Origin of the sequence: Streptomyces sp. NPDC092296, assembly GCF_044755465.1 — a bacterium.
Lineage (GTDB): Bacteria > Actinomycetota > Actinomycetes > Streptomycetales > Streptomycetaceae > Peterkaempfera.
In genome coordinates this window covers 652,481-878,178 of sequence record NZ_JBIVRB010000001.1, presented here as the reverse complement: position 1 = coordinate 878,178, position 225,698 = coordinate 652,481, and the positions used below count along the sequence as shown (strand labels likewise).

Sequence of the window (225,698 nt, the reverse complement as noted above, 5' to 3'; positions counted from 1 at the left end):
CGCCCCCGGGTGGTGCCTGGTTGGTCAGAGTTTCAGAGCTCGGGTCGGCGTGGGGTCAGGTGTGGCCGGGGTGAGGCGGTTGCGGCGGCTCTGGCGGATCGCGTCCCAGGTGAGCAGGGCCAGCGCCGCCCAGACCAGACCGAAACCCACCCAGCGGACCGGCGGCATCTCCTCGTGGAAGACCGTCAGCCCGATCAGGAACTGGAACACCGGAGCGAGGTACTGGAGCAACCCCAGCATGGTCAGCGGCACCCGCACCGCAGCAGCCCCGAAGCAGAGCAGCGGCACCGCCGTGATCAGCCCGGACAGCGCCAGCAGCCCGGAGTGCCCCCAGCCGTAGCCGCTGCCGGTCCGGCCGAAGGTCCCGCCGCCGCTGAAGGCGAGGAAGGTCAAGTAGGCCAGGGCGGGCAGGAACTGAAAGGCGGTCTCGGCGGCGAGGCTCTCCAGTCCGCCGAGGTTCACCTTCTTCTTCAGCAGCGCGTAGACGGCGAAGGAGAGGGCCAGGGTGAGCGCGATCCAGGGCAGCCGCCCGTACCCGAGGGTGAGCACCAGCACCGCCGCCCCGCCGATGCCCACCGCCACCCACTGGGTGGGCCGCAGCCGCTCGTGCAGCAGCACCACACCGAAGCCGATGGTGACCAGCGGGTTGATGAAGTAGCCGAGGCTGGTCTCCACCACCTGGCCGGCGTTGACACCCCAGATGTAGACGCCCCAGTTGACCGAGACCACCACCGCAGCACCGGCGCACATCGCCAGCCGCCGGGGCTGCCGCAGCAGCGGCCGTATCCAGCCCCAGTGCCGGGTGGCCAGCAGGATGCCGGCCACCGCCACCAGTGACCAGACCATCCGGTGGGCGAGGATCTCCAGCGAGCCGCTGGGCTCCAGCAGCGGCCAGTAGAGCGGGAAGAGGCCCCACATCGCGTACGAGGCGAACCCGAACCAGAACCCGACCCGCTCTCCCCCCGGACGGTCCTGTTGCTGCATGTCCGGTGCTCCTCCACGTGGTTCGCCCGCGCCGCAGCGCGCCTGTGGCGAAGGTACCTGCCGGGACGGCCGACTGTCACTTGCGTATAGGCGTTTCAGTACTGACATCAGCACGGACATCAGCCGCATTCCGGGGGTTCGAACCACCTCGAAAGCCGCACCGTACGGCTCCCGTGCAGATGGCCGTGCAGATGGGCGCGCTCCCACGGGTGTCCGACAAAACACCAGTTGTCAAAGACTTGACACACGTTCGTCACACCCTGATGCTTGGGAGCGCTCCCACATAGGCGATCCGGCTCATGGCGCAGTGCTGCGCTCCGCCCCGCCACCGCACCTCCACAGCACCGCCACCGTTCGCGCATCGCGATGCCCGCGCCGCCCGCTTCCCGGGCCCGGCGCGACCATGCCAGTGCCATGTTGCTCCCCCACCCGAGGAGTCTGCACAGCCATGCCCGCGATCACAGCAAAGCCACCACGGACCCGCCGCGGCCGCCTACTGACCGCCTCCGGCACCGGACTCGCCCTGGTCCTCGCCGGACTCACCGCCACCGCCGGCACCGCGACCCCCGCCGCCGCGGCAGGGGTGCAGTGCAGCGTCGACTACTCCACCAACGACTGGGGCAGCGGCTTCACCGCCAACCTCACCATCACCAACCGGGGCACCGCCGCCATCAACGGCTGGACCCTCGGCTACAGCTGGACCGGCAACCAGACGCTGCAGAGCGGCTGGAACGGCGTCTGGACGCAGAGCGGCAAGGCCGTCACCGTCAAGGACGCCGGCTGGAACGCCAACATCCCGGCGGGTGGCAACACCACCACCTCGGCGAACTTCAACTACAGCGGCACCAACGCCAAGCCGACGTCGTTCACCATCAACGGCACGGCCTGCAACGGCGCCCACGCCGCCCCCGTCGTCTCGCTGACCTCCCCCACCGCCGGGGGCACCTACAGCGCGGGCGGCAGCATCCCGCTGGCGGCCACCGCGAGCGCGTCCGACGGCGCGACCATCAGCAAGGTGGAGTTCTACAGCGACACCACGCTGCTGGGCACCGCCACCACCTCGCCGTTCAGCTTCAACTGGGCGAACGTCCCGGCCGGTGACTACTCGGTGTACGCCAAGGCGTACGACTCCACCGGCGCCGCCAGCGAGTCCACCCCGGTCGGCGTGCACGTCGCCGCCGGACCGGCGCTGGTCGCGGTCCCGGACAGCCTGACGGTGCAGCAGGGCAAGACCGGCACCTTCCAGGTGAAGCTGTCCGCCAAGCCCACCGCCAACGTGACCGCCACGGTGAGCCGCACCGACGGCAACACCGGCCTGTCCGTCCCGGCCGGCACCTCGCTCACCTTCACCCCGACCAACTGGTCCACCGCCCAGACGGTGACGGTGACCGCCGACGCCAACTCGTCCGGCGCCGCGACCTTCACCGTCAAGGCTACCGGCTACGCCGACGCCAAGGTGACCGTGACCGAGCTCAAGGCCAACAGCTCGGGCACCTACACGTCCCGCTTCCTGGACGAGTACAACAAGATCACCAACCCGGCGAACGGCTACTTCTCGCCGGACGGCATCCCGTACCACTCGGTGGAGACGCTGATCATCGAGGCCCCCGACCAGGGCCACGAGACCACCTCCGAGGCGATGAGCTACCTGATCTGGCTCCAGGCCGAGTACGGCCAGGTCACCGGTGACTGGTCCAAGTTCAACAACGCGTGGACGATCATGGAGAAGTTCATGATCCCGACCCACGCCGACCAGCCCACCAACAGCTTCTACGACGCCTCCAAGCCGGCCACCTACGCGCCGGAGCACGACTACCCCGACCAGTACCCGTCGCAGATGGACGGCGGCGTGTCGGTCGGCAAGGACCCGATCGCGGCCGAGCTGAAGTCCGCCTACGGTACGGACGACATCTACGGCATGCACTGGCTGGAGGACGTGGACAACGTCTACGGCTACGGCGGCACCCCCGGCGGCGGCTGCGAGACCGGCCCCGCCTCCAAGGGCCCGTCCTACATCAACTCCTACCAGCGCGGCGCGCAGGAGTCGGTCTTCGAGACCATCCCGCAGCCGTCCTGCGACAACTTCAAGTACGGCGGCACCAACGGCTACCTGGACCTGTTCACCAAGGACTCCAGCTACGCCAAGCAGTGGAAGTACACCGACGCCCCGGACGCCGACGCGCGCGCCATCCAGGCCGCCTACTGGGCGGACACCTGGGCCAAGGCCCAGGGCAAGGCCTCGGACGTGGCCGCCACGGTCGCCAAGGCCGGCAAGATGGGCGACTACCTGCGGTACTCGTTCTTCGACAAGTACTTCAAGAAGATCGGCAACTGCACCAGCCCCAGCTGCGCGGCCGGTACCGGCAAGGACAGCGAGCACTACCTGCTCTCCTGGTACTACGCCTGGGGCGGCGCGACCGACAGCAGTGCCGGTTGGGCCTGGCGCATCGGTGACGGCACCGCCCACCAGGGCTACCAGAACCCGATGGCGGCGTACGCGCTGATCACCGACCCGGTCATGGCGCCCAAGTCGTCGACCGGCAAGGCGGACTGGACCACCTCGCTCCAGCGTCAGCTGGAGTTCTACACCTGGCTCCAGTCGAGCGAGGGTGCCATCGCGGGCGGCGCCACCAACAGCTGGGGCGGTGCCTACGGCACCCCGCCGGCCGGTGACTCCACCTTCTACGGCATGGCGTACGACCCGGCGCCGGTCTACCACGACCCGGACAGCAACCAGTGGTTCGGCTTCCAGGCGTGGTCCCTGGAGCGGGTGGCGGAGTACTACTACGCCACCGGCGACACCAAGGCCAAGGCCATCCTGGACAAGTGGGTCTCCTGGGCGCTGGCCAACACCACGATCAACCCGGACGGCACCTACCAGATCCCGTCCACCCTCAAGTGGACCGGCCAGCCGGCCACCTGGAACGCCACCAGCCCGGGTAGCAACGCCAACCTCCACGTGACCGTCCAGGACTACACCAACGACGTGGGTGTGGCGGGCTCGTACTCCAAGCTGCTCTCCTACTACGCCGCCAAGTCCGGCAACGCCCAGGCCAAGTCGGTCTCCAAGGCACTGCTCGACGGCATGTGGAACAACAACCAGGACAGCCTGGGCATCTCCGTCCCGGAGACCCGCGCCGACTACAGCCGGGTCACCCAGCAGTACAGCGCCTCCAACACCAACCACGACGGTGTCTACGTGCCCTCCGGCTGGACCGGCACGATGCCGAACGGTGACAAGATCAACTCCAGCTCGACGTTCCTGTCGATCCGCTCCTGGTACAAGAACGACCCGCAGTGGTCCAAGGTTCAGAACTACCTGAACGGCGGAGCCGCCCCGGTCTTCAACTACCACCGATTCTGGGCACAGGCCGACATCGCCACCGCGCTCGCGGCGTACGGCCAGCTGTTCAACGAGTGACCCGCGCGGGGTGAAGTCCCCCTGAGACCCCCACCCGGGAAGCGGCGCTGGGCCCGGCGGAGCGATCCGCCGGGCCCAGCGCCCATTCAATCCCCGTACAGACCCCCGGAACGGCCGGAGGGGGCGCCCACGCGATGGCGTGGACGCCCCCTCCGGCCTTGCGGCGTACGGGCGGTCAGCCGACCGTCCAGGTGTCGCTGCCCGCCAGCAGCGCACCCAGGTCGCCCTCGCCCCGGTCCGCCACGGCGGTGCTGAGCTGGTCGGCCATCAGGGTGTCGTAGACCGGCCGGTCGACGTCCCGCAGCACGCCGATCGGGGTGTTGTGCAGGGTGTCCGCGTCGGTGAGCCGGGTGAGCGCGAAGGCCGTGGTCGGGCTGGCGCTGTGCGCGTCGTGCACCAGCACCCGGTCCGCGTTGTCGGCGGTGACCAGGTCGGTGTGCAGGTCGCCGGTGGCCGGGTCGCGGAAGACGCCCCGGCCGGGCAGCCCGTCCGCACCGGCGGCGCCGAAGCGGATGGGCCGGCCGTGCTCCAGGCGGATCAGCGCCTCGTCGCGGGTGCCCGGCTCCTTGAGGGCGTCGAAGGCGCCGTCGTTGAAGATGTTGCAGTTCTGGTAGATCTCCACCAGCGCGGTCCCGGAGTGCTCCGCCGCCGCCCGCAGCACCGACTGGAGGTGCTTGCGGTCGGAGTCGATGGTCCGGGCGACGAACGACGCCTCGGCACCCAGCGCCAGCGACAGCGGGTTGAACGGGGTGTCCAGCGAGCCCATCGGCGTCGACTTGGTGATCTTGCCGACCTCGGACGTCGGGGAGTACTGCCCCTTGGTCAGCCCGTAGATTCGGTTGTTGAACAGCAGGATCTTCAGATTGACGTTGCGGCGCAGCGCGTGGATCAGGTGGTTGCCGCCGATGGAGAGGGCGTCGCCGTCACCGGTGACCACCCAGACCGACAGGTCGGGGCGGGAGGAGGCGAGGCCGGTGGCGATCGCCGGGGCGCGGCCGTGGATGGAGTGCATCCCGTAGGTGTTCATGTAGTACGGGAAGCGTGAGGAGCAGCCGATGCCGGAGATGAAGACGGTGTTCTCGCGGGCGATGCCCAGCTCGGGCATGAAGGACTGCACGGCGGCGAGGATGGCGTAGTCGCCGCAGCCGGGGCACCAGCGGACTTCCTGGTCGGTCTTGAAGTCCTTGGCGGTCTGCGGGCCCGCCGCCTTGGGCACCAGGGCGAGGGAGCGGAGGCCCGCGCCGGGGGTGGGGTGGTCGGCCTCAGGCATCGGCGGTGGTTCCTTCCTGGAGGGCGGCGGCGATGGCGTCGGCGAGCTGTTCGGCCTTGAACGGCATGCCGTTGACCTGGGTGTGCGAGCGGGCGTCGACCAGGTACTCGGCGCGGATGAGCTTGGCGAGCTGGCCGAGGTTCATCTCCGGGACCAGCACCCGGTCGTAGGAGCGCAGCACCTCGCCCAGGTTGGCCGGGAAGGGGTTGAGGTGGCGCAGGTGGGCCTGGGCGACCCGGGTGCCGGCCGCGCGGGCGCGGCGTACGGCGGCGGTGATCGGGCCGTAGGTGGAGCCCCAGCCGAGCACCAGTAGCCCGGCGTCGCCGGTGGGGTCGTCGACCGCCAGCGGCGGGATGGTGGCGGCGATGCCGTCGATCTTGGCCTGCCGGGTGCGGACCATGTGGTCGTGGTTGGCCGGGTCGTAGGAGATGTTGCCGGTGCCGTCCTGCTTCTCGATGCCGCCGATCCGGTGCTCCAGGCCGGGGGTGCCGGGCACCGCCCACGGCCGGGCGAGGGTCTGCGGGTCCCGCTTGTACGGCCAGAAGACCTCGGTGCCGCTCTCGGTGACGTGGTTGGGCTCGGTGGTGAACGGGGTGCGCAGGTCGGGGAGGGTGTCGATGTCGGGGATGCGCCAGGGCTCGGAGCCGTTGGCGAGGTAGCCGTCGGAGAGCAGGAAGACCGGGGTGCGGTAGGCCAGCGCGATCCGGGCGGCCTCGACGGCGGCGTCGAAGCAGTCGGCGGCGGTGGCCGGGGCGATCACCGGGACCGGGGCCTCGCCGTTGCGGCCGTACATGGCCTGGAGCAGGTCGGCCTGCTCGGTCTTGGTGGGCAGGCCGGTGGAGGGGCCGCCGCGCTGGATGTCCACGATCAGCAGCGGCAGCTCCAGCGAGACCGCCAGCCCGATGGTCTCGCTCTTGAGCGCCACGCCGGGGCCGGAGGTGGTGGTGACCGCCAGCGCCCCGCCGAACGCCGCGCCCAGTGCGGCGCCGATGCCCGCGATCTCGTCCTCGGCCTGGAAGGTGCGCACGCCGAAGTTCTTGTGCCGGGACAGCTCGTGCAGGATGTCGGACGCCGGAGTGATCGGGTACGAGCCCAGGTAGAGCGGCAGCCCGGACCGCTGCGAGGCGGCGATCAGGCCGTAGGACAGTGCCAGGTTGCCCGAGATGTTGCGGTAGCGGCCGGCCGGCAGCGGCGCCGGGGCGATCTCGTAGGAGACCGCGAAGTCCTCGGTGGTCTCGCCGAAGTTCCACCCGGCCCGGAAGGCGGTGACATTTGCCTCCGCGATCAGCGGCTTCTTGGCGAACTTGGTCCGCAGGAACCGCTCGGTGCCCTCGGTCGGCCGGTGGTACATCCAGGACAGCAGGCCCAGCGCGAACATGTTCTTTGCCCGCTCGGCGTCCTTGCGGGCCAGCCCGGAGTCCTTCAGCGCCTCCACGGTCAGGGTGGTCAGCGGCACCCGGTGCACATGCCACGCCTGGAGGGTGCCGTCCTCCAGCGGGTCCGAGGCCCAGCCGACCTTCGCCAGCGCCCGCTTGGTGAACTCGTCGGTGTTCACGATGATCTCCGCGCCACGCGGCACATCGGACAGGTTGGCCTTCAACGCCGCCGGGTTCATCGCCACCAGCACGTGCGGAGCATCCCCGGGCGTCAGGATGTCATGATCCGCGAAGTGCAGCTGGAAGCTCGACACCCCCGGCAGCGTCCCGGCGGGTGCCCGGATCTCGGCAGGGAAGTTCGGCAACGTCGACAGGTCGTTACCGAATGACGCGGTCTCCGAGGTGAACCGGTCGCCGGTGAGCTGCATGCCGTCACCCGAGTCGCCGGCGAACCGGATGATCACCCGGTCCAGCCGCTTCACCTGCTTCGCGGGGGCGCCCGGCAGCCGCTGCTGCTCGTCCGGTCCGGCCCCGAGCAGCCGTCCCTCCCCGGACGGACCGGGCGTCGCCCCGTCCGCCGCCTCCGTCTGCTCGACCTGGCTGGTCACTGGCTTGGACCTCCTTCGAGGGCACCTGTGCGAGCACGAGCCGTGTGCTCCCGTCCACGTGGTGCACCCTCCTCATCCTATGCGGGTAAGGGTTGCCTCTGTGGTGGTTGGCAAAGCCGCCCTGCACGGCTTTCACCTGCTTCGTCCAAGAGTGCCGGATAGCTGCCGCGACCCCGGGCGGACCTCGGGAAACAGGGGCCTCAGGAGTTCAGATAGGTCAGCACCGCCAGCACCCGCCGGTGGTCCTCCGGGCTCTGCGCCAGGCCGAGCTTCAGGAAGATGTTGCTGATGTGCTTCTCCACCGCGCCGTCCGAGACGACCAGCTGCTTGGCGATGGCGGTGTTGGTACGGCCCTCCGCCATCAGTCCCAGCACCTCCCGCTCGCGCGGGGTCAGCCCCTCCAGCACATCGCCCTTGCGGCTGCGGCTCAGCAGCTGGGCGACAACCTCCGGGTCCAGCGCGGTGCCGCCGGCCGCCACCCGCTGCACCGCCTCCACGAACTCCCGCACCTCCGCCACCCGGTCCTTGAGCAGATAGCCGACGCCCCGGGTGGAGCCGGCCAGCAGCTCGGAGGCGTAGCGCTCCTCCACGTACTGGGAGAGCACCAGCACGCCCACCTGCGGGTGGCGGCGGCGCAGCTCCACGCAGGCGCGTACGCCCTCGTCGGTGTGGGTGGGGGGCATCCGTACGTCCGCGACCACCACGTCCGGCAGCCCGCCGGCGGCGGCCAGCTCCTCCACCGACGTCAGCAGTGCCTCACCGTCTCCGACGCCGGCCACCACCTCCAGCCCGCGGTCGGTGAGCAGCCGGGTGAGGCCCTCCCGCAGCAGTACGGAGTCCTCGGCGATGACGACGCGCAGCATGACGGCCTTCCGGCTGGGGGCATTCGACGCCGCCCAGTCTGGCCCATCCCCCACCCCCACGCGGAACCCCCCGGCTCCGGGCGCGCGGAACCGCGGGCAACCGGACCCCGGCCCGGCACCCCCGGGGGGCGCGAGGAGCCCGCAGGCGCCCGCCCGGCCCCCGCTACATCGTCCGTACCGCCACCGCGTCGCACAGCCCCTCCAGGGCCGCCCGAGCCGGGCAGGACGGCAGCTGCGCCAGCAGGTCGCGGGCCTCCTGCGCGTACCGCAGCGTCTCCTCCCGCGCCCGCTGGAGCGCCGGATGCCCCCGCAGCAGCAGCAGCGCCTCCGCGTGCCTGACGTCGTCCGCCAGGTCGCCGTCCAGCAGCTCCCGCAGCCGGGCGTCCGCCTGGTCGGCCGGGTCGGCGGGGAGCGCGCGCAGCAGCAGCACCGGCAGCGTGGGCACTCCCTCGCGCAGGTCGGTGCCGGGCGTCTTGCCGGACTCATGGCCGTCGCTGGCGATGTCCAGGACGTCGTCGGCCAGCTGGAAGGCGGTGCCGATCCGCTCGCCGTACTCGGTGAGGATCTCCACCACGTGCTCGTCGGCGCCGGCCAGCATGGCGCCCATCCGCCCGGCGACGGCGATCAGCGAGCCGGTCTTGCCGCTGATGACGTCCAGGTAGTGCTGGACCGGGTCGTCGCCGGGGCGCGGCCCGGCGGTCTCCAGGATCTGGCCGGTGACCAGCCGTTCGAACGCCTCGGCCTGCACCCGGACCGCCGCCGGGCCGAGGTCGGCCAGCACCTGCGAGGCGCGGGAGAAGAGGAAGTCGCCGGTGAGGATGGCCACCGAGTTGTCCCAGCGGGAGTTGGCGCTGGGCGCTCCGCGCCGCACGGCCGCCTCGTCCATCACGTCGTCGTGGTAGAGGGTGGCCAGGTGGGTCAGCTCGACCACGACGGCGGCGGGGACGACGCCGGGGGCGTGCGGGTCGCCGAACTGGGCGGCCAGCAGCACCAGCAGCGGCCGGAACCGCTTGCCGCCCGCCTCCAGCAGGTGCTGCGCGGTGATGGTGATGAACGGCACATCACTCTTGGTAGCGTCCAGCAGCGCCTCCTCGACAGCGGCCATGCCGTCCCGGACGTCGGCATCGAGCGCCTCGTCCTGCATGCTCAGCCCGAAGGGCCCCACGACGGTCACGAAGACCACTCCTGTCGCTGGTCGGTCATGCGGCCGTCCCAGATGCCGCTGCTGCCATCAAGGGCAGCGTATCCGGTCACAACTCGATCACCGCGTGGGCACCGCTCGGCGGGACATCGCAGACCACGGCCGCCGGACCGTGTCGGCGGCGTGGCTGGAACCGGCCCCTGGCGGTACGGCGGTGGGCGGCCGCCCCGGAAGGGGGGTGGGGCAGCCGCCCGAGGGGGGACGGGGTGCTCGGTTCCATGACCTCCCGCGCACCGGGAGACGTCCCGCCCGGTCAGTGGCCGCCGCCCGCCGAAAGGTTGCCGCCCGCTCCCCGATCCGCTGCGGCCCCCGGCGGGCATGCCTGCGCCCCGATGCCGTACCGGGCAGCCGGGGCGCAGGTCGGAGCGGGTGTCAGCGGATCGGGTGTCAGCGGAGCGGGCGGGGTCAGCGGACGAAGATGGACGCCTTGTCCGCCAGGTCGAGGAAGTACTGCGGCAGCACGCCGAGCACCAGGGTGACCAGGACGCCCAGGCCGATGGCGGTGGCGGTGAGCGGGCTGGGGACGGCGACGGACGGGCCGTCGGGCTTGGGGTCGGAGAAGAACATCAGGACGATCACCCTGATGTAGAAGAAGGCGGAGATGGCGGACGCCACCACACCCACGATCACCAGCGGCACCGCGCCGCCGGAGGCCGCCGCCTGGAAGACCGCGAACTTCCCGGTGAAGCCGGAGGTCAGCGGGATACCGGCGAAGGCCAGCAGGAAGAGCGCGAACACCGCCGCCACCAGCGGGGACCGCCGCCCCAGCCCGGCCCACCGGGAGAGGTGGGTGGCCTCGCCGCCCGCGTCGCGGACCAGGGTGACCACGGCGAAGGCGCCGAGCGTCACAAAGGAGTACGCCGCCAGGTAGAAGAGGACGGCGGAGATGCCGGCCTTGTCGGTGGCGATCACACCGGTGAGGATGAACCCGGCGTGCGCGATCGAGGAGTAGGCCAGCAGCCGCTTCACATCGGTCTGGGTGACCGCCAGGATCGCACCGATGATCATGGTGAGGATGGCGACGCCCCACATCACCGGCCGCCAGTCCCACCGCATGTCCGGCAGCGCCACATAGAGCAGCCGCAGCAGCGCGCCGAAGGCGGCGACCTTGGTGGCAGCCGCCATGAAGCCGGTGACGGCGGTCGGGGCGCCCTGGTACACATCGGGCGTCCAGGCGTGGAACGGTACGGCGGCGACCTTGAACAGCAGGCCCATGCCGACCATGGCCAGGCCGATCAGCAGCAGGGCGTCGTTCTCGGTGGTGTTGCCGAGCGCCGGGGTGAGCTGCGTCTGCCCGGAGACCACATCCGCGATGCCGCCCAGCGAGACGGTGCCCGCGTAGCCGTACAGCAGCGCGGTGCCGAACAGGAAGAAGGCGGACGCGAAGGCGCCGAGCAGGAAGTACTTGACCGCCGCCTCCTGGGAGAGCAGCCGGCGGCGCCGGGCCAGCGCGCACATCAGGTACAGCGGGAGGGAGAAGACTTCCAGCGCGACGAACATGGTCAGCAGGTCGGCCGCCGCCGGGAAGAGCAGCATGCCGCCGACCGCGAACATGGTCAGCGGGAAGATCTCGGTGGTGGCGAAGCCCGCGCGGGCCGCCTCCTTCTCCTGGTCGCTGCCGGGGACGGCGGCGGCCTGCGGCGCGAACGCGTCCACCGGTGCGCCGCCGGGGCCGCTGGGCTCCAGCCGCCGCTCCGCGAAGGAGAGCACCGCGACCACGGCGATCAGCAGGATCAGGCCCTGGAGGAAGAGCGCCGGCCCGTCGATGGCAACGGCGCCCATCGCCGTCAGGTCCGCCTTGGTGGTGGCGTAGCCGCGCGCGGCCAGCGAGACCACCACGGCGAAGGCCCCGGCCAGCCCCAGCAGGGCGATCACGACCTGGGCGCCGTAGCGGCTGCGGCGGGGCAGGAACGCCTCGGCCAGGATGCCGACCAGGGCGGCGCCGAAGACGACCAGCATGGGGGCCAGCTGCCCGTACTCCAGGTGCGGAGCGGGGATGCTGGCGGTGTCGCCCGCCGCCGTCCACAGGGTGTGGACAGCGGCGGCCGGTGCGAGGGCGGTCACTTCGCCTCACCTCCGTGGGAGTCGGCACGGGCGGTCATGTACGAGAACCACGACTGCTCGGCGGCCGGGTGGGGGGGCTTGGGGTCGGTGCGGTGGACCTCGGCGAGGGTGGAGTCCACCGAGGGGTTGACGATGTCCGCGATCGGCCGGGGGTAGACGCCCAGCAGCACCAGCAGCGCGATCAGCGGGGCGACCACGGCCACCTCGCGGACCCTGAGGTCGGGCATGCCGCTGACGCTCTCCTTGACCGGGCCGGTCATGGTGCGCTGGTAGAGCACCAGGACGTACAGCGCGGCGAGCACGATGCCGACGGTGGCGATGATGCCCAGCACCGGGTAGCGGGTGAAGGTGCCGACCAGCACCAGGAACTCGCTGACGAACGGCGCCAGACCGGGCAGCGACAGCGTCGCGAGGCCGCCGATCAGGAAGGTGCCGGCCAGCACCGGGGCGACCTTCTGCACCCCGCCGAAGTCCGCGATCAGGCGGCTGCCGCGCCGCGAGATCAGGAAGCCGGCGACCAGCATCAGCACGGCGGTGGAGATGCCGTGGTTGACCATGTAGAGGGTGGCGCCGCTCTGGCCCTGGGAGGTCATCGCGAAGATGCCCATGATGATGAAGCCGAAGTGCGAGATCGACGCATAGGCGATCAGCCGCTTGATGTCCTTCTGGCCGACCGCCAGCAGCGCCCCGTAGATGATCGCGATCACCGAGAGCACCAGGATAGCCGGGGCGAAGTAGCGCGAGGCGTCGGGGAACAGCCCCAGGCAGAAGCGGAGCATCGCGAAGGTGCCGACCTTGTCCACCACGGCGGTGATCAGCACGGCGGTGCCGGCGGTGGACTCACCCATGGCGTTGGGCAGCCAGGTGTGCAGCGGCCAGAGCGGGGCCTTGACCGCGAAGGCGAAGAAGAAGCCCAGGAAGAGCGCCTTCTCCACCCCCGGGGCGAAGGACAGCTTGCCGTCCCCGACCGCCTTGGTGATGGTGGCCAGGTCGAAGGTGCCGCCCCCGCCGCTGCCGAGCCCGGCCCGCGCGGTGAGCACATAGAGGCCGATCACGGCGGCCAGCATCACCAGGCCGCCGACGAGGTTGTACAGCAGGAACTTCACGGCGGCGTAGCTGCGCTGCCGGGCCGCCTCCGGCCCGCCCGCCCGGTCGCCGAAGCCGCCGATCAGGAAGTACAGCGGGATCAGCATCGCTTCGAAGAAGACGTAGAACAGGAAGACGTCGGTGGAGAGGAAGGAGACCACCACCATCGCCTCGACGGCGAGGATCAGGGCGAAGAAGCCCTGGGTGCGCCGGCGGTCCTCGAAGGAGTGGAGGTCCACCGGGTCGGCGTCGTGCCAGGAGGCGAGCATCACCAGCGGCACCAGCACCGCGGTGAGCAGCGCCAGCACCACCCCGATGCCGTCCGCCCCGAGCGAGAAGGAGATCCCGAAGCTCTTGATCCAGGTGTATGACTCGGTGAGCTGGTAGCGGTCGCCGCCCGGGTCGAAGCGGACGGCGGTGATCGCCGTGAGGACCAGCGTGGCGGCGGCGAAGGCCAGCGCCACGGCCTTGGGGACGCGCCGCCGGGCGGCACTGGTCGCGGCCGGCAGCGCCGCGGTCACGACCGCACCGACCGCCGGCACGGCGGCGGTGACGGTCAGCAGCGGAAAGGGCATCAGACCGACCTCATCAGGAGAGTGGTGGCGACCAGTACCGCGGCGCCGCCGAACATGGAGAGGGCGTAGGAGCGGACGAAGCCGTTCTGCATCCGCCGCATCCGGCTGGAGATGCCGCCGACGGTGGCGGCCAGGCCGTTGACGAAGCCGTCCAGGCCCTTGGTGTCCCCGTAGACCAGCCCCCGGGTCAGGTACTCACCCGGGCGGACCAGCACGGCGTGGTTGAAGTCGTCCTGGAGCAGGTCGCGGCGGGCGGCGCGGGTGAGCGCCGAGCCGACCGGCGGGGTGACCGGGACCGGCTGCCGCCCGTACACCACCCAGGAGAGCAGCACGCCGACCGCGACGCAGACGAAGGTGAGCCCGGTGACCGCGATCGAGCTGAGCGGCGAGTTCCCCTCGGAGTGGCCGGTGATCGGCTCCAGCCAGTGCAGGAAGGCGTTGTTCAGGGCGAACAGGCCACCGGCGAGGACCGAGCCGATGGAGAGGACGATCATCGGGATCGTCATCACCGACGGCGACTCGTGCGGGTGCGGCTCCTGGCCCTCGGCATTGGGCTGCCAGCGCTTCTTGCCGAAGAAGGTCATGATCATCACGCGGGTCATGTAGAACGCGGTGATCGCCGCACCCAGCAGCGCGACCAGGCCCAGGATCCAGCCCTCGGTGCCGCCCTTGGCGAAGGCCGCCTCGATGATCCGGTCCTTGGACCAGAAGCCGGACAGGCCGGGGAAGCCGATGATCGCCAGATAGCCGAGCCCGAAGGTGACGAAGGTGATCGGCATGTACTTGCGCAGTCCGCCGTAGTGCCGCATGTTCACCTCGTCGTCCATGCCGTGCATGACCGACCCGGCGCCGAGGAAGAGCCCGGCCTTGAAGAAGCCGTGCGTCACCAGGTGCATGATCGCGAAGGCGTAGCCGACCGGGCCCAGGCCCGCCGCCAGCACCATGTAGCCGATCTGCGACATGGTCGAGCCGGCCAGCGCCTTCTTGATGTCGTCCTTGGCGCAACCGACGATCGCACCGAAGATCAGGGTGACCGCGCCCACGCAGACCACGGCCAGCTGGGCGTCCGGCGCCAGGTCGAAGATCACCGAGGAGCGGGTGATCAGGTAGACGCCGGCGGTGACCATGGTCGCCGCGTGGATCAGCGCCGAGACCGGGGTCGGGCCCTCCATCGCGTCACCGAGCCAGGACTGCAGCGGCACCTGCGCCGACTTGCCGCAGGCGGCCAGCAGCAGCATCAGCCCGATCGCGGTCAGCCTGCCCTGGCCGGCGTCCCCGGCACTGGCGAAGACCGGCCCGAAGGCGAACGAGCCGAACTGCGCGAACATCAGCATGATCGCGATCGACAGGCCCACGTCGCCGACCCGGTTGACGATGAACGCCTTCTTGGCGGCCGTCGCGGCGCTCGGCTTGTGCTGCCAGAAGCCGATCAGCAGGTACGAGGCCAGGCCCACGCCCTCCCAGCCGACGTACAGCAGCAGGTAGTTGTCGGCCAGCACCAGCAGCAGCATCGCCGCCAGGAACAGGTTGAGATAGCCGAAGAAGCGGCGCCGGCGCTCGTCATGGGCCATGTAGCCCACCGAGTACAGGTGGATCAGGCTGCCGACACCGGTGATCAGCAGCACAAAGGTGATGGAGAGCTGGTCGAGCTGGAAGCCGACATCGGCCTGGAAGCCGCCCACCGGCACCCAGGAGAACAGGTGCTGGTGGATCGGCCGGGCCGCCGTGTCGCGGCCCAGCATGTCGACGAAGAGGACGGCGCCCACCGCGAAGGAGGCAGTGGAGGCGAGGAGCCCCAGCCAGTGGCCGAAGGCGTCCAGGCGGCGCCCGCCGAGGAGCAGCAGCGCTGCTCCCGCGAGCGGGGCCGCGACGAGCACGGGGATGAGTGCGTTCACGGGATCGTCTGCCTCCGCCTACAGCTTCATCAGGTTGGTGTCGTCGACCGACGCCGAGTGCCGGGTGCGGAAGATGCTGACGATGATCGCCAGGCCCACCACGACCTCGGCGGCCGCGACCACCATGGTGAAGAACGCGATGATCTGGCCGTCCAGGTTGCCGTGCAGCCGGGAGAAGGTGACCAGCGCCAGGTTGGCGGCGTTCAGCATCAGTTCGATGCACATGAACAGGACGATCGCGTTGCGCCGGACCAGCACCCCGGCGGCGCCGATGGTGAAGAGCAGCGCCGCGAGGTAGAGGTAGTTCACCGGGTTCACTGCTGCTCAGCCTCCCTTTCGGACGTGGGCTCGGCCGACGAGGGCGTGGTCTCCCGCGCCTCGGTGCGGGCGGCCTCGGCGGCCTCGTCCGCGGCGCCGGAGGTCAGCGGCGCCCGGGGGCTGACCGTGACCCGGCGCGGCGGCGGGGTCCGGCCGAGGTAGTCGGCGGTGGAGCTCTCCAGCTGCTCCATCCGCCGCAGCATGTCCCCGCTGACGTCGCGGATCTGGCCACGGGCGCGCAGCGTCGGGTTGACCGACTCCTCGGAGACCGTGCCGTCGGGCAGCAGGCCGGGGATGTCCACCGCGTTGTGCCGGGCGTAGACGCCGGGGGCCGGCAGCGGGGTGACCTGCACGCCCTCCAGCACCCGCAGCCGGGCCAGCTCGCGCTGGGTGGTGCGCTGCTCGGTGCGCTCGCGGTGGGTGAGCACCATGGCGCCGATGGCGGCGGTGATCAGCAGGGCGCCGGTGACCTCGAAGGCCCAGACGTACCGGGTGAAGATCAGCTTGGCCAGGCCCTGGACGTTGCCGCCCGCGTTGGCCTCGGCCAGTCCGGTGAAGGTGCGGAGCCTGGCGTTGGCGATGCCGGCCATCAGCAGGACGCCGAAGCCGATGCCGCAGAGGGCGGCGGCCCAGCGCTGCCCCTTGAGGGTCTCCTTGAGGGAGTCCTCCGAGGTGACGCCGACCAGCATCACCACGAAGAGGAAGAGCATCATGATCGCGCCGGTGTAGACGACGATCTGGACGACACCCAGGAAGACCGCGCCCTGCGCCATGTAGCAGATGGCCAGGGCGAGCATGGTGCCGGCCAGGCACAGTGCGCTGTGCACGGCCTTGCGCATGGTGACCATGCCGAGGGCGCCGCCGACCGCGATCACGGCGAGGACCCAGAACTGCACCGCCTCGCCGGTGGAGGTGGTGCCGGTGGCGGCGGCTGCCGCCAGGTGGACGGTGCTCATCCCTGGCTCGCCTCCTCCTGCGGCTGCTCGCCCCTGCTGCGCGCGACCTGGGTCTCGGTGCCGGGCGCGGCGCCGGTGACCTGGCCCCGGTAGTAGTCGCCCTCGTCGGTGCCCGGGTACATGGCGTGCGGCGGCGGGACCATGCCGTCGGTGAGCCCGGCCAGCAGCTGCTCCTTGGTGAAGATCAGGTCGGCGCGGCTGCTGTCGGCGAGCTCGTACTCGTTGGTCATCGTCAGCGCCCGGGTGGGGCACGCCTCGATGCAGAGCCCGCAGAGGATGCAGCGGGCGTAGTTGATCTGGTACACCGCGCCGTACCGCTCACCGGGGGAGTAGCGCTCCTCCTCGGTGTTGTCGGCGCCCTCCACATAGATGGCGTCGGCGGGACAGGCCCAGGCGCACAGCTCGCAGCCGATGCACTTCTCCAGCCCGTCCGGGTGCCGGTTGAGCTGGTGGCGGCCGTGGAAGCGGGGTGCGGTGTCCTTCTTCTGCTCCGGGTACTGCTCGGTCAGGCGCTTTTTGAACATGGCCTTGAAGGTCACGCCGAAACCGGCGGCCGGGCCCAACATGTCAGGCACCGTCGGCTCCCTTCGGGTTGGAGGTGCCGCCGCCCACGGCGGCGGGTTCGCCGGGCTCCTCGACCTGCGCCGGTGGCGCGTCGACCGGTCCGCTCCCACCGGCGACGCGGCTGCGGCGGCGCGGTACGGGCGGCAGCTGCTGACCGGGCAGCGGCGGCACCGGGAAGCCGCCGGCCATCGGGTCGAAGACCTCCGGCGGCCGGTGCTGCTCGGGGCGGTCGCGGTGCCGGAAGACGTCCCAGACCAGCGAGAGCAGCAGGATCGCGATCAGTGGCGCCCCGATGTAGAGCACGACCCTGCCGAAGTCGTAGCCCTCGTTGCGCAGCGCCCTGACGGTGGCGACCATCACCAGCCAGACCAGCGAGACCGGGATCAGGACCTTCCAGCCGAGCTTCATGAACTGGTCGTAGCGCAGCCGGGGCAGCGTGCCGCGCAGCCAGATGAAGAAGAACAGCAGCAGCTGGATCTTGATGACGATCCAGAGCATCGGCCACCAGCCGTGGTTGGCGCCCTCCCACACCGTGCTGATCGGCCAGGGTGCCCGCCAGCCGCCCAGGAAGAGGGTGGAGGCGACCGCCGAGACGGTGACCATGTTGATGTACTCCGCGAGCATGAACATCGCGAACTTCAGCGAGGAGTACTCGGTGTTGAAGCCGCCGACCAGCTCGCCCTCGGCCTCGGGGAGGTCGAAGGGGGCGCGGTTGGTCTCACCGACCATGGCGATGATGTAGACCAGGAAGGACACCGGTAGCAGGACCGCGAACCAGTGCGGCTGCTGGGCCGAGACGATCTCCGAGGTGGACATCGACTTGGAGTAGATGAAGACGGCCGCGAAGGAGAGGCCCATCGCGATCTCGTACGAGATCATCTGCGCCGCCGAGCGCAGCCCGCCGAGCAGCGGGTAGGTGGAGCCGGAGGACCAGCCGGCCAGCACGATGCCGTAGATCCCGACCGAGGCGGTGGCCAGGATGTACAGCATGCCGATCGGCAGGTCGGTGAGCTGCATGGTGGTCCGGGTGCCGAAGATCGAGATCTGGTGGTCGGCGGGACCGAAGGGGATGACCGCGAAGGCCATGAAGGCGGGGATGACGCAGACGATCGGGGCCAGGATGTAGACGACCTTGTCGGCGCCGGTGACGACCAGGTCCTCCTTGAGGGCCAGCTTCACACCGTCGGCCAGCGACTGGAGCATGCCCCAGGGACCGTGCCGGTTGGGGCCGATCCGCAGCTGCATCCAGGCGACGACCTTGCGCTCCCAGACGATCGCGATCAGCACCGTCACGACCAGGAACGCGAAGGTGAAGACGGCCTTGAGCAGGACCAGCCACCAGGGGTCGGTCCCGAAGAGGCCGAGCCCGTCGCCGGCGGCGGCCAGGGTGGTGGTGGTCATCGGTTCTCCTCCCCGCTGGGGGCCGCGCCGGGGACGGCCGCCTCGGCGGTGGCCGCCGCCAGGGAGACCACCTGGCCGGTGCCGGTGCCCAGCGCCCGCAGGGCGCCGCCGTCGGTGGAGTTCAGCGGAATCCACACGGTGCGGTCGGGCATCTCGTCGGTGACGGCCAGCGGCAGGCTCAGCGACCCGGCCGGGCCGGTGACGGTGATCGGGGTGCCGTCCGCCGCGCCGATCTCGGCGGCGGTGGCCGGCGAGAGGCGGGCGACGGCGGGGTGCCGGGTGCCGGCCAGCGGGGCGTCGCCCTGCTGGAGCACCCCGTTGTCGAGCAGCTGCCGCCAGCCGCCGAGCACCGCCTCGCCGGCACCCGGGCGGGGCAGCGGCTCGGTGGGCGCGGTGGGTGCGGCGGTGTGCGCGCCGGCCCAGGGGCCCAGCGCGTCCAGCTCGCGGCGGGCGGCCGTGAGGTCGGGCAGTCCGAGGTGGACGTCCATGGCGTCGGCCAGCATGGCGAGCACCCGCAGGTCGGCCCGCAGGTGGCGCTGCGTCTGCTGGTCGGGCTTGAGCGCGGCCTCGAAGAGCCGGACCCGGCCCTCCCAGGTGAGGAAGGTGCCGGCCTTCTCCGCGACGGCGGCCACCGGCAGCACCACATCGGCGCGGTCGGTGACGGCGGAGGGCCGCAGCTCCAGGCTGACCAGGAACGGCACCCGGTCCAGCGCCGCCTCGGCGGCGGCCGGGTCGGGCAGGTCGGCGGTCTCCACGCCGCCCACCAGCAGCGCGCCCAGCTCACCGGCGGCTGCGGCGGCCAGCATCCGGCCGGTGTCGCGGCCGGTGCGGGCCGGGATCTCCGCGATGCCCCAGGCGGCGGCGGTCTGCGTGCGGGCGTCGGGGTCGGTGACCGGACGGCCGCCGGGCAGCAGGCCCGGCAGGGCGCCGGCCTCGACCGCGCCCCGCTCGCCGGCCCGGCGCGGCACCCAGGCCAGCCGGGCGCCAGTGGTCGCGGCCAGCCGCAGCGCGGCGGTCAGCGCGCCCGGTACGGCCGCCAGCCGCTCACCGACCAGGATCACCGCGCCTTCGGTGCGCAGCAGTTCGGCGGCCCGGCCGCCGTCGTCGGCCAGCGGCTCGTCACCGCCGAGCGCGGCCAGCCACTCGCCCTCGGTGCCGGGCGCGGCCGGCAGCAGGGCGCCGCCGAGCTTGGCCAGGCCCCGGGAGGTGTGGGTGGCGACCGAGAAGACCTTGAGGCCCTTGCGGCTCGCCTTGCGCAGCCGCAGGAAGACGATCGGGGACTCCTCCTCGGGCTCGAAGCCCGCGAGCAGCACCGCCGGTGCGGCCTCCAGCGTCCGGTACGAGACTCCCGTACCGTCCAGGTCGATGCCGTGCCCGGCGACGGCGGCGGCCAGGAAGTCGGCCTCCTCGGCGCTGTGCGGGCGGGCCCGGAAGTCGACGTCGTTGGTGCCGAGCGCGACCCGGGCGAACTTGGCGTACGCGTACGCGTCCTCGACCGTGGCCCGGCCGCCGACCAGCACGCCCGCCCCGGAGCCGCCGCGTGCGGCGGCCAGCCCGGCGGCGGCCCGCTCCAGCGCCTCCGGCCAGGAGGCGGGGACCAGCTCGCCGCTCTCCGGGTCGCGGACCAGCGGGGTGGTCAGCCGGTCACGCTGCTGCGCGTACCGGAAGGCGAAGCGGCCCTTGTCGCAGTTCCACTCCTCGTTGACCTCCGGGTCGTCCCCGGCGAGCCGCCGCAGCACCTTGCCGCGCCGGTGGTCGGTGCGGATGGCGCAGCCCGAGGAGCAGTGCTCGCAGACCCCGGGCGAGGAGGTGAGGTCGAACGGCCGCGACCGGAAGCGGTACGCGGCGGAGGTGAGCGCGCCCACCGGGCAGATCTGGATGGTGTTGCCGGAGAAGTACGACCGGAAGTCGTCGCCCTCGCCGATGCCCACCTGCTGGAGGGCGCCGCGCTCCACCAGGTCGATGAAGGGGTCGCCGGCGATCTGCTGGGAGAAGCGGGTGCAGCGGGCGCAGAGCACGCAGCGCTCGCGGTCCAGCAGCACCTGGGTGGAGATGTTGACGGGCTTGGGGAAGGTCCGCTTGTGGCCCTCGAAGCGGCTGTCGGCCTGCCCGGTGGACATCGCCTGGTTCTGCAGCGGGCATTCGCCGCCCTTGTCGCAGACCGGGCAGTCCAGCGGGTGGTTGATCAGCAGCAGCTCCATCACGCCGCGCTGGGCCTTCTCCGCGACCGGCGAGCTGTACTGGGTCTTGACGACCATGCCGTCGGTGCAGGTGGTGGTGCAGGAGGCCAGCGGCTTGCGCTGCCCCTCCACCTCCACGATGCACTGGCGGCAGGCGCCGGCCGGGTCCAGCAGCGGGTGGTCGCAGAACCGGGGGATCTGGACGCCGATCAGCTCGGCGGCGCGGATCACCAGGGTGCCCTTGGGCACCTGGAGTTCGACGCCGTCGATGGTGACGGACACGAGGTCTTCCGGTGGCGGGGCCGCAGCCGTCCCGGAGGGAGTGCCGGTGGTGACGGTCATTTAGGCGAGCACCCCCTTCTCCTGAGCGGGCTGGTGGGCGGCTGATCCGTGCGGGCCCTGCTGCCGGTCGGCCCAGACGGTGGACGCCGCCGGGTCGAGGGGGCAGCCGCGCCCGGTGATGTGCTGCTCGTACTCCTCGCGGAAGTACTGCAACGAGGAGGTGATCGGGCTGGCGGCGCCGTCACCGAGGGCGCAGAAGGACTTGCCGAAGATGTTGTCGGCGATGTCCAGCAGCTTGTCGAGGTCGGCGGCGGTGCCCTGGCCGGCCTCGATCCGGCGCATCAGCTGCACCAGCCAGTAGGTGCCCTCGCGGCAGGGGGTGCACTTGCCGCAGGACTCATGGGCGTAGAACTCGGTCCACCGGGTGACCGCGCGGACCACGCAGGTGGTCTCGTCGAAGACCTGGAGCGCCTTGGTGCCGAGCATCGAACCGGCCGCGCCGACGCCCTCGTAGTCCAGCGGCACGTCCAGGTGCTGGTCGGTGAACATCGGGGTGGAGGAGCCGCCCGGGGTCCAGAACTTCAGCCGGTGGCCCTCGCGTACGCCGCCGCTCATGTCCAGCAGCTGCCGCAGTGTGATGCCGAGCGGGGCCTCGTACTGGCCGGGGTTGGTGACATGGCCGGAGAGCGAGTACAGCGTGAAGCCGGGGGACTTCTCGCTGCCCAGCGAGCGGAACCACTCCTTGCCCCGGTGCAGGATGGCCGGGACGGAGGCGATGGACTCCACGTTGTTGACCACGGTCGGGCAGGCGTACAGACCGGCGATGGCGGGGAACGGCGGCCGGAGCCTGGGCTGGCCGCGGCGGCCCTCCAGGGAGTCCAGCAGCGCGGTCTCCTCACCGCAGATGTACGCGCCCGCGCCGGCGTGCACGGTGATGTCCAGGTCGAAGCCGGAGCCCTGGATGTCCTTGCCGAGCAGGCCCGCCGCGTACGCCTCGGCGACCGCCGACTGGAGGCGGCGCAGCACCGGGACGACCTCGCCGCGCAGGTAGATGAAGGCGTGGTTGCAGCGGATCGCGTAGGAGGCGATCACCATGCCCTCGATCAGCGAGTGCGGGTTGGCGAAGAGCAGCGGGATGTCCTTGCAGGTGCCGGGCTCCGACTCGTCGGCGTTGACGACGAGGTAGTGCGGCTTGCCGTCGCCCTGCGGGATGAACTGCCACTTCATGCCGGTGGGGAAGCCGGCGCCGCCCCGGCCGCGCAGCCCGGCCTCCTTGACCAGGGCGATCAGGTCGTCGGGGGCCATCCGCAGGGCGGCTGCCAGGCCCTGGTAGCCGTCGTGGCGGCGGTAGGTGTCCAGTGTCCAGGGGCGGTCGGCGTCCCAGGTGTCGGAGAGGACCGGGGTGAGCAGCTTCTCCGGACCCACGTCTCCGACCAGGGTGTCGGCGGTCATCGGCCCTCACTCCCTTCCGGGGCGGCGGGGTGCGCGGGGTCCGACAGCGCGGTGTCCTGCGGGGCGTCGCTCGAGGACGGGGTGCCCTCGGACGGCTCCGCGGGGGTGTGGGCGCCGTGCCGGGGGGAGACGACCTTGGCGCCGCCGGTGCCGGGCAGGGTCTCGCCGCGGGCGAGCCGCAGGCCGGCCAGCGAGGGGGCGCCGCCGGCGCCGGAGGCGTCGACCGCGCCGGCCCGCTCGTCCGGGAACCCGGCCAGGATGCGGGCCGTTTCCTTGAATGTGCACAGTGCCGCGCCCCGGGTGGGGGTGACCTGGTGACCGGCCCGCAGGTCGTCGACGAGCTGCTTGACGCTCTCCGGGGTCTGGTTGTCGAAGAACTCCCAGTTGACCATCACCACGGGGGCGTAGTCGCAGGCCGCGTTGCACTCGATGTGCTCGACCGAGATCGCGCCGTCCTCGGTGGTCTCGTTGTTCTCGACGCCGAGGTGCTCCTTGAGTTCGGCGAAGATCTGGTCGCCGCCGAGCACCGCGCACAGGGTGTTGGTGCACACCCCGACGTGGTACTGCCCGGCGGGCTTGCGCCGGTACATGGTGTAGAAGGTCGCGACGGCGGTGACCTCGGCGGTGGTGAGCGACAGCTGCTCGGCGCAGAAGCGGATGCCGGTGGGGCTGACGTAGCCCTCCTCCGCCTGCACCAGGTGGAGCAGCGGCAGCAGCGCCGACCTGGCGACCGGGTAGCGGCCGATCAGCTCCTTGGCGTCCACCTCCAGCCGGGCCCGCACCTCCGGTGCGAAGTCGGGGGCCGGCAGCGCCGGCATCCCCAGTCCGACGGCCTGTGACACTGGCCGGGTCTCGTGTGTGGTCACCGGTCCACGCCTCCCATCACCGGGTCGATGCCGGCCACCGCGACGATGACGTCGGCGACCTGGCCGCCCTCGCACATCGCCGCCATGGACTGCAGGTTGGTGAACGACGGGTCGCGGAAGTGGACCCGGAACGGCCGGGTGCCGCCGTCGCTCACGGCGTGCACGCCCAGCTCGCCCTTGGGCGACTCCACGGCCGCGTACGCCTGCCCGGCCGGGACGCGGAAGCCCTCGGTCACGAGCTTGAAGTGGTGGATCAGGGCCTCCATGGAGGTGCCCATGATGGTGCGGATGTGGTCCAGCGAGTTGCCCATGCCGTCGGGGCCGACGGCGAGCTGGGCGGGCCAGGCGATCTTCTTGTCCGCGACCATCACCGGGCCCGGCGCCAGCCGGTCCAGGCACTGCTCGACGATCCGCAGCGACTGCCGCATCTCCTCCAGCCGGATCAGGAAGCGGCCGTAGGAGTCGCAGCTGTCGGCGGTGGCGACCTCGAAGTCGTAGTTCTCGTAGCCGCAGTACGGCTCGGACTTGCGCAGGTCGTGCGGCAGGCCGGTGGAGCGCAGGATCGGCCCGGTGACGCCGAGCGCCATGCAGCCGGCCAGGTCGAGGTGGCCGACGTCGACCAGCCGGGCCTTGAAGACCGGGTTGTCGGTGGCGAGCTTGTCGTACTCCGGCATCCGGGTGCGCAGCAGCTTGATGCCCTCGCGGATCTGGTCGACCGCGCCGGGCGGCAGGTCCTGGGCCAGGCCGCCGGGGCGGACGTACGCGTGGTTCATCCGCAGGCCGGTGATCAGCTCGAAGATGTCCAGGATGATCTCGCGGTCGCGGAAGCCGTAGATCATCAGCGTGGTGGAGCCGATCTCCATGCCGCCGGTGGCCAGGCAGACCAGGTGCGAGGAGATCCGGTTGAGCTCCATCATCAGCACCCGGATGACGGTGGCCCGGTCCGGGACCTGGTCGGTGATGCCGAGCAGCTTCTCCACCGCGAGGCAGTACGCCGTCTCATTGAAGATCGGCGTCAGGTAGTCCATCCGCGTGACGAAGGTGGTGCCCTGCGTCCAGTTGCGGAACTCCATGTTCTTCTCGATGCCGGTGTGCAGGTAGCCGATGCCGCAGCGGGCCTCGGTCACCGTCTCGCCGTCGATCTCCAGGATGAGGCGGAGCACGCCGTGGGTGGACGGGTGCTGCGGGCCCATGTTGACGATGATCCGCTCGTCGTCCGCCCGACCCGCTGCCGCCGCCACGACCTGGTCCCAGTCGCCGCCGGTGACGGTGAAGACCCGTCCCTCGGTGGTCTCCCGGGCACCGGCCTCGGCCGCTGCCTCTGTGTGCATATCGGTCATCAGGAGTACGACCTCCGCTGGTCGGGAGCCGGGATCTGGGCGCCCTTGTACTCCACGGGGATGCCGCCCAGGGGGTAGTCCTTGCGCTGCGGGTGGCCCAGCCAGTCGTCCGGCATCATGATCCGGGTGAGGGCGGGGTGGCCGTCGAAGACGATGCCGAAGAAGTCGTACGCCTCGCGCTCGTGCCAGTCGTTGGTCGGGTAGATCGCGACGGTGGACGGGATGTGCGGGTCCGCGTCGGGCGCCGAGACCTCCACCCGGATCAGCCGGCCGTGGGTGATCGAGCGCAGCGGGTAGACCGCGTGCAGCTCATGGCCCTCGTCCCCGGGGTAGTGGACGCCGCTCACGCCGAGGCAGAGCTCGAAGCGCAGCGCCGGGTCGTCGCGCAGGGTGCGTGCCACCTGGGTCAGGTGCTCGCGGCGGATGTGGAAGGTCAGCTCGCCCCGGTCCACCACGGTCTTCTCGATCGCCTCGGCGGGGCCGACGCCCTGGCCGGCGGCGGCCTGCTCCTCAAGCGCGCCCTCCAGCTCGTCGGCGACCTCGTCGAACCAGCCGCCGTACGGGCGGGTGGCGCCGCCCGGCAGCACGATCGGCGCCAGCAGCCGGCCGAACCCGGAGGTGTCGCCGGTGCCCTTGTTGCCGAACATGCCCCGGCGGACGCCGATGACCTCGTCCCTGCCGTCTTCGTCGCGCGGGGCCGGCAGGGAGCCGTTCTTCCCCGCATCGCCGTTGGCGCTCACCGCAGCAGCCCCTTCATCTCGATCGTCGGGACCGCCCGCAGCGCCTCTTCCTCGGCCTGCTCCTCCGCCCGTCGGCGGTTGACGCCCAGCTTCTCGTGCTGGATCTTGTCGTGGAGCTTGAGGATCGCGTCCATCAGCATCTCCGGCCGCGGCGGACAGCCGGGCAGGTAGATGTCGACCGGCACGATGTGGTCGACGCCCTGGACGATCGCGTAGTTGTTGAACATGCCGCCCGACGAGGCGCAGACGCCCATCGAGATGACCCACTTGGGGTTCGCCATCTGGTCGTAGACCTGGCGCAGCACCGGGGCCATCTTCTGGCTCACCCGCCCGGCGACGATCATCAGGTCGGCCTGCCGGGGCGAGCCCCGGAAGACCTCCATCCCGAATCGCGCCAGGTCGTAGCGGCCCGCGCCCGTGGTCATCATCTCGATGGCGCAGCAGGCCAGTCCGAAGGTGGCCGGGAACAGGGAGGACTTCCGCACCCATCCCGCGGCGGTCTCGACGCTGGTGAGCAAGAAGCCGCTCGGCAGTTTCTCCTCGATACCCATCTGAATGCCTCTCAGCTAGTCCCACTCAAGACCGCCGCGCCGCCACACATACGCGTAGGCGACGAAGACGGTGGCGATGAAGAGGAGCATCTCGACCAGCCCGAAGATCCCCAGGGCGTCGAAGCTGACCGCCCACGGGTAGAGGAAGACGATCTCGATGTCGAAGACGATGAAGAGCATCGCCGTGAGGTAGTACTTGATCGGGAACCGACCGCCGCCGGCCGGCTGAGGGGTGGGCTCGATGCCGCATTCGTAGGCTTCAAGCTTGGCCCGGTTGTAGCGCTTGGGGCCGGTGAGCGAGGCCATCACGATGGATCCCACCGCGAACGCCGCCGCGATGGCACCGAGTACGAGGATCGGCGCGTAAGCGTTCATACGCTCCCGCTCCCTCCGCAGGTCGTCGTCCTGACTGCAATCGGACCGTTCGGTTCCGGGAGTGTTGATCACCCCATGTGAGGCAGTTCACAAACCCCGGATCGGCTGCATCCTATGCCCGTGCGCATGTGATCTGCGACACGGGGTCGCACACACTCTTTGTGATCTACGCCACCTGATGATTGATCATGAAGTCACACCGGTCGTACGACGGACACTCAGTGCACCGAATCGAACACAACCGGTCATCGAGATTGGCAAAAGCCCTGCTCCAGGGCTCGCTCCTCTATCAAGCAGCTCGCGTCCACAGCAAATTTGAGCGGCCGAAAGCCCCCGTGATAACTGTTCTCACCCACAGACTCGGGCGCTCTGCCGACCCCCTCGGGAGCGCTCCGGCGGGGCCGCCGGCCGCCTTGTGAATCCGGGCGCATGACCGCACCGCCACTACCCCTCGACGGAGCGTGACCCGTCCACTGCGGCGGGTGCCGCCACCGTCTGCGGTGTCGCCTGGTGCTCCGGCCGCGAGATGGCGATCCCCACACCGCCGCTACCGCGAGCCCGGCCCTGGCAGGCCGGCGGCGGATCGGCCGTCGGCCTGCCAGGGCCGGGCTTGTGAATTCGTGCGCATACCCGCACCGCCCCCTCCGGTCGGGTACGCCCGGCGGGCCCGCGCTCAGGCGTTCGGCGCCACCTTGGTGAGGCCGTTGATGATGCGGTCCATGGCGTCGCCGCCGCGCGGGTCGGTCAGGTTGGCGAGCAGCTTGAGCACGAAGCGCATCAGCATCGGGTGGGTCAGACCGCGTTCGGTGGCCAGTCGCATCACCTTGGGGTTGCCGATCAGCTTCACAAAGGCGCGGCCCAGCGTGTAGTAGCCGCCGTACGCCTCCTTGAGCGCCTGCGGGTAGGCCGCGAGCGCCCGCTCCCGCCCGGCGTCGGTGACCCGGGCGTGGGCCTGCACCACCACGTCGGCGGCGAGCTTGCCGGACTCCATCGCATAGGCGATGCCCTCGCCGTTGAAGGGGTTGACCATGCCGCCCGCGTCACCGACCAGCAGCAGGCCGCGGGTGTAGTGCGGCTGCCGGTTGAAGGCCATCGGCAGCGCCGCGCCGCGGATCGGCTCGGTCATGTTCTCCGGGGTGTAGCCCCACTCCTCGGGCATGTTGGCGCACCAGGACTTCAGCAGCTCGCGGTAGTCGATGTCGCCGAAGGAGGAGGTGGTGTTGAGCAGGCCCAGGCCGACGTTGCTGGTGCCGTCGCCCATGCCGAAGATCCAGCCGTAGCCGGGCATCAGGGTCGCCTCGCCCCGGCGGCGGTCCCACAGCTCCAGCCAGGACTCCAGGTAGTCGTCCTGGTGGCGCGGGCTGGTGAAGTACGTCCGGTACGCGACGCCCATCGGCCGGTCCTCACGCCGGTGCAGGCCCATGGAGAGCGACAGCCGGGTGGAGTTGCCGTCGGCGGCGACCACCAGCGGCGCGGTGAAGAGCACCGGCCGCTTCTCCTCGCCCAGCTTGGCGGTCACCCCGGTGATCCGGCCGGTGCGGTCGTCCAGCACCGGGCCGGTGACATTGGCCCGCTCGTACAGCCGCGCGCCGGCCTTCTGCGCCTGCCGGGCCAGCAGCTCGTCGAAGTCGGCGCGCTTGCGGACCAGGCCGTAGTCGGGGAAGGCCGCCAGATCCGGCCAGTCCAGCTCCAGGCGTACGCCGCCGCCGATGATCCGCAGGCCCTTGTTGTGCAGCCAGCCCGCCTCCTCGGAGACGTCGATGCCCATGTCCACCAGCTGCTTGACCGCGCGCGGGGTCAGGCCGTCGCCGCAGACCTTCTCCCGGGGGAAGGCGGACTTCTCCAGCAGCAGCACATCCAGGCCGGACTTGGCCAGGTGGTACGCGGTCGTCGCCCCGGCGGGTCCGGCGCCGACCACGATCACGTCGGCGGTGCCCTCGACGGGCTCGTCCGGCTTCGCGGCGGTGGCGTCGGCAGCTGCGGTATCGGTCACGGTCGGCACTCCTGGCTGCTGTCTGCTGGCTGCGGGTCTGGCTGCTGGATCTGGCTGCTGGATCTGCGGTTGGGTCTGGCGGCTGGTCTGGCTGGTCTCGGTCCGACTGTCCGGGGCCTGACTGGGCATCCGACCGGACCCGAGCCAGTCTATGGGGCCGACCGTCCGGCCACGGGACCGGCCGCCCGCAGAGCCGGTCGGGCGTCAGCCGGGTCGCGTACGGCGAGCCCCGGCACCCGGGGGCGCGGCGTGCAGTGTGCTGGACGGGCAACCCAGCCCTGGACACCCCAGCCACGGAGGCGCCGCCCGATGAGTTCCGCCCTGTCCTCGCAGACCCCGCCCGGCGAGCCCGAACCCGGGCCCCGCCCCAGGGCCTTCCTCGGCGAGCTGCGCGACGCGGTCAGCCTGCGAACCCTCGCGCTGATGACGGGCGTGCTGCTGCTGCAACTCGGCTTCATCGTCTCGTACATCGGCGCCTTCCACTCCCCCACCCCGCACCGGGTCCCGGTGGCGGTGGTGGCGCCGCCGCAGGTCACCCGGCAGGTGGTCCCGCTGCTCAACGGCCTGCCCGGCCACCCGGCCAGCGCGAGCGCCGCACCGTCCGAGGCGGCGGCCCGCGCCCGGCTGCTGGACCGCCGGGTGGACGCCGTGCTGCTGGTGGACGCCACCGGCAGCACCGACCGGCTGCTGGTCGCCTCGGCCGGCGGCCCGGCGGTCTCCGAGACCGCCACCCAGGTCGCCCGGCAGATCGAGAAGGGCCGACACCGCACGGTCACCATCACCGACATCCGGCCGCCCACCCCGGCCGACGGGCGCGGACTGTCCGCCTTCTACCTGGTGGTCGGCTGGATGGTCGGCGGCTACCTGGCGTCCTCGCTGCTGTCGATCAGCGCGGGCGCGCGACCGGCCAACACCCACCGGGCACTGATCCGGCTGCTCACCATGGCGGTGTACGCGGTGTGCTCCGGGCTAGCCGGGGCGATCATCGTGGACCCGGTCTTCCACGCCCTGCCGCAGCACTTCACGGCCCTGTGGGGGATCGGCGCCCTGGTGGTCTTCGCGGCCGCCGCCGGCGCCATGGCCCTACAGATCCTGTTCGGCACCATCGGCATCGGCGTCGCCGTGCTGCTCTTCGTGGTGCTGGGCAACCCCAGCGCGGGCGGCCCCTACCCCTCCGTACTGCTGCCGCCGTTCTGGCGGGTCATCGGCCCGGCGCTGCCGCCCGGCGCGGGCACCACCGCCGTACGCAACACCGTCTACTTCGCCGGCCACGCCACCGCCGGCCCGCTCTGGGTCCTCGCCGCCTGGGCCGCCGGCGGCATCCTGGTCACCCTGCTCGCCTCCCTCCGCCACGACCGCCGCCACCCCCGCCCCAACCCCACAAGCACCACCGCGACCACCACGCCCTGACCGGGCCGCCGCAGACCTCGCGGCCCGGCAGCCCGGTGAGTTCGCCGGGGTCAGTCCCCGGTGTACAGACGGTCCAGGTCCACGAGCTGGACCGCCCGGTCCCGGCGGGCCACCTCTCGCAGCTCATCGCTGAATCCGGCACCGCTGAAGCACAGCAGCCGGGTCCGCTCGGCCTGGACACCGCCACGGCTCCGCAGCAGCGTACGGATACGGTCGAGGCGTTGCAGCTGCCCGAGTCCCATGACCTCGTTCCACTTCGCCCCGCCGATGGCGAGCAGGACTTCGCGCCCGTCCTCGTCGCGGCCGAAGGCGGCCAGGTCGACTTCGTGGCTGACCCTGGCGACGGGGTCGGGGACGGTCCCGGACTCCACCCGGGTGCGCCGACCGCCCAGGGTGTCGGCGCCGGCGTACCAGCGGGCCCAGGTTCGGCAGAGGTCTTCGAAGTGGGGGCCGACGACCTTGCTGCGGAAGGTGGCCTGCGAACGCTCCCACACCGCGGCGGCCTGGCCGGGGCGCTCCAAATCGCTCCACTCGGGACGCATCAGCGCGTGGTAGAAGGTCAGGATGGGCTCTGCGATGCGGTAGGCGGAGCGCTTGCCGTGGAAGGCGTCCGCCGCCCGGACGATCATGCCGGTGTCCTCCAGCACCGTCAGCGCATGGCCGAGGTCGGTGGACTTGCGCTCCAGGAAACCCGCGATCCCGCCGCGTGTGTGGTTGCCCTGGGCAATCGCGGCGAGCACCCCGTGGTACAGCGCGGTGTCCCTCAGGTCGGGCTCCTCCGCCAGCAGAAAGCGAGCCTCGCGGAAGAGCGGGCGGCTCGGGTTGAGCACATTGCGGAGCACCCACGGGCCGAAGTCGTCCAGGTCCACGGGGGCATCGCCGAGGACGAACTCACGGCGGTAGGCCGGGGTGCCGCCGACCACGGAGTTGACCAGCACTGCCAGTCGCGGGTCCGCGAGGCCCCAGAAGCGGGCCGCCGGCCGGAAGTCCAGCGTCGGCACGACCAGCTCCAGACCGGCCCGGCCACGCAGCGGGGCGGTCCCGGACAGCAGGCTCCCCATGAACGACAGCGCCGACCCGCAGAGCAGCAGCCGCACCGGCCCGCTCTCCTGACGCGCCTGCGGCCCCAGGGCCCGCTGCAGCAGTGACGGCAGTTCGGGGGACGCCTTCGCAAGGAAGGGGAACTCGTCCAGCACCACGACCTGCGGTCCGCCGCCCCGGTCGGCCAGCCCCATCAGCCCGATGACCGCTTCCTCCCAGTGCGCGAACCGGTACGGGACCTGCCGCCCTTCGAAGCGGGCCAGCGCGGTTCCGAACTGGCGCAACGACTCCGCCTCGGTCGCCTCGCTCGCGGCGAAGAAGAAGCCCCCGGTCGCCCGGCACAATCCGTCCAGCAGGAACGTCTTGCCCTGCCGCCGCCGACCCGAGACCACTCCCAGCGTCGGTTCCGACCCCGGATAGCAGGCGAACCGCGCCAGTTCGCTCCACTCGAAGTCCCGGTCGAACATCTCCGCCGGCTTGTCCATCACATCTCCCAGGCAATGATGAGTACATCTATTATAAGTGTCTTCATCATTGGGCGGGGCAACGTCGGCGCCCGGGTGTCGGGGGTTGCGCCTCACGTTGCGTGAGGGCGCATGGTGGGCGGTATGAGCACCGAACGGACCTGGAAAGTGGGCCCGTTGGCCGAGGCCAGCGGGCTGACCGTACGCACCCTGCACCACTGGGACGGGATCGGGCTGCTGAGCCCGTCCCGGCGGACCGCGGCCGGGCATCGGGAGTACACCGAGCGGGACGTGGTCCGGCTGTACCAGGTGCTGGCGCTGCGGCGGCTCGGGCTGGGGTTGGAGAGCATCGCCGTCTGCCTGGACGTGGGGGTGGACCCGGTGCGGCTGATCGGGGAGCACCTGGCGAGCGTGGAGTCGTCCCTGGCCGCCCTGGAGACGCTGCGGCAGCGGCTGACCCGTGTCCGGGACGAGCTGGCCGCCGAGCGGGTGCCGGGGACGGCGGGCCTGTTCGGGGTGCTCCGGGCGATCGGCGGGGTCGGGCCGGACGGTGAGCGGGTGCTGCGGCGCCATCTCGACCCGGACCAGCTCCGGGCGCTGGGCGACCATGCGTCGGCGCTGGGGCCCGCCGCCCACTACCTGCTGGAGGTGGAGTGGCCGGAGCTGTACCGCAGGGCCGAGGAGCTGCGGTCGGCCGGCGTCGATCCGGCCGACTCCCGGGTGCGGCGGCTGGTCCGGCGGATGGACGAGCTGAGCGCCCTGTTCACCGGCGGCGACGCGGCGCTCTCCGGCGCCGTCCGGGCCGCCTGGCGTGCCGACCCGGCCGCACTGGCGGCCACCCCCGACGCCCCCGCCGACGCCTGGCGCGACCTCGCCGGCTACCTCGACCGCGCCCGCGCCCTTGCAGACCGCACCCCCGGAGACCGCACCCCCGGAGACCGCACCCCTGGAGACCACCGATGAACCGCAGTCTGCGTGTCCGCCTGGCCCTGTCCGCCGCCCTGCCCACCCTGGTCGCCCTGCTGGCCTGCGGCACCGTCCTGGCCGCCACCGGCCTGCTCCCCTGGTCCGTCCTCCCGGCGGTGCTGATCGCCCTGGCCGTCCAGGGGGTGGTCACCTACCACCGCCTCGGCGCCGCCCCCGACCGGCGCGACTGAGCCCGGGTACGCGCCGGGGAGCGCGCCCCGACACCGCGTCCCGTACGCACCCGACAGAGGGCGCGGGACAGGTCCGACCTGTCGGTCTTGCGATCAGCCTCACTGCCACAGCCCAGCGATGACAGCCCGTCACGGCAGCACCGCCATCGCGACCGTTTCCGCAGATTTAACCTCGCAGCCCCTTCTGGGCAGGCGTTCTACGCGCGTATCTTGAGCGCGGCGCCCCACCGGCCCCGCTGAGGACAGCGGCGGGGCCGGGGCGTGCCCTTGGAAGCGCCGTCCGACGCATCGCCCGTTCCCCGAAGGAGACCCCTCCGGTGTCGCACCTCCCCGACGCACCCTCCCGCCCCGCCCCGCCCAGGTCAGCCCGCCGCCGCCGGCTGCTGCCGATAGTCATCACCGGCTCCCTCGCCCTGGCGGGCCTGGGCGTCCACACGGCGTTCGCCACGCCGTCGGCCGACGCACTGGTGGCGGAGGTCTACGGCGGCGGGGGCAACTCCGGCGCCACGTACACCAATGACTTCATCGAGCTGGCCAACGCCGGCTCGGGCGCGCTGGACCTCTCCGGCTACAGCGTGCAGTACCTCTCCGGCAGCCCGACCGCCAGCTCGAAGTGGCAGGTCACCCCGCTCAGCGGCAGCGTGGCGGCCGGTGGCCGCTACCTGGTCGCCGAGGCCGCCGGCACCGGCGGCACCACCGCGCTGCCCACCCCGGACGCCACCGGCAACCTCGCCCTGTCGGGCACCTCCGGCACCGTGGCGCTGGTCCAGGGCACCGCCCCGCTCAGCTGCGTGACCGCCGCCGACTGCGCGGCCGACAGCCGGATCAAGGACCTGGTCGGCTACGGCGGCGCCGTCGTCCACGAGGGTTCCGGCGCGGCCGCCGGGGCGAGCAACACCGACTCGGTCGCCCGCCCCGCGCTGGTCGACACCGACGACAACGCCGCCGACTTCACCGCCGGTGCGCCCACCCCGGCCAACTCCAAGGGCCCCGGCTGCGACACCGGCCCCGGCACGCCGCCCACCAGCCCCACCCCCGCCCCGACGGTGACCGTGATCGCCGCCAAGATCCACGACATCCAGGGCATCACCCGGGTCTCCCCGCTGGCGGGCAAGGCCGTCACCAATGTCACCGGTGTCGTCACCGGGCTGCGCACCAGCGGCTCCAAGGGCTTCTGGATGCAGGACCCGCGCCCGGACAACGACCCCGCCACCAGCGAGGGCATCTTCGTCTTCACCAGCTCCAACCCCACCGTCGCGGTCGGTGACAGCGTCACCGTCGCGGGCACCGTCAGCGAGTACTACCCGGGCGGCGCCGACTCCGGCATCCAGTCGATCACCGAGCTCACCAAGCCCACGGTGACCGTGGTCTCCAGCGACAACCCGCTGCCCGCCCCGGTGGTGCTCTCCAAGAAGAACGTCCCGGACGCCTTCGCCCCCAAGGCGGGCTCCGGCTCCATCGACGACCTGACGCTGGACCCGGCGCACTACGCGCTGGACCTGTACGAGTCGCTGGAGGGCATGACCGTCAGCGTCTCCGACGCCCGGGTGGTCGGCGCCACCGACTCGTACGGCGAGCTGTGGGTCACCGTCAAGCCCAACCAGCACCAGACCAAGCGCGGCGGCACCTACTACGCCTCGTACGACGACCCCAACTCCGGCCGCCTGATGGTGCAGTCGCTGATCCCGACCGCCACCCGGCCGTTCCCGACCGCCAATGTGGGCGACACCCTCTCCGGCACCACCAGCGGCCCGCTGGACTACAACCAGTTCGCCGGTACGTACGCGGTGGCCGCCACCACGCTGGGCAAGGTCATCGACGGCGGGCTGAAGCGCGAGGTGACCGAGGCCGCCAAGGACAAGGAGGTGAGCGTCGCCACCTACAACGTGGAGAACCTGGACCCGACCGACCCGCAGTCCAAGTTCGACGCGCTGGCGTCCGGCCTGGTGGACAACCTGCGCTCGCCCGACATCGTCGCCCTGGAGGAGATCCAGGACGACAACGGCGCCAAGGACGACGGCACGGTGACCGCCGGGGTGACCCTGCAGAAGCTGGTGGACGCCATCGTGGCGGCGGGCGGCCCGCGCTACTCCTGGCGGTCCATCGACCCGCAGAACGACCAGGACGGCGGTGAGCCCGGCGGCAACATCCGCACCGCGTTCCTGTTCAACCCGAAGCGGGTCGGCTTCACCGACCGCGCGGGCGGCAACGCCACCACCGCCGTCGGCGTCACCGGCAAGGGCGCGACCACCGCGCTGACCGTCTCCCCCGGCCGGATCGCCCCCACCGACGAGGCGTGGAAGAGCAGCCGCAAGCCGCTGGTGGGTGAGTTCACCTTCCGGGGCGACAACCTCTTCGTGATCGCCAACCACTTCAACAGCAAGGGCGGCGACCAGGACCTGACCAGCCGCTTCCAGCCGCCGGTCCGCTCCTCCGAGGTGCAGCGCGTCAAGCAGGCCACCCTGGAGCACGACTTCGTCCAGCAGCTGCTGGCGGCCGACCCCAAGGCCCGGATCGTCGCGCTGGGCGACCTGAACGACTACCAGTTCTCGCCCGCCGTGCAGACCCTGACCGGCAACGGCAAGGTGCTCACCGACCTGGTGAACACGCTGCCGGAGAAGGAGCGGTACTCCTACGTCTTCGACGGCAACTCCCAGGTGCTGGACCACATCCTGGTCAGCCCGGCGGTGACCCAGGTCAAGTACGACGTGGTGCACATCAACTCCGAGTTCGCGGACCAGGCCAGCGACCACGACCCGCAGGTGGTGCGGATCAAGCCGTAACGGCGGTCCTGGCGGGCCCGTCCACCCCCGGTGCGGGGTGGGCGGGCCCGCTGCCGTCGCCGCCGCCGGCCGACTCCGCTCCGCCGCCGGCCGACCCCGCTCCGCCACCGGCCGCCCCTGGCACGGGCTGCCCGGAGTCTTGACGGGCAAGTGCCCGGAATGGGTTCATGGGGGCGGTACCGGCTGCGGGTCGCTGCTGGGCGATCCGGGCCGTCGTGGGAGCGCTCCCGTCCCCACCGCCGCAGTCTGCCCGGTCGCACCGCAGCGGCACGCGGACCGCCCCTGGTCCAACCGGCAGACGCAGGCGAGAGGTCCATCCATGAGGAAGAACATCCTGGGCACGGTGCTGGCCGTACTGGCCGTCGTGCTCGCCCTGGTCGTCGCACGACCGGCCGACTCGGCCGTGGCGGCGACCACCGCGCCCGTCCGGATCATGCCCCTGGGCGACTCCATCACCGGCTCACCGGGCTGTTGGCGGGCGCTGCTCTGGAACAAGTTGCAGAACACCGGCTACACCAACATCGACTTCGTCGGCACGCTCGGCCCGCAGGGCTGCTCGGTGCCGTACGACGGGGACAACGAGGGCCACGGCGGCGCCCTGGTGACCACGGTGGCCGACCAGAACCAGCTGCCCGGCTGGCTCTCCGCCACGCACCCCGACATCGTTGTCATGCACTTCGGTACCAATGACGTCTGGAGCAACCGCTCCACCGCCCAGATCCTGGCCGCCTACAGCACGCTGGTGGACCAGATGCGGGCGTCCAACTCCAAGATGAAGATCCTGGTCGCCCAGATCATCCCGATGAACCCGGACACCTGCTCGGAGTGCGCGCAGCGGGTGGTGGCGCTGAACGCCGCCATCCCCGGCTGGGCGGCGGGCAAGACCACCTCGCAGTCCCCGATCACCGTGGTGGACCAGTGGACCGGCTTCAATGACGCCACCGACACCTCGGACGGGGTGCACCCCAACGACCAGGGCATCGTCAAGGTGGCCGACCGCTGGTACCCGGCGGTGGTCGCCGCGCTGAACGGCACCACCCCCACCCAGCCGCCGACCACCCCGCCGACGACTCCCCCGACCACGCCGCCCACCACTCCCCCGACCACCCCGCCCACCACGCCGCCGACCACCAAGCCGCCGACGTCCGGTGCCTCCTGCACCGCGACATACAGCTCGGTGGGCAGCTGGCAGGGCGGCTTCCAGGGCGAGGTGGCGGTGCGCAACAGCGGCACCGCGCCGATCGCCCACTGGACGGTGACGCTGAACCTGCCGAGCGGTGAGCAGCTCACCCAGATCTGGAACGGCACGCTCAGCGGCAGCGGCTCCAACCTGAAGGTCACGGACGTGGGCTGGAACGGCGCGCTCCAGCCGGCGGCCAGTACGACCTTCGGCTTCCTCGGCTCGACGACGGGCAGCGTCACCGCCCCGACGCTCAGCTGCGCCGCGTCCTGACCCCTGCGAAACCGGCGCCGGGCCCGCAGGAGCATCCTGCGGGCCCGGCGCCCCCGTTCACGCCTTCGCGCCCCGGCCCATGCCTCAGGCGCCCTGACGCCTCACGCCCTGACGCCTCACGCCCTGACGCCTCACGCCCTGACGCCTCACGCCCTGACGCCTCACGCCTTGACGCCCCGGTGCAGCGCCACCACGCCGCCGGTCAGATTGCGCCAGGCGACCTCGCGCCACCCGGCGTCCTGCATCTTCCGCGCCAGCTCCGGCTGGTCGGGCCACGCCCGGATCGACTCCGCCAGGTAGACGTAAGCGTCCGGGTTGCTGCTCACGGCGGTGGCCACCGGCGGCAGCGCCCGCATCAGGTACTCGGAGTAGACGGTGCGGAACGGCGCCCAGGTGGGGCTGGAGAACTCGCAGATCACCACCCGCCCGCCGGGCCGGGTCACCCGCAGCATCTCGCGCAGCGCGGTGCCGGTGTCCTGCACATTGCGCAGCGCGAAGGAGATGGTGACCACGTCGAAGGACTCGTCGGCGAACGGCAGCCGGGTGGCGTCCCCGGCCGTCAGCGGCAGCGCCGGGTGACGGCGCTTGCCCTCGGTGAGCATGCCGAGCGAGAAGTCGCAGGGCACCACCCGGGCGCCCGCCGCCGCGAACGGCAGTGAGGAGGTGCCGGTGCCGGCGCCCAGGTCCAGCACCCGCTGGCCGGGTCGGGCGGCCACCGCGCGGGCCACCGCGCGCCGCCAGGCTCGGGCCTGCCCGAGGGAGAGCACATCGTTGGTCAGGTCGTACTTGGCCGCCACACCGTCGAACATCACGGCGACTTCGTGCGGCTGCTTGTCCAGGGAGGCTCGGGTCACAAGCCCATTGTTCACCGCGCGGCCAGGCGGTGCGCCAGCGGGCCTCAGCGGCGCGCGCGCCGACCGCCGCGCCTGCGGCGGCGGGGCCGCTGTGCGGCGGCGGTGACGCCCTCGGAGGCGAAGACGGCGGTGGTCCGGACCCGGCCGGCCCGCACGGCGGCGGCCCGGCGGTGGCGGCCGATCCGGATCAGGCACACCACCAGCACGCCGAGCCCCATCGGCACGCTGGTCTGGGCGAGACCTATGCCGGCCGGCTGGGGATAGCGCTCGCCGCAGACCCGGACGGCGTGCGGGTCGGCCGCCGCGTACTCCAGGCAGATCGGGTCGCCCACGGCGGCGTCGTCGGGCAGCCGCAGGTCGGCCGCGCGCTGGGCGGTGCCGGCGGCCTGGTACGAGACCTCGCTGTAGGTGGCCGTGCCGGACGCGAGGCGGGTGACGGTGCCGGACACCTTCACCGGGTTGGCGGCGATCCGGTCGGCCTGGTTCAACTGGCGCCAGCCGAGCACGCTCATGCCGAGCGCCAGAACGGCGCTGAGCACGGCGGCGACGTACCAGCCTCGGCCGATCCGGAGGACGGTCTCGGATCGCATCGCTCCTGCTTGCTGCCCTGCGGGGCATGGGGGACGGACTCGGGGACGACCCGCCACGGAAACGGCGGCCTGTCCGGGATGGTAGCGGCCGAAGGGCCTCCGGGTCACGGCCGGTCCGGTCCAACCCGGCCCGTCCGGCCGTGAGTTCGGGCCCCGGTGCGGGTCAGCGGCGGCGGTGCACCAGCCGTCCGGCCAGTACGGTCGCGATGCAGCAGCCCGCCCCGGCGGCCCGCAGCAGCGCTTCGGCCGCCGCCGGATCGGCGGCCGGGGGGCCGTCGGGCAGCGGCACGTCGAAGACCGCCAGGTCGGCCCGGCCGCCGGGGGCCAGCGGGCCGTGCGCGGCGGCGGCCAGGGGGGCGCCGCTCAGCAGGTCGAAGCCGGGCCGCGGGTCGAAGCCGGGGTCGGCGGCCGGGGCGGGCAGCGGCACCAGCCCGGAGCGGCTGACGGCGGTCCGTACGGCGGCCCGTTCGAATGGACCGGCCACCGCCGTGGTGCCGTGCCGCAACATCAGCTGGAGGCCCCGCCGGGCGCTGCCGCCCCAGGCCGCCGCGTCGGGGTCGAGCGCGGCCAGCGCCGCGCCGGTGACCGGCTCGGTGCCGAGCCGGTCGGCGTCGCGCGGGTCGGGGTGGTAGGCGTGCTCCAGCAGCCGGTGGCCGTGCGGATTGCGCAGACCGGGTGTCAGCACGCCGTGCCAGACCCGGGTGCGGGCCTCGGGGTGGGCGGCGGCCAGCTCCTGGTACGGGCCGATGGCGGCGATCCGGTCGTCGCGCACCGCCACCGCCCCGTCGGGCAGCGGCGGGGCGGCGACGGGCAGCACCAGGTCGGCGCGGTGCAGGGTGAGCACGGGCGGGTCAGCCGGTCGCGAGGATCTTCAGCTCGGGGTGGGCGGTGCCGCCCTCGATCGCGGTGGAGGCGATGTGCGAGGCCACCCGGGCGTCCACCGGGTCGTTCGCCGGGTCGTCGTGCACCGCGAGGTGCTCATAGGTGGTGGCGCGCTGGGCGGGGGTGCGGCCGGCCGCCCGGATGAGCTGGATCAGCTCCAGCAGGTTGGAGCGGTGCTTGGCGCCGGCCGAGGAGACCACGTTCTCCTCCAGCATCACCGAGCCGAGGTCGTCGGCGCCGTAGTGCAGCGACAGCTGGCCGACCTCCTTGCCGGTGGTCAGCCAGGAGCCCTGGATGTGGGCGACGTTGTCCAGGAAGATCCGGGCGACGGCGATGATCCGCAGGTACTCGAAGAGGGTCGCCTGGGTGCGGCCCTTCAGATGGTTGTTCTGCGGCTGGTAGGTGTAGGGGATGAAGGCGCGGAAGCCGCCGGTGCGGTCCTGCACGTCACGGATCATGCGCAGGTGCTCGATCCGCTCGGCGTTGGTCTCGCCGGTGCCCATCAGCATGGTGGCGGTGGACTCCACGCCCAGGTTGTGCGCGGTCTCCATGATCTCCAGCCAGCGCTCACCGGACTCCTTGAGCGGCGCGATCGCCGTGCGCGGCCGCTCCGGCAGCAGCTCGGCGCCGGCGCCGGCGAAGGAGTCGAGACCGGCGGCGTGGATGCGGCGGATGGCCTCCTCCACGCTCACACCGGAGATCCGGGCCATGTGCTCGACCTCGGAGGCGCCCAGCGAGTGGATCACCAGCTGCGGGAAGCTCTCCTTGATCGCGGAGAAGGCCCGCTCGTAGTACTCCACGCCGTAGTCCGGGTGGTGGCCGCCCTGGAACATGATCTGGGTGCCGCCCAGCTCCACCGTCTCCGCGCAGCGCCGCAGGATCTCGTCCAGGTCGCGGGACCACCCCTTGTCGCTCTTGGGGGCCGCGTAGAAGGCGCAGAACTTGCAGGCCGTCACGCACACATTGGTGTAGTTGATGTTGCGCTCGATGATGTACGTGGCGATGTGCTCGGTGCCCGCGTACCGGCGGCGGCGCACCGCGTCGGCGGCGGCGCCCAGCGCGTGCAGGGGGGCGTGCCGGTAGAGGTCGAGCGCCTCGTCCGGGGTGATGCGACCGCCGGCCGCCGCGCGGTCGAGGACGGACCGGAGGTCGTCCCCGGAGGGTGCGGCGAGGGTCGCTGCGGGCTCGGACACCTGGCGTCCTTTCCTACAAACGGGTCGTGGTGGTACGGCCGGCCGACCGCCGAACCAGCCTACGCCAGCCCCCTGACGGCCCCCGTCAGCCCTGCCTGGCCAGACAGCCCTGCCTGGCCAGACAGCCCTGCCCGGCCGGCTCAGCCCTGCCTGGCCAGGTCTCCGGACGGGTTGGTGCCCATCGCGTCGGCGACCTCCACATGCAGGGTGCCGTCGGCGCCCAGGGTGTACGTCTGGGTTTCCGGGGTGCCGGTGCACTGGGTGTTGCCGCCGGTGGGCTCCTCCCGTACGACGATCCGGTCGGCGCCCACCGAGAGCAGCGTGCCGTGGCCCAGGCAGTAGGCGCCCTTGGTCAGCTGGGAGTTGTTGCGCGACTCGGTGACGATGCCGCCCACCTTTCCCTGGCGGACCGTCACCTCCAGGGTGCTGGGCAGCGGCACCAGCGCGGTGGTGATGTCGCCCCGCCACTTGCCGAGCAGCCCCTAGGGCACCGCTGCGCCGGACGCCTCCGGGCTGCGCGCGGGGCCGCTCGTCCGGCCGTGGGTGGGCGAGTCGGTACGGGCGGCGGTCGGGCCGCCGCTCCGGGCGCCGTCCGCGCTCCCGCTGCTGCTGCCGTCGCCGTCCCGGTTGCCGTGCAGCAGCAGTACCAGCGCGGTGGCACCGCCCGCGAGCAGCAGCAGCACCCCGGCGGCCGGCGCGGCCTTGGCACCGCCGCGGCGCCGGGGCGGGGCGGCCGGGGCGGGCTGTGCTACGGCGGCTGCGGGGGGCTCGGCGGGCCGGACCTGCTGGGTCGGGGTCCAGCCCAGGGGCGGCCCGGCGTCCCCGGACCCGGCGGCGAGTCCGGGGGCGAGTCCGGGGGCGAGTCCGGCGGCGGGCTCGGCCGGGGTGGCGGTGTCGGTCGGCGTCCAGTCGGCGGCGGGCGGCCCGAACGCCCCGGTGACCGGCCGCACCCCCGAGCCGCTGCCCGATCCGCCGGCCGGGACCGGCCAGGGGCCGGCGGCCGGGTCCGCCGCCTCGCCCTCCAGGTCCAGCAGCTCCACCGCCCGCCGCCCCACCGCCGCCGACAGCGCGGGCGGCAGCCAGCCGTCGCGCAGCAGCCGGGCGGTCTCGCCGCCCTCGGCCAGCAGTTCCCGCAGCTCACCGGGGTCGGGCCGCTGCGCCGCCTCCTTGGCCAGGCACGCCGCCACGGCGTCCCGCAGCGGACCGGCCAGCGGGCCGAGGTCGGGCTGCTCGTGCAGCACCCGGTAGAGCAGGACGGCCGCGCTCACCCCCTGGCCGAACGGCGGCGTCCCGGTGGCCGCGTACGCCAGCACGGCGCCCAGCGAGAAGACGTCGCCCGCCGGGCCCGCCTCCTGTCCGGCGGCCTGCTCCGGCGACAGATAGCCGGGCGAGCCGACCACGTACCCCGTCCGGGTGAGCGAGGACGCCGCGTCCAGCGCGCGGGCGATGCCGAAGTCGATCAGCCGGGGCCCGTCCAGCGCCAGCAGGACGTTGGACGGCTTGACGTCGCGGTGCACCAGCCCGGTGGCGTGCACCGCCGCCAGCGCGTCGGCCAGCCCGGCGCCGAGGGCCCGCACCACGTGCTCGGGGAGCGGCCCGGTGCTCCGCACCGCCGCGTCCAGGGCGGGGCCGGCCACATAGCCGGTGGCCACCCAGGGCTGCGGGCCCTCGGTGTCGGCGTCCAGCACCGGCGCGGTCCAGGCGCCGCCGACCCGGCGGGCGGCGGCCACCTCCTGCCGGAAGCGGGCCCGGAACTCCGCGTCGTCGGCCAGGTCGGGGCGCACCACCTTCACGGCCACCGTCCGGCCGCCGGCCGTGCGGCCCAGGTAGACCCGGCCCATCCCGCCCGCGCCGAGCCGCCGCAGCAGCCGGTAGCCGCCGATCTGCTGTGGATCGTCCGGCCCCAGCGGTTCCATGGCCCGTTCCCCTCCGTACGGCGGCATGTCCGCCGCCACCGTACCGGGGCCGCCACCCGGCAGCACCGCCCGCACCGCCCCCGGCCGACCCGCCGTCAGCCGGCCCGGCACACACCACCGCCCAGCACCACGGCCCCCGCAGCCCCCGTCAACTCCCCGGAAATAGCGCCTCGAAGGCCGCCCGGAGCGCCCCGAGGGCCGTGGCCACCGCCGTGACGCCGGTGAGGGCGTCGACGACCGTGACGATCCGGCGCCGCAGCACGCCCGGCTGCGGCTGCCCGCCGCCCGCCGCCGCCTCGATCTCGGCCAGCGCCCGCTCCGCGTCCGCCGCGTCGGCCTCCTCGACCGCGCCGGGCCGCTCCGCCCGCAGCCGGGCCAGTTCGGCGCGGAGCGCCGCCGCCGCCTCGACCAGCGCCCGCTCGGCCGAGGCGGCGGCCGGGCCCGGCGGCGCGGTGTCGATGTGCACCCGGGCGTGGGCGCCGCCGGCCACATGGCCGTGGATGACACCGCCGGTCACCTGCACCCCGCCGAAGTTCTGGCTCCCGCTGTTGCCGCCCGCCGGGCCGCCGCCGCGCTCCGCTGCCATCCGTCCTCCTTCTGACCCCTGACCCCTGACCCCTGACCCCTGACCGCTGACCGCTGTGGCGTCAGCCGCCCGACCCCACCCGGGGCGGCGGCGTGGAGAGGTTCACCCGGGCCTGGGCGCCGCCGGCCACATGGCCGTGGACGGTGCCGCCGGTGACCTGCACCCCGCCGTGGTTGATGTTGTTGATGATGTACTCCGTCTGGCTGCGGAACGCCGCCGTGCTGTACCCCCGGCCCTCCAGCTCACCGAGCACGGCGGAGAAGACCCGCTGGCTGACCGTCCCGAAGAAGCGGTCGACGTCGTTCTTCTGGAAGACGTTCTGGTACCCCTGCGCGGCGGCCAGCTCCCGGACGCTGATCCGCGGGCTGCGGTCGACGGCGTACCGCCCGGCCACCTGCCGGTACCGGCGCCGGATGCGAGCCGCCCGCCGGACGGAGGAGAACGCGGTGCCGACCTGGGCGATCGCCCCGGTGACCTCCACCCCGAGCCGGCGCCCGGCCAGGCCGAGCGCCACCGCGCCGTCCGAGAGCAGGTCGGGATCGCCCAGCCGGTCCACCAGGTGGTACGCCTCGGAGACCGGCGGCAGGACGTACGGGGAGAGCTCCAGGTGCAGCATGCCGCCCTGGGTGGTGACCCGGACCAGTACGGTGGCCACCACCTCCTCCTGCCAGCTGCCGATCCGCACCGCGAGGCAGTGCCGCAGCCGCTCGTGTCCGGAGAGCGCGAGGGCGTCGGCCCAGGGGCGGGTGAGCACCGGAATCCCGTCGGCGGACGGGCCGGACATCCGGCCCAGCCAGTCGCCGGTCTCCCCCGGCCGGGTGCCGGGCCGGAAGACCCGGTCGGTGACGGTGAGGCCGTGCAGTGCGTCCCACGGGTAGTCGGGGCCGCCGCCGAGGGCGCGGACCGCCGTGGAGATCGCCTGGTAGAGCAGGGCGGCGTCCACCGGTTCGGGCTCGCGCTCCTCGGCCCGCCGGGCGGCGGAGGCGATCAGCTCCATGTTGACCTGGAGGTAGTCCTGCGGCACGCCCAGGCCGATCAGCGGCGCATGGTCGCTGTACAGCAGCTCGGGCCCGGACTGCTGAAGGCCCAGCGTGCCGTAGATCCGCTTGAGGATCGGGCTGTCCGTGCCGACCCGGGCGTCCGGCCCCGCGCGGCCCGCGAGCACCGTCCGCACCCGGTAGCCGAGCGCGGCGGCGATCAGCCAGAGCACCGCCAGCATCCCCAGGTACACGGGCAGCGAGAAGCCGTACCCCGACTCGTACCCACTGTCGTACCGCCGCCCGAACACCTCGGACACCCCGTAGCCCCAGAGCAGCAGCCAGCGGGCGAGCACCACCGTGGCCAGCACGGCCAGCACCGCCCGCCAGCCGCCGCGCCGCCCCGGCCCGGCCGTCAGCGCCACCACGGCGTCGGTGCGGCCGTCGGCCAGCGCGACCCCGGCGGCGCGCGGCGAACCGCCGCGCGCCCGGAACAGCCGCAGCAGCAGGACGGTGGCGAGGACGAACAGGGTCGCCACGGAGTCGACCGTGAAGAAGCCGATCAGCAGGACGAGCAGCATCGCCAGCCCGGCCCACACCTCGTCGCGCCGGGCGCGCAGGCACTCGTGCAGCACCCGGACCAGGTCGGTGCCGGGCGAGGGGGCGGGCACCCGGTAGGAGTGCTCGACCAGCTCGGAGATCACGGCGTTGCGGAAGTGGCGGTCCAGCCGGGCCGCCGCGCAGAGGTAGCGGGTGGCGTCGCCGCGCGCCGGGCCGGCGTGGAACTGGAGCGCCTGGTGGGTGGGCGCCTCCACCGGAGGGCCCTTCGGCTGTGGAGGAATCCGGGCGCCATCGCCGCTGCCCGGCCCCGATACGGTCATCCCGACCCCCCGTGTGCGTGAGGACCCTCGAAGTGGGGTGACTGTACATCAGGTACCGCCCTCCCGGATACCCTCTGTGACGCCCCCGCTGCCCGGCCGGTTCAGCGCTCCAGCAGCCGCACCCGGACGTCCGGCGCGAAGCCGCTGTCATGGCCCACCCGGCGGGCGAACTCCGCGATGCCGGCCAGCTGCCCCGCGCCGAGCGAGTAGTCCAGCGCGCTGGTGAAGTACCGCTCCAGTACGTCGACGTCGAAGCTCTCCCAGCGGGCGGCCTGCTCCGCGACCTTGGGGGCCTCCTCCATCGACAGGTCGCGGGAGGCCAGGAACGCCCGGTGCACCTCGCGCAGCAGCTCCGGCTCGCGCTCGGCGAAGTCGCGGCGGGCGGCCCAGACGGCGAAGACGAAGGGCAGGCCGGTCCACTCCTTCCACATGGCGCCCAGGTCGTGCACCTGGAGCCCCAGCCGGGGCGCCTCGTCGAGGTTGGCCCGCAGCGCGGCGTCACCGATCAGTACGGCGGCGTCGGCCTCGCGCATCATCAGGCCGAGGTCGGGCGGGCAGCTGAAGTACTCGGGCCGGACGCCCTCCCGCTCCTCCAGCAGCAGCTGGGCCAGCCGCACCGACGTCCGGCTGGTGGAGCCCAGGGCGACCCGGCGGCCGTCCAGCTCGGCCAGCGGCACCTGGCTGACGATCACGCAGGACATCACCGGGCCGTCGCTGCCGACCGCGATGTCGGGGAGGACGACCAGTTCGTCGGCGTGGCGCAGGTACTCCACGCAGGTGATCGGGCCGACGTCCAGGGCACCGGTCACCAGCAGGTCGCTGAGCTTCTCGGGGGTGTCCTTGGTGAGGTCCAGGTCGAGCAGGCTCCCGGTCCTGGCGAGCCCCCAGTAGAGGGGCAGGCAGTTGAGGAACTGGATGTGGCCCACCCGGGGCCTGGTGGCTGCGGGGTGGACGCCGTCGGCAGTTGTAGTGTGCACCCTCCGCAGGTTATGCCCGGCTCGCCACCCCACCGGCGCGGGGTCCCGGAAGGCGCTGCCGGGCGCGTCGGGACACGCCCGTACGCGGGTATGTCATCCCTGGCCGGAGGCCCAACGCCCGTGCTACGGTTGCCCGCAGTTGCAGTTTGATTTCCCTTGCAGTACTTGAAGCCTGCGGAGCATGTGACCGCGGGCTTTTCGTAGTTTTTCAGCAGAAACTCCGGGTTCACGCCCGGGGGCAGGGCGATCAGCGCAGCGGACCGGGTACCACGAGGTGTGGTTCCCTTCACGTCCCTCGCAAGGAGAACGGTATGGCGACCGGAACCGTCAAGTGGTTCAACGCCGAGAAGGGCTTCGGCTTCATCGCCCAGGAGGGCGGCGGCCCCGACGTCTTCGTCCACTACTCCGCCATCAACGCGAACGGTTTCCGCTCGCTGGAGGAGAACCAGGCTGTGTCGTTCGACGTGACCCAGGGCCCGAAGGGCCCGCAGGCGGAGAACGTCAGCGTCCTCTGACCATCCTCTGATCGCCCGGAGCCCGGGTCCGCCCTCGCGGAAACCCGTGCTCCATCCGGTGGCCACGACGAGCACCACCCAAGGGGGCCCGCGCGTATGCGTACGCGACGGGCCCCCTGCCCTTTTCCGCCGCGCCATTTCGCGGCCATCCCCCTTTCGGCCCCACCGGGACCGTTTGACCCGGGATGGTTATACGTATAACTTACGACGGTGCGCTACCTCGCCCTGCTGCGTGGCCCGTACGTCGTGCGGCTGCTGGCCGGCACGCTCGTCGGCCGCCTCCCCTCCGGAATGACGGCCCTGGTCATCGCCCTCGCCCTGCGCGAGGCCGGCGCCCCCTACAGCCGGATCGGCGCCGTCACCGCCGCCTACGCGGTCGCCTCCGCCGTCGGCGGCCCGGCCCTCGGCCGACTGGTCGACCGGGCCGGACAGCCCCGGGTGCTGCTCAGCTCCGCCTGCGTGGCCGGGCTCGGCTACGCCCTGCTGGCCGTCGCGCCCGGCAATGCCGCCGCCGCGTTCGGCGGCGCGGTGCTCGCCGGGGCCGCGATGCCGCCGCTGGAGCCCTGCCTCCGGGCGCTGTGGCCGGAGATCGTCGCCAAGGAGCAGTTGGACACCGCGTACGCCTTCGACTCCGCCTCCCAGCAGCTGCTGTACGTGGTCGGACCGCTCGCGGTGGCCGTGGTCGCCGCCGTCGCCTCCCCGGCCACCGCGCTCTGGATCGCCGCCGGGCTCGGCCTGGCCGGCGCCCTGGTGGTCGCCACCGCCGCGCCGGCCCGGCAGTGGACCGCGCCGCCGCGCGGGGCCGGCGCCGGGCTGCTGGGGCCGCTGCGCTCCACCGGGCTGGTCCTGCTGCTGGTCGGCCTGGCCGGGGCCGGCTGGGCGCTGGGCGCGCAGGCGGTGCTGTACGTCGCGTACGCGGAGGCGCACGCCGGTGAGCTGTCCGGCGGCGCCGGGACGCTGCTCGCGGTCGCCGCCTTCGGCGGGCTGGTCGGCGCGCTGGTGTACGGCGCGGTGCCGTGGCGGGGCCGTGCGGCGGGCGGGCTGCCGGTCTGGGCGCTGGCCTCGGTGATGGCGGCGGGCTTCATCGCCCTGGTGCTGCTGCCCCCGCCCGGTGTGATGACCGTACTGTCCTTCTTCGCCGGGCTGGGCCTGGCCCCGCTGCTGGCAGTCTCCTTCGCCCTGATCGGGGAGCTGGCGCCGCCCGGCACCACCACCGAGGCGTTCGCCTGGCTGGTCACCGTGATCGCCGCGGGCAACGCGGCGGGCGCCGCCACCGCCGGGGTCCTGGTCGACGGCTCACTGCGGTCCGCCGCCGTCTGCGGCGCGGCCGGGATCACCCTCGGCGCCGTACTGCTGCGCACCACCCGCCACCGGCTGCTGCCCCCGTCCCCGGACCCCGTCACGGCGGAAGCACTCCCGACCACCGGCTGACCCCTCGGTTCCCGCCGCACCGGCGCGGTCCCGTACCCGGGGCCGGGCCTCAGCGGGCCGTGGCGGCGGCGGTGGAGGCGCGCAGCAGCAGGGTGGTCGGCAGCGGCGCGGGGGCGGCGGGCGGGTCGCCGTCCAGCAGCGCGGCCAGCGCGGCGACGCCATGGCGGCCCAGCTGCTCGCCGGGCAGGTCGACGGTGGTCAGCGGCGGGGTGAGCAGTTCGGCGGCGGTGATGTTGTCCATGCCGACGACGGAGAGGTCATCCGGGATGCGCAGCCCCAGCTCGGCCGCCGCCTGGTAGACGCCGGAGGCGACCACGTCGTCGTCGCACATCACGGCGCGCGGCGGGTCGGGTACGGCCAGCAGGGCGCGGGCCGCCGTACGGGCCGCCGCCAGGCCCTCGTTGAGGCTGACCCCGACCTCCACCACCGACAGGCCCCGGGCCGCCTCCTCGAAGGCGGCCTGCCGGGCGCGGAAGGTGTGGGCGGAGAGGGTGGAGCGCAGATGGCCGATCCGGCGGTGGCCCAGCGCGGCCAGGTGCTCCACGGCCGCCCGCATGCCGCCCGCGACGTCCAGTTCGACGGTGAGCCGGGTGCCGCCGGACGCGTACGTCGGGTCGGAGTCCAGGAAGACGACGGGGGTGGAGTCGGGCAGTTCGCCGAGCTGCCGGTCGTCCGGCGAGCAGATCAGCAGCCCGTCGAACTGGCTGGTGGTGGTGGCCCTGGCCAGGGTGGCGCTGCTCCAGCCGGAGCTGACCACCACCGCGAGCCCGTGCCGGCCCGCCTCCTCGTGGGCGCCCTCCAGCACCCGGGCGAAGAACGGCCCCAGGATGTTGGGCACCGCCAGCAGGACCAGCCCGGTGCGGCCCAGCCGCAGCTGGCGGCCGACGGCGTGCGGCCGGTAGCCCAGCTCCCGGGCGGCGCCGCGCACCCGCTCCCGGGTGGCGTCGGACACCCGGTGGGCACCGCCGCCGCCGGAGAAGACCAGCGACACGGTGGCCTGCGAGACGCCGGCCAGGCGTGCCACGTCACGCCCGGTGGGGCGGCGGTCCTGGGTCGGCTGCACGGCGGCGGGGGCGGGAGGTCAGGCGGACGCGGTGCGGTCGCCGGAGAGCGCGTCGGCACCGGCGGCCGCAGCGGCGGCGGCGCGGTTGGCGTCGTCGAGCGCGTCCTCCTCGGCGTTCTGCGCGGCGATCCGCTCGGCGGTGCGCAGCCGCTTGCCCGCGACCTTGCCGACGATCTGCTCGGACATCTCGTCGCGCTGCCGGCTGAGCACCACATAGCTGACCGGCGCCGAGACCAGCGCGGCCACCAGCAGCAGGAAGACGTACCCGGTCTGCCCGGTCACCGGGATGACCCCGTAGTGCGCCAGCAGCACGCAGAGCAGGAAGCAGACGACGAAGATGGACGCCCGCATGGACGTGTAGCGGAGGGTGGCATGCGACTTGCTCACTGGTGGCCTCTCTCTCGGTGCCGGGCACGGCCGGCCGTGCTGGACCCTCCACCAGTCAAGCACGCCGCCGGTCGCGCCCGGCGGACAGGGCCGCTCCTCGGCCCGTCCCGGGCCCGTCGGTGCGGGTCGACCCAGGTCAGTGCGGGTCGAGCCGGGCCAGTACGGGTCGAGCCGGGTCAGTGCGGGTTGAGCCGGGCCAGTGCAGGCCGAGCCACATGGTGACGTCGTCGCGGTCGTCGCCGTCGGCCACCCGGATCGCGCCGGGCACCCGGCCCACCTCCTTGTACCCGCTGCGGGCGTAGAAGGTCTCCAGGCCCAGCCCGCCGCGCAGCGTGAGCCGCAGCCCGGCCAGCCCCCAGGCGCGGGCCAGCCGCTCCGCCTCCGCGAGCAGGTCGGCGCCGTAGCCCCGCCCCTGGAAGTCCGGGTGCACCATGACCCGCTTGAGCAGCCGCCAGTGCTCCATCAGCTCGAAGCGCTGCGACTCGAAGAAGAGCACCGCCGCCAGTCGGCCGCTCTCCCGGTCGTACCCGGTCAGCAGCCGGTCCGGTCCGTCGGCCACGCCGCGCAGCTGCTGCTCGGCGACGGGCCGGACCCGCTCGGTGCTGACCGGGGGCAGGAAGCCGACGGCGCCGCCCGCGTTGCTGACGTCCGTCCACAGGGTGGTGATCCGCGCGCCGAGGTCGGGGGTGACCTCGGGGTCGAGGACGAAGGAGAGTCCCATGTCCCCGACCCTATCCACCCTGGTCAGCGCGGCCGAACGCCACCGACCGCCGGAAGGGGGCCGTCAGAGGCGCATGGCCTGCGGCTGCTCGCGGCGGTCCGGGTCCGGGCCCTCGTACTCGCGGATGATCTCGTACCGGGTGTTGCGCTCCACCGGGCGGAAGCCCGCGTCCCGGATCAGCTCCAGCAGGTCGTCACGGCTGAGCTTGTTGGGGGTGCCGTAGTTGTCCGCATCGTGGGTGATCTTGTACTCCACGACCGAGCCGTCCATGTCGTCGGCGCCGTGCTGGAGGGCGAGCTGCGCGGTCTGCACACCGTGCATCACCCAGAACACCTTCACATGCGGGACGTTGTCGAACAGCAGCCGGGAGACGGCGAAGGTCTTCAGCGCCTCGGCGCCGGTCGCCATGGTGGTGCGCGCCTGGAGGCGGTTGCGGACCTTGCCGTCCTTCATGTCCACGAAGTCGTGCTGGTAGCGCAGCGGGATGAAGACCTGGAAGCCGCCGGTCTCGTCCTGGAGCTCACGCAGCCGCAGCACGTGGTCCACCCGGTGGCGGGGCTCCTCGATGTGCCCGTAGAGCATGGTGCAGGGGGTCTTGAGGCCCTTGCCGTGCGCCAGCCGGTGGATGCGCGACCAGTCCTCCCAGTGGGTGTCGTGGTCCACAATGTGCTGCCGGACCTCCCAGTCGAAGATCTCCGCGCCGCCGCCGGTCAGCGACTCCAGACCGGCGTCGATCAGCTCGTCCAGGATCTCGTCGGCCGGCAGTCCGCTGATCCGCTCGAACCAGTGGATCTCGGTGGCGGTGAACGCCTTGAGGTTGACGTTCGGCAGGGCCTTCTTCAACTCCCGCAGCGAGCGCGGGTAGTAGCGCCAGGGCAGCGTGGGGTGCAGGCCGTTGACGATGTGCAGCTCGGTGAGCTGGTCGCTCTCCATCGCCTTGGCCAGGCGCACGGCCTCCTCGATGCGCATGGTGTACGCGTCCTTCTCGCCCGGCTTGCGCTGGAAGGAGCAGTACGCGCAGGAGGCGCTGCACACATTGGTCATATTGAGGTGGCGGTTGATGTTGAAGTGGACGACGTCGCCGTTCTTCCGCGTCCGCACATGGTGCGCCAGGCCGCCCAGCCAGGCCAGGTCATCGCTCTCGTACAGGGCGATGCCGTCCTCGCGGGACAGCCGCTCACCTGCGAAGACCTTTGCCTCCAGCTCGCGCTTGAGCCCTGCGTCCATGTGCGCCTCCGCCTCCTCTTTCGCCGTCCGGTCTCGCCTGCTGGAACAACCCCCCGAGCCTACGCCCCCGCCGCCCTCACGCCGCGAGCAGCTCCGCCAGCAGGCGCGGGTCGATGTTGCCGCCGCTCACCACCGCGACATGGGTACGGCCGGGCGGCAGCTCGTCCCGGTGGAACAGGTACGCCGCCGGGGCCACCGCGCCGGACGGCTCCGCGACGATCCGGCCGCGCCGGGCCAGCACCGCGACCGCCGCCCGGATGTCGTCCTCACTCACCGTCACGATGTCGTCCACATAGGCGGTGAGGTGCTCGAACGGCAGCTCCCCCACCGAGACGGTGCGCAGCCCGTCCGCCAGGGTGCGGTAGGTGCGCTCCACCGACCAGCGGACCAGCTCGCCGGTACGCAGGCTCTGCTGGGCGTCGGCGGCCAGCTCCGGCTCCACCCCGATCACCCGCACCCCGGGCATGGTCAGCTTGACCGCCGCCGCCACGCCGGAGATCAGCCCGCCGCCGCTGACCGGCACCAGCACGGTGTCCACGGCCAGGCCCAGCGCCGCCGCGTCGTCCGCGATCTCCAGGCCGATGGTGCCCTGACCCGCGATGATGTCCGGGTCGTCGTACGGCGGCACATGGATGTAGCCGTACTCGGCCGCCAGCTGCCTGGGCACGATGTCGCGCTCCTCGGCGGGCACCAGCCGTACGTCGGCGCCGTAGGAGCGGGTGGCCTCCACCTTGACCGCCGGGGAGACGTCGGGCATCACGATCACGGCCTTGATGCCGAGCAGCCGCGCCGCGTACGCCACCGCCTGGGCGTGGTTGCCGCTGGACTGGGCGACCACGCCGCAGGCGGCCTCGGCGGGGGTGAGGGCGGCCAGCCGGTTGTAGGCGCCGCGCAGCTTGAAGGCGCCGGTGGGCTGGAGGTTCTCCGGCTTGAGCAGCAGCGACCGCCCCTCGTCGTCGGCCCAGGGGCAGGGCATCAGCGGCGTACGCACCGCCACTCCCGCGATCCGCTCCCGGGCGGCTGCCAGCTCCTGCCGTGTCACCAGTGCCATGCGTTCCCCTCCGACTCGCCCGCTCCTGCGGGCAGCTCACCTGTTCCCATGGGCAACTCGCCTGCCCCTCGGGGCACTTCGCCTGTCTCCTCGCGGCGCTCGCGGCGTCACCGCCGGTCGGGCTCCTCCTCGGGCAGGCTGCTCACCCGGTTCTCCCACTTGGTGGAGAGCACCACGGTGGTACGGGTGCGGGCCACGCCCCGGGTGCTGGAGAGCCGCTTGACCACCGACTCCAGGCCGTCCACGTCGGAGACCCGGACCTTGAGCATGTAGGAGTCGTCGCCGGCGATGAACCAGCAGTCCTCCACCTCGCCGATGTCCTTGAGCCGCCGGGCCACGTCCTCGTGGTCCGCGATGTCGCTGAGCTGCACGCCGATCAGCGCCGTCACGCCGAAGCCCAGCGAGGCGGGGTTCACGGTGGCGCGGTAGCCGGTGATCACCCCGGCCTGCTCCAGCCGGTTGATCCGGTCGGTGACGCTGGGGCCGGAGAGGCCCACCAACCGCCCCAGCTCCGCGTAGGAGGCGCGTCCGTTCTCCCGCAGGGCCTGGATGAGCTGTCTGTCCACCGCGTCCATGCTGTGCTCTTTCAACTACACGGACCTTCCCATCGTTGCCGGACCCGGGCTCCGGCATGCGGAATCAAAGGGTCCGGGCCGCATTCGACCCGGGCATTCCGAAGAACATACTCTGCCGAGCCACCCGTACTCATGTCCGCTCGCCACCGGTGGCGTCCGCGCGGGCCTCCCCGAGCGAGCCGCGCCACCGCCGGTACAAGGTGTGCCCCACCCCGACCGCGTCCAACACCCGCCCGGCCACGAAGTCCACCAGCTGCTGCGCGGTCGACCCGCCCGCGTAGAAGGCGGGCGACGCGGGGAGCACCACCGCGCCGGCCTCGTCCAGCGCGACCAGCTGGCGCAGCGTCGGCCCGTTCAGCGGCGTCTCCCGTACGGCCACCACCAGCGGCCGCCGCTCCTTGAGGGTGACGCTCGCGGCCCGCTGGAGCAGGTCCTTGGACAGGCCGAGCGCGATCCCGGCCACGGCGGCGGTGCTGGCCGGCACCACCAGCATGCCCCGCGCCGGGTACGAGCCGCTGGACGGCCCGGCCGCCAGGTCGCCCGCCGGCCAGTGGCGGACCCGGTCGAGCGCCGGGTCGAGCGCCGCGTCCAGGGCGGTCGTGTCCGGCGGCGGGGAGTCACCCAGGCCCTGGGCCAGCCAGGCGCGCAGGTCCTGCCGCCAGTGGGCGTCCCGGAAGGCGACCCCGGTCTCGTCCAGCACCGTCAGCCGCGCCGCCCGGCTGACCACCAGGTCGACGTCCTCCCCGGCCGCCAGCAGCGCCCGGACCACCGAGGCCGCGTACGGCGTCCCCGACGCCCCGGACACCCCGACCACCCACGGCCGCCGCACCCGCTCCCGCTGCTCCACCACCACCGTCTCAGCCATCGCCCGCACTTTACCTTCGCCCCCACCCCACCACCCGGCCGCGCTCCGCCCCGAAGCGGCCGTGAGTCGCGGTCCGCGCGGGTAGCGTCCGAACGTACGCGGGTCCGGGTTCGAGGATGCGGGGGCGGCCGTGGTCGACGAGATCAGCAACGGTGAACGGATCGGCTCCCTGCTCGCCGGACGCAGGCGCTGCCTCGGGCTCTCGGAGGAGGACGTGGCACGGCGGCTGATCGACATCTCCGGGCGGGCCACCCTCACCCGCACCGATGTGTGGCGCTGGGAGACGGAGTACGAGGGCCGGACTCCGGGACCGCAGTGGCTCCCGCACCTGGCCGAGGTACTGCGGCTACCGGAGGACACCCTGCGGCGGGCGCGGGCCGCTTCCAGGGCGGCCCGGAGGTTCCGGGTCGGCACACCCCCCGCGCCGGACGACGTGATCGCCCGGCTGCTTCCGGTGGACACCGAGTTCGCGCCCTGCGGCACGACGAGCGGCCGCACGGTCGGCATGGCCGACGCGGAGGCACTGCTGCGCCGGGTGCACGGCCTGCGGCTGGCCGACGACGTACTGGCCGGCGGGGACCTGGTGGAGACGGTCGTCCGCGAGCTGCGTGCGGCCATCGCGCTGCACGACAACACCTGCCACTCGGAGGCCGTGGGCCGCCGACTGCTCACCGGGGTGGGGGAGCTGGCGCAACTTGCCGGCTGGGTCGCCACCGACTCGGGTGGCAAGGCCGATCCGGCACCGCTGTTCCGCCTCGGGGTGGCCGCCACCGAGCAGGCCGGCGACCGGCCACTGACAGCGCATCTGCTCGGCTCGTGGGGCTACTGGGAGGCCAACCCAGGCGTACGACGACGTCGACCTGACCGAGCACGGCGCCGACGAGGCGATGCGGGGCCGCGACGAGTTCAACTTCTCCGTCGGCATCCCCTTCTCCCAGACCCCGCTGCCGGTCATCCGCTCGCACCTTGCCAACCTCTCCCGCCTTCAGCATGCCCGCAACCAGGCCACGGCGGTGGCCCGGTGAGCGCCCGCGGGTTCTTCCTCACCGTGGACGGGCCAGGGGGGATCGGGAAGTCCACGACCGTCCCAGTCCTCGCCCAGCAGCTCCACCAGGCCGGTCACACGGTGTACGCCACCACCGAGCCGTCCAGCAGTCCCCTCGGCATGGCCACCCGTCGACTCGCCAACGACGTACGGGGCACCGCTCTGGCGCTGCTGGTCGCCGCCGACCGGAACCACCACCTGGCCACCGAGATCCGTCCTCGCCTGACCACCGGGCACACGGTCGTCTGCGACCGCTACCTGCCCTCCAGCCTGGTCCTCCAGCGCCTGGACGGAGTGCCGCCGGACTTCATCCGGGCCGTCAACGCGGGAATCGACCTGCCCGACCTGGCGGTGATCCTCACCGCGTCGGCTGACACCATCGCCAGGCGCCTGGTCACCCGTGGCTCCCATCACCGCTTCGAGGACGACCTCGGCAACGTCCAGCGCGAGCTGGACCTCTACGAGCAGGCGATCCCCATCCTCGAAGCCATGTCCGTCCGAGTGGTCCGCATCGACGTGGACACCCTCACCCCCGAGGGTGCCGCCGCAGCGATCCTGCACGCGGCCGACTTCCCCTCGGCTACCGTCCAACCAGCCGCCCCGTCCCCGAGACCGGATAGAGCACCATGACCCACAGCAGCCCCGTCATCGATGTGCACCTGATCCTGCGCGACGGCGACAAGATCCTCCTGTCCCAGCGCGGCGGCCCCTACGGCTACGGCCAGTGGCACGCGCCCTCCGGCAAGCTCGACCCCGGCGAGCCCCTGACCGTCGCCACCGTCCGCGAGGCGTACGAGGAGACCGGAGTCGTGGTCGACCCCGACCACGTCCGGCTCGTCCACACCGTCCACCACCGCCAGGGCGACGGCGCCCCCGACCGGATCGGATTCTTCTTCGAGGCGACCCGGTGGGAGGGCGAGCCGGTCAACCGGGAGCCGGAGAAGTGCCTCCGGCTCCAGTGGTTCACCGTCCATGACCTGCCCGACGACGTGATCCCCTACCCGGCGGCCGGCCTGCTGGGGTACCTCGAGGAGGACTTCGGCGTCACGATGCACGGATGGCCGACCGGTGTGGGAGACGACTCGACGAGTGGGTGAGTGCCCGCTCCTAGAGACGATCGCAGGGTCTCCTGCCCTGGTGTCGCTCCGCGGCACCGTCGGCGTTCGCACCCAGCGGGCGACGGGACGCCTGGTGCCACGGCGCGCCGGGGATCGCCCTCGCCCGCCACGGCCTGCTTCCGGAGAGCGCGCCGAGACCAGGGGACTGCCTGCTGCTCTTGTCCTGGCCGGCACCCGGCGGCCCGCCGCCGCCGGCCGACGCCGCGCTCCCGGGTGGGCGGGTGGTGGGGCCGGGGGCCGGGCGAGGAGACTGGGCCGTCATGACGACGAACCACCCGACCGGCTCCTGGGTCGACCTGTCCGTCCCCGTCTTTCCCGGCATGCCGGTCTACCCCGGTGATCCGGAGGTGGAGTTCGGCCCCGCGCTGCGGGTGGCCGAGGACGGCGTGAATGTGCTGCGGCTGCATCTGGGTTCGCAGTCCGGTACGCATGTCGACGCGCCGTACCACCTGGACGACACCTGGCCCACCCTGGAGGGCCTGCCGCTGGACCGCTTCGCCGGGCCGGCCGTGGTCGCGGACGTACGCGGTCTGGAGCCGCGCGCCGCCATCACCGCCGAGCTGCTGGCCGCCGCCCTGCCCCGGCTGCGGGCCGGGGTGGTCCTGGTGCTGGCCACCGGCTGGTCGGCGTACTGGGAGACGGACCACTACCTGGCGCACCCCTGGCTCACCCCCGAGGCCGCCCAGGCCGTGGTGGACGCGGGGGTCCGCACGGTCGCCGTGGACGCCCTGAGCGTGGACCGCACGCCCGACCCGGCCGACCACGCGGCCGAGTTCTCGCTGGCCGCACACCGCGTCCTGTGCGGCGCCGGGGCGGTCATCGCGGAGAACCTCACCAATCTCGGCCCGGTCATCGCGGCCGACGCCGCCGCCCGCCCGGTCCACCTCTCCCTCTTCCCGCTCCGCCTGACCGCCGCCGACGGCGCCCCGGCCCGCGTGGTGGCCCGGATCGGCTGAGCGCCGGGCGAGGCGGGCCGCCGCGTGAAGCGGGCCGCCCCGTGCAGCAGGCCGCCCCGTGCAGCAGGCCGCCCCCGGCCGGTGACCGGGGGCGGCGGCGGTTGCCTCGGGCGGCGTCAGCCCGTGGTGCAGGGGGAGCCGTTGAGGGTGAAGGCGGTCGGGGGCCGGTCGCTGGCGGTCCAGGCGGCCTGGAAGCCGAAGGACGCGGTGCCGCCGGGGCTGATCCTGGCGTTGTAGTCCATGGCGGTGGCGGTGACGCGCTGGCCGGTCTGGGTCAGGGTGGCGTTCCAGACGTTGGACACCCGCTGGTCGCCGGGGAAGGTCCAGCTCAGCTGCCAGCCGTTCAGCGCGGTGCTGCCGGTGTTGCGGATGTCGACCCCGACGACGACCCCGCCGGTCCACTCGCTCTGCGCGGTGTACGTGACCTTGCAGGTGCTGGCCGGCGGCGTGCTCGCGGGCGGCAGCACCAGCTCGGTGATCGAGTACGCCGGGAAGCTCATCGCGGTGCTGCCGTTGGTGACGGTCTGGTCGGCCAGGTGCTGGATGGCGGTGGTGTCGGCCTGGCCGTACTGGTAGACCTTCGCCTTGCTGGTGCCGGTCAGCCCGGCGATGGACAGCGGGGAGCTCACCGCGTCGGGGGTCTTGTTGACCACCATCACCGTGAGGTTCCGGTCGCTGCTGCGCTCCGCCGCGTACACCGACAGCTGGTCCTGGTCGCTGCTGGCGGCCTTCACCGCCGTGTCACCGAAGGACGATCCCGCGCCGTCGTAGTTCAGGTACATCCGGAACGCGTAGGCGCCCGGGTCGTCGGGGTTCGGCGGCCCCCAGAGGTTGGCCAGGTCCAGCCCCTCACGGCCGAAGATGCCGAGGATGTCGGCTTCCGCCGCAGCGCCGTCGATCTTGTCCAGCGCGCCCCAGTTGTACTCGGTGATCGCGGTCTTCGTCCCCGGGTAGTTGGCGTCCACCAGCGACTTCATCCGGGGGATCGCCATCACCGGCTGGCCGATCCAGCTCTCGTCGGTGTACGTCGGGTCCCACAGCCCGCGGGTGGAGCGCAGCCGCAGCGCCTGGGTGTCCGGGTCGTCGCTCTCGCTGAAGACGCCGTTGCCCTGCGGGTACCAGTGGTTGTCGTAGTAGTCGAGGATGCGGGTGCCGTGGTCCTGCTCGTACGCGGCCATCTGCTGGAGGTACCAGGCGCCGAAGTCGACGCCGCCGTGCGCCGCCTTGTCCGGCGGGTTGGACCAGCAGCTGCCGCCCTCGGTGTTGCAGGTCTGCTGGTCGGCGCCGGAGAGGGTGATCGAGTTCCAGCCCCAGCCGGTGGGGCCGAGGGTCTTGGCGGCCGGGTCGGTGGCCTTGATCGCGGCGGCCACCTCGTAGGTGCGGTCCCGGATCTCGTCGTAGGTGGCGCCCTTCGGGTGGACGTCGCGGTGGGTCTCGTGCCAGATGTCCGGTTCGTTGTCCAGGTTGTAGAACTTCACCCCGCCGTGTGCCGCGTCGCCGTAGGTGTCGTCCAGGTACTTGACCCAGTCGGACACGTAGTCGGCCCCGGCGGGCACGCTGGTGTCGGTGGGGTCGTTGCCGGTGATCGGCGTGCCGTCCGGCTTGAGGCCGTTGCCGCAGTCCGGCGCCCACTGGTCCGTCGACTGCTGCGGGCCGTACTTCTCGACGCTGAAGCCGCAGAGCTTCTCGCGCTCCGGCTTGGGCACCCAGCCGATCAGCGGCACGGTGATGATGGTGTCGGACCCGGCGGCGCGGTCCTTCTCGATGAACTGGTCGGTGGAGGAGCCGTCCGGCAGCGCGCTGGGGTCCGCGACGTCCTCGGGGATGTTCTCGAAGTACCAGTCGCTGGCCCGGTTGCTGGTGTCGGTCAGGTAGTTGTAGCGGGTGGTCGCGTTGCCGCCCCACCGGTCCACCGGCAGCTTCAGCTCCTTGGCCAGCCCGGCGTCGGCGAAGCTCATGCCGTAGATGTCGCGGCTGATGGAGTGCCGACCGGCGGCCGGATCGACGCTGAGCACCGGTGGCTCGTACGTCGCGGCCGCCCGGGGCGCCGCGGCGGACACCGCTGGGCTCGCGGCCAGCCCGGTGCTGACCAGCGCCGAGGTGATCAGCACGGCGAGGGCGAGGGATCTGCGCTGCATGGGCATGCTCTCCTTCGAGCGGACACGGCACGGGCGTTCGAAGGGCTCCGGAAGCGCCATCAGCGCCGGACCCGCTGCACAAGCGCTCCGCACCTCCGCCGCCGCGTCCGGGCAGGGTGGTGCCCGGACGCGGGGATGGTGGAGAGTGGGAGCGCTCCCAGAGAGCCTGAGGCACTTGCCAATGTACTGTCAAGGCTTCTCGCCACGATCCCCGCTGCCGCGCCGACCGGGGCGACACCCAGATCACCGGCAGCGCCGGGGCCCTTCCCCCGCCGCCTACCCGACCGCGTCCGGGGCCTCCCGGGCGCTGCGGGAATCGCCCTGACCGGCGCCGCCCTCAGGCCGCGTGCGGGGTGCGGGAGACCGCCATCTCGGCGCCGGGTGCCATCCGGATGGCCAGATCCACGTCCAAGGCGTCGGCGATCCTGGCGAGCAGCGGCAGGGTGGGGACGGTCGCCCATCTCCAGCTTGGAGACCTGCGGCTGCGTCCCGGACCAGAGTGCCCCATCACGGCGCATCCGGGGCAAACAACCGGGCAAGGCTCACCCAAGGGGCGCGAGGAACTGCGCGAGCGACCACCCGCCGCCCCGCCGCCCCGCAGCGCCCGCCCGAGCGCCCCACCCCCGTCAGACCACGGCAGTGGCCCCCTCACACCCCCAAGCCGCGCAGCACCAGATCCAGCAGCGCGAAGCAGAAGAGCGCGATGCCCACGAACCCGTTCACGGTGAAGAAGGCCCGGTTGAGCCGGGACAGGTCGCCGGGCCGGACGATCGCGTGCTCGTAGAGGAACGCGCAGACCACCACCACGAGGCCGACCCAGAACGCCGCCCCCGCATGGGTGAGCAGCGCGTACCAGACCAGCAGCCCGGTGGTGACGACGTGCGCCGCGCGGGCGCCGTGCAGCGCGGCGGCGATGCCGAAGCGGGCCGGTACGGACTTGACGCCGTGCGCCCGGTCGGCCGCGACGTCCTGGCAGCCGAAGATCAGGTCGAAGCCGCCGATCCAGACGCCGACGGCCAGGCCGAGGACGACCGCGTCCCACGACCAGCGGCCGGTGACGGCGATCCACGCGCCGACCGGCCCCATCGCCTGGGCCAGCCCCAGGATGGCGTGCGGGAAGTCGGTGAACCGCTTGCCGTACGGGTAGACCACCATCGGTACGACGGCGACCGGCGCCAGCGCCAGGCAGAGCGGGTTGAGCAGCGCCGCCGCGCCGAGGAAGAAGGCCAGCGCGATCAGCGCGCCGGTCCAGGCGGAGCGGACCGAGACCGCGCCGGTGACCAGTTCCCGCCCGGCGGTGCGCGGGTTGCGGGCGTCGATCTCGCGGTCGATGATCCGGTTGGCCGCCATGGCGAAGGTCCGCAGGCCGACCATGGCGACGGTGACCAGCAGCAGGTCCAGCCAGTGGACGGTACCGCCGTTCAGATACATCGCGGTCAGCGCGGCGATGTACGCGAACGGCAGCGCGAAGACCGAGTGCTCGATCATGACCAGCCGCAGGAACGCCTTGGTGCGCCCCGGCGTGGGCACCGGCGCGGCGGGCGGCGCGGCGGGCGGCGGAGTCTGACGGCCGAGGGCGTCCGCGGCGGTCACCGGCGGTACCCCCGTACGCTCGCGCGGCGGCCGGACCGGCCCGCCCTCGTCTGCTCGGTGGCGGGGCCGAGAGTCACAGCCCGTACTCCTTCCAGCGTCGGGTCACTCGTTCGGATGTTTCCGGGTCGGAGGTGACCATCTCGGGCCAGCCGCCGTCGCGGGTGTAGCCCTCCTCCGGCAGCTTGCGGGTGGCGTCGATCCCGGCCTTGCCGCCCCAGAACTGCTGGTAGGAGGCGTGGTCCAGATGGTCGACCGGCCCTTCCACCACGGAGAGGTCGCGGCTGTAGTCGGTGTTGCCGAGCGCCCGCCAGGCCACCTCGTGGTAGTCGTGCACATCGCAGTCGGCGTCCACCACGATGATCAGCTTGGTCAGCGACATCATGTGAGCGCCCCAGATCGCATGCATGACCTTCTGTGCGTGCTTGGGGTACTTCTTGTCGATGGAGACGATCACGCAGTTGTGGAAGCCGCCCGCTTCGGGCAGGTCGTAGTCCACGATGTCCGGGATGATGATCCTCAGCAGCGGCAGGAAGAACCGCTCGGTGAACTTCCCCAGCGGCCCGTCCTCGGTCGGCGGCCGGCCGACCACGATGGACTGGAGGATCGGCCGCCGCCGCATAGTGACGCAGTCGATGGTGAGCGCCGGGAACGGCTCCTGCGGGGTGTAGAAGCCGGTGTGGTCCCCGAACGGGCCCTCCGGCAGCATCATCCCCGGCTCCAGCCAGCCCTCCAGCACCACTTCGGCGTCGGCCGGCACCTGGAGCGGCACCGTCTTGCAGTCCACCATCCGCACCCGCTCGCCCTGCACGAACCCGGCGAACAGGTACTCGTCGATGTCACCGGGCAGCGGCGCGGTGGCCGCGTACGTCACGGCGGGCGGGCAGCCGAACGCGATGGCGACCGGCAGCCGCTCACCGCGCCGGGCCGCCACCTGGTAGTGGTTGCGGCTGTCCTTGTGGATCTGCCAGTGCATGCCGATGGTGCGCCGGTCGTGCCGCTGCAACCGGTAGAGGCCAAGGTTGCGCACCCCGCTGTCCGGGTCCTTGGTGTGGGTCAGCCCCAGGTTGAAGAAGGAGCCGCCGTCCAGCGGCCAGGTGAACAGCGCGGGCAGCTGCTCCAGGTCGACGTCGTCGCCGGTCAGGACGGTCTCCTGTACGGGGGCGTCGCCCGGCTTCACCTTCTTCGGCGGTACGTGGGCCATCGACGCCAGCTTGCCGAAGGCGTCCCGGAAGCCGGTGAACCCCTGCGGCAGCTCCGGCTTCAGCAGCCCGGCGATCTTCTCGGAGATGTCATCGGGCGACTTCAGCCCCAGCGCCTTGGCGAGCCGCTGCTCGGTACCGAAGACGTTCATCGCCAGCGGCATCGATGAGCCCTTGACGTCCTCGAAGAGCAGCGCCGGGCCCTTGGCCTTCTGCACCCGGTCGACGATCTCGCCGACCTCCAGATACGGGTCGACCTGGACCTTGACGCGCTTCAGGTCGCCGTCGCGTTCGAGCGCCCGCAGGAAGGACCGGAGATCGTCGTATGCCATGCGAGCCAGTATCCGCCACGCACTAACCTTGTCCCGTCATGAGGTCCCTCCGGTCGGAGGAGCCCACCCGTTCCCGGGGGAGTTGCGTCACCGTGCTGCGGTCTCTGGTCTACCTGATCCCATTCGCGCTGTGGATCTGGGCCTTCATCGACTGCCTGCTCACGCCGGAGGAGGAGGTCAGACACCTCCCCAAGGTGGCGTGGATCATCATCATCCTGCTCTTCGGTGAGTTCCTGGTCGGCTCGATCGCCTGGCTGGTCGCCGGCCGCTCCCGCAGGACGGCGGCCCCCCGCGAGGTGCTCTGGCCCTCGGCCGCCGCCGGGTTCCCCGAGCACGAGCGCCCGCGCGGCCGGGTGCTCGCACCGGACGACGACCCGGAGTTCCTGGCCTCGCTCAAGAAGCACAACGAGCAGCACGAGGACATGCTCAAGCAGTGGGAATCCGACCTGCGCCGCCGCGAGGAAGAGCTGCGCCGCAAGTCCGACGACCCCGAGTGACCCCGCCCCCGGCCACGGCATGAGGGTGTTCCGGCGACAGGGCGGGGTGGACTGATCATGGTGGCTGGGCGGCGGTCGCTGGGACGGCAGTTCGGGTGGCTCTGGGCGGCGTACACGGTCAGCACGCTCGGCACCTGGCTCGCGTTCGACGCCTTCCCCTTGATCGCGATCCTGGTGCTGCACGCCGGGACGACCGCGGTGTCGGCACTGGCGGCTGCGGGGCTGGCGGTCGGCGCGGTGGTGGCGGTGCCGCTCGGCCCGTGGATGGAGTTCCGCCGCAAGCGGCCGGTGATGGTCGCGATGGACCTGCTCCGGTTCGCGGCGCTGCTGACCATCCCCGCCGCGTTCGTGTTCGGCCGGCTCAGCTTCACCCAACTCCTGGTCGTGTCGGTCGTCGTCGGCGCAGCCGACATCGCCTTCACGGCGGCGAGCGGCGCATGCCTCAAGGCACTGGTACGGCGGGAGGACCTGGTCGTCGCCGGCGGACGGTTCGAGTCCACGACCTGGACCGCCGCCATGCTCGGGCCCCCGCTCGGCGGGGCCGCGATCGGCGTGTTCGGCCCGGTGCTGACCGTGACGGCCGACGCGGTGAGCTACCTGCTGTCGGCGCTGGGGATTCGCGCGATCGGCGGGCGGGAGCCGGACCCCGCGCCCACCGGGGCACCGCCACGGCTGCGGGTCGGCGGCCTGCTCGAAGGGTGGCGGTACATCCTGACCGACTCCGCGCTGCGCCCGCTGTTCCTCAACACGGTCCTGGTCAGCGGCCTGATCATGGCGACTTCACCGCTGCTCGCCGTCCTGATGCTCGGTCGGCTCGGCTTCGCACCCTGGCAGTACGGCCTCGCCTTCGCCGTGCCCTGCGTCGGCGGCCTGCTCGGCTCCCGGCTGTCCTCCCGGCTCGTCACCCGGTTCGGGCGGCACCGGGTGCTGCTCACCACCGGGGTGCTGCGGGCGGTCTGGTCGCTCGGGCTGGCCTTCGTCGGCCCCGGCACCGCCGGGCTGGTACTCGTCATGGTCGTCGAGTTCGGACTGATCACCTGCATGGGCGTGTTCAGCCCGGTGTTCGCCGCCTACCGGCTCGACCGGACCCCGGCAGACCGCGTCGCCCGCACCCTGTCCGCGTGGTCGGTCACCAGCAAGGCCACCATCGCCGCACTGACCGCGCTGTGGGGCCTGCTGGCCGGAGCCACCAGCCCCCGTACCGCGATCACGATCGCCGGTCTCCTCATCCTGGCGACCCCGCTCCTGCTCCCCCGGCACGACCACGCGCCCCAGCCCGAGCCGGAACCGGCCCGTACGTCCTCAGTCTGACGACCATGCCGCCCCCCGTCGGCCGCGGTGAAATCCCCGGGGCCGGGCCGCCGATCAGTCCGGCAGGCCGATGAAGGTGCAGCCGCCCCGCCGGCAACAGCCAGGGCCTCACTGCTCCTGTCCCGGGGGAGTACGCCGATGACCATATGCCCAACCTCTCCACCGCCATCTGGACCAAATCCAGCTACAGCAGCGGCAACGAAGGCCAGCGCTTTCGAAGTCGCCCCGGACCTCCCCGGCACCGCCCCCACCACCGGCGAGCTCAACAGCCCCAGACCCCACCCGGCGCCCGGTCCGGGTCATCAGGCGCTCCCCTGCCGCAGCTCGCGCACGATCTCCGAGATCCTTGTGCTCGCTTCGACCGGGTCCTCGTGCTCCCAGACGCGGACGACAGTCCACCCGGCCTCACGCAGCAGGCGGTCGGTCTCCGCGTCTCGGGACCGGTTGCCCTCGATCTTGGTGTGCCAGAACTCGGCGTTCCTGCTGGACGCACGAAGGTGCTCGGGGCAGCCGTGCCAGTAGCAGCCATCGACGAAGATGGCGACCTTCAGCTTCGGGAAGAGCACATCAGCGGTGCGTCGCAAACCGGGCAGGGGGCGTGACGCCACGCGGTACCGGAGGCCCTGCTTGTGCAGCAGCGAGCGAAGCCGGAGCTCCGGCTTGGTGTCCTTGTTCCGGTTGCCCCGCATGGAGGCGCGTACGGCGGGCGAAGCGGCCCACGAGCCCTCGGCCGGAGGCTCCTCGGTCAGCAGGCCCCTCTCCCAAGCCATCCTCCATCCCTCGGCGAGATTCGCGGACCGGCTGTCGTGCTCGACCTGGCCAAGGTAGCGAGCAGGGGATTTGCCCCCGTCGGACCAACGAAGGTACGCCCGGATGCGACGGGTGTCGGGCAGGACCTTCAGCTCCACCGACGCCCGGCCGAACCGACCGTCACCGAGATCGACGGAGCGCCGGTGGCGACCACCGGCGGCCCGGTCCTGCTCAGCCGCGAGGGCGTCCCGGCTTCTGCCCCGTCGGCCCCGCCACGCTCGGTCCGGCGGAGAATCACGCTTCCAACGGCTCTGTGCCACTCCGGCGGGACTGGTCACTTCCGCCGTTCCTCAGCCTCGTCCAGGACCGCGGCGACGGCCTTGGCGAAGACCTCGCCGAGGACGACGGGCACAGCGTTCCCCAGCTGGCGCATCTGCTCGCCACGCGGACCCCTGAGATCCCAGGTGTCCGGGAAGGTCATGACCCGAGCCGTCTCACGGACCGTCATGTACCGATACTTGTATCTGACGCCGCCCTGTGCGGCCTTGTCGGCCACCAGTTCGTCGAGCAGCATCACCGACTCTCCACCGGGCACCCCGTGCACACCAGCCTTGACGGTCTTCGCGGGACGGTCGAGTTCGTTCGGGGTGTGGCCGTCGTAGATACGCGCTCCGGGCCAGCCGATATGGTCCGTGAACCCTCCGAGGAAATGCTCGGTGCGATCCAGCCACTCATCCGGCACATCCGGCAGCGGCTTGTTGTCACCGATGCCCGTGATCGCGTCCCGCAGGGTGTGCCAGGGCTGGAGGCCGTCGTCCATCGGCACGGCCCTGGGCAGGCGGGCCATGACCCACTCGCGGACATGGCCCGGGACGCCCGAGTGCCGTGCCCAGTAGCTCCCGTCGACCATGGATCGGATGAGCGCCGTCTCGGAATGCGTCGGCCTCACGAGTTCCCTGAACAGTTTCAGGTCGACGTCCAAGTCGCGCCGGAAGGCCACGATGATCACGCGGTTGCGCATCTGGGGCACACCGTAGTCAGCGGCGTTCACCGGCACCATCACGACCTGGTAGCGCTTCTCCGCGTCCTCGGGCTCCTGCTCCAGCCGCTTCAGCAGGTACTCGTCATGCTGCTTCCAGTCGGTGCCGGCGATCCGTTCCTCGAAGGGCAGCTCCAACTCACGCAGGATGTAATCGAAGTAGGGCCTGAAGGACGGCCTGAGCAGGCCGCGGACGTTCTCGCAGATCACCGCCCTCGGCTGGATCTGGCGAACCGCCTTGAACATCTGCGGGAACATGTTCCGCTTGTCCTCGTCACCCTTGGCGACACCGCCGAGGCTGAACGGCTGGCAGGGCGGCCCTCCGGCAAGGACGTCCACCTTGCCCTCCAGGTACTTCATGTCCAGGTCCTGGACATCCCTGGCCGCCAGCGGCACCTTCTCCCCGGGCCCGGGGAGGCGGGTCGGCTTCTCGTCGTCGGGAAGACGCTCCGCGCCATTGGCCACCAACGTCTCGCAGGCCCGCTTGGCGAACTCGTTGAACAGCAGAGGCCGGAACCCGGCTCGGTGCACGGCCATGGCCAGGCCGCCGGCGCCGGCGAACAGCTCCACGCCGGTGCGATCTTTCTTCGATCCTTCTCGCAGCTCAGCCATGGTGAAAGCATACCGCGGAGTTGTCGATCTTCAAGGCCTTCGGCAGCCAGGCTCGTCCGGTCGCACACGTCGTGGATAGGGTTTCCCGCAATCACGTCGACCGAGGGAGTGGAACGAATGACGCCGGCGGTGGGGTTCGATGACGGAGCGGCGTACCACAAGGACTTCACCCTGAGCATCACCAAGGCTCTCGGCGATCAGCTCGCGGCCGCGCTCGACGGGCTGGACCGGGCCCCGCTCAACGAGGACAGCATCAAGGAGCTCAAGGAGCGGGCCGGTGTCTACCAGCTCTATCTGAACGGCGAGTTCGTCTATGTCGGCAAGGCCGACAAGTCGCTGCCCTCCCGGCTTCGGAACCATCTTCGCAAGATCTCGGGCCGCCGCAGGATCGCCTTGGAGGAGATGACGTTCTCCTGCCTGTACGTGGCGGAGGACTTCTCGGCTCTCGCCCCCGAGCAACTGCTGATCAGCCACCACAAGGAGATGGGCAACATCCCTTGGAACAACAACGGTTTCGGCAACAAGGACCCCGGCCGCCAGCGAGACAGCACGATCCTCAAGCAGAGCCACTTCGATGTGCAGTTCCCCATCGACCTGGACCGGCCGATCGAGGGGCTGGAGCCGGGCGAGATCGCGCTTCCCGACCTCCTGGAGAAGACCAAGACCGGCCTTCCCTACAACTTCAGGTACGGAAGATCGGCCGATTTCAAGAAGTGGCTCGTCCAAGTGCCCGAAGCACCGGTGACGGCCGACGAGGTCTTCCGGCTGATCTCCGCCGAGATACCCGAAAAGTGGCAGATCACCGCCCTCATGGGCTACGTGATCATGTACGACGACAGCCCCGACGCCTACAAGAGCGCGTGGCGGTACTACAGAGCCGGCCAGTCGATCGACGCCATGCCCGAGGCCGAGCCGGCGGGCGATGTGGCGGACGACCAGCCGGGGACGGACGGCTGACCGACCGGCATCGACACCTCTTACGTGCCACGCCGCCACCAGGCACCCGCTCCAACGACGACCCGTACTTTCTCGACCACAGTGGAGAAGCCCCCAGTGCCCGCGCAGCAGCCCCCGCTTGGCGATAGCACCCGCTCAGAGCCCGGTTCCGGGCCCGAATCCATCTACGACCCGCTGCGCCGGGAGAACCTCGGCCGTAGCGTGTTGTGGGCGCTGACCTCCAGTGAGGCCGTACGGCTGGACCGAGTTTCCAGCTTTGGCGGCTGCGGGATCTATGCCATTTACTACACGGGTGATCATGAGCTCTACGCGCCGATCTCGTCCGATTCCTTCGAAGTGCCGATCTACGTCGGCAAAGCAGATCCCGCAGGTGGCCGCAAGGGAGTGAACGTCGGCAAAGCCTGGGAGGGAACTCCACTGTGGGCGAGGCTCAGAATGCACAAGCGCAAGATCGAAAGAGCCGTTGATCTCGACATCGAGCACTTCTACGCTCGGTACCTTCCCGCCGATGACCTGTTCACCCCGATGGCGGAACGCCTGATGATCAGTGACCTCCGGCCAGTGTGGAACGTCGTCCTGGAAGGCTTCGGCGTGAACCAGCAGGGAAGCGGACGCGAAGGAAAACAGCTGCGCCCCAAATGGCACGAGGTACACACAGGTGTGCAGTGGGCGGACGGTATGACACCCCAGCCCGGTGGCCCGGAACCGCTGCGGCTACAGGTGCGCGCACACCTGCGGCTCCATGCCAAACCCCTCCCGGGCGCGGCGGGCCGACCGCCGGGGGTCATCTGACTCCCCGCTCGGGGCTACGCAGGACAACTTCCGCGCCGTCGGACCGACCCGGCCCCGTGAGCCACCGGCCGCCTTCCCGGAACACGGCCGCAGGCGCCCCCGTGCGCGTCGATCACGACGTGCTTCCCCCGGTCGTAGCGCGACAGGGTGATCCGCTGTGCCCTGGGCGTGACAAGCCGGGCCGTCCAGTCGCTCAGCACGTCAGCGCCGACGGCCATGGGCTCGATCACCCGGCAACCAGAACGGGTGGCAGGCCCGGCGCCGAGGGCAGGTGCAGCCGGGCGAGCATGAACGAGACACGGCCACCCGGCGGCGGACCGCTCACGGTGCCGTGCTTGGCCACGTTCAGCCGGACCGGTACCGCCGACTTCAGGACGGCTGCTCGGTGCTGCTCCAGGATCTCCTGTTCCGGGGACTTGCCCTCCTTGCGCTCGCCCCCATCGGGTCGGGAGCAGCGGACACCGCTACCGGGACAGGGGCACACGGTGTGCCTCCGCCGGAGGCGGGGGCGGGGGCGGGTGGCCAGTGCTGTGAGCCGGGCGGCTCACGGGGTTCGGGGGGTGCTGTCGGTGGGACGATTGGCGGGTGACCCATCTCGGCCTGGTGACCGTTGTCGTGCGTGACTACGACGAAGCCGTTGCGTTCTATGTGGACCGCCTGGGTTTCGAGCTCCTGGAGGACACACGGCTCGGTGCGGGGAAGCGCTGGGTGGTCGTTGCCCCGCCGGGAGCGCGGGAGAGTGCGGTGCTCCTGGCCCGGGGCGTCGGCGAGGAGCAGCAGGCGCGGATCGGGGACCAGACCGGGGGGCGGGTGGGCTGGTTCTTGCACACCGAGGCGTTCGACCGAGACTACGCGCGGATGCGGGCGGCCGGGGTCGTTTTCGAAGAGGCACCCCGGCAGGAGCCCTATGGCACGGTCGCGGTCTTCCGGGACCTGTACGGCAACCGTTGGGACCTGATCCAGCTGCACCGCCCCGGTGTCGCGACCGATGTCCGGCTACCGACCGCTCTCGTCGCGCGTTACCGGGCGGTCGATCGGGAGATCGTCGGCTCCGCGCTCGTCGACACACCACGCCATCTGGATGCGTTGACGGTCGACATCGGAAGGCACGGGGTCCTGACACCGCTCCGTCTGGGGTTCAACGAGGAGTTCGGGACGCTCGACGGAAACCACCGGATCGCGGTGGCCCTTCGACTCGGCCTGGAATCGGTCCCGGTCACCTTGGTCAGAGAACCGTTGATCCCCCGGCCCGGCCATGCGCAGCCCATGCTTCCGGCGGACCTGACCGTCCTTGAGGAGGCCGTCAGGCGGCAATGACCGCCACGCCCAGGCGGCCGCCGTCGACGTCCACCACCGTGCCGTGGACGAAGGCTGACTCGTCGCTGGCCAGCCAGACGGCGGCGTGCGCGATGGCGTCCGGGGTGCCGACGGTGCCGGCCGGGGTGCCCTTCATCATGATCTCGCCGGGGTGGGGGTCGCTCCCGTCCGGGGCGGGCGGAAGGATCACGCCCGGCGAGACGGCGTTGACCCGTACGCCCGCCGGGCCGAACTCGGCCGCCCAGGCCCGGGTGAGGGTCTCCACGGCGCCCTTGGTGGAGCTGTAGAGCGCGCCGACCGGGACGCCCATCCGCGCGATCCACGACCCGAGGTTGATGATGCTTCCGCCGCCGTTCTCCACCATCGCCGGGGCGACGGCGGCGGTCAGGAAGAACGGCGCCTTCACGTTCACCGCGTAGACCTGGTCGAAGGTCTTCTCGTCCGTGGCGGCGGTGGTGGCGCCCGGGTAGATCCCGGCGTTGTTGACCAGGATGTCGATCGGCGCGCCCAGGGTCGTGCGGGCCCGCTCGGCCAGTTCCCGGGACGCCTGGGCGCTGCCGTCGAGGTCGGCCGGTACGAAGTCGGCGCGCCCGCCGGCCGCGCGGATGCCCTGGACGACCCGCAGGCCGCGTTCCTGGCTGCGTCCCGACACGACGACATGGGCTCCCTCGGCGGCGAACGCCTCCGCGATGGCCTGCCCGATGTTGCTGGTCGATCCCGTGACCAGTGCGGTCTTGCCCTGAAGTCGCTCACCCATGGTGCGATTCCTCGTCTCACGCTGTGTGATCGGATGGCCGGTCGGCTCTGCTCGGCGGTCCAGCCGCCGCAACCACTGTGCGTCGCAGAAAATGGACTGGCAAGTCCAGTCCTTGGCGCACAGAATGGACCCGTGAGTCCAGCAGAGGAGGGTGCGAGATGACGCAGACACTGACGGCGAAAGGGCAGGCCACCCGGGCCCGCATCGTCGAGGGTGCCGCCGAGGTACTCCGGGAGCGGGGTGTCGCCTTCACCACCCTGGACGACATCCGCAGCCGCACCCACACGAGCAAGAGCCAGCTGTTCCACTACTTCCCCGACGGCAAGGACGAACTCCTGCTGGCCGTCGCCCGGTTCGAGGCGAACCGGGTCCTGGAGGACCAGCAGCCGCACCTGGGGTGCCTGGACTCCTGGGAGTCCTGGGGCCGCTGGCGCGACGCGGTGGTGGAACGCTACGAACGCCAGGGCGACCAGTGCCCGATGGGCTCGCTCTTCCTCCAGGTCGGACGCTCCCAGCCCGGCGCCCGAGCGATCGTGGCCGAGCTGATGCAGCAGTGGCAGCAGCACCTGGCCGACGGCATCCGCGCCCTCCAGGCGCGCGGCCTGGTGTCCTCGGCCGTCGACGTCGGGCAGGCGTCCGCCGCGCTGCTGGCCGGGGTCCAGGGCGGAGTGTCGATCATCATGTCCACGGGCGACTCGACCCACCTCAAGGCCGCCCTCGACACGGGCATCGCACACCTCCGCGCCTCGGGGGCCGGGCAGCGCCCGAGCTGACCGGCCCCGCCCACAACCGCCCCGCCCACAGCCGCCCGTCCGCACACCCCGGGCCCACTCAGCCCCGCCCTGGCGGCGCAGCGAGCGGCCCGTGATCGTCACCCGGCAGCGGAATCCTCGTCATCGGCCCACCCCGGCCGCCGGGCCGAGGACATCGGCGAGTGACCGGCGGGCCGGGGCGCTCGGCGGCGCTCGGCGGGGGCGCGCCACCCGTTCGGGGGTACACGTTCGAATTGTGTACTGTCCACGGTCGGGCGGGCCGGTGAGGTGCCCCCGGGGGATGTGGGTCAGGGGTGTCCGGGCGGGCGTGGGCGGGTCCTGGAGCGGCGGCCGACTTCGCTGACCTGTGGTTTCGGCGTGCCCGCCGATGGCGGGCGGGTCGCCGGGGGCGGGACTGGACCGTGGAGGCGGTGCGCCGTGCTGTTCGGCTCGGACATGGAATCCGGTCGGACCTTGTACGGAACCGACGGCCGTGCGGGACGGGCACCGCTCGTAAGGTCGTAGGGGAAAGTGTTCGCAGCCACCGCAGTCAACCCTGCCGTTCTGCGCGGCCCCATGTGTTGCGGGGGTGCGCCGATCAGGCCGCCGAGCGATTCCGGACAGACTTGGAGTTGTTGGAGATGACGGTTCTGCAAGAGGCGACGACCACCGAGGAGGCCGAACTGGCCCCCGCCGCCCCGGTCGACACCCGGGGGCGGGTCGCCGAGCTGCGCGACATCAAGGAGCAGGCCGGCGACGGTCCCAGCGCGCGTGCCACCGAGGCGCAGCATGCCAAGGGCAAGCTGACCGCCCGGGAGCGGATCGGGCTGCTGCTGGACGAGGGGTCGTTCAACGAGGTGGAGCCGCTGCGGCGGCACCGGGCGACGGGTTTCGGCCTGGAGGCGAAGAAGCCGTACACCGATGGCGTGGTGACCGGTTGGGGCACCGTGCACGGCCGGACGGTCTTCGTGTACGCGCATGACTTCCGGATCTTCGGCGGTGCGCTGGGCGAGGCCCACGCCCAGAAGATCCACAAGATCATGGACATGGCCCTCGCGGCCGGTGCGCCGCTGGTGTCGCTGAACGACGGTGCGGGTGCCCGCATCCAGGAGGGTGTCACCGCGCTGGCCGGCTACGGCGGCATCTTCCAGCGCAACACCCGGGCCTCCGGGGTGATCCCGCAGATCAGCGTGATGCTCGGCCCGTGCGCCGGTGGCGCGGCGTACTCGCCCGCGCTGACCGACTTCGTGTTCATGGTCCGCGAGACCTCGCAGATGTTCATCACCGGCCCGGACGTGGTCAAGGCCGTCACCGGTGAGCAGATCTCGCAGAACGGCCTGGGCGGCGCCGATGTGCACGCCGAGATCTCCGGTGTGGCGCACTTCGCGTACGACGACGAGCAGGGCTGCCTGGAGGAGGTGCGCTTCCTGCTGTCGCTGCTGCCGCAGAACAACCGCGAGACGCCGCCCGCCGTGCCCACCGACGACCCGGTGGACCGCCGCTGCGAGGCGCTGCTGGACCTGGTGCCGGCCGACGGCAACCGCCCGTACGACATGCGCAAGGTGATCGAGGAGATCGTCGACGACGCGCAGTTCATGGAGGTCCACGAGCGCTGGGCCACCAACGTCATCTGCGCGCTGGCCCGGCTCGACGGCCAGGTGGTCGGTCTGATCGCCAACCAGCCGCAGTCGCTGGCCGGGGTGCTGGACATCGAGGCCAGCGAGAAGTCGGCGCGCTTCGTGCAGATGTGCGACGCCTTCAACATCCCGCTGGTCACCCTGCTGGACGTCCCCGGTTTCCTGCCCGGCGTCGACCAGGAGCACGGCGGCATCATCCGGCACGGCGCCAAGCTGCTGTACGCGTACTGCAACGCCACCGTGCCGCGCATCCAGCTGATCCTGCGCAAGGCGTACGGCGGCGCGTACATCGTGATGGACTCCCGCAGCGTCGGCGCGGACCTGTCCTACGCCTGGCCGACCAACGAGATCGCCGTGATGGGCGCCGAGGGCGCCGCCAATGTCATCTTCCGCCGGCAGATCGCCGACGCCGACGACCCCGAAGCCATGCGCAAGCGCATGGTCCAGGAGTACAAGGACGAGTTGATGCACCCCTACTACGCCGCCGAACGCGGCCTGGTGGACGACGTCATCGACCCCGCCGAGACCCGGGCCGTCCTGATCAGCTCCCTCGCCATGCTCCGTACCAAGCACGCGGATCTGCCGTCGCGCAAGCACGGCAACCCGCCCATGTGACTCAAGGAGTCCACCGATGATCCAGGTCGTCAAGGGCAGCCTCACCGACGAGGAACTCGCCGCGCTCACCGCCGTGCTGCTCGCCCGCGCCGCCGCCACCGCCGGGCAGCGGTCCGCCTCGGTCCGCACCGAGACGGTGTCGCACTGGCAGCACGTCGAGCGCCGCCCGTCGTACTACTCGCCGCTCAGCTGGCAGACCGCCGCATAGCCGCTGGGAAACGGCCCGGCCCCCTCTCCGCGAGGGGGCCGGGCCGTTCACCGTACGCGGGGCAGGGGGCCGGTCAGCCGACGCCCGCGTACGAGTGCTTGCCGGTGACGAAGATGTTGACGCCGTAGTAGTTGAAGAGGAAGCAGGCGAAGGCCAGCAGCGCCAGATAGGCGGCCTTGCGGCCCTTCCAGCCGGCGGTGGCGCGGGCGTGCAGATAGCAGGCGTAGGCGACCCAGGTGATGAACGACCAGGTCTCCTTGGGGTCCCACTCCCAGTACTTGCCCCACGCCTTGTCGGCCCAGATGGCGCCCGCGATGATGGTGAACGTCCAGAGCGGGAAGACCACCGCGTTGATGCGGTACGCCAGCTTGTCCAGGTTGGCCGCCGAGGGCAGCCGCAGCCAGATGGAGGCGGGGGTGCGCAGCGGGCCGGTCTCCAGGCCGCCTGCGATCCGCTTGTCGTAGGAGTCCTTGAGCAGGTAGAGCGCGGTGGCCACGAAGGCCGCGTACAGGGCGCCGCTACAGATGATCGCACCGGTGACGTGGATGCCCAGCCAGTAGGAGTGCAGCGCCGGGACCAACTGCTCGGAGTCGGTGTAGAGCTGGGTGACCGCCAGGCCCAGGGTCAGCAGGACGGCCAGCACCACCGGCAGGCCCAGCCAGCGGACCTTCTTGCCGCCGGCCAGCAGCCCGAGGTAGGTGAGCACGGCCGCCAGCGCGAAGGCGCAGGAGAACTCGTACATGTTCCCCCACGGCCAGCGCATCACCGACAGGCCGCGGCTGAGCACCCCGCCCGCGTGCAGCGCCGCGCCGAGCACGGTGAGCGAGATCGCCATCCGGCCGAGCGTGTCGGCCTGCTCGTCGCTGCCGGCCGCACCCGGGCCGTCGGCCTGCTCGTCGTCGCCGCGACCGCTGGTGACCACCACGTCGCCGGCGCCGGCCACGGCGGTCCGGGTGAGGGTGGTGGTGCCGCCGCCGGCGGCCACGGTGACGGTGACCTTCTTGGTGGCGGGGCCGGTGGCGGCGACCGTCTCGGCGAGCGAGGTCTGCTCGACGGAGCGGCGGGCGACCGCGCCCCGGCTGCCGAAGGTCCACTCGAAGCAGTGGGCCAGCATCGCCAGCAGGTACACGGCCATGGCCGAGTAGATCAGGTAGTTGGAGATGTGGGACAGGTTCTCGTTGACCGCCGTGGCAAGGACCACCGTCAACCCCTCTTCTCGGTCTCGGTCATCTCGGGCTTCTCACCCTCGGGCTGGTCACTGGGGGCAGCGTCGGGCCGGTCCGCGTCCTGCGGCCGGTCACCGCCCGGCTGCCGGTCGTCCTCGGCAGGCCCGTCATCGTCGGGCCCGTCATCGTCGGGCCCGTCATCGTCCGGCCCGTCATCGTCCGGCCCGTTCTCGTCCGGCCCGTTCTCGTCCGGCAGCGCCGGCGCGTCGTCCTGGAGGATCACGGCCAGCTCCGCGAGCTCATGGGCGATCCTGGCGGACTCGCTGCGGGCCAGCCCGGCCATCTCGACCAGGACCGTGCCGTCCGCCGTGCTGGTGGCCCGCACCCACACCCGGCGGCGCTGGATCAGCAGCGAGCCGATCAGCCCGAGCACGGCCAGCACGGCGCTGCCGAGCGCCAGGCCGTTGCCGGGGTGGTGGGAGATGCTGAAGCTGGCCCACTGCTGGAAGCCGTCGAAGCTGATCGTGCCGTAGCCGTCCGGCAGGTTCCAGCCCTCGCCGGGCTTGAGCGCCACCGCGGCGATCTTGCCGTCCTGCTTGAGCTGGGTCAGGTGGGTCTGGTTGAGCTGGTACACGTTCTGCGGGGCACCGGCGTCGATGCCCAGGTCGCCCGCCCAGACGTTGAGGATCAGCTTGGGGTCGGTGGCGGCGGGGAAGAGCGAGTTCCAGCCGGTCCGGGGGCTGGCGGTGACCGGCGCCGTCGGGGAGAAGATGCCGGAGAAGCCCAGCTGGACCTTCTGGCCGTCCTTCTCGCCGTAGTCCCCGACCTTGATGGCGCCGACCGAGGTGAGGTTGCTGTCCTGCGGCAGGAACGGCGTCGGGCCGTGGAAGACCACCTCGCCCTTGGCGTTCTTCACCGTGACGATCGGCGAGTAGCCGTGGCCGACCAGGTAGACCTTGCTGCCGGCCACCTCCAGCGGCTTGTTGACCTGGATGGTGCCCGCGCGCAGCTCGGTGCTCTCGCTGCCCGCCGCGTAGTGGATGTGCGCGGTGAAGTCGCGCGGGGTGCCGAGCTGGTCGCCCGTGGTCTGGTACGTGGCGGTGAAGCCGTCCAGCACGAAGCGGAACGGCGCCAGGTCGTCGGGGCCGTAGAAGGCGGAGCCGCGGAAGTCGTCGTACTGCGTCATGGTGTTGGAGAAGCCCTGCCCCTCCAGTACCAGCTTGCCGCCCTGGCCGCCGCCGACGCTGCCCCAGGCCATCGCGATCAGCAGCCCGAAGAGCGAGATGTGGAAGAAGAGGTTGCCGACCTCGCGGAGGTAGCCCTTCTCCGAGGCGACCGCGCCGCCGCTCGCGTGCACCCGGAACCGGCGGCGGCGCAGCAGCCGCTCGGCGGCGGCGGTGACGTCCTCGGCGCGGGCGTCGGTGCGCCAGCTCGCGTGCACCGGCATCCGGGCGAGGTACTTGGGGGCCGCCGGGGGCCGGCCGCGCAGCACCCCGACAAACTGCCAGCTGCGCGGGATGATGCAGCCGGCCAGCGAGATGAAGAGCAGGATGTAGATCGCGGAGAACCACGCCGAGCTGTAGACGTCGAACAGCTGGAGCTTCTCGTAGATCGGGGCGACCGTGGTGTGCTGGGCCTTCCACGTCTCGACCCGCATCGCGTCGGTGCCGTTCTGCGGGATCAGCGAGCCCGGTACGGCGGCCAGCGAGAGCAGGAAGAGCAGGATCAGCGCGACCCGCATGGAGGTGAGCTGCCGCCACGTCCAGCGCAGCCAGCCGAGGGCGCCGAGCCCGGGTCCGCTGCCGTCGCCGGTCTCCTCGACGGGGGCGGTGGAGAGGCGCTCGGCGGCCGCCTCGTCGTCGAGCGGCTGCTGCTGGGCCCTGGCGCCGATGTCCGTCTTGCTCAAGGTCAGATTCCGATCGAGAAGGACGTGGTGGCGGTCTGGAGCTGGTTGACCAGCGAGTCCCAGGCACCGGTGGCGAGCAGCAGGCCGACGGCCACCAGCATGCCGCCGCCGATGCGCAGCACCCACTGGTAGTGGCGCTTGACCCAGCCGAACGCGCCGAGCGCGCGGCGGAAGGCGAGCGCGGCCACCACGAACGGTACGCCCAGTCCGGCGCAGTAGACCGCCATCAGCAGGGCCGCGCGCCAGGCGCTGGCCTGGTAGAGCGCCAGGGTGTTGAGCGAGGCGAGGGTGGGGCCGACGCACGGTGTCCAGCCGAGGCCGAAGACCAGGCCCAGCAGCGGGGCGCCCGCGAGGCCGACGGCGGGGCGGCGGTGCGAGCGCACCTCGCGCATGCTGAAGCCGGGCAGCAGGCCCATGAAGGCCAGGCCCATCACGATGGTGACCAGGCCCATCACCAGCGAGATCTCGCGCCGGTACTCCAGCAGAGTCTGGCCGAAGAAGCCGAACAGCGCGCCGCCGGAGACGAAGACCACGCTGAAGCCGAAGACGAAGAGCAGTGAGCCCAGCAGCATCCGGCCGCGCCGCCGCCCCCCGGCGTCGGCGAGGTCGGCGGCGGAGAAGCCGGTGACGTACGAGAGGTAGCCGGGCACCAGCGGCAGCACGCAGGGTGAGAAGAACGACACCAGCCCGGCCAGCAGGGCGACCGGGACGGCGAGCAGCAGAGCGCCCTGGAGCACGGTCTCGTTGGAGTCGCCCAGGGCGGCCAGCAGGGTGCCGGTCACGACTGCTCCGCGAGGACCGGCCCCAGCATGCCTTCCAGGTCCTCCTGCGGCAGTGCCTTCAGCGAGCGGGCGGCGATCTTGCCTTCCCGGTCGATGACCAGGGTGGAGGGGATGTCCTGCGGGTTGAGGGTGCCCCGGGGGAAGCGCAGCACCTGGGTGCCGTCCGGGTCGTAGATGCTCGGGTAGGTGATGCCGAAGTTCTTCTCGAAGATCGCGGCGTTCTGGACGCTGTTGTCCCGGGTGTTGATCCCCAGGAACTGCACGCCCTTGCCCTGGTAGGCCGTCCACACCTTCTGGAAGCCCTTGGCCTCCGCCCGGCAAGGCGGGCACCAGGAGCCCCAGATGTTGACGACGACGACCTTGCCCCTGAAGTCGGAGAGCGAGACCTGCTTGCCGTCGATCGTCTTGCCGGTGATGTCGGGGGCGGCGCCCCGGTGCCCGGCGGCGGCGGTGTCGATGCCGGCCTTGCCGTTGCTGACGAAGCCGGCGTTGGCCGGTCCCGAGCTCGACGCCGTGCAACCGGCGAGGGCGATCACGGCGGCGCCCGCGACGGCGGCCAGGCGCGCGCGCGTACGGCGGGAGGCAGGGCGGCCAAGAGTCATGTGAAAAGTTTCGCATGGCTTCCACACGGCCCTCACCGGGGTCGGGTGTCCTGGCTCACACCCTCACTGACCTGCGGAAACTCAGCTCTGGCGGGGTCCCTTGCCGAATTCGGCGACCAGGGTCTCCTGGAATGCCTTGAGGTCGCTCGGTCGGCGGCTGGAGATCAGGACGTTGGGTCCGCTCTCGCAGATCCTGACCTCCTCGTCCACCCAGCTGCCGCCCGCGTTGGCGATGTCGGTCTGCAGGCTGGGCCAGGAGGTGAGGGTGCGGCCCCGCACCACGTCGGCCTCGACCAGCGTCCACGGGCCGTGGCAGATGACCGCCACCGGCTTGCCGTCGTCGAAGAACGCCTTGGTGAAGGCGACCGCGTCCCGGTCGGTGCGCAGGAAGTCCGGGTTGGCGACGCCGCCGGGCAGGACCAGCGCGTCGTAGTGCCGGGCGGACACCTCACCGGCCACGTCGTCCACCTCGAAGGAGTCGGCCTTGTCCAGGTGGTTGAACGCCTGCACCCGGCCGGCCTTGGTGGAGACCAGCCGGGGCGCGCCGCCGGCCTCCTTCACCGCCTGCCACGGGCCGGTGAGCTCCACCTCCTCGACCCCCTCGGGAGCGGCGAGGAACGCGACGGTCTTGCCCTGCAGGGTGGTGGCCACGGGGAACCACCCTCCTTCCGTACGGATGCGAATGCGGTCGGTCTGTCCTCATTCGCGCCCCTGCCCGGGGCCCCGGGTGGAAAACCTCGGGGCCCCGGCGCGGCTGCGGGGGTGGTGCGGGTGCTGGGCTGGGGCGGGGGTGGTGCGGGTTGGAGCAGGGTCGGCTGGGCGTACGGCGGTCAGGCGCCGAAGCTCTTGCCGACCGGCTGGTTCTTGCCACCCTTGCCGGTGAGGTGGGCCGGCAGCAGGTCGCGGGCGGGCTCGCTGTACCCGATGGAGACGATCTTGTCCCCCTCGTACGTGAAGCTGGTCAGCGACGCCAGCGAGCACTGCCGCTTGCGCGGGTCGTGCCAGAGCCTGCGGCGCTCCGCGAAGCAGCGGGTCACCCAGATCGGCAGCTGGTGGCTGACGCAGACCGCCTCGTGCCCGCGCGCCGCGTCCCGGGCGGCGCCCAGCGCGCCCATCATCCGTACCACCTGCTCGATGTACGGCTCGCCCCAGGACGGGCGGAAGGGGTTGGTCAGGTGCTTCCAGTGCGAGGGGTTGCGCAGCGAGCCGTCGCCCACCCCGAAGGTCTTGCCCTGGAAGATGTTCTCGGCCTCGATCAGCCGCTCGTCCACCTCCGTCTTCAGCCCGTGCGCCGCCGCGATCGGCGCGGCGGTCTCCTGCGCGCGCTCCAGCGGGGAGGCGACGACATGGGTGATGTCGCGGTCCGCCAGGTGCTCCGCGACCCGCTCGGCCATCTCCCTGCCGAGCGCGGACAGGTGGTAGTCGGGCAGCCGGCCGTACAGTACGCCCGCCGGGTTGTGCACCTCGCCGTGGCGCATGAGGTGGACGACTGTGACGTCTTTGCTGCTCACCGGAGCTGCTCCTTCGACGGTGGAGAGGGATGTACGCCGGGTATGGACGGGCCGGGTACGGGAGGGCGGTCCGACACTACGCGGGCCGCGACTCGGCCGCGGCGCGGGCCGCGGCGGGCAGGGCGGCGGCGATCCGCTCGACCGCCCGCTCGTCGTGGGACGCCGAGACGAACCAGGACTCGAAGGCGGACGGGGGCAGGTAGACGCCGTCCGCCAGCATGCTGTGGAAGAAGGCGGTGAAGCGGTGCGCCTCCTGCGCCTTGGCCCGGTCGTAGTCGGTCACCGGCTGGTCGGTGAAGAAGACCGAGAACATGTTGCCCGCGCTCTGCACCCGGTGCGCCACGCCCTCCTTGGACAGCGCCTGCGACACCAGCCCGGAGACCTCGGCCGCGACCCGGTCCACGGTGGCGTACACCTCGTCGGTGCAGCCGCGCAGCTGCGCCAGGCCGGCGGCGGTGGCCACCGGGTTGCCGGACAGCGTGCCCGCCTGGTAGACGGGACCGGCCGGCGCCAGGCGGGCCATCACGTCGGCCCGGCCGCCGAAGGCCGCCGCCGGGAAGCCGCCGCCCATCACCTTGCCGAAGGTGAGCAGGTCCGGCGCCCAGCCCTCGCGGGCGCCCTCCAGGCCGTACCAGCCGGCCTTGGAGACGCGGAAGCCGGTCATCACCTCGTCGGAGATGAACAGCGCGCCGTTCTCCTTGCAGAGCTGGGCCAGGCCGTGGTTGAAGCCGGGCAGCGGCGGCACCACGCCCATGTTGCCGGGGGACGCCTCGGTGATCACGCAGGCGATGGCGCCGGGGTTGGCGGCGAACGCGGCGCGGACCGCGTCCAGGTCGTTGTACGGCAGCACGATGGTGTCGCCGGCCTGGGCGCCGGTGACGCCCGGGGTGTCGGGCAGGCCGAAGGTCGCCACGCCGGAACCGGCGGCGGCCAGCAGCGCGTCCACATGCCCGTGGTAGCAGCCGGCGAACTTGACGACCTTGGCCCGGTTGGTGAACCCGCGCGCCAGCCGGATCGCCGACATGGTCGCCTCGGTGCCGGACGACACCAGGCGCACCTGCTCCACCGGCGCGACCCGGCCGACGATCTCCTCGGCCAGCTCCACCTCGCCCTGGCCCGGGGTGCCGAAGGAGGTGCCGCGCGCGACGGCGGCCTGCACCGCCTCCAGTACGGCGGGGTGGGAATGGCCGAGAATCATCGGTCCCCACGAGCAGACGAGGTCGACGTACTCGCGGCCGTCGGCATCCTGCAGGTACGGTCCGGAACCGGACACCATGAACCGGGGCGTACCGCCCACGGCCTTGAAGGCACGCACCGGCGAGTTGACCCCTCCAGGGGTGACGGCCGACGCGCGCTCGAACAGCTTCTGGGACACTGGGGCCTCGTACGGGTAGCTCACACAGGACATGGTCTCAAATCGTGTCCTTACTACCGGCATGTCCTGCCCGATCATCTGGAACGATGATCGTGGAGCGCCATGCCGGTACCGCTCAGCGGGGTGGCTGGCCGCACCAGGGTCTGTCGGTTTCGGCGTATTCCGGTGAGGATGGTCCGAGTGTCCGAGCATGACAACTCCGAAGGGGCCGCAGGCCGCTCCCGGAGGGCCGCGGATTCAGCGGGCAGGAGAAGGGGAGGTGGTGGCCGGGTGGGGGTGACCTACAAATACTTCGGTGCACCCGACCGCGCCACGGCCGCCCGCGTACCCATAGCACTCGGCCACGACGGCCTCGGGCTCGACGCCGGAGAGCTGGGCACCCTGGGCCGCCTCGGCGACCTGATCGGCGCGGAGGAGCGGATCGAGGCCGAGGAGCGGGCCTACGAGCGCGAGGACGCGGCCAGCCGCCACCTGTCCACCAAGATCAAGCCGGAGACGATGAGCGCCATGGTGCTCACCGGCATCAAGGGCGTGCCACTGCACCAGGTGCCCCCGCTGGAGCTGGTGGTCCTGCACCCCGACTACGCGCTGTGGCAGCTGCCGCCCAGCGTGGTCGAGCCGCTGCGCAAGGCCGACGAGACCGAACTCGGCGCCGCCGCCTTCATCTGGTCCACCGTCCCCGACCGCCGCGGCCCGCGCGACGCCTTCGTGATCTACGAGATGCTCCACGAATGGCAGGATTTCGCCAACCGCCTCCACGACGCCGGCCACCAACTCTTCTGCCTGGTCTGGCCCTGACCGCCGCCCCGCCCGGCTGTCCATTTCCAGCCGCTCCCAAGCACTCGGAGCAGGCAGGCACGCTGCCGAGCGGGGCTGTTCCGACGCGGCCAGGCCGTAGTCCATACGCCTGTAGGGTCGGGGCGTGGCAACGCTCGCTCTCTCCAGCACCGATGACCTGCTGCCCCGCAGCCTCCCCCGGGAGGCCGCGGAGCACGGTGAAGTCTTCACTCGGCGCTGGGTGGTCGAACTCATCCTTGATCTCCTCGACTACACATCCGAGAAGGATCTCGCCGGCCTGAGAGTCGTCGAGCCAGCGTGCGGAGCCGGTGCATTCCTCACCGTGCTCGCCGCCCGGGTCAGCGCCTCCTGCCGGATCCATGGGCGCCCGATCACCGATGCCGCCGGCGCAGTCCAGGCATACGACCTTCTCGAACACAATGTCGCCCAGAGTCGAGCGCTGGTCGAAGAAGTGCTCTGTGCGGACGGCTGGGAGCGAACCGACGCCAAGCGGACAGCGTCCGGCTGGGTGCGCACCGGGGACTACCTGCTCCAGGAGCGTTCGCATCAGGACGCGGACTTCGTCATCGGCAATCCGCCCTATCTGAGACTGGAGGACGTGCCCGGCGATCGGATGGACGCATATCGCCGGGTGTGTTCCACGATGGGTGGTCGAGCCGACATCTACGTCGGCTTCTACGAGACGGCGCTGAAGAGCCTGAAGCCCGGCGGGCGGCTTGGCTTCATCTGCGCCGACCGCTGGATGCGAAACCAGTACGGCCGCAAGCTCCGTCAGCTGATCGAGCAGCGATTCAGCGTGGACCTGGCCCTGGTCATGCACGATGTGGACGCCTTCCAGGACCAGGTGTCCGCCTACCCCGCGATCACACTGCTCTCGAACAGGTGCCAGGACGTCGCCGTCACCGCCGACACGAACCGTGCCTTCGACGGATCCCAGGCCTCATCCTTCCTGTCCTGGTACCGGTCCCGCGACAGCAGTCCCATTGCCACCGAAGCATTCCAGGCAGCCCGTCTTCCCCACTGGTTTCCCGGCGAGGATTCCTGGCCCGCTGCCTCCCCGGCAAGGCTTGCGGTTCTCGAAGACCTCAGCGAACGCTTCCGTCTGCTGGAGGACACGACCACCGGTACGCGAGTCGGCATCGGGATCGCCACGGGCGCCGACAAGGTCTTCATCACCCACGATGCGAACCTTGTGGAGCATGACCGTCTCCTCCCGCTGGCCATGGTCCGGGACACCACCAGCGGGACCCTCCGATGGAGCGGAACTCATCTGGTCAACCCGTGGAATTCCCGAGGCGAACTGGTGGACCTCGCCAGGTATCCACAGCTCTCAGCGTATTTCCGCCGGAATTCTGGCACGCTGCGCAAACGCTATGTGGCGGTGAAGCAACCGGAGCGCTGGTACAAGACAATCGACAAGGTCGACCCCCGTCTGACCGGTAGGCCGAAGCTGCTCCTGCCCGACATGAAGCTGACGATCCATCCGGTGCTCGACAGTGGTTCGCTGTACCCTCACCACAACTTGTACTACATCGTCTCGGATACCTGGGACCTGCGCGTACTCGGTGGCCTGCTGCTGTCCAAGGTCGCCGAGGCGTTCGTAGAGGCATACGCAGTCAAGATGCGTGGGGGCACGCTGCGGTTCCAGGCGCAATATCTCCGCAAGATCCGCGTGCCCGCCCCCGAGGCGATCCCCGAAAGCGATCGGGTCGCGCTTGCGGATGCCTTCGACAAACGGGACGTCAACGCAGCCACCGAGGTCGCACTGCGAGTGTACGGGCTTACCGAGCTACCCGATTAGGAGGAAAAGATCTTGACGGTCACCCGCCAGGACTTCGAAGACGCTGTTGCGGCCTACTGGGGCGTCAAGCAGGCGCAGATCGAGCAGTCCCTCATCAAGGAAGCGGTCGGAGCCGGTACGGCCGGGGCAGTGCGAGGGGGCAAGCACTTTGACGCCATCGCCGTTCTGCTCGCGAAGTTCTTCCTCGAAGCCGGGTACCCGCCCGAAAGTATCAGGATCGCCAGGTCGCAGCGTCTGGAGCTCCCCGGCTATTACCGGCCGCAGAAGCAGTGGGACGTCGTCATCACGCACGAGAACACGCTGGTGGCCGCGTTCGAGATGAAGGCACTCGGCGGCCCGTCGTTCGGGAACAACTACAACAACCGGGTCGAAGAGGCGCTCGGCAGCGCGGTCGACCTCCGCCGAGCGGTCCTCGCAGACCTCTACACCGGCGAGAAACCCTGGTTGGGCTACTTCTTCATCATGCAGGACGAGGCAGGGTCCCGACGGCCGGTCAAGCCCGCTACGGGAGCTCTTCCGGTCGAGGAGGTCTGGCACGGCATGTCGTACCAGGACCGCTTCGCACTCTTCTGCGAGCGGCTCATGGCCGAGCAGCTCTACGACGCCGTCTGCTACGTCACCTCGTCGGCAGCCGACCCCAAGCCCACAGAGCCGGTGCCCAGCCTCGACTGGAGGCACTTCTCGGCTGCCATCACCGCGCGGATCTCCTACCTGAAGGAGCTTGGACTGCCGGGCCACACCCGGCAGGCTGTCGGCGGCTGGGACGCGGTGTGGCCCGGCGCCCGAGCTCAGGGCGGTCCTGCGGCGCTTTGAAGGCACGGGCCTCGACCTCCGTCCGATATCCGTCGAGGGACGGGCCGCCGACCGCGTTTCGTTGGGCGGCCCGTCGCGTACGCCCGTGATCAGCACCCGCGCCCTCAGCCGCATGGACGTCCCCGACTGCGGCTGCCTGCTCTGTGACGCGACCAGCGATCAATCCGCGTGGGATGTACGTGGCCGCCGGATCGCGGTGAGTGTCAGCGAGTACGGCCGGCACGTCAACGGGGTGGCCGGAGCAACCTGCCCGGGAGCTTCGAGAAGCTCGTGTGCATCGCGGACGCGCTCCGTATCCCGGGCCACATGCTCGGCCTCGCGCCCCGCTCCTGGGAGGCGAATCCGCCCACCCCCGGGCCTGCGTCCCGCACCACGAACGAGAAAGACGTGAGCACAGTGCAGCGCAGGCAATTCCTCCGAGCGGGCTCAGGCGCCGGCCTGGCCGCCGCCCTCCCCGAACTCGCCCACCCCGCCAAAGGCCGATGGGTCGGCAAAGGCCTGCCCGACCAGCTCCGTCGGCGCGCCGCCTGGACGATGTACTCGGCGGAGGCGACACCTACCGCGCTGGGTGGACGGCACCGAGCTCCAGATCATGTCCGGCCGTTGCTGGACCGAACTGCGCAGGCCCCTGCGGGCCGTACCCGTCCTTGAAGCCGCCCTCGCCGGATTCGACGACAGCCGCGCTCGGGACGAGGCCCTGTACCTGTCCTGGCTCGCGGACTCCTACTTGGCAGCCGGCGAAGTCGAGCAGGCCGCCACCACCGCAGGCCGCGCACTGGACCTCGCCCACGGGGTGGCCTCCGTCCGCCCCCGCGCCCGCCTCCGTCCACTCCTCAAGCGCCTCGGCGGGCACAGCGGGCTTCCGGCTGGGGACGCCGTGCTGGAGAAGGTCGCCGTCTGAGAGCTACGGGGTCGCCTGCGGCCCCGTACTTTCCGCGACCCACCGCAGGTACGCCTCTGACCCCGCCACGATCGGCACCGCGCACACCTCGGGTTTCTCCCACGGGTGGTGCTCCAGCAGGTGCGCCTCCAGTTCCGGGTACCGCTCGGTGGTCGCCTTGAGGAGCAGGTGCCACTCCTCGCCGGTGCCGAACTCCCCGAGATGCCAGAACACCGACACCACGGGCCCCACCACCTGCGCCCCGGCCGCCAGCCGCCCCCGCACCACCGACTCCGCCAACCGGACGGCCTGCTCGCGCGTCTCGGTAGCGGTGGACACCTGCACGAACTCAGTCATGGACGGAGCCTATTCACCCATCCGCCGTCCGGAGGGCCGGACGGACCGGACAGCTACGCCGCGACCGGCCGCCATGGGCTCGCCGCCGTCGCGTACTCCCGTGATCAGCACCCTTGGCCTCAGCCACATGGTCCTTCCCCGGCTGTCGGGACGGGACCGGATTGATCGCTGCTGTGAGTGATGCCGGTGCTCCCGTCTGCGACCGAAGGCTCCGGGGGCGGGACCGGTCAGGGGTGGGGGGAGTAGCTTGGGGGTAGTGGGAGCACTTCGTATGCGGGTGTCCATGGCCGCGTCGCTCTCGCGGAGTGACAATGCCGGGCGGGTTCGGCCCGCTCGGGGGCAGGTCTGCATCATGTCGTCGACGACCGTTCCTCGAATCGCGTCCCCGCCCGACGTGGCGGCGGCGCCGCCCAGATTCACGTTGGAGCCCGCCGGCAGTCCGCCGGGCCGGCTGGCCGGGGCCTGGTGGCCCAGGTCGCGGGAGATCGCCCGGGAGCTGCCGCCGCTGGTGGCCGAGCTGGACCGGCGGCTGGGGCGGATCACCCGGGTCACCGTGCACCGGGGGATGTGGCCGGACATGCCGCGCAAGATGCAGGTGGCCGGGCACACCGTGCACCTGGGCTGGTTCGACAGCGAGCAGGACCGGGACGAGATCTGCCTGTTCTCGTACCAGAGCGGCCGCTGGGACCTGCTCGTGGTGCCGCCGGAGACCGACCCGCGTACGGCGGAGCGTGCCATGGGCGCCGCCTCGGCGGCGGGCAACAGCCGGACCGTCCATGAGCTGCTGGCCGGGCCGGCGGCGGACGACGGCCAGGAGCCGGTGCGGACCTGGGAGGCGGAGGGCGGCGCGGTCCCTGCCGAGGACGGCACCGAGGCGCGGGCGGACGTCGCCCGGGAGCGGCGGGCCCACTGGCCCACCGTGACGGACTGGTCGTAGCGGCGGAAGACGGCCGGAGGCCCACGGTCCGCGCGGTGGCGGGCCGTGGGCCTCCAGTCGTTCGGGTGGCCGGTCGGCCGGGTCTCAGATGGCCGGGACGTTCACCCAGAAGCGGGTGTCGTTGCTGAGGTTGGCCGAGTTGTTGTTGAGCTGGTCACGAATCCAGTAGACCGCCGTCCGGTAGTTGTTGATGTCGGTGGTGTTGGGGTTGCTCAGGCCCGACGAGCCGTTGCGGTGCCCGGCGAACCAGGTATTGGTGCCGTAGTGGTTCTGGCTCTGGTGCAGGCAGGAGACGTCCGCGCTCAGGTTGCTGTTGAGCGCGGCACCGTTGTTCCACTGCGAGGCGCTCTGCCCCTGGAACTGGCTGCACGCCGCACGGAGCATCATCCAGTTCTGCTTGAAGATGCCGAAGTTGGCGGCGTCACCGCTCTTGTTGTCGCCGTAGGCGTAGTTGCTGGTCATGGTGTCGGTCTCCAGCATGGCGACCGCCAGGTCCAGCACATTGCCGCCCGCGTTGCGGACCTGCTGCTTGCGGCTGCCGAGGCCGCTGACCGTGTACGAGCCGCAGCTCATGCCGGACGGGCAGCTCACGCTACCGCCGCCGGAGCCCCCGCTGGAGCCACCGCTGGACCCCCCGGACCCGTTGCCGGTGTCGGCCCGGCCGCCCCGGACGACACAGGACTGGTTGTTCTCCCAGCCCCAGCCGTCCCCGTCCGGGTCGCTGGCGCTGCCGTTGTTGCAGTACGGATAGCCGTTGGGCGCGGTCGCGGCGGTGGCGGCCGGGGCGGTGAGCAGGATGCTGCCGACCAGTGCCAGGACGGCGGCGAGCACCAGTGCTGCGAGGCGTTTCGTCATGGTGCGGCTCCCTTGGTCTGGGGTGGGGAAGGGGTGCGCGGAACGGTCAGCCGATCTTGCAGGTGGTGCCGTTGAGGGTGAACTGGGTGGGCACGCCGTTGGTACCCGGGCTGGAGGTGCCGTTGAGGCCGAAGTTCACCGAGCCGCCGGCCGGGATGACATTGGTCCACGCCTCGTTGGTGACGGTGACCTGCTTGCCGCTCTGGGTGGCCTTGGCGTTCCAGATCGAGTTGATGGTCTGGCCGCCGGGGAAGGAGAAGACGAGCTTCCAGCCGTTGATGGCGCTGCTGCCGCCGTTCTTGACGGTGATGTCGGCGTTGAAGCTGGTGCCCCAGTCCGACAGCTGGTACGCGACGGAGCAGCCCGAGCCGGTCGGCGGGGTGGTCGGCGGCGTCGTGGGCGGCGTGGTCGGAGGCGTGGTCGGAGGCGTGGTCGGAGGCGTGGTGGGCGGCGTGGTCGGGGGCGTGGTGGGCGGCGTCGTGGGCGGCGTGCTGCCGCTCTTGGCCGCCATCCGGGCCGAGTGCGCACGGAAGACCGACAGCTCGGGGGCTCCGGCCAGCACTCCGTAGTTGGGGTCCACCTGGCGGTCCTCGTACCACCAGAAGGCGCTGCCGTCACCGCCCGCCGCCTCGAAGTCGCTGTAGATCCCGGTCCACCAGGTCGACCGGTCCACGTTCTGCGTGTTGAACTCACCCAGGAAGAAGGGCTTGCCGACCACGTCGTGCGAGTCGCTGATCCAGGCCCGGATGAGCTTCTGGGTCTGGGCCAGGGTCAGGTTCGCCCAGGGCTCGTTCGGGTACGGGTGGGCGGAGGTGAAGTCGATGTACGGCGACTGCTGGACGTAGACGAAGGGGTTGCCCTCGTCACCGCCGAAGCCGTACTTGGTGCCGTGCCCCTCCAGACCCGCGTCCAGCATGTGGTTGGGGTCGATGCCCTTGATGTAGGCACCCATCTCGTCCACCCAGGCGCGCAGCGTGGTGCCGTTGACGTTCTCGGCGGTGCTCTGGTTCTGGTAGCGCGGCTCGTTCATCAGCTCCCACGCGAAGATGGTGGGGTCGTCTTTGTACTTGACGCCGCTGTAGTGGTTGGTGCGGTTGAGCGCGTAGTTGACGTAGTTCTTGTACGAGGTGAAGCAGCCGGGGCAGCGGCTCTTGTCGAAGAAGGCCGCGCGGCCCGGGTCGCCGCCGTTCAGGCCCTCCCACTTCAGGCGGGTGTCGATGCCGCCGTACGCCTCCCAGTAGTTCTCGAAGACCGGGATGAGCTTGATGTTGTGCGCCTTGGCCGACTGGATGATGTAGTCGAACTCGGCCCACTCCTGCTCGTTGTAGACGCCCTTGGACTTCTCGAAGCCGTGCCAGTCCTCATGGCTGAACATCCACAGCCGCAGCACGCTGACCTTGTCGGCCTGGAGGTTCGCGAACTGGGCGTCGATCCGGGTCTTGTCCATGTACTGCGTCTCGGTGTCGCCCGAGCCGCTGCCGTAGGTGAACAGGTCGTAGGTGTTCGCCCCGGCGAAGTAGTACTGGCTGCCGTCCAGGCAGAAGTGAATGCCGCACCGGTAGGCGAATCCGCTGGGCACCGCCGCCGAGGCGGGGGTGCGTACGGCGGCCAGTCCTGCCACGGCGAGTACGGCGGCGACCAGGATCGCCGCGGGCCGGGACCACCACCTGGTGGCCGGGGGCTGGTGTGTCACTCTCGTGTCCTTTTCGTCGCGCCGGCTCGGTTGAGCCGGCGGGACGGCCGGGGTGCGGCGATCACCAGAGCCTGACAACGTTGTCCAGAAATCTCGATAACGTTGTCAGCTTCAGCGGGAAGCGTCGCGGTCCACAGCCGTCCAGGGTGGTGGGGCCCGGCTCACGCGACTCGCGGGATGCCGGAGCGGCCGTACTCGGCCTGTTGCTCCAGGGCGCTGACGATGGAAGCACTGCGCCGGTCCAGCGTCAATGGACCCGACAGAAGTGGCCGACCGCCGCCCCCGGGCGTCCAGGCCACGACCGGGCCACGACCGGCACGGCCAGGCCCCGGTCGGGGCAGCGCGGCGGCTGCCCCGACCGGGGCCAAGGGCAGGGCTACTTGAGGTAGGGGCCGTCGGTGCCGATCTTGCCGGGCGCGGCGTTCCTGCCGCCCAGGTCGAGGACGTACACCCGCAGGTTGCCCTTGCCGGAGGCGGCGATGGACAGGGTGCCGCCGGTGACGGTCTTCACCTCACCCGTGACGGCGTCCTGGTAGGTGCCATTGGGGATGCCGGTGAAGGTGGCGCCGTCGGTGACGGCGACCAACGCGAAGCTGTCCACCCCGGCCGCGGCGTCGGTGTAGCGGCGCTTGAAGGCCATGCCGCCGCCGCTGACGCCCTCGGTGGAGTACTGGCCCATCTGGAGTGCCGGGATGGCCCGGCGGATCAGATTGAGCCGCTGGACCTGCTTGACCAGCGGCTGGGCCAGCGTGGTGGCGACCGGGCCGCCGGCGCTGTCGACCTTGCCGAAGTCCGAGGCGGTGACGCTGCCCTCCACATGGTCGCCGTAGTAGGCCCGGCCGGTGCCGGCCAGCGGGCAGCTGGGCCCGCAGTCGATGGTCCTGCCCGCCTGGAACTGGATCTCCGAGCCGTAGTACAGCGTCGGGATGCCACGGAAGGTCCACATCAGGGCCATGTTCTCGGCCCAGGCCGCCTCGCCGCCGGTGTAGCGGACGGAGGACTTGTTGGGCCCGTAGTCATGGCTGTCCACATAGACGACGTTGTAGGTGGCGTCGTTGGTGGCGTCGTCGGAGTCCTTGCCGTTGTTGAAGGCGTTGTGCGCGTCGCCGAAGTTCATGTGCATGCGCATGTCGATGATGTTCATCCCGGAGAACTTGCTGTGGTCCGGGGTGTGGTACGCGTTGCCGTCCAGGAAGGCGTTGCTGGACGTCGGCTGGTTGCCGGTGCCCAACTGCTCCTCGTAGTCGTACTGGTCAAGGGCGGCCTGGGTGTCGTCCGCGCTGTACTCCTTGCGCTCCTTCCAGGTGTAGAACTGCGCGGAGTGGTTGACCGAGCCCCGGTTCCACTTGTCGTTGACGAACGCGCCGACCTCGCCGAAGACGAAGAAGTCGGCCCCCTTCTCCGGCCCCCAGTCCTGGGTGACCCGCTGCTGGATGGCGGGCAGGAAGCGCCGGTTCCAGGTGACCCGGGGGATGTGCACGGCGGTGTCGACCCGGAAGCCGTCCACACCCATGTCGATGTACTTGTCATAGGCGCCGATCAGGTAGTTCTGCACCTCGGCGTTCTCGGTGTCGAAGTCGGCCAGGTCGTCGGCCAGCCAGCAACTGCGGGAGTCCTCGCCCTCCCAGTTGCCGATCCAGCACTGGTGGTAGTACTTGGCGGGGAACATGCCCGAGGTCGGATCGGGCCACTGGCAGTTGTAGAGCGTGTAGCCCTCGGGGCTCCTCTGCCCGGTGGGCCTGCCCCAGTTGAGGCAGGTGTTGCCGGGCGGCTCCTCGGTCGACCAGAGGTCGCCGTTGTAGTACGACTTGCCGGTCGTGGGGTCGATGGTCAGACCGTCGTACTCGAAGCCCGGCTGCTTCTCGTCGTAGTACCAGGACCACTGCGCGTCGCGCACCCCGTAGACGGTGGGCACGAAGAGGCCCTTGGCGCCCCAGCGGGAGCTGTGGTTGTAGACCACGTCCTGGTAGATCTTGATGCCCTTGGCGTGCGCCGCGTTGATCAGGTCCTGGTACGAGGCACCGGCGGACTCCAGGCGCGGGTCCACCCGGTAGAAGTCGTAGCCGTGGTAGCCGTGGTAGTCGTAGTCCGAGCGGTTCAGCACCACCGGGGTGATCCAGATCGCGGAGAAGCCCAGCGCCTTGACGTAGTCCAGCTTCTGCACCAGGCCCTTGAAGTCGCCCCGGAACATCGGGTCGTGGTCGGCCGCGTTGCCGGAGGCGACGTCCTGGTTGCCGCCCCGGTCATTGCTGGTGTCGCCGTCGTAGAAGCGCGCGGTGAGCACGAAGTAGATCGGGTCCTTGCGCGGGTCGGTGCCGATCATCTCGCCCGGTTTGGCGGCCGGCGGCTTGCTGCCGGTGGTCGCGGTGGCCGGGGCGGAGGCGGCGGAGATGTTGCCGGCCGCGTCCAGCGCCCTGACCGTGTACGAGTAGGTGGTCTTCTCCTCCAGGCCGGAGTCCGAGTAGACGGTGGAGCTGACGTTCAGCACCACGGTGCCCCGGCTGCCGCCGGTCCGGGTGACCTGGTAACCGGTCACGGCGGTGTCGTCGCTGGAGGGTTCCCAGGTCAGCACGGTGGAGACCTCGGTGGCCGTCGCCTTCACCGAGCTGGGCACGGTGGGTGCCCGGGTGTCCGGCACCACCTCGGCGCACGGGTCCTTGGCGTTCTTGGTGACCTTCCTGTCCTGGACCGTGCTCAGGCCGGTGGGCAGGGCGTAGTTGTTGCCGTTGTTGTTGTCCCAGACGCCATTGCCGTTGTTGAAGGTGACGGCGAGCCCGGTGGCGGTGCCCAGGTCGACGGTCTTCTGCACCCAGCCCGAGCAGGCGGCCTCCATGCCGACGCCGGGCACGGTGGTCCAGGCGCCGCCGTCCGGCGCGTAGTGCAGGTTGACCGTCGGCCAGCCGACGCTGGTGGTGGAGTAGAACACCGTGGCGCTGTGGCCGCCCTGAGTGGGCGTCGGGCTCGGTGACGGGTCACCGCCGGAGCCGTCGCCGCACGGGTCGCTGTGTGCGATCACCCCGTCCTTGACGGTGAGGGTGCCGGTGCCCAGGTCGTAGTTGCGGCCCCCGTTGTTGTCCCAGGTGCCGGAGCCGTTGTTGAAGGTCGCCTGGAGGCCGGGCGCGCTGCCCAGGTCGACGGTCCTCTTGACCCAGTCCGTACAGGCGGCCTCCATGGCCACACCGGGGACGTCGGTCCAGGCGCCGCCGTCCGGCGCGTAGTGCAGGTAGTAGCTGCTCCAGTTGCGGGTCTTGGTGTAGTAGAACACCGTCGTGCTGCCGGCACCGGTGGCGGTCGGCGTCGCGGACGCGGCTCCGGCCGGCTGCACACCGGTGGCGAGCAGGCCGATCAGCAGGGCCAGCACCGGGACCAGGACCGCCGGTAGCGGTATTCGTCGCCGGGAGGTTCGGGGGGTTCGGGAGGTTCGTGGTCTCAACGGGATCTCCTCGGGCGGGGCCGTCGCGCGGACGGCCGGAGGTCGACGGAAGAACCGTTTCCGCAGGGCTCACCGCGCCCAGAGCGCTGCAAGTTCTTGCGGAGCAGGGGCGCTTGGGACTCCCGTACGACCCCGGAACAGGTGGGAACGCCACACACGGAGCCCCTGGCCACCGCCCGCCGCTCCCGTGCCCCACCGACGCCCGACCGTCGGACGGACCGTGGAAACAGCCCGCCGACCGGCCGCCGGCTGCGCGGACTCCGGGGTGTGGGGTCCGCGCAGCCGGACTCGGTCGCCCGGGGACGCACAGCGACGCCGCGGCAGGGAGCACCGCATCCTTGCGCAAGATGCTGCAAGAACTGTCAGGGAGGCTACCCAGGCAGGACAGGCCCGTAAAGACTTGTGACAGCACGAAGCCGCCGTCACCGGCCCGCCAGGCGGACAGGTGACGGCGGCTCAGCGGCTGCGGGTCAGCCGGCGTTGATGCAGGTGTTGCCGAAGGCCGGGTTGAGCAGCCCGATGATGTCGATGCTGTTGCCGCACAGGTTGATCGGGACGGCGACCGGGATCTGAATGGTGTTGCCGGAGATGACGCCCGGCGAGGCGTTCGCAACACCTTCGGCGTGGGAGCTCGCCATCGCGGAACCCGCACCCGCAGCGACGAGGCCGGCGGCGGCAAGGGTGACGGCGGCCACCTTCTTGGGCGCGTTCATTGCACTCTCCTCTGATGCTCTTGCCCATACGTGAACGACAGGCACTCGAACTGTCCGCGTGAACCAACGAGGGACCGGCCCGGAGGACATGGCCGGGTGACGTGAATTCACCCGGCCGACCCGCGCACCGCCGTCGGAGCGTCCATCCGGGTGATCGCGGCCGTGAAGGCCGTTCCCCGGACGGCGGGTTCATCGTTCTTCAGCCCGAGGTCCGATTCACCACCTCAGGAGAGAGAAGTCATGCGCAACATCGCCAAGACGGCGCTGGGCACCACCACCGCAGCCGGCCTGCTGCTCGTCGGCGCCGGTGCCGCCGCCGCTGCGGGCTCCACCGCCGAGGGCGCCGCCAACGGCTCGCCCGGCGTGGTGTCCGGCAACACGATCCAGGTCCCGGTCGCGGTACCGGTCAACCTGTGCGGAAACACCGTCAACATTCTGATCTCGCTGGTGAACCCGGCTTTCGGGAACGTCTGCATCAACAGCTGAGACGGTGCCGGGCCGCTCCCTGAGGGTGAATCTCCACCCCGCTGGACCGCCTCGACATGCGGCACATGCCGGCGTGTGCCAAAACTTCTCTGGGAACGGTGTGTAATCGATTGATCGCGTATGGCTTGCGCTGTGGTGCACAACCACGGTAATGAGCCGCACGAGTGATCGTCAGGGATCACGCGCATCCCAGGGGCCACATTCTCGTTTCGCACGTTGCCCGCCTTCGATCGGCTGGGCAGAGAAAGACGGAGGAATTCCCACCATGCGTTCTCTCAAGAAGGTCGCCGTCCTCACGGTGGCGGCCAGCGGCGTGATCATGGCCGGTGCCTCGGCCGCCTCCGCCGTGGGTGCCGGCGCGGAGGGTGCCGCCGTCGGCTCCCCCGGTGTCATCTCCGGCAACACCATCCAGGTGCCGATCCACATCCCGGTCAACCTGTGCGGCAACAGCATCAACGTCGTCGGCCTGGTCAACCCGACCTTCGGCAACACCTGCATCAACGCCAACTGACCCGGGCGACACACTCTCCGCCCGCTCCTCGCGGCGGGCGGCTTCCCACCTGATCTAGGAGTCACGTTCTCATGCGCAACATCAAGAAGGCCGTCTTCGTCTCCGCCGCCTCGGTCAGCATGGTCATGGCCGGCGCCGCTGCCGCCTCCGCCGTGGGCTCCGGCGCGGAGGGTGCCGCGGTCGGCTCCCCCGGTGTCGTCTCCGGCAACGTCATCCAGGTCCCGGTCGACGTGCCGATCAACCTCTGCGGCAACACGATCGACGTCATCGGCCTGATCAACCCGGCCTTCGGCAACACCTGCATCAACGCCTCCGACGTGGGCGGTCGCCGCGTGGAGCGGGGCCACGAGGAGCGCGGTCGCGAGTTCGGCAGCCGTGAGCACGGGCGTGAGCGCGGCTGGGGCGGCGAGCGCGGCCACAACCGCAGCAAGGACGACTGCTGACGCAGTCGCGGAACAGTACGGCGCTGCCCCTCGGAGCCCGAGAGCCCGAGGGGCAGCGCCGCGCCACCATCCGGTGCCCCGCCCCGCCCGGCAGCCGTCCCGGCCCCCGCCCCACAGCCGGTGGCCGCAGACGGCTACCGCCGGCGGTTCCCACAGACGGAGGGTCAACTCCTCCGGAGAGGACAACAGCCATGCAGATCCTGTCCCGCGCGGGCGGCCGCGCGCTGGCCGTCGCCGGCGCCGCCGTGCTCGGCGCACTGGCGACCCAGGCCCCCGCCTCGGCGGCCACCGCCCAGCCGACCCGCCCCGCCGCCGCCCCCGAGGCCAAGGCCCAGCTCCAGCCGCTGGACACCGCCCAGGCCGCCGCCACCCTGAACAGCACCGTGGGCCACACCCTGCGCCCGGTGACCGACCTGCGGCTCGACCCCTGGGCCAACTCGGCCGCCGACCCGCTGACCAACGGCGTCTCGGTGCAGCCCAAGACCCCGAACGGCGCCACCAAGCCGGTCAGCACCCTCCCGCTGACCTCGCCGCTGAGCAGCGGCGGCGGGCTGAAGGACGTACCGGTGCTCGGCCCGATCGTCGGCGGGCTGCTGCCGCACTGACCGGACGCCCCCGTCCATGCCGGAGGCCGGCCCCCGCTGGGGGCCGGCCTCGGCGCGTTCCGCTGACCGTACGGAGCCCGGGTTCAGGACTGCCGCAGCGCGTGGGCGGCCTCGACCGCCCAGTAGGTGAGGATCTGGTCGGCCCCGGCCCGCCGGATCGAGGTCAGGGTCTCCATGATCACCCGCTCCCGGTCGATCCAGCCGTTGGCGGCGGCCGCCTCCACCATCGCGTACTCGCCGGAGACCTGGTACGCCGCGACCGGCACCGGGGAGACGTCGGCCACCTGGCGCAGGATGTCCAGGTACGCCATGGCGGGCTTGACCATCACCAGGTCGGCGCCCTCAGCCAGGTCCAGCTCCAGTTCGCGCAGCGCCTCCCGGGCGTTGGCCGGGTCCTGCTGGTACGACTTGCGGTCGCCCTTGAGCGAGGAGCCCACCGCCTCCCGGAAGGGGCCGTAGAAACCGGAGGCGTACTTGGCGGTGTAGGCCAGCACCGTGACGTCCTGGTGGCCCGCGTCGTCCAGCGCCCGGCGGACCACGCCGATCTGGCCGTCCATCATCCCGGACGGGCCGACCATGTGGACACCGGCGTCGGCCTGGACCACCGCCATCTCGGCGTAGCGCTCCAGGGTGGCGTCGTTGTCCACGCTGCCGTCCGCCGCCAGCACCCCGCAGTGGCCGTGGTCGGTGTACTCGTCCAGGCAGAGGTCGGACATCACCACCAGCCGGTCGCCCACCTCCGCGACCACGTCGCGGATGGCCTGCTGGAGGATGCCGTCCGGGTTGGTGCCCTCGGAGCCGCAGGCGTCCTGCACGGCGGGCACGCCGTAGAGCATGATGCCGCCGACGCCCGCCTCGGCCGCCTCCACCGCCGCCTTGCGCAGCGTGTCGCGGGTGTGCTGGACGACGCCGGGCATGGAGCGGATCGGCACCGGATCGCTGATCCCCTCCCGTACGAAGGCGGGGAGGATCAGCCCGGCCGGGTGCAGCCTGGTCTCAGCGACCAGCCGGCGCACCGCCGGGGTGGTGCGCAGTCGGCGGGGACGGTGGTGGGGGAAGCCGGTCATGACGGTGCGGATGCCTTTCAGCGAGCCTTCCTGCGGGAGCCCGGTCGGCGCTCACTCGGCCGGTACACCTGCTCGCCGGCCTCCAGGGCGGCGTCGCGGCGGGCCGCGCCGAAATCGGCCAGGGCTTCGGCCAGCGCCGCTGCCGAGGGCGCCGGGGAGAGCACGTCGACCCGGAGGCCGTGCTCCTCGGCGGTCTTGGCGGTGGCCGGACCGATGCAGGCGATGACGGTGACGTTGTGCGGCTTGCCGGCGATGCCGACCAGGTTCCGCACGGTGGAGGAGGAGGTGAACAGGACCGCGTCGAAGCCGCCGCCCTTGATCGCCTCGCGGGTCTCGGCCGGTGGCGGCGAGGCGCGCACGGTCCGGTAGGCCGTGACGTCGTCCACCTCCCAGCCGAGGTCGATGAGGCCGGCCACCAGGGTCTCGGTGGCGATGTCGGCGCGGGGCAGCAGCACCCGGTCGATCGGGTCGAAAACCGGGTCGTACGGTGGCCAGTCCTCCAGCAGCCCGGCGGCGGACTGCTCGCCGGACGGCATCAGGTCGGGCTTGACGCCGAAGTCGATCAGTGACTGGGCGGTGGTCTCACCGACCGCCGCGACCTTGATCCCGGCGAAGGCCCGAGCGTCCAGGCCGTACTCCTCGAACTTCTCGCGGACCGCGCGCACCGCGTTGACCGAGGTGAAGGCGATCCACTCGTAGCGGCCGGTGACCAGGCCCTTGATCGCCCGCTCCATCTGCTGCGGGGTGCGCGGCGGCTCCACCGCGATGGTGGGCACCTCCTGCGGCACCGCGCCGTAGGAGCGCAGCTGGTCGGAGAGCGCGGCGGCCTGGTCCTTGGTCCTGGGGACCAGCACGTTCCAGCCGAAGAGCGGCTTGGTCTCGAACCAGGACAGGGTGGCCCGCATGCCCACCTGCTCCCCGACCACGGCTATCACCGGGGTCTGCGGGTCGACCGGTGCGGAGACCGGCGAGGGCAGCACCTTGGCGCTCTTCAGCTCGGCGGCGATGGTGGCCAGCGTCGCGGTGAAGGTGCGCTGCCGGGTGGTGGTGCCGCCGAGGGTGGCCGACACCGCCGAGTCCGGCTTGCGGCCGTGCGCCACCAGGGCGGTGGCGGTGGCCGGCAGCTGGGCCAGCGTGGTGCGGACCACCAGGGTGGCGTCGCAGCCGCCCAGGTCGGGCCAGGACTTCGGCTCCAGGGCGGCGGCGTCCACGAAGCGGACGTCGGCGCCGCGGCGGCCGCGCAGCGGTACGCCCGCGTAGGCGGGCACGCCGACGGACTGGGCGACGCCGGGGACGACCTCGAACGGGATGCGGTCCTTGGCGCAGACCAGCATCTCCTCCGCCGCCCGGCCGTCCAGGCCGGGGTCGCCGTCGATGGTGCGCACCACGTGCTTGCCGGCCTTGACGGCGGCCGCGACCAGCTTGGCCAGGGCGGCGGCGCCCCAGTCGGCGGTCTCGGTGCTGTCGGCCGGGTCGGCGCCGTCGGAGCCGGGTGCGTCACCGGGGGTGTGCACCTCCACTCCCTCGGGGCAGTGGGTGCGCACCGCCGCGGCGGTGAGCGGATCGGCGACGAGGACGTCGGCCGACGCCAGCACCTCGACCGCACGGAGCGTCAGCAGCCCGGGGTCGCCGGGGCCGGCGCCCAGGAAGGTCACCTGTCCGGTCTTGCGGCAGGCGGTTGCGTCGGTGTTGGCGGTGGGGCTCACAGCACTCGCTCCCCCATCAGACCGGCCGCGCCCCTGGCGAGCATCCGGGCGGCGAGGTCATGGCCGAGGGCCGTGGCCTGCTGCTCGAAGGACCCGTCCAGGGTGATCGGGCCGGTGGTGGACATCTGCAGCGAAGTGGCGCCGTCGGCGGTGCCGACGACGCCTTCCAGCCGCAGTTCGGTGGCATGGCTCTCGGCCTCCAGCACGGTCGCCAGCGCCCCGACCGGGGCGGAGCAACCTGCTTCGAGGGCGGCGAGCAGCGCTCGCTCCGCGGTGACCGCGGCCCGGGTGGGGCCGTGGTCGAGTGCGGCGAGAGCGGTGGCGAGCCGCGTGTCGGGCGCGGCACACTCGATCGCCAGCGCCCCCTGGCCGGGGGCGGGCAGCATCAGGTCGGGACCGAGCAGCTGGGTGGCCTCGGCGAGGCGGCCCAGTCGGCTGAGTCCGGCGGCGGCCAGGACGACGGCATCCAGCTCGCCGGAGCGGACGAAGCCGATGCGGGTGTCCACGTTGCCGCGGATGGGCACGGTCTCGATCGGCAGCCCGTGGGCCGCCGCGTACGCGTTGAGCTGGGCCGTCCGGCGCGGTGAGCCGGTGCCTATCCGGGCGGCGCGGCCGCTCTCCCGTTGGCAGTCGGCGGCGAGCCGCTCCAGGGTGAGGCCGTCGCGGGCCACCAGGGCGTCGCGGAAGTCCTCGCGCTCGGGCACGGCGGCCAGCAGCAGGCCCGCCGAGGCGCCGGTGGGGAGGTCCTTGAGGGAGTGCACGGCGAGGTCGATCCGCCCGTCGAGCAGGGCGTCGCGCAGGGCGGAGACGAAGACGCCGGTGCCGCCGATCTGCGTCAGGTGCTCCCGGGAGACATCGCCGTGGGTGGTGATCTCCACCAGCTCGACGGGCCGCCCGGTGATCCGGGAGACGTCCTTGGCGACCAGGCCGGACTGGGCGGTCGCGAGGGCGCTGCGGCGGGTGCCGAGCCTGAGGGTCGCCTGCTTCAACTCGCCCTGATTGGTGGTGAGTTGACTATTCATGACATGATAGTCCCGGTCGTGCTGGTTGCCTGGGTGGTGGTTCATCGGGCGCCGCCCTTGGCGGCCGCTACCTGTGCTCGGGCCGGCTGCGCCGGCTGCGCGGGGGACGGCTGTGCCGGGGCGCCCGAGACGGCCTCGACGGTCGAGGGGTCGAGATCGAACAGTTCGCGCAGCGCCTCGGCGTAGGAGGCTCCGCCCGGCTCGCCGGCCAGCTGCTTCACCCGCACGGTGGGGGCGTGCAGCAGCTTGTCCACGACCCGGCGCACGGTCTGGGCGATCTCGGCGCGGGAGCGGGTGTCCAGGTCGGGGAGTCGGCCGTCCAGCCGCTCCAGCTCGCTGAGCACCACGTCGGAGGCCATGGTGCGCAGGGCGACCACGGTCGGGGTGATCCGCGCGGCCCGCTGGGCGGCGCCGAAGGCGTCGACCTCCTTGGCCACGATGCGGCGGACGGCGTCGACGTCCACCGCGCCGGGCTGGTCGGCGGCGGCGTCGGCCAGGCTCTCGATGTCGACCAGGTGGGCGCCGTCCAGGCTGTGCACGGCGGCGTCGATGTCGCGGGGCATGGCGAGGTCGAGCAGGGCCAGCGGGGTGTCCGGACCGCCGTCGGCCGGGCGGCGCGCGGCGCGGGCCCGTACGGCGGCCTCGACCTGCTCGGCGCCGATGACCAGCCCGGCCGCCCCGGTACAGGAGACCACCAGGTCGGCGTCGGCCATCGCCGCCGCGACCCGGTCGAAGGGGACCGTACGGGCGCCGAGGCCGGCGGCCAGCCGCTCGGCGCGCTCGGGGGTGCGGTTGGCGACGGCCAGGTCAGCGACGCCGGCCCGGTCCAGGGTGGCGGCGGCCAGCGAGCTCATCGAGCCCGCGCCGACCACCAGCACCCGCTTGCCGGCGACCGGTCCGGTGGCGGCGGCGACCTGGTCGAGGCCGAAGCTGACCAGCGACTGGCCGGCCCGGTCGATGCCGGTCTCGCTGTGGGCGCGCTTGCCGACCCGCAGCGCCTGCTGGAACAGCTCATTGAGGCCGCGCGCCGCGGTGTGCTCCTCCTGGGCGAGCGAGAGCGCGTCGCGGATCTGGCCGAGGATCTGGCCCTCACCGACCACCATCGAGTCCAGCCCGCACGCCACCGAGAACAGGTGGTGCACGGCGCGGTCCTCGTAGTGGACGTACAGGTGCGGGGTGAGCTCGTCCAGCCCGACGCCGCTGTGCTCGGCCAGCAGGGTGGACAGCTCGGCCACCCCGGCGTGGAACTTGTCCACGTCGGTGTAGAGCTCGATCCGGTTGCAGGTGGCCAGCAGCGCCGCCTCGCTGACCGTGCCGGACCCGGCGGCCGCGCGCAGCAGCTTGTCCCGGGCGTCGGTGGCGAGCGAGGCCCGCTCCAGCAGTCCGACCGGGGTGCTGCGGTGGCTCAGGCCGATGACGAGGAGGCTCATGCGGGCATCACCGCGGGCAGCTCCCCGTCCGTCCCCGGCTCGGCGGCGCGGCGCAGCTTGGCCGCCGACCTGGGCGGGGCGGCGGTCTTGGCGGGGGCGGCTGCCTTGGCGGGGGCGGCGGGCTGGTCGGCGCCCTCCTCGACCGACTTGCGCTGCTCGTGGAAGGCGAGGATCTGGAGCTCTATCGAGAGGTCGACCTTGCGGACGTCCACGCCGTCGGGCACGGCGAGCACGGTGGGCGCGAAGTTGAGGATGCTGGTCACCCCGGCCGCGACCAGCCGGTCGCAGACCTGCTGGGCGGCGCCGGGCGGCGTGGTGATGACGCCGATCGACACCTGCTCCTCCTCCACGATGTGCTCCAGCTCGTCCATGTGCCGGACGGGCAGTCCGGCGGCGGTGGAGCCGACCACGGCGTGATCGGCGTCCAGCAGCGCCGCCACCCGGAAGCCTCGGGAGGCGAAGCCGCCGTAGTTGGCCAGCGCGTGGCCCAGGTTTCCGATGCCGACGATCACCACGGGCCAGTCCTGGGTGAGGCCCAGCTCGCGGGAGATCTGGTACACGAGGTACTCGACGTCGTACCCGACGCCCCTGGTCCCGTAGGAGCCCAGGTAGGAGAAGTCCTTCCGCAGCTTGGCAGAGTTGACTCCGGCCGCTGAGGCGAGCTCCTCCGAGGAGACCGTGGGTACGGAGCGCTCGGACAGGGCGGTCAGCGCGCGCAGGTAGAGCGGCAACCGCGCAACCGTGGCCTCCGGAATACCTCGGCCACGGTTGGCCGGGCGGCCCCGGTCGGCAGGGTGGGTGGGTCGGCCAGTTGCCACGATGCTCCCGAGGGTGAAGCTGGGCTTTGGCTGCCAGGCTATGCGTTTGTGAACGTGTGCACAAAGATGGTGTCCGATTTGTCCGGGCACAGTGACGCGCATCACGCCACACCTCCCGCCTGGCCAGGAACCGCCGGCACCCCGGCCGCGTTCCCCCGGTCGGCCGCCCGCCGCCACACCGGCACCGCACCGGCCGACACCATCCTCGGCCAGGCCAGCGCGGCGGCCTCGCCCAGCGCCCTGGCCCACCGCGGCGGACCGTCCGGCCGGGCGGCGGGCTGGGCCGCGCAGTGCCGCAGCAGGGCGGCGGTGGCACGGGCGTCGCCCAGCGCGGTGTGCGCGGCGAACGGCGGCAGCCCGGCCGCCTCGGCGCAGGCCCGCAGGCCGAAGCCGCCCGCGCCGGGCAGTTGGTCGCGGGCCAGCCGCATGGTGCACAGGGTGGGGACGGGTGGCAGCACCACGCCGATCCGGGCGAACTCGCGCTCCAGGAAGGCATGGTCGCAGGCGACGTGGTGGCCCACCAGCAGCCGGCCGGTCAGCAGTTCGAGCAGCCGGGGGGCGACCTGGCGGAAGCGGGGCGCCCCGGCCACCTCGTCCTGGGTGATCCGGTGCACCCGGGTCGGACCCACCGGGCAGCCGGGGTCCAGCAGCGTACTGAACTCCGCCTCCACCTGGAGGACCCGATCCAGCAGCACCACCGCCACCTCCACCACGCGGTTCCGCCAGGGGCTGCGCCCGGTGGCCTCGACGTCCACCACCGCGTAACCCGGGGCGCCGACGGCGCCTGCGCCGGAACGGGCGCCCGCCGCCGCCTGAGGGGGTACGGCTGGCACCCCCCGGAGTCGGCCGGGAAGCACGGTGTTCTCCTCTGATTCGACCCCCCATTCGGCCCAAAACGATTCGATGGTAAGCCGACGAACCAGGCCCGCGACAAGCCGGAGGAGTGCCCCGCTACCGCCCGTCAGCGGGCCAGCGCGCTGCGCAGCCGTTTCTCGTCGACCCGCCAGAAGTCGTGCTGGCGGCCGTCGATCAGGGTGACCGGGATCTGCTCCCAGTACAGGCGGTACAGCTCCTCGTCCTGGGTGATGTCCTTCTCCTCGAAGGCGGCGCCCAGCTCCCCGGTCACCCGGCGGATCACCTCCCGCGCCTGGTCGCAGAGGTGGCAGCCGGGCTTGCCGACCAGCGTCACGGTGCGGTCGGCGGGGACGGGGCGGTCGGCGGGGACGGGGCGGTCGGCGGGATCGGGGCGGTCGGCGGGGACGGGGCGGTCGGCGGGATCGGGGCGGTCGGTACGGCGCAGCAGTGGGCTCACCCGGTTCATTCTGCTCCCCCGTATCCGGGCGTGGCGCGGTCCGGGCCCGAGCGGCCCGGCGGGCGGCGCTGTGGTGTTCGCCACGCCCGGGTGCCGGTCGCCGCCCACCCGCCGCCGGAGCGACGCCCGCTGTTGACGCGACCTGCACCGCGACGACACCGGTCCGCCCGCTCGGGCTGGCTATGCTCGCGGTATGGCTGCGCTGCGAAGGCCCACCCACCGGAAGCGTTCCGTCACCGAGCGGACCGTACTGGCCGGCGAGGCCGCCGCCGACGCCGCGCACAGCGCGGTGGCGGCCGACGGTTCCGCGCCCGTCACTGGTCCGGCCCGGCGGCGCGGGCTGCCGTTCCTGGACCGGGAGAAGGGCGGCCGGGCCGAGCTGCCCCCGGCCGCCGCCGGTGACCCGCAGGCCGCCGCGTTCTTCGACTGCGACAACACCCTGCTCCAGGGCGCCGCGATCTTCTACCTGGGGCTGGGCCTCTACAAGCGGCAGTACTTCACCCACCGCGACGTCGCCCGGTTCGTCTGGCAGCAGGCGTGGTTCCGGCTGCACGGCGCGGAGGACCCCGGGCACATGGCGGAGGCGCAGGACACCGCGCTGGGGATAGTGGCGGGCAAGCGGGTCGACGACCTGGAGGTGATCTGCGAGGAGGTCTTCGAGGACGTCATGGCCGGCAAGATCTGGCCGGGCACCCGGGCGCTGGTGCAGATGCACCTGGACGCCGGGCAGCGCACCTGGCTGGTGACCGCCGCCCCGCAGGAGGCGGCCCGGATCATCGCCCGGCGGCTCGGTATGACGGGCGCGCTGGGCACCGTCGCGGAGGCGGTGGACGGGGTGTACACCGGGCGGCTGGTGGGCGAGCCGCTGCACGGCCCGGCCAAGGCCGCCGCGGTACGGGCGCTGGCCCGGCGGGAGGGGCTGGAGCTGGAGCGCTGCGCGGCGTACAGCGACTCCTCCAACGACATCCCGATGCTGTCGCTGGTCGGCCACCCGTATGTGATCAACCCGGACACCGCGCTGCGCAGGCACGCCCGCGCCGAGGGCTGGCGGGTGCGCGACTTCCGCACCGGGCGGAAGGCGGCCAAGGTCGGCATCCCGGCGGCGGCCGGGCTGGGCGCGGCCGCCGGCGGTACGGCGGCCGCGATGGCCCTCTACCGCAAGCGCCGCTGACCCGGCCCGGACCCGCCGACCCGGCCCCGCCCACGTCGGCCCGGCCCCCCGCCACGGCCTCACCCACTCGGCCCCGCCCGCTCCGGGCGGGGCCGCGTCGCGTGCTGACCGGATTCGATCGCCCGATCGGGGCCTGAAATCGGGGATTGCGCGACCCGCCGACGGGGAAGCCCATCAAATTGCGGCCAAGTTCGAACACGCTGAGCCGCCATGCCATCACGGAGAGACAGTCAGTACGCCGAAATGGCGATCACTTTCGGCTAGTTGAACGCAACGGAAGAGACGCAAGCGGCCAGTTTGGCGACACGGTGTAGCGGTCCTTGCACAAAGCGTTATCCTCGTCTGACGCACGCCGGAACCCATGCGTCCCCACGTTGGGTGAGCGGTCCCGTACTGCACGTATACAGTTCTGCCACTGGGAGTCCCGTGTACCCACACGTCCGGAACGACGCGCCTGCTCCCTACGACGCCTACGGGGCCACCGGGCTGGACCTGCTGCGCGACCTGCTCCGGCAGCAGCTGTTCCCCGCCGCCCCCGTGCTCGTCCCGGCCGGGGCGGCGCTGCGCAGCGGCACCGCGGCCGGCACCCGCACCCGCAGCGCCCCCGGGCCGCGCAGCGCGGCCGGTGCGCGCTCCCGCCGGGGCGCCGTCGAGGGCGAGCACAGCCCGGTGATGGAACTGGTGGAGCGGGCCCAGGCCGGGGAGAGCGAGGCGTTCGGCCGGCTCTACGACCACTACGCGGACACGGTCTACCGCTACATCTACTACCGGGTCGGCGGCCGGGCCACCGCCGAGGACCTCACCAGCGAGACCTTTCTGCGGGCGCTGCGCCGGATCGGCACCTTCACCTGGCAGGGCCGCGACTTCGGCGCCTGGCTGGTGACCATCGCCCGCAACCTGGTGGCGGACCACTTCAAGTCCAGCCGCTTCCGGCTGGAGGTGACGACCGGTGAGATGCTGGACGCCAACGAGGTGGAGCGCAGTCCGGAGGACTCGGTACTGGAGTCCCTCTCCAACGCCGCGCTGCTGGAGGCCGTGCACAAGCTCAATCCGCAGCAGCGGGAGTGCGTGACGCTGCGCTTCCTCCAGGGGCTGTCGGTCGCGGAGACCGCCCGGGTGATGGGGAAGAACGAGGGTGCCATCAAGACTCTGCAGTACCGGGCGGTGCGCACCCTGGCCCGGCTGCTGCCCAGCGACGCCCGGTGACCACCTCCGGATGAATCGGCGGTCACATGATCGGGTGCGCGTAACCGACGCCCGGCACTGCTCGTTGCCCAGCGTGCAAGCCCCCTCCGGGGCGGTGCCCGGCGGTCCGGCCCCCGGCCGAAGGCGTTCGGCCCCCGCCGTCGCGCCCTACTCGACGGGGTGGTTTCCGATCCCGCGGCGCAACCGTCCGGCCGGCCGGGGTGTCGACAACGACGAGAGGAGGTGCGACCCGTGACAGCGAATGTGCTTGAGCACCGGCGGGCGAAGGCCTTCGCCGACGCGCTGGCGGCGCATCAGAGCGCCGGCCGGCGGAACGGAGGCGTCGAAGACGACCCCGCCCACGGCCACTCCACCGCGATGGCCGAACTGCTGGCCGCCACCGACGCGCTGGCCGCCGTGCCCGCGCCCACCCTGGACCCCGAGGTCCGCTCGGTGCAGCGGGCCCAACTGCTGGCCGCGTTCGAGCAGGCGTACGCGGAGGGTTCCGGCCCCGCCGTCCCGGAGCAGCGCCGCCGGAGCGCCCACCGCGCCTCCGCCGCCGTCTCCGAGGTCGCGGCCCGGCTGCGGCCGAGCACCCGGTGGGGGCGTCGGCTGGTGGCCGGCAGCCTGGTCGCCGGGATCGCGGTCGGCGGCTTCGCCGGGGTCGCGGTGGCCAGCACCGGCGCGCTGCCCGGCGACACGCTGTACGGCATGAAGCGCAGCCTGGAGGGCTGGCAGCTGGACTGGGCCGGCTCCGACAGCGAGCGCGGCTCGCTGCTGCTGGACCAGGCGTCCACCCGGATGCAGGAGGCACAGCGGCTGGTGGTCCGCTCCGGCGGCGCGGGCGGCTCCTCCGCGCTGCTCAGCCCCGCCACCGTGGAGCAGCTGCGCACGGCGCTGGCCGATATGCACGCCGAGGGGACCAGCGGCCGCCAGCTGCTGTGGGCCGTCTACCGCAGCAATGGTTCGCTCGATCCGATGCGCAGGCTCGCGGTCTTCGCCCAGTCCCAGGATGACCAGTGGTCCACGCTGCGCGAGCAGCTGCCCGAGCAGCTCTCCCCGGTCGCCTCCCAGGTGACGCAGCTGCTGGACGACATGACGGCGGACGTCGAGCCGCTGCACATCCTGCCCCGGCACCGGAGCGACGACGACGACCAGGGCCCGGCGGGCGACTACTCGTCCGGCGACGGGCCGAGCGCCACCAGCGGTCCCGAGCGGTCCGCGACCGGCACCCGGGCCCCCTCCGGCGGTGCCTCCCGGACGCCGGAGGAGCACGGCGCCTCCCCCTCCGGTACGGCCGAGTCCTCCGGCTCGCCGGACGGCAGGCCCACCGAGGTCGGGGTCGGCGGTCTGGTGGACGGCCTGACCGGCGGTCTGACCGGCACCGGGAGCACGCCCACCGGCAGCACCGCCGGCCCGGCCACCGCTCCGACCGGTACCGCCACGCCCGGCAGCCCGTCCGCTCCCCCCACGGCCGGCAAGCCGGCGGGCATCACCGTCCCGCCGCTGATCCCGGGTCTGCTGCCGGCGTTGGGCCTGGACCTGGGCTGACCCCCCGTACGGCCGGTGGCCGCCCGTCCCGCAGCGCGCCGGACGGGCGGCCACTCGTCGTCGTACGCCTGGCGTGCCGGCGGTCAGAAGAACACCGAGCGGCGCCGCACCAGCATCCGGTAGAGGGTGTGCTGGATGGTCTCCCGCACCTCGTCGGTGAGGTTGAAGACCAGCATCGGATCGTCGGCGGACTCCGGCGGGTGGATGTCGGTGGGGATCGGCTCCCCGAACTGGATCGTCCACTTGGTGGGCAGCGGGACGGCGCCGAGCGGCCCCAGCCAGGGGAAGGTGGGCGTGATCGGCACATACGGCAGCCCGAGCAGCCGGGCCAGCGTCTTGGCGTTGCCGATCATCGGGTAGGTCTCCTCGGCGCCCACGATCGAGCAGGGCACGATCGGCACCTGGGCCCGCAGCGCGGAGGCCACAAAGCCGCCCCGGCCGAACCGCTGGAGCTTGTAGCGCTCGGAGAACGGCTTGCCGATGCCCTTGAAGCCCTCCGGCCAGACGCCCACCACCTGGCCGCTCTCCAGCAGCCGCTGGGCGTCGTCGTTGCAGGCCAGGGTGTGTCCGGCCTTGCGGGCCAGCTCATTGACGCCGGGCAGCACGAAGACCAGGTCGGCGGCGAGCATCCGCAGGTGCCGGTGGGCCGGGTGGTGGTCGTGGATGGCGACATGGGTCATCAGGGCGTCCAGCGGCAGTACGCCGGAGTGGTTGGCGACGATCAGCACGCCGCCGTCGGCCGGGATGTGCTCGATGCCGCGCACCTCCACCCGGAAGTACTTCTCGGCGAGCGGGCGGAGCAGCGAGAGGAAGACCTCCTCGGTCAGCTCCCGGTCGAAGCCGAACTCGTCCACCTCGTAGTCGCCGCTGATCCGGCGGCGCAGAAAGGCCAGCCCGTTGGCGGCGCGCTGCTCCCAGCCGCGCCCCAGCAGCCGCTGGGCGGCGCCGCCGAGCGGACCGGCCAGGGCGTGGCCCACCGCGTCCGCGACCTTCGCCGCGACGGTGCCCGGGTCGGGGTCGGTGCCCGGGTCGGGGTCGGGGTCCGGGTCGGGGTCCGGGTCGGGGTCGGGGTCCGGTACGACGGGCGGCGGCAGCCGGTGCACCTCGCCGGAGCCCGAGCCGCCCGAACCACCCGAGCTGCCGGACCCACCCGAGCCGCCCGACCCACCCGACCCACCCGACGCGCCCGGTCCGGACGGCTGGGCCGCACCGCCGCCCCGGGCGGAGTCGATCGGGATGACCTTGGCGTCGCCCATGGCGTACTCCCTCGCGGTGCTCATCGCAGGTCCTGTCCCAGTGTGCCCGGCCGCCCCGCCGCGCCGGACCGGCCGCCGGGGGGCGGCAGCAGCCCCGCCAGCCGGTCGGTGACGGCGGTGAGCCGCTCCGGCGGCAGCAGCCCGGGTGCGCCGGCCGCCGCGAAGTCCGCGAACGCCTCCGGGGTGGTGCGGCGCGGCCGATACCCGAAGGTCTCGTGCAGCTGCGTCACGTCCACCACCCGGCCGTGCGTCAGCAGCCGCAGCTGCTCCGGGGAGAAGTCCGCCACCCGGGTATGCCGCATCAGCCCGGCCACCCAGCTGATCGCGGGGAGCAGCAGCGGGACGGTGGGGCGGCCCAGCCGGCGGGCGCACTGGGAGAGCAGTAGCACGCCCTCCCCCGCCACATTGAAGGTGCCGCTGTTGGTGGTGGAGCGGCGGGCGTCCAGCGCGGCCAGCCGGAGCACCTCCACGGCGTCGTCCTCGTGCACGAACTGCAGCCGGGGATCGTAGCCGAGCACGGTCGGCAGCACCGGCAGCCCGAAGTACTCGGTGAGCGGGGTCCCGGCGTCCGGGCCGATGATGTTGGCGAACCGCAGGACGCAGACCGCCACATCGGGGCGGCGGCGGGCGAAGCCGCGTACATAGCCCTCGACCTCGCAGGCGTCCTTGGCGAAGCCGCCGGACGGCAGGGCCCTGGGCTGCATCCGCTCGGTGAACACCGCCGGGTCGCGCGGCGCCGAGCCGTAGACGCTGGTGGTCGACTTCACCACCAGCCGCTGCACGGTCGGTGCCTTCTGGCAGGCGCCGAGCAGCTGCATGGTGCCGATGACATTGGTCTCCTTGACCGTGCCGCGCCCGCCGGCGCCCAGTGAGCTGGCGCTGACGTTCATGTGCACCACGGTGTCGACCGAGTGCTCCGCGATCACCCGGGCGATGGCGGGCCGCCGGATGTCGGCGCGGACGAAGGTGAACTCCGCCGTACGGCCCGGCGGTTCCCCGTCCGCCGACTGCTCCGGGTCGTACGCGGGCGGCTGGACGTCGACGCCGACGACCAGGTCGACCGCGGCCTCCCGGCGGATCACGTCCACGAACCGGGCGCCGAGGTGGCGGGCCACCCCGGTGACGAGCACGACCTTTCCCACTGCGAACGCCCTCCTCCCGGCCCGGGGCGGCGGCGGTGCCGCCGCGCGGTGCATGCCCGCACCTTCGCACGGCCGGGCGGCCGCCCGTGGCAGCCGCGACGATCGGCGTGCCCTCCCGGGTCGCGGACCGCCGTCGGCGGAGCACCGTCAGCGGAGCGCCGGACCGCCCGCGAAGCACGCTACCGCTTCACTGTTGCCGGGGAATGTCCGGGCATGACCGGTGTGGTGCCGATCACGCCCGACCGGAGCATCGGAATGGGACCGGATCGGAGCACCGGAACGCCCCGGCGCCCGCCCCGACCGGAGGGTCGGAGCGGGCGCCGGGGCGATCGGGCACTGCTACTTCTTGTTGCGCCGCTGCACTCGCGTGCGCTTGAGCAGCTTGCGGTGCTTCTTCTTGGCCATACGCTTGCGGCGCTTCTTGATGACAGAGCCCACGGAACAACCCTCGCTCACTGGGACTCTCTCGCGACCGCGGCGCGGTGCTCTGGAGTCCGGATACGACTGACGGAAGGCTTAGCCTACCTGCCGCACCGCGCGTCCCGTAATCGAGCTGCGCACGACGTGGTCCGGCAGGGTCCTTCCGGTCGCCGGTCGCGCTGTACCTCGGCCTTCCTACGCGGTCTCCCGGCCGACGTAGGACTCTCGAAGATAGTCGTGAACCGCCTGCTCGGGGACCCGGAAGGAGCGGCCCACCCGGATGGCAGGCAGCTCCCCGCTGTGGACCAACCGGTAGACGGTCATCTTCGACACTCGCATCACCGTGGCCACCTCTGCCACGGTCAGGAAGTTGACCTCGTGCAGAGGCCGCTCGCCAGACGCCATGTCAACACCGACCTTTCGCATGTGCTGAGCACCGGCTTCCCCTCCGGTGACTGAAGCCAGCCCACGCGTATCCCCAGAGTAGTTGCGGGTGGTACGGGTGGGAAGAGGAGAAAAGCGGGCGGGACTACGGTGACGGGACCGCCCGTTGCAGTACGTGAACGATCGGCGCTCTGGGGTACGCCGGTCGCGCACCGCCGTCGACGGCGACGCCCCCGCCGACCACCCCCCAGGCCGCCCCCGGGCTCGGCCGGCACCGCCCGGCCGGGCCGCCCGATGCCAGGTCAGCCCGGTCGCGGACCCCGCCCCCAGGCCCGACGCGGCCCGGCCCCGCCATGCGCCCCCGGGCCCTCTCCCCGCCGTACGTCCACCCCCCGCGCCGGAGCGCTCCCCTCCACTCGCGGAGACCAGGTCGAGGCCGCTCACCACACCCCCACCGCCTCTTCGGCGGACAAGGGAACCTGACGGCCTGTCAGACGCGTGATCGACCCTCGCGCCCGGCGGCGGGCTCGGGGTCGAGCGCCCAGGCGCCGGGGACCTGGATGGGCGACTCGGGGTCACCCGCGAGGGTCAGGCGGCAGGTCCACCGGTCCAGCGCGGGGCGGCCCTCCCGGTCCCAGGCGGCGACGCGGTGGGCGACGACCTCGGCGAGGGCCCGGGTGCTCGGGGTGTCCTCGGTCAGATAGAGGCCGCCGGGCCGGACGAACACCGCCGTGGTCTCGTCCTCGGTCACCAGGGCGCAGCCGGTGTGGTCGATCGGGCCTTCGGCACTCGCGCAGGTGATGCGGGGGTCCTGGGCGGCGAGGTACATCCACAGGTCGCTGTAGGAGCCGCGCGGGTCCAACGCGGCGGGGACGGTGCCGGGAAGGCGGGTGGCGGGAGCCGGGAACAGCCGGCTGCGGGTGGAGGGAGAAGTCCGGGCGCCCGCGTACAGCGGGCCGGTGGCGTTCATGAAATCGGCCATGGTGACGAGGCGGCCGACGACGCCGTCACCATGGCCGCTGATGCGGGCCAGCGGATGGACGCCTGCGTGGGCAAGCGGGGCGATGACGCTTCCGTGCGGGGCGAGTTGGTCCAGCCAGTGCGGGGAGAGCCCGGCGATGCCGCAGGTGACGATGATGCGGTCCCAGGGGCCGCCCCCGGCGTGCCCGGCGTACCCGTCACCGGTGACCACCCGCACCCGCTGCTCGCTGTGGCCGGTGCGCCGCAGCGCCGCGCGGGCCTCGGCGGCGACGACGGGGGACGCCTCGACGGTGGTGACCGGGGTACGGGTGAGCCGGGAGATCAGGGCCGCGTTGTAGCCGGTGCCGGCACCGATCTCCAGTACGCGGGTGCCCTCGGTGAGCTGCGCGGCTTCGAGCATCCGGGCGACGACGGCGGGCTGCGAGGCGCTGGAGTAGCCGCCGGCCTCGTCCGCCGGGGTGTGGGTCATGATGCCGCGATCCGCGTAGGCCAGGGCCAGCAGCTCGCCGTCCGGGTGCTCGGGGTCCAGCACGGTGCGGCCGGGGCCGCCGCCCAGGTAGTGGCCGGAGATGAACGCGTGCCTGGGTACTGCGGCAAAGGCGTCGGCAACGGCCTCGGAGTGCAGTGCGCCCCCGGCCCGCAGCATGTCGGCGAGTCGGCGGGCGCGGGCGGCCCAGTGGGCGGCGGGGACGGTGGCGGTCACGTGGGGACTCCGGGTCGGTGGACGATGACGGGCGTGTGGCCGAGCCGCGGATCGGCCGGCTCGGCGGCGGGCACTCCCTCGGCCTCGATCCAGGCATGCACCTGAGCGGTGCCGGGGCGCACACCGACAACGAGGGCCGGAGCGTGGCCGTGGGCCCGGCAGTACAAGAGCGCGGCCACGGCGCGGTCCAGGCAGGCGGTCGCGCCGCCGAGCGCCGGGTGCGCGGTGGTGACGGCACGAACGGCCTGCTCCGCTTCGGCGGCCGTTGAGGGGCGCCGCGCCCCGCCGACGGCCCAGGTGGCGACACGGGCGACGCGGGCGTCCGGGTTCGGCCGGCGGGTGGCGGCGGCCTGGGCCAGGAAGCCGGCCGCCCGTCCGAGCAGCCATTGGCGGCGGCTGATCCGGCTACGTGGGGGCAGGGCGACGGTGAAGCTCATCGGTCCACCACCACACCGCTGTCCATGAGCTTGCCCACCAGGGCGTCCAGGTCGGCGCGGACCTGCTCCCGGGGGATCGCCGGGTACCGGGCACGGAGCGCCGCTTCGGCCGCGGCGGCGGTTCCCTCGTCCCGCAGGGCGGTCAGCGCGGTGACACCGCTGCTGCTGAGGGTCCACAGGCCGCCGGCCGCTGTGATCAGCGTGCCGCGCCCGGTGATGCCGTCGACGAGTATGCGGGTGCCGGGTGCGAGGGTCAGCACGATGCCTCCGGGGGGTCGGGCGCCGGGGTCGGGGGCCGGTTCTCGGCGGTCCGCACCCACACCTCGGCCGCGAGGGTCAGGTGCAGTAGGAGATCCGTGGTCGGATCGGCCCGCTGCCACGCGGCCGCTGTCGGGCGGATGAGGGTCGGATTGATCAACCCGTGATCGGCGAGTGCCGACTCGTGGGTCAGCAGGTTCTTCAGAAGCGCGTGGTGCCGTGCTGCGGCACGGGCAGTGTCCGCGCTGTAGCCCGCCTTCGTCCGCCGGGACATGCTGGCGGCCGCGCCGATCCCGGCCACGGCGGCGGTCAGCAGCGGCTTGGGGTCGAACGGGCCGTACCGGTCCTCGGCGCGGACGGACAGCGCCGCGTCGATCACGGTTCGGTCCGCGTACGGGTAGGCCATCGTCACCCCGGCGGAGGCCGCCGCGTCGCCCTGAAGCCGGCAGAGGGAGGCCATGGCGCGGACCGCCGCGAGGGTGGCGTGCTGGTGGGGTCGGTCGTGGAGCGGCTCCGCCGACACGGCGGCCTGCTCCAGAGCGCCGCGGAGATACCGCCGCGTGGAGCTGCTCAGCCAAGGGGGCAGCCACGGGCCGGCGTCCCAACCGGGTTTGCCGGGGTGATCCAGGCAGCCGGCCAGCCATACCCGGTAGGGGCCGGGGTGCGCGGCTGCGGCCGCCGTCGCCGCGCGGGTCCAGCCATGGAGCGCGGCCCAGCCCCGCAGCTGCCGCCGGGCCGTGCGTCGGCTCCGGGTGGCGGCGGTGGCCAGATAGGAGAGCGGCGGGCAGAGCAGTTCGTCACCACCCTTGCCCGACAACAGGGTCCGGGCTCCGGCGGAGAGCACCTGCCGCCACAGGTGGGCGGACCGATCCGGGCTGAGTGCGGTAGGGCCGGGCGCGTCCAGGGCCAGCGGCCGGCTGATGCCGTCGAACTGCTCCGGCGTCTCCCGCAGTGAGAGGACGCGGTGCTGAACGCCAGGCTGCGCGGACACCGCAAGGCGCGCCCAGTGCAGGTCGTCGTTGCCCGGGTCGGCGGGCTCCCGCGTCAGGTTCACCAGGGAGCTGCCGATCCGCTCGTAAGCGAGGAAGGACAGGCTGGTGCTGTCCAAGCCCCCGGACAGCTCGACGGCGTGCCGGTCCCGGGCCGCGACCGCCCCGCGCAGGGCGCCGCGCAGGGCCCGCGCGCCGACTTCGGCCGGCACGTCGTCATCGGGTGCTTCCCAGTAGCGGGCAGTGTGCAGCACGCCGTTCCGGTCGACCTGGGCGGCGTGCCCGGGAGGTATGGACCGTACCGACCCGTACAGGCTGGTGCCGGGGGCGGCCGACGCGAGGAGTGCGGTCGGCGTGGCCGGGCCGATGAGCTGGAGCGCCAGGCTCTGGGGGTCGAGGGCGGTATTCCCGGCTGCCTCGGCCAGGATGCGTACGTGGCTGCCGAGAAGCGCGTGGGAGGCGACATGTGCAGCGAAGACCGGTCGAATGCCCGCGATGTCGCCGATCAGGTATCGGCCAGTCGGGGTGGCCACCGCGACGTAGTAGCTCCCGGGGAAACGGGTCAGGCTCTCCCAGCCCACTTCTTCCCGGCACTCGGCCAGGGCGTGCTCCACCTGGGCGCTGGTGACGGCGTGCTCACCGATCAGCGCGGCGTGCACCCGACCGGCTCGGGCAGCGAGCACACCGGGCGCCGACAGGGCTCCGACGATCCACGGGGCGCCGTCGATCGAGGCCAGGTTCCTGGTAGCCCCACAGGCGGCGAGAGCGCGGGCGACGGTTCGTCGGGGGGGGGGGGGGGGCCGCCGCCCCCCCCCCCCCCCGGGGGGGGGGCGCCCCCCCCCCCCCCCCCCCGGGGGGGGCGGGGGCGGGGGCCCCCCCCCGGGGGGCGGGGGGGGGGGCGGGGGTGGGGGGGGGGGGGGGGGCCCCGGCCCCCCCGACGAACCACGGGGCGGTGAGACTCACCCCTGCTGCCACTTGACGGTGGAGAAGTCGCCGTCGTCGGACTGCCCGTTGGAGTAGGAGCCGGCAGCCAGCCCGCACACGGTGCCTTCCTCATCGGCCGTCGGGGGCTCGTACAGCTCGTCGGTGATCATCATGGGTTCCCTTCTCTCATGGGTCCGGCCGCGCGGGGCGCGGCGGCAGGGGTGGAGGGCGGTGAGGCTCGGGCCTCAGGGTCGCCGCAGCGCGGGGCACCGGGCATCGTCCAGGTACGGCCCGCCCGCTTCGGAGCGCCTCCGAGCGGGTCGGCCTTCCCACCCACAGGCAAATGCTGTCACCGCTCAGGCACGAACAGTAGCCAGCGAACTTGCACACCACTTGCACAGTTAACGGACCGTCAGGTCGGGCATGCTCTGGGCACCGCCGTAGCGCCGACGACTCTGAGAGCCTGCACTCATGCCGCAGCAACCGCGCCCCGCCGTCGGGGAGAACATCGCCATGCTCCGCAAATCCAGCGGCCTGACGCAGGCCCAGCTGGCCCACAAGGCCAAGATCTCCTCCTCACTGCTGTCCAAGATCGAGGTCGGAGACCGCGCTGCCACACCCCCCGTCGTCGCCGTCATCGCCCAGGCCATGAACACCACGACCGCACGCCTCTACGGCACAGGCACCACCTCCGGCAGCCTCGACCTCGACCCGGTGCGCGCCGCTGTCCGCTGCTACGACCTGCCGGGCGACCCCGGTGGAATCACGGCCGATACCTTGGCCGGTGCCCTGGCGGAAGCCGCCGCGCTGCGTGCCGCCACCGAGTACGACGACCTCGCCGGGGTACTCCCCCCACTCATCACGGACGCCACCGCCTACGCACACGCGGTGGACACCCCGGCGGCCTGGACCCTGCTGAGCGATGCCTTCGGCTGCGCCTACACCCTCGCGCACCGGCTCGGTCACGCGGACCTCGCCGAGAGCATCACCGCCCGCCAGGAATGGGCAGCCACCCGGACGTGGACGCCGATCGCCAAGGCGGCGGCCGACTGGAACCGCGCGGGGACCTTCCAGTCCGCAGGCGATTACGACCGCGGACTGGCCGTGGTCGAGGACGCCGTCACCGCCCTGGCCGCCGCGGGCGTCCCGGGCCTGGAAGCCACCGCCGTGCGGGGGGCCCTCCACCTCCGGGCGGTGACACTCGCCTCCCGGGCCGAGGACAAGGGGACCGCCCAGGACCACCTCCGGCGTGCCGCGACCTTGACTGGGCAGTTGCCCCCCGGCGATGTCCTCACGCACAACCTGACCTTCGGCACCGGCAACACCCTGCTGCACAGGCTGGCCGCCCTGGTAGAGCTGGGCCAGCCGGACAAGGCCGTCGACCTGGCCGAGGGCTTCACCCCGGGGCCGGACCTCAAGCCGACCCGCGTGGCGCACTTTCACATCGACACCGCCCGCGCGCATCTGGCCACGGACGACCGGGACGCGGCGCTCCGCTCGCTCAAGGATGCGGACGACGTGGCGCCACAGCTCGCCCGGGTGCACCCGATGGCCAGAGAAGTGGGCCGCGTCCTGGTCTCCAAGTGGAAGCGGTCCAACCCCGACCTGGTCGACATCGCCACAAGCCTCGGACTGGACATGTGAAGAGCCCGGGTCAGCCACGCACCGCGCGCCGGCTCCTCCAGCGGTGGTGGAGAGCGGAAACGGTCGGCGGCACGGCTGCTGCGTACAGCGAGGGCGTTCACGCGCCGGACGCATGAGGCGGCAGTGTCGCCTGGGGTCGGATCTGCGCGGCTTCGCAACCGCCCGTGTCCGGGACCGGGCCCCGCCCGGGTCAGGGGAGGAGGCCGTGGTGGGGGAAGGTGGTGCGGCGGGTGGCGAGGATGGCTTGGTCGAGGCGGTCGGCGGGGTCGTAGCCGCCGTGGGCGAAGTCGGTCCAGGGGACGGGGTGGCGGCCGTCGGTCATCCGGTACGGGGCCGGTAGGCGGGTGCGGCGGTAGACCTCGGCGCGCCACTCGGCGGGGGTGTCGGCGGCGGGGTCGATGGGGCGGCCCGCGGCGATGGCGGTGAGGTGGGTCCAGATCCGGGGGACCACCTCCACCACCGCGTATCCGCCGCCGCCGAGCGCCACCCAGCGGCCGCCGGCGCAGCGGTGGGCCAGGTCGTGCAGGGCGGTGGCCAGGGCGCGCTGGGCGTCCAGGCTGACCGCGAAGTGGGCCAGTGGGTCCTCGGCGTGGGTGTCGGCGCCGTGCTGGGTGACCAGGACCTGCGGCCGGAAGGCGGTGAGCAGTTCGGGGACGGTGGCGTGGAAGGCACGCAGCCAGCCCGCGTCGCCGGTGCCGGGCGGCAGCGGCAGGTTGACGGCGCTGCCGGGCGCGTCCGGGCCGCCGGTCTCGCTGACCCAGCCGGTGTGCGGGAAGAGGGTGGCGGGGTGCTCGTGCAGTGAGAGGGTGAGCACCCGGGGGTCGTTCCAGAAGGCGCGCTGCACGCCGTCGCCGTGGTGGACGTCGACGTCCACGTACGCCACCCGCTCGGCGCCGAGTTCCAGCAGCCGGGCGATGGCCAGCGCGGCGTCGTTGTAGACGCAGAAGCCGGAGGCGTGGCCGGGCATCGCGTGGTGCAGCCCGCCCGCGAAGTTGACCGCGTGCGCGGGGTGGGCGCGGTCGTGGGGGGCGCCGGCGGGCGGCCAGACGGCTTCGGCGGCGGCGACCGACTGCCCGGCGATCAGCGCGGACGCGGTGTGCATGCCGGGGAAGGCCGGGTTGTCCTCGGTGCCCAGGCCGCGCGCGGTGTCGTGCTCGGCGGGGTCGCGCCAGTAGTCGGCGGTGTGGCGTACGGCGTCGATGTACGCCTGTTCGTGGACCAGCCGCAGGGTGGAGTCGCCGGCCGGGGCGGCGGCCGCGACGGTGACGCCGGGCGCCTCGGTGAGCCCGAACGCCTCCACCAGCCGCATGGTGAGGGCGAGCCGGATCGGGTCCATCGGGTGGCCGGGGCCGAAGTCGTAGGCGGTGACCGCCTCGTCCCACTGGAGGCGGAGCCCGCAGGGGACCAGGGCGGGCCGGGCGGCGGGCGGGGCGTCGGACATGGCGGCCACGCTAGCGGAGCGCCGGTACGGGCGCCGGTCAGCCCGCCTCGCCGGGTACGGCGGCCGTACCGGTCCGCCGGGCGGCGCCGCCGAACGCCCGGGAGACCAGCAGCACGGTGAGCACCAGCACCAGCGGCACCGCCATCGCGGCCCGGTACGAACCGGCGTCCCCGACGGCGCCGACCAGCGGTGAGCCGACCAGGAAGCCGACGTAGTTGAAGAGGTTGAGCCGGGCGACGGCGGCGTCCGAGGCGTCGGGGAAGCGGCGGCCGCCCGCCGCGAAGACCTGCGGCACGATGGCGCACAGGCCGACCCCCAGCAGGGTGAATCCCAGGATGCCGGTCCACGGCCCGGGGGCGACGGCCACCACGGCGAAGCCGGCCGCCGACAGCACCGTCCCGGCCCGCACCACCGCGACGGCGCCCCAGCGCTGCACGCCCGCGTCGCCGAGGGTGCGGCCGAGCAGCATGGTCACCATGTACGCGTTGTACGGGACGGTGGCCAGCTCCTCCGAGCTGTGCAGGGTGTCCTGGAGGTACTTGGCGCTCCAGTTGGAGACGGTGGCGTCCGCGATGTACGCGGCGGCCATCGCGAAGCAGAGCGGCAGCAGCGGCCGCCACGGGAGGGACCGGCCCGCGGCCTCGGCCGCCGCCCGTTCGGCCCCGGCCAGCTCGGCCGGTCCGGCGTAGCGGGTGCTCGCGGCCAGCGAGACCGGGATCAGCACGGCGGCGGAGCAGCCGAAGAGGGTCGGCAGCGTGAGGTGCCAGTGCGCGCCGGCCCAGGCCAGCGAGGCGCCGATGATCCCGCCCAGGCTGAAGGCGGCGTGGAAGCCCAGCATGATGGAGCGGCCGTAGCGGCGCTGGAGGCCGACGCCCAGCATGTTCATGCTGGCGTCCAGGGCGCCGACCAGCAGCCCGAACGCGGCCAGCGACAGGGCCAGTTGCCACAGGGTGCCGCCCGCGCCGACGCCGACCAGGGAGAGGCAGAGCAGCGGCTGGACGGTGCGCAGCACGGCCCGAGCGGAGGTGCGGCCGACCAGGCGTTCGGAGGCGATGCTGCCCGCGCCCGCGAGCACCGGTACGGCGGCGAGGAAGACCGGGAGCAGGGCGTCGCTGATGCCGTACCGGTCCTGGACGGCGGGGATGCGGGTGACCAGCAGCGCGAAGGCCACGCCCTGGCAGAGGAAGCTGACCAGCAGCGCGGCGCGGGCCTGCCGCAGCCGTCCGGTGACCTCCATGGCGTGCCTCTCCCCGTCCGGTCGGCTACTGCCGGGTAAGTACGTTGGCGCGAGCGTAGGGCCTGCGGCGCCGCTTGGGGAGGGCCTGCCGCCGACCGGTCGCGGTGGCTCGCGGCGGGGTGATCCTGGCATCCGGTCTACAGCCATTCGGGTGAGTTGCCATGTTTTGCGGTCATTGCTGCTTACCGTGAGAGTCAGTGCCGTAGGTCTTCGGCCCCGGGAGAGATGAGGACACGTCGTGGGGATGGTGCGCGCTCTCGGTCCCCGGCTCCGGCACGCCCGCCGCATGTCGGCGGCCGACCGGGCGCTGCGCGCGGTGCTGACGTCCGTGCTGACGGCGCCGCAGCCACCGCCCGGGGCGTTCTCGTCGGCGCTGCTGGAGCGGGTGCCGGTCGAGCGGATCGCGCAGATGGTGGAGCAGTTGCGGGAGCGGCACGGCGCCGTGCGGTCGGTGCAGCCCTACCGGGGGCTGTGGCGGGTGCAGTGCGCGGCCGGCAGCGAACTGCTGTGGGCCCGGTTGGACGGCGACGGGCTGCTGGGCTCGCTGGTGCTGGGGCCGGCGGCGCTGACGGCCCGGCTGACGGCGGCGGAAGAGGCGGCGGGGGCGGGGCCCGGCGGCGGCGGGGTGGCCGGGCGGGGCGGGGTGCGGCCGGTGGACGGGGGGTCGGTGGGCGGGCCGGGCTGGGGCGGGGCAGCGGGGCCTTCTGTCGCGGACGTCGGTGGCGGGGCGGCCGGTGGCGGGGCAGCCGGTGGCGGGGCAGCGGTGGACGGGGTCCCGCCCAGGCCGTCCGGCCCGCCGGGCCCGGGTACGGCGGCGGGGCCGACCGGGCCGGACGGGTCCGCCCGAGCCGCCCGGCCCCTGGCGGCGGTGCCGGGGCCGAGCGGCGCCGAGCCGGCCGGCGGGATGGCGGCCACGGCCGAGCGGCCGCCGGTGGACACCCTTCCGCCCAAGCCGGTACGCCCGCCGACCGGGTCCACCGCCAGCATGCTGGTGGGCCCCCGGTCGGGTGGGCGCACGGGGTCGCCGGTCGGGCCGCGCCCCCGGTCGCGGGCCGCCGCCGAGAACCGCCGGACCACCGCACGCCGCTACACCTGGCTCACGGCGGCGGCCGCCGGGTGGACCGTACTGCACCTGGCCCTCGCGGTGACGGCCGCGACCGCCACCGGCTGGTTCCTGCTGCTGCTCGCGGCACTGGCCGTGGGCTGGTGCGTACGGCACGCCGGTCCCTGGCACGCCCTGCCCCCGTACGCCCGGCTGCTGCCCGCCGCCGCCGTCTGCGGCACGCTGCTGGCCGGGCTGCGGGTGCTCGGCGCCGACCTGGCCTGGTCGCTCGGCGACCCGCTCGCCCTGGTGCCGCCGCTGGCCGCGCTCGCCGCCGCCGGGTGGACCGCCGCCCGCTGCCGCCCGGCGGCGGGCCCGGCGGACCCGCCGCCGCTGGCGCTGGCCTCGCCGCTGCGCGGCGGCACCTTCGGCCTGCTCCAGGCCGGTGGGCCCGCGCTCAACCGGCACGCCGCCGACGGCCGCGACCCGGCCGCCCGGCACGCCTGCGACCTCACCGCGCTGGGCAGCGGACCGCGCTGGCGGCACCGCCGCGCGCTCGGCCTGATGCCCGCCGCCAACAGCAGCTACGCGGTGTACGGGCACCTGGTGTGCAGCCCCTGCCAGGGCACGGTGGTGGCCGCCGTCGACGGCCTGCCGGACCACGAACCCGGCGCCGCCGCCGACCCGGCGCACCCGCTCGGCAACCACATCGCCCTGGACACCGGCCTGGCACTGGTGGTGCTGGCCCATCTGCGGCCGGGCAGCATCCGGGTGCCGGTGGGGGCGGCGGTCCGTACCGGCACCCCGCTGGCCGCCGTCGGCAACTCCGGGGACACCGGCGGCGAACCGCTGCTCCAACTGCGCGCCGAGACCCGTGGCACCGGGCCCGGCTCCGGCGTGGCCCTGCCGCTGATCCTGGCCGAACTGCCCGGACCACCGCTGCGCGGCCGCCGCTTCACGGCCTGACTACCGCGCCGGGGTTGCCGGGCCCAGGCCCAGCAGGGCGGGGAGTTCCGCCATGTCGGTGAAGAGGGCCGTCGGCTGGGCCTCGGTCAGCCGGGTGGCGGGGGTGAGTGCCGCGTAGGCGTACACGTCCATTCCGGCGGACCGGGCCGCCAGGACGCCGAAGGGGCTGTCCTCCACCACCGCGCAGCGCTCCGGGGGTACGCCCATAGTGCGGGCGGCGTGCAGGAACAGATCGGGGGCGGGCTTGCCCCGGCCGACGTCCTCGGCGCTGAAGATCCGCTGCTCCGGGAGGTAGCCGCGCAGCCCGGTCCGGTCCAGGGCGGTGCGAATCCAGGAGTGGTTGGCGGACGACGCCAGGCAGTACGGAACGTCGGCGGCGGCGAGCGCCTTGAGGAGTCCCTCGGCGCCCGCCACCGCCGTCAGCTCGGCCTCGAACGCGGCGTACACCCGGGCGTGGAAGAGGTCGTCGAAGCCGTCCGGCAGCAGCCTGCCGGTACGCTCCCGCACCACGTCGTGCACATGGTGCGCCGCCGTGCCCAGGAAGTCCCGCACCGAGTCCTCGAAGGTGGTGGGGTGGCCGCATTCGGTGAGGTACTCGGCCAGCAGCCGGTTGGAGATCGGCTCGCTGTCGCAGAGCACCCCGTCGTTGTCCAGGATCACCAGGTCGTAGCGCACCGGCCCCACTCTAGGCGGCCGGTCGGGCGCGGCTACCTGCCGCCCGCCGCCAGTTCCCTGGAGCGGTCGCGGGCGGCCTCCAGCGCGCCGAGCAGCGCGGCCCGTACGCCGTGGTTCTCCAGCTCCCGGATGGCGGCGATGGTGGTGCCGGCCGGGGAGGTGACGGCCTCGCGGAGCTTCACCGGGTGCTCGCCGGAGTCGCGCAGCATCACCGAGGCGCCGATCGCGGACTGGACGATCAGGTCGTGGGCGACGGAGCGCGGCAGGCCCAGCAGGATGCCCGCGTCGGTCATCGCCTCCACCAGGAAGTAGAAGTACGCCGGTCCGGAGCCGGAGAGCGCGGTGGCGGCGTCCTGCTGGGTCTCGGGGACGCGCAGCGTACGGCCGACCGGGCTGAAGATCTCCTCGGTACGCAGCAGGTGCTCCTCGGTGGCGTGCGCGCCGGCCGAGATGACGCTCATCGCCTCGTCCACCAGGACCGGGGTGTTGGTCATCACCCGGACCACCGGGGTGCCGGCCGCCAACCGCTCCTCGAACCAGGCGGTGGGGATGCCGGCCGCGCCGGAGATCACCAGCCGGTCGGCAGGGACGTGCGGGGCCAGCTCGTCCAGCAGGGTGCCCATGTCCTGCGGCTTGACGGTGAGGATCAGGGTGTCGGCGGCCTTGGCGGCCTGCTCGTTGCCGACCGCCTCCACGCCGTACCGGTCGCGCAGCTCGGCGGCCCGCTCGGGGCGGCGGGCGGTGACCAGCACATCGGCCGGGGTCCGGCCGGCGCGCAGCAGGCCGGAGATCAGCGCCTCGCCGATCTTGCCGGCTCCGAGGACGGCGACTTTCTGGGTCATGGCGGCCTCACTCGTCGGTTCCGTGCGGTGTCCGGCCCATCCTCGCACCGGGGCGGGCGGCGGCAGCGGGACCGTCCACGTGGCGGACCGGGGACGGGCGGGCGGGGCAGGGGTCCCCTGCGGGAAGAATCAGGGTTCTCCCCTATGGCTTCCGGGCTGCGGCGGGCGCACCGTGGGTTACATGGCACACGGAGATTTGACACCGGGTGAGACCCGGCAGCTCGCTGTCGCATCGGCGACCCTCGGGCCTTGGCGCACCGCGGCGGCCGTCGGCACGCTGGGCGGCGCGGCCGCCCTCGGCATCGACGTGATCACCGGCCACTGGTCGCTGAGCATCCTCGCCGGGCCGGTCAGCCTGGCCCTGTTCCTCTTCTTCCTGATCGGCGGCGTGGGGTCGGTCCTCGGGCGGGGCGGCGGCGATCGGCGGCTGCGGCGGTGGGCGCGGGAGCATCCGTGGCGGGTGGCGTTGGCGCCGGCCGGGCTGCTGCTGGTGCTGGACGTGGTCGCGCGGACGGTGCTGAGTACGGAGAGCATGTTCGCCACCGTCTGGTACGCGATCTGGCACGCGGCCGTCCTGGGCGCGGTGGTCGGCGTGGTCGGGTCGGTGGCGGGGGCGCGGCGGCGGTCCTAGGCGGGCGGCGCCTCCTGGGGCTGTTCTGGTTACACCACTCGGGGTGGGGGGTGCCTGTTGCGGCGGCACGCTACGGGGGGTGGGGGGTTGCTCGCGCAGTTCCTCGCGCCCCTGACGGGGACGCCCCACGGCAGTGGCGGGGTGCGCCGCCCGGGGTGGGGGGTGCTGGTTGGGCGGCGCGCTACGGCGGGTGGGGGGTTGCTCGCGCAGTTCCTCGCGCCCCTGACGGGGACGCCCCACGGCGGTGGCGGGGTGCGCCACCCCGGGGTGGGAGGTGCCTGTTTCGGCGGCGCGCTACGGGGGGTGGGGGGTTGCTCGCGCAGTTCCTCGCGCCCCTGACGGGGACGGCCCACGGCGGTGGCGGGGTGCGCCACCCCGGGTGGGGGGTGCCTGTTTCGGCGGCGCGCTACGGGGGGTGGGGGGTTGCTCGCGCAGTTCCTCGCGCCCCTGACGGGGACGCCCCACGGCAGTGGCGGGGTGCGCCACCCCGGGGTGGGGGGTGCTGGTTGGGCGGCGCGCTACGGGGGGTGGGGGGTTGCTCGCGCAGTTCCTCGCGCCCCTGACGGGGACGCCCCACGGCGGTGGCGGGGTGCCGCCACCCCGGGTGGGGGTGCCTGTTTCGGCGGCGCGCTACGGCGGGTGGGGGGGTTGCTCGCGCAGTTCCTCGCGCCCCTGAGCCCGGCGGCCGTTCAGCGGCGGCGGCGGGTGGGGCGTTTGGTGGGGCGGTGGCGCTTGAGGGCCGCTTCGTGGCGGGTGCGGGCCACGCCCTCGCCGGGGGCTTCCAGCAGGCTGCGGACGAAGTACGCCACCAGCATGCCGACGAAGCCGACGATCCGGATCGGACCCAGGGCCTTGTCGTCGGCCATCCAGCCGGTGAGCGAGTCCCGGCCCTCCGCGAGGACCTTCCAGGTGCGCACTCCGGCCAGGCAGGAGCAGACCAGCACCGCGAGCACCAGCAGGACGTTGACGAAGGAGCCGGTGCCGGAGATCAGCACCCCGGAGACGGCCAGCCGCATCACCAGCGCGCCCGCCACCGCCGCGAGCAGCGCACCCACGGCGACGGCGACCCGGCGGGCGCGGTAGCCGGGGCCGCGTACGACCCAGGACGTGCCGAAGAACCGGATCGGCTCCGGCCGGGGCGCGTCGGAGCGGGCGGGGGCGAGGTCGTCGGTCACCCGACCGATTATCCCCCGCCCCCGTACCGTACCGGCGCTCAGCCCTCCAGCTTGGTGACGTCCCGCACCGCGCCCCGGTCGGCGGAGGTGGCCATCGCGGCGTAGGCGCGCAGCGCGGTGGAGACCGGGCGGTGCCGGTCGGCGGGGCGGTAGCCGCCGGACGCCTCCAAGGCGGCCCTGCGCTCGGCCAGCTCCTCGTCGGAGACCTCCAGCCGGATGGAGCGGCCGGGGATGTCGATGGAGATGGTGTCGCCGTCGCGGACCAGCGCGATGGTGCCGCCGGACGCCGCCTCCGGGGAGGCGTGGCCGATGGAGAGGCCGGAGGTGCCGCCGGAGAAGCGGCCGTCGGTGATCAGGGCGCAGACCTTGCCCAGGCCCCGGCCCTTGAGGTACGAGGTCGGGTAGAGCATCTCCTGCATGCCGGGGCCGCCCTTGGGGCCCTCGTAGCGGATGACGACGACATCGCCCGGCTTGACCCGCTTGGTGAGGATCGCCTCGACCGCGCCCTCCTGGGAGTCGACCACGACGGCCGGGCCGACGAAGGTGAGGATCGACTCGTCGACGCCCGCCGTCTTGACCACACAGCCGTCGACGGCCAGGTTGCCCTTGAGGACGGCGAGGCCGCCGTCCTTGGAGTAGGCGTGCTCCAGGTCGCGGATGCAGCCGCCGGCCGCGTCGGTGTCCAGCGTCTCCCAGCGCTCGGACTGCGAGAAGGCGGTCGCGGAGCGGACGCAGCCGGGGGCGGCGTGCCACAGCTCGACGGCCTCGGCGGACGGGGAGCCGCCGCGCACGTCCCAGGTCTTGAGCCAGTCGGCCAGCGACGGGCTGTGCACGGAGTGGACGTCCTCGTTGAGCAGCCCGGCGCGGTACAGCTCGCCGAGGATGGCGGGGATGCCGCCGGCCCGGTGGACGTCCTCCATGTAGTACGTGCCGCCGGGGGCGACGTTGGGCGCCACCTTGGCCAGGCAGGGGACGCGGCGCGAGACGGCGTCGATGTCGGCCAGGCCGTAGTCCAGCTCGGCCTCCTGGGCGGCGGCGAGCAGGTGCAGGATGGTGTTGGTGGAGCCGCCCATCGCGATGTCCAGCGCCATGGCGTTGTCGAAGGCGGCGCGGCCGCCGATGGCGCGGGGCAGGACGGTCTCGTCGTCCTGCTCGTAGTGGCGGCGGGTGATCTCCACGATGGTGCGCCCGGCGTCCTCGTACAGCGCGCGGCGGGCGGTGTGGGTGGCGAGCACCGAGCCGTTGCCGGGCAGGGCGAGGCCGAGGGCCTCGGTGAGGCAGTTCATCGAGTTGGCGGTGAACATGCCCGAGCAGGACCCGCAGGTCGGGCAGGCGTTCTCCTCGATGCGGGCGATGTCCTCGTCGGAGACGCTCTCGTTGACCGCGTCGCTGATCGCGTTGATCAGGTCGAGCTTGCGGACGGTGCCGTCGACCAGGGTGGCCTTGCCGGCCTCCATCGGGCCGCCGGAGACGAAGACGGTGGGGATGTTGAGCCGCATCGCGGCCATCAGCATGCCCGGGGTGATCTTGTCGCAGTTGGAGATGCAGATCAGGGCGTCCGCGCAGTGCGCGTTGACCATGTACTCCACCGAGTCCGCGATCAGGTCGCGGGAGGGCAGCGAGTAGAGCATGCCGCTGTGGCCCATCGCGATGCCGTCGTCCACCGCGATGGTGTTGAACTCGCGCGGCACGCCGCCGGCCGCCTGGATCGCCTCGGAGACGATCCGGCCCACCGGCTGGAGGTGGGTGTGGCCGGGCACGAACTCGGTGAAGCTGTTGGCGACCGCGATGATCGGCTTGCCGAAGTCCTCACGGGCTACACCGGCGGCCCGGAGAAGGGCTCGGGCGCCCGCCATGTTGCGGCCGTGGGTGACCGTACGCGACCTCAGCTCGGGCACGTTGCTCCACTCCCTTCGCGCCGTCGGCGGCGGTGCCTGCGGCGCGCGCGATACTGCTCTGCTTCTCGGACGGCCCGGCGGCGTGGATGCCGGGGGCCGTACCGATCGAGCGTACGCCCACGGGGCCGCCATCTGGACACGTCGTCCGTATGACGGGATGCGGTTCAAGCCGCTCTCCGGGGCGGCGAGCCCTTCTCAGACGGCGACCACGGTGACGCCCGCCTCGGTCAGCCGGGCGGATGCCTCGGCGGTGATGCCGGTGTCGGTGACCAGCACGTCGATCCGGGCCGGTTCGCAGACCCGGGCGAAGGCCGCCCGGCCGATCTTCGAGGAGTCGGCCGCCACCACCACCCGCTGTGCCCGCTCGGCCAGCAGCCGGTTGACGCTGGCCTCACCCTCGTGGTGGACGTACACCCCCCGCTCGGGGTCGACGGCGTTGACGCCCAGCACCGCGACGTCCAGCGTGATCTGTTCCAGCACGCCCCCGGCCAGCGGACCGATCAGCTCATACGACTGCGGGCGGGCGACTCCGCCGGTGACCACGGTCTTGATCTGCGGCCGGATCACCAGCTCACCGGCGATGTTGAGGGCGTTGGTCACCACGGTGAGGGCCGGCCGGGCGCCCGCCGCCGCGCCGGTGTCGCCCGCGATGTCGGCGCGGACCGCCAGGGCGCGGGCGACCTCGGTGGTGGTGGTGCCGCCGGTCAGCCCGACGACCTGGCCCGCGGCCACCAGGTCGGCGGCGGCCCGGCCGATCCGCTGCTTCTCGGAGGCGTGCCGGGCGGTCTTGTAGCGCAGCGGCAGCTCATAGGAGACGCCGTGCGCCACCGCGCCGCCCCGGGTGCGGGTGAGCAGCTGCTGTTCGGCGAGCTGGTCGAGGTCGCGGCGGATGGTGGCGGTGGAGACGTCCAGCGCGGCGGCGGCGTCCTCCACCTCGACCCGGCCGTGCTGGGCCAGCAGCTCCAGCAGTGCGCTCCACCGGGCATCCCTGGACAAGGCCACTCTCCTCATCTGCGGCTGCGGCGGTCGGGCACCGCAGGGGCAAGCGTGGCACAGCCCGGCAGGATGCGGGAATCTGCATGTTCGATGCTTGTAAATGCTCGAAGTGACGGGATACTTTGCAGAAACGAGCATCTTCCGGGTTTCTGGAGCGCAGCCATGTCGTATGTCGAGCCGTCGCCTGCCGAGCCGCCGCCTGTCGAGCCGTCGCCTGCCGAGCCGTCGTATGTCGAGACCGAGACCGCCAGCCAGCCGGAGTGCTGGCGCCGCGCCGCCGAGCTGGCCGCCACCGGGCCGACCGCGCTGCCCGCGTCCGGCGAGCGGGTCGCGGTCGTCGGCTGCGGGACGTCCCTCTACATGGCCCAGGCGTACGCGGCGCTGCGCGAGGGCGCCGGGCACGGCGAGACGGACGCCTTCGCCGCGTCGGAGTTCCCGGCCCGCCGCCGCTACGACCGGGTCGTGGCGCTGACCCGCTCCGGGACCACCACCGAGGTGCTGGAGCTGCTGGCCCGGCTGCGCGGCACCGCCCGTACCACCGCGATCACCGCCGACCCCGGCACCCCGGTCCGGGACGCCGCCGACGACCTGGTGGTGCTGGACTTCGCGGACGAGCGGTCGGTGGTGCAGACGCGCTTCGCCACCACCGCGCTGACCCTGCTCCGCGCCCACCTCGGCCTGCACTCCGACGCCGTGCTGCGGGACGCCGCCACCGCGCTCACCGCGCCGCTGCCGGCCGGGCTGCTGGACCGCACCCAGTTCACCTTCCTCGGCCGGGGCTGGACGGTCGGCCTGGCCAACGAGGCGGCGCTGAAGATGAAGGAGGCGTCGCTCTCCTGGACGGAGGCGTACCCCGCGATGGAGTACCGCCACGGCCCGATCAGCATCAGCACCGGCACCACCGCCACCTGGCTGCTCGGCGGCCCGGCGCCGGACGGCCTCGCGGCGCAGGTCCGGGCCACCGGCGCCCAGTGGGTGCACGGCGCGCTGGACCCACTGGCCGACCTGGTCCGGGTGCAGCGGCTCGCCGTCGCCCGCGCCGCCGCCCGGGGCCTGGACCCGGACCGCCCGCGCCACCTGACCCGCTCGGTGATCCTCGACGGCGCCTGACCGCCCGCCCGCCCCGGAGCCCTGGGAGAGAGCCATGCCCCTCACCGCCACCGGCCCGCTGGTCACCGCGGCGGCGGCCGCCCGCCGCGCCGTCGCGGCGTTCAACGTCATCACCCTGGAGCACGCCGAGGCGATCATCGAGGGCGCGGAGGCCGCCCGGACCCCGGTGATCCTCCAGATCAGCGAGAACGCCGTGGCCTTCCACCACGGCCGCCCCGCGCCACTGGCCAGGGCCGCCGCCGAGGCCGCCGCGCTGGCGTCGGTGCCGGTCGCCCTGCACCTGGACCACGTCCGCAGCGCCGGACTGCTGCACCGGGCCGCCGACTGCGGCTTCGGCTCGGTGATGTTCGACGCCTCGCACCTGCCGTACGAGGAGAACGTCGCCGCCACCCGCGCCGCCGCCGACTGGGCGCACCGGCACGGGCTCTGGCTGGAGGCCGAGCTGGGCGAGGTCGGCGGCAAGGACGGCGGCGGCCCGCTGGACGCCCACGCCCCCGGCGCCCGTACCGACCCCGCCGAGGCCCGCGCCTACGTCGCCGCCACCGGGGTCGACGCGCTCGCCGTGGCGGTCGGCAGCTCGCACGCCATGACCCGCAGGACGGCCCGGCTGGACCACGGGCTGCTGGTCCGGCTGCGCGGCGCGCTGGACGTGCCGCTGGTGCTGCACGGCTCCTCCGGCGTACCGGACGCGGAGCTGCGCCGGGCGGTCGCGGGCGGCATCACCAAGGTCAACATCGGTACGGCGCTGAACATCGCCATGACCGGCGCGGTCCGCGCCCACCTGGCCGCCGACCCGGCCGTCGTCGACCCCCGCCGCTATCTGTCGGCCGGCCGCCGCGCGATGGCCGCCGCCGTCACCGGGCTGGTCGCGGCGCTGGAGCCGGTGGGCGAGGGCGGGGTCAGCGGCGGGGTGCGTACGGGATGCCCACCGTGAGGTCCGTCGCGTACGGCTCCACCACCTGGCCGTCCGGGAACTCCGCCAGCAGCGCCGCCCGCTCGGCGGCCAGCACCCGCTCCCGGTCGGCCGCCGGGAGCACCGCGACATAGGAGCGGGAGAGCTGGTCCAGCAGGGCCGTGGCGACCGGGACGCGTCGCTCCCAGTGCACGGTGGCGGTGGTGATCCGCAGGCCGAAGCGGGCCAGCTCAAGCGGCGACTCCCGGAACGGCCGGTAGCCGTGGTACTGCGGGCAGGCGGCCCGCAGCCGGGCGGCCTGCTCCCGCACCCAGCGGACCCGGCGGTCCTTGACGTTCCACCAGAGCGCCAGCGCCCCGCCGGGGCGCAGCACCCGGACCGCCTCCGGCACCGAGCGCTCCGGGTCGGTCCAGTGGAACGCCTGGGCGTAGCAGACCAGGTCGGCGCAGTCGTCGCGGAACGGCAGGGCGTTGCCGCTGCCGCGCACCAGCGGCAGCCCGGGGCTGACGGCGTGCAGCCGGGCGGCCATGCCGGGGGTGGGTTCGACGGCGGTGACGCGGGCGCCCCGGGCGAGCAGCGCCCGGCTGGAGATGCCGGTGCCCGCGCCGATGTCCAGGACGTCGGCGCCGGTCAGCGGGCGTCCGGTCAGCTCCTCGACGGCGTCGAAGAGGGCGTCGGGGTAGTCGGGTCGGGCGGCGTCGTACTCGGCCGCGACGGTGTGGAAGGACGAGGCGAGGTCGGGTGGGTCGGCGGTCATCGGGTCCCTCCGGGGTCGGCCGCCGGGGCCAGGTGGAGCCGGGTGAAGGCCAGCGCCTCCGCGAGGTCCGCCTCGCGGGCGGCCGGGTCGGCGGCGCGGCGGGTGTTGACCTCCAGCACCACATGGCCGTCGAAGCCGGTGCCGGCCAGCCGCCCCAGCAGCTCGGCGCAGGGCTGGCTCCCCCGGCCGGGGATGAGGTGCTCGTCCTTGGCGGAGCCGCTGCCGTCGGCCAGGTGCACATGGGCCAGCCGGTCGCCCATCCGGTCGGCCATGGCGAGGGCGTCCACCCGGGAGGTGGCGGCGTGCGAGAGGTCCACGGTGTAGTGCCGGTAGTCCTCGTCGGTGGGGTCCCAGCCGGGCGCGTACGCCAGCACCTCGCGGTCCCGGTAGCGCCACGGGTACATGTTCTCGACGGCGAACCGGACGTCGGTCTCGTCGGCCATCCGCCAGACGCCCTGCACGAACTCGCGGGCGTACTGCCGCTGCCAGCGGAACGGCGGGTGCACCACGACGGTGTCCGCGCCCAGCTTCTCGGCGGCGGCGCGGGCGCGCTCCAGCTTGGTCCACGGGTCGGTGCTCCAGACCCGCTGGGTGATCAGCAGGCAGGGGGCGTGCACGGCCAGGATGGGGACGCCGTGGTCGTCGGAGAGCCGGCGCAGCGCCTCGATGTCCTGGCTTACGGGGTCGGTCCACACCATGACCTCGACGCCGTCGTAGCCGAGCCGGGCGGCGGTCTCGAAGGCGGCGGCGGTGTTCTCGGGGTAGACGGAGGCGGTGGACAGCGCGATCTTGGCGGCGGACGGCCGGGGGGCGGGGGCGGCGGGGCGGGGGGCGGCGGCGGCCGTGCGGGGGCGCTGCGGGGCGGGGGGCTGGGCCGGGGCTGGTGCTGGGGTTGGTGCTGGTGCCGGGGCTGCGGCGGCCTTCCGGGCTCGGGCGGCTGCCCGGCGTACCCGGGTGCGGCCCTGATCGGTCCCGGGCTCACCCTCGGCGGGGCTCTCGCCGTCCCTGGCCGCCGCCCGGCGGGCCCGAGCCGCTCCCAGGGCGGCGCCGGCCGCCTCCCGGGTCGCGGCGGCCCGCTTGGCCACCACGCGCTTGGCGGCCTCGCCGGTCGCCTGGGCCCGGTTCCTGGCCTCGGCCCGCTTGCCGGTGCTCCGCCGGCCGGCCGCGTCGGGCCCCGGGCCGTCGGTGGCGGGCTCCGGGGTACGGGCGCTCTCGGCCCGTGGACCGCCGGCCCGGCGACCGCGCCGGTCGGCACGGCTCGCCCGCGTCACGTCCTCGTCCGCTGGTTCCGCCACGGTGACAGACTATGCGGCCGGACGGGGGCACGGGGCGGCGCACCGGCCCCGCGTACCGGCCCCACCCTCGCGTACCGGCCCGCCACCCGCTTCCGGGCCCACTCCCTCACGCACTGGCCACCTCACCGGTCCGCCGCACGCCGTCCCGACCCTCGGGCGGCACCCCGCCCCTGCCCCGCGAACGGCCACCGGACACACCCGGTCCGCCCCGCCCCGGCCGGGCCTCAGGCGCACGCCGCCGAGCCCCCCACCGACCCGGCCGCCGGCGCCGGCCACAGCAGTGCCTCCCCGCCGCCCCCGCCGCCCGCACCGGTGCCGGAGTCGGCCATGGTGTCCAGCCGCCGCAGGATGACGCCCTCGCGGAGCGCCCAGGGACAGACGTCCAGCGAGTCCAGCCCGAAGAGGTCCATGGCGGCCTCGGCGACCAGCGCCCCGGCGAGCAGCTGCCGCGCCCGGCCCTCGGACACCCCCGGTATCCGGGACCGGTCCGCCGCCGTCATCCCGGCCAGCCGGGGCACCCACTCCTCCAGCTCGGCCCTGACCAGCCGGCGCGGCGTGTACGGGCCCGCCTCGGAGCGGGCCGCACCGGTCATCCGGGCCAGCTGCTTGAACGTCTTGGAGGTGGCCACCGTGTGGTCGGGCGCGCCGAGCCGGGAGACGTCACCGACGATCCGGGCGATCTCGGCGCGGACGTACCGCCTCGTCCGCCGTACGTCCTCCGGGTCCGGCGGGTCGCCCGGCAGCCGGGCGGAGGTGAGCCGGCCGGCGCCCAGCGGCAGCGAGACGGCGACGTCGGGCTGCTCGTCCGGGCCGCAGGCGATCTCCAGCGAGCCGCCGCCGATGTCCAGCACCAGCAGCCGGCCGGAGGACCAGCCGAACCAGCGGCGGGCGGCCAGGAAGGTCAGCCGCGCCTCGTCCCGGCCGGAGAGCACCCGCAGCGCCACGCCGGTCTCGTCCTCGACCCGCCGCAGCACCGCCTCGCCGTTGACCGCCTCGCGGACCGCCGAGGTGGCGAACGGCAGCACGTCCTCGACGCCCTTGTCCTCGGCCACCCGCATCGCGGAGGACACGGTGGCGATCAGCCGCCGCACGCCCTCCCGGGTGATGGCGCCGTCCGCGTCCAGCAGCTCTGCCAGTCGCAGTTCCTCCTTGTAGGAGTAGGCCGGCAGCGGCTGCGCACCCGGGTGCGCGTCCACCACGAGGAGGTGGACGGTGTTGGAACCTACGTCGAGTACGCCGAGTCGCATAACGCTTCACGCTACCGGCATCCGTCCGCTGCGCTGCGGGGGCTTCCGGGGGCACTGTGGGGACGACGGCGGCGTGGGTCGCGGATGCGCGCCCCGGCGCCGCCACTGCACACCGTGACAAATGCCACCGTAACGGGACGATCCACACCACCGCGAGGGCATAGGCTGGGCCCGTGGCAGCAGCAGAGACGGAACCGGCACACGGCACGGAGGCGGCCCCGCGCCGCCGCGAGGTGTCCCTCGACTTCCCCCGGGCCTGGGTGGAGTTCCCCGACCCCGCCGACGAGGACCAGGTCTTCCGCTGTGACCTGACCTGGCTCACCTCCCGCTGGGCGTGCATCTTCGGGCGCGGCTGCCACGGCATCCGGCCCGGCCGGGGCGAGTCCGACGGCTGCTGCACGCTGGGCGCCCACTGGTCGGACGAGGACGACGAGCAGCGGGTCGCCGCCCACGCCGCCCGGCTGACCCCCGAGAGCTGGCAGTACCACGCCCTGGGCACCGGCCCGGACGGCTCGGTGCTGCTCGACGGCGGCATCACCCAGCTGGACGAGGACGGCGACCGGCAGACCCGCCGGGTGGACGGTGCCTGCGTCTTCCTCAACCGGCCCGGCTTCCCCGGCGGCGCGGGCTGCGCGCTGCACACCCTGGCCCTCAAGGAGGGCCGCGAGCCGCTGGAGACCAAGCCCGACGTCTGCTGGCAGCTGCCCATCCGGCGCACCTACGAGTGGGTGGACCGCCCCGACGACACCCGGGTCCTGGTGGTCTCCATCGGCGAGTACGACCGGCGCGGCTGGGGTCCCGGCGGCCATGACCTGCACTGGTGGTGCACCGGCAGCCCGGAGGCGCACGGCGGCTCCGAGCCGGTGTACGTCGGCTACCGGCCCGAGCTCACCGAGCTGATGGGGCCGGAGGGGTACGCCGTACTGGCCGGCCTCTGCGAGCAGCGGATCGCCACCCGCTCCGACCAGCGGCTCGCGCCGCACCCGGCCGACCCGGCCCGGTGATCTGGCCCGGCTCCGGCTTCGGCTCTGGTTCCGGCGGAAAACCGGTGGCCCCGGCCCGCCCGATCGCGGAGGCCGGCCCGGCCGGACCACGCCGACAGGGAGACGAGGACGCCATGCAGGGATCGGACAGCGCGGGGACCGGAGCCGGGCGGCTGGCGCCGGGCAGCGAGGTGGCGGTCCGGCTGGTCAAGCACCCGCGCCCCGATGTGAGCTACCCGGCGGTGGTCACCCGGGACGACGGGACCAGGATCACCGTGGTGGCCGACTGGGCCGGGGCGGCCGACCGCGACTTCGGGTTCGTACGGTTCGAGCACGGCGACGTGTTCACCGAGCACTACTGGCGCGACCGCTGGTACGCCGTCAAGGAGGTCCGTACCGGCGACGGCGTCCTCAAGGGCTGGTACTGCGACGTCACCCGGCCCGCCGAGGTCCGCGACGGCGCCCTGGTGGTGGCCGACCTGGACCTCGACCTGTGGCTCTCCGCCGACCGTTCCACCGTGCTGCGGCTGGACGAGGACGAGTTCGCGGCCAGCGGCCTCGAAGAGCGCGACCCCGCTGCGGCGGCCAGCGCCCGAGCCGCCCTGGACGAACTGGAAGCACTCTCGCGGGACGCCTTCACCACCCTCCTCGGCTGACGCCATGTCACCTTCGGGAGGCCACGGACCGGGATGCCTGAGTAGCCGGACTCATGACGCCCGCCGCGCCGCGCGGCAGGATCGGCACATGACTCGGCACATGACAAGGATCAGGACGGCGGCAGTCCGGCACGGGATGCTGCCGCTGGCGGTGCTGGCCACGCTGGCGGCGGGGTGCGGAACACAGCGGCCGGGGGACACCGCCGGTGCGGTCGGCCCCTCGCGGACGGCGGTGGCGCAGCCCAGCACACCGGTGGACTTCGCCTGCCCCGGCGAGAGCGCCGTGCCGGCGCCGAGCTCGGCCGCCTCGGACCCGACCGCGCCGGTCACCGACCACTACGCCGAGAACCACGGCTTCATGGTCCCCTTCCCGCTGCACGGCCAGAGCCGCTGCGACGGGCTCGCGGCCGTCGCACGCGTCCGGGGAGCGCTCGAACCACTGCGCAAGCACCGTGACTTCGACCCGGAGAGCACCCGCAGCGCACTCATCGACCTCGGCTTTCCCGCCGGGAAGGTGACGTCGTACCAGAACGGCCCCACTGCGGTCGGCTTCCTCATCGACACCTACCCGCTCTGTGTGGAGGGCGCGATGAACCGCGCCGCCACCGAGGCGGACGCCTTCGCCGGCTACCCCGACCACGTCGGCTGCGACCGTCCCAGCGGCGGCCACTGACCGCCCGCCCGGCTCAGCCCCCTACGGCGACGGCGTCGGGGGCGCCGCCGACGGCGAGTCGGCGGGCTGCCGCGCGGGCGGGGGGCTCTCCGGGGTCTGCGCGGGCGTCGGCTGCCCGCTCGGCCCGCCGGGGGCGGGCGGGGGCTCGCTCGGGGTGCCGGACGGCTGCGCGGACGGGGACGGGCTCGGGCCCTGCGACGGCGGCGGACCGGACGGCGGCGGACCGGACGGGGACGGAGATGGGGACGGGGACGACGAAGGGGACGGGGACGGCCCGTGGCTGCCCTCCTCGCCGCTGCGCCGGCCGCTGCCCTCCAGGGTGACCACGGCGTCCGAGGGCTGAAGCGCGATATGGGCCGCCCAGTGGCCGTGCGGCACCCGGTCCGTGTCCACCGTGACGATCACGGTGATCCGCTGGCCCGCCTCCAGCGCGCCCGAGTCACGGCTGAGCTGCAACCACGCCGTGTCGCTGACGGCCCGCCAGACGATGGTGGAGACACCGGGATTGGTCAGCGTGACCACCGTACGGCTGCCGTACTCCCGCGCCTCGACGGCCAGCCGGCCGGCCGGGGCCGCCTGCTTGGCGGCGATGCCGGACCCGGGGGGCCCGGCCTGCTCAGCACCGGACTGCTCAGCACCGGACTGCACGGGGCCGGCCTGCTCGGGACCGGCCTGCTCGGGACCGGGCGGCACGGCAGCGGACAGCATGGCGCCGGGCAGCACCGACCCGGACAGTACCGACCCGGACAGTACGGACCCGGCCGCCAGCGGCCCCGGCGCCGCCGTCCCGGTCGCCCCCGGGCCTGCGGCCGGACCGACCACCGTGATCGGGAGCGCGGCCGCCGAAAGCGGCTCCGCCGCAGGTGGCAACGTTTCGCCAAGCCCCGCCTGCGGGTGGCGGCCGGCGTGCTCGGCGGAGCCGAGGAGGCGTCCCGCGCCCCGCCCGCCGGGGCCCGCGCCCCGGGAGGCGCCCTCGGCCGTGGCGTACCCGTACGCCGCCTCCGGGGTGTCCACCCGGACCGCCGACACCGTGGCCGGACCGGCGGCCCCGTCGCCGCCCCGGTGCACCAGCCACAGGGCCGCCATCGGTGCGACCAGCACGGCCGCCAGCACGGTGGTGGTCACCGCGCGGTTGCGGAGCACCACGCCCAGGTCCGTGGGGTCGGCCCGGTGCCGGGGGAAGCCCTGCCGGTCGAACCGGGGGTCCGCCGCCACCGCCCCCCACCGCCGCCCCTCCGGCGCCCCGGCCGCCCCCGGCCCGTCCCCGCCCGCGCCCTCCGAACCCCCACTCCCCGGCCCGCCCTCGCCCTCACCCCCCGAATCCCCGGCACCGGCACCGGCACCCGCCCCCGAGCCGCCCGAGCCCCCCGTCCCCCCGGCACCTGCGCCCCCGCCCCGCCCCGGCTCCGCCGGGCGGCCGAGCCACCCCCGGAGCCGGGCCGCAGTCAGCCCCCTGGCCGGGTCCGCCGCCCGGCCCGCACCCCGCCCGTACCGCCCCCGCCGCGCCCGCCGCCCCGCCCCCGCCGGGGACTCCGCCAACGCCCCCGCCGGGGCCGCCAGCAGCGGCAGCGCCCGCCCCGCTGGGCCACCCGCCCGCAACACCGCCGCCCCCGGCCAGGGGTCGCCCGCCACCGCCCGCTCCGCCGTGGCCCGGCAGGTCGGGCAGCCGTCCAGGTGCTGCACCACCTCGCGGCGGAGCGCCGGACCCGGCAGGCCGCCCCGGTCCGGCGCCGGCCGCCCACCGCCGAGCCGCTCCAGCTCCGGACAGTCGGCGGCGGCCAGCACCCGCAGGGCCGTCCGGGTCCGCTCCACCTCGCAGGCCGCCTGCGCCAGCAGCACCGAAGCCGCCTCCGGCTCCAGCCCCAGCACCGCCGCCACCTCGGCGGGCGCCAGCCCGTGCCGCACCGCCAGCTCCAGCGCCTCCCGCTGCTGCGCCGTGGTCCCGGCCGCCTCCGGCCAGGCCAGCACGGCGAGCCGGTCGCGCCGCTCCCGCTCCTGCGCGGCGGTGGGCGGCGGCCCGGCGCTGCCGCCGTCCGGCTCGGCGTCCTCCAGCCGCAGCAGGCAGGCGTACCGCGCCAGCGAGTACAGCCAGGCCCGCAGCAGTGCGGGGTCGCGCAGCCGGTCGTGGTGGCGGACCGCCATCTCCCGTACCGACCGGACGGCGGCCAGCGCGGCGTCGTGGTCGCAGAGCACGGACAGGCAGTAGGTGAACAGACCGTCCACCTGCCGGGCGCACGCCACCTCGGGACGCTCCGTCCCGCGCGGCGCCGATCCGCCCGCCGGGGGCATGTGGGTGTCGGGGCTGGTCGTCATCCTGCCGACGTTAGGGGACCGCCCGTCCGGGTCGGGGCCGTTGCGCGACACGTCCTTCTTTCGGGTAACGCCTCCCACCGTCCCGGGTGACGGCGGGCCGCTCGCGGGGGCCGCCGCGCGCCGCGCTGTCGTACCCCCCTTGTACGGTTCACCGCATGGCAGCCCGAACCTCCGCCGGCCGATCCTCCGCCAAGGCCCCCCGTCCCGCCTACCGCTGCACCGAGTGCGGCAACCAGCTCCCCAAGTGGGTGGGCCGCTGCCCCGAGTGCAACGCCTGGGGCACCGTGGAGGAGTACGGTGCGGTGCCGCTGCGCACCACCGCCGCCGGCCCGGTCAGCGCGCCCGCCCGCCCGATCGCCCAGGTGGACGGGCAGGTGGCCACCGCCCGGCCCACCGGCGTCGACGAGCTGGACCGGGTGCTGGGCGGCGGTCTGGTGCCCGGCGCGGTGGCGCTGCTGGCCGGTGAGCCCGGCGTCGGCAAGTCCACCCTGCTGCTGGACGTCGCCGCCAAGGCCGCCTCCGCGCAGCACCGCACGCTGTACGTCACCGGCGAGGAGTCGGCCGGGCAGGTCCGGTTGCGCGCCGACCGGATCAACGCGCTGTCCGACCACCTCTACCTGGCCGCCGAGACCGATCTGGCCGCCGTGCTCGGCCACATCGACCAGGTCGGCCCGTCGCTGCTGGTGCTGGATTCGGTGCAGACCATCGCCTCCGCCGAGCTGGACGGCGCGCCCGGCGGCATGGCGCAGGTCCGCGAGGTCGCCGCCGCGCTGATCCGGGCCTCCAAGGACCGGGGCATGGCCACCCTGCTGGTCGGCCATGTCACCAAGGACGGCTCCATCGCCGGTCCGCGCCTGCTGGAGCACCTGGTCGACGTGGTGCTGCACTTCGAGGGCGACCGGCACGCCCGGCTGCGGCTGATCCGGGGCATCAAGAACCGCTATGGCGCCACCGACGAGGTGGGCTGCTTCGAGCTGCACGACGAGGGCATCACGGGGCTGGCCGACCCGTCCGGCCTCTTCCTCACCCGCCGCGCCAAGCCGGTGCCCGGCACCTGCCTGACGGTGACGCTGGAGGGCCGCCGCCCGCTGGTCGCGGAGGTGCAGGCGCTGATGGTGGATTCGCAGATCCCCTCGCCCCGCCGCACCACCTCGGGGCTGGATTCGCCGCGTATCGCCATGGTGCTCGCCGTGGTGGAGCGGCACGGCGGCGTGCGGCTCGGCAAGCAGGACATCTACACCGCCACCGTGGGCGGGGTGCGGCTCACCGAGCCCGCCGCCGACCTGGCGATCGCGCTGTCGGTGGCCAGTTCGGCGGCCAACACCCCGCTGCCCAACAACCTGGTGGCCATCGGTGAGGTCGGCCTGGCCGGCGAGGTGCGCCGGGTCAACGGCGTGCAGCGGCGGCTGGCCGAGGCGCACCGGCTGGGCTTCACCCACGCCCTGGTGCCGCCGGACCCGGGCCGGGTGCCGCAGGGGATGCGGGTGGTCGAGGTCACGGACATCGGGGAGGCGCTGGCCGCGATCCCCGGGCGCCGCCGCTCCGGCCGGTCCGGCGAAGAGCAGGCGGGCTCGGCGCGGGAGGGTTCGGCGCAGGCGGGCTCGGCGCGGGAGGGTTCCGCGCTGGGCGCGGCGGAGCGCCCCGTGAAGCGGCCGCGTGCCAGGGCGGCGGCGGACATCCCCGCGCCCGGCGCGGACCTGATGAGCGGGTGGGACGCGGTCGAGCCGGAGGGCGCGGCGGAGCCCTTCTGACCCCTTATCGGGTCGCCGTGCGCCGACCCGCCACCCGTGCGCACCGCCCGACGGTAAACTTTGCCCTGATCGCACCAAGGCAGAGCGGCAGAACGTCGGCAGACCGCACCGCCGGCCGACCGAGGGAGTCCAGTGGCAGCCAACGACCGGGCGGAGAAGTCCCCCCGCGAGGAGGCCCTGCTGCGTGCCTCCCTCAGTTCCGTCGCGCCCGGTACGGCCCTGCGCGACGGCTTGGAGCGGGTGCTCCGGGGCAACACCGGCGGCCTGATCGTGCTGGGCTTCGACAAGGCCGTGGAGCCGATCTGCACCGGCGGCTTCGTGCTGGACGTGGAGTTCTCCGCGACCCGGCTGCGGGAGCTGTGCAAGCTCGACGGCGCGGTGGTCCTGGACAAGGACATCACCAAGATCGTACGAGCCGGGGTGCACCTGGTGCCCGACTCCACCATCCCCACCGACGAGACCGGCACCCGGCACCGCACCGCCGAGCGGGTCAACAAGCAGACCGGGTACCCGGTCGTCTCGGTCAGCCACTCCATGCGGCTGATCGCGCTCTACGTCAACGGCCAGCGCCGGGTGCTGGAGGACTCCGCCGCGATCCTCTCCCGCGCCAACCAGGCGCTGGCCACCCTGGAGCGCTACAAGCTCCGGCTGGACGAGGTGGCGGGCACCCTCTCCGCCCTGGAGATCGAGGACCTGGTCACCGTCCGCGATGTCACCGCCGTCGCCCAGCGGCTGGAGATGGTCCGCCGGATCGCCACCGAGATCGCCGGCTATGTGGTGGAGCTGGGCACCGACGGCCGGCTGCTCTCGCTCCAGTTGGACGAGCTGATCGCGGGCGTGGAGCCGGAGCGCGAGCTGGTGGCCCGCGACTACTTCCCGGAGCGCGCCGCCAAGAAGGGCCGCACCGTCAACGACGTCCTGGCCGACCTCGACGCGCTCAGCCAGTCCGAGCTGCTGGATGTGCAGGCCGTCGCCAAGGCGCTCGGCCACCCCGGTACGCCCGAGGCGCTGGACTCGGCCGTCTCCCCGCGCGGCTACCGGCTGCTGGCCAAGGTGCCGCGGCTGCCCAACACCGTCATCGAGCGGCTGGTCGAGCACTTCGGCGGCCTGCAGAAGCTGCTCGCCGCCAGTGTGGACGACCTCCAGGCCGTCGACGGCGTGGGCGAGGCCCGCGCCCGCTCGGTCCGCGAGGGCCTCTCCCGCCTCGCCGAGTCCTCCATCCTCGAACGCTACGTTTGAATGCCGCTCACCCGCGGCCGCTGGCGGCTCGGCCTCGACGGCCGCCAGGTCCTCCGCCTCCGGCGCAGCCGCGTCACCTGACGGCGGGCACGGCGGCACCGGTGGCCGGTCGGGTGGCGGTCAGCTCTCCAGGCGGAAGGACGCGCGGGCGGTCACCGGGGTGCCGGAGACGCCGCTGAGGGTGGCCTGCACCAGGTAGACGCCGTCCCCGGCGGTGCCGCCCGGGGTGGGGGTGGCGCACTGCGGGGTGCTGTGGCTGCGGTCCCAGCTGAAGGTCTCGGTGACGGCGCTGCCCGCCGCGATGCCGACCCAGGCGGCGCTGCGGTCGGTCGGGCAGTCGCCGGAGGACCAGATCCGGCCGGCGGTGGCCTCGCTCACCGTGACCAGCGACGCCGTCCGGCCGAGGTCGACCCGGCAGGCGCCGCCGGAGTTGCGTACGGTCAGCTGGAAGCGCGGCCGGTCCTTCGGCTGGTACGCGTTCTGCACGCTGGTCAGCTCCAGCGACACCTTGGGGGTGGCGCAGACCGGCAGCGCCCGCACGTCCGGGGTGTTGACCTGTACGTCGCCGGAGCGCAGGCCGCCCGGTCCGCCGCTGCCGGCGTCCGAACCGCTGGGTCCACCCGAGCCACCCGAGCCACCGGAACCACCGGAACCGTCCGCGCCCCCCGAGCCGCCGGAGCCGCCCGAGCCGTCGTTCGAGGTGCCGCCGCTCACTCCGCCGGAGAGGCTGACGTCACTGCCGCCACCGCCGGTCCCCCCGCTGCCGTCGCCACTGCCGCCGCTGCCGTCGCCGGCACCCGATGCGCCCTCGTCGCCGCCGGTGCCCGGCCCGGACGGGTCGTGGCTCGCCGAAGCGCCGCCGCCGGACCCGGCGGACCCGGCGGACCCACCGGAGCCGGAGCCGGAATGCCCCGACCCCGAGCCGCCGGGGCCGCCCGGTCGGCTGCTGATCGCGGAGCCGCTGGGCCCGGTGCCCGGGGTGATCGACTGGGCCGGTGTGGGGTGGCTGCCCGTCGCCTGCGGGGAGTCCTTGCCGCCCATCGTCAGCCAGAAGATCAGCGCCGCCACCGCGAGCAGCGCGATGAGCACGACGAGTCGCCGCCGCCAGTAGATCGACGCGGGCAGCGGTCCGACGGGATGGCGCATAGAAGGCACGCACAAACTCTACGAGAGATCAACCACCGCTCAGTGCAGCAACACCTCAGCCGGAGCCCTTCTTTCAGATCATCAGCCTGTTGCTCCGCCCAGGCGACGGCCAGTCGGCCGAGAGTCATGGGAGGATCGGGGCGAGATGTCCGGAGAAACCACCTTGCCGCTGCCGCTTCCGCTGCTCCACACCACCGTGCTCGACTGGTACGCGGCCAACGCCCGCGACCTGCCCTGGCGCGCCCCCGAGGCGACGCCATGGGCGGTGATGGTCAGTGAGTTCATGCTCCAGCAGACGCCGGTGAAGCGGGTGCTGCCCGCGTACGCCGCCTGGCTGGAGCGCTGGCCCACCCCCGCCGCGCTGGCCGCCGACGCGCCCGGGGAGGCGGTCCGGATGTGGGGCCGCCTGGGGTATCCGCGCCGGGCGCTGCGGCTGCACGCCGCCGCGACCGCCATCACCGAGCGGCACGGCGGGGAGGTGCCCTCCGACCACGCCGAGCTGCTGGCGCTGCCCGGCGTCGGGGAGTACACCGCCGCCGCCGTCGCCTCCTTCGCCTTCCGCCGCCGGCACGCGGTGCTGGACACCAATGTGCGGCGGGTCTTCGCCCGGCTGGTGGACGCGGTGGAGTACCCGCCGACCGCGACCACCGCCGCCGAGCGCCGCACCGCGACGGCGCTGCTGCCGGCCGCCGACGCCACCGCCGCGACCTGGGCGGTGGCGGTGATGGAGCTGGGGGCGCTGGTCTGCACGGCCCGCACCCCGCGCTGCGGCGGCTGCCCGCTGGCGGCGATGTGCGCCTGGCGGCTGGCGGGCAGCCCGGCGTACGACGGTCCGCCCCGGCGCGGCCAGACCTACGCCGGGACCGACCGGCAGGTGCGCGGCAAGCTGCTGGCCGTGCTGCGGGAGGCGCACGGCGAGGTGCGCCAGGCCGAGCTGGACGCGGTGTGGGACGAGCCGATCCAGCGGGCCAGGGCACTGGACGGGCTGGTGGCCGACGGTCTGGTGGAGCCGGTGGAGCCGGGCGTCTACCGGCTGCCGAGGTCACCTGCGGCGAGCTGACGACATACGCGAGTGGTGGGGCCGGGCACCCGTGACGGGTGCCCGGCCCCGCCACCGTCGAACCCCGCCGCTGTCGAACCCCGCCACCGTCGAACCCCACCGCTGTCGAAGAGGAGCGGCCCGGGTGCCGGTGGCGCCACAGCCGCTTGCTTGACGACCGGCTAGTATCCGAGGGCTGGGCAGGCTAGGCTGCGTATCAGCCGACCGTCAAGTTGATTTTTGACCGGCGGCCACCCGGGGGGAAGAGAATGGACAGCTGAAGATCGGCCGACGCCCGTCGGCCGGGCAACGACCGAGGGACACGACCGTAGCGATGAGCATCCACACGCCTCGCGGCGACACCAGGGCACGCATCCTGGACGTGGCCCTCGAACTGTTCTCCGAGCAGGGGTACGAGAAGACGTCGCTGCGCGAGATCGCGGACCGGCTCGGGGTCACCAAGGCCGCTCTCTACTACCACTTCAAGACCAAGGACGACATCGTCCGCGGCATCGTGGAGAGCATGTCGGCGCCGATCGACGAGGCCATCGCCTGGGGCCGGGAGCGGCCCTGGTCGCCGGAACTGCGCGATGAGCTGGTGCGCCGCTTCGCCGACGGGATGACGGCCCGCAGCGGGCTGCTCCGCTTCTTCCACGAGAACCAGCCCGCCGTGCGCGAGCTGAACGCGGGGGCGCTGTTCAAGGAGCGGATGATCGCGATGGTGCAGCTCATCCAGGGTCCGGAGAGCAGCTACCAGGACCGGGTCCGGGCCGTGGTGGCCCTGCTCACCATCAACGCGGGCCTCTTCATGCTCCAGGAGGAGCCGGAGGGACACCAGTGCCCCGCCGCCGACCGGCAGGCCGCCGCACTGGAGGTCGCCCTGGAGATCGTCCAGCGCATCACGCCCGAGGCGACCGACGGCAAGGACGCGGCGACGGAGGTCTGAGCGGTACGACAACGCGGGACGACAACGGGGGTCGCCGTACCCGTCGGAACGGGCCTGAAGCCGTGAGCCCGGTCACAGCGGTTGCGGCGATCACTATCGGCTCTCGTAGCCGGAAGGCGTCCGCCCGGCACCAGCTCAGAGCGTGTGTATACGCACAGATGTCCGCCAGGTGCTGGGGCGAATACGGACATGCGTAGTAAAGCCGGGGCTTTGGGACGGCCAACGGCCTCTGTTAGGACTTGGTCTGCCCGCCGAGGGGCAGATCGAAACACCTCATCGTTCGATCGGCCCCCCGACCGCTGAAGCCCCCGCCCAGAGTCGGGGCCCCGGCCCGCGCAACCGGCACCTCACCGTGCCGATGCGGATCACCGGGCCGTCGAACCGATAGAGGACACCCAGCGTGAAGCACCGCACCCCCCGTCTCCGTCCCACCCGCCTGGCCGCCGTGCTCGCCGGTGCCGCCGTCGTCGGCGCCACCCTGACCGGCACCGCCTTCGCTGCGGACGGCGCACCGGGCCCGTCCATGACCGCCCACGAGGCGCACGTCAACCACGTCAACCACCGCGCCCACATCGCGCACCTGGTCCACCTGGCCAACGAGGCCGCCAAGGCGTCCGCCGCCTCCCACGCGGCGCACGCCGCCCATGAGGCGCACACCATCGCGGCCGCCAACGCCGCCGCCCGCGCCAAGGCCGCCAGCGACGCCCACGCGGCCCACCAGGCCCATGTGATCGCCGCGGCCAACGCCGCCGCCCGCGCCAAGGCCGGCTCCCACGCCGACCACGCGGCCCACGAGGCGCACCGGATAGCCGCCGCCAACGCCGCCTCCCGCGCTGCGAACCGGCCGACCCTCGGCACCCCCGCCGCCTCCGGCTACGCCTCCCCGGTGCCGCGCGGCACCTCGCTCAGCCAGCCCTTCGGCGTGCCGAACAGCGGCTACGCCGCCGGCTACCACACCGGCTGCGACTTCGCGGTCTCTGTCGGCACCCCGCTGTACGCGGTCGGCAACTCCACCGTCGTCTCGGCGGGCTGGGCCGGTGCCTACGGCAACTCGGTCACCCTGCGGCTGGCCGACGGCCACTACGCGCTGTACGCCCACATGTCCTCGGTGAGCGTCAGCGCCGGCCAGACGCTCTCCGCCGGCCAGCAGATCGGCCGCTCCGGCAACACCGGCAACTCGACCGGTCCGCACATGCACTTCGAGATCCGCACCACCAACAGCTACGGCGCGGTCATCAACCCCGTCTCCTACCTCCAGGGCAAGGGCGTCTCGCTCTGACCCCGACCCCGGCCGGCCATCCCGGCTGAGCAGCAACGCCGCAGGCCCCGCCGTCCCTCCTGGGACGGCGGGGCCTGCGGCATGCCCGGCCGGCGGGCCGCTACGCCTTGGCGAGGTCCGCGCGGTCACCCATCACCACGACCGGGTGCTGCGCCGGGTCGAGGGTGCGCAGCAGCTGCTTGACCGCCGCCTTGGGCAGGGTCACACAGGCCGAGGAGCCCTTGCCGGGGTCGAGGTGCAGCCAGATGCCGCCGCCCTTGGACTCGCCCTGCGGCCGCCGGGCGTCCAGCGGCGAGGAGCCCTGCACCCGGTTGTAGTCGATGGCGATCACATAGTCGAAGTCATGCCGGTGCGAGGCGCCCCAGGAGGCCGGCGGGGTGAAGGCCGGGTCCTGGTGGTACGGCAGCTTGGAGCCGGGGTCGGGCAGCACGCCGCCCGCGTCGGTGAGGGTGAAGACGCCCTCCGGGCTGCGCAGGTCGTTCTCGTGGTGTGCGGGCGTCCAGCCGCGCCGGCCGTTGTGGGAGTCCCAACTGGCCTCGGCGATCCAGCGGCTGCCGGTCTTCTGGTACAGCGTCACCTTGCCGGTGGCCGCGTCGACGCCGTCGCCGTACGCCACCACCACCTGCCGGGTCTGCGCGGGGATCTTCGCCAGCCAGCGCTGGGACAGCCCGTCGAGCCGGCCGTCGGGCGTCGCTGACGGCGAGGCGGCCACCCGGACCGCCGGTGGTGTGGCCCCCGCAGCCGGTCGTGCTCCGCCGCTGCTGCCGCACGCGGTCAGCGGCAGTGCCAGCCCCGCCAGCGCCACCGCAGTACCCACCCATCGACCGGCCCGCACCCCGACCTCCCCGCTCTCGTGGATTCGACCGTAACACCCGGTCAGCCGGCCGCCGTACCAACGCCGACATCTGGTACCAACCCCGGACATGCCGACGCCCCGCCGCCTCCGGGGAGGCGGCGGGGCGTCGGATGGCGCGGTCTGCTACTTGGTGAGGTCCGGGCCGGCGGCGGTGACCGGCGGGACGTCCGCGACCGGCACCTTCTCCTCGCCACGGAAGGTGAACTTGGCTTCCTTGCCCTCGCCCTCCGTGTCGACCACCACGATGTGACCGGGGCGCAGCTCACCGAAGAGGATCTTCTCGGAGAGCACGTCCTCGATCTCGCGCTGGATGGTGCGGCGCAGCGGGCGGGCGCCCAGGATCGGGTCGTAGCCCTTCTTGGCGAGCAGCTTCTTGGCCTCGGTACCGAGCTCGATGGCCATGTCGCGGTCCTTGAGCCGCTCGTCCACCTTGGCGATCATGAGGTCGACGATCTGGATGATGTCTTCCTCGGACAGCTGGTGGAACACCACGATGTCATCGACGCGGTTGAGGAACTCCGGCCGGAAGTGCTGCTTGAGTTCCTCGCCGACCTTGGCCTTCATCCGGTCGTATCCGGTCTGGATGTCTCCCTGGGCGGCGAAGCCCAGGTTGAAACCCTTGGAGATGTCCCGGGTGCCGAGGTTGGTGGTCATGATGATGACCGTGTTCTTGAAGTCCACCACCCGGCCCTGGGAGTCGGTCAGCCGACCGTCCTCCAGGATCTGCAGCAGCGAGTTGAAGATGTCCGGGTGGGCCTTCTCGACCTCGTCGAAGAGGACGACCGAGAACGGCTTGCGGCGCACCTTCTCGGTGAGCTGGCCGCCCTCCTCGTATCCGACATAGCCGGGGGGCGAGCCGAAGAGGCGGGAGACGGTGTGCTTCTCGGAGAACTCCGACATGTCGAGCTGGATGAGCGCGTCCTCGTCGCCGAAGAGGAATTCGGCGAGGGTCTTGCTCAGCTCGGTCTTACCGACGCCGGACGGGCCGGCGAAGATGAACGAGCCGCCGGGGCGCTTGGGGTCCTTGAGGCCGGCCCGCGTACGGCGGATGGCCTGGGAAAGCGCCCGGATGGCGTCCTTCTGCCCGATGACGCGCTTGTGGAGCTCGTCCTCCATGCGCAGCAGCCGGGAGGACTCCTCCTCGGTGAGCTTGAAGACCGGGATGCCGGTGGCGGTGGCCAGGACCTCCGCGATCAGCTCCTCGTCCACCTCCGCGACGACGTCCATGTCGCCGGCCTTCCACTCCTTCTCCCGCTTCGCCTTGGCGGTGAGGAGCTGCTTCTCCTTGTCCCGGAGCGAGGCGGCCTTCTCGAAGTCCTGCGCGTCGATCGCGGACTCCTTCTCCCGGCGCACGTCGGCGATCTTCTCGTCGAACTCGCGCAGGTCCGGCGGCGCGGTCATCCGGCGGATGCGCATCCGCGAACCGGCCTCGTCGATGAGGTCGATCGCCTTGTCGGGGAGGAAGCGGTCCGAGATGTAGCGGTCGGCCAGGGTGGCGGCGGCGACCAGGGCGGAGTCGGTGATCGAGACGCGGTGGTGCGCCTCGTACCGGTCACGCAGCCCCTTGAGGATCTCGATGGTGTGCGGCAGCGACGGCTCCGCGACCTGGATGGGCTGGAAGCGGCGCTCCAGCGCGGCGTCCTTCTCCAGGTGCTTGCGGTACTCGTCCAGCGTGGTGGCACCGATCGTCTGGAGCTCGCCGCGGGCCAGCATCGGCTTGAGGATGCTGGCGGCGTCGATGGCGCCCTCGGCGGCGCCCGCACCGACCAGGGTGTGCAGCTCGTCGATGAACAGGATGATGTCGCCGCGGGTGCGGATCTCCTTGAGCACCTTCTTCAGGCGCTCCTCGAAGTCACCGCGGTAGCGGGAGCCGGCGACCAGCGCGCCCAGGTCGAGGGTGTAGAGCTGCTTGTCCTTCAGCGTCTCCGGGACCTCGCCCTTGACGATGGCCTGGGCGAGGCCCTCGACCACGGCGGTCTTGCCGACGCCGGGCTCGCCGATCAGCACCGGGTTGTTCTTGGTGCGGCGGGACAGCACCTGCATGACCCGCTCGATCTCCTTCTCGCGCCCGATGACCGGGTCGAGCTTGGCCTCGCGTGCGGCCTGCGTGAGGTTGCGGCCGAACTGGTCGAGGACCAGGGAGGTCGAGGGGGTGCCCTCGGCCGGGCCGCCGGCGGTGGCGGTCTCCTTGCCCTGGTAACCGGAGAGCAGCTGGATGACCTGCTGCCGCACCCGGTTGAGGTCGGCGCCGAGCTTCACCAGGACCTGGGCGGCGACGCCCTCGCCCTCCCGGATCAGGCCGAGCAGGATGTGCTCGGTGCCGATGTAGTTGTGGCCGAGCTGCAGGGCCTCCCTCAGGGAGAGCTCAAGCACCTTCTTGGCACGGGGGGTGAAGGGGATGTGCCCGGACGGGGCCTGCTGGCCCTGCCCGATGATCTCCTCCACCTGCTGGCGGACCGCCTCGAGCGAAATCCCGAGGCTCTCCAGGGCCTTCGCAGCGACACCCTCACCCTCGTGGATCAGGCCCAGGAGGATGTGCTCAGTACCGATGTAGTTGTGGTTGAGCATCCGGGCCTCTTCCTGAGCCAGGACGACAACCCGCCGCGCGCGGTCGGTGAACCTCTCGAACATCGTTATCGCTCCTCAGAGCGGTCGGGCAGTTAGGGGTCGGTCCCCTCCCTGTCCTTCCGCATGCTAGTCCCGCGCAGCGGGACAGCTACCTTCAACTGTCGACGCCCATCGCGACGCGTTCCCCCGCGACAGTCGACAACAGTCCCAACCCGATGCTGCGAGACGATGTTCCCGCAGGCCAGCCAGATCCACCCGATACCGCTACGCCCATGGCGAACGCGGCCGCCGACACGCGGCTCCACAGAGCCCGGGGGATCGTTTCGTCGTCAGCCATATACCCGTGGCGGCCCGGGTTCCATCCCCGATTCCACCGCGGCACGGACTGGTACGGACGGCCTGCGGACGGCCGCCGGGGCACGGAGGAGAACCTCCGCGCCCCGTATGGCTGCGCCGCCCCGCATCCGGTCAGGCGTGGGCCTTCTCGTACGCCTCACGCACCGTGCTGGGGACGCGGCCGCGGTCGTTCACCGTGTAGCCGTTGTCCTTGGCCCACGCGCGGATCTTCGCGGTGTCCTGGCTGCCGCCCGCCGGGCGGCCCGCCGCAGCGGACGTCCGGGCGCGGGCGCCGCGGTTGCCGCTCAGCCGGCCGCTCTGCTTACGCCCCTTGTCGACGAACGGTGCGAGCAGCTCACGCAGCCTGTCCGCATTCTCGCTCTTGAGGTCGATCTCGTAGGCAACACCATCAAGTGCGAACGTGACCGTCTCGTCCGCCTCGCCACCGTCGAGATCGTCGACAAGAAGAACCTGTACCTTCTGCGCCACCGGCTTCCCTTTCCACTAAACGACGGATTGCCTTGAGGAAAGCAAAGCGCCTTTTCGCGGAAAACACAAACCCTGCGGACGAACACGCCCCTGCGGCTACACCGCTCGCACCCACGCCATACCAGTCGAGGTGTCCGCGTACCAGAGTCGGCGCAGTTCCTTCACAACAGCAGCAGCATGCGCGAGTTGCCGAGGGTGTTCGGCTTCACGCGTTCGAGATCCAGGAACTCGGCCACACCCTCGTCGTACGAACGCAGCAGCTCTTCGTAGACATCGCCCTCGACCGGTGCCTCACCGATCTCCACGAAGCCGTGTTTGGCGAAGAACTCCACCTCGAACGTCAGACAGAAAATACGCCGCACGCCCAGCCAGCCTGCGGTGTGCAGCAGCTTCTCCAGCAGCTGGTGGCCGACGCCGTGGCCCAGGCAGGACGGGTGCACCGCCAGGGTGCGCACCTCGGCCAGGTCCTCCCACATGACGTGCAGCGCGCCGCACGCCACCACCTTGCCGTCGCAGTCGCGCTCGGCGACCCAGAACTCCTGAACGTCCTCGAAGAGCGTGACGGTCGGTTTGTCGAGCAGAATCCGCTCCCGCGCATACCCGTCGATGAGCCCGCGCACCGCCCGCACATCGCTTGTCCGCGCCCGGCGGATCGTGACCTCCATGGAGATGACGCTATCGTGCCGCGCCGTCTCCCGATCCGCCCTCCCCCGCCGCCGGATCGGCTACCGCCTGATCGGGTGGGGGTGCGGCGACCCGCAATGCGTCACGCAAGGCGTCCTGCTGCTCGGGAGACATCATCCCGAAGAAGTGCACCAGGGCGGCGGCCGGGTTGTCACTGGTGGCCCACGCGTCGTTCATCAGCGCCGCGGTGTATGCCTCGCGGGAACTGACCGGTTCATATCGGTAGGCCCGCCCCTCGCGTTCCCGGCGCAGCCACCCCTTCTGGAACAGCTTGTCCATCACCGTCATCACGGTGGTGTACGCGATCTCCCGTTCCCGGTGCAGATCCTCCAGCACCTCGCGAACGGTCACCGGGCGGTTCCACTGCCAGACCCTCGTCATGACCTCGTTCTCAAGCTCACCGAGTTGCCGCACCATCCGGATCACCTCCATCGGCCGAGTCCGGCAGCGCCCCCACAGTAGGGAGTGAAGCAGACAAATACACCCTATTCGGTAATTCCGGCGTGGCGTGGGAGGAGGCCGGGACGCGGCGAAGCCGCCACCGGCTGCGGTGGCGGCTTCGCGTCCTGCGCTGGATGCCCGGAGCCCCGGGCGGCCCGGAGCGGCGTTATTCGGCCGTGCCGGGCCCGGCGGCGGGGGTCGCGGCCGTGGCGGCGAGGGCGTCCGCGTACGCGTCCTCCTTGGCCTTCTGGGCGCCGCCCTGGCTCCGGACGATCGCCCGGATGAGGAAGGTGAATCCGACCGCCATCACCAGCGGCGGGACGATCGCACCGACGTAGTCCACTACTGTCACGCTCCTTCGGGCTTGACCAGGGGGAAGAGCACGGTCTCCCGGATGTTCTTTCCGGTGAGCAGCATGATGAGGCGGTCCACGCCCATGCCCATCCCGCCGGTCGGCGGCATGGCGTACTCCAGGGCGCGCAGGAAGTCCTCGTCGAGCTGCATGGCCTCGATGTCACCGCCCGCCGCCAGCAGCGACTGCGCGGTGAGCCTGGCCCGCTGCTCGATCGGGTCGACCAGCTCGGAGTAGGCGGTGGCGATCTCGGTACCGAAGATCACCAGGTCCCACTTCTCCGCGACACCGGGGACGCTGCGGTGCCGGCGGGTCAGCGGGGAGACCTCGACCGGGTAGTCCTTGATGAAGGTCGGGGTGACCGCGTTCTCCTCCAGCAGCCGCTCGACCATCTCCAGCACGATCTGGCCGTGGCCCCACTGCTGCTCGTAGGGTACGCCCGCCGCCTCGGCCAGCTTGCGCAGCCGCTCCACCGACGTCTCCGGGCTGATCTCCTCGCCCAGCCGCTCGGAGATGCCGCCGTAGACGGTGACCTCGCTCCACGGCTCGGCCAGGTCGATCTCACGCTCCACGCCGTGCGCGTCGGTGCCGCGCACCACGGTGGTGCCCAGCGCGTCGCGGGCGGCGTTCAGGACCAGCGTGCGGGTCAGCTCGGCCTGGGTGTCGTAGTCGCCGTACGCCTCGTACGACTCCAGCGCGGTGAACTCCGGGTTGTGGGTCGCGTCGGCGCCCTCGTTGCGGAAGTTCCGGTTGATCTCGAAGACCTTCTCCACGCCGCCGACCACCAGCCGCTTGAGGTACAGCTCGGTGGCGATCCGCAGATACAGGTCGATGTCATAGGCGTTGATGTGGGTGATGAACGGCCGGGCGTTGGCGCCGCCGTGGATCGGCTGCAGCATCGGGGTCTCGACCTCGGTGAAGCCCCGGTCCTCGTACGTGCGGCGGATCGAGCGGACCACCCGGCTGCGCAGCTGGAGCATCTCGCGCGCCTCGGGGTTCACGATCAGGTCCACATAGCGCTGGCGGACCCGGGCCTCGGGGTCGGTGAGGCCCTTGTGCTTGTCCGGCAGCGGGCGCAGGCACTTGGCGGTGAGCTCCCAGCGGTCGACCATCACCGACAGCTCGCCGCGGCGGGAGGTGATCACCTCGCCCTCGACGCCGACGTGGTCGCCCAGATCGATGTCGCGCTTCCACTCGGCGAGGCGGTCCTCGCCCAGCTTGTCCAGCGAGAGCATGACCTGGAGGTCGCCGCTGCCGTCGCGCAGCGTGGCGAAGCAGAGCTTGCCGCCGGTCCGGCTCAGCACCACCCGGCCGGTCACGCCGGCCCGGACGCCGGTGGCGGTGTCGGGGGCGAGGTCGGGGTACTGGGCCCGCAGGTCCGCGATGGTGGTGGTGCGCGGGAAGCCGACCGGGTACGGGTCGACGCCGGCTGCGCGCAGCCGGTCCAGCTTCTCGCGCCGGACCCGCATCTGCTCGGGAAGGTCGTCCGGGGCGGCGGGGGCGGCGGTCTGCTCTGTCACGCCCCCAGGGTATCGACAGCCCCGGGGTGCCCCGCCAACCGGTTTCACCTGCGGGGCCGGGACCGGGGCGGCGGGTCGGCTTGGGCCGGTGGGGTCGGCTGCGGGTGCGTCGGAGGCTGCTCGCGGGCCCGGCGGGGCGGGTGGTCACGTGAATGGGACAGCTGCGGGCAGGTGGGTGGCTGGTCGCGCAGTTCCTCGCGCCCCCGGCGGGGCGGGTGGGATAGCTGAATGGGTCGACTGCGGCCGGGTGGGCGGCTGGTCGCGCAGTTCCTCGCGCCCCCGGCGGGGCGGGTGGGATAGCTGAATGGGTCGACTGCGGGCAGGTGGGCGGCTGGTCGCGCAGTTCCTCGCGCCCCCGGCGGGGCGGGTGGGATAGCTGAATGGGACGGCTGCGGGCAGGTGGGCGGCTGGTCGCGCAGTTCCTCGCGCCCCTGACGGGGCGAGCTGGTGGCAGGGGGCAGCCAGGCAGCCACCCTGGGGCGCGGGGAACTGCGCGAACAACCAGCTACGGGGGTGCAGGTTCGCTCGCGCAGTTCCCCGCGCTGTCCGGACTGTGCCAGGGCTGCCGTCCCGGGACGGGTCATCCACGCCGTTCTGGCAGTGCCAGGGCTGCCCTCCCGGGACGGGTCGTCCGCGCCGGGGAGGCGGGGTCAGCCGGTGCCGGTGGCGAGTTCGGGGCCGTCCTGGTCGTCGGGGTCGGCCGGGCGGGGGCGGCGGGCGAACAGCTCGGCCGGGGTGGGGACCGGGCGGGAGCCGGGCTTGGCGGGCGTCCGCTTCCCCTTCTCCTCGGCGGCGGGCTGCTCGGGGCGGCGGGGCTCGGCGCTGCTCATCGGATTCGCTCCTGCGTGGCTCGTCGGGACTGCGGTGAGATGCCTCGGCGGCGCCGCGGCGGCGGCCAGGCGTTCCCGTACGGCGGCCTCGGCGACCGCGTGGCAGCGGCCGGCCAGCAGGGAGCGGCGGTACCGCTCGGCCGGGGTGCAGGGCAGCCCGCCCAGCCGGCGCAGCGCGCGGAGGTCCTCCGGCCCGGGGAGGTAGCCGTCGGCGACGGCCTCCTCCAGCCGCTCCAGGTACCCGGGCGCGCTGCCCGGCAGGGCGTCGCGGTAGCGGGCGAGGTCCGCGAGGAGGAAGGCGCGCAGCCGCCCGCCCTCGCGCACGGCCTCGTCGATGGACTCGGCGAGGCGCAGGAAGTCCTGGACGTCCTCGGTCCACGCGTCGGCGGCCCAGGACGTCCCGGCCCCGCCGATCTGCGGTGGTACGGCGGGGTGGAGGACCTGGGCGAGGGCACGGCGCAGCACCCGCAGTTCGTCGGTGCTGAAGGCCATGCCGCCGCGCGACCCGTGTGGCGTAGGCATGACTTGACAGTACGTCGGATATGTCCGATTCACCGTCAATGACGCGGCCCGTCTACCGATTGGCGGATCATGCGCTCATCCGACCGGCCCGGGGCGGCACTTGCCCGTACGCCCGATCAGTGCGCGGGGGTGTTCCGCTCGTAGACCAGCCGCAGGCCGATCAGGGTGAGCCAGGGCTCGTGCTCGTCGATCGAGGCGGCCTCCCCCAGCACCAGCGGCGCCAGCCCGCCGGTCGCGATGACCTGGACGTCGTCGGGGTCGGTGGCCAGCTCGGCGGCCATCCGGCCGACCACGCCGTCCACCTGCCCGGCGAACCCGTACAGGATGCCCGCCTGCATCGCCTCCACGGTGTTCTTGCCGATCACACTGCGTGGCCGGGCCAGCTCGATCTTGCGCAGCTGGGCGCCGCGCACCCCCAGCGCGTCCACCGAGATCTCGATGCCGGGCGCGATGGCGCCGCCCACGTAGTCGCCGCGCTCGTTGACCGCGTCGAAGGTGGTGGCGGTGCCGAAGTCGACCACGACGCACGGGCCGCCGTAGAGGTGGTTGGCGGCCAGCGCGTTGACGATCCGGTCGGCGCCGACCTCCTTGGGGTTGTCCATCAGGACGTGCACCCCGGTCTTCACCCCGGGCTCGACGAGGACGGCGGGGACGTCGCCGTAGTAGCGGCGGGTCACCTCGCGCAGCTCGTGCAGCACGGACGGGACGGTGGAGCAGATCGCCAGCCCGTCCACCGCGTCCTCGCCGAGCACCGGGTGGGCGCCCATCAGGCCCTGCATCAGCACGGCCATCTCGTCGGCGGTGCGCCGCGGGTCGGTGGAGACCCGCCAGTGCTCGACGATCTCCTCGCCGTCGAAGAGGCCGAGCACGGTGTGGGTGTTGCCGACGTCGATGGTGAGCAGCATGGGGGGAGTCCTGATGGTCGTGGGACGGGGCGGGTCAGGCGCGCAGGTCCAGGCCGATGTCCAGGATGGGCGCGGAGTGGGTGAGCGCGCCGACGGCGAGGTAGTCCACGCCGGTCTGCGCGACCTCGCGGGCGTTGGCCAGGGCCAGCCCACCGGACGCCTCCAGCCGGGCGCGGCCGGCCACCAGGGCGACGGCCTCCCTGAGCTGGGGGACGGTGAAGTTGTCCAGCAGCACCAGGTCGGCCCCGGCCGCCAGCACCGGCGGCAGCTGGTCGAGGGTGTCCACCTCGACCTGCACCGGCAGCTCCGGGTAGGCCGCGCGGACCGCCCGGAACGCCTCGGCCACGCCGCCGGCCGCCACCACGTGGTTGTCCTTGACCAGGGCGGCGTCGCTGAGTGCCATCCGGTGGTTGACGCCGCCGCCGCAGCGCACCGCGTACTTCTCCAGGGCGCGCAGGCCGGGGGTGGTCTTGCGGGTGTCGCGGACGGCCGCGCCGGTGCCCTCGACGGCGTCCACCCAGGAGCGGGTGGCGGTGGCGATGCCGGAGAGGTGGCAGAGCAGGTTGAGGGCGCTGCGCTCGGCGGTGAGCAGGTCGCGGGTGCGGCTGCGGACGGAGAGCAGCACCTGGCCGGGCTCGACCCGGTCGCCGTCCTCGACGTGCCGCTCGACCTCGAACTCCTCCTCGCAGACCAGCGAGATCACCGCCTCCGCGACCCGCAGCCCGGCGACGGTGCCGGCGGCGCGGGCGGTGAAGTCGGCGGTGGCCACCGCGTCGGCGGGCACGGTGGCGGCGGAGGTGACGTCCTCGCCGCCGGCCAGGTCCTCGGCCAGCGCCAGGGTGGCGATGTCCTCCACCTCGACCGGGTCCAGGCCGGCCTCCGCCAGCAGTTCGGCCAGCGCCGGGTCGAGGCCGGTCTCGTACTCCTCGCCGCCGCAGCCGCAGCCGTCCCCGCAGCCGCCGGCCAGGGGCAGGTCCGCGTGGTGGTAATCGTGGTCGGGGCCGTGGTCGTGGTCGGGCACAGTGGTCACTGCTCCTCGGAGGCGATGACGGGGTCCTGCCGGACGACGGGCTCCCCGGTGGCTGCGGACAGGGTGGTGATCAGGTGGCGGCGCCAGCGGGCGTCGTCGCGGTCAGGGAAGTCCTCACGCCAGTGGCCGCCCCGGGTCTCCTCGCGCAGCGCGGCGGCGGCCACCAGCGCGGTGGCGACCAGGAGGAGGTTGGCGGCCTCCCAGGTCTCCACCCGGGGGTCGGCGGGCTTCTCCTCGGCCAGCCGCTCCCGGGCCTGCGCGGCCAGCGTCGCCAGGCCCGCCGCCGTGGTGGCCATGCTGCCGGCCGAGCGCAGCACGCCCGCGCCGGCCGTCATCAGCCGCTGGATCTCGGCGCGGTCCTCGGGGGCGGGCAGCGGTACGGCGGTGGTGCCGGCCGCCGCCGGGGTGCGCTCGGGCAGCTCCCCGGCGGCCTGCCGGGCGGCCAGGTCGGCGGTGATCCGCTCGGCGAAGACCAGGCCCTCCAGCAGCGAGTTGGAGGCCAGTCGGTTGGCGCCGTGCACTCCGGTGCAGGCCACCTCGCCGCAGGCGTACAGCCCGGGGACGTTGGTGCGGCCCAGCCGGTCGGTGCGGACCCCGCCGGAGGCGTGGTGCGCGGCGGGCGCGACCGGGATGAGATCGGTGACCGGGTCGATGCCGTGCGCGCGGCAGGAGGCCAGGATGGTGGGGAAGCGCTGCTCCCACATGGCGGCGCCGAAGTGCCGCCCGTCCAGGTACATGTGCTCGGCGCCGGTCTGCTGCATCCGGCGCAGGATGCCCTTGGCGACGATGTCGCGGGGGGCCAGTTCGGCCAGCTCGTGCTGCCCGACCATGAAGCGGACGCCGTCCGCGTCCACCAGGTGGGCGCCCTCGCCGCGCACCGCCTCGGAGACCAGCGGCTGCTGGCCCTCGGCGTCCGGGCCGAGCCAGAGCACGGTGGGGTGGAACTGGACGAACTCCAGGTCCGCCGCCTCGGCACCGGCCCGCAGCGCCAGGGCCACCCCGTCGCCGGTGGAGACGGCCGGGTTGGTGGTGGCGGAGAAGACCTGGCCCATGCCGCCGGTGGCCAGCACCACCGCGCGGGCCCGGATCGCGCCGACGCCGTCGCGGCGGCCCTCGCCCATCACATGCAGGGTCAGCCCGGCGGCGTGCCCGGCGGCGTCGGTGAGCAGGTCCAGTACCAGGGCGTGCTCGACCACCTCGATGCCCGGGTCGGCGCGCACGGCGGCGACCAGTGCCCGGGATATCTCGGCGCCGGTCGCGTCGCCGCCCGCGTGCGCGATCCGGTGGCGGTGGTGGCCGCCCTCGCGGGTCAGCAGGATCTCACCGTCGGCGGCGGTGTCGAAGGCGGCGCCGGTGGCGATCAGCCTGCGTACGGCGTCGGGGCCCTCGGTGACCATCACGCGCACCGCGTCCGGGTCGCACACTCCGGCGCCGGCGACCAGGGTGTCGTCAAGGTGCTGCTCCGGGGTGTCGCCCTCGCCCAGCGCGGCGGCGACGCCGCCCTGCGCCCAGCGGGTCGAACCCTCGTCAAGCATCGCCTTGGTGACCACCATGACGCGGCCGAAGGCGCTGCGGGCCCGCAGCGCGGCCGTGAGGCCGGCCACCCCGGAGCCGACCACGACGACATCGGTCGTGGCGGTCCAGCCGGGGGCCGGGGCGGTCAGTCGATAGGTGGCAGGCATGGGTCGGGCTCCGGTCATCCGTGGGCGGCGGCTCGGGCCGCGCGCCGTTCCACGTCACCGTACGCCCCCGGTGCCGAGGGAGTCCCGGCGACCGCGTCGCCACGGACGGTACCGGTGCCGGGGACCGGCTCCGCCGGGTCGGCGCCGGTGCCGAGCGGCCGGTTGTCCGCGTCCACGAAGACCACCCGGGGCCGGTGGGTGCGGGCCTCGGCGTCGTCCATCTGGCCGTAGCCGATCAGGATCACCAGGTCACCGGGGTGCACCAGCCGGGCGGCGGCGCCGTTGATGCCGATCACGCCGCTGCCGCGCGGCCCGGCGATGGTGTACGTCTCCAGCCGGGCGCCGTTGTCGATGTCGACGATGTGGACCAGCTCGCCGGGGAGCAGGTCGGCGGCGTCCAGCAGGTCCTCGTCCACCGTGACCGAACCGACGTAGTGCAGGTCGGCCTGGGTGACGGTGGCACGGTGGATCTTGGACTTGAGCATGGTGCGGAGCATGGGTCACGCCTCCTGGGTCGAGTGCATGCCTGGCTGGAAACCAGCGGTCCGGACGGGGTCGAAGCGGTCGAACCGGTCGAAGTGGCCTAGAAGTCGATCCGTACGTTGTCGATCAGGCGGGTGGTGCCCACCCTGGCCGCGACCGCGAGCACCGCCTCACCGGTGTGCCCGTCCGCCGCCTCGGTGAAGTCGGCCGGGTCGATCAGCGCCAGGTAGTCCAGCTCGACCGGCGGCTCGGCCCCGGCCGCCGACGCCAGCACCGCGCCGGCCGCCCGGCGGACCGCGTCCGGGCCCTTGGGGGCGGCCTCCCGGCCGGTGAACAGCGCCCGGGACAGCGCGCGGGCCGAGATCCGCTCCTGCTCGGACAGGTAGCGGTTGCGGCTGGAGAGCGCCAGGCCGTCGGGCTCGCGGACGGTCGGGACGCCGACCACCTCCACCGGGAAGTTCAGGTCGAGCACCATCCGGCGGATCACCGCCAGCTGCTGGGCGTCCTTCTCCCCGTAGAAGGCGACATCGGGCCGCGTCAGCTGGAGCAGCTTGCCGACCACCGTGCACACCCCGTCGAAGTGACCGGGCCGCGAGGCGCCCTCGAACCGCTCCCCCATCGGCCCGGCGGTGATCCGCACCTGCGGCTCGCCACCGGGGTAGACCTCCTCCGCCGCCGGCGCGAAGACCAGGTCGGCGCCCGCCTCCGCCGCCAGCCGGACATCGGCCTCCAGGGTGCGCGGATAGCGGTCCAGGTCCTCACCGGGGCCGAACTGGAGCGGATTGACGAAGACGGTCACCGCCACCGTCCCCGCCACCCGCTGCCGGGCGGTGCGGATCAGCTCGGCATGCCCCCGGTGCAGCGCGCCCATGGTCATCACCACCCCGCGCTCGCCGGGCAGCGCCGCCAGCCGCTCCCGCAGCTCCCGGCCGGTGTGCAGCAGCTCAGCCATCATGCGTCCTTCCGGCCGTCGGCCAGTACGTCGAGCAGCGCCGCAGCGGCGTCCGCCGAGAGCATCCCGTTGTCCAGCGCCCGGTCGGCGGTGGCCCGCGCCATCGCCCGGTACGCCTCCAGCGCCTGCGGCGAGACCCGGCGCAGCTGCGCCAGGTGCTGCCGTACGGTGCCCGCGTCGCCCCGGGCGACCGGGCCGGTGAGCGCCCCGTCGCCGCTGCGCAGCGCGTTGTCCAGCGCCGCGCCGAGCAGCGGGCCCAGCATCCGGCCCGGCTCGGCCACCCCGGCGGCCCGCAGCAGCTCCTGGGCCTGGGCGACCAGCGTGACCAGGTGGTTGGCGCCGTGGGCCAGGGCCGTGTGGTAGAGCGGCCTGACCTCCTCCGGCACCCACTCGGGCTCGCCGCCCATCTCCACCACCAGCGCCTCGGCCACCGGCCGCAGCTCCTCCGGGGCGGTCACCCCGAACGGGCAGCCGGCCAGCCGGGAGACGTCCACGGAGGTCCCGGCGAAGGTCATCGCGGGGTGCAGCGCCAGCGGCAGCGCGCCGGCCCGGGTGGCGGGCTCCAGTACGGCGAAGCCATGGGCGCCCGAGGTGTGCACCAGCAGCTGTCCGGGCCGCACCGCACCGGTGGCGGCCAGCCCGGCCACCAGGTCGGCCAGCGCGTCGTCGGGCACGGTGAGCAGCACCAGGTCGGCGGCGGCCATCACCTGCGGCGGGGTGACCAGCCGCACCCCGGGCAGCAGCTTCTCCGCCCGGCGCCGGGAGGCGGTGGAGACACCGGACGCGGCGACCACCCGGTGGCCGGCCAGTTGCAGGGCCGCGCCGAGCGCCGGGCCCACTCTGCCGGTGCCCACCACGCCCACGGCCAGCCGCGCGGGGCGGTTGCCGGGGTCCATGGGGTCGCCGAACTCGAAATCGGGCAGCCCTGCGGCGTGTGCCCCGTCGTCGGGTTGGTTCACGGCTTCGCTTCGACCTTCATCCGTTCCAGTCCTCTTCGGGTACCGGACGTACCCCGCCATGGTACGGAAGTACCGCGCTGCGGCCGACCGGTGGCCCCGTGGCGGACCGCACAGCCGGGTGGTGGGGGATGATCCCGGCATGGACGAGGAGCGGGAGAGGCAGGCGGCGCTGCTGCGCGGCTGCACCGGGGTGCTGTCCCAGCAGCGGACCCGGACGGTGCGGGAGCTGCTGGCCGAGCTGGCGGGCGGTGACGGCGCCGCGCACGGCCCGGACGGGCTGCTGGACGGGCCGCTGGACGGGCCGCCGGACGTGTACGGGAACGGCGGGCCGGTGGCCCGGCTGGAGGAGCGGGTCGCGGAGCTGCTGGGCTTCGAGGACGCGGTGTTCTTCCCCACCGGCACCATGGCGCAGCAGGTGGCGCTGCGCTGCTGGGCGGAGCGGACCGGCAGCCGTACGGTGGCCGCCCATCCGCTGGCCCACCCGGAGGTGCACGAGCGGCAGGCGTACAGCGCGCTGAGCGGGCTGCGCACGGTCTGGCCGACGGCCGCGCCCCGGCTGCCGACGGCGGCCGAGGTGAGCGGTCTCGACGAGCCGTTCGGGACGCTGCTGCTGGAGCTGCCGCTGCGGGACGCCGGGTTCGTACTGCCGTCCTGGGGGGAGCTGCGCGGGGTGGTGGAGGCGGCGCGGGACCGGGAGGCGGTGGTGCACTTCGACGGGGCGCGGCTGTGGGAGACGCCGGGCCACTTCGGGCGGCCGCTGGCCGAGATCGCCGGGCTGGCCGACTCGGTGTACGTGTCGTTCTACAAGTCGCTGGGCGGGCTGTCGGGTGCGGCCCTCGCCTGCTCGGCGGAGTTCGGCGACCAGTGCCGGGCCTGGCGGCACCGCTACGGCGGGCAGCTGTTCCAGCAGTGGCCGGCGGCGCTCTCGGCGCTGCTGGGGCTGGACCGGGAGCTGCCCCGGCTGCCGTCGTACGTGGCGCACGCCCAGCAGGTGGCGGCGGCGCTGGCGGGGGCGCTCGGGGGGACGCCGGGGGCGCGGGTGTATCCGGAACCGCCGCACACCCACCAGTTCCAGGTGTGGCTGCCGTATCCGGCGGCGGAGCTGGAGGCGGCCGGGTGGCGGCTGGCGGCGGAGACCGGCCGGGCGCTGTTCGGCCGCTGGCGGGAGCCGCTGCTGCCGGGGCTGGCGATGACCGAGGTGACGGTGGCGGCCAGTGCGCTGGAGTGGTCGCCGCAGCAGGTCGCGGAGTCGGCGGCGGCCTTCCTGGAGCGGCTGTAGCGGCGGCTGTGTCGGCGGCCGCCGCCGCTCAGGCGGGGCCGCCGGCCCGGACCAGTCCGGTCTCGTACGCGAGCACCACGGCCTGCACCCGGTCGCGCAGCGCCAGCTTGGCCAGGATGCGGCCGACGTGGGTCTTGACGGTCGCCTCGGACAGGGTGAGCCGGCCGGCGATCTCGCCGTTGGACAGGCCCTGGGCGACCAGCAGGAACACCTCCCGCTCCCGGTCGGTGAGCCGGGCCAGCACCGGGGCGTCGCTCGGGCTGTGCGGGCCGGGCAGCACATCGGCGAAGCGGTCGATCATGCGGCGGGTGGTGGTCGGCGCCACCACCGCGTCGCCCGCGTGCACGGCGCGGATCGCGGCCACCAGCTCGGTCGGCGGCACGTCCTTGAGCAGGAAGCCGCTGGCCCCGGCCTTGAGTGCGGCGAAGGCGTACTCGTCCAGGTCGAAGGTGGTCAGTATCAGCACCCTGGGCGCGTCCGGGCGGGGGGTGCCGTCCTGGCGCAGGCAGATCCGGCTGGTGGCCTCCACGCCGTCCATCCGGGGCATCCGCACGTCCATCAGGATGACGTCGATGTCGGCGCCGGCCAGCACCTGGAGTGCCTGGGCGCCGTCGCCCGCCTCGGCGGCGATCTGGATGTCGCCCTGCGACTGGAGGACCATGCGGAAGCCGGTGCGCAGCAGCTCCTGGTCGTCGACGAGCATCACGCGGATGGTCATGGGTGGCCGGTCTCCTCGGGGTGGGTCGGGGGTCGGGGTCGGGCGCGGCGGTGTCAGGCCGGGGCGGTGGCCTTCAGCGGTAGTACGGCGCGGATGCGGAAGCCGCCGCCGGGGCGCGGCCCGGCGTCCAGCCGGCCGCCGACCATGCCGACCCGCTCCCGCATGCCGATCAGGCCGTGGCCCTGCCCGTCGGCGCCGCCCTGCTCGTACAGCTCGGCGGCCGAGCCCCGGCCGTCGTCCTCGACCAGCACGTCCACCGTGCCGTCCGCGAAGCGGATGTGGACGTCGGCGCGGGCGGTGGGGCCGCCGTGCTTGCGGACATTGGTGAGCGCCTCCTGCACGATGCGGTACGCGGTCAGCTCCACGCCGCGCGGCAGCTCGCGCGGCCCGCCCTCCAGGGTGAACTCCACCGGCAGCCCGGCGCTGCGGACCTGCTCCAGCAGCTCCGGCAGCTGCTCCACACCGGGCTGCGGCACGTACTGGCCCTCGCGGGCGTCGGCGGACCGCAGCACGCCCAGCAGTCTGCGCATCTCGTCCAGCGCCTGGCGGCCGGTGGCGGCGATGGTGGCCAGCGCCTCCTTGGCCTGGTCGGGCGAGGCGTCCAGCACGTACGCGGCGCCGTCCGCCTGGACCACCATCACCGAGACGTTGTGCGCCACCACGTCGTGCAGCTCACGGGCGATCCGGGCCCGCTCGGCGGCGACGGCCACCTTGGACTGGGCGTCGCGCTCGCGCTCCAGCCGCGAGGCGCGGTCCTCCAGCTCGGCGTAGTAGGCGCGGCGGATGCGGGTGAGCCGGCCCAGCGCCCAGCAGAGCACGAACGGCGCGCTGAGCAGCACGCAGACCAGCGCGATCTCGCCCACCGGGTGGCCGGCCGGGTTGCCGCCGAACCGCCACAGTGCCAGCGGCCCGGCCGCGAGGCCGAGCCCCAGCGCCGTCCGGGAGGCCCAGCGGGAGCCGAAGGCGGCGGCGGTGTAGGTCAGCACCAGCAGCGCGATGTCACCGGCGCCCGGAATCCACCCCAGCAGCACCTGGAGCAGGCCGAGCGCGACCCCGGCGACCAGCATCGCGTCCGGGTGGCGGCGGCGCAGCGCCATCAGCACCGTGAGGGCGGCGGCGAGCAGCAGATAGGCGCTCCGGGGGGAGTCGCTGCCGTCTCCGGCGTCGCTCACCACGCTCAGGCCCAGCACCAGCAGCGCCCAGGCGCTGTCGACCAGCGTGGGGTGTCTGCGGAGCCAGGCGTAGAGGTGCTGCACGCTGTCCAGCCTAGGCAGCGGGATGCCCCTTCGAAGTCCACCGCCAGAGCGATCCGCCCTACTCCCCAGGGCGGAGAGGCCGCCCGGCGCGGCGGCGGCGGGTAGCGTCCGTGGGCATGAGCGGAACCGGGTTGACGGGCTGGACGGGCTGGCGGGAGGCGACCGGGCGGGCGCTGTACGGGGACGGCGGCTTCTACCGGCGCCCGGAGGGGCCGGCCGGGCACTTCCGCACCTCGGTGCACGCCTCGCCGCGCTTCGCGGCGGCGGTGGCCCGGCTGCTGGCCGAGGTGGACGAGCAGCTGGGGCGGCCGGACCCGCTCGCCCTGGTGGACGTGGGCGCCGGGCGCGGTGAGCTGCTGTGCGGGGTGCTGGCGGCGGTGCGGCGGGCGGACCCGGAGCGGGCGGCGCGGCTGCGGGCGTACGGGGTGGAGGTCGCGGCCCGGCCGGGCGGGCTGCCGGCCGGGGTGGTGTGGTGCCAGGCGCCGCCGCCGGGGGTGTCGGGGCTGCTGTTCGCCAATGAGTGGCTGGACAACGTGCCGCTGGAGATCGCCGAGGTGGACGGCGCGGGGGTGCTCCGGTACGTCCTGGTGGACCCGGTGTCCGGGGCCGAGCGCCTGGGCGGCCCGCTGGCCGGGGCGGACGCGGCGTGGGCGGACCGCTGGTGGCCGGGGGCGGTCGAGGAGGGCTGCCGGGTGGAGCTGGGCGGCCCCCGGGACGAGGCCTGGGGCGCGGCGGTGGCGTCGCTGGAGCGGGGCGCCGCGGTGGCGGTGGACTATGCGCACTCGGCGGCGGACCGGCCGCCGTTCGGGACGCTGGCGGGCTTCCGGGGCGGGCGGGAGGTGCGGCCGGTGCCGGACGGCTCGTGCGATGTGACCGCGCATGTGGCGCTGGACGCCTGCGCGGCGGCCGGGCGGGCGGCGGGCGCCGTCCACAGCCTGTGGACGACGCAGCGGGAGGCGCTGCGGGCACTGGGCGTGGCCGGGTCCCGGCCGCCGCTGGCGCTGGCCTCGACCGACCCGGCGGCGTACCTGCGGGCGCTGGGCGCGGCCGGGGAGGGGGCCGAGCTGACCGACCCGGCGGGGCTCGGCGGCTTCGGCTGGCTGGTGCAGACGGTCCGGATGCCGGTACCGGGCGGCCTGCGGGGTGCCCGGGAGTGGCAGACTTGCCGGTCATGAGGGAGACCACGGTCGGCATCGGCGCCGGTGCGGAGAACGTCACCGAGTTCGGCACCAGCGACATGGTGCTCAACATCGGCCCGCAGCACCCGTCCACACACGGTGTGCTGCGGCTGAAGCTGCGGCTGGACGGCGAGCGGATCGTGGCCGCCGAGCCGGTGATCGGCTATATGCACCGGGGCGCGGAGAAGCTGTTCGAGGCCCGCGACTACCGGCAGATCGTCATGCTCGCCAACCGCCATGACTGGCTGTCCGCCTTCGCCAATGAGCTGGGCGTGGTGCTGTCGGTGGAGCGGATGCTCGGCATGGAGGTCCCCGAGCGGGCGGTCTGGGCGCGGACGCTGCTGGCCGAGCTCAACCGGGTGCTCAACCATCTGATGTTCCTCGGCTCGTACCCGCTGGAGCTGGGCGGCATCACCCCGGTCTTCTACGCCTTCGACAGCCGCGAGACGCTCCAGCACGTCATGGAGGAGGCGTCCGGCGGCCGGATGCACTACATGTTCAACCGGGTCGGCGGCCTCAAGGAGGACCTGCCGGCCGGCTGGCTCGGCCGGGTCAGGACGGCCGTGGCGCAGGTCCGCTCGCAGATGCACCGGCTGGACGACCTGGTGCTGGGCAATGAGATCTTCCGGGGGCGGACGGCCGGGGTCGGCGTGCTGGCGCCCGCGCTGGTGCACGCGTACGGGGTGAGCGGGCCGATCGCCCGCGCCTCCGGGGTCGACTTCGACCTGCGGCGCGACGAACCGTACCTGGCGTACGGGGAGCTGGCCGACGTACTGCGGGTGGTCACCCGGGACGAGGGCGACTGCCTGGCCCGCTTCGAGTGCCTGCTGGAGCAGACCCACAACTCGCTGGACCTGGCCGACGCCTGCCTGGACCGGCTGGCCGGGCTGCCGCAGGGGCCGGTGAACCTGCGGCTCCCCAAGGTGCTCAAGGCGCCGGAGGGGCACACCTACACCTGGACGGAGAACCCGCTCGGCGTCAACGGGTACTACCTGGTGTCGCGCGGCGACAAGACGCCGTGGCGGCTCAAGCTGCGCTCGGCGTCGTACAACAACATCCAGGCGCTGACCGAGCTGCTGCCGGGCACGCTGGTGGCCGACATGGTGGCGATCCTCGGATCGATGTTCTTCGTGGTGGGCGACATCGACAAGTAGCCCGGCGGGCTACTGGACGGCGCGCAGTGCCCTGAGGTCCAGCCGCTCGGTCTCGTCGTGCTCGGTGAGGTCGACCACCGGGGACCGCTCGGCCCCTGCCTGCTCGGGCCCCATCTGCTCGGACCCCGGCTGCTCCGGCTGCTCCGGCTCCGCCTGCTGCTGCCGCTCGGGCCGGGCAGCGCGGTCGGCGTCGTGGTAGCGGGCCTGGTCAGCGACGGCCTCGTCACCGACCACGTCACTGATGTCACCGACGGCGGGGGCCGGGGCGGCGGCGACCACGGCCGCGCCCTGGGCGGTGCGGTCGAAGAAGCTGAACCCGGCGGTGCGGGCCGCCACCGGGCGGGGCCGCTGACGCTCCACCGGCACGATCGCGGCGGCCGGGCTGCTGGGGGTGTGCTCCACCGCTGCCGGCAGCGCGGCCGGCACCGCCACCGGGGCCGCTGCCACGGCTGCGGCTTCCGGCTCGGCCTCCTTGCGGCCCTCGGCGGCGGCCCCCGCCTCGGCCCGGGTGCCGCCGGTGGTGGCCTCGCGGCGGCGCCGGCTCTCGGCGGTCACCTGGGCGGCGATCCGCTGGGCGTGCTCCACGGCCGCGCGGCGCTCCATCGCGCGCAGCGCGGCGGACGCCCGGACGTAGGCGGCGGGCGTCACCGGGTGCGCGGGGCGGCGGCGGGTCTCCTCGGCGGCCCGGCGGCGGGTCTCCTCGGCGTCCCGGACGGCCTGCTCGGCGGCCAGCACGGCCCGCTCGCGCAGCAGCCGGGCGTTCTCGGTCTCGGCGCGGGCGAGCCGGGACTTCTCCACCGCCAGCCGGCGGCCGATCCGCGACGTCCGCTCCTCCGCCACCTCGACCGCGTACTCCAGCTCCGCGACCTGCTCCTCGTGGCGCTCCTCGGCGCGCTGCCGGGCGATGACGGCGGCCTCCTGGGCCAGCTCGGCGGCCTGGTCCCGGCGGCGCAGCAGTACGGCGACGGCGAGCGCGGCGATGACGGCGACCGCGCCGACCAGCCGCAGCACCACCGGATCGTCGCTGAGCAGGGCCGCTCCGGCGGCGCAGGTGAGCACCCCGACGGCGAGCGGGGGAAGGAGCCTGCTCAGGGTCGACGATTGACGGTGACGTCCGCGTGGCATGGCCAAAAACTAGCGCGCCGCTCCCACCCATGTCAGCCGCGGGGCCGGATCGTATCTTGACAGGGACAATCGATCACCGTGGGCGCCCGCTGTATCACCGTGCGCACCCGCTGCGGAGAGGTGTGCGGAGCCGAGCGTGCGCCCCCCGCCGGCCGCGGGCTACCGGGCTACCGGGCTTCCTGGAGCGGCTGCCGGGGTCGGCGCAGCGCCGCGTACATGTCCGACAGCGCGGTGATCTTCGCCTGGAGGAGCCACGGCTCGAACGGCTTGACCAGGTAGTCGACCGCGCCCGCCGCATACCCGCGGACCTGGTGGGAGGAGTCATGGCCGCTGGCGGTCAGGAAGATGATCGGGATGTGCCGGGTGCGGGCCCGGCGTTTGATGTGGGCGGCGGTCTCATAGCCGTCCATGTCGGCCATCTGCGCGTCCAGGATGATCACGGCGATGTCGTCGTGCTGGAGCAGCACCTTGAGGGCCTCCACGCCGGACAGGGCGCAGACGACCTCCTCGGCCACTGCGCCGAGGACGGCCTCCAGGGCGAGCAGATTGGCCTGCTGGTCGTCGACGATCAGGATCTTGGGCCGGCCGACGGGCTCCGGTGGCCCGGTGGCGTCGGTGAGGTGCAGGGCGTCGGTGCCGCCGTGCCGTTCGGCGGCGACGAGCTGGCATTCCAGCAGTTCGCAGCGGGCCTCGGCGGCGGCGATGCGGGCTCGGGCCTCGTTCAGTTCGGCGGTGAGCCGGCGGACCTCGGAGGCCAGGGTGTCCCGCTCCCGCAGCAGGGTCTCCCGGTCGCGTATGCACAGGGCGGCGTGGGCGCGCTCGGCCGCCCATTCGGCTTCCAGCTGGTTGATGCGCACTTCGAGGTCGGCGATGCGGTGGTTGCGGTCCAGCAGGGCTTCACCGATGACGTCGGCCTGCGCGGCCGAACCCCGGGCCTCGCGGTCGGCCTCGGCGAGCTGGAACTGCAGGCGCTGGACGGTGTGGCTCATGGAGGCGCTGGTCCTCATCGCCGCGCGGTGCAGCTCGCGCAGCAGGTCGATCGCCTCGGACGTGGCCGGTACGCCCCGGTGCTCCGCCACATCGGTGAGCAGGTCGAGGACGAACTCCCACGGCGGGATGCGGGTGCCGCTCAGATATCGGGAGACGGTGCCCGGACTGATGAACCGCCGGGCGCCGTAGCGGCGCACCGAGACGTCCAGGCCGACAAAGAGCGCCCGCAGCGCGTCCGCGAACGCCCGGCACTCCTGGTTCAGGTCGGCCGCCAGCGGCCGGAGTTCCCCCACCGGACTCCTCCCCCCGGAGTGTTTCCCCCGTCATCCTTCCAGCCGAGGCCCGGCGGCGTCCCGGATACGGCGATGTACGGGACGGCGATCTGCGGGACGGCGATCTGCGGGACGGCGCCGTACGGGAGGCCGCCGGGCCGTCAGGACGCCCGCTCGTCCTCCCGGGTCTCCTCGCGCGGGTCGTCCCGGCCGGCCACCAGCCAGTCGAAGAAGGGCACCGCCAGTCCGAACGCGCCGACCCCGTACAGCACGCTCCGCGCGGGGGCCGTGCCGCCCAGCGCGGTCAGCACCCCCGCCCCGACCCCGGTGAGCGTGCCGGACAGCAGCACCACCGCCGCCCGCAGCGACAACAGCGCACGTCGCACCTGTGACCTCCTCCCGCCCGTCCGCACCGGGGATGGCCGGCCACGGACACCACGGCCCCGTCGGCCGGATGGTGTGCCCCAGCATCGGCCCACTGCGGGGTGTTGCGCTCCCCGCAACGCCCCGGGCACGGCAGACGGCAACGAGCGGCAACACCAGGCCCCCGGGCAGCGAGAACGGGCGCCCGGCGGCGGGTCGCTAGTGCGCGGACGCCCTCGGGTCGTGGTCGTCGTCGTGGTTCTCGGGGAGTCGGCAGATGTGCTGAATCCACAGCCCCGCCGCGACCACCGCGATGCCCGCCAGCACGGCGAGCCCCGCCGTGACGGCCTGGGAGCGGCGGGCCGGCTGGTCGAGCTGGCTGAGCAGGAAGACACCGGCCCCGCCGTACACCCCCACCGCGAGGGAGGCGACCAGGGCACTGGCCTGGCCCAGCAGCACCGCCCGGACCGCGCTCAGCGGGTCCACCCCCTTGGCGCCGGGCTCCCGCTCCCGCTGGGCCCGCAGTCGCGACCGCAGCGAGAGCGCGGTGGCCAGCAGCACCACCGCCACGATCGCCAGCACCACCGGGGCGGCCGTCGGCACCCCCGGCAGGTCACCGAGCGCGTCCCAGAGCTTGGCGCCGGCCCAGGCGAGCACTCCGGAGACCACGGCGATTCCGGCCAGCGGGACGAGACGAAGCGGCTTCACGCGCAAGGCGTCCTTCCTGGAGGGTGGGCGGCGGGGCACCACCGACTAACCGTACTTGGGGGGCAGAACGTGCAGCTCCCCGCCGCCTGTTCCGGACGGACGCCCGCTACTCGGGGAGCCTCAGCTCCAGGTCGTCACGGCGCCGCACGCCCTCGGTGCCGACCTCCTTGAGCAGGTCCGCGATCCGCCCGCGGCCCGGCAGCTCGGCATCCGGCTCGGCGTCGTACCAGGGGGCCAGCACAAAGCCGCGCTCATGCGCCCGGGGGTGCGGCAGCGTCAGCTCAGGTTCGTCGGAGACCACGCCGTCGTAGGAGACGATGTCGACGTCCAGGGTGCGCGGACCCCAGCGGACCTCGCGGGTGCGGCTGAAGGCGTCCTCCACGGCGGCGGCCCGCTCCAGCAGCGAGCCCGGCCCGAGGGTGGTGCGCACCACGATCACCGCGTTGAGATAGCTGGGCTGCTGTGCGGGGCCGCCCACGGCGGCCGTCTCGTACACCGAGGAGACCGACCGCACCCGGACCCCGGGGGTGTCCTCCAGTGCGTCCACCGCCCCTTGGAGGGTCTCCAGACGGTTGCCCAGATTGCTGCCGAGGGCGATCACCGCCCGCTGCGGATTGTGCAAGGTGCTGTCGGCGGAGTCGACGGTGTGTTCCACGTCGAGCGGCACCGGCGAGGTCGTCGGGTCGCTGCTCATCTGGTTACCTCGCTTCGTCCCGGGGCCTCGGTGGCGCAGCACGTCACACGCGGCTCCGGTGGATGGTGATGGTCACGTCGTCGAACGGCACGGTGATCGGGGCGTCCGGCTTGTGCACGGTCACCTCCACCTCCTGCACCGGGTCGTGCTTCAGGCACTGGTCGGCGATGCGCTGCGCCAAGGTCTCGATCAGGTCCACCGGCTCCCCGGAGACGATCCCGGTGACCTCCTCGGCGACGATCCCGTAGTGGGCCGTGCGGGTCAGGTCGTCGGTCTCGGCTGCCGGACGGGTGTCCATGTGGAGCACGACGTCCACCACGAACGTCTGCCCCTCCTCGCGCTCGCGCGCGAAGACGCCGTGGTTTCCGCGGGCACGCAGGCCGCGCAGTGCGACACGGTCCAGCAATCGAATCACTCCACAAGGATGCCGACGGGCCCCGTCGCCCGTCGGTAACGAATCTACCCCTGGGCTCGGACAGCGCCGGCCCGGCATCGGCCGCAGCGGTCCTACCCGCACCGGCCGCGCCTCACTCCTGAGCTCGCCCGGCAGCAGGTGAACATCCGGTGTGCACCCGGTCATTCCCGACCGGACCGCCGCGTTCCGCCCCGGCGACTTCCGCCCCGGCCGACTCCACCCCGGCAAGCGCAGGGTCAGCCCTCGACCTCGTCGTCGTCCCCGCCACCGGTGAGGATCGGTGAACCGTGGTGCGACCAGAGCCGCCAGCCGGCCGCGGTGCGCCGGAAGACATTGGTGGTGACGACCTTCCCGCCGACCAGCGGGCCCAGCTCCCCCTCCTCCTCGGCCTCGCCGCTGGAGAGGATGTTCTCGGTGCAGGTGAGCAGGGCGGTGTCCCCCACCAGCTCGACCTCCACATCGGTGAGGAAGAACTGGATGTAGTCGGTGTTCGCCATGATCAGCATGTAGGAGCGCAGCACCCGCGCCCGCCCCCGCAGCATCGGCCAGCCGGGGTGCACACAGACCACCCCGCCCCGGTCGTCGGCGTCGGCGCCGGAGAGCCAGACGTCCCCGAGCGCCTCGGCGTCGCCCTGCTCCAGCGCCTCGTACAGCGCGGTGTTGGCGGCGAGCACCGCCTCCCGGTCCGCGACCGGGTCCACCGGGGTCACGCGGCGGCCCGCTGCCAGGCGGCGACCACCCGGACGGCGTCGGCGGTGGCCCGTACGTCGTGCACCCGCACCGCCCAGGCGCCGGCCCGAGCGGCGAGCGCCGAGACGGCGGCGGTCGCGTCGTCCCGCTCCCGGGCCGGGCGCGGCTCGCCGGTGGCCGGGTCGGACAGCAGCGCGCCCAGGAACCGCTTGCGGGAGGCCGCGACCAGCAGCGGGCGGCCGAGCCGGGTCAGGGCGTCCAGGTTGCCCAGCAGCGACCAGTCGTGCGCGGCCTGCTTGGCGAAGCCCAGGCCGGGGTCGAGGATCACCTGCTCGGGCCGCACGCCCGCCGCCACCACGGCCTCCAGCCGTGCTTCCAGCTCCTTGGCCACCTCGGTGACCACGTCCTGGTAGACGGCCAGCCGGTTCATGTCGGCGGAGTGGCCGCGCCAGTGCATCACCACGAAGGGCACCCCGGCCGCCGCCGCCACCCGGACCATGTCGGGGTCGGCCAGCCCGCCGGAGACGTCGTTGAGGACGCGGGCCCCGGCCGCCACCGCCTGCTCCGCGACGGCCGCCCGCATGGTGTCGACGCTGACCACCGCGCCGGCCGCCGCCAGCTCCCGGACCACCGGGACCACCCGGCGCAGCTCCTCCGCCTCGGTGACCCGGGCCGCACCCGGGCGGGTGGACTCGCCGCCGACGTCGACCAGGTCGGCGCCCTGGGCGACCAGGTCGAGCCCATGGCGGACGGCGGCGGCCGGGTCCAGCCAGCGGCCGCCGTCGGAGAAGGAATCCGGAGTGACGTTGACGACACCCATCACGGCGCAGCGGCCCAGCGGGGCCAGGCCGGGCAGGGCCGGGACGGCGGGAGTGCTCATGCGGACCATTATCGGCCCCGCCGCCCCGGTCCGGGCGCCCCGGGCCCGGACCGTCAGGCCGCCAGCTCGGCGCGCCCGGACCCGCCCGTCGTACCGGCCCGCTGCCTCCGGCGGCCGAACCTCGGCATGCCCACGGTGATGAACGCCTCGGCCTGCATCGCGGCGAAGCCGATCCTGGGCAGGTCGCGGGCGGTCGGGTAGACCAGGAAGCGGGGCTCCCAGTCCGGCTGGAACTTGGCGTTGAACTTGTACAGCGACTCGATCTGGAACCAGCGGGAGAGGAAGACCAGCAGCCCGCGCCAGGCGCGCAGCACCGGCCCGGCGCCCAGCCGCTCGCCCCGGGCCAGCGCGGAGCGGAACATCGCGAAGTTCAGCGACACCCGGGTCACGCCCAGTCCGGGCGCGGCCTGGAGCGCGGCCACGATCAGCAGTTCGTTGAGCCCGGGGTCGGCGGCCCGGTCGCGGCGCATCAGCTCCAGCGAGATGCCGTCCGGCCCCCAGGGGACGAAGTGCAGCACCGCCTTGAGGTCGCCCAGCACCGGGTCGGCCGTCTCGTCGGGGTCGGCGGGCCGGTGCGCGGTGACCACCACGCAGTCGTCGTCCCCCGGGTCCCCGAAGCGGCCCAGTGCCATGGAGAAGCCGCGCTCGGTGTCGGTGCCGCGCCAGCGGGCGGCGGCCACGGTGATCCGGTCGCGCTCCTCGGCGGTCAGGTCGGCGACCCGGCGCACCTGGCAGGAGTACCCGTTGCGCTCGATGCGCTTGACCATCTGCCGGACGTTGCGCATGGCGCGGCCGGAGAGCGAGAAGGCGTCGGTGCGCACGATGGCCTCGTCGCCCAGCTCCAGCGCGTCCAACCCGGCCTCGCGGGTCCACACCTCGCCGCCGACCTCGCTGCACCCCATCACGGCGGGCACCCAGGCGTGGGCGCGGGCCTCGGCCATGAACAGCTTGATGGCGCCCGGCCAGGCCTCGACGTCCCCGACCGGGTCGCCGGAGGCGAGCATCACTCCGGAGACCACCCGGTAGGAGATGGCGGCCTTGCCGCTGTGCGAGAAGAGGACGCTCTTGTCCCGCCGCAGCGCGAAGTAGCCGAGCGAGTCGCGCTGGCCGTGCCGGCGCAGCAGTCCGCGCAGCCGCTCCTCGTCCTGCTGGCTGAGGACGGCCACCGGCTCGGAGGGGCGCAGTGCCAGGTACGCGGTGGTGAGCGCGGTGAGCAGTCCCAGCCCGGCCAGCGAGTAGCCGACCAGGTCGGAGGTGCGGTCATAGGCGTAGCGGATCGGTCCGTCGAAACCGAGCAGGCCGTAGACGACCTGCTCCAGCCGGGCGCCGATCCCGGGGCTGCCGATCTCGGCCCTCGGGTGGACGCTCACGATGACCAGGCCGAGCAGCATGCTGAGGCCGCCGAGGCCGACGAAGTTGGCCAGGGCGCGCCAGCGGGTGCGCGGGTCGGCCTGGGCGTAGAACTCCCGGCGGTGGGCGAGCATCACGACCAGCAGCACCAGCGAGATCACGGCCGGTCCCACGGCGTGCCAGCGCATCAGGTGCAGCGCCGCGCTGACCGGCAGCAGCACCACCACCGCCCGCCAGGCGCGTCGCTTGCGCCGCCGCAGGGCGTGCGCCAGCAGCACCAGCAGCACGCCGATCATCAGCGATCCGGCGGTGGCCAGGGTGGTGACGCCGCCGGGCATCAGGCCGGCCAGTTCATGCATCCGGGTGTGCCGGAACCGGGGGAAGACCGCGCCGACGATGTCCAGCAGGCCGATCAGCAGCGCGGCGTATCCGACGGCGGCGGGCACCCAGGGGCGGGGCGCTGCGGCTGCCTGCTCGCGAAGCGCCTGGAGACCGGAGCGGTGGCCCTGCTCCTCGGGCGGCTCAGTGGACACGGGTACGCTCATGACTCTTCAGCGTAGGGGCGGATAGTGACGTACCCGTAACCCTGAAGTATGAGAGCTGATGCTTCCTCATGACTACCCCCTCTGCGCCCAGTCCCGTAATCCGGCGGGGGGTCCCCCCTCGGTTCCCCGCCACCCGCTGTCCGTGGGCTGTGACGCACGGCTGTCGGCGGCGGTTCCCGATCGGGGTGTGCCGGAGGCGGGACGCGGTGGTCTCGTCCCTCCTCCGTATACCCGACTATCTCCCTATGATGAGGCTCATCGCCTCGGCGCGAGTGGCCGGATCACGCAGTTGGCCGCGGACGGCGGAGGTGAGGGTCTTGGCGCCGGGCTTGCGGATGCCGCGCATCGACATGCACATGTGCTCGCACTCGAAGACCACGATCACGCCGCGCGGCTCCAGGATGTTCATCAGCGCGTCGGCGACCTGGGTGGTCAGCCGCTCCTGGACCTGCGGGCGGCGGGCGTAGACGTCCACCAGTCGGGCCAGCTTGGAGAGCCCGGTGATCTTGCCGCTGGCGGACGGGATGTAGCCGACGTGGGCGACGCCCCGGAACGGCACCAGGTGGTGCTCGCAGGTGGAGTAGACCTCGATGTCCTTGACCAGCACCATTTCGTCGTGGCCCAGGTCGAAGGTGGTGGTCAGCACGTCCTCGGGCTGCTGCCAGAGACCGGCGAAGATCTCCTGGTAGGCCCGCGCCACCCGGCCGGGCGTGTCCCGCAGGCCCTCGCGGTCGGGGTCCTCGCCGACGGCGATCAGCAGTTCGCGGATGGCGTTCTCGGCCCGCTTCTGGTCGAACGTCCCGATGGCGGCATCACCGTCGAGCGTCACCGGGTCGGTCATGCGTTCCTCGCTTCTCCTGGAGACCGGGACAGGCCGGGGCAGCAGCTCGTCAGCACATATGCGCGAAATGCCGCACCCCCAGCGTAGAGCGCTGGGGGTGCGGCATTCATTCCGGGTGCTGCTCGGCCCGCCGGAGGCGGTCAGCTGCCGGCCGGCGGCTCGTCGATCGGCGGGAGCTTGACCGTGTCGACCGGGGGGTTGTCCCCGATCGGCCCGGCGCCCTGGCTGCCGTTGGTGAGAGCCAGCTCCTTGGGCGACTGCACCGGCGGCCGGGTGGACGGCGTACGACGGGTGGAGCCCGTCCACGCCGGGCGCGGCGGCCGCTTGACGATCGGCTTGAAGATCTCGGCGATCTGCTCCTTGTTCAGCGTCTCCTTCTCCAGGAGGGCCAGCACGAGGTTGTCGAGCACGTCGCGGTTCTCGACCAGGATCTCCCACGCCTCGTTGTGCGCGGTCTCGATCAGCTTCTTGACCTCTTCGTCCACCAGCGCGGCGACCTCTTCCGAGTAGTCGCGCTGGTGGGCCATCTCACGGCCCAGGAACGGCTCGGAGTCGGCGGTGCCGAACTTGATGGCACCCAGCCGCTCGGTCATGCCGTACTGGGTGACCATGGCCCTGGCCGTGGCGGTGGCCTTCTCGATGTCGTTGGCCGCGCCGGTGGTCGGGTCGTGGAAGACCAGCTCCTCCGCCGCGCGCCCGCCGAGCATGTAGGCGAGCTGGTCGAGCATCTCGTTGCGGGTGGTGGAGTACTTGTCCTCGTCGGGCAGGACCATGGTGTACCCCAGCGCCCGGCCGCGCGACAGGATGGTGATCTTGTGCACCGGGTCGCTGTTGGGCGACGCCGCCGCGACCAGGGCGTGGCCGCCCTCGTGGTACGCGGTGATCTTCTTCTCCTTGTCGCTCATGATCCGGGTCCGCTTCTGCGGTCCGGCCACGACGCGGTCGATCGCCTCGTCCAGCGTGGAGTTGTCCACCAGCTTCTTGTCGGAGCGGGCGGTCAGCAGCGCTGCCTCGTTGAGGACGTTGGAGAGGTCGGCACCGGTGAAGCCGGGGGTGCGCCGGGCGACGGCCATCAGGTCGACGTCCGGGGCGATCGGCTTGCCCTTCTGGTGGACCTTGAGGATCTCCAGCCGGCCCTGGAGGTCGGGGCGCTCGACCGAGATCTGCCGGTCGAAGCGGCCCGGACGCAGCAGCGCCGGGTCCAGGATGTCGGGGCGGTTGGTGGCGGCGATCAGGATCACGCCGCCCTTGACGTCGAAGCCGTCCATCTCGACCAGCAGCTGGTTGAGGGTCTGCTCGCGCTCGTCGTGGCCGCCGCCGAGGCCGGCGCCACGGTGCCGGCCGACCGCGTCGATCTCGTCGACGAAGACGATGGCCGGGGCGTTGGCCTTGGCCTGCTCGAAGAGGTCGCGCACCCGGGAGGCGCCGACACCGACGAACATCTCGACGAAGTCGGAACCGGAGATCGAGTAGAACGGGACCCCGGCCTCGCCGGCCACGGCGCGGGCCAGCAGGGTCTTGCCGGTGCCGGGCGGCCCGTAGAGCAGCACACCCTTGGGGATCTTGGCGCCGACGGCCTGGAACTTGGCCGGCTCCTGAAGGAACTCCTTGATCTCGTGGAGCTCCTCGACCGCCTCGTCGGCCCCCGCCACATCGGAGAAGGTCGTCTTCGGGGTGTCCTTGGTGATCAGCTTGGCCTTGGACTTCCCGAACTGCATGACGCGCGAGCCGCCGCCCTGCATCTGGTTCATCAGGAACAGGAAGACCAGCACGATGACGATGAAGGGCAGCAGCGACAGCAGGATGCCGAGGAAGGCGTTCTGCTTGGTCGGCGAAACGGTGTAGCCGTCGGGCAGCTTGTTGCCCTCCTGCGACGCCTGAAGCTTGTCGGCGATGGCCACGCCCTGGTCGCCGATGTACGACGCCTTGACCTTGCTGCTGCCGTCGATCTTCTGGTTGTTCTTGAGCTGGATCTTGACGGTGTTCTCGTCACCCGTCGTGATCTGCGCCTGCTGCACCTTGCCGGCATCGATGGCCGCAACGACCTCGCCGGTGTCCACCGTCTTGTAGCCGTTCGAGGACGAGACGACCTGCATCAGCACAACGACGGCAACGACGGCCAGCACGATCCACATGATCGGCGCACGGAAGTATCGTTTGACGTCCATCCATGCGGGGCGTTGCCGCCCCGTCCCTCCTGCCACTCAACGGCGCCGGACGGGTCTGTCGTCCGCCGGCGCATCCGGTATGTGCTTCGACCTCACGCGGTCACCGCTCCCCAGGTATGAAGAACGGTTTATTGGACGGTACCGCAGGCGCCCACCTCCGGGACGGATGCGGACCGCCGGAGGCCCCGCCTTTTCGGGCGTCCTGCCCCCCTGGCAACGGGGGGAAACGGTCCACTGTTCCCCACCGCGCGAGTGGAGTCGGTCTCAGCCTCCGTAGACGTGGGGGGCGAGGGTGCCGACGAACGGCAGATTCCGGTACTTCTCGGAGTAGTCCAGGCCGTAACCGACCACGAACTCATTGGGGATGTCGAAGCCGACGTACTTGACGTCGATCTCCACCTTGGCCGCGTCCGGCTTGCGCAGCAGGGTGCAGACCTCCAGGGACGCCGGATTGCGCGAGCCCAGGTTGCCGATCAGCCAGGAGAGCGTCAGACCGGAGTCGATGATGTCCTCGACGATCAGCACATCGCGGCCGGCGATGTCGGTGTCCAGGTCCTTCAGGATGCGCACCACACCGGAGGACCGGGTGCCCATGCCGTACGAGGACACCGCCATCCAGTCCATGGTGATCGGGCTGTGCAGGGCCCTGGCGAGGTCCGCCATGACCATCACGGCTCCCTTGAGGACGCCCACGATCAGCAGGTCCCGGCCCGCGTACTCCTGGTCGATCCGGCCGGCAAGCTCGGCGAGCTTGGCGTCGATCTCGTCCTTGGTGATCAGCACCTTGGCGAGATCGGTGCCCATGTCCTTGTCGTCCACCGCGCGGTACTTCCTCAAGCGTTCGGGGTCTGGGTCCGGAACAACAGCCTGCCACACCTGCGCCGGGCCTCGACGCCCCCGGGCAGGTGCAGCGGTCCCTGACCCCGCCAGCCGGTGACCAGCTGCTCGATCGCCTCCAGGTGCCGGGCGAAGAGGTCACCGGGCGGGCTGCCCGCCCGGACGGCGGCGCGGCGCAGCACCCGGCGGCGTACGGCGGGGGGCAGCGCGGCCAGCCCGTCGGCGTCCAGTGAGCCCTCCGGGTCGGTGGCGGCGCGCATCTCCTGCTCGGCCTCGGCGGCCCAGCTGTCCAGGGCGTCGGCGTCGTCGCGGAAGAGGCGGGCGGTGCGGGCGAGGGCCTCCACCACACCGCCGCCGAGGTGCTTCTCCAGCACCGGCAGCACCTCGTGGCGGACCCGGGAGCGGGTGAACGCGGGGTCGGTGTTGTGCGGGTCGTCCCAGACGGTGACCCCCTGGGCGACGCACGCCTGCCGGGTGGCGGCGCGGCCGACCTCCAGCAGCGGGCGGCGGTAGCGGCCGGCCCGGGGCGGCATCCCGGCCAGCGAGCGGGCGCCGGAGCCACGGGCGAGGCCGAGCAGCACGGTCTCGGCCTGGTCGTCGCGGGTGTGGCCGAGCAGCACGGCGAGCGCGTCATGGCGGGTGGCGGCGTCGTCCATGGCGGCGTAGCGGGCGGTACGGGCGGCGGCCTCCGGGCCGCCGTGGTGGCCGACGTCGACGGTGACGGCCTCGACCGGGTCCAGGCCGAGGCCGCGCAGCCGGTCGGCGACCTCCTGGGCGCGGTCGGCGGAGCCGGGCTGCAAGCCGTGGTCGACGGTGACGGCACCGGCCCGCAGGCCGAGTTTGGGGGCTTCGAAGGCGGTGGCGACGGCCAGGGCCATGGAGTCGGCGCCGCCGCTGCAGGCGACGAGGACCAGGGGGGCGCCGGCGGGGGCCTGGGCGCGGGGCAGCCGGGTGGGGTCGGCGGAGACCTGGCGCGGCGGGGTGGGGGGCGGTGCGGCGAAGGTGCTGCCGGTCGCCGCGTGGGCGGCCAGCTCGGTGAGGGTACGGCGGACTGCCAGGCGTATCGCTGCGACGGCGGGATGCGGACCCACGGCGGGCTCCTCCTTCGGTCGGGTCGGGCGGTGCCCTCCCGCGCGGTCCGATGCGGGCCGGTGTCGGGGGCGCCCTTCCATGCGGGGCGGATGCGGCGGGCCGGGCCGATGGCGCGCGCGGCGCGTGGCCGGGGTGGGGGTGCCCCGCCTGGCTCTGATGGTCGCAGAAGTGCGGCGCCTGCCGGGCCGCCCGCGCCACCGGTACGACAACGGTCCCACGGACGGGTGAATGGAGAAACGGTCCGCCGGGCAGAACCGTTAACCCGGGTGGTCCTGCCCGGTCGTAGCAGGTCATCAGCCGCCGCGTCGACGACACGGCGGGCTCAGCCGTGCATGCGCGCCACCCAGGCGGCCGGGTCGTGGATCTCGTCCCTGGTGGGCAGGGTGTTGGGCGACGTCCACACCCGGTTGAAGCCGTCCATGCCGACCCGGTCGACGGCCGCCCGGACGAAGGCGGCGCCGTCCTGGTACTGCCGGAGCTTGGCGTCCAGCCCCAGCAGCCGGCGCAGCAGCACATCGAGCCGGCCGGCGCCCTTGGCGCGGCGCTGCTGGAACTTCTCCCGGATCTCCGCGACCGACGGGACGACCGCCGGGCCGACGCCGTCCATCACGAAGTCGGCGTGGCCCTCCAGCAGCGACATCACCGCCGTCAGCCGGTTGAGGATCTCCCGCTGGGCGGGGGTCTGGACGACCTCCAGCAGACCGCCGACGCCGGGGTGCTCCCCGGGGTGCTCCTTGTCGCCGCCGAAGCCGGGCAGGCCGCCGGCCAGGCCGCGCGCGGCATCCGCCAGCCGCTCCAGCAGGGTGGCGGGGTCGACGTCGGTCTCGGCCAGGAACGCCTGGATCTCCGACTCGACGTGGTCGCGCAGCCACGGCACCGCGGCGAACTGCGTGCGGTGGGTCTCCTCGTGCAGGCAGACCCAGAGCCGGAAGTCGTGCGGGTCGACGTCGAGCTCCCGCTCCACGTGCACGATGTTGGGCGCGACCAGCAGCAGCCGGCCCGCCGTGGTGCGGGCGGGGGAGCGCTGCGGCTCCTCGAAGAGCGCGGCGGGGCTGTCCGGGGCCTCGGCGGGGGCGAACGTCTCGTACTGGCCGAGCACCCGGGAGGACAGGAACGCCAGCAGCGCGCCGACCTCCACCCCGGTGACCTTCTCCCCGACGGCGCCGAGCACCGCCGCGCCGGGGACGCCCTCGCGGCGGGCCTGCAACTTGCCGACCAGCGGTTGGATGACGGTACGGAAGCCCGCCACATTGGCCTTGATCCAGCCCGGCCGGTCCACCACCAGCACCGGGGAGCTGCCACCGGCCGCGGTGAGCCCGGTGAACGCCCGGACGTGCTCCTCGGACTGGCGGGCCTGCCGGCGCAGCTCCGCCACCACTTCGCGCGCCTCGCCGCGGGTGATCTCCGGGCCGGGCCGCACCAGCCGGGTCGCCGTCGCGACCGCGAGGTTCCAGTCGATCATGTCAGCACTCGCGCTCGTCATGTCTTCACCGTACGTGCTGCCGGGCCCTACCGGCAGCCGCATGCGGCGACGTGTACGGCGATCCGGTCGAGCGCGGCGCGTACCGTCCCGGCGTCGGCGCCGCCGCCGGCCATCAGCGCGAAGGCGAGCAGCCGCCCGTCGCGGTCGACGACCAGGCCGGCCAGGGTGTTGACGCCGTTCAGGGTGCCGGTCTTGGCGCGGACCAGCCCGGCGGCCGAGTCCGAGCCGGTCGCGGTGTAGCGGTCCTGGAGGGTGCCGGTGAACCCGGCGACGGGCAGGCCGCTGAGCACCGGCCGCAGTTCGGGGTGGTCGTCGGAGGCCGCGAGGGCCAGCAGTTCGGTGAGGACCGCCGGGGGGATGGCGTTGTCGCGGCTCAGGCCGCTGCCGTCGTGCAGCTCGGTGCCGCCGAGCGGGACTCCGGCGCGGGCCAGGGTCTCCCGGACGGCGGCGGCGGCCCCCTCGAAGCTCGCGGGCCGGTGCGCGGCGATGGCGGCCTGCCGGGCGACCGCCTCGGCCAGGTCGTTGTCGGATTCGGTGAGCAGCCGCTCGACCAGCCGGGCGAGGGTGGGCGACTGCACCTGCGCCAGCTGGGCGGCGCCGGCGGGGGCGGTGGCCGGGCGGACGGCGGTGACGGTGAGGCCGTGGTCGCGCAGCAGCCCGGCGAAGGTCTGGGCGGCGTGGTCGGCCGGGTCGGCGTAGCGGGCGGCGGCCTCGGCGCCGTGCGGGTCGATCCGGCCCTCGTCGGTGGTCAGGGCGGTGACGGTGGCCAGGTTCTCCCCGTCGTAGTAGGCGTTGCGGCCCGGTCCCGAGTACGCGGAGGTGTCATAGCCGACGCGTATGGAGGTGGTCCCGGCGGCCTTGAGCGCGGCGGCGGTGCGGTCGGCCAGCTCGCGCAGCGAGGCGGGGGCGGTGGCCGGGTCGGCGCCCTTGGCCCGGGGCAGCGCGGTGAGGGTGGGGTCGCCGCCGCCGACCAGCACCACCTCGCCCGATCCGGCCTCCCGGACGACCCGGGTGGTGAGGCGGTGGTCGGGGCCCAGCAGGGTGAGCGCCGCAATGGTGGTGCCGATCTTGGTGGTGGAGGCGGGGGTGGCGGGCACCGTCTCGCCCGACCCGTACAGCAGCCGCCCGGTGGCCGCGTCGGTGATCGCGGCGGTGACCTTCCCCAGCGCCGGGTCGGCCATGGCGTCGGCCAGCGCGCGCTCCAGGCCGGTACGGGTCGGGACGGGGGCGCTGCCGCCCCCGGCTGCCCGCAGCACCGCCGGGGCCGGCGGGCGGGGCGGGGTGGTCGCGGTGGGGTGCGGGGCCGGGGTGCGGCGCGGACCGGCGGCGCGGGCCGTCTCGGCGGTGCGCCGGCCGCCCTCCCACGGCCCGGCCACGGCGATGGAACCCGCGGCGAGCACCAGCCCGACGACGCCCGCCACCAGCGCGGTCCGCGCCGGGGAGGCGGCCACCAGCCGGTCGGCTCCCGCCTCCGCCAGCCGCAGCGCCCGGCTGCCCGCCGCCCGCCCGACGGCGCCCATCCGATCGGTCCACTGCCCCGCCCTGTCCACCCGACCGGCCCCTTTCCCGAGCACTCCGTACCGTAGGAGACACTTGATTCTGACAGTCCCGAATCTTGGAGGAGCGTTGGAGTTCGACGTCACGATCGAGATCCCGAAGGGCTCGCGGAACAAGTACGAGGTGGACCATGAGACCGGCCGTCTCCGCCTCGACCGCATGCTCTTCACCTCGACCCGCTACCCGGCCGACTACGGCTTCGTCGAGGGCACCCTCGGTGAGGACGGGGACCCGCTGGACGCGCTGGTCATCCTGGAGGAGCCGACCTTCCCGGGCTGCCTGATCAAGTGCCGCGCCATCGGCATGTTCAAGATGACCGACGAGGCTGGCGGCGACGACAAGCTGCTCTGCGTCCCGGCGTCGGACCCCCGCTGGGAGCACCTGCGGGACGTCCACCACGTGTCGGAGTTCGACCGCCTGGAGATCCAGCACTTCTTCGAGGTCTACAAGGACCTGGAGCCGGGCAAGTCCGTCGAGGGCGCCCACTGGGTCGGCCGGGTCGAGGCGGAGGCGGAGATCGAGAACTCGATCAAGCGCCTCAAGGAGTCCGGCCACGCCCACTGAGGCCGGCCGACCCTCTTGCCGAACGGTCCCACGAGGGCCGGTCCCCGGAGCTCACCCCTCCGGGCACCGGCCCTCGACGCCGTCCCGGGCACCAGCCACGCACCACCCAGGGGCGCGAGGAACCGCGCGAACAACCACCCCACCACGCACGCATCCCCGCCACGCCAACCACGCCCCACCGCCAAGCGCCGAAGCGCCAAGCTCAGCGGCCCGGCCGCAGCCGGTGCCGGGCCGGCCGGGGGCCGGGGCGGCGGGGCAGGGCGGTGGTCCGGGGGCGGCCCGCGGTGACCGCGCGGCGGCGGGCGGCGGAGCGGTCGCGGCGGGCGGTGCCCACCGTACGCGGCGGCTGCGGGCCGGGCGTCCGGTCGGAGCGCCGGGCCGCGAGCCGGGCCAGCCGGCGGGCCTCATGGGCGTCCAGGTGGGCGGTCATCCGGGCCGCCATCCGCTCGGCCACCCGCCGGGTGGCGGTGTGGTGCGGGGCCAGCTTGTCGGGGGCGCCGGCGATCAGGTCGAACAGCCAGGTACGGGCCCGGTCCGCCCGCCGGTGCAGCCGCCGCTCGCGCCGTACGGCTCGGGCCATCCGCCGGGGCCGACGGCGGTAGCGCCAGCGGGCCCAGGGGCTGTGCGGCCGGGCCAGCCGGGCGGCGCCGACCCAGGACAGGCCGGGGACCATGATCCCCAGCAGCCCCGTCCACAGCTTGCCCTTCAGCAGCGTGACCAGCGACAGCAGCACATTGACGGCGAGCACCCCGAGCAGTCCCCAGTGGGTCCGCTCCCCCGGCACCAGGCCCAGCGGGGCGTACCCGGTGAGCAGCAGCCCGGTGACCAGGATGCCGATGATCACCGCGTCCACCGACTTGCGGCCCTGCTCGCTCCAGTACACGTCCTCCAGGTGCAGGATCAGCGCGAACTCGTCCAGCACCAGCCCGCAGCCGATGCCGAAGAGCAGCCCGAAGACGCTCCGCCCCGGCCCGGCCCCGCCCCCGGCGAAGGCGCCGAAGCCGCCCGCCAGCAGGAAGCCCAGCCCGAAGACGGCGTGGTGGATGTGCAGCCCGCCCGGGGTGATGTTGCCGGGCCACCAGCGCACCCCCCGCCGGATCATCCGAACGCTGAACCGGATGAACAGGAAGGCGCCGATGAACCCCACCAGCAGCAGGAACAGCGGCTGCTTGCCCGGTCCCACGATCTGCTGCCGGTAGACGTCCCCCAGGCCGTGCCACGACATACCGCGTCCCTCAGAAGCCACGGGTGCGCTTGGCGGCGGGCCGCTGCCCGGCCGTCACCGCGACCCCGCCCGGCAGCCGCATGAACAGCCGGGCGATCTCGCCGCCGAGGTTCACCCCGACCGCCAGCGCCAGCGCCAGCGCGGCCGCCCGGCTGACCCCGAGGATGCCGTCGGCCGCGTCTCCCTGGGCCAGCGAGAGCATCCCCCGGTAGACGGCGGAGCCGGGCAGCAGCGGCCCGAGCGCGGCGGTGACGTACGGCAGCGCGGAGGCGTAGCGGTAGCGGGAGGCGAGCTGGCCGAAGAGGCCGACGATCCCGGCGGCGACCCCGGTGGCGACGACCGGGGAGGCGCCGACGTCGGTGGTCAGCGCGCCGTACACCGCCCAGCCGACGCCGCCGTTCAGGGTGACCAGCAGCAGGGTGCGGCGGTGGCTCTGCAGCATCACCGCGAAGGCCAGGGTGAGCAGCATCGCGGCGGCCAGTTGCAGGGCGGGGAAGCTGTGCTTGAGCAGGCTCTGCTCGGGCCGCAGCTGGGCGCCGAACCGGACGCCCGCGTACAGCACCAGCAGCACGCCGACGATGATGCCGGTGACCAGGTAGAGCACTTCCAGCAGCCGGGCGGCGGCGGTGATGTAGAAGCCGGTGAGGCCGTCCTGTACGGCGGAGACCAGCGCCCGGCCGGGGAGCAGCGCGAACAGCCCACCGGTGATCACCACGGAGCCGCGCAGCCCGACGCCCGGCGCGGCCAGGACCAGTACGACGCCGGTGGCGGCGGCGGGCATGGCGGCCACCACGAACTGGTAGAACTCCGGCAGCCCCCGGCTGGCGATCAGCCAGGCCAGCCGGTCGCCGAGCACGGCCGCGACGAAGGCGGTGGCGAAGGCCAGCCACGCCCTGGCGTCCAGTTGCCCGCCGACCAGGAAGGAGGCGGCTCCGGCCAGCACTCCGGCGCAGAGCGACAGCAGCCAGCCGGGGTAGGGGTGGCGATTGCGGCGGATCTCCGCGAGCCGGCGGTAGGCGTCGTTGACGCCGGCCCGCTCGGCGGTGATGTCCGCGACCAGCCGGTAGACGGCGGCCAGCCGGGTGTAGTCGGAGGCGCGGCGGCGGACCGTGCGGTCGGCGGTGATCGGGGCGTCCACCAGCGACGGCTGGTAGGAGATGGAGATCATGATGAAGGTGACCTGGGGCTCGCAGCGGTCCAGGCCGCAGGCGTGCGCCACGCCGAGCATCGCCGCCTCGACGTCCTCGGCGCTCTCGCCGCTGGCGAGCAGCAGTTCACCGATGCGCAGGGTCAGGTCGAGGATGCGGGGGACGTTGCGGATGCCGGGTTCGCCGCGTCCCTCGCGCCGGGTGCGTTCGAAGACCGGCCGTTCGGACATGGGGGTGCGCAGCAGGGTGCGCATCCGGTCCGGCCAGGGGGCGGCGCCGGGGGCGCCGACCCGCAGCGCGTGCACGGGTATGCCGGTCGGCGGGGTGTAGCCGACGGTGCGCCAGTCGTCGCCGCTGAGCAGCGCCTCGTCGGCGGGGCCGAGCAGGCCCGCCGTGGGCGGCGCGTCGGCGGGGCGGTCGTGTCCCTCGCGCTCGCCGGGTCCCTCCGACTCGGCGTACTCCTCGGGCTCCACGTACTCCGCGTACTCGTCCGGCTTCTCGTCGCCGTGCTTCTCGTACGTGTCGGGCTTCTCGTACGCGTCGGGCTTCTCGTACGCGTCGGGCTTCTCGTACGCGTCGGGCTTCTGGGGCTCGCCGTACCTCTCGGGCTCGCCGCGTTTCCCGTACGCGCCGCGCCGCTGCGGGCCGCCGCGCTCCCCGGGCCCCTGGTACCCGGCCCCGCCGCCTGTCCGCCCCGTGCCGCCCGTCGGCCGGTTCCGCCCCCGGTCGCCCGGGTCTGCCGCCTCCGGCACCTGCCCGCTCCTCACCGCCCCCGGGGGCGGGCCTGGCTGGTCTCGCGCTCGCCGGTTGTGATCGTTTCCCCCACCTTGCCCGATCACCGGCCCGAATGCACATATCGTGCTCCGACCACCCGTGCCCCGGGCGGCGCCCCGGGACTGCCCGGCGTGGCGAGGTTTATTCCGCGCCGATGACGCGATCGGGCGAATCCGCCGCCGATCGGCCCACGGTGACGCCGAGTTGCTGAAAGCTGTCCCTGCGACGCCAGCAGCGGCGGGCCCCGGGGCGGCCACCCCGGACCGCCGGAGTTCCCCCGTCACCGTCCCTGGGAGACCGTGTGTCCCGCTTCCGTGTCCTCGCCGCCCTCGCCGTCCTCGCCGCCTGCACCGTCGTCGGGGCGGGCACCGCCCAGGCCGAGAGCACCTCCATCGCCGACCTGACCTCCAACGGCGGCGTGGTGGGCAGCTCCGGCTCCGGCAATGTCATCGGGCCCGTCCACGGCAACGCCAACGGCTCGCAGCAGGCGGCCACCGGCTCGGCCGGGGCCAACCAGAACAACACCTCCGCCGCGACCGGCCACTCCGGCACGGTCGGCGCCTTCCAGGGCAACGGCAACGTCACCGGGCTGCCCGCCTCGTTCGGCCGCTGAACGCCGGGGTGGGGGCGGCACCTGATCCGCCCCCACCCGGTGACAGCCGCTGCTCAGCCGAGCTCGGCCGTGGGATCGCCGGCCTGCCCGGGGATCTCGGCCGCGCCGGGGGCCGCCAGGGAGTCATGGCGGACGACCACGAAGGCGTCCAGCGCCGGGTCGTAGTGGTCGTGGTGCGGCACGCCGCTGGCCTGCGCCTCCTGGTGGGCGCGGGCCGACGCCTTGGCGGCGGGCGCGTCACCGGGGTACCGGGCCACCACCGTGCCCCCGCCGGGCGGGCAGAGTCGGCAGGTGGAGGTCTCTGCGGTGACGGCAGCCATGGTCGTGCTCCTTCTGATGTCGTACGGGACGGCCGGGCCGGTGTCTCCCGCCGGGTGGTGCCCGCGTCGGCCCGCATCCCGTACTGAGCGTGCAGCGTACAGAAGACTCCCCCGCCGCAGGGAGCGATCCGCCGGTCGGCACGCGAACGGGCGAACGCCGCCACCCGCCGGGAGACGGCTCCCGGCCGCCGACCGCGTGACCGGAATCACCGCCACGGCCCGGCCCGGTGCATGCTCGTACGGTGCCGACCTCCGTTGCTTCCCACGCCGCCCAGCCGCCCGCCGACCAGGACGACCTGGGGCTGCCGGTGGCACCCCGGCGGCCGGTGCGCCGGGTGGTGTCGCTGGTGCCCTCGCTCACCGAGGCGGTCGCCGCCACCGCCCCGGAGTTGCTGGTCGGCGCGACCGACTGGTGCAGCCACCCGGCGGACCTCGCGGTGGTCCGGATCGGCGGCACCAAGAACCCCGACACCGCCCGGATCGCCGCACTGGCCCCCGACCTGGTGATCGCCAACGAGGAGGAGAACCGGGCCGTCGACCTGGACGCGCTGCGGGCGGCCGGCGTCCCGGTCTGGGTGACCGTGGTCCGCGACCTGGACCAGGCGCTCGGCTCACTGGACCGGCTGCTCACCGGCGGCTGCGGGCTGGCCCGGCCCGACTGGCTGGACCGGGCGGCGGCGGCCTGGCAGCCGGTGGCGGAGCCCGCCGCGACCCGCAGCGCGGTGGTGCCGATCTGGCGGCGCCCCTGGATGGTGCTGGGCCGCGACACCTTCGCCGGCGACCTGCTGCGCCGCCTGGGCGTCCGCCAGCTGTACGCGGACCACCCCGACCGCTACCCCCGCATCCCGCTGCCCGAGCTGCTGGCCGCCCGGCCGCAACTGGTGGTGCTGCCGGACGAGCCGTACCGGTTCACCGCCGAGGACGGCCCGGAGGCGTTCCCCGGGGTGCCCGCCGCACTGCTCAGCGGCCGCCATCTGACCTGGTACGGCCCCTCGCTGGCCGAGGCGCCCACCCTGCTGGCGGCCCAGCTCGCCCGACCGCTGCCGGGCTGACCGGCCGTCCCCCCGGCGGCCGTCCGGGTTGGCGGCCCGGCGGTCGGGCAGGCGTCCTGGGCACCGAGCGGAATCGAACGGACAGGAGAGACGCCATGGCAGCGGAGGTGTCGCAGCAGCTGTGGACGGACTTCCACACCGTCGTGAACATGACCTCCCGCCAGCTGGAGGAGTGGCTGCGCACCCGGGACGCGGGCGAGGACGCCGAGGGCCTTCCGGACCAGGCCGGGCCCCTCACCGGGCGCCGGGTGCTGGCGGTGCTGGGCAAGCGCCGCACCGACCTCACCGACGAGGACGCGGCGGTGATGCGGCGGGTGGTGGCGGAGGTCAGGGCCAAGCGCTCCGTGGAGCTGGACCCCAAGGCGGGCGACCCGGGCTGGCGGCATCGGCTGATGAGCATCGGGCACGACCCGCTGAAGCCCGGCTGACCGGGCCGACCGCCCCGGTCAGCCGGTGCGCAGCAGCGCGCTCAGCTCGTCCGCCGTCAGCTCGGCGGCGTACACCTTGGCGCCCGGCTGGTGCTTGCGGCCGCCCGGACCGAGGTACCCGGCGTCCACCGGGTCGAAGCCGATGTCCCGGATCAGCCCGGCCACCACGGCCTTGGCCTCCTCGTCCGACCCGGAGATCGGGATGGCCAGCCGCTCGGGGTCGCCCTTGGGGCGGCTCCGGTCGCGCAGGTTCTCCCAGTAGATGGAGTTGAACGCCTTGACCAGGTCGGCGCCGCCGAGGTGGTCGCGGATCTTCTCGCTCGAGGTGGTGGCGTCCGAGTCCAGGTCGGGGTCGCGCCCGTCGCGCTCCGGGTAGTAGTTGCAGGTGTCGATGACGACCTTGCCCTGCAACCCCTCGGTCGGCAGCTCCCGGTAGCGGCCGTACGGGATGGACACCACCACGACCTCGCCGAAGGCGACGGCCTCCGCCGGGGTGACCGCGCGGACCTTGCCGTCCAGCTCCTCCACCAGGCCGCGCAGCGTCTCCGGGTCGCGTGAGTTGCTGATCACCACGTCATGGCCGATCCGGCTGAACTGCCGGGCCAGCGTGGCACCGATGTGGCCGGCTCCGATGATCCCGATGCGCATGTTGCGTTCCTCTCGATGCTCGGCGTCCCGGCCGCAACCGGTGCCCAGCCGGGCGGCGCCGAAACCCGCCGCCGGCGGCCACCGCCCGGCCGGCCCACCTGCCTCGCGGACGCCGCCCCGGTGGGCCACGGTGGACGGGCCGCACCCCGCCGCCCGAGCCCCAGGGAGACCGCCATGTCCAACCACACCTACCGGGTGACCGAGATCGTCGGCTCCTCGCACGAGGGCCTGGACGCCGCCATCGGCAACGCCGTCAGCCGGGCCGCCGAGACGCTGCGCCATCTGGACTGGTTCGAGGTGGTGCAGGTGCGCGGGCACATCGAGGAGGGCTCGATCGTGCACTACCAGGTCGGCGTCAAGGTGGGCTTCCGGCTGGAGGACGGCGACTCGGCCGGCTCCTGAGCCGACGCGTCCGCTCAGCCGGTCTCGCGTACGAAGTCCGCGACGGCCCGGGAGAACTCGTCCGGCCGGTCCTCCGGGATGAACGTCCAGCTGTCCTCGACCTCCACCAGCCGCGCGTCCGGCAGCAGCTCGGCGAACCGCCGCCCGTGCTCCGGCGGCATCACCCGGTCCTCCACCGCCCAGAGCACCAGCGTGGGCCGGTCGAAGGAGCGCAGGCCCTCGGCGGCGGCGAGCATGTCGCCCCGGCGGGCCGAGCGCAGATAGCGGGTGAGGTCGCGCCGGATCTCCCGGCTGGTCGTCAGGCCGTGGAACCAGCGGTCGAGCACCTCGTCCGGGACCGGCCGCTTGGACATCCGGCCGAGCGCGGTCGGCTGCCGCCGCAGCGCGCGCACCCGGAACGCCTGGGCGACCAGCGACAGGCCGCCCGGCAGCCGCCCGGCCAGCGAGACGGCGGCCCCGGGCAGCCCGGGGGGGAAGTTCTCGAACGCCTCGCAGGAGGAGATCACCAGCCGGGCGATCCGCTCGGGCCGCAGCGCGGCGGCGAACTGGAACAGGCCCGAGTCGCTGCCGACCAGGGTGACGCCCCGCAGGTCCAGCCGGTCCAGGAACTCCGCCTGGAGCCGGCCGATGCCGCGCGGCGACAGATCGGCGTCCGGCTTCATCGGGACCCGGTGGCCGCCGAGCGGCAGTACCGGCACGACCACCCGGTGGGCGGCCCGCAGCGCGGGGACGACCGCCCGATAGTAGGACTCGTCCATCCCCAGCCCGTGCAGCAGCACCACCACCGGGCCGTCGCCCCCGGTGTCCTCGTACTCGACGACTCCTGCGGTGAGTTCGACAGTGGGCACGGCTGTCCTTTCCCGTGCGCTCGGCCCGTGCCGCCCGCTGCTGGTCCGGCGGGTCCACGGCACACGCACCTGACGCCGGATCATAACGGCCGCGCGTCCGACATCCGAGACCGGGCCCGCCGACCGGTGCGGCGGCCGGCGTCCGGGCGTACGGGCGGAGCAGGGCCGATCCCCGGAGCGCGCGGCGGACGCCGGTCCCGATCCACGGGATTCACCGAGGCGGCAATGGCCGCGTGATCGCCATTGATTGCGCGAACGTTGACGCTGTGCGTCAATGGGTCCGTGTTGGAGCAAGCCCAGGAACGCCAGGTCGACGATGTCGCCACCCTGAAGGCGCTGGCCGACCCGCTGCGGCTGGCCATCCTCGACGCCCTGATGGCACGCGGCTCGCAGCCGCTCACCGTCAAGGAGATCGCCGCCGCGCTGCACGAGCCGCAGACCAAGCTCTACCGGCACGTCAAGCAGTTGGAGAAGGCCAAGCTGATCACCGTCGCGGGCACCCGGCTGGTCTCCGGCATCGTGGAGAGCCGGTACACGGCCGCCCAGCGCTCGCTGCGCCTCTCCCGGGACCTCTTCTCGGCCACCTCCGCCGAGCGCTCCGAGGCGCTGGACGCCCTGCTCGCCGCGATCGACCGGGTACGCGGCGACTTCCGGGGCAACTTCCTGGACGGCCGGATCGACTTCGCCGCGCCGCAGGACGGCTCCGCCGGGCCGACGGGGCTCTTCGGGCACTTCACCGTGTGGCTCGACCCCGACCGGCTGGTCCGGCTGCGGAGGCGGCTGGCCGATGTGCTGGACAAGCTCCAGGCGGAGGGGGACAGCTCCGGCCCCGACGCGGTGCCGGTCACCCTGCTCACCCTGCTGTACGGGCTCTCCCCGCGCCCCACCGGGGCCGACGACGGCGCTGACGGCGCTGGGTCCGACGAGGCCGGGCCCGACGGCGCTGGGTCCGACGGCACCGACGGCTGAGCGGCGGCCCGGTTTCGAACCGGTCCACACGGGCACTCCCCCACTTCCCGAGCCCCCGTACCGGGAAGTGACCGTGGAACGCATCCGTGTCGGCGCGGCGGAGGCCGTCAGAGCGATACCGGTGCTGCTGGTGCTGGCCGGCTCGGCGGCGGACGTCCTCGCACCCGAGCCGTACGCCGGGCTGCCGCTGCTGACCGCCGCACCGCTCGCCGCCGCGCTGGTGCTCTCCTTCCGGGGCGCCGCCCTGGTGGCCGTGTTCACCTGCGCCGTCTCGCTGGTCACCGACCTGCTGACCGCCCGGCCGCTGTCCGCGCTGCTGGTCGACCTGGCCGACGTCCTGGTGATCAGCGCCATCGCGCTGGGCCTCAACGCGGCCATGGCCCGGCAGGACCGCCGCCTCGCGGTCACCAGCCGGATCGCGGAGGCGGCGCAGCGCGCGGTGCTGCCCGCCGCGCCGCCCCGGGTCGGCCCGCTGGACGTCGCCGTACGGTACGAGGCCGCGCAGGCGCAGGCCGCCGTGGGCGGGGATCTGTACGCGGTGCAGGACACGCCGTTCGGCGTCCGCGCGATGCTCGGTGACGTCTGCGGCAAGGGGCTTCAGGCGATCTCCACCGTCTCGGTGGTCGTCGGCGCCTTCCGGGAGGCCGCCGAGGAGGCGCCGACCCTGGAGGACCTGGCGCGGCGGCTGGACCGGGCCCTGGACCGGGCGGCCGAGAGCGGCGGCGGGCGACCCGCCGCCTTCGAGCGCTTCACCACGGCGCTGCTCGCGGAGGTCGTCCCGGCGAGTGGCACGGTGAACCTGCTGAGCCGGGGCCACCCGCCGCCCTACCTGGTGCGGGACGCGTCCGTGACCTGCCTGGAGTCGCTCGCGGCCGGTCCGCCGCTGGGCCTGGGGCTGGGCGGCGGCGACGGGGAGGCCCGCGCCGCCTCCTTCCCGTTCCCCTGCGGCGCCTCGCTGGTGATGGTGACCGACGGGGTCACCGAGGCGCGCGACGGGCAGGGCACCTTCTACGACCCCCGGAGCGGCCTGGCCGCGGGCCTGCGCCACCGGCCCGACGAGCTGACCGACCTACTGGTGGACGACGTGGCCGACTGGACCGGCGGCCGTCGACAGGACGACCTGGCGATCGTGGTCCTCACCCGTCGGCCGACCGGCTAGGCGGACCCGGCTCAGCGGCCCGGCGCAACGGCCAGGCCCAGCGGTCCGGCTCAGCGGGCCTGGTCGTCGGCGGCGTCGTCCAGCGGGCGCTTGTAGTACCGCCAGGGGAAGACCCCGGCTCCGACCGGCGTCCAGCCCTCGGCCTCCATCCGCCGGTGCCGGGGCCCGAACGCCATCGGCACCCTGCGGTACTCCCAGCGCCGGTCGGACGCCTCCACCACGTGGTAGAGCGGCCCATAGCGCACCAGCTGCCAGCCCTCGCGTCCGGCGGCCTCCAGCGCGGCCATCTCGTTGAACGCGGTCAGCGGCGTCAGCACCCGCTGCTCGGGCCCCCCGAGACCGGGTGCGGTCGCCCCCGGGCCGTCCTTGGCCGCGAACCGCTGCTGGGCCGCCTGCCGGCTCACCCCGAGCACCCGCCCCACCGCGTCCCAGCTGTGCCCGGCGGCCCTGGCCTGCTGGACGGCCTCCCGCAGCAGCCGGCTGGACTCCTCCGCGCCGACCCGGGAGGCGGCCAGCAGCCGCAGGAACCCAGCGGGGTCGCGCTCCAGGGACTCCGCCAGGCCGTCCGGCACGCCCAGCACGGCGTGGGCGATCCCCTCGCGGATACGTACGTCCTCCGCCGGGTCGAGCAGCTGCTCGTCGCTCATCGGCCCGTCCCGTCCGACGCCTCGGACGCCTGGGGCGCCTGGGGGCGCAGCGGCTCCAGGGCCTCCAGCACCTCGTTGTCCCGGCGCAGCCGTGCGGCCTCCCGCCGGTCGCCCAGGGTCGGCACCCCGGCCCGCTCCCCGCCGGGCAGGTGGAGCAACGTGCCCAGCGAGACGGCCAGCACCAGGTCCACACCGAACAGGGCGATGTGCGCGGTGGTGCCGAGCTGGTCGGCGGTGGCCATCACCAGCGCGACCAGGGCCATGGCCAGTGCCAGCAGGCCCAGCAGCACAAAGGAAGCAGTGGTCTTCCGGCCGGTCGCCGGATGCGTTGCAGCGGTCATGCTGTCAATGATTCCTTGACGCCTCCAGTCTGTCAAGGAATCATTGACACACCGGCCGGACCACACTCGGCAGGCCCGCCCCGGCCGTACGACCCCCCGAGCCGCAGGCCGAAGCGAGGGCCCGCTCCACCGGCTCACCGCGCCCGCGCAGCCGCGTGCCGCTCCGCGATCACCGCTGCGGCCCGCACGGTCGCCACCGGATCGACCGAGTCCCGGCCCGGACGTTCTCCGTGCAGTGGTTCTCATGCCGCTCAAAGCCCGTCAGCGAGAAATACGAATGGCGGATGATCCGCGGCGAACGCACCGCCTCGATCTCGACCGAATACATCCGGGCGAGCCGGCCAGGACCCACACGAAGACGGCAGCGACCCCCGCACCCGTTCCCTGGCCGACCGCAAGCCCGATGACCGGCTTCACCAGACTCCTTCGTCGTCGGGGTCCGTACTCAGACCGCCGGGCTCCCCACCAGATGGTCACCCGGAATACCCGCCTTGTCCGGGCGGTAGTAGTCCTCGATACCGACAACCCAGGTCGCCACCTCGATCCGGTCCGATTCCGACGGCTCGAACGCCTCGAAGAGTGCGTCGATGTTGGGCCGCTCGAAGCCGATCGCCGTCATCAGCGCCACGAACAAGGGACGCTCGACCTGCCCGTCGCCGTCCGGGTCCCCGAGCGCGGCCAGCGACTCGGCGAAGGCGCTGATCGTCCCCTCGAACCGCTCCGGCGACAGCACGCAGGCCGCGTACTCCTCGAAGCTGACCGTGCCGTCGCCGTCGGCGTCCAGCTCGGTGGCCAGGGTCGCCCAGTACCGCCGGAAAGCGGCCACCAGCGCGTCCTTCGCGGCGTCGTCGGAATCGGCCGCCGCAGCGATGACACGGCTCGCCATGAGTTCGAAGTCGTCGGAATCCAGAACGCCGTTCCCATTGGCGTCGAGCAGCGAGAAGATAAGCTTGACTCGATTGGTCGCCTCAGCGCGCATAGACCTGTCACCTTGCTCTCGGTCATTTCCTGCGGAATGGTGCGGCGGGAATTCAGGAACGATCACCTCTGACATTCCCGCACCGCGCCGGAATCCGAACCCGGCGGCTTCCCCACTATCCAGCCACCGACCGTCCCGCACCCGAAGAATCCCGCAAAACCCACCCAAACGGGTGAATATCATTGACAACCCCGCAGGCACGCCACACCCATGCGCACCCGCACCGGTTCAGCGCAGCGGTTCCCCCACGGCCCCGCCCGCTACCGCGTCGAGTCCTGCTGCCACGGGCTGACACCGAGCTTTCCGGTGGTGCCGAGGTCGAGTTCCGGTGTGACCATCACGGGCTGGGCACCGGCCTTGGCCCTGACCCTGACGTATGGGGCGTTCACCGGCGGCAGGCCGGCCTCGGTGGTGTTGCGCCACAGCAGTCGGGCGGACGCGGCCTCGCCCGGCTTCAGGGTCACCGGCCGGGGCGGAGTGTCGAAGCCGGTGACGGTGGCGATCCCGCCGCTGCCGTGCAGGACCCTCACACCGGAGACCGGCTTCCGCTCCTCGTCCAGCGGCCCGAGGAGCGGGTAACCGTTGACGGCGTACGGGCGCGTCCCGCAGTTCACCAGATGGAGCCCCACGACGCGCAGCCCCATCGCGGCGTCGCCGTCGTCGGCCGTGACGCGGACCCCGGAAGCCGGACAGCGGCCCGTCGCGGCCGGCGCCTCGGCCGAGGGGACCCGCCTGACCTTGGCGATCCGCAGCCGCCCCCGGTCGATGTCACCCAGCTGAACGGCCTGCGTCACGGTCCGCCCGGCCGCCACGGCGGGCACCGTCTGCTTCCCGCTCGCCATCGCCCCGCCGGAGGCGGACATCACGTCGAAGGTGATGGTGTACGTGAACGGTTCGGCCTCGTGGTTGGTGACCTCGACCTCGTACGGCCCGCCGCTCGTACCGGTGATCCTGACGCCGTCCTTCTCCGTGTCCGCAGGGTCGCCGGAGACGTCCGGGCCATCGGACCCACCGACGGTCAGCCTGCCGCTGCGGGGCGAATCGGCGCTCTGCGACCCGCAGGCCGCCAGGAGCAGGGCGCCCGAGAGCACCGCGACAAGGGCACGGGGAATACTGGTGCGCATCCGACCACCCCACCAGGGACCGGATCACCCGGACCATGACGCACGCCACACTGCCCGTCACAGGCATGCCACAAGGTCTCGCCCGACCGGGACCGCCCCTCACGACCGCTCGGGCTTGCGGGCCATGAAGGTGGCGACGGTCCGCTTGGCTCCTGCGGCCGGCTCCTGCAACAGTCGCGCGGTGACGGCGAGCCCGGCCCGGCCCAGCAGTTCGGCGATCCGCTCCGGCGGCAGCAGATAGGACTCGAAGGACACCGGATGGCCGCCGTACGCCCGCGTCGGACGCAGCCGCTCACCGGCTCCCACATAGCCGACGACCATCAGCCGGCCACCGGGCGCCAGCGTGCGTCGGAATTCGCTGAACACGACCGGCAGCACCTCCGGTGGCGTGTGGTGGGTGGAGTAGTAGGCAAGGATGCCGCCGAGCCGGTCGTCCTCGATGTCCAGCGCGGTCATCGACCCGACGGTGAACCTCAGCCCCGGGTGGGCCCGACGGGCCAGCTCGACCATCGCGGGCGACAGGTCGACGCCGAACGCGGAAACCCCCAGCTCCGCCAGGTACGCCGTCACCAGGCCCGGCCCGCACCCCAGATCCGCGACGGCCCCGACATCGTCCGTCCGCACGACCTCGGCGAACGCGGCCAGCATGGCGCGCGACAGCGGGTCCAGCTCCGCCGGCGGCTTGACCAGTTCGGCGTAGTCGGCGGCGACCCGGTCATATGACTCCCGTACGGCGGCGAGGTGGGCGTGACCGGTCACCCGAGCGACTGTAGAGGCGGGCGGTCCGGCCGTCTGAAGCGCTGCCACGACGCCGAGGCGGTTCAGCCGGGCAGCAGCACGGCGGCGCCGTCGACGCGGTCGGCCGCCAGGTCGGCAAGCGCCTGGTCGGCGCGGCTGAGCGGGTACGGGCTGACGGTGACCTGGATACCGATGCGTTCGGCCAGGGCCAGGAAGTCCCTGCCGTCCTGCCGGGTGTTGGAGGTGACGCTGCGTAGGTTCCGCTCCTGGAAGAGATGGCGCTGGTAGTTCAGTACGGGGATGTCGGTGAGGTGGATTCCGGCCACCGCGAGCGTGCCCGACCGGTCGAGCGCCGCCAGGGCCACCGGTACGAGGTCGCCCACGGGTGCGAACAGGATCGCTGAGTCCAACGGCTCGGGCGGACGGTCGTACGCGTCTCCGGCCGACGCGGCGCCCAGCGCCAGGGCGAGTTCCCGTGCCCGCGCCGACCGGGTCAGCACATGCACGGTGGCACCCTCGGCGAGGGCCACCTGCGCCGCCAGGTGCGCCGAAGCGCCGAAGCCGTAGATCCCCAGCCGCCCGCCCTCCGGCAGCGCGCTGCGGCGCAGCGACCGGTACCCGATGATGCCCGCGCACAGCAGCGGCGCCAGCGACGCGGCGTCCTGGTCCGGCGGCAGCGGGTAGGCGAATGCCTCGGGAAGCACCGCCAGCTCAGCGAAGCCGCCGTCCGCGTCCCACCCCGTGTACAGCGACCGGGGGCAGAGGTTCTCCCGCCCGGTCCGGCAGTAGCGGCAGACCCCGCATGTGCCGCGCAGCCAGGCCCCGCCCACGCGGTCGCCGGCACGGTACCGGGTCACCGCCTCCCCCACGGCCGTCACCCGGCCGACGATCTCATGGCCGGGGACGGTCGCCGGCCGGTGCGGCGCCAGGTCCCCCTCGGCCAGGTGCAGATCCGTACGGCAGACACCGCACGCCTCCACCCGCAGCAGCAGCTCCCCGGGGCCAGGTACGGGCGCCCGCCGGCGCACCCGCACCAGCGGCCCGGTGCCGATCGGCCCGGGTGTCCCGACTGCCCATCCGCCGAACTCCTCCTCGACGGGTGCGGAAGACGCCATGTCTCAAGCCTGCGCGCCCCAGCCGACTGCGGCAAACGCCCGCTTGAGCGGACGGTTCGGCGGCGGGGCGGAGCCCGGCCGATTCAGGGATGTCGCCGTGAACCCGGGATTCCGTCGATCATCAGGCCGATGGTGAAGTCGAAGCGGTCCTGGACGGTTCCGGCGGTGAGCTCGGCGGCGTAGCGCTTGGTCTGGGGGAAGGTACCGGGCAGTGCGGCGAATCGGCGCAGCAGTTCGTCGCGGCTGACGACCCAGTCGTCGTCAGTGCGGCTGGGCCGTCTGTCCGCCAGGGAGACCTCAAGGCTGTAGGCGTTGACGTAGAGCGTCAGTGCGTCGAGCGCCCAGGCGGCAGCCTGCGGGGCGATACCCCCGGCGAGCAGGATGGCGAGCATCCCTTCGCTGACGCGCAGCGTGTCCAGATTGGACGGCGCGGCGGCGAAGGCCGCCTGGGAGATGCCGGGGTAACGCAGATACTGGTCGCGCAGCTGGGTGCAGACGCTGATGATCTGCTGCCGCCAGTCGGCGGGGTCCGGCTCGGGCAGGTCGATCTCGGCGCACAGACGGCCGATGAGCAGCTCGTCCAGGTCTTCTTTGTTGACCACGTGGGCGTAGAGCGACGACGGTCCCGTCTCCAGCGCAGTGGCCAGGCGCCGCATCGTCAGGGCTTCGTATCCCTCTTCTTCCACGATGCCGAAGGCGGTGCTGATGATGGCATCGACCGTGATCGGCTTCTTGCGCCCGCCGGACGGTCCACGCCGGGCCGCGGGTGCGTGGGAGCCGGTGCCGAGCTGGTGGCGCGCTGCGCGCCGTTGCTGCGGAGTCGGTGACATACGGGCAGTCTAGCGAATGGACGAACGGTGTTCTGCATCACAAGGAACGGTGTTCGTATTGTTCAGAACACCGATCCGATGTAGAACGGTGTTCGTGTCCATTGACCAGCGCACCTCCCAAGCGCCCACCCCCCACACGCTGCCGCTGCGCACCGCGTGGCTCGTTCTGGTCGTCGTGTTCATGGCCGACGTCATGGATCTGATCGACTCCAGCATCGCCAACCTCGCCGGCCCGTCCATCCGCGCCGACCTCGGCAGCGGCCAGGTGACGGTGCAGTGGGTGCTCAGCGCCTACACCGCGGCCTTCGCACTCGGCCTGGTCACCTCGGGACGGCTCGGGGACCTGCTCGGACGCCGACGGCTGTTCCTGCTCGGCATGACCGGCTTCACCCTGGCCTCGCTGGCCTGCGGTCTCGCCCCCAACGCGGTCTTCCTGATCGTCGCCCGCACGCTGCAGGGCCTGTGCGGGTCGGTCATGATCCCGCAGGGGCTGGCCCTGATGAAGGTCGTGTTCCCGCCCCAGCACCTGCGCAAGGCACTGATGCCGATCGGCCCGCTGATGGGCCTGGCCACCGTGGCCGGACCCATCCTGGCCGGCTGGCTGCTCCACCTGGACCTGTTCGGCAGCCAGTGGCGCTCGATCTTCCTGATCAACGTCCCGTTCGGCATCATCGCCACCGTGCTCGGCCGGCGCGTCCTGCCCCACCGCGGCGGGGAGGACCCGGCTGCCCGCCTCGACCTCACCGGCGTCGGCCTGCTCACCGCGGCCTCGGCCCTGCTCATCATCCCGCTCATCCAGGGCCGCGACCTCGGCTGGCCCGCCTGGACCTACGTCATGATGGCCGCCGCAGTCGTCCTGCTCGCCCTGTTCGTCGTCTCCGAACGGCACAGCAGGCACCCGGTCATCACGCCGTCGCTGTTCCGCAAGCGCAGCTTCGTCGTCGGCCTGATGGTCGTGGCCGGGTTCTATGCATCACTGAGCGCGTTCGTCCTGGTCATCAACCTGCTGCTGCAGCTGGGCATGGGCTGGACGCCCCTGGACACCGGCCTCACGCTGATCCCCTGGGCCCTCGGCACCGCCGTCGCCGTCCTGCTCTCCGGCGCCGTGCTCGCCGCGAAGCTGGGACGCGCCAGCCTGCACCTGGGGCTGTCCATCGCCGTCATCGGCCTGCTGGCCCTGTGGTGGTCCACCGCCCACTGGGGCGCCGACATCACCGTCTGGAGGCTGGCACCCGCACTGCTGTTCACCGGCTTCGGCTCCGGGCTGGTCTTCGTCCCGCTGGTCGATTTCATCCTCGGCGAGGCCACCACCGAAGAAGTCGGCACCGGCGCGGGCATGCTCAACGCCGTCCAGCAGTTCGCCGGCGCCATCGGCGTCGCCGCCCTCGGCACGGTGTTCTTCGCCCGGGTCGGACACCCGTCCACCCACTCCTACCTCGCCGCCGCAGAACTGGTCTTCGCCATCGCCGCAGCCCTGAACTTCCTGACCCTGCTCCTGGTGAGCCTGCTACCCAAGCACGCCCAGCAGACCCACGGCTGACCCCAAGCCCAACGGGTCACGGAGTACCCGGGGCGTCGGGCTCGACCACTCGGAAGCGTTCGGCGACGACGAGAGTGTCGTCATCGATGACCGGGGTGCGACCGAGGAATGCACGCACGCCGTCGCTCCGGAAGAACTCTTCGTGGGCTGCCCGCCACTGCGTGACGTCGGAGTAGCCGCGTCCCTCGGCTCGGGCGAAGTCGTCGTCGATCTCCTTCATGGGAACGACGCGCACGTCGACGAGCTCGATCACGACGGCCCGACGACCCTCGGAATCGAGCACCGAGAATCGCTGACCGGTCGTCGGCACCGCCTCTCCGGCGTGCTCGAAGATCTCCAGGAGGCCCGTGAGCGCGGTCTTCCGACCGTTCAGGATGGCCGCCACTCCACGGTCACGCTCCGGACCGGGGAAGGCGAGTTCAAGGGTCGGCAGGTCGTCAGGTCCCATCGAGCGAGGGTACGAAGCGTCATCGCGTTGATCAAGGGTCACTGCCCCGCTCGCTCCCGGCACCACGCATCCGCAGCGACCGGCTCGTCCGTCCCCACCCCTTCTGACCGCACCCGTCACGCCGCCGAAGCTCTCGGCTGCGGGCGCGCGCAGCGAGTGGGACGCCGCCGGTTCTGCCGGGGATCGGCGTCGTAGTTCGCAGTTTGGTCACAGCGGTCGCATGGTTCCTCCATGGCTGCGAAGATCCCCCCGTGTCCTGGGAGGGGTCCATGAGAGCCAGATGCCGAATCCTGTCAGCGCGCTCAACCATGAGGGGCGTAGCGGCACTTGTCACCACCACCGTGCTGCTGACCGGGATGCCCGCGGTCGCCCACGCCGCCGCGTCGGAGGCACCCACGCCGGTCCCGGCCGCCGCCGCGCCCGCCACTTCGCCGCGGCCGAGCGTGAGCGTCCCGGCGGGGCAGGAGTCGTCCGCCGAGCCGTCGCCGGAGGCGCAGCAGCCCCAGGAGTCGGAGGCGCTGCGGCCGACCGCCTCCGCCGCCCCCGTCCCGAGCCGGGAACCGGCGCGGGCCAGGACACAATCCCAGGCTCAGGCCCAAGCCCAGCCCCAGGCCCAGGCCCAGGCCCAGGCGGGAGCCTGCGACTTCACCCTCACCGTCGGCGTCTTCCGGGACTGCACGCTCACCACGGCAGCCCAGAAGGACACCTTCACCTTCGACGACAACGCCGCTGAGACCGTGCTGCTGCGTGTCGTGCCCGTGCGCAGCGCCTTCGCCCCCCGGTTCGAGGTGCGCGGCCCCGGCAGCACCGGCCAGAGCCTCTGCACCTTCGTCGACGACCTGCTCCACTTCTGCCGCCTCCCCGGTGCCGGGACGTACACCGTCACCGTCCAAGCCGGCGACTCCCGCAGCACCGGCGACTACCGGATCGCCCTGGACTCCGTCCAAAAGCCCTCCGCCTGCAGCCCGGTCACCGAGATCGGCTTCGCCGCACCTTTCCAGGCTTCGTCACTCGCCCGGACCGCCGCGCTGGACTGCTACGCACTGCCGTCCGCCAGCGGCACGGTCCTGCGAGCCACAGTCCGCAACGACATACCGAGCGGATACATCGGTACCACCTTCTTCGACTCCACCGGCAAGGAGTTGTGCCCCATCTCCGGGTACAACACGGATCGCACCAGCGACTGCACGCTGGCCGGGACCGCGCCCTTCCGGGCGTTCGTCTTCGCCAACCACGAGCAACAGGGCACCTACAGCATCCACTTCGAGCAGCTCTCCACCCCGAGCGGCTGCACCGCCGTCGACGTCTCCCCGTTCGGCCCCGCCCCGGCCCTCGGGGGCAGCCTGCAAGCAGGCTTCGGCAACTGCTACACCTTCAAGGGCGCCTCGTCCGCCGTCGAGTTGGTCCGCGTGGTGTCCGCAGGGTCGTACTTCAACTGGGAGGTACGCGCTGCCGACGGCACCCTCCGCTGCTCCGGCCCGAGCGGCAGCACGGTCCACTGCCAGCTCGGCGCCGCAAGCACCTCCTACACCCTGGTGGTGCTGGCCGTCGGCAGCGCCGGCGGCGACTACGCGTTCAGCCTGCACAGCGCGAGTGCTTCCACCGGCTGCACCGCAGTGGACTCGCTCGCCTGGGACGCGCCCGGTCAGGGGGGCACCATCGCCGCGCCCGGACAGGTCGACTGCTACCAGTTCGCGGGCGGTGACGGTGCCCGGGTGCGCGTGCTCCTCGCGAGCCTGGCCGGTGCCGGTTATTACCAAGGCTCCCTGGAGAACGCCGACGGGTCGGCGACCATGTGCCTCTTCGGCGGGGGTGACTGCACCCTCCGAGGTCCGGGTCCGTTCAAGGTGTTCATCAACGGGCAGGGAAGCCAGCTCGGTTCCTATGCGCTGCGGCTGAACCGCCTCGACGCCCAGTCCGGCTGCACCAAGCTCACTCCCGGGGCCTTCGGCGGCCCACCGGCCGTCAGCGGCGTCATCGCCCAGCCCTACGCGACCGACTGTTACCGCTTCGACGGGGCGGGGGCGGGGGTGGAGCTGGTGCGGACCCTTCCCACCAGCGGTGGCATCAATCCCAACTGGGAGATCCTCAACCAGGACGGGACGATTCGCTGCACCGGGGGCAACACGCCCAAGACCTGCGTCCTGTCCGCCGTGGACGCCTCGTACACGCTTCTGGTCCACGACTACATCTACAACGTTCCGGGCGGTGTCGGCGGTTACACCCTCGGCTTGTGGAACGCGACCGACCCCAGCGGCTGCGGGACCGCCACCGACCTCGGCATAGCGGCAGCACCCCAGAAGGGCACCTTGTCCGCCATCGGCCAGGTGGACTGCCTCGGCTTCGCCGGAGCCGTCGGCGATGTGGTCCGCGTCCGGCCGTACGGGGTCACCTCCATGTACGGCCAAGTCGTGGACGCGCACGGCACAGCGATCTGCAACATCAACTACTCCGTCATGGACTGCACGCTCAGGGGCTACGGCCCCTTCCGCCTGCTCTCCTACTACGACTCCTTTCCGCTCCCCACCGGCTCCTACGAGGTCTACCTGGCCCGGCTGAACGCGCCCACCGACTGCCCCGCCGCCAAACCCTCCGCCTTCGGTACCGCCCCCGCGAACACGGTCGCCCTGGGGACCGTCCACCAGCTGCGCTGCCTGACCGTCACCGAGACCGGGCCGCAGACCATGGAGCTGTTCCGGGCCTTCTCCGGCGGCAACATGCTCTGGGAACTGCTCAGCTCCACAGGCGTCCGGGTGTGCGCCGGGAGCGACGACGCCCCCGCCCTGTGCCAGCTGCCCCAGCCCGGCGCCTACACCGCGGTGCTCTCCGTCAGGAACGTCACGGTCGGCAGCTACGGCTTCGGCTGGTGGCGTCCGCTGGCGGCCGACGGATGCCCCGGCGTGGTCACGTCGGCCTTCGGCAGCACCGCGCCGATGCGCGCCTCCGACGGCCGAGGCGAGGTCGACTGCGGCACAGTGGCCGGCCACGAGGGCGACTCGGTGCGTTTCCGCGTCACCGCGCTCACCCCGTCCACCTACATCGACGGCCAGCTCGTCAACGCCAGCGGCGCGAAGACGTGCACGTTGAGAGAGGGCATCACCACCTGCCTCCTCCGCGGCCCGGCGCCCTACCGGATCATCACCACGGCCTCCAGCGGCAGTGCGACCAACAGCTACGAGCTGCGGGCCTGGCAGCTGAACAATCCCGGCGGCTGCCTCCCGGTGGACTCGGTGGCGTACGGTTTCGGCCCGGTCGAGCAGACGCTGAGCGCCGATCGCGAGGCGCACTGCTTCCTGTTCAGCGGCGAGGCCGGGGACCAGCTGGACTTCAAGGTCGCCAACCTGGACGCCGCCGGCAGCATCCCTTCGCTGGAGGTCGTCCAGGCGGACGGCACGGTTGTCTGCAGTGCTGGGAGCGGTGCCCTGCAGAACTGCCGACTGCAGAAGGCGGGAGCGTACGCGCTGCTGGTGAACGCCGGCACCGGCAGCAGCGTGCGGGGGCGCTACCGCCTGGAGGCGACGTGCCTCAACCCGGCCTGCGGCACCGATCAGTACACCGTCGCCGGTCTGTCCCCGAAGGTCGCCGGCGCCGGTGCGCAGGTCACCGTGGCGGTGCGCGGCAAGGCGCTCGGCATCGGTGACACGGTGCGGCTCACCCGCAGCGGGTTCCCCGCCGTGACCGGCCGGAGCGTCCAGGTGAGTGAGGACCGGCGGGCGCTCAGCGTCACCTTCGACCTGAGCGGGGCCGCCGCAGGGCTGTGGAACCTCGAAGTGAAGCCGCAGTACGGCGCTGTGGTGACGGTGCCCGGCGCCCTCACCGTGCAGGCTGTGCAGGACCCCCTGGTGAAGGTCGGCCTGGTGGGCTTGAACCGGTTCGTCCCCGGCCGGACCCAGACCCTCTCGGTCTCCTACGAGAACACCGGCAACGTGGACGCCGTCGGTGTGCCGGTCGTGCTGACCGGCCTGCCGGCGGGGACCGTGGTCACGCCCCGGTTCGACCTGACGGAGCCCGGCTCGGCGACCCACGCGGTCCAGCCCTGGGATCAGAAGTCGGCGTCCTACGAGGTGCCGGGCGGCATCGAGGTGCCGATCGTCATCGGGCGGGTGCCGGCGAGCGGCAAGGGCACCCTGGACTTCGCGGTCACCATCCCCGTCATGAAGGACTACACGGCGACGGTGGTCTCCGGCGCCTGCTTCGGCAGCGGCACGGCAGCGGCCCCGACCGGCAAGTCGACGACCACCCGGTCCGCAGAGCCGGCGCCGCCGGGGCGGGGCACCCAGTGCCTGGCCGATGTCCTCGACATGGTCACCACGTTCGTGGTGGCCGCGAAGGACGCCGTGACCGGCCCCTGCGCCAAGCTGGCGATGGACGTCATCCAGCCGGCGGCCATCGGCTACATGAAGCAGAGCAAGCTGGAGGAGTACTACTCCTTCACCTCGCTCGTCTCGGTGGCCTTGGACGGCGTCGGATGCCTGGCGACGGTCTATCCGCCGACGCTCATGTCGGGGATGGTGGTCCAAGCCCTCGCCTGGGCGGCCAGGACCGGCATCGGCCAGGCCGCAGGGGCGGCAGGGCAGCTCACGGGCATGTACAGCACCGCCCTCAGCCTGGGCGGGAACTGCCTGGGCAGCTCCACCGAGCTGCCCCAGCACGCTGTCAGCTCGCTGGACCCGAACGAGCTGGTCGGCCCCTCCGGCAAGGGCTCCGTGCACGCGATCCGCGGCGACACCGCCCTGGACTACGCCGTCCACTTCGAGAACCTCAAGACCGCGACCGCCCCGGCACAGGAGGTGCGGATCACCGACCGCCTGGACCCGGCCGTCTACGACCTGTCCACGCTCAGGCTCGGCGGCGTGACCTGGGGTCACGAGCGCTACCAGCCCAGCTCGGACGCCGACTCCCTGAACGCCGTCGTCGACCTGCGCCCGCGCCTGGACCTCAAGGTGCAGATCACCGGGTCCGTCGCCGCGGACGGCACGGTCAGCTGGCTGCTCAAGTCGCTGGACCCCGCCACCGGCGAGCTGCCCGAGGACCCGGACCTGGGCTTCCTGCCGCCCGATCAGGACGGCGTCCAGGGCCAGGGGGCGGTCTTCTTCCAGGTCGGGTTGAAGGCGCCCGTCAGCGGGCGGACCGTCACCAACCGGGCCACGGTCGTCTTCGACCTCAACCCGGCGATCAGCACCAACACCTGGTCCAACCTCATCGACCGGGACGCCCCCACCAGCAGGGTGACCGCGCTGCCGGCCACGACCGCCAATGCGGTGATCCCGGTCTCGTGGACCGGCTCCGACCCGACCTCAAGGGTCGACAGCTACAGCGTGTACGTGTCGGTGGACGGCGCTCCGTACGCCCTGTGGGCCGACCGGGTCGCGATCACCTCCGCGAAGTTCCAGGGCAAGCCCGGCCACAGCTACGCCTTCCGCTCCGCCGCCCACGACCTGGCGGGCAACGACGAGCCGGCCAAGACCAAGGCGGACGCCACGATCCGGGTCGTCCTGCCCGCGCTCGCCCGGACCAAGGCGCCCGTGCTGAGCGGCAAGGTCGCGGTCGACTCGCGGGTGAAGGTGTCCGCCGGCGGCTGGTCGCCTGTGGCCACCTCCACCGCGTACCGGTGGTACCTGGACGGCAAGCCGGTCAAGGGCGCCGTGCAGGCGGCCTGGACTCCGCCCGCGAGCGCGCTCGGTCACAAGCTGACGGTCACCGTGACCGCCTCGCGGTCCGGGTACACCCCGGCCGTCTGGACGAGCCCGGCCCACGTCGTCGCCAAGGGTGCCACGCCCAAGGCGGTGAAGGCCCCGACCGTCTCCGGCACCGCGAAGGCGGGGAAGAAGCTCACCGTCAAGCACGGCACGTGGTCGGTCCCGGGCTGCGCCTTCCGCTACCAGTGGCGGGTGAACGGGGTCGCGGTGAAGGGCGCGACGAAGACGACGTTCAAGCTGACCACGGCGATGCGGCACAAGAAGATCACGGTCAAGGTCACCGCGACCAGGCCCGGCCACACCGCCGGCACGGCCACCACCAAGGCCGTCAAGGTCCGGTAGCCCCAGGCTCCAGCACCAGGCGGGCGGGCATCTCCGTCCCCCTCCCTCCCCACTGCCCCGACGGCCGGCGGGGAGGGAGGGCCCCGACACGGCTGCGACAGGCGCGCCCCTCACACACCCGGCCGGGCCGACCACCAACGGCCCCCTCGGCCCCGACCACCCCGCTGCGGTGCCCCTGGCGGTCACCACGCTCCGCGAGCAGAACGGCAGGGCAACGCATGCCGCGCGGCCAAGACACGGACCACCGCCAAGCCAAGGCCGACACCACGCAACCGCAGCGGGCACGTTACCGACGTGCCCGCGAAGGACATTCTCGGCCAAATTTGTCCATGCACACACAAAAACCCAGGTCAGAGGCTATCCGACCTGGGCCTATCCGAGCCGCCTAAGAGGGCCCGGCAGTAGGCGTCACTTCAGGCGTTTGGTGGTGGGGCGGTCGTTCCAGCGGTAACGCTGGGTCGCGCGGCGGATGAGCATACGCAGCGTGACGATTGCGGCAGCCAGGTAGAGGTAGAAGTCCACGACGCGGCTGCGCTTCTCGGTGCAGCGCCGCAGCTTGCCGAAGCCGTTCATCCACGCGTGGCTGCGTTCGACCACCCACCTCTTGCCGGCCTGGATCGGCGCGGGGACGCCCTTGCGGGCGGTCTCGCCGGTAAAGCTCGGCTCCGCGAGGGCACAGCGGGTCTTGTCGCTGTCGTAGCCGCGATCGAGGTTCACGTTGACCTGGTCCGGGAGCTCGCCGACCTGCTCCTTGACGGCTTCGAGGGTGGGGACGAGCAGGGGCGAGTCATGGCGGTTGGCTCCGGCGGAAACGATGCCGAGGGGGACGCCGCGGGCCTCAGTGGCCACCGAACGCTTCAGGCCCTGCTTACCCCGGTCCACCGGGGAGCGCCCGGCGGCCTCCCCGCCGCCCGGGGCCTTGGTGATGCAGCCGTCCACAGACAGTTCGGCGAGTTCCAGGCCGATCACGCGGTCGTACGCCTCCAGGGCCAGGGCGTGGACCTGCTCTGCTATGCCGAGCTGAGCCCAGTGTCTGACGCAGTGTCGGATGGTGCGGTCGGAGCAGACGGGAGCGGCGATGCGCTCATAACAGGAGCCGTGTACCAGCGCGGCAATCACGTGCTCGAAGACGGTCCGGTCTGGGGTGCGCGGGTTGCGGCAGCCGAGCGGGTGCGTGTCGACGTGCTCGGGCAGCAAGGCCGCGAACTGGTCCCACAGGGGTTCGAGCAGGCATGATGGCAGGACAGGCACGAGCCCTCCGGTGATCACTGAGCGTAGAGAACTCCATGATCACCCCGGCTCGTGCCTGCTCTGCGTCTGGGGCACCCGACCAATCACCCAACACGCCTACTGCCGGGCCCTCTAAGGTACTTTCGTTTTTCCGATCACGATCCGGACGCGACCCCGAATGAAACGCGCAGGCTAACAGCCTTGCTCCGGAGCTCGCCGAACGCGCCCGCGTCGGGCTTCTCCTTCACGAGTTCGGCGCCACCATCAGGCAAGTGACCAGGACGTCCGATCTCATCGGACTCTGCGCCTACCCGCCCAACCTGGCTCGGCGCACACTGCCTCTACGAGCGCTGCCCCGCCCTCAGCCAGCAGCAGCGATGTCATGGTGACACGCCTCCTGCTGTGCCCGCTCACCGGCCAGACCCTCCGACAGGGCTTGGACCCCTCGGCATCGGCACGCCTGAGCGCCTTTTGGCACGCCGCTGACCTTGGTTGGCGTGTCGACTGTGCACCGCGATCCGGGGCGACCGACGTACAGGTCCGGCTCGTGTGAATGTCAGGATCGGCGAGGATCAGGGCCCTGAGAACGTAGGGCCAGATACTCTTGCAGAACCTCATCAGATTCTTCGTCCAGTCCGGCCTTCAGCAGTGTGATCCCAAGGACCTCAAGAGCCATCAGCAGGTTGCCGCAGTCGTTCGCGTCGCGGAATGACTCGGCGGCATCGCGAAACGCCTGGACAGCTTGATCGAGCCTGTCGGCCTCTTCGAAGGCCCGACCAGAGCCTCCGAGTGCCTCGCCTCGCATCGAGAAATCCCCGAGTTCGTGGAAGATGTCGGCTGCTTGACGATAGGCCGTGATGGCCGAATCGACGTCCCCGGCCCTTCGGTGAGCAAGGGCCAAATTGTTCAGAGCCTCAGCTAGCGCATGGTGATCGCCGGACTCCTCACACAGCCAGGTATCTCGCTGATGGGCTTCGATAGCCTCCATAAAGCGCCCGGAATCCTGCAGGGCGAGGCCATAACTGCCGAGCGCTGCGGCCTCTCCATGGCAGTCGTCGAACTCTTGGTAGAGGAGGGCCGCAGCCTGGTGCTCCTGTGCTGCCTCCGCAGACCTTCCCGCCCGTCTCAGCGCCATTCCGAGAAGGTTGCGCATTGCGGCCTCCCCACGTCGATCATTCTGGGATTGGCAGTCCCACACGGCCTTCCTGTGCAGGGGGATCGCCTCGTGGACGTCTAGCTCTTGGAGCGCTAGCGCGGCGCTTCCGATGGCTTTCGCCTCCTGGGGATCGCCAAGTTCGTGAAGAACCTCGGCGGCCATGCGACCTGTCTCTACCGACTCCCGATGCCTGCCCAGGTGATACAGAGCCTGCGACGAAGCATTCAGCGCCGCTACCTCGCCATATCGGTGCCCTGATTGTTTGCAGGCCTCGATCGCCTGCATGCTGATCTCAAGGGCTTCATCAAAACGTCGAACATGATATAGGACCTGCGCGAGGCTGGCCAGCGCCCAGCCCTCTCGGTACAGATCGTCCTGCAGTCGGAGTGCCTTAAGAGCAGACCTGTTGACATCGATCCAATCGTCGAAGTAGCGGCGCCGGTGGAAGAACTCATCCAGCGCAAAGGCCAGATCGATGCCGATGTCGTCGCCCGTATGGACAGCTGCGACAAGATTCGATCGTTCTTCCTCAAGCCACGCCAGCGCTGCCTCTTCATCCTCTCCGGGAGCGCCATTTTCCTTCAGGGTTAGGTTTGCTGCAGTGGTCGTCACGAGGTAGAAGTAAAGAATCTTCTCCAGCGCAAAAGCACGCTCGTCCACCTCGGCCTGCGCCATCCCCTTCTCATCCGCATAGAGGCGAATCAGGTCGTGCATACGCCAGCGACCCCACGCCACACCCGGCTCGATCAGGTGAGCGCGGGCAAGGTCCTCAAGGATGACTTCGATATGCGGATCGCCTGTCAGGTGCGCTGCGGAGCGGGACGCAATATCCGGCCCTGGATTGAGAGGCAACAGTCGAAGGACGCGGGCCTGATCTTCGGTCAGCCTAAGGTATGAGAGCTCGAAGGCGGCCCGAACGGCACGGTCTTCGCGCTTGAGGCGATCGAGCCGCGTGTGGGAAATCGAAAGGGCGGCAACGAGAGAAGAAAGGGGACGACTCGGGGAATCCGCGAGCAGGGCGGCACAGATCTGTAGCGCAAGGGGTAGGTTGCCGCACAGCTCTGCCAGTGCGTAGGCCTGCTCCTGCTCCCGGCCAACCCGCGAGTCGTCATCCCCTCGGGCCTGGAGTAGAACTCGTCGAACGAGGTCCACCGAGTCTGACGGATCGAGGACTTGTAGATCGAAGATTCGCGCACCCACCGCGAGCGAATGGCGAGACGTGATGAGGGCTGCTCCGCCGTCGTGCGACGGCAGCAGCGGCAAGACTTGGTCGTCCCTGGATGCGTTGTCCAGCACTACCAGAATCGACTTTCCTCGGCCGGCATAGGTGGACAGGATCGACTGGTAGAGCCGTGTCCGATCCGGCAGATCAGCTGGAATTTGGTCCCCTGGAATCCCAAGGGCAGAGAGCAGCGATCCCAATGCGTGCTCGGGCTGCAGACAGCGCTCGCTGTCATAGCCGAAGAGATCGACAAAGAGCACCCCGCCAGGAAACCAATCGGCCCTCTTGAGGGATTCTTCGGCAGCCTGAAGGGCAAGCTCGGTTTTGCCGACACCTGCCATTCCCACGATGGCACCCATGCGCACGGTTTCCTGCTGCGACGCATTCGGATCCAGTTGATCGAGCAGGGATCTTAGCTCGCGGGATCTTCCGGTGAATGTTCGCGAGCGGATGGGCATCCCGCTGAGGGCCGGCGTGATGCGTGGTGGAAGCTGAACGGTGACGGCATGCCCTTGGATAACCGCACTGAAGAAAATACCGTCATTGATTTCATTCCACGTTGTCACGGATACCTGCCTCGCATGGACGGTAGGGTCGCGGATTCGATGCGACCCTACCGATCGTCAACCGTCTTGACGGAGGTCAAGGCGTCGGCCAGCTACAGTCGAGGTTCAGCGGACGTCTTGATCGACATCAGCCGGGAGGAGTTCGTACAGCTCCTCGGCCGGCACGGGGTACTTGGTCTTCACCACATCCGCATAGGCGCGCAGCGCCCTGCTGATCTGGGCCTTGGAGCGCGGCGCGAGGTGAACCTGCAGGAGGTCGTACAGGAGTTGCGTGTTGCCGCTGGCCATCTTGCCCTTGGCCTTCGTTCCTTCGGGAGTCTCGATCCACATGGAGCAGAACGGGGCCGCGGTCATCTTCCACTCGAGGGCCGAGAGTCGCTTCGTGATCTCCGGCCATTCCAAGGCTCCCTGCTCGAGGATGTGTCGTACGACCTTGGCAACCTGGTTCTGGACGGCGGGCCGCATGAACGGGTGGCCGGCGCCATCCCGGCCCTTGGGCGCCCGCAGATCCTTCCCGGACAGAGCGGCGAGGTACCGCTCGCGGAGGTTCCCGCATGCGTCGAGGAGCTCGTGAAGACGCACGGTCAAGAGCTCGAAACTCTGGTCGAGAAGCTCATCAGTCGCTCGCTGCTTGGCCTCGCCGGCGGTGCAGGGCAGGTCGTAGCCGATCTCCTTGACGATGTCGTAGAGGACACCGATGGTGCTCCATGCCGGGCTAGCCTGGCTGACAGAGCGCTGAGCGAGGACGAGTTCTCCGTCCTGGCCGACCTTGCTGAAGACGAGAACGACCTTGTCGCGCTTGAGGAACTCGTCCTCGTCGAGCAGGCGGCGGGTGAGGATGGCGAAGCTGTCGTCCTCGTCGAGGGCGATGTTCTCCTGCAGGTTGGTGCTCTTGGCGTTCCGGTTGATGTTGGTGAACAGGCGCCGGGTCCGACGACGGCCGTGCGCGGTGTCGAAGTGCGGCACCACGATGACGTTGATGTCCTCGTTGCCCAGCTCGGGATTCTGCTTGATCGCATCCTTGATGGCCTTGAGCCTGTGCTGACCGTCGAGCGCGAAGAACTGCTGCGTCCCGTCGAAGGTCAGGACGCCGAAGTTGCGGTCCAGCCCCTGGAGAACGGCCTGGTTCTCTGCGTCCATCGTCACGGACAGGTAGTTCGGATCTCCACCCCAGACCGCGATGATGAGAGCGCCGAGGAACCGGTTCTCGTTGGTGAGGAGGTACTCCGTGATCTCCTGCGTGCGGGTACCGACGCCTCGCTGGATCATCGTGCCGAGGTCGCGATTGCCGCCGAGCTCGTGGGCAAAGTTGATCTCGCGGGCCACCTGGGCGTAGCTCATCAGGCAGGAGTAGTAGGTCCAGTTGCCCACCTTGGCCTCGAAGGCGGGAACGAACGTCTTGGACGGCATGAGGTACCTCGTTGTCAGGGAGCGGGTGCGGCGGCCTAGGAGCGGAGTGCCGGCTTGGGGACGGTGCTGAGTCGGCCTCGAAGAGTGGGGCCGCCCTGGGTGTTGAGCGGCGGGTTGTACAGGTGCAGGAGGCGGTCCTCCAGGTTCTTGATCGCTGACCGGTCTTCGACAGTCGCGAACCAGTACTCCAGAGGGCGCAGCGCGAGATAGTGGGTGAGTAGGTCGTCCCGGTTGGTGGGTGGCTCGCGGGTCCAAAGGCTTTCGGGGTTGCCCCGCAGGTGCTTGCGGTAGTCCCGGTACCTGTTCCTGAGCGTGTTGCCTAGCTGGCCGGCTCCGCCGGCGTGCCCGTTGTAGAGGACCTGGTGGAAGCGGCCCTCGGTCCGGTCAGCCATGGTCAGCTTCATGGAGGGGCGCCAGACGAACATGTAGAGGCCCGGCTCGTCGGGTATCGCGTTGACGATGCTCTCGGTTGCGGTGAGCCGTTCCCAGGGAGAGGCGAGCCTGCTGAGGTCGTCCTGTAGGACGTAATGTGCCGACACGTCCATCATCGGAGTGACGCCGAGCTGGAACGCGAGAGCGGGGCTGGCGTCGAGCCGATGGCGGATGACCGCACGCTCAGCGGTATCTGGTATCGCCATTCCCCCTGTGCTCCGATTGGGTGACCGTGAGTGATAAACGGTCACATCCTTACACGCGGCACTGACAACAGGGGTGGTCGAACGAAAAAGAGTCCGGTAGATGACGGTTTGCCATCTACCGGACTCTTCGTCGCGGTTCTTCGCTAGAGGTGGCAGACGGAGCAGCCGGCCTCGTCGTCGTCGGCGTCGAGGGCGTCCGAGAGGACCTCCAGGAGCGGCCGGTTGGGCTTGATCCGCTTCGCGGCCCTGGCAAGGTTGGCCTCGTGCTTGGCCTGGATCTCCTCGCGGCGCTCTATGAGCTCGTGCAGGGACTCACCCTGGGACCAGGTGTAGTCGCGGCCCTGCATGGCGGTGTCCTGGTGGCGGACCTTCTCCTCGTAGGCGACGGCCTTGTCGAAGAGTTCGGGGTGGCGGTCCTTGAGGCCGAGCCACTCGTGCTTGCGCTGGAAGAAGCAGAAGTAGCAGCCGGACCGGGTGCGCCACTCGTAGTAGGCGGGCAGGCCGGTGCCGGCCTCGTCGAGGATGCGGTTGACGCCGTCGCGGTCGATGCCGTCCTCGCGGAAGGGGAAGACCGCGGTGATGTTGGGCTTGGTGCTGACGTAGCCGAGGCGGTTCTCGTCGGCGCGGATAGCGACGTAGGAAATCACCTCGTCGTCACCGACCCACTCCTCCAGGGGCTTGATCTTCAGGTTCTTCGTGCACCAGCGCATCTGGGGGCTGGGCAGGGTGCCCTGGTAGACCTCGAGCCAGTGGTCGAAGTCGCGGTCGGTGTTCAGGCGCACGATGGGCTTGCCGACGGCGGCCTCGAGCTTGTTGAGGTACTCGTACGTCTCGGGCAGCTCGGCGCCGGTGTCGCAGAAGAAGTACTCCATCTCGGGCACTCGGTCGCGCATGTAGATCGCGAGCGCGGAGGAGTCCTTTCCGCCCGACAGGCCCAGGACGTGCCGGACTTTCTTCCCGGAAGCAGTATCGGTCATGATCACTCCGTCTTCTCGACTGTGCTGGTGGGCTCGGTAACGCGCTGGGCCAGGGCCGCGAGCAGGATCCGGGCGCCGTCGGGGCCGAGTGCCTTCTCAGCCTGCTTTAGCACACTGACGGCGAGGTTCTCGGCTTCCCGCTGGGCCTGCTTCGGCAGGTAGATCAGCGTCCGCTGCTCGGCACCGTCTCTGTCGGTGAGGGTGAGCAACCGCGCTTCGAGGTCCTCCTCGCCACCCGCAGGAGCATCGTTCCTGTACAGGTGGCTGACGCGGTCAAGCGCGCTGGCCATCTCGCGCACCCGGCGGGCAAAGACGGTGACATCACTGTCGGACCAGTCGCCGAGCGCGGCGTGGGAGAGCCGGACGATCATCGGGTCCAGCCAGTCCTCGTCCGCCAGGTACTCATTGAGCGCTATGGCGACGAAACCGCGCAGCTCCAGGCTGAGCGAGACACCGGCAAAGCCCTTCAGCCGGGCCGCCAGGGCCCTGCGTAGCTTGGGTAGCGAGGACGGCAGGCGGAACTCGCTGCTGATCGTCTCGATCGCTTCCGCGCGCAGAGCGCGTTCGGCACCGGCGATCTCGTCGGCCGCAGCGGCGAGGCGGTCGACGTAGCCCTTGTTTCCGGCCGTGCTCTTGCGGAGCTCTGGGGTGATCGGATCGAGGCCTAGCGCCTGGGGAAGCACGTGGAAGAGCAGCTCGTCCGGATCCTGTGCCGTGAAGAGGGCAGAGCGGACGGCGAGGGCGTCCTTGCTGAGCCGTTGCGTGCGACGGGCATAGGGAGTGAGCACCATGACCCGCTCCAGCAGCGCGCGGGTCACCGCGAGGAGTGCGGGGTTGCGCAGGGCCTGGGAACGGGGCGGCTCCACCTTGAGAGCCAGGGAGAGGTTCTTGACGACGCTGTGCCGCAGGCCGTCGCCGACGGGCGTGGCCTTGATGGAGAAGCGGGCAGGAGACTTCACCATGCGCTCGACCACGTCAGGCGTGAGCCGCGGCAGGTAGGAGCCGTCTTCGAACAGGGCTACGTCGTGGCTGCGCAGGATGAGGGCAGTGACGACCAGCAGAGGAACGACGCCGGCCTTGACGCCGTAGGGCGGCACCATGATGACCCGGAAGATCTGCTCGAGGCTGGTCTGCTCGTGTGCTTCGGTCAGCGCCGTCTCGAGGGCGTTCCAGGCCTCGTGGGTGTGGGTGTGAGTGGGGCCGGGGCGAGAGAACCCGTAGGGCAATAGCGAGGACGATGACTGGTCGGCGGCGGCAGGGTTCTCGCGGTGCAGCCCCATGTAGGCCAGTGCACCGCTGTACATGGATCGTTCGGCCGGGAACTTGATGATGCCGAGGTGCGGTTCGCCGGACTTCTGCAGCATCGCGGTTAGCAGCTTCCCGCGGCCCTTGGCGCCCTGGCTGCTCAGCTCATGCCGACCGATGATCTCGTTGCGGATGTGCGGCGTGTGGGGGAAGACCCGGTCACAGGCGGTGGAGGCAAGGGAGCTCAGGCTGCGGCCCTCGATCATTTCGCCGTCCTCGCCGTCGGCGGCGATGCCGGAGCGCCACAGCCGCCAGGTCGCCCGCTGTGTGGGCGGGAAGAAGGCGGCGCTAAGAAGTTCCAGCAGCTCGCGCTTGGCCCCGGACGTACGTTCGCTGATCTCGCGCCGGGCGACGAAGTCGAGAGTCTTGTCGCGCTGCAGCTCCTCCAGCGCGACGAGGTTGAAGGCGGCCCGCAGAACGAGGGCGGGCTCCTCGGTGACACCGAGGACCACTGGCAGGGAGGACTCGACGACGGGCCGGTCCTCGGTGTTGCCGAAGTGGAAGACCAGGAGTCCGTCAGCGTGGTCGGCGAGTGCGTCCGGGCCCTTGAGCTGTTTCGTCTGCGCTGTGGTGATCTGGACGAAGAGGGCCCGGAGCATGCCCGTAACCTGGCTGTGCCGGCCGGCGGCCACTGCCACAGGGAGGTAGTCGCCGAGGCGCTGGGCAACCACGGTGTCGTCGAGGTGGCTGAGCGTCTCCTTCAGGCGCCCGTCGATGTCGACGTCGCTTCCGCGCCAGGCGCGGTACTCGCCGTTGAAGCGCCGATGTACCAGGAAGCCACGGGCCACCAGGTTGTTGAGCTGCTCTTCGAGGGCAGCGAACGCCTTCGGATCAGCAGCCTCACCGGGCTCGTGGAGGGCGTAGTAGACCATCGCGGCAGTCGCCCGCAGAGCGCCGTCCTCGTCGATCAGGTTAAGCATGCCCACTGTGCGCAGCAGGTTCTGATCCGCTGTGGACAGGCCGTTGGCCTGGGTAACACGCGACTCGATCTCGATCCACTTGCTGGCATTGCTCGAGGCAAGCAGCGACGTCCGCCCGGAGTCGAGGAAGAAGTCGTACAGCTGTGGCAGCTTGACCGTGCTGGCACGGCGAGGCGTGTCGGTGGAGTGCGTGGCAAGCGAGCGGCGGACGGTGTTGGGCTCGTCGTTGTTGAGGAACCCGGTCAGGCTGCGGTCGTGCTGGCCGATCTGCGAGGCGAGGAACGGTGCCGCGGCAGCGGTGAGGGGGTGGAGCGGGTACAGGTCCGCGAAGTCCTGTGCCTTGAGGACGACGACGTCGTTGAGGCCGTGATCGCGCCAGGTCGTCTCAGCCGCCTCGGCATAGGCCGAGATCAGCTTCTGGCCGATCGCGGGCACCCCGGACTGGTCAAGGCGGCGGCGCATCAGCTGCACCGCGTCGCCGAGGTGCGGGGCGAACGTGATGTCCTCGAACCGGCCCTGGATCTTCGCCCACTCGCGGGTCTGCAGCTCGCTGGACTGTCCCGCATAGTTCATGAATGACATGTGCTGAAGGGTCATCATGAAAAGCGGTAGGCCCTTGGGGCCGGCGCTCTTCTCGGCCAGCTCCTGCAACAGGAACAGGTCCGCCTTGGCGGTGGCGAACTGGCTGTGGCCCGCGAGGTGTTCGAGGGTCTTGCCGAACTCGTCGATGACCAGTAGCAGCGGCTGCTGCGCACACAGGGCGGTGACTGCGGCGATGACGTCCGCGGGTTCGGCAGCCGCGGGGTCTTCGCATCGTGCCAGCGCTGCGGAGATCGATTTGGGCATGCGGGTCGGCCAGCGGCGCTGGGCCGCGGTGCGCAGGGCCCGGGACAGGGTGATGACGAGCGGTTCGCGGCGGGCGGTGGCTACGGCCCCGAGGAAGCCAGCCGGTGCCAGCTCGTCGCGGGCGGCCGCGATCCGATGGGCCAGTCCGACACTGGTGCCGGCCAGGACCTCCTGTGCTTCGGTGCGGCGCCCTTCGTCGTGGCCGAGGAGCGCATCGATGAGGTTGACGAGGGTGGACTTGCCCGAGCCGTATGCACCGGTGAGTGACCACGAGCGGGGGCGGCGAAGGTCACCGAGGGAGTTGGCCAGGCGGTCGAGCACGTCGAGGGCCCGGGTGCCCACGTAGGGCGAGTGGAGCTCGTCGAGGACGTCTCGTTCCACATTGGTGGAGCGCATCCGGGAGCCGACGAGGTGGATGCCGGCCGGGAACTCGGTGCCACCGGAGGTCTTGCGGGCGGCCATGGGCCGCGAGGGGGTCTCGGTGGTCACTCGGAGGTCTCCTCGATCAGGGGGAGCTGCTGCTCAACGGTGCTGCGGAGCTCCCGGGCCTCGGCGGCGGCGAGCTTGGGGTAGGAGCGGACCCACTCTTCCCGGGTGGGGAAGCCCGGCTGCTTGCGGACGTGGTCGTACTGAGCGTCCAGGACGTCCCAGGCGAGCTCGAAGGGGTTGGAGGCGAAAACGAGGCTGCGCTGGCCGACCGCTTCGACGAGCTGCAGGTCGAGCGTGGTGGCCGCGACCCGCTCCAGCGCCGCCGCGATGTCGGGCTCGCGGATGCGAAAGGCTCGCCCGGGGGCACCGGGCTCGTTGGCGAGCCGGGCAAGGGAGATGGATCCGGCCTGGCGCGTGGTGGTGGAGGCGTAGTCCAGGCAGGCGTAGGCGACGATCCGGTCCGGCAGGGTGACACGGGTACCGGTGGTGAACTCCCACTCCGTGCGGCCCGAGACAGACTGTTCCACCGTCTCGATCAGGCCGAGCTCACGGAACTGGCAGGCCAGCAAGTCCTCGAGTGCGCCAGGTGCGCCGCTCTTGGCGCGCTTCGCCGGGACGTACATCTTGGTGATGCACTCGACGTCCTTCTTGATGGACCCCTCCGCCGGTGCGCCCTCGTAGGAGAGGTTCACGTGGCGCACGATCAGCTCGATTAGGTCCTTCTCGGAGAATCGCGCGAACGGGGCGAGCTGGAAGGCGACGTACCAGGACGGTGCCCAGCTCTTGGCGCCCGGGCGGGAGCTCAGCAGCCACCAGTGCAGCAGCCACAGGCTGCCGTGTTCTTCGAGATACGGGTCGGCGCCGTCCTCGTCAAGAAGCCAGCGCGCCTCCCACGTGGGATAGGCGAGGAACGCGCGGGAGTTGCTGTCCTCGCCGTAGTGCTCTCGTGTCAGCTTGAACGCTCGTGACCAGTAGCGCATGGAATTAACCATGTTCTTACCGACACCGAGGAGGACCGTGGCGTCCTCTGCGAGGAACACCTCCGGGCTCTGCTTCACCTGCATGTATGCCTTATGGAGCCACCCAAAGCGCGGCGCGAACGTCTCGTGCCGCGAGAAGGAGGGGAGAGCGGCTTCCGCGAGCCGACTGTCTGACATGCGAGGTGTTCTCCGGGTCCGTTCGGGCTTGGATGATCTTTGAGTGGGGTGAGTTATATCGCAGCTGTTAGGGCGGCCCGCACTTGTCGGACCGCTCGGACCGTGGAGGACACGGCTCGCTCGACGTCGCGGACGGTCGTGGCGTACCCCAGCGAAAACCGGATGGTGCTGTCCGCCTCTTCCCGACTGCGCCCCATGGCCAGGAGCACGTGGCTCGGGCTGGGCGCGCCGGAGGAGCAGGCGCTCCCTTCCGAAGCTGCCACATCCGGCATCGAAGCGAGAACCGCATCTGCAGGAGCCCTGCGGAACGTGATGCTGGTCACGCCGGGCAGGCGTCGGGCCACGGATCCGTTAATCCGGCAGTCGCTGATCTGTTCAACGAGTGCCTCCTCCAGGGCGTCACGCAATGCCGTGACCCGCTTCGCTTCGTCGGCCAGGGCGAGGCGGGCGGCCTCGGCGGCCGCCCCGGCGCCGGCGATGCCCGCAACGTTCAGGGTGCCGGCCCGCCAGCCGCGCTCCTGCCCGCCGCCGAGCAGGAGCGGACGGTAGGGCAGAGCTGCGCCTCGGCGGACGAAAAGCGCGCCGACTCCCTGCGGGCCGCCGAACTTGTGCGCGGACAGCGACAGCAGGTCGACATCCGTCTCGGCGAGATCGATCGGGAGTCGACCGACCAGTTGCGTTGCATCGGAGTGGACCAAAACTCCGGCGTCGTGGGCGGCCTCGACGATCGGCGCGAGATCGGTCAGCACGCCCGTCTCGTTGTTGGCCGCCATGAGCGACACGACGGCGACTGCGCCGCGGGCGAGCGCCTCGTGGAAGGCGACCAGGTCCACCAGGCCGTCGGTGTCGACGGGTAGGACCACGAGGGATCCGGGCTCGTCGACGGTCAGAGCCTTCGAGGTCTCCAGGACCGCGGGGTGCTCCACCGCGCTCGTCACCAGCCGGCCCCCGTCGGAGAAAGCTGCCCGCAGGGCGAGGTTGTTCGCCTCGGTGGCGCCCGAGGTGAAGACGATCTCCCCGGGAGAGCAGTTCAGGAGCGCAGCAACCTGACGGCGTGCCAGGTCAACGCGGTCGGCGGCATCACGGCCGGATCGGTGCGTGCTCGAGGCGTTGCCGACCGTGCGCATGGCGGCGAAGGCGGCTTCAAGAGCCTCAGGACGGGCGGGCGCCGTCGCGTTGTAGTCGAGGTAGGCCGGAACCACGTCAGGTGACTCGAATGTCATACTCCACCCCATTTCGCTCTGCTCTGGTCGATCGACTGGTGGAGCATCTCGTCCGATCCGAGAACCTCCACCAGTAGTACCCCGCGATCCTAGCCGGAGCGGACGACAGGCGGGGCGAAGGCTTCGTTCTTCCCCTTCTCCGACCTTCCCCTTCTCCGACGCAGCGCGACGGCCGCGAGGCGAACAAACGTTCGCACATCTGCGCTCCGGCGCTCAGGAGCTGAAACCCCTTGCGCGACAGGCAAGTTCGTTCACAGTCCGGGAATCCGCTGCCGTTGAGCTGCCGGATTTCCGGGGCCAACAGCGGCGTATCGGCACTCAGGGCTAGGGTTTGGTCACCAAGCGAGGGGCGAGGGCAAGGTCACACCGCAAGGTGGCCGGGGCCAACAGAGGGGAGACACCGCAGGTGTACGGCGATAGCGGAACGCGCACAAATCTGGCCACGGCATGACGAGCTCCCCGGGTATCGCGTTCGGGGCCGTCCTCGGCGGTGCGCCTCTGCCCTACATCCGCAGCCTGCTCGGCGAGCACGCCTGCGACCTCCTGGACCTCCTGCACCAGGGCCAGGACACCGAAGCAGCGCTTCGGAAGGTCGCCGCATCGGCGGTCGCCCCGGAGGGAATCGTCAGCGACCCTGTACGCCGCGCCGAATTCCTGCAGCTACTTCCGCAGGCCAAGCGGGTCGAGCTCGCTGACCGCCTCGGCGGAGCACCTGCCGGTACCCCCGATGGCTTCCTCACGGCCCTGCCCTGGTCCGCGGACCAGCGCCGCACGCTTCTCGGGTTTCTGGGACTCGTCGTCGACCGTGCGCCCGAGCCACCTCCGACGTTCCGGGGCTTCAGCACGCCTCAGTACGGGCTCTTCCCCCACCAGCGCCTTGCGGCCGGCAGGGTGCAGCGACTGCTGTACTCCGGGGAGCGGCGGGTCGTTCTGCACCTGCCCACCGGGGTCGGGAAGACCCGAACCGGTATGAACATCATCTGTGACCACTTGCGGCGGCACGAACCGACCGTCGTGGTGTGGCTGGCGCGGGGGCGCGAGCTGCTGGAGCAGGCGGCCGTGGAGTTCGAGAGTGCCTGGGCTGCCCTCGGCAACCGCGAGGTGTCCGTGGTGCGGACATGGGGGGAAGCGCCGACAGACCTCGACGGCGTGGAGGACGGCGTCGTGATCCTCGGCCTCGACAAGGCCGCCGCTGCCGCGAGCACCGACCCGACGTTCCTCGACCGTCTCGGCATGCGAACCACGCTCACCACCTTCGATGAGGCCCACCAGGCCATCGCCCCGACCTACCGCAGGACCGTCGACGCGCTCACCCTGCGCAGCGACTCCAGCCTGCTCGGACTCACGGCAACCCCCGGCCGGACCTGGGCCGACGTGACCGAGGACGAGAGGCTGTCGGAGTTCTTCGCACGCCAGAAGGTCATGCTGGAGATCGACGACTACGACAACCCCGTCACCGCCCTCATCGAGCAGGGCTATCTCGCCCGACCGTATTTCCGTACGGTGGCAGCCGAGTCCGGCACCACGCTCAGCAGCCGGGACAGGCAGGCCCTCGCAGCCTCGTTCGACATCCCCGACACCCTCATGGCCCGACTCGCCAGCAACGTGCAGTGGAATCTGCAGGTGGTACGGACGGTGCTCGATCTCAGCCAGCACCACCGCCGGATTCTGCTGTTCGCGGCGTCGGTCGAGCACAGCCGCCTGCTGGTGGCGATCCTGTCGGTGCTCGGTCTCGACGCGGACCAGGTGACTGCCGAGTCCTCCCCCCGTCACCGGGATCGGGCCATTGCCCGGTTCAAGGGGCAGGGCAGCAGGCCGATGGTCCTCTCCAACTACGGCGTCCTGACCACCGGCTTCGACGCGCCGGCCGCGAGCGCGGCCGTCATCGCCCGGCCGACCCGGTCTCTGGTCCTCTACAGCCAGATGGTCGGACGTGTCATCCGCGGCCCCAAGGCCAGCGGCACCCCGACCTGCGACATCGTCACCGTGATCGACCCCGCGCTGCCGGGCTTCGGCGACGTAGCGGAAGCATTCACCAACTGGGAGGACGTGTGGAAGGCCCGATGACATCCAAGTACTCGATCGTCACCTCTGACCTGACGGTCAAGGCGCTGCAGGACAGCGGCTACAAGTCCACTGCCCACGCCATTGCCGAGCTCATCGACAACGGTCTCGAAGCCGAGGCCGACCTCGTCGAGCTGTTCGTCGTTGAGGGTAACGAGCACACCGGCCAGCGGGCGCGGTACCGCGTCGAGAAGATCGCCGTCCTCGACAACGGGAACGGCATGGACGCCGAGACCCTGCGGCAGTCCCTGCGGTTCGGCGCCGGCACCCGCCAGCAGCGCAAGGGCATCGGCCGGTTCGGCGTCGGCCTGCCCAACTCGAGCATCTCGCAGTGCAACCGTGTGGATGTCTGGTCCTGGACCAACGGACCCCAGAACGCGCTGCACACTTACCTGGATCTCAACGAGATCGCCAGGGGCCTCGAAGAGGTACCGGAGCCCAAGCTCGACGCCGTCCCCGACGAATGGCAGGCCCTCTCCGAGGGGCTCGGCGGCTCCGGCACCCTGGTGCAGTGGACCGAGCTCGAACGCGTCCAGTGGCGCGGCGCCCAGACCACCGTCGCCAACACCGAGAACCTGATCGGACGGATCTACCGGAATCTCCTCGCCAAGGGCAGGCGGATCAAGCTCGTCCCGGTGCGCGGCTGGGCACAGCTTCCCGGAGCCGGTGACACCCGCCCGAACGACCCGCTGTACCTCATGACGCCGAGCGCCACACCGGCCCCGTTCGACACGAAGCCGATGTTCCGGGCCTTCGGCGCCAGCAACACTGGCGAGGTGGGAGTCGAAAGGTTCATGGTCCAGGCCGCGAACGGGCATGAGTACCCCGTTCACGTGCGCTCCTCCCTAGCGGTGGACTCCGCGCGACGCACCGACGCGCCGGGTGAGCCGTGGCCCGCCAACGTTGCCCCCAGCCTCAAGCCCGGTGAGACGCCGTGGGGCAAGCACGCGGCGAAGAACCTGGGGATCTCCCTCATCCGCGCAGACCGCGAGCTCGACCTCGACACCGGATGGATCAACTCCTACGACCCGGTCGAGCGTTGGTGGGGAGTGGAGATCGACTTCCCGCCGGAGCTCGACGAGGTCTTCGGCGTGACCAACAACAAGCAGTCCGCGACGGTCTTCTCGAGCCTCGCCAACTTCAACTGGCGGGAGGAGGCAGCCGGACTGTCCTGGGAGGAGTACCGGAAGGAACTGCGCGACGAAGGCGATCCGCGCCTGCCGCTCATCGAAATCGTCTACCACATCCGCGAGAAGCTCCTCGGCCGCCTGCGCACCGAACTCGCGCATCAGACCGAGGGCACCCGCTCCAGCCGCAAGCGGCACGAGGTGGCCGAGGTCCAGGCCGAGGTGGCGGTCCAGCGGCGGCGCACCGAGACCCGGCCCAGCCTGACCGACCAGCTCGCGGAAGAGACCACGGAGGCGGAGAGCAAGCAGCTCCAGTACGAGAGCCTGGTCGAGACCCACCGCTACAGCCCGGCCGACGCCCAGCGCATCATCGAGGAGACGATGTCGCAGGGCAAGCACGTCCGCCTCCTGACCAGCCGCAACCCCGATTCGCCGGCCTTCTTCAACGTCGAGTACATCCCCGGCATGCTCCAGGTCGCCCTCAACATGGACCACCCGGTCTACAGCGACCTGATCGCGGTCCTCGACGGGGACATCGACGGCGCGAGCCGCGAGGAACTCGCCGAGCGTCTGGGCCTGGCCGCCAACGCCTTCAAGCTCATCCTGATCTCCTGGGCCCGGTTCGAGGACGAGCAGCCCGAGAAGCCACGCGAGCGCGCGAAGCGGATGCGCCAGGACTGGGGCCGCATCGCCAGTGAGTTCCTCGGTGCCAGCGACGCCGACGACGAGGACGACGAGTGACGGTCGACCACGTCTGGCGGCAGATCGAGCAGCTCCTCGCCACTGCGACCGACCGTGTCGTCCTGGTAGCCCCCTTCATCAAGAAGGAGGTCTTCCGAGCGACGCTCGCCGCCGTGCCCGCGGAGGTCGGAGAGATCACCTGCGTCACGCGCTGGTCCGTCCCCGAGGTGGCCGCGGGCGTCTCCGACCCCGAGATCGCCGAGCTGGCGCAGCAGGACGGGCGAGCCGCCATCCGGCTCTGCCACAACCTGCACGCGAAGCTGTACGTAGCCGATGACCGCTGCCTCGTCGGGTCCGCCAACCTCACGGGCAAGGCCACCGGCCGTGTACCCGCGCCGAACATCGAACTCCTCATCGAAAGCGATACGGCCCACCCGGAGGTCCAGCGAGTCCTGGCCGCTCTCGAAGCCAACATGGTCCCCGGGACGGTCGAGCTGGCCGAGCAGATCCGCGAACAGGCATCCCTCATGCGGGACGACGAGGACAGCCCCGGTGTCGTGGTACCTGGCCACCACGGCGAACAGCTGGCGCGGTGGCTGCCGGAGACACGTAACCCGGACCGGCTCTACCGCGTTTACAACGGGCGACACCGCCACGTCGGCAGCGACGTGCTCATCGGCGTGCTTCGCGACCTCGCGCACCTCGACATCGGCCCCGGCCTCAACGAGCAGGCCTTCGGCGCCGAAGTGCTGGCCCGCCTCCGCGCGATGCCCGAGCTGCACGCACTGACGGCAGCGGGGCGGATGAACCTCGCCGACGCTCAGGCAGAACTGCTGGCCGAGGGAGAGCTGTCGGCCGAGCAGGCCAAACGCGCGGTCGAGACCATCGCGGCCTGGCTCCACTACTTCGACGACGTTCACTTCGTGCCCACCGGGCCCTGGGAGATCCGGCAGGGCAGGGAACTCGCATAGCAGCCCTGCTGGGGGCCGGTCGGCGCGGTATCTGCCGCGCCGCCGGCCCCCGGCGGACCCGGTCCCGACGGGACGGCCCAGCACGGAACCGAGCTGCGCGGTATTTTGATGGAGCCCGCAACCGGGCTCGATCGTGGTGCGTACAGCGGAGAAGGCGCGGGACATGGCAGCAATACGGGTCCCGTATCTGCTGGGGCACGCCGAGATCGCCGACCTCTTCGGCATCGAGCGCCAGACCTCGGCCAAGTGGCGCGTTGACGGCACGCTCGGCGAGCCAGATCTGCCCGCTTCGGGCAACCCGTACTGGCTGCTCGCAACCGTCCTCGAGCTTGATGGCCACGCTGGCCGGCACGTGACCGAAGAGCGCCTGCGGCAGTACAAGGAGAAGGTCCCCAACGGGTACCGGGTCGACAACCCGGAGCTCCTGCCCACCATCGCAGGCATCCAGGAAGTAGCCCTGATTCTCGGCACCACCCAGCAGACGGTGTCCCGCTGGCGGCACCGCAAACGGATCGCCGAGGCCGACCTGGAGCTTTCCCGCTCCCCTCTCTGGCTACTCGACACCATCACCGCAGACGCCACCGAGCGCGGGCGCGGTCTTGTGATGGAAGAGATCGAACGGCTGCAGGCCGGCGAGCGTCTCGCCCAGAAGCCGCGGGGCCGCAGAGCCGTGGCCGAGCCGCGGCCGCCCAAGAAGCCGCTGCCCGATGCGCAGAGCTTCACCAGTTCCCAGCACGAGGAAGCGCTCTCCTTGGTCACCGAGATGCGCGCCAAAGGACACACCACCGTCATCCGGCCGAAGCGGTAGACACGCACAGCCCAGCAACTGGCTGCCTCGCTCTCGACCGCTCGCATCCGCCCGCCCTCGATCGAGATAAACAGTTGATTTAGACCATTCTATCCATAGAACCTTTCATGTCGGGATCCACACTCACCAGGGGGCCTCATGCCACGCGACACCTGCGCCACCACGGCGCCGACCAACATCAGCAGTTCGATATCCACACCCTATGGACAGGAGGTCCAGGCATGAGAGCGATCTCCTACGGCGGCGGGGTTCAGTCGACCGCGCTCCTCGTCCTCGCGGCCAAGCGCGAAATCGACTACACCACCTTCCTGTTCGCCAACGTCGGAGACGACAGCGAGCGCCCGGCAACCCTCGCCTACATCCGCGACTTCGCCGCTCCCTTCGCCGCCGACGTCGGCCTTGAACTGCACCGGCTGCAGCGGACGCGGCGCGACGGCAGTACCGAGACACTCATGGAGTGACTGAACCGGCCAGGCATCCGTTCGATCCCCATCCCCGTGCGGATGGCGAACGGAGCCCCCGGACGCAGGTCCTGCACTGCAAACTTCAAGATCAGGGTGGTCGGGCGCTGGCTCCGGCAGCACGGAGCGACCGCCGAAGCCCCGGCGACGGTGGGGACCGGTGTCTCACTCGATGAGATCCACCGGGCGAACCGCCGCCGGAGCGAACCCCACGAGCAGATCGAGTACCCGTTGCTCGACCTACGGCTACGGCGCTCCGACTGCGAGCAGATCATCGAGGACGCCGGCCTCCCCGTACCCCAAAGAGCTCGTGCTTCTTCGGCCCCTTCCGCACCGTAGATGCCTGGCGTCAGCAGAGGCAGGCGGAACCAGAGCTCTTCGCCCAAGCGGTGGCACTCGAGAAGACCGTGAACGGCCGACGCGCTGCCCTCGGCCGCGACCCGGTCTATCTGACCCGCTTCGGCATGCCTCTCGCGGAGGCCATCCCCGCCCAGCGCGAAGCCCCGCCCGAGAAAATGGAGGACAGCGGCTGCGACTCCGGCTGGTGCATGACCTGACCACTCGCCTCCGGCCAGCGGGAGGACAGCACGGCTGCCTGAGCCACGGCCTGATAGAGTGCACGACTGGTAAAGCGCACCCAGACCAACCGCGCTTCCAAGGCCGTGACGGGGTGGAGAGGGACTGTCCAGCCAACGGTGTAACTCGTGTGGTGTGGGTTATCGGCGGCCGATGGAGAGTCGGCCGTCGAAGGCGATGTCGAAGGCCTGCAGTGCGGGCTTCCATCGCATGGTCCAGCGTTTGCGGCCCTGCCCGGTGGGGTCCAGGCTCATCACCGCCATGTAGACGCACTTGAGCGCTGCGGCCTCGTTCGGGAAGTGCCCGCGGGCGCGGACGGCCTTGCGGATGCGCGCGTTGACGCTCTCGATCGCGTTCGTCGTGCGGACGGTCCGGCGGATCTCGGCGTCGAACTGGAGGAACGGCACGAACTCGGCCCAGGCGTTCTCCCAGAGCCGTACGATCGCCGGGTATCTGCCGCCCCATTCCTCGGCGAAGTCCAGGAAGCGTTCCTCGGCGGCCTTCGCGGTGGGGGCGGTGCAGACGGGCTTGAGCCCGCGGGAGGTCTTGTCCCAGTCCTGGCGGCCCGCGTAGCGGAACGAGGCCCGCAGCAGGTGGACGACGCAGGTCTGCGTGACCGCCCGGGGGGCCAGACCGCTCCGATCGCGTCCGGCAGGCCCTTGAGACCGTCGCAGACGACCTGCACACGTCTTCGACGCCGCGGTTCTTGATCTCCGTGAGGACCTGGAGCCAGTACCTGGCGCCCTCGCCTCCGTCGCCGGCCCGCAGACCGAGGATGTCACGGGTGCCGTCCACGGTCACGGCGAGGGCGACATAGACCGGCCGGTTGGCCACCCGCCCGTCGCGGACCTTCACGTGGACGCGGTCGATGAAGACCGCCGGGTAGACCGGGTCCGGCGGCCGGTTCTGCCATTCGGCCATCCCGTCCATGACCTTGTCGGCAATGGTCGAGATGGTCTGCTTGGACACGCTGGCGCCGTAGACCTCGGCCAGGTGCGCGGAGATGTCACCGTGCGTCAGACCCCTTGCGGACAGGGACAGCACCATCTCGTCCACGCCGGTCAGCCGACGCTGGCGCTTCTTGACGATCTGCGGCTCGAAGCTGCCCCCACGGTCCCGCGGGACTGCGGTCTCGACCGGACCGACATCGGTCGGCACGATCCTGCAGCGGACGCCGTTGCGGCTGTTGCCGCTGCCCGCGCCGGCCGGATCGTGCTTCTCGTAGCCGAGGTGGTCGGTGATCCCGCCCTCCAGGGCGGACTCCGGCACACGCTTGGCCAGCCGCTGCAGCAGCCCGCCCTCACCGGTCAACTGGAGCCCGCTCGCGCGGGCCCGGTCGACCAGCTGCCCGATCAACTGCTCGTCCAGCACGTCCGCCGGCAGCTCGACCGGCAGGACCCCTTCAACCGCCTCAACCGAGGCAGTCACGTCGCTCATCAGGTGCTACTTCCATGATCGGGAGTTACACCGAAGACCGTACAGACCCGGTGGAGATGCACGGAGCAAGGCTGGACAACCGGTACCGCCTGGACTCAATCCTGGGCGCTGGCGGTATGGGCCAGGTGTGGCGAGCCTTCGACGTCGGCGAGCCACGGCAGGTACCGCAGGAGTGCGGCGGCGTAGCCGGCACCGAGGAGGGCGATGGCGCCGGGGACGTCGGGCAGGGACTGGTAGGTGACCTCGTTCTCCAGAACGAAGACCGTGCGGATGCCCGGAGGCGGGGCGGAGAATTCGTTCGCGCGGACGGTGATCTCGCTGAACGGACCCGGCTGGTTTCCGAGGAAGCGCAGGCGCACGTAGGGCGGCTTGGTGAGAAAGCCGTAGCGTGCGGCGAAGTCGCTCTTGGGCGTCTGGGTGTGGATGCGGTCGGCAGGCAGCGCATGGTCCAGGAGTTCGCCGAGGATGCCGTTGTTGGCCTCGATGAACTTGGTGTCGACGCCGGGGACGTCGACCTGTCGGAGGTAGATCGGGCCGGTGTCGTGGTCCTGTATCCAGCGCACTGTGTCGACGAGCTGCTGCCAGAAAGCGCGGGCCCGGAGTGCCTTTATCGGGTGGGCGGCCATCCACTGGGCGAGGTGCGGGTCCTGCCGGGTGGTGCGGGTGTGGAGGTCGTCGAACAGGTCGACCTGCGCAGTGACTCCGAGGAGGGACCAGAGGTCTTCGCGGGTATCGATCCAGACCGCTCGGGGACCGGGTTCGAGGGGGTGTTGTTGCGGCCCCCGATGGTCTTCATCTGAATCCGCAGGTGGGGGTGCCGGTCGGCGGCCCAGGATTCAGCCCACGCCCTGGCCCGCTCGTAGTGCTCGATCGCGTCGGGTGCGACGGGGCCTTTGAGTGGAGCGCCGATGGGCTGAAAGGGGAGGTCCTGCGCAGCGGCAGCAAGGTAGAGCCCGGTGACCCACCTACGGTGGAGGGCTGCGGTGACCTGGTCTGGACGTGTCCACTGCGGCAGGGTCACGACTGGGCCTCCGG

Annotated in this window: 197 protein-coding genes and 5 pseudogenes (1 of these 202 cut by a window edge); 62 read left to right on the top strand and 140 right to left on the bottom strand. The window is 72.3% G+C overall.

What is annotated here, in order from left to right; translation table 11 throughout:
• Positions 1-24 precede the first annotated feature (24 nt).
• Positions 25-984 carry an EamA family transporter RarD gene (rarD, locus tag ACIQGZ_RS04075; RefSeq protein ID WP_402599197.1) on the bottom strand — a complete coding sequence of 320 codons (960 nt, stop codon included), beginning with the start codon at positions 982-984 and terminating at the stop codon, positions 25-27.
• Between the two features lie 448 nt (positions 985-1,432).
• On the opposite strand from rarD, the gene ACIQGZ_RS04070 reads away from it, so the two are divergent.
• The gene (locus ACIQGZ_RS04070) at positions 1,433-4,405 is read left to right on the top strand and encodes a glycoside hydrolase family 48 protein (protein ID WP_402599195.1); all 2,973 of its coding nucleotides are present in this window, start codon (positions 1,433-1,435) and stop codon (positions 4,403-4,405) included.
• A 175-nt stretch (positions 4,406-4,580) separates the two neighbouring features.
• On the opposite strand, the gene ACIQGZ_RS04065 is transcribed toward ACIQGZ_RS04070, so the two are convergent.
• The 19 genes from ACIQGZ_RS04065 to ACIQGZ_RS03975 all read right to left on the bottom strand — a co-directional run bounded on the left by ACIQGZ_RS04065 (position 4,581) and on the right by ACIQGZ_RS03975 (position 28,361).
• A complete protein-coding gene (locus tag ACIQGZ_RS04065; RefSeq protein WP_402599193.1) occupies positions 4,581-5,675 on the bottom strand; it encodes a 2-oxoacid:ferredoxin oxidoreductase subunit beta in 1,095 nt (364 codons plus the stop codon).
• A complete protein-coding gene (locus tag ACIQGZ_RS04060) occupies positions 5,668-7,659 on the bottom strand; it encodes a 2-oxoacid:acceptor oxidoreductase subunit alpha (RefSeq protein ID WP_402599191.1) in 1,992 nt (663 codons plus the stop codon). Before ACIQGZ_RS04060 ends, ACIQGZ_RS04065 begins: the two co-directional genes overlap by 8 nt.
• 200 nt (positions 7,660-7,859) lie before the next feature.
• Positions 7,860-8,519: a response regulator gene (locus ACIQGZ_RS04055; RefSeq protein ID WP_402599977.1), complete on the bottom strand. Its 660-nt coding sequence runs from the start codon at positions 8,517-8,519 to the stop codon at positions 7,860-7,862.
• Positions 8,520-8,685: 166 nt separating this feature from the next.
• On the bottom strand, positions 8,686-9,696 hold the full coding sequence (locus ACIQGZ_RS04050; RefSeq protein ID WP_402599190.1) for a polyprenyl synthetase family protein: 1,011 nt from the start codon (positions 9,694-9,696) through the stop codon (positions 8,686-8,688).
• A gap of 432 nt (positions 9,697-10,128) precedes the next feature.
• On the bottom strand, positions 10,129-11,787 hold the full coding sequence (gene nuoN / locus ACIQGZ_RS04045) for an NADH-quinone oxidoreductase subunit NuoN (RefSeq protein WP_402599188.1): 1,659 nt from the start codon (positions 11,785-11,787) through the stop codon (positions 10,129-10,131).
• On the bottom strand, positions 11,784-13,448 hold the full coding sequence (locus ACIQGZ_RS04040) for an NADH-quinone oxidoreductase subunit M (protein ID WP_402599186.1): 1,665 nt from the start codon (positions 13,446-13,448) through the stop codon (positions 11,784-11,786). The genes nuoN and ACIQGZ_RS04040 overlap by 4 nt, the downstream gene beginning before the upstream one ends.
• Positions 13,448-15,343, bottom strand: a complete 1,896-nt coding sequence (nuoL, locus tag ACIQGZ_RS04035) for an NADH-quinone oxidoreductase subunit L (protein ID WP_402599185.1) — start codon at positions 15,341-15,343, stop codon at positions 13,448-13,450. Before nuoL ends, ACIQGZ_RS04040 begins: the two co-directional genes overlap by 1 nt.
• 18 nt (positions 15,344-15,361) lie before the next feature.
• Positions 15,362-15,661 carry an NADH-quinone oxidoreductase subunit NuoK gene (gene nuoK / locus ACIQGZ_RS04030; protein ID WP_402599184.1) on the bottom strand — a complete coding sequence of 100 codons (300 nt, stop codon included), beginning with the start codon at positions 15,659-15,661 and terminating at the stop codon, positions 15,362-15,364.
• Positions 15,658-16,617 (bottom strand): NADH-quinone oxidoreductase subunit J, encoded by a 960-nt coding sequence (locus ACIQGZ_RS04025; RefSeq protein WP_402599183.1) that lies wholly within the window; start codon positions 16,615-16,617, stop codon positions 15,658-15,660. Before ACIQGZ_RS04025 ends, nuoK begins: the two co-directional genes overlap by 4 nt.
• Positions 16,614-17,183 carry an NADH-quinone oxidoreductase subunit NuoI gene (nuoI, locus tag ACIQGZ_RS04020; RefSeq protein ID WP_402599976.1) on the bottom strand — a complete coding sequence of 190 codons (570 nt, stop codon included), beginning with the start codon at positions 17,181-17,183 and terminating at the stop codon, positions 16,614-16,616. The genes ACIQGZ_RS04025 and nuoI overlap by 4 nt, the downstream gene beginning before the upstream one ends.
• Before the next feature lies 1 nt (position 17,184).
• Entirely contained in the window at positions 17,185-18,582 is a 1,398-nt protein-coding gene (gene nuoH, locus ACIQGZ_RS04015) for an NADH-quinone oxidoreductase subunit NuoH (RefSeq protein WP_402599182.1), read from the bottom strand.
• Positions 18,579-21,104: an NADH-quinone oxidoreductase subunit G gene (locus ACIQGZ_RS04010; protein ID WP_402599181.1), complete on the bottom strand. Its 2,526-nt coding sequence runs from the start codon at positions 21,102-21,104 to the stop codon at positions 18,579-18,581. Before ACIQGZ_RS04010 ends, nuoH begins: the two co-directional genes overlap by 4 nt.
• Positions 21,105-22,496, bottom strand: coding sequence for an NADH-quinone oxidoreductase subunit NuoF (gene nuoF / locus ACIQGZ_RS04005; protein WP_402599179.1), 1,392 nt, complete (start codon positions 22,494-22,496; stop codon positions 21,105-21,107).
• Entirely contained in the window at positions 22,493-23,314 is an 822-nt protein-coding gene (gene nuoE, locus ACIQGZ_RS04000; RefSeq protein WP_402599975.1) for an NADH-quinone oxidoreductase subunit NuoE, read from the bottom strand. The genes nuoF and nuoE overlap by 4 nt, the downstream gene beginning before the upstream one ends.
• Before the next feature lie 44 nt (positions 23,315-23,358).
• Positions 23,359-24,693 carry an NADH-quinone oxidoreductase subunit D gene (locus ACIQGZ_RS03995; RefSeq protein ID WP_402599178.1) on the bottom strand — a complete coding sequence of 445 codons (1,335 nt, stop codon included), beginning with the start codon at positions 24,691-24,693 and terminating at the stop codon, positions 23,359-23,361.
• A gap of 8 nt (positions 24,694-24,701) precedes the next feature.
• Positions 24,702-25,406 (bottom strand): NADH-quinone oxidoreductase subunit C, encoded by a 705-nt coding sequence (locus ACIQGZ_RS03990; RefSeq protein WP_402599974.1) that lies wholly within the window; start codon positions 25,404-25,406, stop codon positions 24,702-24,704.
• Positions 25,407-25,438: 32 nt separating this feature from the next.
• Entirely contained in the window at positions 25,439-25,993 is a 555-nt protein-coding gene (locus ACIQGZ_RS03985) for an NADH-quinone oxidoreductase subunit B family protein (RefSeq protein WP_055588768.1), read from the bottom strand.
• Between the two features lie 15 nt (positions 25,994-26,008).
• On the bottom strand, positions 26,009-26,368 hold the full coding sequence (locus tag ACIQGZ_RS03980) for an NADH-quinone oxidoreductase subunit A (RefSeq protein WP_055588767.1): 360 nt from the start codon (positions 26,366-26,368) through the stop codon (positions 26,009-26,011).
• 673 nt (positions 26,369-27,041) lie between these two features.
• Complete coding sequence (locus ACIQGZ_RS03975; protein WP_402599177.1) at positions 27,042-28,361, bottom strand: geranylgeranyl reductase family protein; 1,320 nt, start codon at positions 28,359-28,361, stop codon at positions 27,042-27,044.
• 309 nt (positions 28,362-28,670) lie between these two features.
• Between ACIQGZ_RS03975 and ACIQGZ_RS03970 the strand changes: the two genes are divergently transcribed.
• Positions 28,671-29,771: a DUF3533 domain-containing protein gene (locus tag ACIQGZ_RS03970; protein ID WP_402599175.1), complete on the top strand. Its 1,101-nt coding sequence runs from the start codon at positions 28,671-28,673 to the stop codon at positions 29,769-29,771.
• 50 nt (positions 29,772-29,821) lie between these two features.
• Here ACIQGZ_RS03970 and ACIQGZ_RS03965 read toward each other — a convergent pair whose 3' ends face one another.
• Entirely contained in the window at positions 29,822-31,297 is a 1,476-nt protein-coding gene (locus ACIQGZ_RS03965) for an ATP-binding protein (RefSeq protein ID WP_402599174.1), read from the bottom strand.
• A 123-nt stretch (positions 31,298-31,420) separates the two neighbouring features.
• Between ACIQGZ_RS03965 and ACIQGZ_RS03960 the strand changes: the two genes are divergently transcribed.
• The 4 genes from ACIQGZ_RS03960 to ACIQGZ_RS03945 all read left to right on the top strand — a co-directional run bounded on the left by ACIQGZ_RS03960 (position 31,421) and on the right by ACIQGZ_RS03945 (position 36,669).
• Positions 31,421-32,239 (top strand): MerR family transcriptional regulator, encoded by an 819-nt coding sequence (locus ACIQGZ_RS03960; RefSeq protein WP_402599173.1) that lies wholly within the window; start codon positions 31,421-31,423, stop codon positions 32,237-32,239.
• Complete coding sequence (locus tag ACIQGZ_RS03955) at positions 32,236-32,433, top strand: hypothetical protein (RefSeq protein ID WP_402599172.1); 198 nt, start codon at positions 32,236-32,238, stop codon at positions 32,431-32,433. The genes ACIQGZ_RS03960 and ACIQGZ_RS03955 overlap by 4 nt, the downstream gene beginning before the upstream one ends.
• A 383-nt stretch (positions 32,434-32,816) precedes the next feature.
• The gene (locus ACIQGZ_RS03950; protein ID WP_402599973.1) at positions 32,817-35,216 is read left to right on the top strand and encodes an endonuclease/exonuclease/phosphatase family protein; all 2,400 of its coding nucleotides are present in this window, start codon (positions 32,817-32,819) and stop codon (positions 35,214-35,216) included.
• Positions 35,217-35,535: 319 nt separating this feature from the next.
• Complete coding sequence (locus ACIQGZ_RS03945; protein ID WP_402599171.1) at positions 35,536-36,669, top strand: cellulose binding domain-containing protein; 1,134 nt, start codon at positions 35,536-35,538, stop codon at positions 36,667-36,669.
• A gap of 161 nt (positions 36,670-36,830) precedes the next feature.
• On the opposite strand, the gene ACIQGZ_RS03940 is transcribed toward ACIQGZ_RS03945, so the two are convergent.
• From ACIQGZ_RS03940 to ACIQGZ_RS03900, 9 genes are all read right to left on the bottom strand, one after another.
• Positions 36,831-37,523, bottom strand: a complete 693-nt coding sequence (locus tag ACIQGZ_RS03940; RefSeq protein ID WP_402599170.1) for a demethylmenaquinone methyltransferase — start codon at positions 37,521-37,523, stop codon at positions 36,831-36,833.
• A gap of 44 nt (positions 37,524-37,567) precedes the next feature.
• The gene (locus ACIQGZ_RS03935) at positions 37,568-38,113 is read right to left on the bottom strand and encodes a hypothetical protein (RefSeq protein ID WP_402599169.1); all 546 of its coding nucleotides are present in this window, start codon (positions 38,111-38,113) and stop codon (positions 37,568-37,570) included.
• 163 nt (positions 38,114-38,276) lie between these two features.
• Entirely contained in the window at positions 38,277-38,957 is a 681-nt protein-coding gene (locus tag ACIQGZ_RS03930) for an imidazolonepropionase-like domain-containing protein (protein WP_402599168.1), read from the bottom strand.
• Positions 38,958-38,964: 7 nt separating this feature from the next.
• On the bottom strand, positions 38,965-40,188 hold the full coding sequence (mqnC, locus tag ACIQGZ_RS03925) for a cyclic dehypoxanthinyl futalosine synthase (RefSeq protein WP_402599166.1): 1,224 nt from the start codon (positions 40,186-40,188) through the stop codon (positions 38,965-38,967).
• Between the two features lie 140 nt (positions 40,189-40,328).
• A complete protein-coding gene (locus ACIQGZ_RS03920; protein WP_402599165.1) occupies positions 40,329-40,628 on the bottom strand; it encodes a hypothetical protein in 300 nt (99 codons plus the stop codon).
• Positions 40,629-40,670: 42 nt separating this feature from the next.
• Complete coding sequence (locus ACIQGZ_RS03915) at positions 40,671-42,104, bottom strand: serine/threonine-protein kinase (protein WP_402599163.1); 1,434 nt, start codon at positions 42,102-42,104, stop codon at positions 40,671-40,673.
• Positions 42,105-42,252: 148 nt separating this feature from the next.
• Positions 42,253-42,690: a DUF5955 family protein gene (locus ACIQGZ_RS03910; RefSeq protein ID WP_402599162.1), complete on the bottom strand. Its 438-nt coding sequence runs from the start codon at positions 42,688-42,690 to the stop codon at positions 42,253-42,255.
• 61 nt (positions 42,691-42,751) lie between these two features.
• Positions 42,752-44,482, bottom strand: coding sequence for a hypothetical protein (locus ACIQGZ_RS03905; RefSeq protein ID WP_402599161.1), 1,731 nt, complete (start codon positions 44,480-44,482; stop codon positions 42,752-42,754).
• A 167-nt stretch (positions 44,483-44,649) separates the two neighbouring features.
• On the bottom strand, positions 44,650-45,525 hold the full coding sequence (locus ACIQGZ_RS03900; protein ID WP_402599160.1) for a menaquinone biosynthetic enzyme MqnA/MqnD family protein: 876 nt from the start codon (positions 45,523-45,525) through the stop codon (positions 44,650-44,652).
• A gap of 311 nt (positions 45,526-45,836) precedes the next feature.
• On the opposite strand from ACIQGZ_RS03900, the gene ACIQGZ_RS03895 reads away from it, so the two are divergent.
• Entirely contained in the window at positions 45,837-46,040 is a 204-nt protein-coding gene (locus tag ACIQGZ_RS03895; protein WP_402599159.1) for a cold-shock protein, read from the top strand.
• Positions 46,041-46,250: 210 nt separating this feature from the next.
• The gene (locus tag ACIQGZ_RS03890; RefSeq protein WP_402599158.1) at positions 46,251-47,471 is read left to right on the top strand and encodes an MFS transporter; all 1,221 of its coding nucleotides are present in this window, start codon (positions 46,251-46,253) and stop codon (positions 47,469-47,471) included.
• 49 nt (positions 47,472-47,520) lie between these two features.
• Here the strand turns inward: ACIQGZ_RS03890 and ACIQGZ_RS03885 are convergent, their stop codons facing one another.
• The 7 genes from ACIQGZ_RS03885 to ACIQGZ_RS03855 all read right to left on the bottom strand — a co-directional run bounded on the left by ACIQGZ_RS03885 (position 47,521) and on the right by ACIQGZ_RS03855 (position 53,360).
• On the bottom strand, positions 47,521-48,495 hold the full coding sequence (locus ACIQGZ_RS03885) for a LacI family DNA-binding transcriptional regulator (protein WP_402599157.1): 975 nt from the start codon (positions 48,493-48,495) through the stop codon (positions 47,521-47,523).
• Positions 48,496-48,552: 57 nt separating this feature from the next.
• On the bottom strand, positions 48,553-48,921 hold the full coding sequence (locus ACIQGZ_RS03880; protein ID WP_402599155.1) for a DUF4229 domain-containing protein: 369 nt from the start codon (positions 48,919-48,921) through the stop codon (positions 48,553-48,555).
• 136 nt (positions 48,922-49,057) lie between these two features.
• Positions 49,058-49,642 carry a GNAT family N-acetyltransferase gene (locus tag ACIQGZ_RS03875; RefSeq protein ID WP_402599153.1) on the bottom strand — a complete coding sequence of 195 codons (585 nt, stop codon included), beginning with the start codon at positions 49,640-49,642 and terminating at the stop codon, positions 49,058-49,060.
• 63 nt (positions 49,643-49,705) lie between these two features.
• The gene (gene mqnE / locus ACIQGZ_RS03870) at positions 49,706-50,869 is read right to left on the bottom strand and encodes an aminofutalosine synthase MqnE (RefSeq protein ID WP_402599151.1); all 1,164 of its coding nucleotides are present in this window, start codon (positions 50,867-50,869) and stop codon (positions 49,706-49,708) included.
• 76 nt (positions 50,870-50,945) lie between these two features.
• Entirely contained in the window at positions 50,946-51,920 is a 975-nt protein-coding gene (locus ACIQGZ_RS03865) for a threonine/serine dehydratase (RefSeq protein WP_402599150.1), read from the bottom strand.
• Positions 51,921-52,027: 107 nt separating this feature from the next.
• Entirely contained in the window at positions 52,028-52,495 is a 468-nt protein-coding gene (locus ACIQGZ_RS03860) for an Lrp/AsnC family transcriptional regulator (protein WP_402599972.1), read from the bottom strand.
• Between the two features lie 130 nt (positions 52,496-52,625).
• Entirely contained in the window at positions 52,626-53,360 is a 735-nt protein-coding gene (locus tag ACIQGZ_RS03855; protein ID WP_402599149.1) for a UbiX family flavin prenyltransferase, read from the bottom strand.
• Positions 53,361-53,490: 130 nt separating this feature from the next.
• Between ACIQGZ_RS03855 and tmk the strand changes: the two genes are divergently transcribed.
• The 3 genes from tmk (at position 53,491) to ACIQGZ_RS03840 (ending at position 56,479) form a co-directional block, all read left to right on the top strand.
• Positions 53,491-55,035 (top strand): dTMP kinase, encoded by a 1,545-nt coding sequence (tmk, locus tag ACIQGZ_RS03850; protein WP_402599148.1) that lies wholly within the window; start codon positions 53,491-53,493, stop codon positions 55,033-55,035.
• On the top strand, positions 55,032-55,502 hold the full coding sequence (locus ACIQGZ_RS03845; RefSeq protein WP_402599147.1) for an NUDIX domain-containing protein: 471 nt from the start codon (positions 55,032-55,034) through the stop codon (positions 55,500-55,502). The genes tmk and ACIQGZ_RS03845 overlap by 4 nt, the downstream gene beginning before the upstream one ends.
• A gap of 281 nt (positions 55,503-55,783) precedes the next feature.
• Entirely contained in the window at positions 55,784-56,479 is a 696-nt protein-coding gene (locus ACIQGZ_RS03840) for a cyclase family protein (RefSeq protein ID WP_402599146.1), read from the top strand.
• Positions 56,480-56,595: 116 nt separating this feature from the next.
• On the opposite strand, the gene ACIQGZ_RS03835 is transcribed toward ACIQGZ_RS03840, so the two are convergent.
• The 4 genes from ACIQGZ_RS03835 to ACIQGZ_RS03820 all read right to left on the bottom strand — a co-directional run bounded on the left by ACIQGZ_RS03835 (position 56,596) and on the right by ACIQGZ_RS03820 (position 61,741).
• Positions 56,596-58,617: a glycoside hydrolase family 44 protein gene (locus ACIQGZ_RS03835; protein WP_402599145.1), complete on the bottom strand. Its 2,022-nt coding sequence runs from the start codon at positions 58,615-58,617 to the stop codon at positions 56,596-56,598.
• A gap of 337 nt (positions 58,618-58,954) precedes the next feature.
• Positions 58,955-59,125 carry a hypothetical protein gene (locus tag ACIQGZ_RS03830; protein WP_402599144.1) on the bottom strand — a complete coding sequence of 57 codons (171 nt, stop codon included), beginning with the start codon at positions 59,123-59,125 and terminating at the stop codon, positions 58,955-58,957.
• Between the two features lie 140 nt (positions 59,126-59,265).
• Positions 59,266-60,210, bottom strand: a complete 945-nt coding sequence (gene mqnP, locus ACIQGZ_RS03825) for a menaquinone biosynthesis prenyltransferase MqnP (protein WP_402599143.1) — start codon at positions 60,208-60,210, stop codon at positions 59,266-59,268.
• A gap of 73 nt (positions 60,211-60,283) precedes the next feature.
• Positions 60,284-61,741: a menaquinone biosynthesis decarboxylase gene (locus ACIQGZ_RS03820; protein ID WP_402599142.1), complete on the bottom strand. Its 1,458-nt coding sequence runs from the start codon at positions 61,739-61,741 to the stop codon at positions 60,284-60,286.
• A gap of 92 nt (positions 61,742-61,833) precedes the next feature.
• On the opposite strand from ACIQGZ_RS03820, the gene ACIQGZ_RS03815 reads away from it, so the two are divergent.
• Positions 61,834-62,238: a PLDc N-terminal domain-containing protein gene (locus ACIQGZ_RS03815; RefSeq protein WP_402599141.1), complete on the top strand. Its 405-nt coding sequence runs from the start codon at positions 61,834-61,836 to the stop codon at positions 62,236-62,238.
• 60 nt (positions 62,239-62,298) lie between these two features.
• Positions 62,299-63,549, top strand: a complete 1,251-nt coding sequence (locus ACIQGZ_RS03810; protein WP_402599971.1) for an MFS transporter — start codon at positions 62,299-62,301, stop codon at positions 63,547-63,549.
• 302 nt (positions 63,550-63,851) lie between these two features.
• Here ACIQGZ_RS03810 and ACIQGZ_RS03805 read toward each other — a convergent pair whose 3' ends face one another.
• Complete coding sequence (locus ACIQGZ_RS03805; RefSeq protein ID WP_402599140.1) at positions 63,852-64,319, bottom strand: very short patch repair endonuclease; 468 nt, start codon at positions 64,317-64,319, stop codon at positions 63,852-63,854.
• Between the two features lie 314 nt (positions 64,320-64,633).
• On the bottom strand, positions 64,634-65,950 hold the full coding sequence (locus ACIQGZ_RS03800) for a DNA cytosine methyltransferase (RefSeq protein WP_402599139.1): 1,317 nt from the start codon (positions 65,948-65,950) through the stop codon (positions 64,634-64,636).
• 117 nt (positions 65,951-66,067) lie between these two features.
• On the opposite strand from ACIQGZ_RS03800, the gene ACIQGZ_RS03795 reads away from it, so the two are divergent.
• From ACIQGZ_RS03795 to ACIQGZ_RS03785, 3 genes and pseudogenes are all read left to right on the top strand, one after another.
• Positions 66,068-66,907: a GIY-YIG nuclease family protein gene (locus ACIQGZ_RS03795; RefSeq protein WP_402599138.1), complete on the top strand. Its 840-nt coding sequence runs from the start codon at positions 66,068-66,070 to the stop codon at positions 66,905-66,907.
• A gap of 96 nt (positions 66,908-67,003) precedes the next feature.
• Positions 67,004-67,699 carry an Eco29kI family restriction endonuclease gene (locus ACIQGZ_RS03790; RefSeq protein WP_402599137.1) on the top strand — a complete coding sequence of 232 codons (696 nt, stop codon included), beginning with the start codon at positions 67,004-67,006 and terminating at the stop codon, positions 67,697-67,699.
• Positions 67,700-68,284: 585 nt separating this feature from the next.
• Positions 68,285-68,662: pseudogene (locus tag ACIQGZ_RS03785) on the top strand (VOC family protein); the annotation flags it as partial.
• 340 nt (positions 68,663-69,002) lie between these two features.
• Here ACIQGZ_RS03785 and ACIQGZ_RS03780 read toward each other — a convergent pair.
• A complete protein-coding gene (locus tag ACIQGZ_RS03780; RefSeq protein ID WP_402599135.1) occupies positions 69,003-69,773 on the bottom strand; it encodes an SDR family NAD(P)-dependent oxidoreductase in 771 nt (256 codons plus the stop codon).
• Between the two features lie 158 nt (positions 69,774-69,931).
• Between ACIQGZ_RS03780 and ACIQGZ_RS03775 the strand changes: the two genes are divergently transcribed.
• The 3 genes from ACIQGZ_RS03775 to ACIQGZ_RS03765 all read left to right on the top strand — a co-directional run bounded on the left by ACIQGZ_RS03775 (position 69,932) and on the right by ACIQGZ_RS03765 (position 72,985).
• Positions 69,932-70,546 (top strand): TetR/AcrR family transcriptional regulator, encoded by a 615-nt coding sequence (locus ACIQGZ_RS03775; RefSeq protein WP_402599133.1) that lies wholly within the window; start codon positions 69,932-69,934, stop codon positions 70,544-70,546.
• A 620-nt stretch (positions 70,547-71,166) separates the two neighbouring features.
• A complete protein-coding gene (locus ACIQGZ_RS03770) occupies positions 71,167-72,777 on the top strand; it encodes an acyl-CoA carboxylase subunit beta (RefSeq protein WP_402599132.1) in 1,611 nt (536 codons plus the stop codon).
• Between the two features lie 16 nt (positions 72,778-72,793).
• Positions 72,794-72,985, top strand: a complete 192-nt coding sequence (locus ACIQGZ_RS03765; protein WP_402599130.1) for an acyl-CoA carboxylase epsilon subunit — start codon at positions 72,794-72,796, stop codon at positions 72,983-72,985.
• 73 nt (positions 72,986-73,058) lie between these two features.
• Here ACIQGZ_RS03765 and ccsB read toward each other — a convergent pair whose 3' ends face one another.
• The 7 genes from ccsB to hemL form a co-directional block, all read right to left on the bottom strand.
• On the bottom strand, positions 73,059-74,186 hold the full coding sequence (gene ccsB / locus ACIQGZ_RS03760; protein WP_402599970.1) for a c-type cytochrome biogenesis protein CcsB: 1,128 nt from the start codon (positions 74,184-74,186) through the stop codon (positions 73,059-73,061).
• Between the two features lie 2 nt (positions 74,187-74,188).
• A complete protein-coding gene (locus ACIQGZ_RS03755) occupies positions 74,189-76,057 on the bottom strand; it encodes a cytochrome c biogenesis protein ResB (protein WP_402599128.1) in 1,869 nt (622 codons plus the stop codon).
• A gap of 2 nt (positions 76,058-76,059) precedes the next feature.
• Complete coding sequence (locus ACIQGZ_RS03750; protein WP_402599127.1) at positions 76,060-76,839, bottom strand: cytochrome c biogenesis CcdA family protein; 780 nt, start codon at positions 76,837-76,839, stop codon at positions 76,060-76,062.
• On the bottom strand, positions 76,836-77,441 hold the full coding sequence (locus ACIQGZ_RS03745; protein WP_402599126.1) for a TlpA family protein disulfide reductase: 606 nt from the start codon (positions 77,439-77,441) through the stop codon (positions 76,836-76,838). Before ACIQGZ_RS03745 ends, ACIQGZ_RS03750 begins: the two co-directional genes overlap by 4 nt.
• Before the next feature lie 81 nt (positions 77,442-77,522).
• Positions 77,523-78,092, bottom strand: a complete 570-nt coding sequence (locus ACIQGZ_RS03740; protein ID WP_402599125.1) for a type 1 glutamine amidotransferase domain-containing protein — start codon at positions 78,090-78,092, stop codon at positions 77,523-77,525.
• Positions 78,093-78,271: 179 nt separating this feature from the next.
• Positions 78,272-78,952 (bottom strand): histidine phosphatase family protein, encoded by a 681-nt coding sequence (locus tag ACIQGZ_RS03735; protein ID WP_402599124.1) that lies wholly within the window; start codon positions 78,950-78,952, stop codon positions 78,272-78,274.
• A 76-nt stretch (positions 78,953-79,028) separates the two neighbouring features.
• Positions 79,029-80,360, bottom strand: a complete 1,332-nt coding sequence (gene hemL, locus ACIQGZ_RS03730) for a glutamate-1-semialdehyde 2,1-aminomutase (protein WP_402599123.1) — start codon at positions 80,358-80,360, stop codon at positions 79,029-79,031.
• 138 nt (positions 80,361-80,498) lie between these two features.
• On the opposite strand from hemL, the gene ACIQGZ_RS03725 reads away from it, so the two are divergent.
• The 4 genes from ACIQGZ_RS03725 (at position 80,499) to ACIQGZ_RS03710 (ending at position 84,640) form a co-directional block, all read left to right on the top strand.
• On the top strand, positions 80,499-81,125 hold the full coding sequence (locus tag ACIQGZ_RS03725; protein WP_402599122.1) for a hypothetical protein: 627 nt from the start codon (positions 80,499-80,501) through the stop codon (positions 81,123-81,125).
• A gap of 124 nt (positions 81,126-81,249) precedes the next feature.
• Complete coding sequence (locus ACIQGZ_RS03720; RefSeq protein WP_402599120.1) at positions 81,250-82,926, top strand: Eco57I restriction-modification methylase domain-containing protein; 1,677 nt, start codon at positions 81,250-81,252, stop codon at positions 82,924-82,926.
• Between the two features lie 12 nt (positions 82,927-82,938).
• Positions 82,939-83,739, top strand: coding sequence for a PaeR7I family type II restriction endonuclease (locus tag ACIQGZ_RS03715; protein WP_402599119.1), 801 nt, complete (start codon positions 82,939-82,941; stop codon positions 83,737-83,739).
• Between the two features lie 568 nt (positions 83,740-84,307).
• The gene (locus ACIQGZ_RS03710) at positions 84,308-84,640 is read left to right on the top strand and encodes a tol-pal system YbgF family protein (protein WP_402599117.1); all 333 of its coding nucleotides are present in this window, start codon (positions 84,308-84,310) and stop codon (positions 84,638-84,640) included.
• Positions 84,641-84,643: 3 nt separating this feature from the next.
• On the opposite strand, the gene cutA is transcribed toward ACIQGZ_RS03710, so the two are convergent.
• Positions 84,644-84,976 (bottom strand): divalent-cation tolerance protein CutA, encoded by a 333-nt coding sequence (gene cutA, locus ACIQGZ_RS03705; protein ID WP_402599116.1) that lies wholly within the window; start codon positions 84,974-84,976, stop codon positions 84,644-84,646.
• Between the two features lie 352 nt (positions 84,977-85,328).
• On the opposite strand from cutA, the gene ACIQGZ_RS03700 reads away from it, so the two are divergent.
• Entirely contained in the window at positions 85,329-85,913 is a 585-nt protein-coding gene (locus ACIQGZ_RS03700; protein WP_402599115.1) for a DUF5994 family protein, read from the top strand.
• 84 nt (positions 85,914-85,997) lie between these two features.
• Here the strand turns inward: ACIQGZ_RS03700 and ACIQGZ_RS03695 are convergent, their stop codons facing one another.
• The 4 genes from ACIQGZ_RS03695 to ACIQGZ_RS03680 all read right to left on the bottom strand — a co-directional run bounded on the left by ACIQGZ_RS03695 (position 85,998) and on the right by ACIQGZ_RS03680 (position 92,607).
• Positions 85,998-86,768, bottom strand: coding sequence for a carbohydrate-binding domain-containing protein (locus tag ACIQGZ_RS03695; protein ID WP_402599114.1), 771 nt, complete (start codon positions 86,766-86,768; stop codon positions 85,998-86,000).
• Positions 86,769-86,814: 46 nt separating this feature from the next.
• Positions 86,815-88,461 (bottom strand): cellulose binding domain-containing protein, encoded by a 1,647-nt coding sequence (locus tag ACIQGZ_RS03690; protein WP_402599112.1) that lies wholly within the window; start codon positions 88,459-88,461, stop codon positions 86,815-86,817.
• 376 nt (positions 88,462-88,837) lie between these two features.
• Positions 88,838-91,822: a carbohydrate binding domain-containing protein gene (locus tag ACIQGZ_RS03685; protein WP_402599111.1), complete on the bottom strand. Its 2,985-nt coding sequence runs from the start codon at positions 91,820-91,822 to the stop codon at positions 88,838-88,840.
• A gap of 542 nt (positions 91,823-92,364) precedes the next feature.
• Complete coding sequence (locus ACIQGZ_RS03680) at positions 92,365-92,607, bottom strand: chaplin (protein ID WP_402599110.1); 243 nt, start codon at positions 92,605-92,607, stop codon at positions 92,365-92,367.
• Positions 92,608-92,847: 240 nt separating this feature from the next.
• Here ACIQGZ_RS03680 and ACIQGZ_RS03675 point away from each other — a divergent pair, with 240 nt between their 5' ends.
• From ACIQGZ_RS03675 to ACIQGZ_RS03660, 4 genes and pseudogenes are all read left to right on the top strand, one after another.
• On the top strand, positions 92,848-93,093 hold the full coding sequence (locus tag ACIQGZ_RS03675; protein WP_402599109.1) for a chaplin: 246 nt from the start codon (positions 92,848-92,850) through the stop codon (positions 93,091-93,093).
• Between the two features lie 265 nt (positions 93,094-93,358).
• Entirely contained in the window at positions 93,359-93,604 is a 246-nt protein-coding gene (locus ACIQGZ_RS03670) for a chaplin (RefSeq protein ID WP_402599107.1), read from the top strand.
• Between the two features lie 71 nt (positions 93,605-93,675).
• Positions 93,676-93,912: pseudogene (locus tag ACIQGZ_RS03665) on the top strand (chaplin); the annotation flags it as partial.
• 326 nt (positions 93,913-94,238) lie between these two features.
• A complete protein-coding gene (locus ACIQGZ_RS03660; protein ID WP_402599105.1) occupies positions 94,239-94,652 on the top strand; it encodes a hypothetical protein in 414 nt (137 codons plus the stop codon).
• A gap of 83 nt (positions 94,653-94,735) precedes the next feature.
• Here the strand turns inward: ACIQGZ_RS03660 and hemB are convergent, their stop codons facing one another.
• The 7 genes from hemB to ACIQGZ_RS03625 form a co-directional block, all read right to left on the bottom strand.
• A complete protein-coding gene (gene hemB, locus ACIQGZ_RS03655) occupies positions 94,736-95,719 on the bottom strand; it encodes a porphobilinogen synthase (protein WP_402599103.1) in 984 nt (327 codons plus the stop codon).
• A 17-nt stretch (positions 95,720-95,736) separates the two neighbouring features.
• A complete protein-coding gene (locus ACIQGZ_RS03650; RefSeq protein WP_402599101.1) occupies positions 95,737-97,425 on the bottom strand; it encodes a uroporphyrinogen-III synthase in 1,689 nt (562 codons plus the stop codon).
• Complete coding sequence (gene hemC, locus ACIQGZ_RS03645; protein ID WP_402599100.1) at positions 97,422-98,447, bottom strand: hydroxymethylbilane synthase; 1,026 nt, start codon at positions 98,445-98,447, stop codon at positions 97,422-97,424. The genes ACIQGZ_RS03650 and hemC overlap by 4 nt, the downstream gene beginning before the upstream one ends.
• Positions 98,448-98,488: 41 nt before the next feature.
• A complete protein-coding gene (locus ACIQGZ_RS03640) occupies positions 98,489-99,877 on the bottom strand; it encodes a glutamyl-tRNA reductase (RefSeq protein WP_402599099.1) in 1,389 nt (462 codons plus the stop codon).
• Complete coding sequence (locus ACIQGZ_RS03635) at positions 99,874-100,695, bottom strand: redox-sensing transcriptional repressor Rex (RefSeq protein WP_402599097.1); 822 nt, start codon at positions 100,693-100,695, stop codon at positions 99,874-99,876. Before ACIQGZ_RS03635 ends, ACIQGZ_RS03640 begins: the two co-directional genes overlap by 4 nt.
• A 101-nt stretch (positions 100,696-100,796) precedes the next feature.
• On the bottom strand, positions 100,797-101,528 hold the full coding sequence (locus tag ACIQGZ_RS03630) for an exonuclease domain-containing protein (protein ID WP_402599096.1): 732 nt from the start codon (positions 101,526-101,528) through the stop codon (positions 100,797-100,799).
• 128 nt (positions 101,529-101,656) lie between these two features.
• Entirely contained in the window at positions 101,657-102,007 is a 351-nt protein-coding gene (locus tag ACIQGZ_RS03625; protein WP_402599094.1) for a glutaredoxin family protein, read from the bottom strand.
• 193 nt (positions 102,008-102,200) lie between these two features.
• On the opposite strand from ACIQGZ_RS03625, the gene ACIQGZ_RS03620 reads away from it, so the two are divergent.
• From ACIQGZ_RS03620 to ACIQGZ_RS03610, 3 genes are all read left to right on the top strand, one after another.
• Positions 102,201-103,178, top strand: coding sequence for an HAD family hydrolase (locus ACIQGZ_RS03620; RefSeq protein ID WP_402599092.1), 978 nt, complete (start codon positions 102,201-102,203; stop codon positions 103,176-103,178).
• A 426-nt stretch (positions 103,179-103,604) separates the two neighbouring features.
• Positions 103,605-104,384: an ECF subfamily RNA polymerase sigma factor, BldN family gene (locus ACIQGZ_RS03615; RefSeq protein ID WP_402599091.1), complete on the top strand. Its 780-nt coding sequence runs from the start codon at positions 103,605-103,607 to the stop codon at positions 104,382-104,384.
• Positions 104,385-104,615: 231 nt separating this feature from the next.
• Positions 104,616-105,914 (top strand): DUF5667 domain-containing protein, encoded by a 1,299-nt coding sequence (locus ACIQGZ_RS03610; protein WP_402599090.1) that lies wholly within the window; start codon positions 104,616-104,618, stop codon positions 105,912-105,914.
• A gap of 83 nt (positions 105,915-105,997) precedes the next feature.
• On the opposite strand, the gene ACIQGZ_RS03605 is transcribed toward ACIQGZ_RS03610, so the two are convergent.
• The 9 genes from ACIQGZ_RS03605 to ACIQGZ_RS03565 form a co-directional block, all read right to left on the bottom strand.
• Positions 105,998-107,170, bottom strand: a complete 1,173-nt coding sequence (locus tag ACIQGZ_RS03605) for a lysophospholipid acyltransferase family protein (protein ID WP_402599969.1) — start codon at positions 107,168-107,170, stop codon at positions 105,998-106,000.
• 20 nt (positions 107,171-107,190) lie between these two features.
• Positions 107,191-108,312: an NAD-dependent epimerase/dehydratase family protein gene (locus tag ACIQGZ_RS03600; protein WP_402599089.1), complete on the bottom strand. Its 1,122-nt coding sequence runs from the start codon at positions 108,310-108,312 to the stop codon at positions 107,191-107,193.
• A gap of 339 nt (positions 108,313-108,651) precedes the next feature.
• The gene (locus ACIQGZ_RS03595) at positions 108,652-108,750 is read right to left on the bottom strand and encodes a 30S ribosomal protein bS22 (protein ID WP_003948845.1); all 99 of its coding nucleotides are present in this window, start codon (positions 108,748-108,750) and stop codon (positions 108,652-108,654) included.
• A 177-nt stretch (positions 108,751-108,927) separates the two neighbouring features.
• Entirely contained in the window at positions 108,928-109,137 is a 210-nt protein-coding gene (locus tag ACIQGZ_RS03590) for a helix-turn-helix domain-containing protein (RefSeq protein WP_402599088.1), read from the bottom strand.
• Positions 109,138-109,606: 469 nt separating this feature from the next.
• Positions 109,607-110,800: an rRNA adenine N-6-methyltransferase family protein gene (locus ACIQGZ_RS03585; RefSeq protein ID WP_402599087.1), complete on the bottom strand. Its 1,194-nt coding sequence runs from the start codon at positions 110,798-110,800 to the stop codon at positions 109,607-109,609.
• On the bottom strand, positions 110,797-111,237 hold the full coding sequence (locus ACIQGZ_RS03580; protein ID WP_402599085.1) for a lasso peptide biosynthesis B2 protein: 441 nt from the start codon (positions 111,235-111,237) through the stop codon (positions 110,797-110,799). The genes ACIQGZ_RS03585 and ACIQGZ_RS03580 overlap by 4 nt, the downstream gene beginning before the upstream one ends.
• Positions 111,234-111,497, bottom strand: a complete 264-nt coding sequence (locus tag ACIQGZ_RS03575; protein ID WP_402599084.1) for a PqqD family peptide modification chaperone — start codon at positions 111,495-111,497, stop codon at positions 111,234-111,236. The genes ACIQGZ_RS03580 and ACIQGZ_RS03575 overlap by 4 nt, the downstream gene beginning before the upstream one ends.
• The gene (locus ACIQGZ_RS03570) at positions 111,491-113,167 is read right to left on the bottom strand and encodes an asparagine synthase-related protein (RefSeq protein ID WP_402599083.1); all 1,677 of its coding nucleotides are present in this window, start codon (positions 113,165-113,167) and stop codon (positions 111,491-111,493) included. Before ACIQGZ_RS03570 ends, ACIQGZ_RS03575 begins: the two co-directional genes overlap by 7 nt.
• 276 nt (positions 113,168-113,443) lie before the next feature.
• On the bottom strand, positions 113,444-113,581 hold the full coding sequence (locus tag ACIQGZ_RS03565) for a hypothetical protein (protein ID WP_402599082.1): 138 nt from the start codon (positions 113,579-113,581) through the stop codon (positions 113,444-113,446).
• 298 nt (positions 113,582-113,879) lie between these two features.
• Between ACIQGZ_RS03565 and ACIQGZ_RS03560 the strand changes: the two genes are divergently transcribed.
• Positions 113,880-115,052, top strand: a complete 1,173-nt coding sequence (locus tag ACIQGZ_RS03560; protein WP_402599081.1) for a helix-turn-helix domain-containing protein — start codon at positions 113,880-113,882, stop codon at positions 115,050-115,052.
• A 190-nt stretch (positions 115,053-115,242) separates the two neighbouring features.
• Here ACIQGZ_RS03560 and ACIQGZ_RS03555 read toward each other — a convergent pair whose 3' ends face one another.
• On the bottom strand, positions 115,243-116,493 hold the full coding sequence (locus ACIQGZ_RS03555) for an acetoin utilization protein AcuC (RefSeq protein WP_402599080.1): 1,251 nt from the start codon (positions 116,491-116,493) through the stop codon (positions 115,243-115,245).
• A gap of 37 nt (positions 116,494-116,530) precedes the next feature.
• Entirely contained in the window at positions 116,531-117,730 is a 1,200-nt protein-coding gene (locus ACIQGZ_RS03550; protein WP_402599078.1) for an MFS transporter, read from the bottom strand.
• Between the two features lie 286 nt (positions 117,731-118,016).
• Between ACIQGZ_RS03550 and ACIQGZ_RS03545 the strand changes: the two genes are divergently transcribed.
• Positions 118,017-119,738 carry a hypothetical protein gene (locus ACIQGZ_RS03545; protein ID WP_402599077.1) on the top strand — a complete coding sequence of 574 codons (1,722 nt, stop codon included), beginning with the start codon at positions 118,017-118,019 and terminating at the stop codon, positions 119,736-119,738.
• On the opposite strand, the gene ACIQGZ_RS03540 is transcribed toward ACIQGZ_RS03545, so the two are convergent.
• Together ACIQGZ_RS03540 and proC are read right to left on the bottom strand one after the other, a co-directional pair.
• Positions 119,739-120,413 (bottom strand): HAD family hydrolase, encoded by a 675-nt coding sequence (locus ACIQGZ_RS03540; protein WP_402599075.1) that lies wholly within the window; start codon positions 120,411-120,413, stop codon positions 119,739-119,741.
• Positions 120,414-120,445: 32 nt separating this feature from the next.
• Positions 120,446-121,255, bottom strand: coding sequence for a pyrroline-5-carboxylate reductase (gene proC / locus ACIQGZ_RS03535; protein WP_402599073.1), 810 nt, complete (start codon positions 121,253-121,255; stop codon positions 120,446-120,448).
• A gap of 181 nt (positions 121,256-121,436) precedes the next feature.
• Between proC and ACIQGZ_RS03530 the strand changes: the two genes are divergently transcribed.
• Complete coding sequence (locus ACIQGZ_RS03530; protein ID WP_402599071.1) at positions 121,437-121,886, top strand: hypothetical protein; 450 nt, start codon at positions 121,437-121,439, stop codon at positions 121,884-121,886.
• A 689-nt stretch (positions 121,887-122,575) separates the two neighbouring features.
• On the opposite strand, the gene ACIQGZ_RS03525 is transcribed toward ACIQGZ_RS03530, so the two are convergent.
• The 3 genes from ACIQGZ_RS03525 to ACIQGZ_RS03515 form a co-directional block, all read right to left on the bottom strand.
• The gene (locus tag ACIQGZ_RS03525; RefSeq protein WP_402599069.1) at positions 122,576-123,061 is read right to left on the bottom strand and encodes an EamA/RhaT family transporter; all 486 of its coding nucleotides are present in this window, start codon (positions 123,059-123,061) and stop codon (positions 122,576-122,578) included.
• 38 nt (positions 123,062-123,099) lie between these two features.
• Positions 123,100-124,959: a dihydroxy-acid dehydratase gene (gene ilvD / locus ACIQGZ_RS03520; protein WP_402599068.1), complete on the bottom strand. Its 1,860-nt coding sequence runs from the start codon at positions 124,957-124,959 to the stop codon at positions 123,100-123,102.
• Positions 124,960-125,154: 195 nt separating this feature from the next.
• Positions 125,155-125,955, bottom strand: a complete 801-nt coding sequence (locus ACIQGZ_RS03515) for a DeoR/GlpR family DNA-binding transcription regulator (RefSeq protein WP_402599067.1) — start codon at positions 125,953-125,955, stop codon at positions 125,155-125,157.
• A gap of 162 nt (positions 125,956-126,117) precedes the next feature.
• Between ACIQGZ_RS03515 and ACIQGZ_RS03510 the strand changes: the two genes are divergently transcribed.
• Positions 126,118-127,065: an SIS domain-containing protein gene (locus tag ACIQGZ_RS03510; RefSeq protein WP_402599065.1), complete on the top strand. Its 948-nt coding sequence runs from the start codon at positions 126,118-126,120 to the stop codon at positions 127,063-127,065.
• Positions 127,066-127,099: 34 nt separating this feature from the next.
• The gene (locus tag ACIQGZ_RS03505; protein ID WP_402599064.1) at positions 127,100-127,999 is read left to right on the top strand and encodes a ketose-bisphosphate aldolase; all 900 of its coding nucleotides are present in this window, start codon (positions 127,100-127,102) and stop codon (positions 127,997-127,999) included.
• Here ACIQGZ_RS03505 and ACIQGZ_RS03500 read toward each other — a convergent pair.
• From ACIQGZ_RS03500 to ACIQGZ_RS03490, 3 genes are all read right to left on the bottom strand, one after another.
• A complete protein-coding gene (locus tag ACIQGZ_RS03500; RefSeq protein WP_402599062.1) occupies positions 127,965-128,735 on the bottom strand; it encodes a class I SAM-dependent methyltransferase in 771 nt (256 codons plus the stop codon). The two genes, ACIQGZ_RS03505 and ACIQGZ_RS03500, sit on opposite strands and share 35 nt — an antisense overlap.
• Entirely contained in the window at positions 128,732-129,523 is a 792-nt protein-coding gene (locus tag ACIQGZ_RS03495) for a sugar phosphate isomerase/epimerase family protein (RefSeq protein WP_402599968.1), read from the bottom strand. Before ACIQGZ_RS03495 ends, ACIQGZ_RS03500 begins: the two co-directional genes overlap by 4 nt.
• Before the next feature lie 731 nt (positions 129,524-130,254).
• A complete protein-coding gene (locus tag ACIQGZ_RS03490; RefSeq protein WP_402599061.1) occupies positions 130,255-131,277 on the bottom strand; it encodes a Ppx/GppA family phosphatase in 1,023 nt (340 codons plus the stop codon).
• 173 nt (positions 131,278-131,450) lie between these two features.
• On the opposite strand from ACIQGZ_RS03490, the gene ACIQGZ_RS03485 reads away from it, so the two are divergent.
• From ACIQGZ_RS03485 to ACIQGZ_RS03475, 3 genes are all read left to right on the top strand, one after another.
• Positions 131,451-132,281: a hypothetical protein gene (locus tag ACIQGZ_RS03485; RefSeq protein ID WP_402599059.1), complete on the top strand. Its 831-nt coding sequence runs from the start codon at positions 131,451-131,453 to the stop codon at positions 132,279-132,281.
• A gap of 113 nt (positions 132,282-132,394) precedes the next feature.
• Positions 132,395-132,916: a DUF402 domain-containing protein gene (locus tag ACIQGZ_RS03480; RefSeq protein WP_402599058.1), complete on the top strand. Its 522-nt coding sequence runs from the start codon at positions 132,395-132,397 to the stop codon at positions 132,914-132,916.
• 100 nt (positions 132,917-133,016) lie between these two features.
• Entirely contained in the window at positions 133,017-133,589 is a 573-nt protein-coding gene (locus ACIQGZ_RS03475; protein ID WP_402599057.1) for a hypothetical protein, read from the top strand.
• A 21-nt stretch (positions 133,590-133,610) separates the two neighbouring features.
• On the opposite strand, the gene ACIQGZ_RS03470 is transcribed toward ACIQGZ_RS03475, so the two are convergent.
• Entirely contained in the window at positions 133,611-135,902 is a 2,292-nt protein-coding gene (locus ACIQGZ_RS03470) for a hypothetical protein (RefSeq protein WP_402599056.1), read from the bottom strand.
• Positions 135,903-136,057: 155 nt separating this feature from the next.
• On the opposite strand from ACIQGZ_RS03470, the gene radA reads away from it, so the two are divergent.
• Together radA and disA are read left to right on the top strand one after the other, a co-directional pair.
• Positions 136,058-137,653 carry a DNA repair protein RadA gene (radA, locus tag ACIQGZ_RS03465; protein ID WP_402599055.1) on the top strand — a complete coding sequence of 532 codons (1,596 nt, stop codon included), beginning with the start codon at positions 136,058-136,060 and terminating at the stop codon, positions 137,651-137,653.
• Positions 137,654-137,785: 132 nt separating this feature from the next.
• The gene (gene disA, locus ACIQGZ_RS03460) at positions 137,786-138,892 is read left to right on the top strand and encodes a DNA integrity scanning diadenylate cyclase DisA (RefSeq protein ID WP_402599054.1); all 1,107 of its coding nucleotides are present in this window, start codon (positions 137,786-137,788) and stop codon (positions 138,890-138,892) included.
• 120 nt (positions 138,893-139,012) lie between these two features.
• Here disA and ACIQGZ_RS03455 read toward each other — a convergent pair whose 3' ends face one another.
• Complete coding sequence (locus ACIQGZ_RS03455; RefSeq protein WP_402599052.1) at positions 139,013-140,047, bottom strand: hypothetical protein; 1,035 nt, start codon at positions 140,045-140,047, stop codon at positions 139,013-139,015.
• Between the two features lie 136 nt (positions 140,048-140,183).
• On the opposite strand from ACIQGZ_RS03455, the gene ACIQGZ_RS03450 reads away from it, so the two are divergent.
• The 3 genes from ACIQGZ_RS03450 (at position 140,184) to ACIQGZ_RS03440 (ending at position 143,302) form a co-directional block, all read left to right on the top strand.
• Positions 140,184-141,098, top strand: a complete 915-nt coding sequence (locus ACIQGZ_RS03450) for an A/G-specific adenine glycosylase (protein WP_402599050.1) — start codon at positions 140,184-140,186, stop codon at positions 141,096-141,098.
• A gap of 313 nt (positions 141,099-141,411) precedes the next feature.
• Positions 141,412-142,023 carry a TetR/AcrR family transcriptional regulator gene (locus ACIQGZ_RS03445; protein ID WP_402599049.1) on the top strand — a complete coding sequence of 204 codons (612 nt, stop codon included), beginning with the start codon at positions 141,412-141,414 and terminating at the stop codon, positions 142,021-142,023.
• 400 nt (positions 142,024-142,423) lie between these two features.
• Positions 142,424-143,302, top strand: coding sequence for a M23 family metallopeptidase (locus ACIQGZ_RS03440; RefSeq protein WP_402599047.1), 879 nt, complete (start codon positions 142,424-142,426; stop codon positions 143,300-143,302).
• A 100-nt stretch (positions 143,303-143,402) separates the two neighbouring features.
• Here ACIQGZ_RS03440 and ACIQGZ_RS03435 read toward each other — a convergent pair whose 3' ends face one another.
• The 14 genes and pseudogenes from ACIQGZ_RS03435 to ACIQGZ_RS03370 form a co-directional block, all read right to left on the bottom strand.
• A complete protein-coding gene (locus ACIQGZ_RS03435; RefSeq protein ID WP_402599045.1) occupies positions 143,403-144,119 on the bottom strand; it encodes a L,D-transpeptidase family protein in 717 nt (238 codons plus the stop codon).
• Positions 144,120-144,281: 162 nt separating this feature from the next.
• Positions 144,282-146,789 carry an ATP-dependent Clp protease ATP-binding subunit gene (locus tag ACIQGZ_RS03430; protein ID WP_402599044.1) on the bottom strand — a complete coding sequence of 836 codons (2,508 nt, stop codon included), beginning with the start codon at positions 146,787-146,789 and terminating at the stop codon, positions 144,282-144,284.
• A gap of 405 nt (positions 146,790-147,194) precedes the next feature.
• On the bottom strand, positions 147,195-147,551 hold the full coding sequence (locus ACIQGZ_RS03425; RefSeq protein ID WP_402599043.1) for an Lsr2 family protein: 357 nt from the start codon (positions 147,549-147,551) through the stop codon (positions 147,195-147,197).
• A gap of 161 nt (positions 147,552-147,712) precedes the next feature.
• Entirely contained in the window at positions 147,713-148,216 is a 504-nt protein-coding gene (locus ACIQGZ_RS03420) for an amino-acid N-acetyltransferase (RefSeq protein WP_402599042.1), read from the bottom strand.
• A 10-nt stretch (positions 148,217-148,226) separates the two neighbouring features.
• Complete coding sequence (locus ACIQGZ_RS03415; protein WP_402599967.1) at positions 148,227-148,652, bottom strand: BlaI/MecI/CopY family transcriptional regulator; 426 nt, start codon at positions 148,650-148,652, stop codon at positions 148,227-148,229.
• 190 nt (positions 148,653-148,842) lie between these two features.
• Positions 148,843-149,028, bottom strand: a complete 186-nt coding sequence (locus ACIQGZ_RS03410) for a hypothetical protein (protein WP_402599040.1) — start codon at positions 149,026-149,028, stop codon at positions 148,843-148,845.
• A pseudogene (gene lysX / locus ACIQGZ_RS03405) lies at positions 149,025-150,548 on the bottom strand (bifunctional lysylphosphatidylglycerol synthetase/lysine--tRNA ligase LysX); the annotation flags it as partial. The pseudogene lysX and the gene ACIQGZ_RS03410, both read right to left, overlap by 4 nt.
• A 650-nt stretch (positions 150,549-151,198) precedes the next feature.
• On the bottom strand, positions 151,199-151,870 hold the full coding sequence (locus tag ACIQGZ_RS03400; protein ID WP_402599966.1) for a hypothetical protein: 672 nt from the start codon (positions 151,868-151,870) through the stop codon (positions 151,199-151,201).
• Positions 151,871-152,016: 146 nt separating this feature from the next.
• Entirely contained in the window at positions 152,017-152,805 is a 789-nt protein-coding gene (locus tag ACIQGZ_RS03395; RefSeq protein WP_402599039.1) for a type III pantothenate kinase, read from the bottom strand.
• Positions 152,806-152,839: 34 nt separating this feature from the next.
• Positions 152,840-153,826 carry a carboxylating nicotinate-nucleotide diphosphorylase gene (gene nadC, locus ACIQGZ_RS03390; protein WP_402599965.1) on the bottom strand — a complete coding sequence of 329 codons (987 nt, stop codon included), beginning with the start codon at positions 153,824-153,826 and terminating at the stop codon, positions 152,840-152,842.
• 5 nt (positions 153,827-153,831) lie between these two features.
• Positions 153,832-155,517, bottom strand: coding sequence for an L-aspartate oxidase (locus ACIQGZ_RS03385; protein WP_402599037.1), 1,686 nt, complete (start codon positions 155,515-155,517; stop codon positions 153,832-153,834).
• 14 nt (positions 155,518-155,531) lie between these two features.
• A complete protein-coding gene (gene panD / locus ACIQGZ_RS03380) occupies positions 155,532-156,014 on the bottom strand; it encodes an aspartate 1-decarboxylase (protein ID WP_402599036.1) in 483 nt (160 codons plus the stop codon).
• A gap of 86 nt (positions 156,015-156,100) precedes the next feature.
• Complete coding sequence (gene panC / locus ACIQGZ_RS03375; protein ID WP_402599034.1) at positions 156,101-156,952, bottom strand: pantoate--beta-alanine ligase; 852 nt, start codon at positions 156,950-156,952, stop codon at positions 156,101-156,103.
• Positions 156,952-157,848 (bottom strand): Rossmann-like and DUF2520 domain-containing protein, encoded by an 897-nt coding sequence (locus ACIQGZ_RS03370; RefSeq protein WP_402599964.1) that lies wholly within the window; start codon positions 157,846-157,848, stop codon positions 156,952-156,954. Before ACIQGZ_RS03370 ends, panC begins: the two co-directional genes overlap by 1 nt.
• A gap of 202 nt (positions 157,849-158,050) precedes the next feature.
• Between ACIQGZ_RS03370 and ACIQGZ_RS03365 the strand changes: the two genes are divergently transcribed.
• Positions 158,051-159,190 carry a threonine aldolase family protein gene (locus tag ACIQGZ_RS03365; protein ID WP_402599033.1) on the top strand — a complete coding sequence of 380 codons (1,140 nt, stop codon included), beginning with the start codon at positions 158,051-158,053 and terminating at the stop codon, positions 159,188-159,190.
• A 28-nt stretch (positions 159,191-159,218) separates the two neighbouring features.
• Here the strand turns inward: ACIQGZ_RS03365 and ACIQGZ_RS03360 are convergent, their stop codons facing one another.
• Together ACIQGZ_RS03360 and ACIQGZ_RS03355 are read right to left on the bottom strand one after the other, a co-directional pair.
• Positions 159,219-159,908: a response regulator gene (locus ACIQGZ_RS03360; protein WP_402599032.1), complete on the bottom strand. Its 690-nt coding sequence runs from the start codon at positions 159,906-159,908 to the stop codon at positions 159,219-159,221.
• A gap of 53 nt (positions 159,909-159,961) precedes the next feature.
• Positions 159,962-161,164, bottom strand: coding sequence for a sensor histidine kinase (locus ACIQGZ_RS03355; protein WP_402599031.1), 1,203 nt, complete (start codon positions 161,162-161,164; stop codon positions 159,962-159,964).
• A gap of 116 nt (positions 161,165-161,280) precedes the next feature.
• On the opposite strand from ACIQGZ_RS03355, the gene ACIQGZ_RS03350 reads away from it, so the two are divergent.
• Entirely contained in the window at positions 161,281-162,339 is a 1,059-nt protein-coding gene (locus ACIQGZ_RS03350; RefSeq protein ID WP_402599030.1) for an SAM-dependent methyltransferase, read from the top strand.
• Positions 162,336-163,496: an NADH-quinone oxidoreductase subunit D gene (locus ACIQGZ_RS03345; protein ID WP_402599029.1), complete on the top strand. Its 1,161-nt coding sequence runs from the start codon at positions 162,336-162,338 to the stop codon at positions 163,494-163,496. Before ACIQGZ_RS03350 ends, ACIQGZ_RS03345 begins: the two co-directional genes overlap by 4 nt.
• A gap of 9 nt (positions 163,497-163,505) precedes the next feature.
• On the opposite strand, the gene ACIQGZ_RS03340 is transcribed toward ACIQGZ_RS03345, so the two are convergent.
• The 15 genes from ACIQGZ_RS03340 to dacB all read right to left on the bottom strand — a co-directional run bounded on the left by ACIQGZ_RS03340 (position 163,506) and on the right by dacB (position 179,469).
• Complete coding sequence (locus tag ACIQGZ_RS03340; RefSeq protein WP_402599028.1) at positions 163,506-164,621, bottom strand: hypothetical protein; 1,116 nt, start codon at positions 164,619-164,621, stop codon at positions 163,506-163,508.
• Between the two features lie 167 nt (positions 164,622-164,788).
• Positions 164,789-165,904 (bottom strand): response regulator, encoded by a 1,116-nt coding sequence (locus tag ACIQGZ_RS03335; protein ID WP_402599026.1) that lies wholly within the window; start codon positions 165,902-165,904, stop codon positions 164,789-164,791.
• A 140-nt stretch (positions 165,905-166,044) separates the two neighbouring features.
• The gene (locus ACIQGZ_RS03330) at positions 166,045-166,269 is read right to left on the bottom strand and encodes a hypothetical protein (RefSeq protein ID WP_402599025.1); all 225 of its coding nucleotides are present in this window, start codon (positions 166,267-166,269) and stop codon (positions 166,045-166,047) included.
• A 196-nt stretch (positions 166,270-166,465) separates the two neighbouring features.
• Entirely contained in the window at positions 166,466-166,954 is a 489-nt protein-coding gene (locus tag ACIQGZ_RS03325; RefSeq protein ID WP_402599023.1) for a DUF3180 domain-containing protein, read from the bottom strand.
• A gap of 106 nt (positions 166,955-167,060) precedes the next feature.
• A complete protein-coding gene (gene folK, locus ACIQGZ_RS03320; protein WP_402599022.1) occupies positions 167,061-167,648 on the bottom strand; it encodes a 2-amino-4-hydroxy-6-hydroxymethyldihydropteridine diphosphokinase in 588 nt (195 codons plus the stop codon).
• A 43-nt stretch (positions 167,649-167,691) separates the two neighbouring features.
• Positions 167,692-168,051, bottom strand: a complete 360-nt coding sequence (gene folB / locus ACIQGZ_RS03315) for a dihydroneopterin aldolase (RefSeq protein ID WP_402599963.1) — start codon at positions 168,049-168,051, stop codon at positions 167,692-167,694.
• Positions 168,052-168,299: 248 nt separating this feature from the next.
• Complete coding sequence (locus ACIQGZ_RS03310; protein ID WP_402599962.1) at positions 168,300-168,764, bottom strand: nuclear transport factor 2 family protein; 465 nt, start codon at positions 168,762-168,764, stop codon at positions 168,300-168,302.
• A gap of 5 nt (positions 168,765-168,769) precedes the next feature.
• Positions 168,770-169,633, bottom strand: a complete 864-nt coding sequence (gene folP / locus ACIQGZ_RS03305) for a dihydropteroate synthase (RefSeq protein ID WP_402599020.1) — start codon at positions 169,631-169,633, stop codon at positions 168,770-168,772.
• A 53-nt stretch (positions 169,634-169,686) separates the two neighbouring features.
• The gene (locus ACIQGZ_RS03300) at positions 169,687-171,528 is read right to left on the bottom strand and encodes a phosphatidylglycerol lysyltransferase domain-containing protein (protein WP_402599018.1); all 1,842 of its coding nucleotides are present in this window, start codon (positions 171,526-171,528) and stop codon (positions 169,687-169,689) included.
• A 235-nt stretch (positions 171,529-171,763) separates the two neighbouring features.
• Positions 171,764-172,369 (bottom strand): GTP cyclohydrolase I FolE, encoded by a 606-nt coding sequence (gene folE / locus ACIQGZ_RS03295; protein WP_402599017.1) that lies wholly within the window; start codon positions 172,367-172,369, stop codon positions 171,764-171,766.
• 140 nt (positions 172,370-172,509) lie between these two features.
• Positions 172,510-174,537 carry an ATP-dependent zinc metalloprotease FtsH gene (gene ftsH / locus ACIQGZ_RS03290; RefSeq protein WP_402599016.1) on the bottom strand — a complete coding sequence of 676 codons (2,028 nt, stop codon included), beginning with the start codon at positions 174,535-174,537 and terminating at the stop codon, positions 172,510-172,512.
• A 264-nt stretch (positions 174,538-174,801) separates the two neighbouring features.
• A complete protein-coding gene (gene hpt / locus ACIQGZ_RS03285) occupies positions 174,802-175,356 on the bottom strand; it encodes a hypoxanthine phosphoribosyltransferase (protein ID WP_402599961.1) in 555 nt (184 codons plus the stop codon).
• 14 nt (positions 175,357-175,370) lie between these two features.
• Complete coding sequence (gene tilS / locus ACIQGZ_RS03280) at positions 175,371-176,465, bottom strand: tRNA lysidine(34) synthetase TilS (RefSeq protein ID WP_402599014.1); 1,095 nt, start codon at positions 176,463-176,465, stop codon at positions 175,371-175,373.
• A gap of 323 nt (positions 176,466-176,788) precedes the next feature.
• Entirely contained in the window at positions 176,789-177,949 is a 1,161-nt protein-coding gene (locus ACIQGZ_RS03275; protein WP_402599012.1) for a zinc-dependent metalloprotease, read from the bottom strand.
• A gap of 26 nt (positions 177,950-177,975) precedes the next feature.
• Positions 177,976-179,469, bottom strand: a complete 1,494-nt coding sequence (dacB, locus tag ACIQGZ_RS03270) for a D-alanyl-D-alanine carboxypeptidase/D-alanyl-D-alanine-endopeptidase (RefSeq protein WP_402599010.1) — start codon at positions 179,467-179,469, stop codon at positions 177,976-177,978.
• 106 nt (positions 179,470-179,575) lie between these two features.
• On the opposite strand from dacB, the gene ACIQGZ_RS03265 reads away from it, so the two are divergent.
• A complete protein-coding gene (locus ACIQGZ_RS03265; RefSeq protein WP_402599008.1) occupies positions 179,576-180,070 on the top strand; it encodes an inorganic diphosphatase in 495 nt (164 codons plus the stop codon).
• 202 nt (positions 180,071-180,272) lie between these two features.
• Here the strand turns inward: ACIQGZ_RS03265 and ACIQGZ_RS03260 are convergent, their stop codons facing one another.
• Positions 180,273-181,295 carry a hypothetical protein gene (locus ACIQGZ_RS03260; RefSeq protein ID WP_402599006.1) on the bottom strand — a complete coding sequence of 341 codons (1,023 nt, stop codon included), beginning with the start codon at positions 181,293-181,295 and terminating at the stop codon, positions 180,273-180,275.
• Between the two features lie 10 nt (positions 181,296-181,305).
• The gene (locus tag ACIQGZ_RS03255; RefSeq protein ID WP_402599005.1) at positions 181,306-183,195 is read right to left on the bottom strand and encodes a threonine/serine exporter family protein; all 1,890 of its coding nucleotides are present in this window, start codon (positions 183,193-183,195) and stop codon (positions 181,306-181,308) included.
• Positions 183,196-183,518: 323 nt separating this feature from the next.
• Between ACIQGZ_RS03255 and ACIQGZ_RS03250 the strand changes: the two genes are divergently transcribed.
• Positions 183,519-183,830, top strand: coding sequence for a hypothetical protein (locus ACIQGZ_RS03250; protein WP_402599004.1), 312 nt, complete (start codon positions 183,519-183,521; stop codon positions 183,828-183,830).
• A gap of 53 nt (positions 183,831-183,883) precedes the next feature.
• Here ACIQGZ_RS03250 and ACIQGZ_RS03245 read toward each other — a convergent pair whose 3' ends face one another.
• Positions 183,884-184,150, bottom strand: coding sequence for a hypothetical protein (locus tag ACIQGZ_RS03245; RefSeq protein ID WP_402599003.1), 267 nt, complete (start codon positions 184,148-184,150; stop codon positions 183,884-183,886).
• Positions 184,151-184,458: 308 nt separating this feature from the next.
• Here ACIQGZ_RS03245 and ACIQGZ_RS03240 point away from each other — a divergent pair, with 308 nt between their 5' ends.
• Both ACIQGZ_RS03240 and ACIQGZ_RS03235 read left to right on the top strand, forming a co-directional pair.
• On the top strand, positions 184,459-185,202 hold the full coding sequence (locus ACIQGZ_RS03240; protein ID WP_402599960.1) for a helical backbone metal receptor: 744 nt from the start codon (positions 184,459-184,461) through the stop codon (positions 185,200-185,202).
• Positions 185,203-185,297: 95 nt separating this feature from the next.
• The gene (locus ACIQGZ_RS03235; protein ID WP_402599002.1) at positions 185,298-185,630 is read left to right on the top strand and encodes a DUF3140 domain-containing protein; all 333 of its coding nucleotides are present in this window, start codon (positions 185,298-185,300) and stop codon (positions 185,628-185,630) included.
• Between the two features lie 18 nt (positions 185,631-185,648).
• Here the strand turns inward: ACIQGZ_RS03235 and ACIQGZ_RS03230 are convergent, their stop codons facing one another.
• Positions 185,649-186,278 (bottom strand): NADPH-dependent F420 reductase, encoded by a 630-nt coding sequence (locus ACIQGZ_RS03230; RefSeq protein WP_402599001.1) that lies wholly within the window; start codon positions 186,276-186,278, stop codon positions 185,649-185,651.
• A gap of 174 nt (positions 186,279-186,452) precedes the next feature.
• On the opposite strand from ACIQGZ_RS03230, the gene ACIQGZ_RS03225 reads away from it, so the two are divergent.
• Positions 186,453-186,680: a dodecin gene (locus ACIQGZ_RS03225; protein ID WP_402598999.1), complete on the top strand. Its 228-nt coding sequence runs from the start codon at positions 186,453-186,455 to the stop codon at positions 186,678-186,680.
• A 14-nt stretch (positions 186,681-186,694) separates the two neighbouring features.
• Here ACIQGZ_RS03225 and ACIQGZ_RS03220 read toward each other — a convergent pair whose 3' ends face one another.
• Positions 186,695-187,528: an alpha/beta fold hydrolase gene (locus tag ACIQGZ_RS03220; protein ID WP_402598998.1), complete on the bottom strand. Its 834-nt coding sequence runs from the start codon at positions 187,526-187,528 to the stop codon at positions 186,695-186,697.
• A gap of 282 nt (positions 187,529-187,810) precedes the next feature.
• On the opposite strand from ACIQGZ_RS03220, the gene ACIQGZ_RS03215 reads away from it, so the two are divergent.
• Both ACIQGZ_RS03215 and ACIQGZ_RS03210 read left to right on the top strand, forming a co-directional pair.
• Positions 187,811-188,497: an ArsR/SmtB family transcription factor gene (locus tag ACIQGZ_RS03215; RefSeq protein WP_402598996.1), complete on the top strand. Its 687-nt coding sequence runs from the start codon at positions 187,811-187,813 to the stop codon at positions 188,495-188,497.
• 73 nt (positions 188,498-188,570) lie between these two features.
• Positions 188,571-189,656: a PP2C family protein-serine/threonine phosphatase gene (locus tag ACIQGZ_RS03210; protein ID WP_402598995.1), complete on the top strand. Its 1,086-nt coding sequence runs from the start codon at positions 188,571-188,573 to the stop codon at positions 189,654-189,656.
• 50 nt (positions 189,657-189,706) lie between these two features.
• On the opposite strand, the gene ACIQGZ_RS03205 is transcribed toward ACIQGZ_RS03210, so the two are convergent.
• The 7 genes from ACIQGZ_RS03205 to ACIQGZ_RS03175 form a co-directional block, all read right to left on the bottom strand.
• On the bottom strand, positions 189,707-190,303 hold the full coding sequence (locus ACIQGZ_RS03205) for a hypothetical protein (protein ID WP_402598994.1): 597 nt from the start codon (positions 190,301-190,303) through the stop codon (positions 189,707-189,709).
• Positions 190,300-190,644, bottom strand: coding sequence for a hypothetical protein (locus ACIQGZ_RS03200; RefSeq protein ID WP_402598993.1), 345 nt, complete (start codon positions 190,642-190,644; stop codon positions 190,300-190,302). Before ACIQGZ_RS03200 ends, ACIQGZ_RS03205 begins: the two co-directional genes overlap by 4 nt.
• A gap of 445 nt (positions 190,645-191,089) precedes the next feature.
• Positions 191,090-191,623 (bottom strand): EF-hand domain-containing protein, encoded by a 534-nt coding sequence (locus ACIQGZ_RS03195; protein WP_402598992.1) that lies wholly within the window; start codon positions 191,621-191,623, stop codon positions 191,090-191,092.
• A 260-nt stretch (positions 191,624-191,883) separates the two neighbouring features.
• Positions 191,884-192,747, bottom strand: a complete 864-nt coding sequence (locus ACIQGZ_RS03190; RefSeq protein WP_402598991.1) for a DUF4232 domain-containing protein — start codon at positions 192,745-192,747, stop codon at positions 191,884-191,886.
• A gap of 99 nt (positions 192,748-192,846) precedes the next feature.
• Positions 192,847-193,506 (bottom strand): class I SAM-dependent methyltransferase, encoded by a 660-nt coding sequence (locus tag ACIQGZ_RS03185; RefSeq protein ID WP_402598990.1) that lies wholly within the window; start codon positions 193,504-193,506, stop codon positions 192,847-192,849.
• A 62-nt stretch (positions 193,507-193,568) separates the two neighbouring features.
• Positions 193,569-194,600 carry a zinc-binding alcohol dehydrogenase family protein gene (locus tag ACIQGZ_RS03180; RefSeq protein ID WP_402598989.1) on the bottom strand — a complete coding sequence of 344 codons (1,032 nt, stop codon included), beginning with the start codon at positions 194,598-194,600 and terminating at the stop codon, positions 193,569-193,571.
• Between the two features lie 83 nt (positions 194,601-194,683).
• The gene (locus ACIQGZ_RS03175) at positions 194,684-195,430 is read right to left on the bottom strand and encodes a TetR/AcrR family transcriptional regulator (RefSeq protein ID WP_402598988.1); all 747 of its coding nucleotides are present in this window, start codon (positions 195,428-195,430) and stop codon (positions 194,684-194,686) included.
• A 94-nt stretch (positions 195,431-195,524) separates the two neighbouring features.
• On the opposite strand from ACIQGZ_RS03175, the gene ACIQGZ_RS03170 reads away from it, so the two are divergent.
• Positions 195,525-196,970 (top strand): DHA2 family efflux MFS transporter permease subunit, encoded by a 1,446-nt coding sequence (locus tag ACIQGZ_RS03170; protein WP_402598987.1) that lies wholly within the window; start codon positions 195,525-195,527, stop codon positions 196,968-196,970.
• Positions 196,971-196,986: 16 nt separating this feature from the next.
• Here ACIQGZ_RS03170 and ACIQGZ_RS03165 read toward each other — a convergent pair whose 3' ends face one another.
• Complete coding sequence (locus tag ACIQGZ_RS03165; RefSeq protein WP_402598985.1) at positions 196,987-197,418, bottom strand: ASCH domain-containing protein; 432 nt, start codon at positions 197,416-197,418, stop codon at positions 196,987-196,989.
• Between the two features lie 308 nt (positions 197,419-197,726).
• Between ACIQGZ_RS03165 and ACIQGZ_RS03160 the strand changes: the two genes are divergently transcribed.
• Positions 197,727-203,459: a hypothetical protein gene (locus ACIQGZ_RS03160; protein WP_402598983.1), complete on the top strand. Its 5,733-nt coding sequence runs from the start codon at positions 197,727-197,729 to the stop codon at positions 203,457-203,459.
• A 408-nt stretch (positions 203,460-203,867) separates the two neighbouring features.
• On the opposite strand, the gene ACIQGZ_RS03155 is transcribed toward ACIQGZ_RS03160, so the two are convergent.
• From ACIQGZ_RS03155 to ACIQGZ_RS03120, 8 genes are all read right to left on the bottom strand, one after another.
• Positions 203,868-204,710, bottom strand: a complete 843-nt coding sequence (locus ACIQGZ_RS03155; RefSeq protein ID WP_402598982.1) for an IS5 family transposase — start codon at positions 204,708-204,710, stop codon at positions 203,868-203,870.
• Between the two features lie 535 nt (positions 204,711-205,245).
• On the bottom strand, positions 205,246-207,633 hold the full coding sequence (locus ACIQGZ_RS03150; protein ID WP_402598981.1) for an ATP-binding protein: 2,388 nt from the start codon (positions 207,631-207,633) through the stop codon (positions 205,246-205,248).
• Between the two features lie 105 nt (positions 207,634-207,738).
• Positions 207,739-209,043: a DNA sulfur modification protein DndB gene (locus ACIQGZ_RS03145; protein ID WP_402598980.1), complete on the bottom strand. Its 1,305-nt coding sequence runs from the start codon at positions 209,041-209,043 to the stop codon at positions 207,739-207,741.
• 35 nt (positions 209,044-209,078) lie between these two features.
• The gene (locus tag ACIQGZ_RS03140; protein WP_402599959.1) at positions 209,079-209,588 is read right to left on the bottom strand and encodes a hypothetical protein; all 510 of its coding nucleotides are present in this window, start codon (positions 209,586-209,588) and stop codon (positions 209,079-209,081) included.
• A gap of 236 nt (positions 209,589-209,824) precedes the next feature.
• Positions 209,825-210,658, bottom strand: coding sequence for a phosphoadenosine phosphosulfate reductase family protein (locus ACIQGZ_RS03135; protein ID WP_402598979.1), 834 nt, complete (start codon positions 210,656-210,658; stop codon positions 209,825-209,827).
• A gap of 2 nt (positions 210,659-210,660) precedes the next feature.
• Complete coding sequence (locus tag ACIQGZ_RS03130; RefSeq protein WP_402598978.1) at positions 210,661-214,218, bottom strand: ATP-binding protein; 3,558 nt, start codon at positions 214,216-214,218, stop codon at positions 210,661-210,663.
• Entirely contained in the window at positions 214,215-215,315 is a 1,101-nt protein-coding gene (locus ACIQGZ_RS03125; RefSeq protein ID WP_402598977.1) for a DUF4007 family protein, read from the bottom strand. The genes ACIQGZ_RS03130 and ACIQGZ_RS03125 overlap by 4 nt, the downstream gene beginning before the upstream one ends.
• A gap of 53 nt (positions 215,316-215,368) precedes the next feature.
• The gene (locus tag ACIQGZ_RS03120) at positions 215,369-216,538 is read right to left on the bottom strand and encodes a cysteine desulfurase family protein (RefSeq protein WP_402598976.1); all 1,170 of its coding nucleotides are present in this window, start codon (positions 216,536-216,538) and stop codon (positions 215,369-215,371) included.
• A 447-nt stretch (positions 216,539-216,985) separates the two neighbouring features.
• Between ACIQGZ_RS03120 and ACIQGZ_RS03115 the strand changes: the two genes are divergently transcribed.
• The 6 genes from ACIQGZ_RS03115 to ACIQGZ_RS03090 all read left to right on the top strand — a co-directional run bounded on the left by ACIQGZ_RS03115 (position 216,986) and on the right by ACIQGZ_RS03090 (position 223,207).
• Positions 216,986-218,605, top strand: a complete 1,620-nt coding sequence (locus ACIQGZ_RS03115) for a DEAD/DEAH box helicase (protein ID WP_402598975.1) — start codon at positions 216,986-216,988, stop codon at positions 218,603-218,605.
• A complete protein-coding gene (locus ACIQGZ_RS03110) occupies positions 218,602-220,470 on the top strand; it encodes an ATP-binding protein (RefSeq protein ID WP_402598973.1) in 1,869 nt (622 codons plus the stop codon). Before ACIQGZ_RS03115 ends, ACIQGZ_RS03110 begins: the two co-directional genes overlap by 4 nt.
• A complete protein-coding gene (locus tag ACIQGZ_RS03105; protein WP_402598972.1) occupies positions 220,467-221,381 on the top strand; it encodes a phospholipase D family protein in 915 nt (304 codons plus the stop codon). The genes ACIQGZ_RS03110 and ACIQGZ_RS03105 overlap by 4 nt, the downstream gene beginning before the upstream one ends.
• A gap of 163 nt (positions 221,382-221,544) precedes the next feature.
• Positions 221,545-222,189, top strand: coding sequence for a hypothetical protein (locus tag ACIQGZ_RS03100; RefSeq protein WP_402598971.1), 645 nt, complete (start codon positions 221,545-221,547; stop codon positions 222,187-222,189).
• Between the two features lie 221 nt (positions 222,190-222,410).
• Positions 222,411-222,650, top strand: a complete 240-nt coding sequence (locus tag ACIQGZ_RS03095; RefSeq protein WP_402598970.1) for a hypothetical protein — start codon at positions 222,411-222,413, stop codon at positions 222,648-222,650.
• 389 nt (positions 222,651-223,039) lie between these two features.
• Entirely contained in the window at positions 223,040-223,207 is a 168-nt protein-coding gene (locus ACIQGZ_RS03090; protein WP_402598968.1) for a hypothetical protein, read from the top strand.
• A gap of 159 nt (positions 223,208-223,366) precedes the next feature.
• Here the strand turns inward: ACIQGZ_RS03090 and ACIQGZ_RS03085 are convergent.
• The 4 genes and pseudogenes from ACIQGZ_RS03085 to ACIQGZ_RS03070 form a co-directional block, all read right to left on the bottom strand.
• Positions 223,367-224,654 (bottom strand): annotated as a pseudogene (locus ACIQGZ_RS03085) (IS256 family transposase).
• A 104-nt stretch (positions 224,655-224,758) separates the two neighbouring features.
• Positions 224,759-225,022: a Wadjet anti-phage system protein JetD domain-containing protein gene (locus ACIQGZ_RS03080; protein WP_402599958.1), complete on the bottom strand. Its 264-nt coding sequence runs from the start codon at positions 225,020-225,022 to the stop codon at positions 224,759-224,761.
• Positions 225,023-225,169: 147 nt separating this feature from the next.
• Positions 225,170-225,684: pseudogene (locus tag ACIQGZ_RS03075) on the bottom strand (DUF3322 domain-containing protein); the annotation flags it as partial.
• Positions 225,681-225,698, bottom strand: the 3' portion of a protein-coding gene (locus tag ACIQGZ_RS03070) for an SbcC/MukB-like Walker B domain-containing protein (protein WP_402598967.1). The gene runs 921 nt beyond the window's last position; only the last 18 of its 939 coding nucleotides appear in the window; its start codon lies beyond the right edge, outside the window — the gene reads right to left on this strand; the stop codon is at positions 225,681-225,683. The gene ACIQGZ_RS03070 and the pseudogene ACIQGZ_RS03075, both read right to left, overlap by 4 nt.

Bases quoted from the DNA above. Each gene is read 5' to 3' on its own strand.
- ACIQGZ_RS03745 (WP_402599126.1), bottom strand. From the start codon at position 77,441: ATGACTCTTGGCCGCCCTGCCTCCCGCCGTACGCGCGCGCGCCTGGCC.
- ACIQGZ_RS03835 (WP_402599145.1), bottom strand. From the start codon at position 58,617: ATGCAGCGCAGATCCCTCGCCCTCGCCGTGCTGATCACCTCGGCGCTG.
- ACIQGZ_RS03780 (WP_402599135.1), bottom strand. From the start codon at position 69,773: ATGGGTGAGCGACTTCAGGGCAAGACCGCACTGGTCACGGGATCGACC.
- ACIQGZ_RS03500 (WP_402599062.1), bottom strand. From the start codon at position 128,735: ATGACCGCCGACCCACCCGACCTCGCCTCGTCCTTCCACACCGTCGCG.
- ACIQGZ_RS03140 (WP_402599959.1), bottom strand. From the start codon at position 209,588: ATGGACGTGTCGGCACATTACGTCCTACAGGACGACCTCAGCAGGCTC.
- ACIQGZ_RS03490 (WP_402599061.1), bottom strand. From the start codon at position 131,277: ATGCGACTCGGCGTACTCGACGTAGGTTCCAACACCGTCCACCTCCTC.
- ACIQGZ_RS03680 (WP_402599110.1), bottom strand. From the start codon at position 92,607: ATGAACGCGCCCAAGAAGGTGGCCGCCGTCACCCTTGCCGCCGCCGGC.
- ACIQGZ_RS03415 (WP_402599967.1), bottom strand. From the start codon at position 148,652: ATGGTGCGGCAACTCGGTGAGCTTGAGAACGAGGTCATGACGAGGGTC.
- ACIQGZ_RS03805 (WP_402599140.1), bottom strand. From the start codon at position 64,319: ATGGCTTGGGAGAGGGGCCTGCTGACCGAGGAGCCTCCGGCCGAGGGC.
- ACIQGZ_RS03620 (WP_402599092.1), top strand. From the start codon at position 102,201: ATGGCTGCGCTGCGAAGGCCCACCCACCGGAAGCGTTCCGTCACCGAG.
- dacB (WP_402599010.1), bottom strand. From the start codon at position 179,469: ATGGGCGCCGTCGGGCGGGCGGCGGGCAGCCGGGCGCTGCGGCTGGCG.
- ACIQGZ_RS03855 (WP_402599149.1), bottom strand. From the start codon at position 53,360: ATGGCTGAGACGGTGGTGGTGGAGCAGCGGGAGCGGGTGCGGCGGCCG.
- nuoH (WP_402599182.1), bottom strand. From the start codon at position 18,582: ATGACCACCACCACCCTGGCCGCCGCCGGCGACGGGCTCGGCCTCTTC.
- ACIQGZ_RS03110 (WP_402598973.1), top strand. From the start codon at position 218,602: ATGACATCCAAGTACTCGATCGTCACCTCTGACCTGACGGTCAAGGCG.
- ACIQGZ_RS03560 (WP_402599081.1), top strand. From the start codon at position 113,880: ATGCCGCAGCAACCGCGCCCCGCCGTCGGGGAGAACATCGCCATGCTC.
- ACIQGZ_RS03555 (WP_402599080.1), bottom strand. From the start codon at position 116,493: ATGTCCGACGCCCCGCCCGCCGCCCGGCCCGCCCTGGTCCCCTGCGGG.
- ACIQGZ_RS04065 (WP_402599193.1), bottom strand. From the start codon at position 5,675: ATGCCTGAGGCCGACCACCCCACCCCCGGCGCGGGCCTCCGCTCCCTC.
- ACIQGZ_RS03205 (WP_402598994.1), bottom strand. From the start codon at position 190,303: ATGAGCGACGAGCAGCTGCTCGACCCGGCGGAGGACGTACGTATCCGC.
- ACIQGZ_RS03345 (WP_402599029.1), top strand. From the start codon at position 162,336: ATGAGGGAGACCACGGTCGGCATCGGCGCCGGTGCGGAGAACGTCACC.
- ACIQGZ_RS03430 (WP_402599044.1), bottom strand. From the start codon at position 146,789: ATGTTCGAGAGGTTCACCGACCGCGCGCGGCGGGTTGTCGTCCTGGCT.
- ACIQGZ_RS03895 (WP_402599159.1), top strand. From the start codon at position 45,837: ATGGCGACCGGAACCGTCAAGTGGTTCAACGCCGAGAAGGGCTTCGGC.
- ACIQGZ_RS03955 (WP_402599172.1), top strand. From the start codon at position 32,236: ATGAACCGCAGTCTGCGTGTCCGCCTGGCCCTGTCCGCCGCCCTGCCC.
- ACIQGZ_RS03175 (WP_402598988.1), bottom strand. From the start codon at position 195,430: ATGTCACCGACTCCGCAGCAACGGCGCGCAGCGCGCCACCAGCTCGGC.
- ACIQGZ_RS03190 (WP_402598991.1), bottom strand. From the start codon at position 192,747: ATGCGCACCAGTATTCCCCGTGCCCTTGTCGCGGTGCTCTCGGGCGCC.
- ACIQGZ_RS03700 (WP_402599115.1), top strand. From the start codon at position 85,329: ATGTCGTCGACGACCGTTCCTCGAATCGCGTCCCCGCCCGACGTGGCG.
- ACIQGZ_RS03120 (WP_402598976.1), bottom strand. From the start codon at position 216,538: ATGACATTCGAGTCACCTGACGTGGTTCCGGCCTACCTCGACTACAAC.
- ACIQGZ_RS03195 (WP_402598992.1), bottom strand. From the start codon at position 191,623: ATGCGCGCTGAGGCGACCAATCGAGTCAAGCTTATCTTCTCGCTGCTC.
- ACIQGZ_RS03235 (WP_402599002.1), top strand. From the start codon at position 185,298: ATGGCAGCGGAGGTGTCGCAGCAGCTGTGGACGGACTTCCACACCGTC.
- ACIQGZ_RS03445 (WP_402599049.1), top strand. From the start codon at position 141,412: ATGAGCATCCACACGCCTCGCGGCGACACCAGGGCACGCATCCTGGAC.
- ACIQGZ_RS03365 (WP_402599033.1), top strand. From the start codon at position 158,051: ATGGACGAGGAGCGGGAGAGGCAGGCGGCGCTGCTGCGCGGCTGCACC.
- nuoE (WP_402599975.1), bottom strand. From the start codon at position 23,314: ATGCCGGCGCTGCCGGCCCCCGACTTCGCACCGGAGGTGCGGGCCCGG.
- ACIQGZ_RS03860 (WP_402599972.1), bottom strand. From the start codon at position 52,495: ATGGACGCGGTGGACAGACAGCTCATCCAGGCCCTGCGGGAGAACGGA.
- ACIQGZ_RS03475 (WP_402599057.1), top strand. From the start codon at position 133,017: ATGACAAGGATCAGGACGGCGGCAGTCCGGCACGGGATGCTGCCGCTG.
- panD (WP_402599036.1), bottom strand. From the start codon at position 156,014: ATGCTCCGCACCATGCTCAAGTCCAAGATCCACCGTGCCACCGTCACC.
- ACIQGZ_RS03200 (WP_402598993.1), bottom strand. From the start codon at position 190,644: ATGACCGCTGCAACGCATCCGGCGACCGGCCGGAAGACCACTGCTTCC.
- ACIQGZ_RS03695 (WP_402599114.1), bottom strand. From the start codon at position 86,768: ATGACGAAACGCCTCGCAGCACTGGTGCTCGCCGCCGTCCTGGCACTG.
- ACIQGZ_RS03675 (WP_402599109.1), top strand. From the start codon at position 92,848: ATGCGCAACATCGCCAAGACGGCGCTGGGCACCACCACCGCAGCCGGC.
- ACIQGZ_RS04010 (WP_402599181.1), bottom strand. From the start codon at position 21,104: ATGACCGTCACCACCGGCACTCCCTCCGGGACGGCTGCGGCCCCGCCA.
- ACIQGZ_RS03125 (WP_402598977.1), bottom strand. From the start codon at position 215,315: ATGTCAGACAGTCGGCTCGCGGAAGCCGCTCTCCCCTCCTTCTCGCGG.
- ACIQGZ_RS03965 (WP_402599174.1), bottom strand. From the start codon at position 31,297: ATGGACAAGCCGGCGGAGATGTTCGACCGGGACTTCGAGTGGAGCGAA.
- ACIQGZ_RS03915 (WP_402599163.1), bottom strand. From the start codon at position 42,104: ATGGAACCGCTGGGGCCGGACGATCCACAGCAGATCGGCGGCTACCGG.
- ACIQGZ_RS03875 (WP_402599153.1), bottom strand. From the start codon at position 49,642: ATGGGACTCTCCTTCGTCCTCGACCCCGAGGTCACCCCCGACCTCGGC.
- ACIQGZ_RS03115 (WP_402598975.1), top strand. From the start codon at position 216,986: ATGACGAGCTCCCCGGGTATCGCGTTCGGGGCCGTCCTCGGCGGTGCG.
- proC (WP_402599073.1), bottom strand. From the start codon at position 121,255: ATGACCCAGAAAGTCGCCGTCCTCGGAGCCGGCAAGATCGGCGAGGCG.
- ACIQGZ_RS03545 (WP_402599077.1), top strand. From the start codon at position 118,017: ATGTCGGCGGCCGACCGGGCGCTGCGCGCGGTGCTGACGTCCGTGCTG.
- ACIQGZ_RS03470 (WP_402599056.1), bottom strand. From the start codon at position 135,902: ATGACGACCAGCCCCGACACCCACATGCCCCCGGCGGGCGGATCGGCG.
- ftsH (WP_402599016.1), bottom strand. From the start codon at position 174,537: ATGGACGTCAAACGATACTTCCGTGCGCCGATCATGTGGATCGTGCTG.
- ACIQGZ_RS03865 (WP_402599150.1), bottom strand. From the start codon at position 51,920: ATGGCACTGGTGACACGGCAGGAGCTGGCAGCCGCCCGGGAGCGGATC.
- folP (WP_402599020.1), bottom strand. From the start codon at position 169,633: ATGAGCACTCCCGCCGTCCCGGCCCTGCCCGGCCTGGCCCCGCTGGGC.
- ACIQGZ_RS03995 (WP_402599178.1), bottom strand. From the start codon at position 24,693: ATGCACACAGAGGCAGCGGCCGAGGCCGGTGCCCGGGAGACCACCGAG.
- radA (WP_402599055.1), top strand. From the start codon at position 136,058: ATGGCAGCCCGAACCTCCGCCGGCCGATCCTCCGCCAAGGCCCCCCGT.
- ACIQGZ_RS03845 (WP_402599147.1), top strand. From the start codon at position 55,032: ATGACCCACAGCAGCCCCGTCATCGATGTGCACCTGATCCTGCGCGAC.
- ACIQGZ_RS03135 (WP_402598979.1), bottom strand. From the start codon at position 210,658: ATGACCGATACTGCTTCCGGGAAGAAAGTCCGGCACGTCCTGGGCCTG.
- ACIQGZ_RS04040 (WP_402599186.1), bottom strand. From the start codon at position 13,448: ATGCCCTTTCCGCTGCTGACCGTCACCGCCGCCGTGCCGGCGGTCGGT.
- ACIQGZ_RS03820 (WP_402599142.1), bottom strand. From the start codon at position 61,741: ATGGCATACGACGATCTCCGGTCCTTCCTGCGGGCGCTCGAACGCGAC.
- ACIQGZ_RS03370 (WP_402599964.1), bottom strand. From the start codon at position 157,848: ATGGACCCCGGCAACCGCCCCGCGCGGCTGGCCGTGGGCGTGGTGGGC.
- rarD (WP_402599197.1), bottom strand. From the start codon at position 984: ATGCAGCAACAGGACCGTCCGGGGGGAGAGCGGGTCGGGTTCTGGTTC.
- ACIQGZ_RS03935 (WP_402599169.1), bottom strand. From the start codon at position 38,113: ATGCGATCCGAGACCGTCCTCCGGATCGGCCGAGGCTGGTACGTCGCC.
- ACIQGZ_RS03395 (WP_402599039.1), bottom strand. From the start codon at position 152,805: ATGCTGCTCACCATCGACGTCGGCAACACCCACACCGTGCTCGGCCTC.
- ACIQGZ_RS03230 (WP_402599001.1), bottom strand. From the start codon at position 186,278: ATGCGCATCGGGATCATCGGAGCCGGCCACATCGGTGCCACGCTGGCC.
- ACIQGZ_RS03145 (WP_402598980.1), bottom strand. From the start codon at position 209,043: ATGCCGTCCAAGACGTTCGTTCCCGCCTTCGAGGCCAAGGTGGGCAAC.
- ACIQGZ_RS03300 (WP_402599018.1), bottom strand. From the start codon at position 171,528: ATGAGCGTACCCGTGTCCACTGAGCCGCCCGAGGAGCAGGGCCACCGC.
- ACIQGZ_RS03640 (WP_402599099.1), bottom strand. From the start codon at position 99,877: ATGAGCCTCCTCGTCATCGGCCTGAGCCACCGCAGCACCCCGGTCGGA.
- ACIQGZ_RS03775 (WP_402599133.1), top strand. From the start codon at position 69,932: ATGACGCAGACACTGACGGCGAAAGGGCAGGCCACCCGGGCCCGCATC.
- nuoI (WP_402599976.1), bottom strand. From the start codon at position 17,183: ATGTTGGGCCCGGCCGCCGGTTTCGGCGTGACCTTCAAGGCCATGTTC.
- ACIQGZ_RS03225 (WP_402598999.1), top strand. From the start codon at position 186,453: ATGTCCAACCACACCTACCGGGTGACCGAGATCGTCGGCTCCTCGCAC.
- ACIQGZ_RS03590 (WP_402599088.1), bottom strand. From the start codon at position 109,137: ATGGCGTCTGGCGAGCGGCCTCTGCACGAGGTCAACTTCCTGACCGTG.
- ACIQGZ_RS03350 (WP_402599030.1), top strand. From the start codon at position 161,281: ATGAGCGGAACCGGGTTGACGGGCTGGACGGGCTGGCGGGAGGCGACC.
- ACIQGZ_RS03550 (WP_402599078.1), bottom strand. From the start codon at position 117,730: ATGGAGGTCACCGGACGGCTGCGGCAGGCCCGCGCCGCGCTGCTGGTC.
- ACIQGZ_RS03420 (WP_402599042.1), bottom strand. From the start codon at position 148,216: ATGGAGGTCACGATCCGCCGGGCGCGGACAAGCGATGTGCGGGCGGTG.
- ACIQGZ_RS03530 (WP_402599071.1), top strand. From the start codon at position 121,437: ATGGCACACGGAGATTTGACACCGGGTGAGACCCGGCAGCTCGCTGTC.
- hemC (WP_402599100.1), bottom strand. From the start codon at position 98,447: ATGAATAGTCAACTCACCACCAATCAGGGCGAGTTGAAGCAGGCGACC.
- ACIQGZ_RS03360 (WP_402599032.1), bottom strand. From the start codon at position 159,908: ATGACCATCCGCGTGATGCTCGTCGACGACCAGGAGCTGCTGCGCACC.
- panC (WP_402599034.1), bottom strand. From the start codon at position 156,952: ATGGCTGAGCTGCTGCACACCGGCCGGGAGCTGCGGGAGCGGCTGGCG.
- ACIQGZ_RS04025 (WP_402599183.1), bottom strand. From the start codon at position 16,617: ATGAGCACCGTCCACCTGGCGGCAGCCGCCGCCACCGGCACCACCTCC.
- ACIQGZ_RS03095 (WP_402598970.1), top strand. From the start codon at position 222,411: ATGAGAGCGATCTCCTACGGCGGCGGGGTTCAGTCGACCGCGCTCCTC.
- ACIQGZ_RS03830 (WP_402599144.1), bottom strand. From the start codon at position 59,125: ATGGGGCACTCTGGTCCGGGACGCAGCCGCAGGTCTCCAAGCTGGAGA.
- ACIQGZ_RS03565 (WP_402599082.1), bottom strand. From the start codon at position 113,581: ATGATGATCACCGACGAGCTGTACGAGCCCCCGACGGCCGATGAGGAA.
- ACIQGZ_RS03605 (WP_402599969.1), bottom strand. From the start codon at position 107,170: ATGGGCGACGCCAAGGTCATCCCGATCGACTCCGCCCGGGGCGGCGGT.
- ACIQGZ_RS03840 (WP_402599146.1), top strand. From the start codon at position 55,784: ATGACGACGAACCACCCGACCGGCTCCTGGGTCGACCTGTCCGTCCCC.
- cutA (WP_402599116.1), bottom strand. From the start codon at position 84,976: ATGACTGAGTTCGTGCAGGTGTCCACCGCTACCGAGACGCGCGAGCAG.
- ACIQGZ_RS03970 (WP_402599175.1), top strand. From the start codon at position 28,671: ATGAGTTCCGCCCTGTCCTCGCAGACCCCGCCCGGCGAGCCCGAACCC.
- ACIQGZ_RS03400 (WP_402599966.1), bottom strand. From the start codon at position 151,870: ATGGCCTTCAGCACCGACGAACTGCGGGTGCTGCGCCGTGCCCTCGCC.
- folK (WP_402599022.1), bottom strand. From the start codon at position 167,648: ATGAGCAGCGACCCGACGACCTCGCCGGTGCCGCTCGACGTGGAACAC.
- ACIQGZ_RS03385 (WP_402599037.1), bottom strand. From the start codon at position 155,517: ATGCCTGCCACCTATCGACTGACCGCCCCGGCCCCCGGCTGGACCGCC.
- ACIQGZ_RS03480 (WP_402599058.1), top strand. From the start codon at position 132,395: ATGCAGGGATCGGACAGCGCGGGGACCGGAGCCGGGCGGCTGGCGCCG.
- ACIQGZ_RS03660 (WP_402599105.1), top strand. From the start codon at position 94,239: ATGCAGATCCTGTCCCGCGCGGGCGGCCGCGCGCTGGCCGTCGCCGGC.
- ACIQGZ_RS03580 (WP_402599085.1), bottom strand. From the start codon at position 111,237: ATGAGCTTCACCGTCGCCCTGCCCCCACGTAGCCGGATCAGCCGCCGC.
- ACIQGZ_RS04070 (WP_402599195.1), top strand. From the start codon at position 1,433: ATGCCCGCGATCACAGCAAAGCCACCACGGACCCGCCGCGGCCGCCTA.
- ACIQGZ_RS03980 (WP_055588767.1), bottom strand. From the start codon at position 26,368: ATGAACGCTTACGCGCCGATCCTCGTACTCGGTGCCATCGCGGCGGCG.
- ACIQGZ_RS03100 (WP_402598971.1), top strand. From the start codon at position 221,545: ATGGCAGCAATACGGGTCCCGTATCTGCTGGGGCACGCCGAGATCGCC.
- ACIQGZ_RS03505 (WP_402599064.1), top strand. From the start codon at position 127,100: ATGCCCCTCACCGCCACCGGCCCGCTGGTCACCGCGGCGGCGGCCGCC.
- ACIQGZ_RS03180 (WP_402598989.1), bottom strand. From the start codon at position 194,600: ATGGCGTCTTCCGCACCCGTCGAGGAGGAGTTCGGCGGATGGGCAGTC.
- ACIQGZ_RS03670 (WP_402599107.1), top strand. From the start codon at position 93,359: ATGCGTTCTCTCAAGAAGGTCGCCGTCCTCACGGTGGCGGCCAGCGGC.
- nuoF (WP_402599179.1), bottom strand. From the start codon at position 22,496: ATGACCGCCGACACCCTGGTCGGAGACGTGGGTCCGGAGAAGCTGCTC.
- ACIQGZ_RS03245 (WP_402599003.1), bottom strand. From the start codon at position 184,150: ATGGCTGCCGTCACCGCAGAGACCTCCACCTGCCGACTCTGCCCGCCC.
- ACIQGZ_RS03260 (WP_402599006.1), bottom strand. From the start codon at position 181,295: ATGTCGTGGCACGGCCTGGGGGACGTCTACCGGCAGCAGATCGTGGGA.
- ACIQGZ_RS03910 (WP_402599162.1), bottom strand. From the start codon at position 42,690: ATGGCAGCGGAGCGCGGCGGCGGCCCGGCGGGCGGCAACAGCGGGAGC.
- ACIQGZ_RS03945 (WP_402599171.1), top strand. From the start codon at position 35,536: ATGAGGAAGAACATCCTGGGCACGGTGCTGGCCGTACTGGCCGTCGTG.
- ACIQGZ_RS03985 (WP_055588768.1), bottom strand. From the start codon at position 25,993: ATGGGTATCGAGGAGAAACTGCCGAGCGGCTTCTTGCTCACCAGCGTC.
- ACIQGZ_RS03510 (WP_402599065.1), top strand. From the start codon at position 126,118: ATGTCGTATGTCGAGCCGTCGCCTGCCGAGCCGCCGCCTGTCGAGCCG.
- ACIQGZ_RS03800 (WP_402599139.1), bottom strand. From the start codon at position 65,950: ATGGCTGAGCTGCGAGAAGGATCGAAGAAAGATCGCACCGGCGTGGAG.
- ACIQGZ_RS03795 (WP_402599138.1), top strand. From the start codon at position 66,068: ATGACGCCGGCGGTGGGGTTCGATGACGGAGCGGCGTACCACAAGGAC.
- hemB (WP_402599103.1), bottom strand. From the start codon at position 95,719: ATGACCGGCTTCCCCCACCACCGTCCCCGCCGACTGCGCACCACCCCG.
- ACIQGZ_RS03165 (WP_402598985.1), bottom strand. From the start codon at position 197,418: ATGGGACCTGACGACCTGCCGACCCTTGAACTCGCCTTCCCCGGTCCG.
- ACIQGZ_RS03450 (WP_402599050.1), top strand. From the start codon at position 140,184: ATGTCCGGAGAAACCACCTTGCCGCTGCCGCTTCCGCTGCTCCACACC.
- hemL (WP_402599123.1), bottom strand. From the start codon at position 80,360: ATGTCCTGTGTGAGCTACCCGTACGAGGCCCCAGTGTCCCAGAAGCTG.
- ACIQGZ_RS03275 (WP_402599012.1), bottom strand. From the start codon at position 177,949: ATGACGAGCGCGAGTGCTGACATGATCGACTGGAACCTCGCGGTCGCG.
- ACIQGZ_RS03725 (WP_402599122.1), top strand. From the start codon at position 80,499: ATGGTCCGAGTGTCCGAGCATGACAACTCCGAAGGGGCCGCAGGCCGC.
- ACIQGZ_RS03770 (WP_402599132.1), top strand. From the start codon at position 71,167: ATGACGGTTCTGCAAGAGGCGACGACCACCGAGGAGGCCGAACTGGCC.
- mqnE (WP_402599151.1), bottom strand. From the start codon at position 50,869: ATGGACGCAGGGCTCAAGCGCGAGCTGGAGGCAAAGGTCTTCGCAGGT.
- ACIQGZ_RS03765 (WP_402599130.1), top strand. From the start codon at position 72,794: ATGATCCAGGTCGTCAAGGGCAGCCTCACCGACGAGGAACTCGCCGCG.
- ACIQGZ_RS03960 (WP_402599173.1), top strand. From the start codon at position 31,421: ATGAGCACCGAACGGACCTGGAAAGTGGGCCCGTTGGCCGAGGCCAGC.
- ACIQGZ_RS03340 (WP_402599028.1), bottom strand. From the start codon at position 164,621: ATGCCACGCGGACGTCACCGTCAATCGTCGACCCTGAGCAGGCTCCTT.
- folE (WP_402599017.1), bottom strand. From the start codon at position 172,369: ATGACCGACCCGGTGACGCTCGACGGTGATGCCGCCATCGGGACGTTC.
- ACIQGZ_RS03160 (WP_402598983.1), top strand. From the start codon at position 197,727: ATGAGGGGCGTAGCGGCACTTGTCACCACCACCGTGCTGCTGACCGGG.